Source organism: Haladaptatus sp. DYF46, from assembly GCF_021083305.1.
Classification (GTDB): Archaea; Halobacteriota; Halobacteria; order Halobacteriales; family Haladaptataceae; genus Haladaptatus.
The window spans coordinates 54,873-279,426 of sequence record NZ_JAJFAY010000001.1; the positions used below are offsets into that span (position 1 = coordinate 54,873).

The window sequence follows — 224,554 nt, forward strand, 5'->3', positions numbered from 1 at the left end:
CCCGAAGCAGACGATTCCAGCGAGCGTGAGGAACCGCCGGGATACGTGCCGACTTCGACCGAAGAGCAACGGCTTCGAGGGAACTGTCATCGTAGACACGTCGATTTCGGACGAAATAGGTTTTGTGTCGGCCGATTTCCCTGGTAGAGAACCGAACCCGACGAACGACGACAGTTGTGCCGTCACCGCTCCTCGTCAACACGAACTGACGGCTTCGTAGTAGCCCTCGGAAGTTTCCTTCAGCGTGCTGGTGTAGGCCGGGAAGTCGAGGTAGTCCTCCGACGGACGGCGTAGTACACCCGTCGAGGTGTCCCGATAGGCGCGGCCTGCGTCCGCGTGTTCGTACGTATAGGCCGGGCCACAGTCGCCGGAAAAGCCGGTCCCGAGCGTGACGGACACGGAATCGGTTCCCGTCTCTCCGTCGCGCCGTCGTTGGTGCCGGTTAGCGTGGCCGTATACGTGCCGGACGACGCGTAATCGTGGGTTACGGTCGCGCCGATGGACTCAGGAGCGTGCGCCACTTCAGGTTCCTGCTCACTCATCCCTCGTATGGCCTGAGACGAACTCCCAGATGATCCGGCTGGCGTCCGGACCTCCCGGCGCGGTGAACTCGCCGCCCGAAGCGCCGCCGGACCACGCGTGGTCCATGCCGTCCACCTGCCAGTACTCGACGAGCGAGTCTCCGGACTCGTCGTGATATTCGGCGACGGAGTAGTCCAAACTCGGTCCCTGTCCGGTGTACGTGCTGTCTGCGGTCGTGTCCACGTCGCCGTCGTTCGCCCCGTCGACCGCGAGGTCGTTGGTCTGAATCGCCTGTATCGTCGCCTGTTCGCCGTTTATCGGATAGACGGTGGTGTCGCTGGTGCCGTGGAAGACGATGGTCGGCAGTTCGCTCGTGATGCCGTAGGATTCCATCGTGTCATAGGCGTCGATACCCTTGTCGGAGGGGTCCGGACCGCCGTAGGTCATGGCCGCCGTCCCGCCCGTCGCGGTGTCCGCAGCGTCGTACTCCAAGCCGGAGTGAATCCCGCCCGCCGCGTAGATGTCGGCGTACTCGGCGAGGAGGTTCGGAACCATCGCCGTGCCCGCCGAAAGACCGGCGACGTAGACGCGTTCGGGGTCGCAGTTCTCGGCGTCGATGGTCGTTTCCGTCATTCCGGCGATGACGGCCGCCTCGCCGTAGCCCCGGGTCGTGTTCGCGTCGTAAAACCAGTTCCAGCACCGGGCCGCGTTCCGCGCGTCGTACTGGTCGGGATAGATGACGACGAACCCTTCTCGGTCGGCCACGTCGTTCATCCGCGTTTCCCGCCGGAACTGATCCGCGATCTGTGAACAGCCGTGGAGCATCACCACGAGCGGGGGATTCGACCCCGCCGAGTCCGGAACGTACTTCCAGTAGTCGAAGCCGTCGTAGTAGTGGTTCGTGTAGCTACCCGCCGCCGCCGCAGTTCCCGCGCTTCCCAGTACGCCCGCCGTCGCGAGCGTTCCACCCGCGGAGCGCAGGAGCGTTCGCCTGTCGAGCTTCATGCTATGACGTGACGTACCAATTCGTCCGAATAAGATCTAATACTGGGTTAATATGTAAATATTACAGAAGAGGGGAAATTATCGATGATGCGAGCAGCGGAGTGCGGCGTGAATCGCGCCGATGAGCGTGTTGCTCGGGTCGTGGGAGAGTTCCCAACACATCATCCCACCGAAATCGTTGTCCCGGACGTAGCGCGACTTCTCCATGACCGAGTGCCTGTCGTCGTAGGTGACGAAGACGTCGTCCTCCTCGGAGTACAGCCACGGGACGCGCGCGTCGTGATGCCAGTGATACTCGTACTGCGATTTCGCCTTGAGCTGCCGGATGTCGTCGTACGACTTGGTGTCCGCGCCGTCGAACGGTTGAAAGAGGCCCTCGTTCTCGCTTCCGACGTTCTCGAAGGCGAAGCCGTAAAACGGCGTGCCGAGGACGAGTTTGTCCCGCGCAATCGGCTGGTCGGCCCAGTACTGCATCGCGTGGTTCACCGTCAGGAGCCGTTGCCAGTACGTCGGGTCCTCGTAGGGCGCGTACAGCGGCGCGTTGAAGTTCGTCGCGGAACTCCAACTCCCGTAGAAGTTGTAGTTCATCACGTTGACGAAGTCCAGGTAGTCGGCGATTTTCCCCACTTCCAGCGGGTCGATGTTCGACGGAATTGGCGCCGCCGCCATGCTGAGTTCGTAGCGCTGGCCGTCGGCCTCCCCCGCTTCGTCCAGCTTTCCGCGAAGCTCTTCCAACAGCAAGGTGAAGTTCTCCGGGTCGTCCTCCCGAACCGACCCGTCGGGGTACTCCCAGTCGATGTCGATGCCGTCGAAGTTGTACCGTCGAAGCTGTTCGACGGCGGTTCGCGCGAACCGCTCGCGGGCGTCGGCGCTCGCGGCGACGGCGGACATGTTGCTCCCGAAGTCGGCGATGGAGAGCATGAACGACGTGCGATGCTGCTCGTGCGTTATCGTCTCGAACTCCGAGAGCACCTCGGGAGCCGAATCCCCGGTGACGGCCAGTTTGACCTCGCCGTTGGCCTCCGTTTCGAGGAAGGCGTAATTCAGGTGTGTCAGCTTGTGGTACGGCACGTCGTGGGGCGTGTAGTCGCCCGCCCACGACGGATAGTAGCCGACGATTCGTTTGCCGGGTCGCCGTCCGTGATGATGGTGGCCACGGCGGCCCCGTTCGCTTGCTTCGGCCGTGTTTCCGAACAATGCCACCGTCGTCAGTGCGCCCGCGCCTCGAAGGTATCGCCGCCGTCCCACACCGTTATTTTGGGATTTCACAGTCGTAGTAATAATTGAATGATAAATAAATACATACTCTAGTTTCGTAATTCCATCTCCATTTCGAAGGTCATATTCCGCGGTACCGCACGAGCAGCGGGCCGCGATTCGAACCATAGTCCCCGGAAACGGCCCGTAGGAATAAACCCGACCCGGCCCGTATATTCACGCGGATTCGGGCGAAAATCGGCGGTCGAAGCCGACCACACGCCCGCGGATTTCAGCCATGAAACTGAACCACACGAACCTCACGGTGGCGGACGTCGAGGCGACGGCGGACTTCCTACAGGAGTATTTCGAGTTGGAAAAGCGGGGTGGAGGCCCGGCCATCACGATTCTCTCGGACGAAATCGGGACCGTCCTGACCCTGATGCAGGGGCGGGAAGGGGAGGAAATCGAGTATCCGAGCAGTTTCCACATCGGTTTCTTCGTCGATAGCGAGTCGTCCGTGGACGAGAAGCACCGACAGTTGAAGGAGGACGGCTACGACGTGACGGACGTGAAAACCCGCCACAATACCTACGATTTCTACGTCGAAGCGCCGGGCGGGTTTTCCATCGAGTTCGGGGCGAGATAACCCCCGCAGTCGGCCTTAGGAGGTGAATTAGGAGGTGAACTTCGAGCAGAATTTGCGGGTGAAAGTCGCGTCGATACGGTTCTCTCGAACGACGAAAACCGCGATTCCCGAGTTGTTTCGTTCGCCTTTCCACCGTAGCCGCGCTTCGAGGTTTTCCGTGGCGACGGTGATCGTCGGGCGCTCCCCGTCTTCGATTATGTCCTCGGAAAGCCACCGGTCTTCGGCAAGGATCGATATCTCTCTCCGAGAGTCGTCGATCGTTAGTGTCACTTCGATATCCGACTGCACGCCGTTGCCGATCTCGATATCCACCGAACTGTCGGGGTCGAACCACGGCTTCGGAGCGCCATCGGAATCGGGCACCGTCTGGCAATTTTTCCGTCGGTTCCGTTCTTTCCCATCGGTACTATACGGGGTGGGCGTCGGCGATCGTTTCCGCTCACCGGAGGGCCGACTCACACATCCCGCACCGGTTCCCGTGACGACTCCGCAAATCGCCCCGAGTACTGACCTCCGTCCGACCGATCCATCCATTGTTCGGTTATTTCATTTCGTCTATATAAGTGCGAGGGGTCATCAAAGAAGAGATTTTACTCAACTCTCGCCTGAGAGTCGAAATCCCTCCCTCGATTCCGGCGTGGTGGAAGATGGCAACGGAGCGTTTCGGGATTATCGCAAGAGACGATTCCTCTTTTCCGTCCTCGACGGTCAGAGCGGCTCCGATTGACTGATAGAAATGCGCGCGGAACACTACCGGGGAAGAATCTACTCGTAAAACGGAAGCGACCGGTCCGGGTAATATTTCGGTAGCAAACGTTATCCAGTAGAAGATTCTACCGATAACTATGGCAACGTCGGTGAAGATGGACGACGACACTAAATCCCGTCTCGAACGATTACAGGCCGAAATTCGGCTGAAAACGGGGAACAAAGTGACTCAGCAGGAGATATTAGCACGACTCGTCGAGAATGCCATCGAATCGAAATGGGATCTCGTAGATTCGTTCCGAGAAGAACGCGTTCCCGTCTCCCAAGCCGAGCGAGAGACGTTTCACGGGGGAATGGTCTCGTCCGACGTCACCACATCCGAAGAAGACATCGACGACGTGCTGTACGGATGAGCGTCTTCGTTGACACCGGCGTCCTCTTTGCGCATCACGATACGGACGCAGAGCGCCACGAGCAAGCTGTTGCTGCGTTCGACGAACTGCTGGACGGTGCGTATGGACAACCGTACACCAGCGACTACGTACTGGACGAGACGGTGACACTCACGAGAGTTCGAACGGACTCGTTCGAAGCCGCGGACACCGTTGCCAGTCGGATTCTCGGTGAGGACCCGTTCCCAAATGTTCTGGAACTGATTCACGTCGAACCTGACGAAGTGAGAGCTTCACTGAAGACGTTTCGCAGATACAATGACCAAAACCTCAGTTTCACGGACGCGACCAGTATTTGTCTGTGTGAGTCTCGCGGCATCGATGCGGTGTTGAGCTTCGACGACGACTTCGATGGCCTCATCGAACGCGTCGCACCGAATCCCTGAGTGAACTGTCAGTGAGGATGTACCCCTGCAACACTGCCGGGCGAGTTTCTACTAGTAGGCTTGATGAAGGTGAACTCCACAGAATTGTCGGATGAAATCTGAAGGGTTACGGGATGCGGTCTTTTCGAATGCATGTGGCGATATGTCTGCTTTCCGATTACGAGTTTCGGTTGATCCATGCACAGAACGCATCGAAATCGTTCGAACCCGCACTGTCGGCGATTTCGCGGAGCGTTCCCGTTCGGAGTTCGTCGTGTAACGGAACGGTAACACGTCGTCGATCGTCTTCATTCGTCGGATGTTCGTAATACAACTGTGCGTGGTCTCCGGTCGTTCGTCGCCACTCGAATCCACCGGCATAACCAGTACTTCACTATTTCTTGACCCGAAAACGTCCGTCTTTCCATCGATTATTCGAGTTCTTCCGGTGGTTCTTGCTCACCGGTCGTATTGTCGGCTGGGTCGATGCCCATCTCACGGAGCTCTTCTTCGGTTGGTTTCCTCCCAATCTCGTCGTTGTGGAGGGCAACCGCTTCGTCGAGGTTTTCCAGTGCATTCCTTCGGGACTCCCCCTGTGTCGTCACCCCTGTCTCGATATCCTTGGCAATCCACGAATCACCTTCGCGCCATAGTCGAATCTCGTCACTATGACTTCCCCCGTCTCTGCTCGAACTAGCCATTCTACCGATAAATAGCGGAGCACGTCGCATAAACGTTCGGCCAGTGGACGATGGACACGTGTCCAATTAGGTCCGCGAACGATTCGAGATCGACTGCGTACCTGTCACTACGGAGTAAATGTACATTGGGAGCACTACCGTCCGAGTTTCTACTAGTAGGTTCGGTGGAAGTAAAATCGGCACGCGTTCGACGGCCGAGCGGTCCGAAGGACCTGGTGGGTTGCCGATTCACTCGCGCGAACGGACGTGAGCGAGGAGTGCTTTTGGTCGAGCTTTTGCAAGCGAGCGTAGCGAGCGCTGTAAAAGGTCGATGTACGCCCGGAACACTAACATCCAGCCTCATCCCTTGGCGGCGTGCCGTGTCGGCTGGCAAACCCTCGTGCCGGGCGAGCGATAGAATCGCCAACTTTTGACGGCTGAACCGTCGAAGCGGGTCGCGTCAGTAACCGCGACCGACTTCCGAACCAGCGGTCCCTGGCTCACGGTGGTGATTTTGGAGTTCACCAACTCGTACTGTCGCACACCCGGGTTCTCCGCTCGGTCATCGCTCCCGAAGTGGGAGTACTACGGCGGGGACTAAGGTGCGCACGAAACAGTAGACGGACGGCGGATAAGGGCCTTCCGGGTTCGAGGGGAGTGGTAGGAGGACGAAACGAAGCGCAAACGAGAGAAGTAGGAAACGAGAGAGGAACCGAGGAGACGAAAAGAGAAGAAAGAAGCGAGAAGACGAAAAGACAGGGATGAACGGTCAGTAGACGTAGTCGGATTCCGCGACTTGCACGTAGCCCTTCCGATAGCCAAATTTGGCCTTCTTGTAGCGGGCGACGAGTTTCGCGCCGCGGACGCCGGAGGAGAAACTCGATCTGTTCAGGCCCTTGCCGTCCTCGCCGAGGAGGTTGTCCACCATGGAAAACGTCCTATCCCAGTCGTCCGGGCCGTACTCCGCGACGATATCGGCGAACGCGATGTTGCGCAGGAGTTCTTGGCCGATGGCGTCCTTCCACTCGGCGTTGTACGATTCGATGTCGTCGGTCGCCGCGAGTTCCCCGGCGATCTTCCCCGACCGAACCGCGACGTGGTAGCCGCCCTCGTGGAACGCGCTGGTCGTTCCCATCGCGCCGCCAGCCACGGCAATGCCCGCTTCGACGGGCGAGTCGATGGGCCGCGTCGAGGAGATGGGGTAAGTTTCGGTGCCCTTCGATTTGCCGCGGTCCTCCACGAGCGGGAAGTCCGTTTCGATGTCGTACTCGTCGCCGTACTCGCGTTCGAGGAGGCGGCGGATGAACTCCCCGGCGCGGGGGAGGCCCTCGTCGTCGGAGCGGAGGAGGGCGTACGATTCGGGGTTCTCCACGTCGTCCAACGTCATCCCGATGGGCATCGTGAGGCCGACGCGGGCCACCGTGCCGTCGTTCGGGAAGACCCACGGGTAGGCCGTCTCGCCCGGGATGACGCCCCACCAGAACTTGAGCAGGGACTTCTCGAAGACCTCCTCGGGGAACTCGCGGTACTCCTGATACGCGATGTGGTTCGCTGTGGGCGGGCTGAGGTAGTCGCTCACGGAACTGCCCTCGGGCATGAACTGGTCGAGCGTTCCGAGCGTGACCCGCCGCTGTGGCCCGTCGGCGAGAACGAGGTATTTCGCCTCGATGTCTTCGCCGTCGGCGAGTCGGAGGGTATGGCGGTACTCCGCGTCGAGGTCGGTTTCGGCGCGCTTGACGCCGACGCCAACGCGGTACTCCGTTCCCATGTCCTCGACGCGCTCCCGAAACCAGTCGTCCATCCGGGCGCGATTGAAGGTAAACCCCATCTCCGGGTACGACGAGTCGATGCCGGTGCCGCGGAGGTTCGCGGACTCGTTCGGGCCGACGAAGTCCACGCCGTCGAGTTCCTGCAGGACGACGTGGTCGGGAATCTCACGGTAATCCTCGTCCATGATGTCCACCCAGTAGTCGAGCATCCCGGCGGCGTCCGTCGAATCCGGGCCGAGGAACTCGCGATCCTCGCGCGGGACGCCCTGTTCGAGGACGACGGCGCTTGCACCGTGCGTTCCGGCCTGTTCTCCGGCCGCCATCCCTGCGGGACCCCCGCCCACGATCGCAACGTCGAATCGCTCCATGTTCCTACGCTACTCAAGGAGGGATACTAAATTCTTAACCTTCCGTTGCGGGAATCTGTTTCCGACCTGTCGCGGTATCGTTTTGTCGATTCCGTCCGCAGGAATCGTATGGCAGCGTTCGAACATCTCGACGTGGAGCGAACCGACGACGTGGCGTACGTGACGATGGCCCGCCCGGAAACGCACAACGCGATGGACGCCGCGATGGCGTCCGAACTGCGCACGGTCACGGCCGACCTGTACGAGGACGATTCGCGGTGTATCGTCCTCACCGGAACCGACGGCGTGTTCAACACTGGCGCGGACCTGTCCGTCCTTTCGGGCGACGCGAGCGACGGCAGGGCGCTCAGGAGCATCGCCTCCTCGCTTCACCGCGCCATCGAAAACCTCTCGCGTGCGCCGAAACCCGTCGTCACCGGCGTCAACGGCGTCGCGGCGGGGGGCGGATTCGGCCTCGCGTTGGCGGGCGACATCGTCCTCCTCGCCGAGGACGCTCGGATGGAGTTCGCCTACCCGCGCGTCGGGTTGACGGGCGACGGCGGGTCGACGTTCTTCCTCCCGAAACTCGTCGGCCTGCGGCGGGCCAAGGAAATCGCCCTGTTGGACGACCCGATTCTCCCGGCGAAGGCCGTCGATATGGGCCTCGCGACGGAAGTCACAGCCGACTTCGACGACCGGTTGGCCGAACTGGCCGCGAAACTCGCGGACGGACCGACGAAGGCCTACGGCGCGACGAAGCGCCTGTTCAACCGCAGTCCCGGCCGCGACCTCTCGGCGCAGATGGCCGCCGAAACCGACTCCATCGCCAAAATGACCACGACGGAGGATTACGAGCGCGGATTGGAGTGCTTCTTCGGTGACGAGGACCCCCAGTTCGAAGGGAAGTAGGCCGCGCTTGTCCCTCTCTCACGACCCTCCGAACCAATAGAATTAACTCGCCGGAATCTGATATGTCGAGTGAAGCAAATCGGGGTATCCGCCGAAAGGCCAGTGTTCAAGGCACTGACCTCGGTTGCTTCGAGGCTATCGAAGCATGTCCGACAACGAACCTTCTCCGGAAAAACGTATCGCCACCGAACAGACGCTCCTCCGCCTCGGCGCGGTTTCACCCGAGGACGTGAGCGAGGAATTATTGGTCGACATTCACGACGTGTTCGAGGACCACGGCATCCCAATGCACAGCGTTTCGGTCGAACGCTGGCGTACTGGGTACATGTGTTAGTTGGGTAGTGGATTCGGGGATTTTTTTGCGCTACAACCGCGATGGCGTGTCGGCGTTGTGAACGACTGAATCGCAACGACTGGGACGTGGACCTCGAACATCCCCCGTCCGGTCGCTACGAGTTGTTGGTTCTCCTGTGACTGCATGTTCAGACGTCAATGAAGCCGCAACCGCACCGCGTGCTCGCGGTTGCACCGCTCGCTTTCGAGGTTTCTTCGAAACCTCGCACGCCACACCCTCCCCAACCGATTCACTCCACTTCGTTTCGTTCATCCCTCGCACGTTTCGGCGACCCGACGCGGCCGAGAATGGCCGCGTCGCCCCGCCAGCGCGCGCCTACAATGCAAATCTGGGTTGCGTGGGACTGAATAGACTCTTCCGGCGCGTGCGCCAGCAGCCCCGAGGCCAGCGGGCCGAGGGACTGCTGGTTATCACGCGAGGGATGAGTGAGGGAGCGAAGCGACCGAGGGAATCGGGTTGGGGAGGTCGTGGCGCGGTTGCAGTGCTGGGTGGGAATGAAAGGGGCCGTCCGCTCGTGCTTGTGTGGTTGCTGTGCGGGCCACTATTCTGGCCGTGTGGTGCGGAACGGCCAGAATATCCCGCACAGCGACCGCGAGCGTGGCGGGGGCTTTCGGGGTCTGCTTCTCGGTAACTGCAATCACAAAACAACCAATGTCTCGTCGTAGCGAGTGCAACCACAGCAAGGTCAAGCCGTTCGGCGACTGAACCGGCGGATTACTCGTCCTCGAAGTCGAGCGAGACGCTGTTGATGCAGTAGCGTTTCCCGGTCGGTTCCGGGCCGTCGTCGAAGACGTGGCCGAGGTGGCCGCCACAGTTGGCACAGACGACTTCCGTTCGGACCATGCCGTGGCTGGTGTCCTGTCGCGTCTCGACGTTGTCCGTGGGTACGTCGTAGAAGCTCGGCCAGCCGCAGTGCGAATCGTACTTCGTGTCCGAATCGAACAGCTCCGCGCCACATCCGGCACAGACGTAGGTGCCGTCGTCCTTTCGGTCCAGATGCTCCCCGGTGTTCGGTCGCTCGGTTCCCTGCTCGCGGAGGACGCGGTACTCCTCGTCCGACAGGCGTTCGCGCCACTCGTCGTCGCTCTTCGGGAGGTCGGAGTTCGACTGTTCGCTCATGGGAGTACGTAGTGACTGCTGGGGGATAAACCGCTTGCACGAATGGGCATTTCCCAGACGGGAGGCCACCAAATTCATAGCGCGAGGGGTGGAACGTGGGGACGATATGAGTCTGACGACCGAACAGGGCGTCATCGGATGCCTCGAAGGAGAAGACTGTCAGTGGTGTTCCGACGGCACGCTGGTACGGGACACCTACAAAGGAAACGAGGCGGTCGTCTGCGACACCTGTGAGACGCCCGCCGTCCAGATCTGGTAGTTCCGCACGAACCGCCGCGGACCGCTCCGCGCCCGTAGTTCGATGTGGACTCCCCTTTTGCCGTCCATTTATTTTGCGGCCGATGAATCGGATCCGTGGGTGAAAGCGACTCGGGTTCGTCGTCGAACCGGTCCTCACCGAACGTGATTTCGAAGGTCGTCGTACGATCCCGTCGCGGTGACGTGTTCGACGTTTTCCGCCACGATGTCCGCCAAACGGGCGTAGTACTCCGGCGTGTGACCCGCCATGTGCGGTGTGATGAGGACGTTCTCGAAGTTCCACAGCGCGTGGTCCTCCGGCAGGGGTTCCGGGTCGGTCACGTCCAGCGCCGCGCCGCGGATGTGGTTGCCCCGGAGCGCGGAAACGAGCGCGTCCGTCCGAACCACCCCGCCGCGGGCGATGTTCACCAGCACGGCGTGGGACGGCAGGGTGTCGAAGGCGGCGGCGTCGAGCAGGCCGCGCGTGTCCTCCGTCAGCGGACAGGCCAGTACGAGGTAGTCCGTCCGGGCGAGCGCGTCGTGCAGGTCGTCGAAGCCGACCACCTCGTCCGTCGGACCGCCCTTCTCGGGCGAGTATCGGACGCCGACCGTTTCGACGCCGAACCCGTCCACCCGCTCCACGATCGTTTCCCCGATTGCACCCAATCCCACCACCGTCACGGTACTGTCTTGCAGTTCGTGGGCCTGAAAGTGCCGCCACTCGCGGCGTGACTGCTGTCGTCCGGCGCGGAGGAACCTTCGGGTGAAGGTCAACATCGCGCCGAGGACGTGTTCCGCGATGTTCGGCCCGTGTACCCCCGAGGCGTTGGTCACCGCGACGTCCCGAGATTCGAGGGCGTCGAGCGGGAGGTGGCCCGTTCCCGCGTAGGCACACGCGAACAGTTCCATGTTCCCGGCGTGGGTGAGGAGGGACTCGTCGATGGTCATCCCGGTCACGATTTCCGCGTCGGCGATGTATTCGCGCTCCTCGTCGGGGGTCCTCGCGTGACTGATTTCGTGATTCGGCAGGCGCTCGCGGAGTTCGTCGGCGTAATCGGACACCGGCATGCCGTGAGTGCCCCGCCGAAGGACGAGAACCGTCGGGGAATCGGTCGTCTGCTCCTCGTTCGAATCGGTCGCGCGGTCGGTCATACGTCGGGGTTCTCGGCGGAGGGAAATAGAGGTGGCCGTTGAGGCAGTTCGTCGGGTGGTCGTCCCGACTTCGTCGCCAACCCCGTCAGAGTCCGAAGTAGACCGCAATCGTGAGCGGTGTGACGATGGCGAGAATCAACTGGAGGAGGGCACCGACGCGGGCGAAGTCGGTGAAGCGGTAGCCTCCCGGTCGATAGACGAAGAGGTTGGTCTGATAGCCGACGGGACTCATGAACGCAGCGCTGGCGGCGAACATCACGGCCAGCAGGAAGGCGAGCGGGTTCGTCCCGATTTCGCGGGCGGCGTTGATGGCGACGGGGACCATGAGCGCGACGGTGGCGTTGTTGCTGATGATGTTGGTGAGAATCACCGTCGACGCGTAGAACACGGCGAGGACGCCGACGGTCGGGAGGTACTGCGCCGTCGTGGCGACGAGCGCGCCGAGGAGGGCCGCCGTCCCCGTGTTTTCCATCGCGATACCGAGCGGAATCACGCCCGCGAGGAGGAAGATGACGGTCCAGTCCACGCCCTCGTAGAGTTCCGTCGGCGAGAGCGTCCCCGAGAGGACCATCGCCACGACACCCGCCAAGGCGGCGACCTGAATTTCGAGGAATCCGAGCGCGGCGGACCCGACGACGGCTGCGAGGATGGCGATTGCGACCGGAATCTTGTCGTACCGATAGTCCTCGCGCGGAATTTCGCGGGCGACGATGAGGTCACGCGTCTCGGCCACGCGTTCCAGTTCGTCGGCGGGCAGTTGGAGCAACAGCAGGTCGCCGACGGTGAACTCGGCTTCGCGGACCCGCGGCAGTCGAAGGTCGCCGCGTTGGAGCGCGACGAGCGTCGCGTCGTAGCGTTCGAGTATCCTACTCGTCTCGATGGTGTCGCCGATGAGCGCCGAATCGGTCGGGACGACGACTTCGATGAGGACGGTCTCCGAGTCCTTCCTCGCCTCCTCGGTGACTGCCGGTTCGCGCCCGACCGTCGGAAGCGGGTTCAGGGCTTCGTCCTCGATGAGGGAGGTGAGGCCGGCTCGACTCGCCGTAATGAGGAACCTGTCGTTCGGTTCCACCGGTTCCTCGGAGAAGGGCGACAGCACGGTGTCCTCGCGGATAACCTCCTTCACTTCGCCGCCGAATCCGGCCTCGACCGGGATGTCGGAGATGGGCGTCCCGACGAGCGGCGACGCCTCGGGCGCGACCAGTTCGGCCAGATACTCCTCGACTTCGTACTCTTCGAGGAGCGTCTCCCGCGGTCTGACGCGTTCCGGAAGCAACCGCGGCGCGACGAAGACGAGGTAGAGAAGGCCGGTGATGAGGACGACGACACCGACGGGCGTGAACTGGAAGACGCCGAGCGAGCGCCCGAGCAGTTGCTGTGCGAGGCCGCTCGCGAGCAGGTTCGTCGAGGTGCCGATGAGCGTGAGGGTGCCGCCGAGCATGGCGGCGTAGGAGAGCGGAATCATCAGTTTCGACGGCGACGTGTTGCCCCGATGGGCGAGGTCGGACGCGAAGGGAACCAACAACGCGACGACGGGTGTATCGTTGATGAATCCCGACACGGACCCGGCGATACCGACCGTCGCGAGTATCTGTTTGAACTGGCTGTCGCCGACGAGCGCCGTGACGCGATGGCCGAGCAGTTGGACCGCGCCCGTCCGCCGAACGCTCTCGCTCAGAATGAGCATGGCGAGGACCGTGATGGTCGCCTCGTTCGAAAAGCCCGAAAGCCCGTCCGTCGGCGACACGTTCGTCCACGGTCCGAGGACCATGAGGAGGACGAGGACGATGAGTGCCGTGACGTCCACGGGATACAGTTCCGTCACGAACAGGATGAACGCGACGAGGATGATTCCGAGGACGACGAGCATACTGTCCGTTACCGGTGGAATAGATACACCTGTTTGAAGCGGTATCAGCATTTGCACCCCTGTGGTCACGCGTCGCGTTGCTCACGTGCCATCCCACAGTCCATTCGTCGGAGACTGACAAATGGCTACCTCAATTGTTCATATCGCCATGCGAAAAACCATCCCGTGATTTCGTTGTCACATCTTTCCGTCGGCTGACGCGGGGAAATCCATTGAAGTCCGTGCCCGTCGAACGGGACGGGGAGGATGTTCGATTCGATACTGATTCCGACGGACGGAGGGGACGCCACGGCCGGTGCGATAGAACACGGCCTTCGAATCGCCCGGAAAACCGGCGCGACGGTCCACGCGCTGTACGTCATCGACCTGCCGCAACTACGCGTCGGCAACGCCGACGAAGGGCTTTCGACGTTGGTGGACGTACTCGAAGAGGAGGGAAAAGAAGCGACCGCGGCGGTCGCCGAACGAGCGCGCGAGTACGACGTTCCGGCGACGGAGGCGATGGAATCGGGGGCTCCCTTCCGGGAAATCCTCGACTACGCGGACGGACACGACATCGATCTGATTTCGATGGGGACGGGGGACCGCAGTCGCCTCGAATCCTACGTCGTGGGGAGTACGGCGCGAAAAGTCAACCGACTGTCCGACTGCCCCGTGCTGACGGTTCGCGGCGGTGACGAAATCCCCGCGACGGAGTACGAAAACGTCCTCTTGGCGACCGACGGGACGCCGGGTTCCGAGCGTGCAGTCGAGGAGTGCGGCGCGCTCGCCGCCGAGTACGACGCTTTCGTTCACGTCGTCTACGTCGTGGACTCGCGCATCGCCCGGTCGGGGTCGCTGCTGAAACTGATGGAGGACGACGGAAAGCGGGCGTGTAAGGACGCCGTCTCGCGAGTGCAAGGCGAGGGCGTGCAAACCAGACGGGAACTCCTCCGCGGGCGACCCGCCGAGCAACTCCTCGACTACGCCGACGAACACGACATCGACCTGATTTCGATGGGAACCCACGGCAGGACCGGAATCGACCGCTTCGTGATGGGAAGCGTGGCCGAGAAGGTGATTCGCCGCTCGGAACGGCCGGTCCTCACGGTGCGGGATTTGGGCGAGGAGTAGGGTCGAGAACGCGGAGGAGTCGTCGAACGTGGCGAATTCGAGGCCGAAGGGGAATGACGAGTCGATGGCTCCACGAAACGGGACCGTGACGACAAGATACTTGCTCGCGTCGTCTGAACCCCCGCCATGGCAGGCGTTCAAATCGTCATTCCGTGGTTCCTCGCGATTCCGCTCGCCGCGCTCTGTGCCGTGTGGATATATCGAGACGCAAAAGACCGAGATATGGATACCGCCGACATGTGGGCCGTCGGAACCTTCATCGGATTTTTCGTCCCGCCGCTCATCGGGGCGATACTCGTCTACGCGTTCTACCTGCGAAAACGGAATCGGCGGCGTGGCGGACCGTACGCCGTCCCGGGACGGTGACGAACGATTGTGATGTGTTATCTCCCCTCTCGGTCGGGCAATCCTTATCTCCCGTTGCGGAGACTGTCGGTTCGTCATGTCCGAGTTCGACTCCGACCACGATATCTACCCGATGCCCCTCTTTCCCCAGTTGACCGTCTCTTCCGTCGAGGAATCGACGGCGTGGTACGAGGCGCTGGGCTTCGACATCATCTACTCGACGCCAGCGATGGCCCACGTCCGCTACCGAAAGTACGCGGACGTCATGCTCGTCGCCGACGAGACCGAGGGGGACACGGACGCGGAAACCCCCCGAGGAAATGGCGTCGCCATCTACCTCACGGTTGAGGACGAAGCCGTCGACGACGTGGCGGAGCGGGCCGAGGAAAACGATGCCGACGTGGTCGCTCCGCCGCACGAAACCGGGTGGAACACGCGGGAAACGACGGTTCGAGACCCTGACGGCTACGAACTCGTGTTCTCCGAGCGCGCCGAAACGGACCGCAATTTCGAGGACGTCATGGGGTTGTCCAACGCGTAAGCGACCGTTCGGCGCCCGAACACCGCCGTTTCACCTGAAAGCTTATCCCGAACCGCGAGACACTCCGGTCGTGACGACCGAGAAACACGGACCCGGTGAAATCGTTCTGGGGCGGGATACGCGCCTCTCGAAGCGACTGCTCGCGGTCGCGGTCGGTCTGTTCGCCCTCACGTTTCTCGTCCACACACCGCCGTGGATTTTCCCCGTGACGTTCACGTTCGGGTTCGACCTTCGAATCCTCTTCGTGCTGACGGCGATTCCGCCGCTGCTGGTCGCCTACTGGAACGACGGGATTCTCGTGAGCCTCGCCCTCGCGACGGCTCCGACGCTGGCGTTTTTCGTCTCCATCGCCGCGTTCGACGCGGTGTTCCCGACCCCGACGTTGACGTGGGGCGTCGGAACTGGGATCGCGTGGGGGCTGGCGGTCGGCGTTCCGGCCTATCTCGCCGGTGCGATCGCTCGGCGAACCGTCCCGCCGGGGTGACGTCGAACGACACGCCTTTCCTCTCGCCCGAGAAAACGACGATTATGGATAGAAAGCGAGAGCTTTCGAGCATCGACCTCGCCGCCATCTCGCGGGAACTCGGTTCCTTCGAGGGCGCGAAGGTCGATAAGGCGTATCTCTACGGCGACGACCTGTTGCGTCTGAAGATGCGCGATTTCGACCGCGGTCGGCTCGAACTGCTCGTGGAAGTGGGCGAAGTGAAGCGCGCCCACACCGTCGCACCGGAACACGTCCCGCCCGCACCGGGTCGGCCGCCGAACTTCGCCATGATGCTCCGCAACCGCCTCTCGGGGGCGGACTTCGCGGGCGTCGAACAGTTCGAGTTCGACCGCATCCTCCAGTTCCATTTCAAGCGCGAGGACGGCGACACGACCATCGTCGCGGAGCTGTTCGGACAGGGCAACGTCGCGGTACTGGACGAGAACAACGAGGTCATCGACTGCCTCGACACCGTTCGGCTCAAGTCCAGAACCGTCGCGCCGGGGTCCCAGTACGAGTTCCCCAGTTCGCGCGTGAACCCGCTCGAAATCGACTACGAGGAGTTCGAGTACCGGATGAACGACTCGGACACCGACGTGGTTCGGACGCTGGCGACGCAACTCAACTTCGGCGGCCTGTACGCCGAGGAGGTCTGCACCCGCGCCGGCGTCGAGAAGGCCATGGACATCACGGACGCCGGTGAGGACGAGTACGAGCGCCTCTATGCCGCCATCGAACGTCTCCGCGAACCGCTGGAAACCGGCGACTTCGACCCGCGGGTTTACTACGAGGACGACGTTCGAACGGACGTGACGCCGTTCCCGCTCGAAGAGTACGAGGACAGGGATTCGGAGGCGTTCGACTCGTTCAACGCGGCGGCGGACGACTACTTCACCAACCTCGACGTGTCCGAAAACGAGGACGCGGGCGAACCGCAGAAACCCGACTTCCAAGCTCAAATCGAGAAACAACAGCGCATTATCGAACAACAGGAGGGCGCTATCGAGGGCTTCGAACGGCAGGCGGATGCCGAGCGCGAGAAGGCGGAACTGCTCTACGCAAACTACGGCTTCGTGGACGAAATCCTCGCCACGGTTCGGAACGCCCGCGCCGAGGACACGCCGTGGGCCGACATCGAAGCCCGATTCGAGGAGGGTGCGGAACGCGGCATCGAGGCGGCGGAAGCGGTGCAGGGAATCGATCCGAGCGAGGGGACCGTCACGGTCGAAATCGACGACACCGACGTCACGCTCCTTCCCGACGACGGCGTCGAAAAGAACGCCAACCGCCTCTATCAGGAGGCCAAGCGAATCGAGGAGAAAAAGGAGGGCGCGCTGGCCGCCATCGAGGACACCCGCGAGGAGTTGGAGGAAGTCAAACGGCGCGCCGAGGAGTGGGAAGAAGAACCCGAGGAGGAGCGGACGGAACCCGAGAACATCGACTGGTTGTCGCGGGCGTCGATTCCGGTTCGGAAACAGGAACAGTGGTACGAGCGGTTCCGCTGGTTCCGCACCTCCGACGGCTTCCTCGTCCTCGGCGGGCGCAACGCCGACGAGAACGAGGAACTGGTCAAGAAGTACATGGATCGAAACGACCTGTTCTTCCACTCGCAGGCGCACGGCGGTCCCATCACCATCCTGAAGACCTCCGACCCGAGCGAACCGTCGACGGACGTGGACGTGCCCGAGCAGAGCAAGCAGGAGGCGGCCCAGTTCGCCGTCTCCTACTCGTCCGTGTGGAAGGACGGACGCTTCGCGGGTGACGCCTACATGGTCACGCCGGACCAGGTGTCGAAGACGCCCGAGAGCGGCGAATATCTGGAGAAGGGCGGGTTCGCAATCCGCGGCGACCGGACCTACTTCGATGACACGCCGGTGGGAGTAGCCGTCGGCATCACCGTCGAACCCAACACTCGCGTCATCGGCGGTCCGCCGTCGGCAATCGAGAAGCGGGCCGAAACCGTCATCGAAGTCGAACCGGGCCAGTACGCCCAGAACGACGCCGCGAAGCGACTGTATCGGGAGTTCCGCGAGCGGTTTGCGGACACCTCGTTCGTCCGCAAGGTGGCGAGTCCCGACCTGATTCAGGAGTTCCTGCCCGCGGGCGGCAGTCGGATGACGGATTGAATTAGATTTCGTTCGAAAACGCAATCTCCGGTCTGACACGTCTACTTTCCTGCGCAAACGATTAAGCCCTCAGACGCCGTCTGTTCGGCTGTATCGGGCGAGCCGTGGGTTCGACCCGAGGGGGAAATCAATGTTCAACGAAAGCATCCGGTATCTGAAGGACAGTGACGACGCCGCGACGACGATACTCGTCGGCGGTCTGCTCGTCATCTTCGGGTTCCTCATCATACCGGCAATCGTCGTGGAAGGGTACATGATTCGCGTCCTGCGTCGGGTTTCGGAGGGTGATACGGAGGCCCCGAAGTTCGACGAATGGACTGAACTGTTCGTGGACGGACTGAAAGCGCTGGTCATCGCGTTCGTCTACCTGCTCGTACCGGCCATCTTCGCCGCCGTGTTCATCGGCGGCGGGGCGGCGCTCTCGAACAACTCCGGCGTTCTGGGCGGCCTCATCATGGCCCTCGGGGCACTGTTGACGTTCGTGTCGGGCCTCGCGGTCTGGTACGCGCTTCCCGCCGCGCTCGTGCGGTTCGCGGAGAAGAACACGATGGGGTCGGCGTTCGAGTACGAGTCGTACCTCCCCATCCTGCGCGACCGCGAGTACGCGACGGGATGGCTCATCGCGCTGGCGGTCGTCGTCGTGACCGGCATCATCGTGAGCGCCATCGCCGTCATACCGCTCCTCGGATGGCTGGTCGGCGTGTTCCTCGGGTTCTACGCCCACGTCACGGCGTCGTACATATACGGCCGCGCCTACGCGGAAGCGGACGAACACAGGTTGCGCGAAGGTCCCGAAGTGGAAGAGGGACGGCCCGCGGTCTGAAACTCCCGTCTCGATTTTTGCAGTCCGATTTGTAAAGCGATGTCCGTACGGGTCGCCACCGAGCGACGTCGAAACCGGAGACGCGCCGTTCAGTCCATCGGGGTCGCCGATTGCTCCGTCGAGTGGTGCGGGGTCTCGACCACTCTGCCGAACGCCGCGCCAAACATGTAGCTTCCGGCGAGGTAGAGCCAGAAGTAAAAGAACGGGAGCAGGATGAGTCCGAATCCGAGCGTGAACACGGCGAGGACTCCGACCACCACTCCGATGGCGATGGCGACGAAGAAGGTCAGTAGGACGGCGGTGATGTACTCCTTGCTCTTCAGCACCGGTCCGAGCGTGTCGAAGTCGAACGCCGCGCCGATGGTACCGGTTCGGGCGAGGTTGGTAATCGCGGCCGGGAGGAGGTAGTTGATGGCGAGGCCGAGAACGCCCGAGACCAACACGGTGAGCACGCCGAGACCGCTCGCCAGACCCGTCGCGTCGTTCGAACCGGTGAGACCGGCGGCGAAGCCGACCACGAACATGATGACGAACGGGATGAGACCGTACACCACCGCGACGACGGCACCTTTCACTCCGTCCATGAACATGGTCCCCCAGTCGGTGAATTCAGGGGGTTCCTCCTCATTTCTCGACGCGGCGTTCATCGTCCGCACCATGTATCCGGCCACGAAGAAGGCGGGGATAAGGAAGATGGAGAAAAATGTCAAGGTACCACCAATGATAAGTCGTGCAATTCCGCTGTCCCCTTTCGTGGGGTACGATATCGCTTCTTCGAGCATCGTAACGGAATATCAAATTCAGTAGAGTTAGTTCTACCTGATGGTTTCACCCCGCGAAGGGAACGACCGAATAGCAGGGCACTTACCGCCGGACAACACAGTCCTATCCATGCAGATACACGACCGTACGTCCATCGACGGGACCCGCGAGCGCATCACGCTCGTCCCCGAGAGTCTGGACGACCTCTGGCATCTCACGTATCTCCTCGAACCGGGCGACGACGTGTCGGGCGACACGACCCGTCGCATCCAGCGGGCCGACGACCAGATGCGCGACACGGGCGGCGAGCGCGAGCACATGCACATCACGCTGCGGGTGGAGGACGTGGAGTTCCATCGGTTCGCCAACCGCGTCCGCGTCGGCGGGGTCATTACCGACTGCTCGCGGGAGGATCAACTGGGCCTCCACCACACGCTCAACGTCGAGGAGCGCGAGAAGCTAACCATCGAGAAGGAGTGGAAACGCGACCAACTCGACCGACTCGACGACGCGGTCGAAGCGACGGATAACCCGGACGTAGCCATCGCCACCGTGGAGGAAGGCGAAGCCTACATTCACACCGTGGCCCAGTACGGGGCGGACGAGTACACGTCCTTCACCGGAACGACCGGAAAGGGCGAGTACGCCGGCGGGCGAACCGAACTGTTCGACAAGTTGGGGTCCGCGCTCTCGCACCTCGACGTGGACGCCATCATCCTCGCCGGGCCAGGCTTTACGAAACAGGACGCCTACGACCACATCGCCGAGGAGTATCCCGACCTGACCGAGATGATAACGACGGTGGACGTGAGTTCCACCGGCGACAGGGGCGTCCACGAGGTGCTGAAACGCGGGGCCGTGGACGACGTTCAAGCGGAAACGCGCATCGCCGAGGAGGCCGAACTCATCGACGACCTGATGAAGCGAATCGGCGAGGGCGCGAAGGCCGCCTACGGTATCGAGGAGGTCAAGCAAGCGACGGACTTCGGGGCCGTCGAGCGGTTGCTCGTGCTGGACGAGCGACTCCGCAAGGAACGCGGCGCGCTCGGCGAGGACGAAGCGGGCGGCGAGTGGGAGATCGACGTGAACGAAATCATCACCGACGTGGAGCGGAAGGGCGGCGACGTGACCGTCTTCTCCCACGAGTTCGCGCCGGGCGAGCAGTTATCGAACCTCGGCGGCATCGCCGCGATCCTGCGCTATCGATTGAACTGAGCTCCGGCTGAATTTTCTCGCTCGGCAAGAACGTTTACCAGCACCCTCCTCGAAATATCGGGCGGATGTTTCTGTATCTGGCTGCGAAGTTGGCCATCGTGGCCGTTTACTATCTCGTCAGGCTCGTCCCCATCGTCGGTTTGAAACTCTCGAATCGGTACGAACAGCAGGTGTTCGGGCCGTTGGTGGACGACCTTTCGGTTTCCGACCTGACCGCGGAACGGTCGGGAAAATCGGTGTCCGTCGAACTGACGCTGGACAACGACAGCACTCTCGACGCGCACGTCGTCGGGGGGAGCGTTCGATTGGGCCACACGAAGGACGGCGAAACCGCCTGCACGTTCGTCTGGACGGACCACTTCGATGACCCACCGAAGAACGTCGAAGTAACGAAAATCGGGAGCGGTGGGGAGGGACCCCTCCGACTCGAACACTGTATCGATGGCGACGACCTGTGGCTGGACGGCGAGTTACGACTGCGCCGGGTGTTCACGATTCGGGGACGGGAGTTACCGCTCGGTGTCGCCACCTTCTCGCTTCCCGAAACGTCGGTGGCGCTCGAATCGCGTGAGACGGCCGAAAAAGCGACGACGGACGGATAGAACGACGAGCAGAGCGGCGGCGGAGACGAGAGTACGCCGTCAGAGTTCGACGGACAGGAGGTCCTCCGCGAATCCCACGTCGCCGTCGTAGTGTTCCGCGATGGAGTTCAACATCGCCTCGTGGTTGCCGTCCGTGTGCGGGTAGAGATGCGTGAGATAGACGCGGCCGATATCGGTTCCAGACAGCGCTTCGCCGAGTTGCGACGGCGTCGGGTGGTTGGACACGTCAACCTCGTCGGGGAACGAGCAGTCGTGGACGAGCACGTCGCTCCCGTCAGCGAAGTGGGCCAACCCTTCGAACGCCTCGCTGTCGCCGCTGAACGTGAACTCGTCCTCGAACCGGTAGGCGAGACACCGCATCGAGTGGCGCGTCTCGAACCCCTCGACGCTGAAGTCCGCGACGGAGAACTCCTCTCCGGCGGTGATCTCTCGAACTTGGAGGTCCACCCGTCCGTCGAGGTAGTCGTGGACGGAGAGCAGTCCGTCGAGGAGGGCTTTCGTCCCGGTCGGACCGACGACTTCGAGTTGTTCTTCCCCGGCGAGCCAACGGGCCTTCAGGAGGGGCATGAGGTCGGACACGTGGTCCACGTGGTGGTGGGTGAGGAGGACCGTCGAGACGTTTTCGTATCCCACGCCCGACTGCTGGAGGCGGTGGAGGACGCCGCTGCCGCAGTCCACGAGAACGCGACGGTCGTCGTCCTCGACGAGGATACCGGTCTGGACCCGACTGCCGGTGGGCATCGCGCTTCCCGTACCGAGAAACGTGATTCGCATGTGTAATCCCGAGCGCGGGAAGGTGAAAAAGGTTCAGTCGTGCGGTGTGGTGGCGGGGTACGTCGGTTCGATATCCGGGTCGAACGCGGTGAAATACGGCATCTAACCCGTTTTCAGGCTTCGTCCGAGCGGTGTCGGTTCCGTGTTGCTTGCACGCGCTCGAATCGTTGACACACAATAAATTACTGACAGATGTATCCGCTGGGGTGATGGGTCGTCGTACTCCCTCCCATCGGCGCTCTCGGTGCGACTATCGAACCGTTTCGGATGTTCACATCAGGTGATGCTTAGTACGAATCAACTCCGACGACACGACGATTCCAGCGGTCGTTATGACGAAATCCGTTTTCCGCTGTCAAACGTTTACGGCTCCGTTCTCGGTGATTATCCCCGAAGGATGCCTATAACAAAATGTCAATAGGGGTGTAGATATGGACGGCTCATGAAGGAATTTACGAACGATAGTTCGGAAAGTCAGACGAGTCGGCGAACGTTCCTGCAAGCCGGAACGGCCGCCGTTGCGGCGACGACGCTCGGCGTTTCGGCGACGGGGCTCGGAAGCGCACAATCGTCGGATACGTACAAGATTCGCGAAGGCACGGGGGACGAATCGGAGGTCGTCGTCATCGACTCGGGGACGTCGGGGCCGACGGCCGTCGTCGTCGGGGGAATGCACGGCAACGAGACGACCGGTTACAAGGCCGCCGCGAAGATGCGAGATTGGTCGATAGACGAAGGGAAACTCGTCCTGATACCGAAGTCGAACCCGACCGCGCTGGAGAACGACACCTACACGACCGACAGCGGAAACCTCAACAGGCAGTTCCCGCCGGGAGAGGAGCCGAAAACGCCGCTCGCGCGAGCGATCTGGGGCGTCATCACCGACCACGATGCCGACGTCGTGTTCAACCTACACAGCTCCAAGGGCATCTACAAGAAGGACGTCGGCCCCGAGGGCGTCGGACAGGCCATCTACCCGACGACGATAGACGACGCCGCACGGAACGCGACGAACGCCGCGGAGTACATGAACGAGAACCACCTCGGCGACCGGGAGGACTACTACGAATTCAAGCGCGGTAACATGATAGACGGCGACCGACCGCTGTTGATTCACAAGGTGAATTCAGACCTCGAAAAGCCCGGCTTCATCGTCGAAACGACGCGGTACGGAACGTCGTTGGAAACGCGCATCGATTGGGAACTCGAAATCGTGGAGTACCTCCTCAGCCAGTACTCCATCGACCGCACCTCGGGCACGTCCTCGGACGGGTCCGGCGACGACTCGTCCGCCGCTAGCAGTTCGGACGAACCGTCGTCCGATGGCGGCGGCTCGAACGACGACTCGTCCGGTGCTGATTCCTCCGACGATGATTCGTCGAGCGACGGGTCGTCCGACGACGAGAGTTCCAGCGACGATTCCTCGGACGGGGAAGATTCCAGTGGCTCCGACGACGGAGGGTCGAACGACCCCGCCGCGAGCGACCGAGAGCGGATCAACCAGTACCTCGAAGAGAACGAGGACGCCGACTGGGCGACCCTCGTGCGACAACTCCTCGGCTGACGCCGTTCGACGGTGCTCGGTCGGGGACGCGGGCAGTACCGATTTCGTCCATCACCTCGTTTTGCGGGTATGGCAAGCGACGTTCGAGTCGAGCGCGGACCGACCGGCCGTCACATCGCCGTCTCGCGACCGACCGCCGCCCCGCCGGAACGCGTCTGGTCGGTGCTGACCGATACGTCCGAATGGCCGACGTGGGGGCCGTCAGTAACCGACGTCGAGTGTACCGACCGCGTGATTCGAGTCGGTTCCACGGGGCGGGTCCGGACGCCGTTCGGCATCTGGGTACCATTCGAAATCACGGCCTGCGAGGCGTTTCGATGGACGTGGTCCGTCGCGGGCGTTCCAGCGACCGGCCATCGTGTCGAAGCGCTCGAAACGGGGAGTCGAATCGTCTTCGAACTCCCGCTCCCGGCGGCCGGTTACGTCCCCGTTTGTCGGCGGGCGCTCGAAACCGTCGACCGTCTCGCCGCCGAAGGTTGATAAGTGAAGACGGGAGCAGTTCGGCGTATCCGATGGCCCTCACCATCCGCACGCTCGTTCACTTTCACTCCGCTGGCATAACCCTCTTTGCCGCCCGCCACCAACGCGGAACAAATGGACGCGAGAGGGCTGTTGGCCCGCGAGGAGTTCGATTTCGACCCCGAGACGGTCGAAATCGAGGACGAAGCGACGTTGGACCTCCTCGAACCCGCAGTGCGCGAATGGTGGGCCGAACAGTTCGGCGCGTTCGTCCCGGAGAACGGCGGCTTTTTCACGCCGCCACAGCGCGAGGCCATTCCGCTGATTCACGGCCACGACAATGCCCTCATCGCGTCGCCGACGGGGAGCGGAAAGACGCTCGCGTCGTTCACCGCGATTCTCAACGAGCTGTTTCGACGGGAACAGGAGACGGGATTGGAGAACTCGGTGTACTGCCTGTACGTCTCGCCGCTGAAATCGCTTGCCAACGACATCCACCGCAACCTCGAACTGCCGCTGTCGGGAATACGGGAGCGGATGGACGACGTGAGCGAGGTTCGTCACGCCATCCGACACGGGGACACGGACAAGACGGCGCGACAGAAGATGTTGAAGGAGACACCGCACATCCTCAACACGACCCCCGAGACGTTGGCCATCCTGCTCAACTCGCCGAAGTTCCGCGACAAACTCCGGAGCGTCGAGTACGTCATCGTGGACGAAATCCACAGCCTCGCGGACGGAAAGCGCGGAACCCACCTGTCGGTCAGCCTCGAACGCCTCGAGACCATCGTCGAATCCTCGCCGACGAGAATCGGATGTTCCGCGACGGTCGAACCGCTCTCGGACATCGCGGAGTTCCTCGTCGGCAGGGAGGAACCCGGCGGGGAGAGTCGCCCGTACGAAATCGTGGACACGCGATTCGTCCGGGAGTTCGACCTCGAACTGTTCTGTCCGACCGACGACCTCGTTCACACGCCGCGGGGCGTCGTTCAGGAGCGGTTTTACGACCAACTCCACGACCTGATCGGGGACCACACGAACACGCTCGTCTTTACGAACACGCGCTCCGGGGCCGAGCGAGTCCTTCAGAATCTCCGCGAGAAATTCTCCGACTACGACGAGGAGAACTCCGGGTGTCATCACGGCAGTCTCTCGAAGGAATCCCGCCACCGAATCGAGGAGCGCCTGAAGAACGGCGAGGTGGACGTGGTGACGACGTCGACCAGCCTCGAACTCGGCATCGACATGCCGCACGTCGATTTGGTCGTGCAGGTGGGGTCGCCGAAGAGCGTGGCATCCCTGCTCCAGCGCGTCGGACGCGCGGGCCACCGCCTCGGGCAGACCGTCACCGGCCGCGTCATCGCGCTCGACCGGGACGAACTGGTCGAGTGTGCGGTCATGTTGAAAAAGGCCGAGGAGGGCTTCGTGGACCGCGTGTTCGTCCCCGAGAACGCACAGGACGTGGCGGCCCAACAGGTGTACGGAATGGCGATAAACGAGGTCCGCCCGGCGGAGGACGTGAAGGCGACGCTCCGGCGGGCCTACCCCTACCGAAACTACTCGGATTCGGAGTGGGACTCCCTCCTCCGGTATCTCACGGCGGACTACGACGGGATGGAGGACAGAAACGTCTACGCCAAGGTGTGGCACGACGAGAACGACCCGCCCGACGGGGAGTACCACTATCCCGATTTCCCCGTCGGCGAACCCTTGATGGGAAAACGCGGACGGTTGGCCCGCGTCATCTACATGACCAACATCGGGACGATTCCCGACTCGTTCACCTGCGACGTGTTCACCCGCGCGGACAACGAGTGGGTCGGGGATTTGGACGAGAGCTACCTCGACACGCTGGAAAAGGGCGACGTGTTCGTCCTCGGCGGGCAGCACTTCGAGTACCGCTACCGACGCGGGTCGAAGGTGTACGCGGACCGAACCAGCGCCCGCCCGACGGTGCCGTCGTGGTTCTCCGAGCGCCTGCCGCTCTCCTACGATTTGGGGCGAGAAATCGCCGCGTTTCAGGGCGAACTCCTTTCGCGATTGACCGACCGCGGGAAACCCGCGGTTCGGGTGTGGCTTCGGGAGTTCCCGTTGGACGAGAACAGCATTCGGGCCATCGCGCGGATGTTCGACGAGCAGGTCCGCTACGCCGGGGAAGGGAGCGTCAGCACGGACGAGCGATTGACGGTCGAAATCGAGATGGACCGCGACGAGTACGAGCGCCGGTACTACGTCCACTCGAACTACGGACGACGGTTCAACGACGGCCTCTCGCGGGTCGTCGCGTACCGCTGTGCGCAGGCGGCCAACACGAACGTCGGCGTGGCCGTCGCGGACAACGGCTTTACTGTCTCGATGCCGCTCAACCGCAAGGTGGACGTCCCCGGCATCATCGCCGACATCGACCCGGAAGACGTCCGGGAAGACCTGCGCGCCGCGCTTTCGGGAACCGACCTCCTCCAGCGGTACTTCCGAATCAACGCGACCCGCTCGCTGATGATACTGAAACGCTACAAGGGCTACGAGAAGTCGGCCAGCGAACAGCAGGTATCCAGTGAGATGCTGCTCGGGTTCGTAGACGGACTGGACGAGTTCGCCGTCATGGAGGAAACCTACCGCGAAATCGTGGAGGACAAACTCGCGCTCGAACCGGTCGAGGAAATCCTCGGAAAGGTGCGAGCGGGCGACATCGACGTCGTGCAACACCGCGTCGAGTCGCCGACGCCCCGCGCGTTCGGACTGGCGACGCTGATGGCGAGCGACGTGGTGTTGGCGGAGGACGAGAGTGCGGTGTTACAGGAGTTCCACGAGCGCGTCATGGACTCCATTTCGGACGGGACCCCTACAACCTCGAACTGACTTTCTGACTCGGAGGCAAAAATTGAAATAACGGAATATTTTTGTGTTTCAACTATAATATCTATCGAGAATCGAAAGGATTAATTCGCGGGATTACATGGCTGTGCGTATCAATGGCACAGACGGATCCACGCAAACGACTCCTGCTCTTCGTTCTCGCGCTCGTCGGAACGGCGATTATCGCGGGCGCACCGACGCCAAGCGGCCTCTCCGTTCGGGGGCAGTTCGCGTTCGCAACGATGTTCTTCGCGGGGTTCCTCTGGGTGACGGGGACGCTCCCGCTGGCGGTGACGGCGCTGTCGATACCCGTCCTTCTCACGATATTCGGCGTGTACGCCGACCTCGACGCGGCACTCACGGGCTTTGCCGACCACCTCATCTTCCTGTTCATCGCCGGGTTCATGCTGGCGAACGCGCTCCAGAAGTACGACATCGACCGGCGAATCGCCCTCTGGTTGATGTCCGTGATGGGGTCGTCGCCGCGCCGTCTCGTCCTCGCGGTCATGCTGGCGACGGCGTTCCTCTCTATGTGGGTGTCGAATACGGCGACGGCGGCCATGATGACGCCCATCGCGCTGGGCGTCCTCTCGCAGGTGTTGGGCAAGGAAACGGTGGAAGCGGCGAAGACGACTGATACCGCCGACACGGGTGATTCGTCGCCCGCTCCCGACGGCGGCACCGTCGCCGCAGACGACGAAGCGTTCTCCAACCTCCACGTTTCGATGCTCCTCGGAACCGCCTACGCGGCCAGCGTCGGCGGCGTCGGGACGCTCATAGGAACGCCGCCGAACGCGGTGTTGGCCTCGCAACTGAACGAGATTCTGGGCTACGAGATCGGCTTCGCCCAATGGTTGCTCATCGGCATCCCGATAGTTGCCATCACCCTTCCGCTCGTCTGGTACGTCCTCACGTATTTCCTCTACCCGCCGCAAATCGACGACGTGAGCGACGCACGCGAGATGGCTCGCCAGTACCTCGAAGAGGAAGGGGAGTTGAGTCCGCGCGGAAAGCGTGTCGCGCTCATCTTCACCGGCACCGCTCTCCTGTGGGTGGTCGGCGGATTGGGCGATGGCGTAAAATATCTCATCGACAACGGCTACCTTCCGCTTTCGGACGCGTGGTTCACGACCCTGTACGGCGGCGAGGGAACGAGCGTCTTCGGCGTCGACGGCCATCAGGGAACCCTCTACTACGTCGTCGTCGGCCTCGCCTCGGTTCCCGCCCTCGTGCTGGCAGACACGATGGAGTGGGACGATTTGGTGGACATCGACTGGGGAACAATCCTCCTGTTCGGCGGCGGCATCGCCCTCGCGGACGCGCTGGCGACCACCGGCGCGACGAAGTGGATTGCCGACTCCGTGTTCAAATCGCTCACCGGTGCGCCCATCGTTCTCGTCGTGGGCATCGTCGTCCTCCTCGTCATCTTCCTGACGGAGATGACCTCGAACACCGCGACGGCGACCATCATCGTCCCCATCCTCATCAGCATCGGGGGCGTCTTCGCGGCCACGCTCGGACTGACGGACGTCGCCGCCGCCGTCTTCCTCTCCGTCTCCGGGGCCATCGCGGCGAGTTTCGCCTTCGCGCTCCCCGTCGCTACCCCGCCGAACGCCATCGTCTTCGGGAGCGGGTACCTGAAACAGGAACAGATGATGCGCGCCGGCGTCGTGTTGAACCTGATAATGACCGTCGTCCTCACCGGCCTCATCTGGTTGCTGTTCCAGTTCGTCTGGCCGCACGTCCTCTGGTAACGGTACCGCCGGTCCGGTCGGCCGGATTCGCTTTCAGTCCGGCCGCACCGACAGCGTATCCAACGCGTTCGGAACGACCAACACGTGGCTAGGACGCCCACTCGATCATCCGGTCGTAGAGCGGCGACGAACGGAGGGCGCGCTCGTCGCCGACGAGGACGAGCGACTTTTTAGCGCGGGTCAATGCGACGTTCACCCGGCGGTAGTCGTCGAATATCGGACTGTCCAAGTCGCCCGTGGCGACGAACGAGACGACGATGACCTCCTTGCTCGACCCCTGGAACCGGTCCACCGTATCGACGGCGACGGCGTCGGGAACCCGCCGGGAAATCTCGGCGACTTGCGCGCGGAAGGGTGCGATGACGCCGATATCCTCGTGGGGGACGCCCGCCTCCACGAACCGGGAGACGAGTTCCGTGACGCGCTCGGCTTCGACCGGGTTCGTGTTGCCCGCCGTCTTCCCATCGGGGTCAACGAAGACGACGCCGGGACGGAGTTCGGGCGGCAGGGCGTCGGTGTCGACGGTCGGCAAGTCGGCCAACTTCTGGGCCGCGACGTCGCCGCTCGCCGGGCGAAGCGCGCCGTCGTAAAACTCGCGGGAGGAGAACGCCTGAATCCGTTGGGCCATTCGATACTGGCGGTCGAGCATCACGGACGCGTCGGGATACAGTTCGACGAGTCGCTGGAACAGGGAAGTCGAGAGGTCGCCCCCTACGACGTCACCGTCCGTGTTTTCCTCGGAGTCCGATTCCGCGTCGGTCGCTTGGACGACCGGCGGCAGTTGGTGGTGGTCGCCGACGAGGACGAACCGCTCGGCGAGGTTGATGGCCGCCTGCGTGGCCGGTTCGGTCAACTGCGAGGCCTCGTCCACCAGCGCCACGTCGAACGCCTGTTCGCGCATGATTCGGGAGCCACAGGTCGCCGTCGTCGCCGCCACGACGCCCGCCCCTTCGAGTTCGGCGACGCGCGCGCCGGGGTCGCCGCTTCGCTCCAAGCGGATGTCTTGCATGTCCCCGCGGACGCCGCTTTCGGTGCCGACGCGGAGTACATAATCGGACTGCGTCCGATTGCCAGCGGAGCTTTGCTCCGCGCTGTTCTCGAATCCTTTGTCACGCAGCGCCTCAAGCGCGTTGTCCACCGCGCGGTTCGTGAACGCCGAGAGGAGGACGCGGTTGCCGTCGTCCACGAGCGCGCGGATGGTCCGCGCGATGGTGTAGGTCTTCCCGGTGCCGGGCGGGCCGTGGATGAGCGCACAGTCCTTCGCGTTCACCGCGAGGTTGACCGCCGCGTTCTGCGCGTCGTTGTTCCCGATGAACGTCCGCTCTTCGGACTCGAACTCGGGGTCCTGCCGTCCGAACAGCACGTCCTTCCGTCGTTGGTCGCCCTTCAGCAGGGCGTCGTGGAGCGCGGTCAACATTCCGTCGGCGGAGAACTCCGAAGGATACACGTCCAATCGTCGGAGTTCGACGGGTTCGTCCGTCGTGACGACGATTTCCTCGCCCAGTTTTTGGACCCGTGCCAGTTCCGCGTGGCCGCTGACGGGATTGCCCTTGCTGGCGAGAACGACGTCTCCCTCCCGAATCTTCGACACGGCGTCGTCGGTCCGGCGAGCGCGGAGTTCCCAGCGCCCGCCCTCGATTTGTGCTTGTCCCGCCGGTTCCAAGCCGATGAGCGCCCGGTCGTCGTCCGCCCGTTCCTGCGCCGTCTGCTCCCACAGTTTGGCGTACTCGCGGTGGGTCGCTCGGCGTTCCCGTTCTATCTGCTCGTACTTCTCGCGGAAGTACTCGCGTTCTTCCTCCGGAATCGGCCGTCCGATTTGGCCCGCCTTGGACTCCTGATCCAGGCGTCCGGAGACGACCATGCAGGTGTCCTTCTCGAAGCAGTACTCGCACTTGGCGTTCGCCTCGTACCCCGTCGGCACGTCCATGTCGAACTCCGCCGCGGCGATTTCGTTGCGGGTCCTGACGACGAATTCGAGGAGGCCCTTTCCGATGGAGAACTCCTTTGCAGGCGAGAGGTCGCCGGTCTCCTCCGTGCGGTCCAGCGCGGAGTTCTTCGTGTAGAGGAGCGTGCCCGTGTCCGCCGGAACGCCGCGCTCCTGCAGGAGGAGGGCGTAACAGGCCGCCTGAATCTTGTCCTGAAAGCGCGGGTCGCGGTTCGTGTTCTTCCCCGTCTTCAGTTCGACCGGCATCCCGCGCCGGAGCGCGTCACAGCGCCCCTTGATGCCGAACTGCTCGCTGATGAGCGTGTACTCGCTCCGCCAGTCGTCCGTGTCGTCGAGGACGCCCTGTTCCAGCCATCCTTCGATGGCGCGGGCGTTCTGTCGCACTTCCCCCGCCACCTCGTCCGCCTCGCGTCCGAGCAGGCCGAGTTGGAGGCCCACTTCCTCCACGCGCTCCTCGATGGAGTCGTCCAAGTCCCGGCCGCGGAGCAGGTCGCCGAACACCTCGTGGACGATGGTCCCCTTCACGACGGGGTAGTTCAGCGGAATCGCGGACAGTTTGTTCAGGTAGTACATCCGAGGACACTGCACCCACGAGCGAACGTCGGTCACGTTCACGAGGAACGAGGGCTCGACCACGACGTACGAGTCCTTTCCCGTCGCGTACTTCGTTTCGCCGTCGTACTCGGTTTCCTCGGCGTCCGTCACGAGCAGTTCCATCCCTTCTTCGAGGTACTCTGCGGTTTCCGCCCACTTTCCCCACAGCGTTACCGTCTGTGGCACGTCGTCGTCCGGTTGCACGCGTACCTCCGCGAGGTCGCGTTCCCCGTACTGCGTACTCACGGTTCGCGCCTCGCCCGGTTCGCTTATCGTCCCCCGTATATTCACGGACCGTTCGTACCCGCTCTCACGGAAAAATACTGTCGATTACTCCGCGAACCGTCCTCTCCCGACGTCCCTCTCGTCGCGTTATCGATTCCAGACAAGATATTTGGCGGACCTTCGACTATTTCGAGTATGCCACGGACTCCCCCACCGACCGAAGCGCGTGAGACCGTCGAAACGCTCCACGGCGAGGTGATTCGCGACCCGTACCGCTGGTTGGAGGGCGACGACGAGGACGTGTCAGAGTGGGTCGCCGCACAGAACGAGTACGCGGAATCGTTCCTGCACGGGGAGACGCGCGACGGACTCGAACCGCGGTTCCAAGCGCTGGCGAACACCGCGACCTACTTTCCCATCGTCCCGACGTCGAACGGCTACTTCCAGCGGTACACGCCCGCCGACGAGGACCTTCCGCTGTTGACGGTTCGGGACGAACTCGACGGCGAGCGACGCGTCCTCGCGGACCCGAACGACTGGCGCGACGACGCCACGGAGACCCTCGACTGGTTCGTCCCCTCGCCGGACGGGTCGCTCGTCGCCTACGGCGTCATGGAGGGCGGCACGGAGCAGTACGACGTTCGCGTCGTGGAGACGAAGACGGGGGATCTCGTGGACGAACTCCGCGAAACGGGCCGAACGGACCAGCGATCGTTCGCGTGGACCGACGGGGGATTTTACTACGGCCGAACCGGCGCGCTCGAAGACGGCGGGCAACTCGACAAGTCGCTCGCGTATCACCGACTGGAGGAAGACGACGCGGGCGACGAGGACGACGAACTCCCCATCGAACTCGACGAACAGACGTGGGCGGGCCTGCACACCGACCCGGAGAGCGACTTTCTCGTGGTCGAACTCACTCGTGGGTGGGAGCGGACGGACATCTACGCGCAGCGGGACGGCGAGTTCGAACCGCTCGTGACCGACGAGGTGGCCATCTTCGAACCGCACTTGCGGGACGATAGACTGTTCTTCCTGACGAGTTTCGACGCGCCTAACTACCGAATCGTCGCGGCGGACCTCGAATCGGTCGGCGCTCCCGACGGATTCGACTCGCCCGAGGAGTTCGAAAGCGTCGTCTCGGAGCGGAACGACGCGATTCTCCGGGAGTTCGCCCTCGCCGGTGATCACATAGTCGTCCAGTACGAACGCGATGCCGTCTCGGAACTCGCCACCTTCGAACTCGATGGAACGCACGTCGAGGACGTTTCGCTCCCCGAGATGGGGTCGATAGACGAGGGAAGTCTCCACGGGTCGCGGGAGGACGACGAGTGTTTCTTCCGCTTCCAGTCGTTCGACCACCCGCCGACCGTCTATCGCTACGTCGTCGGCGAGGGAGTGAGGGAGATCGACGCGCCCGAGGTCCACATCGAAACCGACCTACAGGTCGAACAGGAGTGGTACGAATCGGCCGACGGTACCGAAGTTCCGCTCTTCGTGGTTCACGGCGGCGTCGAACCGAACGGCGACAACCCGACGCTGCTGTACGCTTACGGCGGGTTCGAACTCAGTCAGACCCCCGCGTTCAGACGCTATGCGTTGCCCTTCCTCGAACGCGGCGGCGTCTTCGCCGTCGCGAACGTCCGCGGCGGCGGCGAGTTCGGCGAGGAGTGGCACCACGCGGCTCGAAAGGAGAACAAGCAGAACACCTTCGACGACTTCGTCGCGGCGGCCGAACACCTCATCGAGCGCGGCTACACGAGTTCAGACCGTCTCGCCATCGACGGGCGGAGCAACGGCGGGTTGACCGTCGGCGCGGGCATCACACAGCGCCCGGACCTGTTCGCCGCCTGCCTCTGCGTGGTGCCGCTCCTCGACATGCTCCGGTTCCATCGGTTCCTCCTCGGCGCATCGTGGACCGCGGAGTACGGTTCACCCGACGACCCGGAGGCGTTCGAGTACATCCGCGACTATTCGCCGTACCACAACGTGGTGGAGGAGTCGTATCCCGCCGTGCTGTTCAAAACCGCCGAGGGGGATACTCGGGTTCATCCGGCCCACGCGCGGAAGATGGCCGCCAAAATGCAGGCGAAACACACCGGCGACGCCCCCATTCTCCTGCGCGAGGAGCGAAACACGGGCCACGGCGTCGGCAAACCGAGGGAGATGGTCGTTCGGGAGAAGTTGGACGAATGGACGTTCGTCTTCGAGCAGTTGGGCGTCGAACGCTAATTCCGCAGATACGCGACCACGTCGTCCGGGTCCGCCGGCAGGCCGCCGCCCTGCGCGAACGTCGGACTGCCGCCACCGCCGCCGCCGAACTCCGCCGTCACCTCGTCCACCACGTCGCCCGCTTCGACGTCCCCGTCGGTGCCGACGACGAGGAAGGTGGCTCCGTCCGTCCCCGTAAGGGCAATCACGTCGGCCGTCTCGCCCGCGAGATCACGCACCGTGTCTCCGAGTTCGTTCGGGCCGACGCCCTCCACCGCGCCGACGAGCCATTCGTTGCCGTTTCGGGCGACCGTCTCGTCCGCGAGTTCCTCGATGGTCGCACCGAGGAGTTGCGACTTCGCGTCCGCCAACTCGGCTTCCAACGCGTCGAGTTCGTCCGTGAGGCGGGACACCTCGTTCGGCAAGTCCTCGACTCCGGTTCCGGCGATTCGCGCGGCGTCCAGCGCGCTCCGTTTTTCCTCCGCTCGCGTGCGGATGGCCGGCGGCCCCACCGCGAACTCCACGCGCGTCATGCCCTCGCCGGGGTTCGACCGGTCGAGTATCGTCACCGGCCCGATTTCGCGGGTGTTCTCGACGTGCGTGCCGCCGCAGGCCGCCACGTCCCACCCGTCGATGTCCACGACGCGAACCGTGTCCGACCCGCTCAACACGCCCTCCTCCGTCTTCGTGTTGAACGCGATGTCCTCGCGTGCCAGCGCGTCCTCCTTCGGGACCTCCTCCCACGAGACGGCCATCGAATCCCACACCGCGCGGTTCGTCAGGCGTTCGAGTTCCGTCAGCACGTCGTCGTCGATATTCGTCGAAGTCTGGAAATCGACGCGCACCTTCCCCTCTCCGATGTCGAACCCGCCGTAGCCGAGGTCGTCGAGGATCAGTCGACCCGCACCGTAGAGGACGTGGCTCGCCGTGTGCGACCGCATGCAGTAGGTTCGAAACTCCTCGTCTACCTGTCCGACGATTTCGTCGCCCTCCTCGAACGCGGGGTCCGTTTCGAGCGCGTGAACGATGTCGCCGTCGCGCTTTCGTACGTCCACGACTGAAATCCCCCCGAGGGTACCTCTGTCGGCCGGTTGGCCGCCGCTCTCGGCGTAAAAATACGTGTCCGTGAGAACGACGTCCGTCCCGTCGATTGCCGCAACCGTCGCGTCGAAACTCGTCCGATATGGCTCTGCTGGCGCGCTGGTCATACCCCGTTCTCCGAAACGGGCGGACAAAAACGCTACGCCGACTTCGATACCGAGCGCGGTAGGTCCACCATCGCGAACGTCAGCTCCGTCTCCCGTGCTGCTACGGGATTCGAGATGCCACCGACGACCGTGGCGGTTGAGGTTCATCTCACCGATCCGATGTTTTTTATAATCGGGAAATAATCATCTTTCAAAGAATGCCTGCGTCAAATCTCAAGATGAACGTGATCCGGGCGGGGCGAGCGGTGCTCACTACGCAGCCGATCATGGGTGTCATCGATAGACTCGGGCTGAAATCGACCCTTTCACGGACGTACTGGTGGCTGTTATATCGTGCGAGCGGCGGTGAGTACACCCAACAGGTCGGGGACGTCAGCACGACGTTCCACGCTTCGTCGGCGAGCAGTTTTCGCCACTATCACACCTTGGTCGGCGAGCGCCCCGTCATCGCCGACTTGCTCTCTCGACTGGACACGGACGACGTATTTTACGACGTCGGGGCGTACATCGGAAGCTACACCTGCTTGGCCGCTACCCACCTCACGGACGGGCAGGTCGTCAGCTTCGAACCGCGACCGAATCACGCAGCTGAAATCGAGGCGAATCTCTCTCGAAACGACTTGCAGGCGGACGTTCGACGGGTGGCGCTCTCGGACGAAGCGGGTGAAACGGCGATTTCCACGAGCGCTCGACTTTCGGAGTCAGGGCCACAACAGGTGTCGCTCGAACGCGGCGACCAGTTGGTCGAACGGGGTTCGGTGCCGGCCCCGACGGCCGTGAAAATCGACGTCGAGGGAGTGGAAGCCAAAGTGATACGTGGTATGGAAGCGACGCTTTCACGCCCCGACTGCCGATTGGTGTACTGTGAAGTCCATCCGACGTTCCTCGACGAGTTCGATTCGACCGAGGAGGAGGTCCTGACGGCGCTCGAAGCGTGCGGGTTCACGGTCGAAACGATACACACCCGCGGACAGGAGTACATCATCCGGGCGGAAAAGGAGTCGCAGTAGATCGAAACCATCGGTCCGAAACCACCATCCCATCGTCTTGGCGCTTCCGAACGCACGCGATGCGGATCCCCGAGCGTACCCCTGCTGGTCGATTGGCTCACGCTCCGAGCGGGTCACGGCCGTCACGTGATACGGTTCTGCCGGCGCGCTGGTCATACCCCGTTCTCCGAAACGGGCGGACGAAACGCTACGCCGACTCCGAGAGCGTAACGCCGAGGCGCTCCTCTAACGATTCGATGACCGACCCGCCGACGCTCGCGCGGTTCGCCCGGTTCTGTTCGACGGCGAGGAGGTCGTTCTCCTGAATCCCGAGTTCGTCGGCGAGTTCGCCGCGCTGGAGACCTTCCTCTTGTCGCGCGTCGATGACGCGGTCGCCGTAGTCGGAGACGAGGTAGGGGAGCGGGTCGCTGTCGTAACTCGTTCCCTCCTCCTCCCAATGGCGCGCATCGCCCTTTCGGGCGTCGTCCATCCTCGCCGTCCGTTGGGCCGCCCTGCGCCGTCGGTCCTGCTCGCTCATCGCGTTCCCGTCGTTGCCGCGCTTCGATTTCGTCGGCTGGGTGGCGTCGTTGTGGCTCGCACAGCTGTCACAGACCTGTAGCGTCGCGCCCGCGACGCTCGCTTCGGTCAGCGAGTCGGACGCCTTCCCGCAGAGTTCACAGGAACCGCCGCTGCCGCCGCCGGACGAGTTCCCCGTCGAATATTTTGCCATACCCCCGTTAGGAAGGGGCTACATTTCAATATCGCGTTTATTCACCGGAGCAAAGTCCGCCCGAACGCTTATTCTCGGTGTCGTCGTGTTCGCTCCGGGGGAACTCGGATGTTAAGCGCACGAAACAGACTCGACGGGGAGGTAGTGGAAGTGGAAACGGGCGACGTGACCGCAGAGGTGGTGCTCGACGTGAACGGCGAAGAAGTCGCGGCCGTCATCACCCGCGAATCAGCGGAGAACTTGGAAATCGAGGAAGGGATGGAGGTGACCGCGGTGGTCAAGGCCACCGACGTGATGCTCCGGTCGGATTGACGCGCCGGTCGAATCGACCGGTGCGGTCGGACTGAACGGAGCGAAACCGGTTTTTCGACCCGCCGCGTCGACTCGCGTATGAGCGGCATCGTCTTCTTCGTCAGCGAATCCCGCGCCGAAACCGTCCCGTTCTACACCGACCGCCTCGGCGCAGAGGTGTGGCTCGAACAGACCGACTGTACGGTGTTGCAGTACGACAACCTGCGCTTTGGCTTCTGCGAGCGCGAGTCGGCGGACACCGACGGCATCCTCACGCTCGTCACCGACGACCGGGACGGCGTGGACGCGCTGTACGACGAACTCGCCGACCGGGCACTCGACCCGCCGGAGGGGAATCCGAAGTACGACATCTACCACTTCTTCGCCGAGGATCCGGAGGGCCGCTCCGTCGGAGTGCAGTCGTTCGACCGCGGAACCGGGTCGGTTCGATAGCGTCCGGGCGGGGCCTCATTATCGCTCCATTTCGTCGGCAATTCGTTCGACGGCGCGAACGAACCGCCAGAACAGGTACAGTCCGAGGAGCGGTAGGGCGATGCCGAACCACGAGAGGAAGCGCCCGGCGAGGAGGACGCTGTACAGGAGCGTGAGAACAGCGACGGTGACGATTCCCCAGATGACGTACGATTCTTTGAACTCGGAGGACATGTTTGATTGCAGTATTCGAACTGATAAATACATGTCTGTCGCCCACTCGTTTCTCGGTGCTGCTCGCATCGAACCGCGGATTGCGACCCGCTCGGAGCGGAACCGACAGATGGTTTAGCCGCTTTCCGTTACGAGTTTCATGGACGAATTCGGCTATACGACCGACATCGAGGTGCGCTATCGCGACCTCGATACGATGGGCCACGTGAACAACGCGGTGTACGCGACGTACCTCGAACAGGCCCGAATGGACTACTTCCGGGACCACCTCGGCCTCACGATGGACGACGTTCGGGGCGTCATCGCACACCTCGAAATCGACTACCACCGCTCGATAACCGCCGAAGACGACGTGATCATCGAGATGGGAATCACCGAACTCGGGAACACCAGTTTCACGATGGAGTACGAGATTCGTGCCGGGGGCGAGGTGGCCGCCACCGCCGAAATCGTGCAGGTCGTGTTCGACGGCGAGACGGACGAACCCACCGAGATTCCGGGCGAGTGGCGCGACCGAATCGCCACGCACGAAGGCTTATAGCCGACGAACCGGATCGGACTCTTTCTCCGAAATCGCCTCTCGGGCGTGCGAACCGTATTTCACGTTTGGACTGAGTTTGAATGACGCCGAGACGTTCTTGCTCACTCTCACGGCGTTGCCGTTCGCATCGAGGCGCTTCGCGCCTCGCTATCGTTGCGCTGGCTGCGACTCGTCTCGTTCGCAGTCGAAACCACCGACTGCTCACCGGCGAACCCCTACAGGACAGCGTCATTACTGTCCGAAAATAACGCCGAATAGAAACGAATCACCCTTGGCTGGTGGAAGTTGTTTCAGTAGGATTGTGCGTGGGTGATGTCCCGGGAACTGTCCACAGTTCCCGCGGACCCACGAGAACGAGTTCTCGTGGATGTCCTCGAAGGAGATCACCTGCATCGTTGATGTCGCGGCGAAGCCGCGCGTGCGATGCGTGGGACCGGATTTGAACCGGCGGACCCCTACGGGACAGCGCCCTCAACGCTGCGCCGTTGGCCTAGCTTGGCTACCCACGCTCGCTGCGTCTGTCTGCACTCAATCGTAGATGGCCGGATAATAAAAGGCCTTTCATTTTCCGCGGCGGAGGCAGGCGTTCGCACGGACATGACAAGGTCCGTCCAATACGCTAATTATTCGTGGATACCATCCTGAATTGATGTCGCTTGGTCTCATCGCCCGCCTAAAAAATACGCGTGTCGACTACGTTTGTCCCGAGTGCGCCCGTGCGTTCGACCTGCCGTTCGACCGATGTCCAGCCTGTGAATGTGACCGACTCTACAAAATCGTGAAGTAACTGGTTTACTGACCCAGCATCAAGACGGACCATGGAGACCTCCGTTCGAAACAACGTTCCGGCGTTGACCGCGCTTTTAAGCATCGTCTCGCTCGCGCTCGTGTTCGGTGCCGTGTTGGGCGTCGTCCCCGCGGACGCGATTCCGCGCGCACCCGCTTGGTTTCTGGAAGCGATTCCGCACCTCAACGCCGTCATCAGCGTCGCCGCGATCACCGTCATCGGCACCGCGTGGCACGCGATTCAACACGGCCACCTCGTACGCCACCGCGCCGGGATGCTGACCGGTATCGTCCTGTTCGTCTGCTTCCTCGGCCTCTACCTCTACCGCGTCTCGCTGGAAGGCCCGACCGAGTTCCCCGGTCCGAAAACCGTAAAGCAGTACGTTTACCTTCCGATTCTGGCCATTCACATGGTCCTCGCGATGGTGTGCATTCCCCTGCTGTACTACGTGCTGTTGCTCGCGCTCTCCCACCCGGTTCGCGACCTTCCGAAGACGAACCACCCCCGCGTCGGGCGCATCGCGGCGTCGCTGTGGCTCACGTCCTTCGCGCTCGGCGTGGTCGTCTACGCGTTGTTGTACGTCGTATATTGATTCACTCAAATGCCGTATTGTCCTGTTCCAAGCCCTCTAAATGCGAAATAATCGTTTCTAGCCACACGATATTTGCGCACCGAATCCGTACGTTCTACCCCATGCCAGTACCGGGATACGACCCGGACGATTTGGACGAACTGCTCGCGGAGCGACTCGAAGCACTCGACGGTGAGGCCTCCCTGACACCCCGCCAGTGGCGTGAGTACGAGAACGGAGCGAGCCTACTCGACGTGCTGAACGACGCGGATATCGAGCGGTTGTTACACGAGGAATGACGTCGCACAAACGAGTTCGGTAGCGGACGCCGTTAGTCGCTCGGACGAACCCCCGAAACGAGGAATCGGTCACAGAACAGCTCTGCAAGCCGTGGGAAGGTGGCGATTCCGATGCCCGCCGCAACCACGGAAACCCCGATGGACACGAGTGGCAACGCCAGCGTAGTCGCCACCGTTCCGCCGCCGTACGTCGCGACGGCGAGGAGGGCATTGAAATAAGCGACTCGAAACAGCAACAGGGCAGGAGCCAACGATACCCAGCCTCGCGTCTCCGTCGCTAGCGGCGGGAGCCACCCGCCGCGAATCAGGGCGGCCACGAGAACCATCGTCGTCCACGCGACCAACGCGGAGGTTTTCAGGCCGAAAAACCGGTTCGGAGTGGCGACGCTCACGAAAAAGAGAGCGGGGATGAGCGGAACCGAAACGTCCGCGAAGGCGTAGACGAGATCGTCGAGAAACCGCCCGAAACCGCTCTTTTCGGTCGTCGCTATCTGTCCGTGCCCGAACCAACTTCCCCGACGATTGCTACGGGCGGCACGCGTCGCGCGACAGGGATGGTCGTCCCTGCCGGACGAACTCGGCATAGAACGAGAAATTACACTCGAAGCACCCTAAAACTACGGTCCGTCCGTACCGGGAAATCAGTCGCTCGCGCCTTCGATGACCGGACGCGTCACGTCGCGGTCCGTCTCCTCGCCGTCGATGTCGTAGGGATAGTCGCCCGTGACACAGCCGAGACAGAGTTCGGATCGGGAGACCGAAAGCGCCTCCGCGATGGCTTCCTTCGAGAGGTAGCCGAGGCTGTCGGCAGAGATGGCTTCCCGAATCTCCTCGACGGATTTGTCGGAGGCGATGAGTTCCTCGCGGGTGGCCATGTTGATGCCCATGTAGCAGGGGGCGACGATGGGCGGCGCGCCGATTCGCATGTGGACCTCCTCCGCGCCGCAGTCTTTGAGGAGTTGGACGAGTTGCGTGGAGGTGGTTCCCCGGACGATGCTGTCGTCGATGATGGTGACGGTTCGACCCTCGACGGTGGATTTGATGGGGTTGAGTTTGAGACGAACCGCCCGTTCGCGCTCGTCCTGCGTCGGCATGATGAACGTCCGGCCGACGTAGCGGTTCTTCATCAGCCCTTCCGCGAACTCCACGTCCGAACCGCCCTCCTGTGCGGCTTCCGCATATCCCGACGCGAACGCGCGCCCGGAGTCGGGGACGGGCATCACGACGTCGCTCTCGATGCCGCTCTCCTCCCAGAGCTTTCGCCCCAACTCGCGGCGAACCTCGTAGACGAGATTGCCGTCGATGATGCTGTCCGGGCGGGCGAAGTAGACGTGTTCGAAGAAGCAGTGGGCGGGTTCGTCGCGCTCGACGAGTTGGTAGGTGTCGTAGCCGGCCCCGTCCGGTCGGAGGACGACGAGTTCGCCGGGTCGAACGTCACGGACGAGTTCGCCGTCGATGGTGTCGATGGCGGAAGACTCGGAGGCGAGGACGTAGCCGTCCTCGACTTCGCCGATGACGAGCGGGCGGTTGCCCTCCGGGTCGCGCACGCCGAGGACCGTCTCGTCGTGCATGATGGCGAGGGAGTAAGAGCCGTGAAGTCGGCTCATCGTCCGTTTAACGGCGCGAACGAGGTCCTCTTCGAGGAGGTTGCGCGCGAGGTCGTGGGCGATGACCTCCGTGTCGCCGTCGGACGTGAACGCGTGGCCCTTTCCGGCGAGTTCGTCGCGTATCTCCTCGGAGTTGACGAGGTTGCCGTTGTGCGACAGCGCGAGCGACCCGCTCTTGAACGAGACGGTGAACGGTTGGGCACAGCTTTTGTCCACGCTTCCGGCGGTCGGATAGCGGACGTGGCCGATTCCGGCGCTTCCCTTCAGGCCGTCGATGTCCTCCTTGCTGAAGGCGTCCCCGACGAGGCCCATCGAAACGTGGTCGTGTTGTTGGAAGCCGTCGTGTGTTACGATGCCTGCCGACTCCTGCCCGCGGTGCTGGAGGGCGTACAGCGAGTAGTAGAGTGGGCGTGCCGCGTCCCGACCCGCGAGTGACGCGCCGACGACGCCACATTTCTCGGTCGGTCCGCCGAGGTCTCCGTCCCGGCCACATGACATAGCTGTCCGTAGCGCGGGACGGTAGTAAAAACCCTCGTTATCGTGCCGTATTCCCCCGCCATCTCCGTAGAAATATGCACGGCCATGTATATCGAGGATTTGAAACAGCCGACGGCTGGTCGAAAGGGAGGTATCGAGAGGTAGAAAATCCGTAGCCGGCGCTTAGTTGTCGCCCGCTTTACTCTGCCACTCGTAGTCGCGTCGTTTGCTCGACTTACCGAAGCCGCACGACGAGCAAACGCCTTTCCTCACGTGATAGGATTTCTCGCCGCAACGGCGGCATTTCACGTGCGTCGTTTTGTTCTTCTTACCCTGGCTTGGAGTTCCTGCACCAGTCATGGAGTGATCGAAACGACGTTATCGCCGCGTATAATGGTTGTGTCTTCGTCTTCGATGACGAGGTTCATGTGCTGGTCGTAGCCGGTCAGCGTACCGGTGTACTCTTCCCCACCTTTCAACTGCACGGTCACCGCCGAGTTCAGCGACGCTTCGAGAACGTCGAGTGGTCGTCCGCTCATATCAACAAACCCAGTGTTTGTGCTGATAAACGTACCGGAACGATAGCCGGGTTTCGGTTCAGATGTCGACCGCGAATCCATCCCGGTCGCTCGCTCGCGCCGCGAACTCCGCGAGGAGGTCCGCGGACGCGTCCAAGTCGTCCGTGTCGATGACCTCGACGGGGGTGTGCATGTAGCGGTTCGGCAGTCCGAGGTTGAGAGACGGCGTGCCGCCGCGAGCGGTGAAGAAGGCGTCCGCGTCGGTGCCGGTGTAGATGCCTGCGGCCTGTAGTTGAACGGGAATCCCGGCCTCGTCCGCCGCCTCGCGGACCGCGGCGACGACTTCGGGGTGGTTCGCGCTGCCGCGGGCGACGACCGGACCGCCGCCGAGGTCGATGGTGAGGTCGGAAAAGCGCTCCTCGCCGTCCACGTCGGGGCTGTCCATGGCGTGCGTCACGTCGATGGCGACGATGGCGTCCGGGTCGAGGTCGAAGCCGACCATCTTCGCGCCCTGCAAACCGACTTCCTCCTGCACCGTACTCACCGCGTAGACCGTCGCGTCGACGTCCCGCTCGGCCGCGCGGCGGAGCGCCTCGGCGGCGACCCACGTTCCGACGCGGTTGTCGATTCCCGGCCCGGCCAGTCGCGTCCCTTGCAGGTCCTCGACGGTCGCCGTGTACGTTATCGGGTCGCCCACGTCGACCAGTTCGGCCGCCTCCGCCTCGCTTTCGACGCCGATATCGACGTGCTGTTCGACGATGTCCTCGAACTCGTCCTCCGCGGTATCGCGCAGGTGAATCGCCCGCTGACCGACGACCCCGTTGACGGTGCCGTCGTCGGTGTGAATCACGACCTGTTGTCCCTTGGTCACGGTGCGGTCCGTCCCGCCGATGCGGTCGATTCGGATGAAGCCGTCCTCGTCGATTCCGGCGACGATGAGACCGATCTGGTCGGCGTGGCCCGCGAACGCGATGTCGGGGCCGTCGCCCTCCACGACGGCGACGGCGTTTCCGTACTCGTCGGTTCGAACCTCGTCGGCGAACTCGGACACGTAGTCGACCCAGACGCGTTGGCCCGGCACTTCGAACCCGGACGGACTGGGCGTCGTCAGCAGCGTCTTCAAAAACGTGCGTCGGTTCTCGTCCATAGTTGGACTGGTGCTACCGTGTCCCTTCAACCTCTCGAAGCTGCCGATAAAAATTAGACTTTCCGATAATTTCTCCCAGAATGCATAAGAGGACGAACGTTGAGTGAGTGTGCATGGGGTTTCTGGAACTGCATCTTCACGAACCGGACTTCACGCTCAATACGGGCGAGAGGGAATCGACCGCCGGATTCGGTCGAGGAAAACTGAAATCGGGCGATAAACACGGAAAGCACGGAAAGCATGGGAAGCACGGAAAGCATGGGAAGCACGGAAAACACGAAAAACACGGCGAACACGAGGAGGAAGCGCCATCCATCGCCGGAAAACTCGGGCCGCTCCTCGTCCTCATCATCGTCGTCGCGCTGGCGAAACGGATGAAACGACGGCGGGAGTGAGCAGTCAGAAGGATTTTGTCGGCGTGAGTCCAACATAGCGGTGTGAATCTCTATCGTAGCGTCCGTGCCGTCACCGGCGCGTCCGGCAGCGGCCCCATCGACTGGACCGCGGTGGCCGACGCGGCGAAGGCGGCGACGGACCCCGGGTCGATAGACCTCTCTCCAGCGGAACAGACAGGCTATGCGACCGACGTCCGCGACGCCCGAACCCGCGTCCGGGAGGTGTCCGGCGTCTCCTTCGACGTGCCGAGCACCGTCGAAATCCAGAACCGGCACCACTGGATAGACGCGAACATTGCCACCTTCGAGCGCGTGATGGAACCCATCGAGGAGTACGGACCGGACGTGCTCCCCGGTGTCGCCCGCGTCCTCAACACCGGGACGATGTCGTTCATGCTCGCCCTCCTCGGAAACAACGTCCTCGGGCAGTACGACCCGCTCCTCCTCGCCGAGGGCGACGACCACGCGCTGTACTTCGTTCACCCGAACATCAGCCGTATCGCCGAGGAACTGGAGGTGGACTCCGCTCGCTTCCGCCGCTGGATAGCCTTCCACGAAGTGACTCACGCCGCGGAGTTCGGCGCGGCACCGTGGCTCTCCGACTACCTCGAACACGAGATGGAGACGGGAATCGAGGCGCTCGCCCACGGCGAAGTGGACCGAAAGGCGTTCAAGCAACTCGACACGGCCATGACGGCCGTCGAGGGCTACGCGGAACTCCTCATGGACGAGGCGTTCGACGACGAGTACTCCGACCTCCGCGAGAAGATAGAGGCACGGCGAAGGGGAATGAACCCGCTGTCGAAACTCGTCCGACGCATGCTCGGATTGGGCATGAAACGGCGACAGTACGAGCGCGGCAAGGACTTCTTCCAACACGTCGTCTCGGCGCGCGACGTGAAAACGGCGACCCGCGTGTGGGAAGGCCCGGACATGTTGCCGACCGACGACGAACTCGACCACCCCGAACGCTGGTTGGCCCGCGTGTAATCTGCGATTCGCTCGCGCGGACGGCGCTGTTTTACTTCCACTCCTCGCTCAGTACCGTCTCCGTATCGACGGTGGTCGCCGTCTCGACGTACCGCGAGGTGCAGACGTTCGCCAGCGTCAGCGTCGGCTTCCAGTCCCATCCGCTCGCACGGCCAAACGTCAGTCCGCCGGAGAACCGGTCGCCCGCACCCGTCGTCCGTTCGACTGTCGAAACGGTGAGGTTGGGGACGGAGTACGTCCCCTCGCGGGTCGCCGCGATCGCCCGTTCCTTGCCGTGGAATACGACCGCGGAGATGCCCGCTTCGTCCCGAATCCGTTCGAGCGAGCCGGGTTTCGATTCGTCTCCGTTCGTCTTCGCTCCGTCCGTTCCGTCTAACTCCTCGACCGCATCTCGGAGTCTGGCCAGTTCGACGTCGTTCACGCTCAGGACGACTTTGAAGCCGTCGTCGAGGTCCGAGAGCGCCGAGAAGTAGTCCGCTATCGTCCCGCTCGTCACGTCCGTTAGGTCGCCGGGATCGAGGACGAACGCGCCACCCTCTTCGCTGCCACCGTCTCCGGCGAGCGACCGCATCACGTCGAGGAGGGCCGGAAACGATGCGATGTTCCCGCAGCACGCCCCGTCGGCGTCACGTATCGGCGCGAAGTCGCCGCCCATCGCGGTTCGCAGTTCGTCCGCCGTCCAGTCGCGAATATCGTCCGACTCCGTCGCGAAGAGGAGGCCGTCGTCCCCGAGTTCCAGGACGGACACGGCCGCCGGATCGCCCATCGAGACGGTCCGAAACGGGAGGTCTTCGAACAGCGGGTCGTCCAGATGGCCGTACAGTTCGGCGCGGCCGCCCAGCGCGTGGACCTGCGTCGCCATGTTCACGGCCTGTCCGCCCTTCTCGCGCGATTCCGGTTCGAGGTGGAACGATCGCTTTCCACGCGCCAGTTCGCGCGAAAGCTCCCGTATCGAATCCAAGCGGCCGCGTTCGGAGCGACTCCGCGAATACGAATCGATGCTCCCGTCGGGGAACGTCAGAATGGTCGGGGGCGGCCTTTCCGATAGCTTCGCGTGGAGTTCGGCGTACGCCACACGGACCGTTCGGCCGCGGTCACGAAAAAGCGGTCGGCGGGGTCGCCGTCACCAACGACTAAATCCCTTCCCGGAGAACGTGAAGACAATCATGACGCTGAAAATCGGCGTGCTGGGGTATCGGTTCATGGGAAAAGCCCACGCGAACGCGCTGGCGCGGTTGTCGATGTTCTTCCCGGACGCACCGGACGTCGAACGACACACGCTCATCGGGCGGGACGAGGAGGCGCTCGCGGAGGCCGCGGACCGACTCGGCTTCGCCGAGACGAGTACGGACTGGGAGGACGTCGTGGACGAAGTGGACGTGTTCTACAACCTCGGTCCGAACTTCGTCCACGCGGACCCGTCCATCGCCGCGCTGGAGGCGGGCGTTCCCGTCCTCTGTGAGAAACCCCTCGCGGTAGACCTCTCCAACGCGGAGCGGATGGCCGACGCCGCGGAATCGGCGGCCGTGCCGACCGCGACGGCGTTCAACTACCGGTACATCCCGGCCATCCAGTACGCGAAGGGACTCATCGAGGACGGCGTCCTCGGCGAGATTCACCAGTTCCGCGGTCGCTACCTTCAGGATTGGCTGGTCGACCCCGACGCGCCGTGGTCGTGGCGCAACGACGAGGAACTGGCGGGAAGCGGCGCGCTCGGCGACCTCGGGGCGCACACCATCGACCTCGCGCGGTTCCTCGTGGGCGACGTGGAGCGCGTTTCGGGCCACCTCCGGACGTTCGTGGACGAGCGTCCCGTGGAGGGGGAGTCCCCGGACGGCGGTGAAACCGCCGGACACGAAACCAAGCCGGTCACGGTGGACGACGCCTACTCCGCGCAGGCCGAGTTGGACGGCGACGTGATGGCGACGTTCGAAGCCTCGCGGTTCGCGAACGGCCACAAGAACGACCACGCCATCGAGATTCACGGCTCCGAGGGGAGCCTGAAGTTCTCGCTCGAACGCCTCAACGAACTCGAAGTCCTGCGCGGCGACGACCGCGGCTACGAGACGGTTCTCGTCACCGACGAGTCCGACCCGTACGTCGACCACTGGTGGCCGCCGGGCCACGTCATCGGGTGGGAACACACGTTCGTCCACGAGAACTACGAGTTCCTGTCCGCTGTAGAGAACGGAGGAGAGTACCACCCGAACTTCGCGGACGGGTTGGAAGTGCAGAAAACGCTGGACGCCATCGAGCGAAGCGACGAGAGCGGCGAGTGGGTGGAAGTCGAATAAGGAGTCGGCGTCAGTACTCCCACGTCCCCTCGTCCGTCACGACGGAGTCGAGGAGATCGGTCGGCGTGGCGTCGTAGGCAGGGTTGCAGACCGCAAAGCCCTCCGCTGGCTCACGAATCACCTCGCTCGGCGATCGGAAGTCGTTCTCGAACCGGAACGCCTCGCCGACGATTTTCGCGCTGGAACCGACGGACGTGACGGGGACATCGACCTCGTTCGCGGTGGCGACGAGGGGGAACGTGCCGACGCGATTGTAGAGGGTTTCGTCCACGATGCAGTCCATTCCGGTGAACACGCGGTCACACTCGGGCAGGTAGTGTCCCGAGGCGCTGTCGATGATGAGCGTCACGTCCACTTGGTCGATTTCGCCCAGCACGCGGGCGGTCTTGCGTCCGAGGTAGCGCGGCCGGGCCTCCATGACGTACACGTCGAGGTACGCGCCGTCCGCGACGGCCGTTTCGACGGCTTCCAGCACGGTCGAGGAGTAATCGTGGGTCATGAGCGTCATGCCGTCCTCGAACAGCGGCGCGGCGTTCTCGGCGGCGCGGCGTTTGGCGGTCACCACCTGTTCGACGACGCTGTCGATGGCCTCCTGAGTGTGCTCTTTGGCGGCTTCGACCGACTCGTTGTCCGCCTCCGTGACCATCGTGACGATGGCGCGCTGGGTCGTGACGAGCGAGGCGTGGGACGGATTCGCGCGGCGAAGCACGCTGCTGTTGTGGTCGAGCGCGCGCTCGAACTCCTCGACGGTTTCGAAATCGCGGTCCACGAGGTCGGAGAGCGCTCTCGCCGCCTTGACCGCGACGGTCGAGGAGCTGTGTGTTTGCATCTCCTGTATCTCCTCGACTGTCTCGTCTATCATGGGCTAACGAAGTCCGCCGGGCTACAAGATTGTTCTGGGTTTCGGGTTCCGTTTCGCCGACTCCCGCGCGACGGAAAGCGACGAACGGTTTACCTCCTCCCGACGCCTACCGTGGATTATGACTGTCCCCGTTCGCTACTACTGCCCCCACTGTGGTGCTATCGCGACGCTGCAACGCGACGCCCGTCTGGCCGACAAATCGGTCACGCCCGACCCGCTCGACGGATGGGAGTACGCAGACGCGTACGACGAGTTCGAGGACGCCGACGGCGTGGAACTCGTCTGCGGCGCGAGCGAAACCGACGGCGACGGCTGTGGCGAACTGTACTACCTCAACTTCGTGCGCTACGAGGAGGGTGAAGAACTCGACCCGGAGGTCCCGCTCCGACCGGAGGACGCGCCGAACTTCGATTTCCGGACTTAGCGTATCCGAAGCCGAAATCCCCATTCGTACACGTTTCCGTTCATCCGATAGCGGTCGGAGAACCGATAGCTTCCCGGCGGGTAACAGGTGTTCGACTCCTCGTGTGTCAGGACTTCCCATTCGACGTCCGCAACGTCTCCGGAACCGAACCGCCGCTGCTCGGTCGCACCGTGGCCGTAGGTGTCCGTCGCCCACCAGCAGTCGTCGTGATGGTCGTCCGCGGTGGCTTCGTATTTGAGTACGAGTTTCGAGTCGCCCGACCCCGCCGCGACCGTGTCCGCAAAGGGACCCGGATAGGTAAACCCGACCGTGCCGTCTTCCTCCCCCGTGTACTCGAACGTGACCCGAACGCGAGGCGGACGATTCGCCGTTTCGGAGGAGAGGAGTTTCGCGGAGAGCGTCGCCGGGAGACCGGCGGGAACGGGGTCGTTCTCGATCGAAAAACGCGGCTCGCCGCGCGAGAAGCGGAAAACGTCACCGAGACAGCCCGCGATTACACTCGTTCCCATCGCACCGAGCAACGCTCGTCGTCGCATACGGTCGTTTCGTGACGATGGTATCAAACTCTTTTGATTAGTAAACGGAATATTGTGCATTTCCGAGACGGCGAAATTTCCCCGAGACGTCGACTCACCCCTTGATGTTACAAACCGGGAACGTCCGTGCGACCGTGTCCCCGATCCCGAGCGCGTCGGAAACCCGAACCACCTCGTCCACGTCCTTGTAGACGCCCGGTGCCTCCTCCGCGACCGTCGCGCCGCTCCGGGCTTTGACGAAAATCCGTTCGCGTTCCAACTCGTCTTTCACGTCCTCGCCCCGGTAATCCCGCTTCGCTTGCGTTCGACTCATCACCCGGCCCGCACCGTGTGCGGTCGAACCGAACCCGAGTTCCATCGACGCCTCGCCCCCGCGAAGTACGTAACTTCCCGTCCCCATGCTGCCGGGAATGATGACGGGTTGCCCCACGTCGAGATACGCGCCGGGAACCTCCGGATGGCCCGCCGGAAACGCACGCGTCGCACCTTTTCGATGGACGAACAGTTCTCGCTCCTCGCGGTCGACGGCGTCGCGATCCCCTTCGGATCGGCCCTTCGCCCCGACCGTATGAACCTCCTTCTTGGCGATGTTGTGTGCCACGTCGTACAGCAGTTCCATCCCCATCGCTCGCCACGAGCGGTCGAACACCTCCTCGAACACCTCGCGCGTTCGGTGCATGACGAGTTGCCGGTTCACCCACGCGAAGTTGATGGCCGCCCCCATCGCCGCGTAGTACTCTTCGGCTAATCGACTCCCGGCGGGGGCAGCGGCGAGTTCCCTGTCCGGAAGTTTCGACAGCAGGTCGGCGTGTTCCTTCTCGATTTTGCGGAGGTAGTCCGTGCAGACCTGATGGCCCAATCCGCGGCTACCACAGTGGATGAGGACGACGATTTGTCCCTCCGACAGTCCGTACGCGTCGGCGACTTCCTCCCGAAACACGTCCGTCACGCGCTGGACTTCGAGGAAGTGGTTGCCGCTGCCGAGGCTCCCGAGTTGGCCTTTGCCCCTGTTTTTCGCCTTCTCCGAGACGGCCGCCGGATCGCTTTCCTCCCGAACCCCCTCGTCCTCGCAGTGTGCGAGGTCCGCGTCCGTCGCGTACCCGTTCTCCAGCGCCCACGACATCCCGCGGTCCAACACCTCCTCGACGGTGTCGACGTCCGTTTCGACGACCCCGCCGCCGCCCAACCCGGACGGGATGGCGTCGAACAACGCGTCCACGAGTTCCTCCTCGTGGCCGCGCACGTCGTCCATCGTCAGGTCGGTCCGCATCATCCTGACGCCGCAGTTGATGTCGTAGCCCACCGCTCCCGGCGAAATACATCCGTTCTCGGCATCGATTCCCGCGACGCCGCCGACGGGGAATCCGTACCCCTGATGGCCGTCCGGCATGCAGACCGCGTACTTCGTCACGCCCGGCAACTGGGTCGCGTTCCGCAACTGCTGGAGCGTTTTGTCCTCCGCGATTTGGTCGAGAAGCTCCTCGCTGGCGAGGACGCGAGCGGGCGTCCCCATCTCCCCTTCCCGTGGAATTTCCCACACGTACTCACGAATCCGTTCGAGGGTGACGTCCCCCGCGGTGTACGTCGTCATGCGTGCCACTTCGACGCACGCAGTGGAAGGCGTTTCGGGGGTCGGGTACGGCGTCGTGGGCCTCGAAGCCGTCTCGCCGGTTCACACGTCGAAGACGACGTAGGCGCGCCACCCGTCGTCCGTTTTCTCGATCGCCATCTCGGAGTAGGTGACGGCCTTTATCTCCCGCGCCATGAGCTCCCCGAGCGGGACCCCGCGTGCGCTTCCGCGGAGGTACCATTCCCGTCCCTCCTCGGTGACGTTCGCCTCGTTTTCGACGGGGAGTACGGCACGGACGTCGCGCTGGTAGATGAGTTCGTCCAGATAGTCGAAGAGGAGCGCCTCCCGGCTTTCCGCGCGCAGGGCGATGTCGAAGCGAGTTCCACCCGTCGGGATGTCGTCGCACATCGCCGCCGCCATGCCGTCCGCAACGGCGGCGAACGCGGCGGAAATCGTCTCTCCGGTCGCCTCGACTCCGATATCGGCGGTGTGTTCTCGGAGCGTGTAGTGCATCGTTCGATACACGCTGGCTACCGGTTTTAGGCTTGCTACTCCCTGAATCACGCTGCATTCGTATGCCGGTGGAATTATATTTGTCTGCCTGCTACTCACTCGCAGTGAGCGTAAACATTGACACGCGCGTCGTCGGGCCGGGCGACAGTCGCTACGTCGAGGAGGCGTGGCAACTGAAAGAGCATATCCGGCAACGTGAAGGCGTGCTGAAACAACGACGTGGGTTTTTCACCGACGCGTACCGGCGGTCGACGGTTTACTGTTACGTCACGGAGGGTGAAGACGGCGAGCGACTCATCGGATTCGCGGCGGCTCGACGGGACGGGTACATCCTCTTTCTCGCCGTCGCCCCCGAGTTCCGGGGCGAAGGGTTCGGTCAACGGCTCGTGGCGAAGGTCGCCGACAATCACGCTTCCGTCACCTGCCACGCCCGGTCGACGAACGAAAACGCGCTCGAATTTTACCGACACCTCGGCTTCCACGTCGAACGCCGTATCGACAACTACTACGAGGACGGCGGTGGTGCCTACTACCTCCGATTGGGAGAGGAGGAAGGCATCGCCAAACGCCTCTCCGATTTCATGCGCGGCTAAGTCGCGTTCGCTTGCTGATCCGACCGTGCGACGATAGTATCCCGAACAGCGCTCGCTAAATCCGAAGAAACAACGCTTTAATCAGTCGGGTGTTTCATGAACGTACAGATGGAAGAGCGGACGCGTGCGTATCTGCGAGGCCGGTTCCGGGACCACTACCGAACGGTAGCGCCGGCGCTCCCGCCGGACGCCGACGAGCGCGAGTGGGGGTACATCCCGTGGACCGCCGGGCCCGGAACGACGATGGTTCGCCACCACTCGCTCCTCGACCTCGGCACCCTCGGCGGCTTTCTCGAACGCGAGCGTCCGCGACACGTCTACTTCTCCGCCGGACGCTATCGCGACCCCGGCGCAGGGACGATGGAGGCGAAGGACTGGCAGAGCGCCGACCTCGTGTTCGACTTGGACGCGGACCACCTGCCGGGCGTCACGCCCGAAACACCGTACGCCGAGATGCTGGCGCGGTGTAAGGACGAACTACTCGACCTGCTCGACCTGCTCGACCGCGATTTCGGATTCGAGGACATGACGGTCGTCTTCTCGGGGGGGCGGGGCTACCACGTCCACGTCCGGGACGAGGCGGTCAAGGGATTGGACCGCGAGGGACGGCGGGAAATCGTCGATTACGTTCGGGCGGGCGACGTGGAGTTCGAGTCGCTGGTGCAGACGGAGACGGTCGCCGGACTCGGCCTGAAGAATCCGACGCAGAAACGGACCCTCCCCACCAGCGGCGGATGGGGCGGCCGGGTTCACGCGCACGTCAGTTCGTTCGTGGACGAACTCCTGTCGATGGAGGAAGATGACGCCCTCGAACGGTTGCAGGAGTTCGACGGCATCGGGTCGGGAAAGGCGAAGGGGGCGTACAACGCCGCGACGAACAACCGCCGGGAGATAGACAGCGGGAACGTCGACGTGCATCCCGCGTTCTACCAACTCGCGCGGATTCTGGCCGACGACGTGTTCGCGGCCGAAAGCGCGTCGGTGGACGAACCCGTCACGACCGACACGCATCGTTTGATTCGCCTGCCGGAGAGCCTTCACGGCGGAAGCGGACTCGAAGTGAAACGGATTCCGCGCGACGAGTTACCCGAGTTCGACCCGCTCCGTGATGCGATTCCCGAGACGTTCACGTCACACGAGGTGACGGTCGAACTGCCGTCGGAGACGGAACTTTCGCTCGGTGGCGAAAGCTTTAGGCTCCCCGCAGGCAATGTATCTATTCCCGAATACGTCGCCATCTTTCTCATGGTGCGTGACCGGGCAGAAAAGGGGAAAGAATGAATCTCGACGAACTCCGCAGCGTACAGAGCAAGGAACGCTCGAAGGACAGCCTACAGCATCTACGCGAGTCCTTCTACGCGGATGTCGGGAGCTACATCCGCGGCCTTCGCGAGGAGCGCGAGCGGGCCGCCGAACGGGCGGACGACCCGTTCGATTCCGCGGAAGTCAACCAACTCACCGACGAAATCAAGACCGCGGAGGAGGTGGTCGAGGCGGTGTACGAACGCCGCGTCGGGAAGGTCGTCAAACGTGCAAGCCTCTCCGCGGCCGGGATTCCGGCCGACGAGGAGGGACTGACGAGCGAGGAACAACAGCTGTTTTCGGACCTCGTCGAACGTATCGAATCGAACAAGACGACCGTTCTCGACGTGTTGTCGGGGGACGAGGGGAGCGTCGAATCGACGGCTAACGAACCGGCGAGCGACGCGAATCCGGTTTCGAACGCCGAAACCGATGCCGCCCGACCCGCTTCGGACGACGACCGACCGACCGACGAAGCGGCCACGATTGCGGGAGAAAACGATGCCGACTATGCAGACGATGCATCGTCCCCCGGCGAATCGACGCCTCCCGAACCGTCGCCGCCCGACGAGGGGACCGCTCGGGAACCGGATTCAGCGGCGGAGACGGCGTCGGTCGGGACGGCGTCCGAAAAATCGGACGACGGCGCGGACACGGCACCGAAAGACTCCGATGCCGTTCGGGCGTCCGGTTCGGACCTCGAAGCGGACCGGACGACGGTGCGGATCACCCGCGATATCGGCTCGATTCTCGGCGTGGACGAGCGCGAATACGACCTCGAAACCGAGGACGTGGTCGCGCTCCCGACCGAAAACGCCGGGCCGCTCATCGAGCGTAATGCGGCGGAACAGATCGACTGAATTCGGTCCTTTTCACGTCTGGACGCTGCTGGAGACGGTAAACGTGACATACGTCGTTTCTGCGTGATGATCCTCTACTTTTGTGCTAGCAGTTCGTTGATATCGAACCGGGCCGTCTCCACGTCGTCCACGCGGGCCTGAATCGTCTCTATCTCGCCGTCGACGTAGTTCGCCAGTTCGTCGTTGAACCGCGCGTAGTGGTCCGTCTCGACGTGTTTCTCCACCACTTCAACGCTCTCGTACTGTTCGAAGAATCGGACGAGATTCGGATTCTGAACGTCGGTCGTCGCCCAGTAGTTGACCACGCCGTCCTCCTTCTGGGAATGTTCGGTGACGGTTCGTATCATCTCCAAGGCTTCCGCTCGCCGTTCCGGGTCGATGGGGATACTCGTCTGGACGATTATCATTCGGCCGTCACGATGAACGGGTACGATAAAAATGGTTGGTGAATTACAGTTCACGCAACCTGCTGACAGCAACGCGATAGGCTACTGACGCGCCGCAAGTCGCTAGCAACTCTTCCGGAAAATCTCCGATTTTCCGGGCCGACGACTGAGCGGAGTGAGGCGCTTCGCGTCTCGGCGAACGAACGGCGAACGGTAGTGAGCCGTGAGTCGAAGCGAGGGAGGAGTGTCTTCCTGAACGCAGTGAAGGAAGGCCAGGAAGTCGCATGCCCGCGCAGCGTAAGCGAGCAGGAACGTCTTCCGCTGCTTTTGATGAACCTTTTACAGGGAATGCGAGGGAGCTTCGCTCCCTCGTTCCTTCACGGCTTTGCCGTGAAGGAGCCCGTCAGGGACGACGGCTGTCGTCCCTGACCGCGACCGTCGTAAAAGGTTCTATTGGAACGTCCGGCCCAACTGTTCTTCCGGTTCGGGTTCCGCGCTGTCGAAGCGCTCTTGGATCTCCGCGTAGCGTTCGCGGGTCTCGTCGGTGACGCTGGGCGTCACCTCGCCGATGGCGTCCTCGAAGTGTTCGGCCGTGATGCGGACGTTCCCGACGCTGTCGGCGATGTCTTCGACAGAGACGCTGTCGATGAACTCGCGGCTCGCAGCCATGGCGGCCTCGCGGCAGACGGCCTCGATGTCGGCACCGACGTAGCCCTCGGTTTGTTCCGCGAGGGCTTCGAGGTCGACGTCGTCGGCCAACGGCTTGTGACGGGTGTGAACCTCGAAGATGGCGTGGCGCGCCTCCTCGTCCGGCACGGTAACGTGGACGTGGCGGTCCAGCCGTCCCGGGCGCAGGAGCGCGGCGTCGATAAGGTCGGGGCGGTTCGAGGTGGCGATGACCACGACGTCTTCGAGTTCTTCGAGGCCGTCGAGTTCGGTCAGGAGTTGCGAGACGACGCGCTCGCTGACCTGCGTGCCACCGCCGCCGTCGCGGCCGCGCTCCGTGGCGATGGAGTCGATTTCGTCGAAGAACACCACGGTCGGGGCGTTCTCGCGGGCCTTGCTGAACACTTCACGCACGCCTTTCTCGCTTTCCCCGACCCACTTCGACAGCAGTTCGGGACCCTTGATCGAGATGAAGTTGCTGTCGCTTTCGTTGGCGACGGCCTTCGCCATCAGGGTCTTCCCGGTTCCGGGCGGCCCGTACATCAGGACGCCTTTCGCGGCCTCCATGTCGAGCGCCTGGAACACCTCGGGGTAGTCGAGCGGCCATTGGATGGTCTCGCGGAGACGTTCCTTGGTGTTCTCCAAGCCACCGACGTCCTGCCACGACACGTCGGGAACTTCGACGAACACCTCGCGGAGCGCCGAGGGTTCGATGCCCTTTAGCGACTCCTTGAAGTCCGCCTCCGTCACCTTCAGCGACTCCAGTACGTCCGCCGGAATCTCGTCCGAATCGAGATCGAGTTCCGGGCGCACGCGTCGGAGCGCGTTCATCGCGGCTTCGCGAGCCAACGATTCGAGGTCGGCACCGACGAACCCGTGGGTGTTGTCGGCGTACTCCTCCAAGTCCACGCTGTCGGCGAGCGGCATCCCGCGGGTGTGGACCTGCAGGATTTCGAGGCGACCGTCGCGGTCCGGCACGCCGATTTCGATTTCGCGGTCGAAGCGACCGCCACGGCGAAGCGCGGGATCGACGGCGTCGACGCGATTGGTCGCCGCGATGACGGTGACCTCGCCGCGCTCTTCCAGTCCGTCCATCAGCGAGAGCAGTTGTGCGACGACGCGACGCTCCACGTCTCCGCCCGCCTCCTCGCGCTTGGGCGCGATGGAGTCGAGTTCGTCGATGAAGATGATGGCCGGGGAGTTCTGTTCGGCCTCCTCGAACACCTCACGAAGTTGCTCTTCGGACTCGCCGTAGTACTTCGACATGATCTCCGGCCCGGAGATGGTCCGGAAGTAGGCGTCGATCTCGTTGGCGACGGCCTTCGCCATCAGGGTTTTCCCGGTTCCCGGTGGGCCGTGGAGCAGGACGCCCTTCGGCGGGTCGATGCCGAGGCGACTGAACAGCTCCGGGTGGCGCATCGGGAGTTCGATCATCTCCCGAACCTGTTCGAGTTCGCGCTCCAGACCACCGATGTCCTCGTAGGCTACGTCGGGGCGCGCTTGCCCGCCGGCACCGCCGCCGGACGCTACCTCCTCGGCGGGGCGTTCGCTGATCTGGATTTCGGTGGCGTCGGTGACGACGACCGTTCCGTCGGGGTCGGTTTCCGCGACCTTGAGCGGGATGGACTGTCCCGAGCCCATACCCATCAGGCCGAAACCGAACGGAATCGCTTGCCCTTGCGTGATGGCCTGTCCGCTGAGCTTGTCGCGGATGTGGGGCGCGATGTTCCCGCGAATCTGGAGGTTCTGCGGGAGCGCAATCGTCACCCGGTTCGCGGGGCTTACGTCGGCCTTCTCGATGCTGACCTTGTCGTCGATGCCAACGCCGGCCTCCTGACGGAGTTTCCCGTCGATGCGGATGATGCCGCGACCCTCGTCCTCGGGGTAGCCGGGCCAAACCCGTGCGACGGCACGACCCTGCCCACGTCCCTCGATGACAATGTAGTCGCCGTTCTCCACGCCGAGCTCCTCCATGGAGCGTCGGTCAACCGCCGCGAGTCCGCGACCCGCGTCCTTCTGCTTGAGCGGTTTGACTGTAAGTTTCATTGTCCCACCTCGATAGTGAGGACACCGTTGTTGATAAACGCTTGCGCGTCACCCTCCGGTAGTTCGATTTCACTCTGGAAACTCTCACCGTCGCGCTCCACGACGACGATTGCCGCGTCGTCCAGCACGTCCACCGATACGTCGGCGGTGCCGAAATCCGCGACGATGAGCTCTTCGTCACCGTACTCGTAGCGGCGAGCAATACTGTCTTCGTGTTGTGATATTCGTTCGAGCGTCATCTTTAGCTAACCTGTAGTTAGTTACAATAGTATATAAATCTTTCGTATATTGGGGTGGCGCTGTACATCGATTCCCGAATTAGGAACGAAATGCGGTTCACGAAGAACGGTTCGATTTCGCCCCCGATCGTAGCCGGAAGTCCGAGGTCGAACTTTATGCTTCGCGCACGAGAATGAAACGCATATGGAGTCAGTCACACATCAGGGACGGACGACCGCGTACCGCGTCGCCGACCGCGGTGGCGAGGAAGACCCCGTCCTGTTCGTTCACGGAAGCGGCGGAACCCACGAGATCTGGAAGGCACAACTCGCCCGCCTCGCGTCCGAGTTTCCCGTCGTCGCCGTCGATTTGAGCGGCCACGGCGAGTCCGACGACGTGAACGTGGACCCCGGATGGAGTACCCTTTCCGTCTACGCGAGCGACGTATTGGCGGTTGCCGAGGAGACCGGTGCGCGAACGCTCGTCGGCAACTCGCTCGGCGGCGCGGTCGTGTTGCATCTCGTTCTCGACCGCGGATTCGACCCCGACACGCTCGTCCTCGCCGGAACGGGCGCACGGCTCTCGGTTCTGGACGACATGCTCACGTGGTTGGAAGGCGATTTCGACCGGGCTGTCGAGTTCCTCCACGACCCCGACCGCCTCTTTCACGACCCGGGCGACCGCTACGTCGAACTCTCGAAGGAATCCATGTACGCCGTCGGGCAACGGGTGACGAGCCGGGATTTCCACTCCTGTCACACGTTCGACGTGCGCAACCGGTTGGGCGACATCGCCGCGCCGACGCTCGCCGTCGTCGGCGAACACGACATGCTCACGCCGCCGTGGTACCACGAATTTTTGGCCGAGAACGTACGGGACGGGGAGTACGCGGAACTGGAAGACGCGGCTCACCTCGCCATGCTCGAAACGCCCGACGCGTTCAACGAGACGCTCGTGGAGTTCCTCGCGGAGCGTCGATAGGAACGGAAAATAGCGGCCGGTCGTTCAGTAGACGTCGTCCAGTTCCTCTTCGACGTGGCTGTGCTCCTCGGCCGGGAACTCGCCGGACTCGACCTCGTCGCGGAAGGCCGACACCGCGCGCTTCATCTCGCCTCGAACGTCGCCGAACTGCTTCGAGAACGGCGGACTCCAGTCTCCCAATCCGACCGCATCGTTGATCACGAGGACCTGTCCGTCGGTGTCCGGCCCCGCGCCGATACCGATGGTCGGAATGTCGAGTTCGTCCGTGACCGACGCCGCGAGGTTCGCCGGGACGTGTTCGAGGACGAGCGAAAACGCCCCCGCATTCTCGTGTTTCCGTGCGAGTTCGAGGATTTCGTCGGCGTCCTCCCGCGACGTACCCTGTCGAAGGTGGCCCAACTGGTTGACCTTCTGCGGGGTGAGTCCGAGGTGAGCCATCACCGGGATGCCGAGGTTCGAAAGCGTCTCCGTCAGTTCGACGGTGTGCGGTCCGCTCTCGATTTTGACGGCGTTCGCGCCCTCCTCCTTCAACATTCGCCCCGCGTTCTCGACGGCGCTTTTCTCGTCGTAGCCGAAGCCCAGGAAGGGCAGGTCGGCGACGACGAGGGCGTCTTCGGTCCCTCGGACGACCGCACCGGTTCGACTGGCGATCTCGTCCACCGTTACCGGCAGCGTCGAGTCGTATCCGAGGGCCGTGTTCCCCATGCTATCGCCCACGAGTACCATATCGACACCGGCCTCGTCCACGACGGCCGCTGTCGGCGCATCGTAGGCCGTCAACATCGTAATCGGCTCTTTGCCCGCCTTGGCGCGGATGTCCCTCACCGTTGGCATACGTCGAACTCTACGGTCCTGCGGCTTAACGTACCCGGTCGGTGATTCGAGTACCGGAATCGGACCTGACAACGCTTAAGCCCGTCCGGTTCGCGGGTTAACCCGTGCCCGAGCCAGTCGAAACCCACACTCCCGACGGCATCGATTACGGATGGGTAATGCAGGTCACGTTCGTCACCACGATTCTCATCGGCGCGCCGATCGTCGCGTTTCTGGCGCTCTTCTCGGGAGTGTCGCTTCCGACGTGGGCATCGCGCGTGTCGTTTGCCGTTCGAGTCGGTGCGATAGTGTGGTTCCTCACGGCGATCGGCGTATTTCTCTACGCTCGTACCCACCAGACCCCGGAGAAAGGATAGTAATCAAAAACGTACATTGATACACGTTTCCAAACGAAACGGCGCTTTTTCTGCGAATTTCTCGATCAGTACTTTCTCGGACATGTTCTCGCACATCTCGGCTTGCGTCGGCGATTCTCCCATTCATAAGATTTCGCATCTATAATCTCGCGGCCAATAGCGATATTAAGGACAACTCCTGAGAAAAGGCCATGACGGGAACCATAGCCGAAGTGGCGTTTCCCGCCGATAGGTTTGCCCTCGGTCACACGCTTGCGGAACTCGATTCGGTTCGATTCGACGTCGAACAGGTGGCTGCCTACAATCGCAACCACCTCATGCCCTTCGTTTGGGTCGGGACGGATAGCCAACAGGCCATCGAAACGGCGTTCTCGGCCGACGAAACCGTCCGCGATTTTCAACTGGTCGCGGCGTTCGACACGGAATGTCTGTATCGGCTGGAGTGGGTCAAGGATATCGATGCACTGATACAGATACTCGTGGAGGAAAACGGAACGGTACTGGCCGCGACGGGGAAGGAAGACCAGTGGAAGTTCCGGTTGCTGTTCAGCGACCACGACGCCGTCACTCGCACCCACGAGTACTGTAGCCGACGAGGAATCGACCTTGAACTCCAGAACATCCACGAGTTCTCCAAGGGGAGAACGGGCCGATACGGCCTCACGCAGAGCCAACAGCAGACGCTCATGCTCGCGTACAAGAACGGATACTATTCGATTCCCCGCAGCACGTCCGCGACGGACCTCGCCGAGACTCTCGGCGTGACACATCAATCCATCTCGGAGAAGCTACGACGCGGCCAGGCGAACCTCCTGAAGAACACGCTCGCGCTCAACCAGTAACTACGCGCAACTAAACGTACTCGAACGCGACGCCCGCTTGTTCTGCCGTCAGCTCATCACGTGGAGAGTCGCCGATGAACAGCGCCGGGCCGTCGATTCCCAGCGCACGGAGCGTCGCCCGAAGCGGTTCCGGGTCGGGCTTTCGCGTCGGGACGGAGTCCCGGCCGATGACCGCATCGACGGCGTCGGCGAGGCCGTGCGTTTCGAGGCCGACGTGGCAGGCGGCCTCGCAGTTCAACGAACACACGCCGACCGGCACCTCGCGGCGGAGGAGTTCGTCGGCGTGCGGGAGGCGCTTCGACCGCCGAGCACCGAGGCACTCGTGGTCGCCGATGACCGATTCGACCGCCTCGCGGGCGTTCGCTTCGTCCGCCAAGTCCAACATCGCCCAGAGGTCCACGTTGCTCGCGTCGACACCGTGTTCGGAGAGGACGGCGGTGACGTCCTCCGCGACTCGCTTCCAGTTGACGACGAGGTTCACGAGCGTCCCATCCAAGTCGTATACGACCGCCGAAACGTCGTCTATCACGCTCGTCGGTAGGAAAGGAAGGTGCAAAGGGACTTCGGTCGGCGACACCTGCGAACGCTCGATGGACGCGTCAGCCGAGCAAGTCGCGGGCGATGACCTTCTTCTGAATCTCGGAGGTTCCCTCGTAGATGGTCGTGATCTTCGAATCGCGGTAGAACCGCTCCACGTCGAAGTCGGTCGTGTAACCGTAGCCGCCGTGAATCTGTACCGCCTCGTTCGTGATCTCGACGGCGGACTCGCTGGCGAAGTACTTCGCCATGCTCGCGGCCGCTGCGTGGTCCTCGCCGTCGTCCGCACGACGGGCCGAATCGCGGGTCAGCAACCGTCCCGCCTGCAACTTCGTCCGCATGTCGGCGAGTTTGTGCCGGATGGTCTGGATGTCCGCGATGGGCCGGTCGAACTGCTCGCGCTCCTGTGCGTACTCGACGGCTTGGTCGAGGGCCGCCTGCGAGAGGCCGACCGCCTGACTGGCGATGCCGATGCGTCCGCCCGTCAGGATGTGGAATGCCGCGGACAGTCCTTTACCCTCCTCGGTCAGTCGATACTCGGCGGGAATCCGCACGTCGTCGAAGATGAGACTCGTCGTGTCGCTCGCTCGCAAGCCGAGTTTCTCCTCCTTCTTGCCGACTTCGACCCCGGCGTCCTTCGGGACGACGAACTGCGTGACGCTCCCCGGGTCGTCCCGGTCGGTCTTCGCGAACAGGACGATGACGTCGGCGCGTTTGCCGTTCGTGATCCACTGCTTCTTGCCGTCGATGACGTACTCGTCTCCCTCGCGGCGCGCTTCCGTGGACATCTCGGCCGGGTTCGACCCCGCCTCGGGTTCCGACAGCGCGAACGCGCCGACGGGGCGACCCTCCGCCATGTCGGGAAGCCAGCGTTCCTTCTGTTCCTCGTTGCCGAACTCGGCGAGACACGACGTCGCGAGGCAGTGGACCGACAGCGCCGTCGCGACCGACAGCATGCCGTAGGCGACCTCCTCGTTGACGACGCTGTAGGTCAGTTTGTCCACGTCGAGTCCCCCGTACTCCTCGGGGACCGTCAGTCCCATCATATCGAGTTCGGCGAGGCCGTCCCACACCTCCTCGGGGAACTCCTGTTTCTCGTCGCACTCGCCGGCGACCGGTCGTATCTCCTCGACTGCGAACTCCCGAACCACGTCCCGAATGGCCCGCTGTTCCGCTGAAAGGTTCATGATGGTTCTTCGAGTGCCGGAGGAAAAAGGTACCCGTTCCACCTCGTCGGCCGCCTCCTCGACGTCCATCGCTTCGGTGCATCGGGACGGCCGAAAACGACCGTCCCGTCGTCCACGGGACGGAGACGGATACGGAAAAGCGATACGTTAATCCTTCCGGCGTGTTACTGTGTATCTATGCGGATTCGAGAGTGGCAGGACATCTTACAGGACGTGGTCGACCGCAGCGTCGACCCCGAGGGGTGGCGGGCCGCCGGCGGACAGCGTGCGGGCGGCGTCGGGGAGGACCTGTATCTCGGCCATCCGAAGGCCGGTCTCTTCCATCTGAAGACCTACGCGAAGAACCCGTATCAGGTCCGCGGCGTCGGCACCCACGTCGCCCGAAAACTGGACGACGAAATCGGAAGCTATCTCCCCGAAAAGGAGTCCCGCGAGGGTCGGTTCGCGGTTCGAAATACGGAGGACGAGCGTCCGGACGAAAAGGAGATGGAGGCGCGTGCAAAGCGCGTCGAGGAGACCATCAAGGCACACGCCGACGCGCCGACGTCGGGGGCGGACCTCTTCGACGACGTGATGGAGGCGCTCGAAAGCCCGGCGTTCGGACCGATGGCGTTCGACGGCTACGACCGGCCGGACCCGATTTCCGACCTCGCCGAGACGTTCGAGGAGGAAGAAAAGCTGTTGAACGAGGAGCTAGACGACCTCATCGACGAGGACGAAGTGGGTCGCGGGTTCCAGTAACGTCCGAAATTTTCGTTCGTACGAACGGCGGGTCCGATTTTTCACGGGTGGCGAAACCGATAGTAGCGCTGAGCGACTACCCGTGATAGTGACCCCGGATGCGCGTGACCCACCCCGACCTCACGGTAGCCGACGGCGAGTCGAGAACCGGCGGACGAATGATCTCACTCCTCGGTGTTCTGCTGTCGATAGTCGTCGTCTTCGACTTGTACCTCCGTGCTGATTCGGTGTGGTTCCCGGAGTTCATCATCGAGATGACGCTCTCCGCGATACTCATCTACTCGGGACTCAGGTTATCGAGGAGCGACATCGAAGCGAGCGCGCTCCAGCGAATCGATATCTCCTGTCTCAAGGGGATGTTGGCACTCAGTGGCTTTGCGGCGGGCGTCATCGTCACCGCGAAAGTCTCCGGGTGGCACATCGCAAATCCCTACTTTCTCACACAGACTCTCGTGACGAGCGGCGCGCTGTTGGGGTTGGTCGTCGGCATCGCCGGAATAGTTGCTCCGATTCGGAACGAAACGGGCAGTTCGAATGTCGAGGAATCCGACTCGAACACGGCCACGCCGAGCGATGTGATCCTCTCCACCCTCGACGGTTCGACACCGACGGACCCGGACGCGTCGGAACCTCCACGGTTACCGGTGGCCACCTCGGAAATCGGTGCGCCCTCCGGCGTGGTGGACGATTGGCTCTCCGTGCTGGCCGACCGGGAGTGCCGATACGTGCTTCGAATGGCGATGGATGCGCCCGACGGCGTCCTCACGGTCGAGGAGTTGACCGAAACCGACGAACTCAGACGGGTATCGCTCGAAACCAACCTCCGTCACGTCACGCTCCCCAAACTGTGGGACGTTCATCTCATCGATTACGACGACCGAACGGGAACGATTCGGTACGACGGCACGCCCGCCTTCGAGGCGCTGTTCGAAAGCGTCGAACGATACCGGGAGTAACCCCGTCCCGCCGGGATTTAAGCGTCTGCCACTCTCGCCCTCTTTCATGCGTGGCGTACGCGTCGGTGACGAGAAGAGTTCAGCGCGAACGAGCAGGGGTCGATAATGGTCGGTCCGATTTCACAGGAGGAGCGTTCTGCCGCGATGACCCGTCTGAAAATCGCCATCGTCCTCCTCGTCGGAGCGTCCGGCGGACTCATCGCACTGCACGGCGGCGGCGGTCCCGCCGCCCTCGTCGCCGCAACCGCTGGCGGACTGGTCGTGGGCGCGCTGTTGACGTGGTACCTGACGCGGATCGTTCGCTGACCTTCGTCGCGGATTCGATACGCTTATCTGACACTCTTCGCTCTTCACGAGTCCGATGTCCGAACCCCACATCCGCGTCTCCGCTCGTGGCCTCGTCCGCCGCGGCGACGAACTTCTCGTCGCGCGGGAACCTCGCTCCGATGCAAATCCTCCGTACCACTACCCGCTCGGCGGCGGCGTCCAATTCGGTGAGCACAGCGAGGAAGCGCTCCACCGCGAGTTCGAGGAGGAACTGGGCGTCTCGCTCTCGAACGTCACCCACTTCGAAACATACGAGGCGGTGTTCACCTTCGGCGGGCGGCGACACCACGAAATCTGGCGCGTCTACGAGGCGGTTATCGACGAGGCGTGGCCGTACGAGCGTGACGAGTTCCCGGGCTACGAACCCGAACACGACGAACGCATAGCGTGCGTCTGGAAGTCATCCGCCGACTTCAGGGACGAGGACGACCCCGAGACGCTGTATCCCGAAGCGCTCGTCGCGGACCTCTGAACTACTCCGCCCAGTACGCCTCGCCGGGCGTGGTTCGGAACACGGCGCGCTGGAGCAGTTCCACGGCCTTCTCCAATCCTTCGCGCGAACTGGTGAGCGAGTCCTCGTGTTCGATGGAGAGCGCGCCGTCGTAGTCCACGAGACGGAGCGCGCTCACGATGTCCTTCCAGTGGCCTTCGCCGTGGCCGTAACCAACCGAGCGGAACAGCCACGAGCGGTTCGCCTCCTCGGTGTACGGCGTCGTGTCGAGGACGCCCTTGTAGCGGGCTTGGGACTCGTACACCTTCGTGTCCTTGGCGTGGAAGTGGTGGATGGCGTCGTGTTCGCCGAGGAAGCGGATGGCCTCCGGCACGTCGATGCCCTGCCAGTAGAGGTGGCTGGGGTCGAAGTTCGCGCCGACGCGCTCGTTGGTCGCGTTGCGGAGTTCGAGCATTCCGGCGGGTTCGTGGACCAGCATGTTCGGGTGCATCTCGATGGCGAGGTTCACGTCGTGGTCGTCGGCGAACTCCGCGATTTCGGTCCAGTACGGAATCGCGACGTCCTCCCACTGGTATTCGAGGGCTTCCTCGTGTTCCGACGGCCACGGCGCGGTGATCCAGTTCGGATACTCGTCGTTCGGACCGCCGGCGGGCAGGCCGGAGAAGCAAGTGACGGTGCCGACGTCCAACTGGTCGGCGAGCCGAATCGCCTCTCGGAGTTCCGCGTCGGCCTCCTCTGCCTCCTCGTCGTCCGGGTGGAGCGGGTTGTTGTGCGTTGCCAGCGCGCTGATTCGCATGTCGTGGTCGTCGAGGAGGTCGTGGAGTTCCTCCTGTGCCGCCTCGTCGTCCAGATACTCCTCCCGCGGGAGGTGCGTGTCGCCGGGATAGCCACCCACGCCGGGTTCGATGGCGTCCACGCCGATGTCGTTCAAGTAGGAGAGTGCATCGTCGAGCGATTCGCCGTACAGTGGTGGTGTGTGAACGCCGATGTCCATACTTTGAACGAGTACTCCGTTCGGGAATAAAATTTTGGTGCGATGGGGTACAGCAGCCGCCGACCGACGAACGTCCCCCACGAACTGCCGAAAACAGCCGAAAATAGCCGAGAACAGCCGGAATCTACACGCTACTCCTGTGACAGTTGAATCGCCCGCTCGTCCTGCGAGGAGCGATACACGGCGTCGATGACGCGCTGGACCGTCAACGCCTGTTCGATGGTGTTCATCTTCGGCGCGACGCCGTCGCGCACCGCCTCGAAGAAGACGCGCTGTTCCGCCTTGTGGGCGTCCTCCTGTCGCGTCTTGACCTGACAGTCGGAGAAGTGGTCCGCGCCGACCATGCTCGTCTCGTAGATGGTGAGGGAGTCGTCGTGCTTGTCGAAACTCGCGCCGGCGTCCGTCCCGCGAACGAAGTACTCCTCGCTCGACGAGCGGTTCGCGGCCCACGCGACTTCCAGCGAGATGGTCCTGCCACCCTCACAGCGGATGAACGCGGTCACGGAGTCGTCGACCGTGAACGCGCCCGAGTCGGTGTCGTCGCCCCACATTTCGAGGTACGTGTAGTCGTCCCGGTCGCCGAACTGCGAGCGGACCTCGCCGCTGACTTCCTTCACTTTGGGGAAGTCGTGGAGGTGCAACGCGAGGTCGATGGCGTGAACGCCGATGTCGATGAGGGCACCGCCGCCCGCGACGTCCCGGTTCGTGAACCACGACCCGCGGCCGGGGATGCCGCGACGTCGGATGTAGTTCGCTTCGACGTGGCGTGTCTTCCCGAAGCGACCCTCGTCCTGATACCCTTTGATGACTTCGACGGGGTTGCGGAAGCGGTTGTGGAAGCCGACCATACAGAAGCCTTCGGCGTTTCGGGCCGCCTCCGCGATGCGTTCTGCGCTTTCGAGCGTGTGCGCGAGCGGCTTTTCGAGAAGGACGTCGAGACCCGCGTCGAGCGCGGAAATGGCGTACTCCTCGTGGAACTTGTTCGGCGTCGTGACGATTACGGCGTCGATGTCCGACTCGTACAGTTCCTCGTAGCTCTCGAACGAACGGGTATCGTACTTCTCGGCGAAGCGGGCGCGCGCGTCGGGGTTGATATCGACACCGCCGACGATTTCGTGGCGTAGATCAGTGATTCTGTCGGCGTGATAATGTCCAATATTTCCGAGACCGACGAACCCGACTCGAACCGGCTCACTGGCACTCATAGTTACCGCTCACCGGTGAGACGGTGTTATTCTTTTCCTTTCGTCGTCCGATATCCCCCATACTCATACGATTGTTGCCACTAGTTGCCCCCCGTCGAACCGAACTCGGGTGGGAAAAGCGTGACACGTCAGTACAACTGCTGTTTCTTTTCTTCGCGCTCGCGCTCACGTTCTTCCTCCGTTTTCCGGGCCTCACGCTCCGCGAGTTGGCCGCGAATGCCGGGAATTATCTTGTTCTTTACGTCGAGGCCGAACGAGACGACCCCGTACGCCCAGAAGAAAAACAGGATCGTTCCTGCTCCCAGATAGTACCAGCCGAGTTCGGTTACCATTTCAGTCGTCCCCCTCCGCTTCGGTTCCCGTGGGTCCGGTTCCGACCGAGGCGAACTCCAACCCGTGAGCGATGGCGTCGCCGGTTTCCGTATCGAACAGGTGGAGGTGTTCCCTGTCGAGGACGACGTCTACGTCCTGGTCGGAGTCGATGTCCTTGTCGGGGTCGACGCTCATCAGCAGTTGGTGGGAGTCGTCGGCTTCCGCGTCCATTCCCTCCGAAGTCGCGCCTCCCGTGAGGATGTAGACGAAGATTTCGTCACCCATCGGTTCGAGCACGTCCGTCTTCGCCGAGATCGACTCGGTCGGGGCCACTACGTCGTCGGCGTCGTCGGTGAGGTACACGTCCTCGGGTCGAACGCCGAGCGTCAACCTGTCGTCCGTCGCGATACCGTCCAGTTGGCCGGTGTCGAACTGAACGTGGAAATCCTCCGTCTGCAAGCCGTCCGAATCGACCGTCCCCTCCACGAAGTTCATGCTCGGCGATCCGATGAACCCCGCGACGAACAGGTTCGTCGGTTCGTTGTAGCAGGTGAGCGGCGGCGCGAACTGTTGCAGTTCGCCCTTATTGATGACCGCCACTCGGTCCGACATCGTCATCGCCTCCGCCTGGTCGTGTGTGACGTAGACGATGGTCGCGTCGAGTTCCTTGTGGAGTCGCTGGAGTTCGGTGCGCATGTGGACGCGCAGTTTCGCGTCGAGGTTCGCCAGCGGTTCGTCCATCAGGAACACTTCGGGTTCGCGGACGATGGCGCGGGCGATGGCGACGCGCTGGCGCTGACCGCCGGACATCTCGTCGGGCATCCGGTCCAGCATGCCTTCGAGTTGGACGATTTCCGCGGCCCGGTCGACGCGCCGGTCCACCTCCTTCTTCTCGTAGCTTCTGAGCCGAAGGCCGAAGCTGATGTTGTCGTACACGTCCATGTGCGGGAACAACGCGATGTTCTGGAACACCATCGCGATGCCGCGATCCTTCGGTGGAAGCGTCGTCACGTCCCGGTCGGCGATGGAAATGGTTCCCTCCGTCGGAATCGTGAGTCCCGCGATGGTTTCGAGCGTCGTGGACTTTCCACAACCCGACGGGCCGACGAGCGTGACGAACTCGCCGTCCTCGATTTCTAGATTCATGTCGTCGACCGCCGTTACATCATCGTACCGTTTCGAAACGTGTTCGAGGTTTACTTCACCCATTTTGTATCACTCCTTCAGTGCGCCAGAGGTGAGTCCACTGACGATTTTCTCCTGCGCGATGACGACGAGGATGGCGATTGGCAGGATGCCAACGATGCTCGCCGCCGCCATGAGGTTGTAGAACGATGCGTACTGGCCTTGGTAGCCAAGGATGCCCCACAGAATGGGGGCCCAGTGTTGTGCCTCCCCGTCCGTCATCAGGTACGAGAAGAAGAACTCGTTGTACACGTTGATAAATGTTAGCACGCCTGCCGTGGCGACGCCGGGTGCCGACAGCGGGATGATGACGCGGAACAGCGCGCCCAGTCGCGTGGTGCCCTCGATTCGCGCGGCGTCCTCCAGCCCGTCCGGAATCTGGCTGTAGAACGTCGTCAGGATGAATATCGAGAGCGGCATGAACAGGGCGCTAAACGGGAGCAACAGCGCTCCCGGCGTGTTGTACAGCATCGGCGTGCTCAGCCCGAGTATCTCGATGTTCCCGGTGAACAGCCGGAACAGCGGGATGAGGAACGCCGCCGGTGGGAAGTACGAGATGGCGAGGATGAGCAACATCAGCGGCCCACGGCCCGGGAAGTCGAGTCGCCCGAACACGTAGCCCGCGAGGCTCGCGAGCACCAGCACGATGGCGGTGGTCAACAACGCGAGCACGAAGCTGTTGAACATGTACACGTGGAACGGTAACCGCTGGAAGATCTCCACGAATGCACCGGGATTGAACCCCTTCGGCAGGAGTCCCATATTGACGATATTGTTGCTCGGCGTCAACGCGAGGACGAGCAACCAGTACAGCGGGAACAGCGTGGTGAACAGGAAGAACACCATGACGAGGTAGAACAACCCTCGGTAGGTGCTCTCGGGGTCCTGCATCGCCCCTTTCGCCCACCGCCGGAACGGACCGAGGTTTTCATCCTCTTCTGACATGGTTTGGTCGGCTTCGGCTTGCGCCATTTAGATCGCCTCCGCGCTCTCGCGGAACTTCACGATGTACACCGTCACCACGATGCCGATGATGGCCGCCGTCACGAACGCGATGGCGGACGCCGTCCCGTACCGTCGGACGCTGAACGTCGAGACGACGAGACAGGACAGCGACGGAACGGTCGCACACCCGGACATAGTTTGGATGAGGCCGTAAATCCGCATCGCCGCGATGGTACGGAACAGCATCGCGACCATGACCGTCGGGAAGACGAGCGGCAGCGTTATCATCTTGAACTGCTGCCACTTCGACGCGCCCGCGACCTTGGCCACGTCGTAGAGGCTTCGGTCGACGCTCTGCAATCCGGCGAGGATGAGCAGGGCCATGAACGCCGTCGTCTTCCACACGTCGGCCACGATGATGATGGACAACGCCTCCGGGCTGTTGACCAGCGGCGTCGTCGAGAATCCAACCACGTTGTGAAGGATGTCGGCCCCGAAGCCGATTCCCGGTTGGAAGAGCAGGTAGAAGATCATCCCCTGGATGACGATGGGAACCGCCCACGGGAGGATGATCGCGACCCGCACCCAGCGCCGACCGCGGAAGTCCTGATCCAACACGAGCGCCTGTCCGAAGCCGACGATGGTTTCGAACAGGACGCTGACGATGGTGAAGATGAACGTGACGATAAGGGCGCTTTTGAACGGAGAACTGAGGTCGATGAACGGTTGCGGTAGTGCGACCGTATCGAGTTTCCCCGTCAGCAGGTTCACGTAGTTCTCGAACCCGACGAATCCGCCGATCTGAGCGGGCCCTGTGATACTGTCTGCGTGCAATGACATCTCGAACGTCCGCAAGAGCGGCCAGAAGGCGATGACGCCGAGGAGCAGTAGGGCGGGAAGCAAGAGGAGATACGCGAACTGCGTCTCGCTCAGGCTCTCGATCCAGCGAACTGCGCTGGCGTAGGCACCCGACTTCGGCTGCTCTCGCAAACCGTGTTCCGTTGGTTCTTCAGTTGCCATGATTATTTGTTGTAGTTCTCGATTTGGGTCAACTGGCTTTTCAAGGTGGACATCGCGGATTCCGGCGAGGCCTCGTTGGCGTACGCCGCGTGCACTTGCTGGGCCACCTTACCCGACTCCTGTGGCCAGACCGCCGTGACGGGGCGTGGAACGGCGTTCTGGCCGGCCACCCGCAATTGGTCGACGTATCGACCGATGACCGGTACCTGTCTCGCCTTCTTCGATTTGAGTAGTTCCGGTTCGGGCGGGAGCCAACCGATGACTTCGAACATTTTCAGCTTGAACGACGATTTCATCATCGCCCGGATCACCTCGAAGGCGGTTTCCCTCTTCGGCGAGTTCGGGTTGACGGTCAGGTGCCACCCGCCGAGGGCCGCGGCGGGGCCGCCCGTTCCCTTGTACTTCGCCTCGCTCGGTTTGACGCCGTACGGAATCGGCATGACGCCGAGGCCCTTTCCGAACACGTCGTCGGCCCCGTTGATGACGATGGAGTACGGCCAGTTTCGGTGCATGACCGCATTCTTGTTCGTGAACGGCGCACGTGAAGTCTCCTCGGACCACGAGAGGACGGCGGTCGGCGCGATGCCACCCTCGTACCCCTGTAACGTTCCGGGTGCGGACGACCCGTGAATGAACGTCCGAATCATCTTGATGGACTTGATGACCGGGTCCTCGGCGACGGTCACCGGACGCTTCCCGATTGGCCCGAACAGGTTATCGTGTGAGCCGAAGTACGCGCCGCCCCACGAGGTCATGAACTCGTTGAAGTCACAACAGGAGAGTCCCTCGTAGATGTCCGCTTGGAACGTAAATCCGTAGTCCATGTCGTTCTGTTTTTGGACCTCCTTGGTCACCTTGGAGAACTTCTTCCACGAGATGGAGTTCGTTCCCCACTTTTCCTTGTCCGGTTCGAACCCGGCCTTCTTCACGAGGTCCTTCCGATACTGCATCGTCGGGAAATCGGGGAAGAGGGGGACGCCGTACAGGTCCCCGTTCGTGGACTTCGCGGTCTGGACGCTGGCTTCGAAGTAGTCGTTGTTTACCTGCTTCAGCAGGTCCTCCGGAAGGTTATTGCTCAGGTTCAACACCTGCTCACGGGCGATGAACGGTAACGCCCATCCGCTGTCCATGAGGAGTATATCCGGCTCTTCCAAGTTCGCCGAGAGCCATCGTTGGTATTGGGCCTGTCGTACGTCCGTATTGCTCGACCCGGCGAGGATTTCGACGTGGATGTCCTCGGACAGGCCGGCGTTGTGAAGCGCCTTGTTTATCTCCCCCTGCGCGTCCGCCGCGTCCGAGTCGGCGGCCCACTTGATGGTATTCGGGTTTGCGGGTTTTCCTCGACTCGTACAGCCGGCGAGACCGGCGGCGGTTCCGGATACTCCGACGGCCTTCACGAAGGTCCGCCGAGAGACGCCGTCTCGCCGACGACCCCTATCACGTTCGCTAACACCCACCATGGTTTTGTAAGACGGAACTGCCGCATTTATACCTTTGGTGCGATTGACTACTGCCGTTGTTACCATTTCTACCCACGATTTATCACGTTCGTCTAACGGATATCTGTGATAGGTAAAACTATTTGTGGCCGATAATCATCATCTTTCGGTCGCTTCGTGTGAAAAGTGGCCGGCTTGGCCGGATTTCGACGTGTTGTGAGGACCCGACGGATTCGGTCAACCGCCTCACTTTTTAACCGCTAATCCGCCGTTTTTTCCCCTGTTTTGAGGCAATAACTGCCGACGTTCGTTCTTCCGAACCTGACGTTACACATCCGTGACGTATCTGCCTCAGATGTTCGCGATGTCGCGGGACCAAACCGGCGTTTTCGGCGATTCGAGTCGTTCCACTTCCTCGTCCGAAAGCGAAACGTCGATGGATGCGACGTTCTTGACCAAGTGCTCCTCCGTCCGGGGACCGATGATGGGCGAATCGACGACCGGTTTGTGGAGTAGCCACGCGAGGCTGACCTGTGCGGGGGAGACTCCTTTTTCCTCGGCAACGGCTCGCACCTCGCCCAACACCGCCCAGTTCTCGTCGGTAAACCGCTCCTCCGTGTACTCGTCGCTGGTCGCCCGCCCGCTCGAAACGTCCTCGTCCCGCTGGTATTTTCCGGTCAGGAACCCGCCGCCGAGCGGCGACCACGGAATGACGCCGACACCTTCGGCGTCACAGACCGGCAGCAGGTTTTCCTCCTCGTGACGGTCCACGAGGTTGTACTCCGGTTGCATGCAGGCAAAGCGCTCGTAATCCTCGACGTCGCTTTCGTACAGCGCCTTCGTGAACTGCCACGCCGCCATCGTGCTCGCGCCGATGTAGCGGACTCGACCCGTCTCGACGAGGTAATCGAGCGCGGAGAGCGTCTCCGTTATCGGCGTCGTTTCGTCCCAGCGGTGAATCTGATACAGGTCGATGTAGTCCGTCCCAAGTCGGTCCAAGCTAGCCTCGGCTTGGTCCAAGACGTGTTTTCGTGACAACCCCTGTCCGTTCGGATGGTCGCCCATTTCCCCGAACACCTTCGTCGCTATCACGAGTTCGTCGCGATTGCGCCCCTCGATGGCCTTCCCGACGATTTCCTCGCTCTCGCCGTGCGAGTAGACGTTCGCCGTGTCGAGGAAGTTGATTCCCATGTCCATCGCTCGGTCGAGGAGGTCGAGGCTGGCCGCCTCGTCGTTCATCATCCACGGCCGTTCGCTCCCGAAGTTCATACAGCCGAGACAGAGGCGAGACACTTCCAGACCGGTGCTCCCGAGTTTCGTGTACTCCATTTCGGTCATGTCCGTTGAACCGTTCTTCGAGGGGAGGTAAAGGGCTGTGGGCGAACTATCAAGGGGGTCACCAGTTCATCGCGGCGACCCAGAGGAGCGCCCCGAGAACGATGAGGAACGGCCCTCCGAAGAGGAGCGTGAGGATAACGACGCCGCCCGCCCCCATCTCGCCCGAGACGACCACACCGACCGGCACCACAAGGAACGTGAGCGCGATGCCCGCCGCGGCTACGAACATGGTTCTGTCGGGGTCCTTTTGCTCTGCGTCCGTTGCGGACAGGCCCAACCGCTCCGCGACGTCGTTGACTTCCTCGAACGGCCCGAGCGACGGTACGTGTCGCTCCTCGTCGGCGTCCCGCCAATCGAGGGCGATGGTTCCGGTCCCGAAAAATCGGTCAACCACTCGCCGCGGTATCGAGGATTCCTCGATGTCGTCGATAGCGACCCGCCACTGTGGTTCGTCGAGCCAACGGTCGTATTCGACGATTACGCCCCCGTAACGCCGATACTCGACCGTTCCTCGGCGGAGGTAGTGGGTTCCCAGCTTCCCGAGGACGATGGACGAAAACAGCGCCACCCCGGTCGCCACGACGGCCCATTCGAACACTATCACACCGAACGCGGTGAGGAGGACGGCGAGGTATCCCGTCCGACTCGCCAAGCCGGACACCCCCGGTACGATTCCGTCGCCGACGACGGCACGGGTATCGGGCCGAATTCTCTGGTCCGGCGTCCCGTCGGGCATCGACACCCGTTCTGGTGGGTCTTCGTTGCCGTCCGAGTCGAGCAGCCGTCCGACGATGCCGCCCGTTCGCTCGTCCGCGTACTCCGTTCGATAATTGTGTACCTCGTGGGCGAGTTTCGCCGCGACGATGACGCCGACCCCGACGAGGCTCGCCGTCCGCGCACTCCCGATTACTCCCGTGACACCCATCAGGAGCACGAACACCGCGATGTGCCGGGCGGTCGCTCGTTGTGTCGCGCGTGGGGACGTCTCGACGTAGTTCCCCTCGCGGATGTACTCCCGACGGAATTCGACGCCGCGTCCGACTACCATTCCCAGACCGCCGACCGCCACCGTCCGCACCATCGCTGGTGTCGTCCGGTTCCAGATGTCGAGTTGGGTGAAGAGGAGGGCACCCAGCAGGAACCACACCAACAACAGGACGTTCACCTGTGCGGCGGCGAACGGAACGTTTCGAACGTAGGCTGGTGGCCCTCCCCGCCAGAGGGGTTTGCCGCCGCGTTTCTCCCGCAGCTCGGACAGCGGAAGGTGCCGGTTCCCAACCTCGGGTGACCGTCGTTGCGCGAACAGCACCTTCGGCACGGACCAACAGGTAACGATACCCATCTCGACCCAGTACAGTACGAGGACGGCGGCGGGCGTCCACCCGAACGACAGGACGCCGACGACCGGAAACAAGTTCGCTACCAACAATGGAATAACGGTGGCGACTCGTCGGAGCGCATCGCGGTCGATCATGTGTCCGGCCATTCGAAGGGTGGATACGACCCGATGTGATGGGGGGAGGACATTTCGGCCAATATTTGCCAATCGTCCGATGTATGTGTTGCGTTCGAACGATCGTCGAACCCTCGTCTCCCGAACCTTCAAACGCCTCCCGTTCGAACACCCTGCCAATGATTGACGGGCTTCGAAAGCCGGAGTACACGGGCGAAAACCGCTGTTGGCCGTGTACCGCGTTGAACGCTAGTGTTCTCCTCCTCGCGTGCGCGTGCGTCGCCCGACTGCTTCCCGGGACACGTTCGCGTCGCCTCGGCGTCGCCTCGACGGTCGGCATCGTCGGTGGGGCGGCAATCGCACTTCGAGGCTACCTCGTCCCCGGTACGCCGGGGTTCGCGCCGAAACTCGTCGCGGCGCTCTCCGACTCCCCGGCTCCCCCGGCCGAAACCGGGTCACTGGCTGTCGATTCCGACGCGGAAACCGGCGAGCGCGCGCTGTCGGAACTCCTCGCTGCGGGCGTCGTCCGTGCCGACGGCGAGGGCCTCCTTCTGGACGACCGGTTCCGAGACGACTGGCGCGAGGAGATGGAAACCGTCCGGAACGGGAACCTTACGGTGGCCGTCCGCTCCGCGGCGTCGTCTCCCGTCTCCGCGAAGGCGGTCGAGAACGGGGAGTTCGTGGTCGTCTCCGCCGGCGGGGTGGAAACCGAACGCTGGCTCTCGCGCCCGGTCGCCGTCGCGGAGGTCGCGGCGGTGCGGACGCTGGCCGAGTTCGACGTGGACCCCGACGTTCGCGTACAGTCGGCGTCGGCGCTCCGTTCGTTCCTCTACGACTGTCCCGTCTGCGACACGCCGCTCGAAGAAACCAGCGCGGACCGATGTTGCGGAAGCGGGCGTTCGAACCCCCTCGAAGCACCCGACGACGTGCTGGCCTGTCCGGAATGCGGTCAGCGCGTCTTCACGTTTTAGATACGTTCCCGCATCCGTCCCGTTCCCGCACCCGTCCACTTACCGCTCGTAGGCCGGCGGTTCGTCCGTCCCGATTCGGATCTCGTGCGCTTCGATGTCTTCGAGCGCGGCGACCTGCCCGCCCACCGTGACCGTGCCGTCCTCCGTCTCGACCGACATTCCGGCGACGCGCTCGCCGCCTTCGAACGAAAAGCCGACGACCTTCCCGCGAACGATTCGGTCGCTCCCCGATTCGATGTCGCGGCCCTTGATGGTCGCGTAAAACTCGCCCTCCATGCCCTGAATCTCCTTGACGCAGCGACGGATGGAGGCGTATCGGCGGGGGAACGTCCGCGTTTCCCCGTCCGCCGAGAGGGTTCGTTCGGCCGTCGTCCAGAGGACCGTGCCGAAGAATCCGGAGACGAGGAACCCCAGTGCTGAGCGGTTGAAGATGACGCCGTAGCGGTCCCGGTCGTCGCGAAGGGCGTCCTGCGTGGCGTACATCGAGTACTCGCCGTCCGCCACCGCGATGACGGGCGTCGTGATACCGCGGCGTGCGCGGGCCGTCGTCGCCACGGCTTCGTAGTCGAACTCCGCCGGGTCGGGCGCTTCCGAGGCGGGCGTGACGAGGAGTTCCGTGCTCACGCCGGAGTCGATGGCCGCCGCGAGGTCGTCCTCGAACCGTTCGAGGAGGTCGGGCGTCAGCGACAGCGCGAGTTCGTACTCCGCGGCCTCGATGACGTCTTCGAGGTAGCGAAGGATGGTCGAGCGCGATTTGACCAGCGAGACGGCCTCGGTGTCCCGCGCCGGGGCGGTGTAGCGCTCTTCGAGTTCGGTTATCATGTCGCCGAGCGACGATTGCACGTCGGAGAAGGCTTCTTCGGGGTCGATTGCGATGACCTTCATCGGTCGCGATTCGCGGAGTTCGACCAGTCCGCGGTCGCTCAAACTACGGACGGTGTCGTACACCCGCGGTTGCGGGATGTCCGTGTGGTCCGCGATTTCGCTCGCGGTCAGTCGTCCGTGTTCGAGGACCGTGAGATAGGCGTCGATTTCATACTCCCCTAAGCTGAACCGTTCTCCGACTCGTTCGAGTGTCAGATAGAGGTCGTCGGAGCTCATTATGGAACGGAAATCCACGGAGGATTATAGAACCCCAACTTTCTCTCCCACCTTTTGCTTCGGTCGAGAGCCGAGTTCAGCGCCAAAATGGCGCTGAACTCGGCTGGTCTCCCAGCAAAAGCTGGACCAAAAGCACCACGTCACCCCGCTTCCGTCGCTCCTTTCAGTCGCTCCGTCGGGGGTTCCTCGGCCCGCTCACGGCTTCGCCGTTCGCGGAGAGGACGCTAGCGCCCGGAACAGACGGGGCCCCCAGAACCGTCTGGGAGTTGAATTTCGGCGAGCGACCGAAGGGAGCGGTAGGCCAGTCACACAACCGACGGAAGTCCGCAATCGACACAACTGCCGAAAATCAGCCGATGACACAACTGCCAGAATGTCAGCAACCGACCAACCATCGAAAATCGACGATTGAGATGACCACCAAACTTCCACCGGTAACACAGCCGCCAGTCGCTAGTACGCTCTCCGGAAAATCTTCGATTTTCCGGGCCGACGACCGAATGGAGACGAACGACTCGCGGTGCGAGTCGTTCGTCGAAATGAGGGAGGAGTGCTTTTGATGAACGTTTTACTGGGAGGCGTTGGCGGGCGTGGTGACTGTCACCACGCCCGCCCGACACCGACCGTCGTAAAACGTTCTGCTACATGTACATCCTATCGTCCGGCCGCTCCCTCTCCCCGGCAGATTCGACTCGCTGGGCGAGTTCGGCGTAGTATTCGCCGACTTCCTCCGCGAAGTCCTGAAGCGGTTCGGTGTCGATTTCGAGGTCGTACACGTCACGGGCGGCGTCGATGAGGCGAATGGCGGCCTCCACGTCCGGCGTCTGGGCGTGGACGGGAGTGACGAACACGCCGGTCGCGAGCGTGGAATCGAGGCCGCGGGCGACGAGCGTCGCGTTCACGCCGTCGAGGAACCCGCGGCCCATGCCGGGAATGTCGGTGTCGCCGAGGCGCTTTTCGTGGAAATCCTCCGTGGCGATGGAGAAGACGCGGTGTTCGTCGGGACCGTGCGGGACCGGAACCCCGGAGAGGACCGCGATTTCCTCGACGCTGTGTTCTTCGGTCCAGTCGAGAACGGCGCTGGCGAAGGGGTCCGCGGCCCACGTGGGGACGAACAGTTCGCCCACGAGGACCGTCAGGTCCTGGTCGGGGTGGGAGAACAGTCGTGTGTGGTGGCGCGGCACCCCGTTCTCGAACGGCGTAATCGCGGGCAACTGCTCGGCGGTCACGTGGCCCGTCTCCTCCAAATCGAGTCGATCGACGAGGTAGTTCACGGCGGTCAACCCGGCGAGGCCGAACTCCGAGAATCCGGCGAGGAGGGTGCCGCTCGGCTCCTCGGAGTGGCTGATTTCGAACGAGGCACGCGGCCGATGTGATTCGGAAGCCATACGTCCGAATCGTCGGGACGTGACTTAGTTTTCGCCACCACGTCTCCCATCATCGACACGTCAGAGGGGAGAATGTGGGGGTTTTACTTCGTCGGGTGAGACGGGAGACTCATGCCGACGACCGGTACAGTGATAGATGGTATTTCCAGTTGGTTTGATACCATCGGAGCGTTCGAAGTCGCCACGAACGTCACCGTCACGAACGTCGTCCTCGCTATCGTTTTCATCCTCCTCGGCTGGTACGTCTCGCAGTTGGTCGTCAGCCTCGTCGGGCGGCAGGTCGCCCGCCGGTTCCGCAGGCCGAGCATCACGAAGACCGTTCTCCGCGGGATTCGTGGCGTCATCCTGTTCATCGCGGTCGCCACCGCCGCCGCACAGGTCGGCTTAGGAGCGTCGAACCTCCTCCTGTCGGTGACGGTGTTCTCCGCCACGGTGGGTCTCGTCCTCGCGCCCATCATCGGAAGCGTCATCAACGGGCTGTTCCTGCTGGCCGACCAGCCCTACGAAATCGGCGACCTCATCGAGTTGGTGGACAGCGGTTCGCCGAACGGTGGGACCCGCGGCTACGTCGAGGACATCACGCTCCGGTACACGAAGATATTCACGCTCCAGAACACCTTCCTCGTCATTCCGAACGCGACGATGCGCGAACGGGACGTGGTGAACTACTCCGCCGAGGACACGCGTTCGCGGCTTTCGCTGCAAATGCAAGTCACCTACGAGGGGGACCTCGACGAGGCGCGGGCCATCATGGAACGCGCGGCCCGCGACACGCCGGAAGTCGTCGCGTCCGGTCCCGACATCCGCATCGGGAGCGCCCGGTATCCGAGCGACCCCGTCGCGCAGATACGCGATTACGCGGACCACGGCGTCCTGCTCGAACTCCGGTACTGGGTCAAAGACCCGTACTACATGCGCCGGGTCCACTCGCGCATCATGGAGCGGATTTGGGACGGCATCGAGGACGCCGACGTGGAAATCGCCTACCCCCACTCGCACCTCGTCTTCGACGACACGAGCGGCGTCGCGCGGGTCGCGGTCGAATCTGACGCGAACCAAACCGTACCCCCTCGAAATCAGCCGTCCCGTCCGGTCGAGTTCGACGAGCGTTGATTAGCCGACCGTAATCAGTTCACAGTCCACCTTCTCGCGGAGGAAGTTCTCGATGTTCGGGTCGTCCACCAGTCGCCGAATCGCGCGTCGCCACCGACCCATCTGCTTGCGACCGATGACGACTACGTCCGCGCGCGTCGCCGCCACCTCTTCGAGAATCGTCTCCTCGACCAAGAATCCGTCCCGGATGACGTATCTGGCGTTCGTGATGCGACCGAACGCCTTCTCGACGGTGCGTTTCAGGTCGGTGCGTCGCACGTCGTCCCCTCGGTGATACAGATTGACGTGTAGAACGGTGAGGTCCGCGTCTCGCTCCTTGGCGACACGGAGTGCCTCGGAGAGCGTCCGACGCGAGTGTTCCGAGAGCGGATAGCGAACCGGAACGAGAACACGAGTCATATCGAGTCGGAGGGGACCGACTTTGGAGAACCTTACTATCTACCGCCGCGCGATGCGCCCCTCCACCCGTGGGTCGATGCCGAACCGTCGAGCGTAGTCGGCCAGCACCTCGTACTGCAAGTCCCCGGTTTTGACGCGGTGTGACGCATCGAGCGTGGGGAATTCCCGGTCGCTGTGCAGGAGGTATTCTGACGTCGCGAGGCTGTACGTCCGGTCGTCCCGAACCTCGGTCCCGTCGATGGTCGCCGATTCGAGCGCGCTTTCGGCTCGGTTCCAGACGAGTTCGACCCCGCTCATGTGGCCGTGCCACCAGTCGTGCTCGGCGAACCCGATGGTCGGGTCGTGTGCCTGTCGAAACACGTCGAGGAGTTCCGCGCCAGTGAGTTCCGCGACGACGACGCGCTCTTGGAACGGCAGGACGCTCACTAAGTCCCCGACGGTCACGTCGCCCGAAAGCGGATCGCCCTCGCGGATGCCGCCGCTGTTTTGCAGGCCGACGGTCGCATCGGTCGCCCAGCGATAGGCATCGGCGACGAAGTTTCCGATTCGGCTCTCGCCGCGAAAGGTCGTGGACTGGGTTCGTTCGATGGGGTCGGCGACGGTCGCGACGACCGAATCGAGGCCCGCCCTCGCCTTTCGTTCGTGCATCAGTTCGGCCACCTCCTCGTTTCGCGGAGCGTCCGCGACGCGGTGTCGGGCGACGTCGGGTTCCGGGCCGCCGTCGAACGTGACTTCGAGGAGCACGTGGCCGTTGACGCCGGGACGGGTGACGAGCGTCCCGTTCCGCTGTTCGATTCGTTCGGAGTGGACGTGACCGCCGAGGATGACGTCCACGTCCACCGCGTTGGCGAGCGCTTCGTCGCCGCGGCCGAGATGGGACAGCGCGACGACGATATCTGCGCCCTCCTCGCGGAGGCGGGACACGGTTCGTTCGGCCGCGGCTAACGGGTCGGTGAACGTCAGATCGCTCGCGTTCGGGTTTATCGACGCCGTTTCGGGCGTGGTGACGCCGAACATCCCGATGCGGGAACCGCCGACGTCCCGAATCGCGTACGGTGCGGTTCCGGCATCGGCCGCAAATCGCTCGTTCCCCGCTTCTTCACGGACGTTGGCGGTGAGCCACGTCTGGGAGGAACGGCGGACGAGTTCGCGGGTTCGGTCAGTTCCGTAGTCGAAATCGTGGTTGCCGAACGTGCCGAAATCGGGAGCGATGGCGTCGAAGAAATCGAGTGCCTGCTCCCCTTCGGTGACGAGCGAGAGGACGCCGGGGGCGGTGTTGTCGCCGGTTCCGACGACGAGCGTTCGCCGGTCCCGCTGGGCGTCGATACATCCCGCGAGTCGGCTGATTCGGTCGGGATCATCGTAGGCGTTCTCGATGTCCGAGTAGTGGAGGAGCCGGAGCGTCATTGACGACGTGTCTCAGGCGCGAGACAAGAGACCTTCGATACGTGCAACATCCCTAAATCGATGGGCCGACAAGGGTGGATAATGACAACAGCGACGACGGGGGACGACGAAACGGTGTACATCGACGAATCGGAGGGAACTCGCGGCTCGAAGGGTCCGTTTTTCGTCGTCTATCGCTCGCCCGACCACGAACGGCGCTACGGCTACTTCTGTGCGAACTGCGAGACGGTGGACAACGCGATGGACTCGATGGGACGAATCGAGTGTAATCGGTGCGGTAACCTCCGGAAAGCGACGGAATGGGACGCGGCGCACGAATAAGTCGGCCGATTTCTTTACCCGTGCGGCGACGCGACGTTTCGACATGGTCTCCATCGACGATGAGGTGGTTTCGGAGTTGGAAAGTCAACGCCAAACCCTCAGGCTGGACGAGGCGGTTCGGCTGGTCGAACAGGAACATCAGGACGTCGGTACCGGCGTCGAACGCGAGCGATTCGAGGCGTACCTCGACGCGATGACCTACGGACGGGACGCCTTCCCCGCTTCATTCGAGGAGATTCTCGTGGACGCGGAGTCGTGGCAGGGCGGTGGCCACGTCTATCGACTCGCGGACGACAGGGTGAGCTACTATCCGCCGCGGTGGCACGCGGAACTTCGGGAAACGCCGGACCTGCGCGAGTTTCTCAGGGTGATGGGAACGGACGCGATGGAAACGGAGGGCGGCGACCGTGAAGCGGTCACGGACGACGGCGTCCTGAAGGAGATGTTGTTGGACGCGGCCGTCGCTATCGGCGGGATGACGCGGCAGGACGCCCGCGACCAGATACGGGAACTCAAAGCGGAAGAGGAGATACGGGAGTATCCGGCCCAGCACGCCAACCCGTGGGTGCAACTTCGCTGATCGTCGTTCGTTTCGATATTTTGAATCAAGGAGGACGATTGTTCGAATCCGCAAGAACATTTATTACGGATTGTGTATTACGTTCATATGGATGGCCCCTGTTAGCACACCACCGACCAAGGAGGCCAGGTCGATTTTCAACCGCCTCGGATACGAGGTATTGGACGACGGAGACGAATTTCGCGCCAGACGAAAGTGGCGGGAAGTACGTGTCTCTGCTGTCAGTGATAGCGGAGACGCTCCGAAATATGGGACGCTTCGATGCTTCGTCACGTGGACGGAGAACGCGACGCGACTGAGCCAACGAATACGGGACTCCAACCCGGAGTATGAGTGGGCAGTCATCGCGGTAGACGACGAGGGGGACTACGAAGTCGCGCGAGCGCCGCCGAGCAAGACGGTGGTTGCACAGTAAGGAACCGAGCGGAGCGGATAGAACTCTTTCAATTTTCTCAACGGGTCGAGAGCGGTCGGTACCAACACACAAACCCGTGGCGCGCGAACGACGACGCGACTGCAATGGACGACCACACACGCGACCCGACCGCCGACCCGCCAGCGGCCGGGCGACGGCCGACGGGATGGCTTCCGGAACGGGACTGCTGGGAACACGGAACCCTTCGAACGGCGGTGGTTCACGGCGTCCGCCTGTTCAACGCCGGGGAGTTCCACGAGAGCCACGATTGCTTCGAGGACGAGTGGTACAACTACGGCAACGGGTCGGTGGAGAGCGCGTTCCTCCACGGGATGGTGCAGGTGGCCGCGGGCGCGTACAAACACTTCGACTTCGAGGACGACGGCGGCATGCGCTCGCTGTTCGAAACCGCACTGCAGTACCTCCACGGCGTCCCCAGCGACTTCTACGGCGTGAACGTCACGGACGTGCGGACGAAGATGACGAACGCGCTGGACGACCCGACGGTGTTACACGGATGGAGAATAGAACTCGATGGGGAGCGGTCGGAAGCGAGCGAAGCGGACTTCGATTACGCCGAACGTCTCGAGTAACCCCGCGGGCGACGACAGCGACGACGATTCGAACGGTGACGGCGCGCGATTTGCGGCGGTGACTGTCACGAATATCCCGACTCGTTTGCCGGGAAAACGCGATTGTAAAGCGCTTTCAGGCTTCGACACCTGCCCTCGTTAAATGCGAATCGAGCAGTTGGGTGACGGTATGCCGGAAGTCGCGGTAGTCGCCGGAATTCACGGCGACGAGCCGTGCGGTCCGAGAGCGGTCGAGCGACTCCTTTTGGAGGACCCCGAAGTGGAACGAGCGGTGAAGATCGTCGTCGCCAACGAGCGCGCGCTCGAACGCGGCGTCCGCTACGTCAACGAGGATTTGAACCGCGTGTTCCCCGGCGACCCGGACGCGGAGACGTACGAGCGGCGGTTGGCGCACGAGTTGGTGACGGAGCTGCGGGGCTGTACCGTCCTCTCGCTCCACTCCACGCAGTCGTACGCCAAACCGTTCGCGCTCGTTGACCGGGTGAATGCGGTTGCGCGGTCCATCTGTCCGTACCTGCCGGTGTCACAACTGGTCGAGACGGACAAGTTCACGAAGGGAAAACTCATCTCGCATCCCCATACGCTCGAAGTGGAGTGCGGACTCCAGGGGTCTCCCGAGGCTGTCGACCACGCCTATGACCTCGCTCGCGGGTTCCTCGCCGGGACGGGTGCGCTTCCGCTGCCCGACGCGGAGAGTCCGCTAGACGCGGGAAGTCGGGACGAAGTGGAGGTCTTCAGAATGGACCAACCGGTGCGGAAGAACGGCGGGTCCGAGTTCGAGGTGTTGGTGGAGAACTTCCAGCGAGTCGGACGGGGAGAGCCGTTCGCGGCCGCGGACGGGGAGAAGTTGGTCGCGGAGAACCCGTTCGTGCCGGTGTTGATGTCCGCGTACGGCTACGAGGACATCTTCGGTTACACGGCGGAGTACGTCGGCGTCCTCGGGAACTGACTACTCGTCCTTTTCGGCGAACTCGACCAGCGTCAGGTCGCGGTCCAACGGGCAGTAGTCGTGGGGCGGGTCCCCGACGATCTTCGAGATTTGATACTCCTCGTCGAAGTCGGCACCGGCGGGTTCACAGAACTCGTGGCTCGGACACTCGACGTGCGGACACGGACCTTCCAGTGTCGCCTTGCTTCCGGCGTAGGCATTCCGTGCGGAGACGTTTGCGCGGACGGTGGTCGGTTCGACTTCGACGGCGCTCACCCCGTCGTCGTGGACGCCGCAGGGGAGCGTCTGCGCACCGTTTCTGACGTCCGTGACGCGGTATTTTACCCCCTCAGAGAGATTGAGACACTGATTCCTGTAGGGACATCCCTCACAGGCGCTGGCCTCGCCCTGATACACGAACTCCTGACCGACGTCCGCGAGACGGGTACCGACGAGCGTGATGGTGGACATAGGCGGGCGTAAGCGTGGGGCTCGGTTAAGCCTCTCGCCACGGGGAAACTCCCCTATTCGGTTCGCCCGGTCAACTCGTCCAACTCGTCGAGGTACTCCTCGCGCGGCACTTGGTAGCACGAGCGGTACTCCACTTCGCCGCGGTCGAACTCGTCTGCGAGTTCCACGGCGGCAGCGAGTGCTTCATCGCGCGTGGGGAACCGCGGCGTCCGCGGCAGGGTGACTTCCGGTTCGAGGAAGAACTCGAAGTACCACGAGTCCGTCGCCCGTCGCTCCTGTGCCGGGCGGTTCGGGGTTCCTTGGGTGAGATACAGCGTCGGCATACACTCCGGCGGGAACTCGCGCGTGTCGAACACGTCCGGGCGATAGGCGAGGATACACCGTCCGTTCGGTTCCTCGTTCCAGACGACCCACGACTCGGGGAGGTTCTCGATGGACACTGAGAGCGGTTTGCGGCGGAACGGGGTAAGGTTTGTCGGTGTCACGTTCTCGACCTTGCATATAAAGGGGGTATAAGTTGTGATTTTTCATAATGAGGGATTCAGGCATTACAGGCCCATTAGTTCGTAAGTTCGGGCGTTTTGGGTACTTAATCTATATCATAAGAGACTTGTGCATGGACAACAGTTATATATGGTCTCGTCCTATCCATTAAACAGTATCGGGTGGTAGCAGTCCGCACGGTACACGGTCTATAACCATACGCTTCCGGGTGGATGGGACTCGCTGGAATACGCCGACTGGTTTCCGAAGCGATGGATGGCACGCACAATGATCCCGCGATTGACGCAGGAGTTACTGCGGGCGCGCACGCCGTCGCCCGACATGCCCCGCCGGAGAGCGATCGCGGTGTTCCGACCGACACATCTTTGTGAATGCGTGCCGACTACGTATGCCCCGCCGGTATCGGACCGCCCGGTCGGTCTCTCTCTCCCTCGGTCCATCCGAACTCCCAAACAATGCGTGATACAATGAAAGGTGACATCGAAACGCTGGACGACCTCAGCCGCAGTTACCAGGAATCGATGCCGGAAGACCTCCGTGAAACGAAGTCCTTCGACTGGTACCTACGGGAGGTGTACGAAGACCCGAAGGTAGCCCGAAACGCCCACCAGCGAGTCGCGGACATGTTCGACTACTACGGCACGGAGTACGACGAAGACTCCGGCGTCGTCGAGTACAGACTCGCGTCAGAAGACCCCATATTCGACGGGGAGAACACGTTCTACGGCCGTGAAATCCACCGTGCGATCCACGAGTTCGTGAACAAGGTGAAGAGCGGTGCGCGCGGACTCGGCCCCGAAAAGCGCATCAAGTTACTCCTCGGGCCGGTCGGGTCGGGTAAATCCGACTTCGACCGACAGGTCCGCAAGTATTTCGAGGATTACACCCTCAACGACGAGGGGCGACTGTACACCTTCCGGTGGACGAACCTCTGTGACGTCATCCCGGATCAGGACCCGTCCGACGACGTGATCCGGTCCCCGATGAATCAGGATCCGCTCGTCCTCCTCCCGCTCGAACAGCGCCAGCGCGTCATCGACGACATCAACGAGGAGCTAGACGCTCCCTATACGATCAAGAACGAACAGGCGTTGGACCCCGCGAGCGAGTTCTACATGGACTCGCTGCTGGCGTACTACGACGACGACATCAAACAGGTGCTCGAAAACCACATCGAGATATTCCGCCTCGTCGCCGACGAGAACAAGCGCCAGTCCGTCGAGACGTTCGAGCCGAAGGACAAGAAGAATCAGGACGAGACGGAGTTGACGGGCGACGTCAACTACTCGAAGATCGCCATCTACGGCGAATCCGACCCGCGCGCGTTCGATTACTCCGGCGCGTTCTGTAACGCGAACCGGGGCATCTTCAGCGGCGAGGAGTTGCTCAAACTCCAGCGGGAGTTCCTGTACGACTTCCTGCACGCCACCCAGGAACAGACCATCAAGCCGAAGAACAACCCGCGTATCGACATCGATCAGGTCATCGTCGGCCGGACCAACATGCCCGAGTACCGGGACAAGAAGGGCGACGAGAAGATGGAGGCGTTCAACGACCGGACGAAGCGCATCGACTTCCCGTACGTCCTCGAATACGAATCCGAGGCCGACATCTACCGGAAGATGCTCCGCAACGCGGACGTTCCGGACGTCCACATCGAGCCACACACCTTGGAGATGGCCGGCCTGTTCGGCGTCCTGACCCGCGTCGAGGAACCGGACACCGAGATGGTCGACCTCCTCCAGAAGGCCAAATCCTACAACGGTGAAATCGAGGACACGGACGACGTGGACGTGAAGAAACTCCGCGAGGAAGCCGAAGGCAAGGCCGACATCGGCGAGGGAATGGAAGGCGTCTCCGCGCGGTTCATCGGTGACGAGATCGCGGAAGCCATCATGAACTCCACGCACCGAAGCCGCGGCTTCCTGAGTCCGCTGTCGGTGTTCAACCACTTCGAGGAGAACCTGGAGAACCACGGTTCCATCCCCGAGGAGAACTTCGAGACCTACTACCGCTACCTCGAAACCGTTCGCGGCGAGTACCGCGAACGCGCCATCGAGGACGTGCGCCACGCGCTCGCCTACGACATCGACGAGATCCAGCGACAGGGCGAGAAGTACATGGATCACGTGATGGCCTACATCGATAACGCCACCGTCGAGGACGAACTGACGGGGCGCGAGCAGGAACCCGACGAGAGCTTCCTGCGCGCCGTCGAGGAGAAACTGGAAGTCCCCCGCGACCGCAAGGACGACTTCCGGCAGGAAGTGTCGAACTGGGTGTCGCGGCGCGCCCGCGAGGGGCAGGCGTTCGACCCGCAGGACAACGACCGCCTGCGCCGCGCCTTGGAGCGCAAACTCTGGGAGGACAAGAAACACAACATCAACTTCTCGGCGTTGGTGTCGGCGAACGAGATGGACAACGACGAACAGAACGCGTGGGTGGACGCGCTCATGGAGCAGGGCTACTCACGCGAGGGCGCAAAGGAGGTGCTCGAATTCGCCGGGGCCGAAGTCGCCCGCGCCGAAATGGAGGAGTGACCAGTGACCGAAGGGAACGACTACATCGACGACGCGAACCGTGAACTCCGCGAGACGTACGAGGAGCCGATGAGCCTTGCGGAGTACGTAGACGCGGCGTTCGAAAACCCGACTATCGCCTCGCACGCGAGCAAGTACCTCCTCGAAGCCATCGAGTCGATGGGTACCCGGAGCGTCGTGGAGGAGGGCGAGGAGAAGGAGCGTTACAACTTCTTCGACGACCCGCACAACGGCGGCGAACACGCCATCCTCGGCAACACGGAGGTGCTGAACGCGTTCGTGGACGACCTGCGGTCCATCGCGGCGCGTCGCGGCAAGGAGGAGAAGATAATCTGGTTCGCCGGACCGACGGCGACCGGAAAGTCCGAACTCAAACGCTGTCTGGTCAACGGCCTCCGGGAGTACTCGAAGACGCCCGAGGGACGGCGTTACACCGTCGAGTGGAACATCGCCACCGCGTCGGAAGCGCCGGGGCTGACCTACGGCGACGACGCGGTGGCGACGAGCGAGGAGCATTGGTTCGCCAGTCCCGTCCAGTCACACCCGCTCCTCGTCTTCCCGCAGCAGGTGCGAGAGCGACTGCTCGAAGGGTTGAACGACCGCATCGACGACCACCTCGACGTCCTCGTCGAAGGAAAAATCGACCCGTTCAGCCGGGAGGCGTACGACTATCTCGAAGAGCAGTACCGACGTGAGGGCGAGGAGGAACTGTTCACGGCCATTACCGACCCGGCACACCTCCGGGTGAAGAACTACGTCGTGGACATCGGCGACGGCATCGGCGTCCTCCACTCGGAGGACAGCGGCCGTCCCAAACAGCGACTGGTCGGTAGTTGGATGCAGGGGATGTTGCAGGAACTCGACTCCCGCGGACGCAAGAATCCGCAGGCATTCAGTTACGACGGCGTCCTCTCGCAGGGTAACGGCCTGCTGACCATCGTGGAGGACGCGGCCCAACACGCGGACCTGCTCCAGAAACTGCTCAACGTCCCCGACGAGAAGGCGGTGAAACTGGACAAGGGCATCCAGATGGACATCGATACGCAGCTCGTCATCATCTCGAATCCCGACCTCGAAGCCCAGTTGAACCAGCACGCGGACGCCGGCGGTGCGGACCCGCTTCGCGCGCTGAAACGTCGCCTCGACCGTCGGGAGTTCCGCTACCTGACGAACCTCAGTCTGGAGGCCGAACTCATCAGGCGCGAACTCACGAACGAGACGACGGTGTGGCAGGCGGACGTGTACGACGAACTCGACGCCCGGATTCGGGAATCGGTCGGCGTTCAGGTTCGAGACGGCGACGACATCAACGAGCGCGAAATCGCGCCGCACGCCATCGAATCCGCCGCGCTGTACAGCGTGGTGTCCCGACTCGACGCGAGCGACGTGCCCGCCGGACTCGACCTCGTCGACAAGGCCGTTCTCTTCGACCGCGGGTACCTGTTGGACGGCGACGAGCGCATCGAGAAGGACGATTTCGACTTCGACGACGACGCGACGGACGGGTCGGGCGGTATCCCGGTCACGTACACCCGTGACATCATTGCCGGACTGCTCAACGAAATCCGTGACCGGCACCACCCCGACTACGACGTCGAGCAGGTCATCATGCCTCGCGACGTTCTGAACGCGATGGCCGAGAGCATCGGCGACGCCCCCGTGTTCTCCGCGGCCGAGCGCACCGAGTACGAGAACCGCCTCGTGCCCGTGAAGAACCACATCTTCCAACAGCAGGAAAGCGACGTGCTGGACGCCATCATGCGCGACCGGCGGGTGGACGAGGAGACGGTGGCCGAATACATCGAACACGTCTACGCGTGGGCGACCGGCGAGGACGTCGAAAACGAACGCGGCGAGCCTATCGAACCGGACGCGCTGAAGATGAAGGTGTTCGAGACGGAACACCTCGGCCGGTTCACCCCCGACGCCTACGAGGTGAATCACGAACCGAGTCCGGCGGTGACCGAGTTCCGCCGGAACAAGGTCATCACCGCGTTGAACCGCCACGCGTGGGAGAACCGGAACGAGGAGTTCGAAGTCGGCAACATCGATCCGAAGGAGGTTCCGATCATCAAAACAGTACTCGCAAACAACGACTGGGACGACGTGCACCGCGTCTACGAGGACTTCAACCCCAACCAGTGGGAGAGTCCGCCGAAGAACACCGAGACGGCCGAGGTGAAAGAACAGGCCATCCAAAACCTACAGGACCTGTTCGGCTACTCGCCCGCCTCGGCCGAACTGACCAGCCAGCACGTCATGAATCAGGTGAGCTACAAATGGGATTGAGAGACGACCTCGAACGGTACCGTGAAGTCGGCGAGGACCGCCGTGAGGACCTCGCGGAGTTCATCCAATACGGCGACCTCGGCCAGAGTCTCCCGGACGAGATTCACATCCCCATCAAAATCGTGGACCTCCCGGAGTTCCAGTACGACCGCCGCGACAAGGGCGGCGTCGGCCAAGGGAAACCCGATGTGGGCGACCCGGTCGGTCAGCCCCAACCCCAACCCGGGGACGACGGGGACGAAGGCGACCCCGGCGACGAGTCGGACGAACACGGCTACTACGAGATGGATCCCGAGGAGTTCGCCGAGGAGTTGGACGACGAACTCGGCCTCGACCTCCAACCGAAAGGAAAGGAGGTCGTCGAGGAGATAGAGGGCGACTTCACCGACATGACGAAGACCGGTCCCGACAGCACGCTCGACTTCGAGCGGATGTTCAAGCAGGGACTGAAGCGAAAGCTCGCGATGGACTTCGACCCCGACTACATCCGCGAAGCGATGGGCGTCGAAGGCTGGGGACCGGACGAAGTGTTCCGATGGGCGCGGGAGAACAACCTCACCGTCTCGAAGCGGTGGGTCGAGGAGAACTACGACGACCTCCCCGCGGACGAGCGCTCGAAGTGGGAGAGCATCGAGGAGATGGAGTCGAAGGTCGAACCGACGACCACGGCACAGAAAATCCGGGAACACGGCGTCAAAAACATCCCCTTCCGTCGGGAGGACGAGCGCTACCGCTACCCCGAAATCATCGAGGAGCGCGAGAAGAACGTCGTCGTCGTCAACATCCGCGACGTGTCCGGGTCGATGCGCGAGAAGAAGCGCGAACTGGTCGAGCGGACGTTCACCCCGCTGGACTGGTACCTGACCGGGAAGTACGACACGGCGGAGTTCGTCTACATCGCCCACGACGCGGAGGCGTGGCGCGTCGAACGCGACGAGTTCTTCGGCATCCGGTCGGGCGGCGGGACGAAAATCTCGTCGGCCTACGAACTCGCGGGTCGCATCCTCGAAGAGGAGTACCCGTGGGCCGACTGGAACCGCTACGTGTTCGCGGCGGGCGACAGCGAAAACAGCCGGAACGACACCGAGGAGAACGTCATTCCACGGATGGAGGAGATTCCGGCGAACCTCCACGCCTACGTCGAAACGCAACCGGAGGGCAAGGCCATCAACGCGACCCACGCGGAGGAGGTCGAACGCCACTTCGACGAGTCGGATACCGTCGCCGTCAGCTACGTCAACGGTCCGGAGGACGTGACGGACGCGATTTACGAAATCCTCAGTACGGAGGCATCATGAACGAGCGAATCGAAACACAGCGCGAGGCGGAACAGGTGCGCGAACCGGTCGTGGAAGCGCGGAAACTCGCGCAGAAACTCGGTCTCGACCCGTACCCCGTCAAGTACTGGATCGTCGATTACGACGAGATGAACGAACTCATCGCCTACGACGGGTTTCAGGAACGATACCCGCACTGGCGCTGGGGGATGAAGTACGACCGCCAGCAAAAACAGGGTCAGTACGCGGGCGGCAAGGCGTTCGAAATCGTCATCAACGACGACCCCGCTCACGCCTTCCTCCAGCAGTCGAACAGCCTCGCGGACCAGAAAGCCGTCATCACTCACGTCGAAGCCCACTCGGACTTCTTCGCCAACAATCGCTGGTATCGGATGTTCGCGGACGAACTGGACGCGGCGGCGCTCCTCTCGCGTCACGCGGACCGCGTGCGTCGCATCATGAGCGACCCCGAAATCGACCGCGAGGAGGTCGAAAAGTGGATCGACAACGTCCTCTGCTTGCAGGACAACATCGACCAGCATCAGGCGTTCAAACACCAGCACCGAGTCGAAGACGAGGAACACGAGACGGACGAACTCGGGGACCAACTCTCGGAGATGAACCTCAGCGACGAGGTCCGTGACGAGGTGTTCGACGACGAATGGCTGGAAGCACAGGAGGAAAAACAGGCCGGGACGCTGGAGGAACCAGAAAAGGATCTCCTCGCGTACCTCCGCGACCACGGGCACGCCTACGAACCCGACGAGGGCAAGGCCGCCGAGATGGAGGAGTGGCAGACGGAGATTCTGGAGATGCTCCGCACCGAATCCTACTACTTCGCGGCCCAGAAGACGACGAAGGTGATGAACGAGGGATGGGCCGCCTACTGGGAATCGATGATGATGGGCGAGGAGTGCTTTGCGGGCACGGACGAGTTCATCGAATACGCCGACCACCAAGCCCGCGTCCTCGGGTCCCCGGGGCTGAACCCCTACAAACTCGGTAAACAACTCTGGGAGTACATCGAAAACACCGAAAATCGGCGCGAAGTCGTCCGGAAACTCCTTCGCGTGCGCGGAATCACGTGGCGTAACTTCCACGATGTCGTCGACTTCGAGCAGGTCGCGGACCTCCTCGAACCCGACCCGGCGCTGGAAACGGTAACGTCGGGGACGCTCTCGGACCTCCAATCGCTTCCCGCATCGAAAATCGATGCCGAGGCGCTGGAGCGTGCGAACGAAGGCGATATCGACGTCGATAGCCACCCGTGGAAGGTGCTCACCTACGAGGGACTGGCGGAGCGTCACTTCTCGCTCTGCAAACTCCAGAATCAAGGATTCCTCGAAGCCATCTCGCAGGCGGATTTGGAGCAGTACGCCCGCTACATGATGGACGACGAGCGGTACGGGAGCATCGAGGAAGCGATGGCAGACGTCGAGTACACCGCCGGATGGGACCGGATGTACGAGGTTCGGTCCAGCCACAACGACGTGACGTTCCTCGACGGCTTCCTGACCAAGGAGTTCGTGGTGGACAACGAGTACTTCACCTACGAGTTCAGTCGGACGACCGGCGACTATCGGGTGTCGAGTACGGAGTACGAGGACGTGAAGAAGAAACTGATGCTTCAGTTCACCAACTTCGGAAAGCCGACGATGGCCGTCTACGACGGCAACTACGACAACAAGAGCGAGTTGCTCCTCGGTCACCACTACAACGGTGTCATGCTGGATTTGGAGCAGGCAACGCGAACGCTCGAACGCATTTACGAACTGTGGGGCCACCCGGTGAACCTGAAGACCATCGTGAAGGAGATCGACGAACGCGACGCCGAAATCGCCCGGCGGCGTGATCGCGAACCGGAACCCGAAGAGCAGGGAAAACTCCTCCGTTACGATGGGAACGAGTTCGAGATGCGCGACCTGCCGTGGAGCGAAGTCGAGGACATCGCCGCGACGGACGTGGATTACAACACGAAACCGGACGAGTGGCTAGCGTGATTCGTAGAGTTTGATCTCGCCGCTGTCGACCACCACTTCGTATCCTTCGTACTCGAACGCCGCGTAGACGGAGACATCCCCGTGGTCCGACAGTCGCTGAAGCGCGTCGATATCGATGACGTCGGCGAGGACGGGTCGTAGTTCGGTCGCGTTCGTGTTTTGAACGTCGCCCAACGCCCGTGCGAGCGTCACGGCTATCGAATCCGGTGCCGTCCCGTACACCGTCCAATACGTCTCGTCGGACTCGTCCACCGAGGAGTCACTCGGCCGAATGGACTCCCGGTTCGGAAGAGCGGGCGGCACCTCCGGGGAGGAGTCGTCCGCGGTCAACCGAACGTATCGGTCCAGGGTTCCGCTTTCGACGGTCGAGGATACCATCTCGCCGTCCCGTTCGAGAACGCCGGCGTCGGCCAACTCCGGCAGATGGACGTGATGGAGGGTGATGTGAACCCGTTCTCGTTCGTTCTCGCTCGCCGTTCCCGACCCTTCCCACTCGGCGATTCGCCGTGCGATCGCCGAGATAGGTGCGCGGTCGGCGATTTCGACGAGGTAGCGACAGACGAGTCGTCGTCGCGGAGTCCCGAGGAGCGCCAAGAGGACGTCCGCGGAAACGTTCTCCACGTCCCCGGAGCGCCCGTGAACCGCGTCGAATAACGAACACAGCATCGCTATCGTCGCGTCGTCGTGGAGGTCCGGGTCGATATGGAAGTGTGCGAGGACGTTCTGCTGGCGGAGATACTCTGTCAACGAGTGTAAAAATCGAAACGCCGCTGTCCGGTCTACGTGCCGAAGCGACGACGATATCGAGTCGAAACAGAGTACCGTTTTCCCGTCGTTCGCCGACCATTGATCGAGATACAAGTGAATCGTGGTTTCGAGACGACCGAGGCTGGCGGGGCTAGCGAGCGAGATGGCGTTGCTATCACCGCGGGGCTCCAAGCGGTGTGTTCCGGTCCGTGCACCGCCGCCGCCGACGGAGATGATTCCGAGCTCCGTCGGTTCCTCGCCGACGTGCGATTCCCAGTGGTCGTACACAACCTTCGGAGCGCGGTTGTACGTCACGAGGAGGACGTTTCTATCCGCTTCCTCTTTGCACGATAACCAACGTATGCAGTCGTCATCGCCGTCTCGACCCAATGCGGCAGTGCAGAGGAGAATGGAACCGGTGCTGAATACGGAATCGCTTGCTATAGTCATGTCGTTTATTTCTGAAACTTATTTGCTTCTCCCGATCGGAGAACGTATCGTCTGACGTTTTATCTAGAGACAGCCGAGAATAATAAAGATATCCGCTAGTTCTTTGAATAGCCAAACATTCGCAGTTTGTTCTCGAATTTTACAAGGCTATTTTATGGCGGATTTGGTGTATTCTAATCCTGGTGGAATTATTGTATTGTGATCAAAATACGACACCGACTTCGCACGAATACTTCGACAGAAATCACCAGCACCGTTCATGATCCTCGTTTGTTATTCGAACGTGCGCCGCGACAGCACGGAGTCATCCCCGCGCACTGGTCCTCGCGACTTCGTTCCTCGAAAAGATACGAAATTGACATATGCGGTCAGGGATTTGAACCACCTGAAGACGCTTCCTCGCCTTCGGCGAGACTGCCTCTTCCGTACTTCAAATCCCAGACGCTGCGCTTTTCCTCGTCACACGGGAAGAGCGAAGCTCTTCCCTGCTCTCGTTCGCTACGCTCACGAGAACTTTGTTCCTCGAAAAAGTGCTCGGTCAGGGATTTGAACCCTGGTCCTCGGCTCGAAAGGCCAAGATGATTGGCCGGACTACACCAACCGAGCGTAGCGCGCTTCTGCGCACTCATTGCTTTCTGGTGGACTAGTTTAAACCTTCCGTTATCGACCGACAGCGGGCGGATTTCGCGTCAATCGGTGCCACCCCGTTTGGGATGGGGTGTCAGTCTACTTCCCCTCGAATTCGGGTTCCTGTTTTCCCATGAAGGCGGTGATTCCTTCCATCAGATCGTCGGTGGCCATCAGGTGGCCGAAGGCTTGCGCCTCGATTTCGAGTCCCGCTTCAGTGCTCTCCCAGCCCTTGAGCATCGCACGCTTCGTGAACTTCTGTGCGATCGGCGGGCCGCCCGCGAGTTTCGCGGCGAGTTCGAACGCGCTGTCCTCGAACTCCTCGGTCGGCACGACCTCGTTCACGAAGCCGTAATCGGCCATCGTCTCGGGGTCGAAGCGGTCCGCGGTGAAGATTATCTCCTTCGCTCGTCCCTCACCGACGATGTGCTGGAGGCGTTGGGTGCCGCCCCATCCCGGTAAGAGGCCGAGGTCGTGTTCCGGTTGGCCGAGTTCGGAGCGCTCGCTGGCGATTCGAAGGTCGGCACACATGGACAGTTCCATGCCGCCGCCGAGACAGTAGCCGTCGATTCCGGCGACGACGGGCATCGGACAGGATTCGAGTTTCCCGAACGTCTCCTGGCCCTTCCGCGAGAGGTCGATGGCACCGATGGGGTCGGCACCGCCCGCGGCCATGCTCTGAACGTCGGCACCGGCGGAAAACGCCTTGTCGCCCTCGCCCGTGATGAGGATTGCGCGAACGTCGTCGTCCGCCTCCAACTGGTCGATTGCCTCGGCGAGTTCGTCGAGGAGTTGCCCGCTGATGGTGTTCATGCGGTGCGGACGGTCGAGGACGATCTGGCCGACCATCTCGCCCGGTTTCTCGATGCGGACGGCTTCGAACTCGATACCCTCGTCCTCGTCTTTGTCCGCGAAGCCGCCGACTTCGGCACGCTCTTCGAGGTAGTCCGCGGGTTCGTAGCGCGCCGCACCCGTCTCCTCGTGGAGGGATTCGAGCGTTTCGAGCAGGGTGTCCAGTCCGGCGTCGTCGGCCATCCGGGCCGGGCCTTCCGGGAAGCCGGCGCCGAGCATGACCGCCTCGTCGATCTCGTTCGCCGGTGCGACGTCGTTGCCGACGAGATTCGCGACTTCGTTCGCCATCACGGCCTGCAGGCGGAGGACGATGTCCTCGCTTCCGGCGTCTGTCGGGACGTCCACGCCGCCGTTCTCGTAGTCGTAAAAGCCCTTCCCGGTCTTCTTGCCGAGGTTTCCTTCCTCCACCTTCTCGGCGAGGAGCGGGCACGGTTCGTAGGCGTCACCGAGCACCTCGTGCATGTATTCGAGGACGTGGTAGCCGACGTCGACGCCGACTTGGTCGGCGAGTTCGAAACTGCCCATCGGCAGGCCCATGTCGAACTTCGTCGCGCTGTCGACTTCCTCGACGGTGGCGTCGCCGGACTCGACGATCCACGCCGCCTCGTTCATCAGGGGAACGAGGACGCGGTTGACGATGAAACCGGGGCTGTCCTTGCGCACGCGAACGGGAGTTTTGCCCATCTCCTCGGCCAACTCCTCGGTCACGTCGAGAACCTCCTCGTCGGTGTGTGCGCCCGTGATGACCTCGACGAGTTGCATCCGAACTGGCGGGTTGAAAAAGTGCATTCCACAGAACCGTTCGGGGCGGTTCGTCACCTCGGAGAGTTCCGTTATCGAGAGGCTGGACGTGTTCGTGGCGAAGATGGCGTGGTCCGGGGCGTACTCCTCCAGTTCGCCGTACACGTCCTTCTTGATGGCCATCTTCTCGGGAACAGCTTCGATAACGAAATCCGCGTCGGCGACGGCCTCTTCGAAGTCCACGAGGGGTGTCACGCGGTCCAGCGCGGCGTCCGCTTCCGCCTCGCTGATCTGTTCTTTTTCCGCGAGTTTCCCCAGACTCCACTCGATTCCCTCGTAGCCGTTCTGGACGAACTCCTCTTCGATGTCGCGCAGGTTCACGTCGAATCCCGCAAGTGCGGCGACTTCCGCGATTCCGTGGCCCATGTTGCCAGCACCGAGAACCGCTATGGTGTTGATATCTTCGAGCGCCATGTGAGAACCCTCGTTACGGGGGTGTTTCAACGTTTCTCTCTACTAACTAATAAACTTTCTTCGAGTTTATATCCGGTTACAAAACGATTTATCCGTTGCCCCGTAAGTCGTTGGCATGGACTTCGAACTGACCGACGAGCAGCAAGCGATCCGTGACGAAGTGCGACGATTCGCCGAGAACGAGGTCGAACCCATCGCCAAGGAGTACGACCAGAAGGAGGAGTACCCGTGGGAGATCATCGACAAGGCCGCCGAGATGGGCCTGACCGGCGCGAACATTCCCATCGAGTACGGCGGCGCGGGCTACTCGCCCCTCGAAGTCGCCATCATCGTCGAGGAACTGTTCGCCGTGGACCCCGGCATCGGCCTCTGTATCACGAGTACGGCCTTCGGCGGCGACGCCATCCGCGAGTTCGGCACCGAAGAGCAGAAAGAGGAGTACCTCGCCCCCGTCGCCGCCGGCGACGCCGTCATGGGTACCGCCATCAGCGAACCCGACACGGGATCCGACGTTTCGTCGGTTTCCACCACGGCCGAGAAGGACGGCGACGAGTGGGTCATCGACGGCAACAAGATGTGGATCACGAACGGGTCCATCGGCGACTTCTTCGTCGTCATGACGAAGACCGATCCCGAGGCCGAGGATCGCTACGCCGGCTTCTCGCAGATCATCGTCGAATCCGACCGCGACGGGTTCGAGGCCGACAAGATAACCGGCAAACTCGGCATCCGCGCCTCCGACACCGCCGAACTCATTTTCGACGACGTGCGCGTCCCCGAGGAGAACCTCGTCGGGACGCGCGGCATGGGTTTCCTCCAACTCATGCAGTTCTTCGACGAAACTCGGACGGCCGTCGCCGCACAGGGCGTCGGTATCGCCAAGGGTGCCTGTGAACGCGCCCTCGATTACGCCCAAGAGCGTGAACAGTTCGGGCGTTCAATCAGCGACTTCCAAGCGATTCAGCACAAACTCGCCGAGATGCACACGAACACGGAAGCCGCGCGCAACCTCACCTACAAATCCGCGTGGAGCGTCGCCAACGGCGACGGGCAACTGACCCAACTCGCGTCGATGGCGAAGGAGTTCTCCTCGCGTATCGCGGTCGAATGTGCGGACGAAGCGGTCCAGATTCACGGCGGGTCCGGGTACGTCAACGACTTCGACGTGGAGCGACTGTACCGCGACGCAAAGATCACCCAAATCTACGAGGGGACGACGGAAATTCAGAAGAACATCATCGCTCGCGAACTGCTTGGAAAGGGTTTCTGAGGCCGTTCCACTCGTGCCTACATGTGTAGGCATAGTTCTTTTACGGGAGTTGGATGTTGTATTAATAACGATGAGTTCCGACTTTACCGGCGTTCCGGGAGCGAATTCGAAGAACGACGACGTCCATTCGGACGACCTCGATGCGATGATGGCGGTGTTAGCGGACTATCGCCGTCGCTACGTCCTCTACCATCTTCGAAACTGCGAAACGCCCGTCGAACGCGAGGAACTCGCCGACCGGATCATCGACTGGGACGACCGGACGACCGAACACGACAAGCCGGACGTTCTCACCGAACTCCATCACAAACACATCCCGAAGCTGGAGGAGGCCGGCATCATCGAACGGGACGGCGAACGCGTTCTACTCGACGAGTCGGACGTGCCGATAACGTCGTACCTCGACCTCATCAGGGAGTTAGAACCCTCCACGAGTTTCTAGCTGGCACCATCGGGGACGGTATCTATCCTCTCTCCTCGATTCCGAATCGGGGAACGACTGCCCTTTCATTCGTCGTCTTCGTGGCATTTCCGCCGTCTCATCTCCTTCTTCCGATGACTAATTTGATTCAACTAGTCATCTTCTTGACAAAATATTCTTCTACTCTTATATTTTGCAATATTTTCGAATATTAAGATTAATGTGTGGCTGATAGTATGTGTAAACGAATGCCACGAAAACCGACGCGCCGTTCTTTCTTGAAGGGCGCAGGGGCCGCACTAACCGGAGTAGCACTGACGACGCCGACCGTTTCGGCACAGTCGCGGGAAGATCGATATATCGTCGACTTACGGGACGCCTCGTCCGACGTTCTCGACGGACTCGAAGTCGTCCATCGGTTGGACCAGATCGACATCGCCGTGGTCGAGGGCGAAAAAAGCGACGTCAGCGGAACGCGCCACTCGAAGGACGTCGAGATGGAGTTCGATCGAGCCGAAACCGAACACCACGAGAACCCCCACCACCATCCGCACGACACGCGCTACGACCTGCAATGGGACAAACAGGCACAGGACGTCCTGAAAGTCCACCGCAAGACGCGCGGCGAGGGAACGCGCGTCTCGGTCATCGACTCGGGTGCGCTCGAAACGCATCCGGACCTCCGGCACGCGCTCAACACGGACCTCTCGATGAACTTCACCGGCGACGGCGGGGACTTCAACCCGATACTGAGCGACCACGGAACGCACTGTGCGGGCATCATCGCCGCGGACGGATCGAACGAGGACGGCGTCATCGGCACCGCACCCGACACCGACCTCGTCGCCCTTCGCGTGTTCACCGGACCGTTCGCCGTCTTCGGCGACATCATCGCCGCGATGGAACACAGCGCGGAGATCGAATCCGACGTGGCGAACATGAGTCTCGGCGCGTATCCGCTCCCGAAGGATGCCGACACGGAACTGTTACAGGAGTCCATCGAACGGGCGGCGGACTTCGCGAACGAACAGGGAACGCTCATGGTCGCGGCGGCGGGGAACGACGCCGTGAATCTGGACGAGGATGGCGACGTCATCAGCCTCCCGAACGAGGCGGACAACGTGATGAGCATCAGCGCGACCGGCCCCATCGGGTTCCTCTGGGACGACGAGAAGCGCAAGGAGAAGCACGAGGAAAAACGCGGCCACGGCGGTTGGCATCACGACCGTCGTCACTACCGGCGGGCGCTTCGCCGTCTCCGCGAACCGACGACCGAACCGGCGTACTACACCAACTACGGCGCGGAGGCTATCGACATCAGTGCCCCCGGCGGGAACTTCGACCGAGAAGCGCCCGAGGACGCGAACGCACAGTACGACATGGTACTTAGCACGGTCTTCGAGTGGGGCGACGAGGACGACGACGCGGACATGGTTCCCGCGTACGCGTGGAAGGCGGGGACGAGCATGGCAGCACCGCAGGTGGCCGCCGTCGCCGCGCTGGTGAAGAGCGTCAACCCGCACGCGACGCCCGCCGAAGTGCGAGCGCATCTCGAAGCCACCGCCCGTGACCTGCGCGACCCGACGTACCACGGCGAAGGGCACCTCGACACGAAACACGCCGTGTGGCGGAACATTCGGAATCACCACCATCGACACGAACGCGGACACGGCCACGACGATGGCGACCATCACGGCGACGGACGCGGCCACGACGACGATGACGGCCACGGGCACGACGACTGACTATTCAGTCCTTCGGCAACGAGAAACCCGACGGCCCTCCTCGTTCTTTTTCCCGGTCGGATTCGATCCGCACCCGTCGTAACGATGGCCGTTTTCGAATCAGTCCGACTCGTACTCGGCCCAGATGTATCGGGTCGCGACCGAACGGTACGGCCGCCACCGTTCGCCGATTTCACGCATCTCCTCGCGCGTCAACTCCTCGCCGTCGCCGTACAACTGCTGGATGCCGCGCCGAACCGCGAGGTCGCCCAATGGGAGAATATCCTCGCGCTCCAGCACGAACAACAGGTACATTCTGGCGGTCCAGTCCCCGACGCCCTTGATTTCGGTTAGCGCGTCCACGACCTCCTGGTCCGAGTGGTCGGCCAACCCTTCCACGGTAAAATCGTCGCGCTGGAACGCACGCGCCGCGTTCTTGAGATACTCGACCTTCGTGCGCGAAAGCCCAGCGTCCCGAAGGGCCGCCTTCTCGGCGGCGAGTACCGCTTCCGGCGTCACGTCCCCGAGCAAGGTGAAGACGCGTTCTTTCACCGCCGCCGCGCTCGCCGTCGACAGTTGTTGATTGATAATGGAGATACAGAGCCGCTCGTACTCCGTCCAGTTCGCCTCCGTGTACGGGTCGTGTTTGTCGAGCAATTTGGCCATCACGGGGTCCGTTCGGAGGACGGTCTCCACGTCATCGAAATCCGTCCCATTCCCGTCGCGGGATGTCTCCATACTGTCCTTCGGTAGGGATTCGAACGTAAAAAACGGCGTGTTTGGAGCCGTTCACACCGCGTCCCCGTGTTCACGTCACCTTCGAACGCGGTCGATCACCCTTCCTGTTCTTCCTCTTCTTCCATCTCGGCTTCCTCCTCGCCGTCGACGCGGCGACGCACGTCCACCTGATAGTGTTCGAGGATGTCGCGGCCGAGGAGGACCGGGTAGTCCATGTGGCCTCGGTCCTCGATGCTCGCGGTGACGGTGTGGCGGTTGCCGCCGACACCGATGACCACGTCCACGACGGGGCGCGACTTGCTCGACTTTCGGCTTCCGGACTTGACGCGCGTCATGCTTTTGATGGGTCCGGCACCGATCTGCGCCGCGAGTTTGGTGTCGATGCTCGACCGAGTGGCACCGGTGTCGGATTTGGCGACGACCGTTTCCGACCCGCTCGTCCCGCTCACCAGGACCTCCTCGGTGTAGCCGATGACGACCGGTTCCGTCGGTTCCGACGTGGCGCTGACGGGTTTACACGACGGGACGGAATCGTCCAGCGTAGCGGAGAGTTCGTCGACGCGGGTGTCGTCCACTTCGCCGCCGCCCGCTTCGATCGCGACTTTTGCGATGTACGGGGCCGCGCTCCGTCCGGTCGCCTTGTACAGTCCCTTGAACCCGGCCGTCGGGTTCACTTCGAGGACGTACCAGCCGTCGTGCCCTTCGATGAGGTCCACACCGGCGTAGTCGAGGCCGATGACGTCGGTCGCTCGGCGGGCGATGTCGACCACGTCGTCGGGAAGCGCGTCGGACATGTCCTCGACGTCGCCGCCGAGCGCGACGTTCGTCCGCCAGTCGTTTTCCGGCGCGTAGCGGTTCATCGCGCCGACGATCCGGTCGCCGACGACGTAGACGCGGAGGTCCCGGTGTCGCCCCTCGTCGCGCTCGATGAGTTCCTGCAGGAACGCCTGTCGTTCGCCGACGCGCGGGTTGACCAACTCGTCCGCGCCGACCTTCCACGTCCCGCCGCCGTGCGTTCCGATGGCGGTCTTGTAGACGGCCTCCTCGCCGTAGTTCGACCGCCCGTCGTTCAGGCGGTCGGTGTTGAGCGCGAGGAGCGCGTCCGGGACTTGGACGCCCGCGTTCGTGAGACTCGCCGCGGTAGAGAACTTGTGAATCGCCGTCATGACCGCCTTGGGACGGTTGAGGGTCGGTACGAGCGAGTCGTAGATGTTCGCGAGACCGAGGGCCTCCGAGGGTTGTTCGGTGTTGGACAGCAGCAGTCGGTTCGCGACGACGTCGATGTCGGGTTCGAGCGTGATGGACCCGTCCTCTATCTCGACCGCCGTGTTCTCGTGGCGAAGCCACTCCGGTTCGTGGCCGAGGTCTTCGATGGCGTTGCAGATCGCTTTCGTTTCCTTGCTGTTGTGCAGACTGAGTACCCCTACGCAAACAGGTGAACCGTCAGAATCCATGTACGGTACATTTCGCCCGTCCGGCCTTAAATCGTTCTCACTTGATTTGAAGCGTCAACGGCTCTCACGGAATGGTTTCGGAATCGGACAGGTGTAGTAGTATGTTTTTATGCGGTCGCCCCTGAGTGCTGTACATGACCGGGGACGATGCGGAGCCGTTTACCTACAATGGCGGTATCGTGAAGCCGGGCGAGACGCAGAACATCCGGTACGGGATCAGCGAGACGTATCTCGGTGATCCCGTACGGATTCCCGTCACTATCATCAACGGGGAGTATCCGGGGCCGACGGTTTTTCTCTCTGCGGCGGCACACGGCGACGAACTCAACGGAATCGAGGTCGTCCGAGAGGTCGCCTACGACTGGAATCACGAGGAGTTACACGGCACCATCGTCTGTATGCCCGTACTCAACGTACCCGGCTTCCTCGCCCAACAGCGATACCTTCCCATCTACGACCGCGACCTGAACCGCTCGTTCCCCGGCCGTGAGGATTCGACGAGCGCGAAACGGATGGCCGATCAGATATATCGGAACTTCCTCGAACCGTGTGACCTCGGTATCGACTTTCACACGTCCACACGCGGCCGGACGAACATGCTCCACGTCAGGGCCGACATGCAGGACCCCGACGTCGCCCGGTTGGCACGCGCGTTCGGTTCGAACGTCATCATCTCCTCGTCAGGCCCGTCCGGGACGCTTCGACGGGAGGTGACCGACGGCGGCGCGCCGACGATAACCATCGAGATGGGCGAGGCCCACCGATTCCAGCGACACTTCATCGACCGGGCGCTCGAAGGCGTGATGAGCGTTTTCGCGGAGTACAACCTCCACCCGGACGACCCGGTGAAGTGGCCGGGTTGGCGGACCGTCATCGACGACGAGAAGGAAAAGACGTGGCTTCGCGCGGACGCCGGTGGCCTCGTCGAGATGCACTACGATCGCGGCTCGTTGGTTTACGAGGGAACGCCAATCTGTTCCATCACGAACCCGTTCAAGACGGAACGCGAAACCGTTGAAGCGCCCTTCACTGGCCTCCTCGTCGGTGTTCTCGAAAACCCGGTGGTGTATCCGGGCAACCCGCTCTGTCACATCGTCGAACTGAACGCGGACACCCGCCGGGCGCTGAAACGCGACCGGGCGCACGCCGAAACCGAGGGTGACGTGCAACCCCCGGGATACGTCGGCACGCCCGAACTCGCCGACCAGTGACCCCGGGTCGTTTCGACCGAGAAACCGGCAATCTTCGAGTTGACGACTCGACGACAGCTAATTTTGCCGCAAAACGGAAGCCGGACGGGCGAGAGGTCCGAATACCGCACTGATGGGGCACATTTGCGCCGAAATTCGACATCCGAAGCTCCCTTCGGAAGAGCTATCAACGCGGCCGCAGTTCGCCGGCGCGAACGCGGACAGGTAGTAACTTCTATTTGCTCCGAGTACCGACCATCCGATTGGAATGAGTCAATCGTACAACCGGGGCCTCATCGAGGACTTCGGCCGTTGGCGCGAATTTTCGGCCGGGATGTGGGCCTGGATTTTCCACAAATTTACCGGGTGGGTACTCATCGGCTACCTGTTCACGCACATTGCCGTGTTGAGTACCGCTACCGTTGGTGATGGGACCTACTACACCAATACCATCCAAGGACTCGAAGGGCTGACCATCGTCCGAATCGGTGAAATCGGTCTGCTCGCCGTAGCCGTTTTCCACATTCTCAACGGCGTCAGACTCCTCTTCGTCGACTTGGGTGTCGGACTCGAATCGCAGGACAAGAGCTTTTACGCCTCGCTTATCGTGACGGCCGTCATCGTCTTGGCGAGCGTTCCGACGTTCATGGAGGGGGCGTTCTGAATGGCTGAGCGCTACTCTTCCTTCCAGAGCGGAAGCATGACGTGGTTCCTCCAGCGCATCACGGCGGCGTTTCTCGTCGTCGTGCTGGCGTTCCACTTTTTCATGCTCCACTTCGTCCACCACGCGCCCGAGATAACGTTCGCGGGGACGCAAGCACGGATGTCCCAGTGGGGGTACTTCCTCACGATGACGCTGTTCCTCATCACGGCGGCGTTCCACGGCGTCAACGGCGTCTACGCCGCCCTGCTCAATCAGGGCCTCACGGGCGGTCGAAAGACCGCGGTCAAATGGGTCCTCATCGTGGCCGGCGTTCTGCTCTCGGCACAGGGAATCTACGTCGCACTCGTCATGAACGGGTTGATATCATGAGCACGCAACTATCCGAAGAGACGGAAGCCGAAACCGAAACGGAGCGCATCGAAACCCCCGGCGACCGCCGCCGAGCGGAAAAGAAGGCCCGAAACGAGCAGTCAACCGAGGCGCAGGAGTCGCCCGAGACGGACGAGGAGACGGTCCACCTCAAGGTGTTCCGCTACGACCCCGAGGTCGAGGGGAAGATGGAACCCCGCTTCGACGACTTCCACGTTCCCCTCGAGAAGGGGATGACCGTCCTCGACGCGTTGATGTACGCACGTGACCGCTTCGACACGACGCTCACGTTCCGTCACTCCTGTCGGCAGGCTATCTGCGGCAGCGACGCGCTGTTCATCAACGGCACGCAGCGACTCGGGTGCAAGACCCAGATTTCGGACTTGGACGGGCCGGTCCGCGTCGAACCGCTCCCGCACGCCGAGGTCGTCAAGGACCTCGTGGTCGATATGGAGCACTTCTACGACCAGATGCACTCGGTCGAACCCTACTTCCAGACGGACGACGAGCCGAGCGACGAACTGGAAGAACAGCGCCAGTCACGCGAGAACCGCGAGAAGATCAAGATGTCCACGCGCTGTATCTGGTGCGGCGCGTGTATGTCCTCGTGTAACATCGCGGCCGGCGACAACCAGTATCTCGGCCCGGCGGCGCTGAACAAGGCGTTCCGGTTCGCCATGGACAAACGCGAAGGCGAGGACATGCGGGAACACCGCTTCGAAACCCTCGATCAGGAACACGGCGTCTGGCGCTGCCAGACCCAGTTCTCCTGTACGAACGTCTGTCCGAAAGACATCCCGCTGACCGAGCACATTCAGGAACTCAAACGGGAAGCGGTGAAGAACAACCTCAAGTTCTGGTAAGCCTAATTCAGACACAATGTACGAACACGACGTAATCGTCGTCGGTGCGGGCGGTGCGGGACTTCGTGCGGCCATCGCGGCCCACGAGGAGGGTGCGGACGTCGCCCTCGTCACGAAGCTTCATCCCGTGCGAAGCCACACCGGCGCGGCGGAAGGCGGTATCAACGCGGCACTGAGAGAGGGCGACGACTGGGAACTCCACGCCTACGACACGATGAAGGGGTCGGACTACCTCGGCGACGCCCCGGCGATCGAGACGCTCTGTCAGGACAGCCCGAAAGAGACGATTCAGCTCGAACACTGGGGGATGGCGTTCTCCCGCGAGGACGACGGTCGGGTGTCCCAGCGCCCGTTCGGGGGACTCTCGTTCGCCCGAACGACCTACGCGGGCGCGGAGACGGGCCACCACCTGCTCCACACCATGTACGAGCAGGTCGTCAAACGCGGCATTCAGGTGTACGACGAGTGGTACGTCACCAACCTCGCCGTCACGAATCAGGACGACCCCGCGGAGCGCGACTGTCACGGCGTCGTCGGCTACGACATCAAGTCGGGCAACGTCGAAGGCTTCGTCGCCCGAGATGGCGTCATCCTGACGACCGGCGGCCTCGGACAGGTCTTCGACCACACGACCAACGCGGTGGCCAACACCGGCGACGGTGCCGCGATGGCCTACCGCGCGGGCGTCCCGCTGGAGGACATGGAGTTCATCCAGTTCCACCCGACGACGCTTCCCTCGACCGGGGTTCTCATCTCCGAGGGCGTGCGCGGCGAGGGCGGCATCCTCTACAACAGCGAGGGCGAGCGGTTCATGTTCGAACACGGCTACGCGAACAACGAGGGGGAACTCGCCTCCCGTGACGTGGTCGCCCGTGCCGAACTGACCGAAGTGAACAACGGACGGGGAATCAACGACGAGTACGTCCACCTCGACATGCGCCATCTCGGCGAGGAACGCATCATGGACCGCCTCGAAAACATCCTCCACCTCGCGGAGGACTTCGAGGGCGTCAACGCGCTCGAAGAACCGATGCCCGTCAAACCCGGTCAGCACTACGCGATGGGCGGCATCGAAACCGACGAGAACGGTCACACCTGCATCGACGGCCTGTACGCAGCGGGCGAGTGTGCCTGCGTGTCCGTTCACGGCTCGAACCGCCTCGGCGGCAACGCGCTGCCCGAACTCATCGTCTTCGGTGCCCGTGCGGGCCGTCACGCCGCCGGGACGGACCTCGGCGAACCGGAAATCACGACCGGCAAGACGGACGACACCGAGATGGGCGATGTCGATACGCCCGTCGAACCCGGTGCGGTCGCATCGGACGACGACGGCGCGGTGGCCGACGGCGGCGCGACGCTCGCCGACCCGACCCAGACGGTCGAAGCCGCGTTGGAGGCCGAGCGAAACCGCGTCGAAACCCTCCTCGAAAAGGACGACGGCATCCAGCAGGCCGAACTCCGCGCAAAACTCCAGAAGGCGATGACGGCGAACGTCAACGTCTTCCGGAACGAGGACGGCCTCAAGCAGGCCCTTCGCGACATCCGCGAGGTCCGCGAGGAGTATCAGGACGTGTACGTCAACGACCCGTCCCGCACCTTCAACACCGACCTCATCCACACCATCGAGATGCGGAACCTCATCGACCTCGCCGAGGCCATCACGCTCGGCGCGCTGGCCCGCGACGAGTTCCGCGGCGCTCACTGGCGACAGGAGAACCAGAACCGCCGCGACGACGTGTGGCTGAAACACACGCTCCTTTCGTGGGAGGACGGCACGCCGCAACTCTGGTACAAGCCGACCATCCTCGAAGGCGAGAACAAGACGTACGAGCCGAAAGAACGCAGTTACTAGAACCCACCTTTTGCTGCGGTCGCAGGCGGAAACGACGGCGGCCGCCGCCGTCGTTTCCGCTTGCCCCCTGGCAAAAGCTGGACCAAAAGCATACCTCCTTCATTTTGCCGAACGACTCGCCCAGCGAGTCGTTCGGCTCCATTCAGTCGGTAGCCCGGAAAATCTCCGATTTTCCGGTGACGAACTCGGAACGAGCTTTCGCTTGCTGATTTCGGTGGTCGCGCCGCTCTTCGTTTTCCAGTGTTTACGTAGAAGTCGTTTCGTTCGTTTGCGTCGGTACGTCCGTCATTTCGTCCGTTTCATCCGGCGAGCGTCGTGAGAAGCGCGTTGACGCTCCATCCGGTGGCATCGACGATTTTGAAACCGAGATAGATACCGACGATTCCCATGATACCCGGCAGTTCGGGCGGTGCGGGAATCGGCGCGCCGACGAACTTGAACAGTGCGCCGGTCAGCAGTCCGGTCAGTAGCGCGAGCGCGGTGAGTGTGTAATCCATCGGCTATGCACTCCGAAGACGGCGGTGAAAAGTGGTTCGGAGTCAACGGCACTGTGAGAGCGTGTGCGCCGCCGCCAACGGCATCGATATCCACGCCTCGTCTCGTGTAATGTCGGCGATGATGGCTAACTCGTCGCCGTCCTCGTCTTCGTCGACGGCGAACATCACGTCGCCGTCGGGAATCTGTTCGTCCAAGTCATCGGTTGCGCGTGTCCAATTCAGATTCGATCACCGTCATTCACTCGCCGTTGCTTGGCAAGCACGGAGGTGTATCTCGCCTTCATCCCCTTTGTTATGGACTTCCTTCCGCGTCACAATAACCCCTTACCGGGCCGAAAACCGCGGTTTCGAGGGGTTGACGGGGTAGTAGGGGTATCGAACAGCGTCGGGCCGGAAGTACGCGCTGGATAACAAAGTACCAGCCGAGAATACGACCCTCACGGACTGATTTCGATGCCTTTCCGAGAACAACGGACGGACCAGCACCGCACGAAAACAGCACGTGAGTTATTACCGACATGAGCCACGAAACGAACGACTCCTGGTGGGCCAAAATCACACAGCCGGTGTTGGAGTTCCCCGTCGATTTAGCTATCCTCGGTATCGTCGTCATACTCCTTTCACTTGCGCTCGTACAACCGATGGTGTACGGAACCCCGCTCGCCGTCGCGTTGGGACTTCCGCTCGTGTTCTTCGCGCCGGGGTACGCCCTCGTCGCGTTCCTGTTCCCGAAGGAGGGGTCGTCGCAGTCGCAGAAGTGGACGAGTCCGGCACGGGTCAGACAGCACGGCGTCACGGGCGGCGAACGCTGTGCACTCTCCTTCGGCGTCAGCGTCGCCCTTTTGACGCCGGTCGGAGTGCTGTTTTCGCTCGCTCGCCTGCCGTTCGTCCCGGTGTACGTCATCGCCGCCGTCGCCGCTTTCACGCTCCTCGTCTCGATCTTCGCGGTCGTTCGCCGGTTCAACGTCCCGAAAAAGAGCCGACTGTCGGTGTCGGTCCGCGGCGGCGTAACCCACCTGTACCGTGTCATCTTTCACGAGGAGTCGGCGGCGGACGTGGTACTCAATCTGGCGCTCGTCCTCTCGGTCATCGTCGCGCTGACGACCGTGGGATTCGCCGTCGCCGCCCCGCAGGATGGGGAACACTTCTCGAACCTGTCGTTGCTCACGCGGAACGATAACGGGGACTACGTCACGGAGGGTTACCCCACGAACATCACGGCGGGCGAGTCGAACCCCGTGTTCGTCTCGGTGCAGAACCACGAGGACGAGACGACGGAGTACACCGTCGTCGCCCAACTTCAGCGCGTGGAGCAGCGCCCGAACGGCGGTGCGCGCGTCACGGAACGCGAGGAGATAGGCCGGTTCGACCGTCGGGTTTCGGCGGGTGAGAGGTGGCGAACGCGCCACGACATCGATCCGACCATGACCGGTGAGGACCTTCGCCTCGTCTATCTCCTCTACAAGGGCGACCCGCCGAGCGACCCGACCACGAGTAACGCCGCCCAACACACCCAAATTTGGGTCAACGTGACGGCATAATGTGGCCGTGGGAACATCTCGCGTTCGGCTATCTCACCTACTCCGTCTTCAGACGCCTGTGGACGGGACGCGCGCCGCGAAGCGACGCGGTGGTCGTCCTCTGCGTTGCGACGCAACTTCCCGACCTCGTGGACAAACCGCTCGCGTGGTCCCTGTCGGTGCTTCCGAGCGGGCATTCGCTGGCCCACTCGCTCGTCACCGCGGCCCCGCTGTCTGCGGTGGCGCTCCTCTTGGCCCATCGAGCGAAGCGAACCGATATCGGCGTCGCGTTCACGGTGGGCTACCTCTCGCACCTCGCGGGGGACATCATCTACCCCGTCGCCGTCGGCAAGACGCCCTCGTTCGACTTCCTGCTGTGGCCCCTCGTTCCCGTCCCGACCGACCGATCGGGTCTCGGGTTTCTGGCACGATTCCACGAGTACTTCGGCGACTACGTCACACACCTCGGCGACCCGGCAATCAGGGGGTACATCGCGCTCGAACTCGGCCTGCTGCTAGGAGTGTTCTGCCTCTGGTTGTTCGACGGAATGCCGGGCGTGCCGCGGAAAATCGTCCGCTACGCCCCGGTAATCGGTCGATAACGACAACTCGGAGACGTCTCTTACTCTTCCGAAAGCACCGTTCCGCAGTGATGACAGGTGACGTTTTCCGGGTCGTTTCTGGCACCACACGACGGACAGTTCGCTTTGTCCGCCGGGTCCGTGGAATCGCCTCCCGATTGTGACGACGAGCCAATCGCGATAAGCATGAGTCCCGCGATGATGATGCCGATTTGGCCGAAAAAGGAGCCGATGCCGAAGAAGACGAGCGCGATTCCGGCCGCGACGAGCGGATTTTCCATACTTCCGCCAGCGATGGCCGAATAATAAGTTTTGTCAGGTGTCCTGCCTATCTGAACCGCTTGTACATGTCCGTCAGCAGGTTCATCATTCTCGTGCCGCGCTCCAGACTGTGATACCGGACGAGTTCCGGGTTGAACTTCGCCTTGTAACCACAGAGGCGGCGCTCGTTCGCGCCGACGAGGTCGTAGCGCGGGATTCCCTCCTCCATCGCGTCGCGCATGATGGCCCAGTCCACGAGGTCGTTGATGGGCACGTTGAGGTCGTGTTTCGCGCCGCCCTGCCAGCGGTAGACGCGTTCGTCGTCCGCAAGCGCGACCATCCCGCCCGCGAACTCGCCGTCCACGTCACAGACGTAGGGTCGGACCGCGCCGTCGGGCAGGAATCGGTAGAGGTCCACGACGAACTGCGGCGAGAGGCGGTACGGTTCGTCCTGCTCGTCGTGACGGGTTTTCACCTGCCCGATGATCTTTCGAATCGCTTCGGGCCCGCCGACGTGGATTTCGTACCGTTCGTCGTCGGTCCTGATGTTGCTCCGGGCGTCGCCGCTGAAACTGGACAGCACGTCGTCTTCGCCGGGCGTGAGGTCCACCTCGTAGGTGTGTCGCGGCTGAATTTCGAACTCGTTCCACTCGAACGGACGGACGTCGTCGTAGTTTCCGCCCGTCCGAACGTGGACGTACTTCGGCGCGAACTCTCGGTCGAGCCAGTCGAGACAGCCGTCGATGAACCGTCGGTGTCGTCGCTCCGCCTTTCGTCGCTTCAGTTTCCCCATGTTCAACAGGACGGGGCCGAGGTGCGGGAGCCAGAGGTTCGGCGGCGGCGAAAACGCCGTCGTCACCCCTCCTTTCGAGATGGTGAAGGCGGGAAACAGCCCGACCGGTTCCTGTCCCTTGTAGCCCACGAGCGGATGGAACGTCGCGCCCGTGTGGTCCGCCTGCACTTCGAGAGCCTCTAACCGGTGGAACACGGCCCCCTGTGGTGACCGCTCCACGAGTCCGTTCCAGTGGTCCACGTCGTTTGTCCGTTCTACCCTGATGCCGTTCTTTTCGATTGTAACACTCATTCGAGGTATCCGAGGTCTGCAAGTCGCGTTTCCACGCGCTCGTCGTCCGTTTCGACCGTCTCGCCCGCGTCGAACGCGGGGTAGCGCTGCTCGCCCGCCGACTCGACGACGGGCAGGACGCGCCCGTCCATCCGGTCGCTCGTCGGGAGTCCGAAGGTGGACAGAATCGTCGGTGCCACGTCGAAGAGGTGGGCACCGTCGAGGCTCGCATCGGGGTCGACTCCCGCGCCCGCCGCGGCGAAAATCCCGTTTCGCTTGTGGTTCCACGGTTCGCGCGGTTTCCCGAACTGCTGGCCGCGCAGTTGGGCCGAGAGGAACTGGTCGTACTCGGCGGGAACGCACGCGATGTCCACGGCGTCATCGCTGTACGGACCGGTGAAGAACTCCTCGCGCGGGGCAACGGTTTCGAATACGGGGTCGCCGTCGGGCGTCCTGACGCCTCGTAGCTTTTCGATTATCTCCGCGCGAACCGACTCGTACTCGTCGGGCGAGACGACGCCGCTCGGGTCGCGCCCCTCGACGTTGAGTCGGACGCCGCACTCGATTCGGTCGCGCATGTACGCGACGGAGTTGGGGAAGTCGACCTGTTCGGTCGCCGCGCGGATGAAGTCCTCCGGGACGCGCTCGGCGACGAACGTGTCCAGTCCCGCGCGTTCGAGGACGGCACCGATTCGTTGACTCGTGATGCCGACCTTCGCGGCGATGGCGAGTCCCCGCTCGGCCATCCCCTGTTCGCGCGGCGAACTCTCTTCCCCTTGCTGGAGTTGGTTGCCCGCGATGGTGGACCACGACGGCATCCCTTCGCCGCCGCGGGCGGTTTCGACGTAGCCCTCCTCGCGCAGGAAGTCGTTGACCCGGAACTCGTATCCGGTGTACTCGCCGATGCCGTGGTCGCTGGCGACGACGACCGTTTCCGGGTCGCAGGCGTCGAGGATTTTCCCGACCTGTTCGTCCACCGCCTCGTAGACGGTGCGGACGACGTCCTCGTCGCCGGGATGTTCGTGAAACAGCGTGTCCGTACTCTGGAATTGAACGAAGCCGAAGTCGGGGTCGAACCGATCCGCGAGGTATCTAAATGCGTCACCGCGCATGCGTGTGAGACGGCGATACCATTCGACCGATTTGTCTTCGGGGAGGTTTCGCGGCGGATACACCCGATAACCGCCTATTTCGTTCCGAACGTCGTCGAGAAGCCCGTCGGGATGGCACGCCGGGTTCTCCGGCGCGGTGTATCCCGGCAGTACCGCGCCGTCGATTTCGCGCGGCGGGTGCGTAACCGGTGCGTTGACGACGACGCTCGAAAGTCCGTGTTGGTCGAGCAGTTCCCACAGCGTGTACTCGCGGACGCGGCTCGCGTTGACGACGTCCCAGTCGTAGCCGTCGAAGTGAAGAAAGCCGAACACGCCGTGTTTCCCGGGGTTGACTCCGGTGTACAGCGACGGCCACGCGCTCGGCGTCCACGGCGGGAGCTGTGATTCCAGTGGCCCGGATGACCCCCCGTCGAATATCGATGCGAGGTGTGGCAGCGCGTCCTCCTCGAACAGGGGTTCGAGGACGGACCGGCACCCCGCGTCGATGCCGATGAGAAGGGTCTGCATCTGACAATCCATGCTGCCTCGTGAAACCCCACCTTCGTCCTTTGTTATGCGTGGGTTTCCGGCCGTATATTCGGGTCGTACTCCTCGAATTCCGCATCGAACGGGATAGTAGGGCGAGCGTGCGTCTCAATACAACGTTTCCCCGGTTTCGACGCGAATTACCCCGATTCCGGTATATAGTGCCGGCTCCACGGTGGCGGAGATGTTGGCCTTCTGCGGTCCACTCGCCGCTCCACTCGAATCGGCCGATACACTTAAAATCGCAATACAGCATTGAAGGAGAATCGGAACGTACTTAAATCAGTAAGATAGCATTGAACCTGCAATGGCACGCGACGAAACGACACACGAGCGGATCGAAACCAACGAGAAATTCGAACGTAACCGGCGATCGTTCCTGAAAGCGGCAGGTGCGACGGTAACGACCGCAGTCGGTCTCGGCGTGGCAGGCGGAAGCGCCAGTGCGAGCGAGTATGAGACGATTACCGTCCCCGCTGGCAGCACGAAGGACATCACGGTCGGCGATGGCAAGAACTTGGAGAACACCCTGATCGACCAGAGCGCTCCGGGCGCGGCGGCGACGATTCGCGCCAGTGGGAGCGACTGGAAGATTCGAAACGTCGGGCTCAAAGGCGGTTGTGGCGCGACGAACTTCGGCTTCTTCAGTATCATGCCGAGCGTTTCCTCGGGCGGCAAGGGCGTCATCGAGAACGTCTACATGGGCGACGGCGCGGAGACGAACAGCGCCAACGAGGCCCAACCCGGTGGTCTCTGGGTTAACGCGAACGCGCCTCACGAGGGCGACCTCACGATTCGGAACACGAACATTCAGAAGTACGCGAACAACGGTCTGTACGGGAGCGGTCCCGGTGCGGCGAACGGTGCCGGGTCGGGCGGTCCCGTCAAAGTCGAGGGCTGTTACTGTGCGAACAACGACATCGCCAACGTCCGCCTCGGAACGCCGGGTTCGCACGTGAAGGATACCGTCATCGAGAACGACGGCGCTCCCGTACATCACCCGAACGGACCGAACAAGCGCGGAATCTGGGGCTGGTACGTTCCCATTACCGTGAAGAACTGTGATGTCCGCACCTCCGAATACGACGCGGTGAACGGTGGGTTCCACGGCGGCGAAGTCATGGTGAAGAACTCGCAGGTGAAGGGACCGACGAGCGGCTCGGTCGAGACGAAGAACGTCGGCAGCAATCCGAAGACGAAGATTCCGAAGACGGTCCCGAAGAGTGCGGAACAGGCGGCAAAAGGCAACTGAACGGCCAACTAGTGCGATTATGTGATATCTTTTTCCCGTCGATACGGGTTCTATCCCCGGTAAGCTACCGTTTCCGTGCGGAAACGTCAGCATTATATCCATAGAACCTGATAGCAATATCCTTTAAATTTCTACAAATCCCCCGGGTCTGAACCGGAATTTACTTAAATTGGTACTGTGGCATTGAATTCATGGCACGCGACGATGCGGTACGCGACGTACCGAACAACGGTCTGTTGAAGCGACGTTCGTATCTGAAATTCGCCGGAGCGACGGCGGCGGCGTTCGCAGCCGCCGGTTCGGCGACCGGAAAGAAGTATCGAACCATTACCGTCCCGGCGGGGACGAAAAAGACCATCGAGGTCGGCGACGGTGAGACGTTCGAAAACGTCCTCATCGACATGACGGCGAACGGTGCATCCGCACAGATCCTCACCACCGGGTCCGGATGGACTATTCGAAACGTCGGATTCAAAGGCACGCACCCGGGCGGACACTACCTCATGACCCCCGGTGTCTCGGCGGCGAACGGCACCGGATTGGTCGAGAACGTTTACATGGGCGACGGACAGGTCGCTCGAACCAAGAGCGGTGGAATCTGGCTCAACTCGAACCTCCCCCACCGCGGCACCATCACTTTCCGTAACGTCCACATCGCGAAGATGATAGACAACGGCCTGTACGGTTCAGGTCCCGGAGCACGAGGGTACGGCGGGAACCTCCACGTCGAGTCCTCGTACTTCAAAGGCAACACCATCGCCAACGTCCGCCTCAACGGGAAGACACGCCCCTGCAACGTGACGAACACCGTGGTCGATACGAGCGGAAATCAGGCCTGTGGCGTCGGTTGTTCCGCCCCCGGTTCGAAGAACACGCGCGCGATCTGGTCGTGGTACGGCGAAACCCACCTTCGAAACTGTGACATCGTCGGTTCCATCTCGACCGCCCACGGCGGGACGGTCACGAAGACGAACACCCGGACCGGCAGCAGCGCGGACCTGACGCCGCCGAAAGGCGTTCCGATGACCGCGGAACAGGCCGCGAGCGGCGCGGGCGGTAGCTCCGGCAACCGCAAGCAGTCCACCGCGAAAAAACAGGCCAAAGCACGGGGTCTCCCGAACGTCATCAGCATCTCCAGTTCGAACTCCGGTGCGCCCGCCTCCTACGAGTTCGAGGTCGCCGGAAAAGTGCGAAAATCCACCGACCGCGGTGCGTCGAAGGACGGCGACGACAGCCTCAAGCACGGCATGGCAAAGGGTTCGGTCGCGGGCGGTACCGACAGCTATCGGTTCTCCGGAACGCTCGCGAGCTTCAGCCTCGACGGCAACGCGACCGTCTTCTTCAACGGCACGAAGGTCACGCCGGATAAACTCGGCCTGCCGAAGACCATCGTCATCGACGGAACCGTGAACGAAGGCTCCAACGCCTACTCGTTCGACGTGGGCGGTTCGGTCGCGAAATCCCGTGCCCTCGGGTCGGTGAACAAGCACGACTCCGTCCACGGCACTCGCGTCGACGGCAAAGTCTTCGGTGGCAAGGACGGCTACCGCTTCTCCGGCGACCTGAAACGCCTTCAAATCGACGGCAACGCACGCATTTCACTCGGAACGGAGGAGTGATCGATGGGCCAACCTCTCTGGGAGCGGCTTCCCGCGGACCCGGACCTCGAAGGGGACCTCGGCTACGAGATCGACGAATGGGACGTCATCCGCGCCCGTCGGGACGGCCGTGGCCGTCTCATGTTCCTTCCGAAGGACAGCGAGATGCTCCGCGATGACGCGTTCATCCTCGCCGACCCGGACGCCGTTTGCAACGTCGAAAACAGACAGTAAGCGGCGGCCGTTATTGCCCTTCTGCACGCCGCAGTTCCGGCGGTAATCCCCGTAGGGTTCGGCGTCGGTAGTAGAGGTACTGACCGATGGCCGAAACGCCGTACACGATGAGGATGATTATGGCAGTGGCGATGCCGGAAATCAGCGCGAACGGGTACACGTTGAACCAAACGCCGATGACGAGGAGGATGCTCCCGATGGAGAGGGCGAGGTAGTACCTGTCCCACGGAAGCGCGGGTCTGGAGACGTCCCCGAGGTACGTGTCGAGTTCGCGTGCGCGTCGAGAGAGCGAAATCGTCCCCTCGTCGCGGTCGTACTCGACGATACCCGCGTCATCGAGTTTCGGGAGATGGGTCTGATAGAGCGAGATGTAGACGCGCTTTCGCTGCTCGCTCGTCAAGCTGGACAGCGTGGTCTGGTTTTCCCACACCGCCACTTGGTCGGTCAGGTCCGAAAGTTCGACGAGACCTCCCTCCCGACGCAAGTAGTAGAGCGCGTAGCGCCGCCGTGGACTCTTGAGAACTTCGAACACTTGGTCCTGTGAGAGTCCGGAACTAGCCATTGTGTGAAGACAGCAGTTGCTCGCTCATCGAAACCAATACACCTCCGTTCGCGTACGTGACCACCCTGTAGTCACGGATGCCACCACCGCATACACCGGCAATCACCGCTTCCCCACTTTGTTACCACGGTGCTGTTTCGGGGTAGTGTCGCCATACAGTTCGTCTATCCGTTGATACCGACCGTTCCCGACATGATAACGTCGATTTCGGCGCTGTAAGAGGCCGTGAAGGGGCTAGTCCCGAACTACCTGCCGCCAAGGAGCGTATAACAAAGAGGACAGGTAGAGCATGCAGGATAACGCCCTTCCGTCGCCTGCGTGGCGGAATCGGGCGAATTCACGAACTAACCTATGAACTCACTACCATCCACTGACACGCCCTGTGATTCGTGTCTCCGCTGGGGTGGTCGCCCATGACCGAACAACGGAGTCACGACCGGACCAGCCACTCCGAAACGACGGTTGGATACGCCTATTCGGACGATTCCGCGCCTCCGGTCATCGGCGACGACGCGACCATCCGTTCGGGAACGGTCATTTACGACGACGTGACCATCGGCGACGACTTTACGACCGGCCACGGTGCGCTCGTCCGGGAGGAGACGACCATCGGCGACGACGTTATCGTCGGCACGAACACGGTTATCGACGGCCAAACGACCATCGGCTCGAACGTGAGCATGCAGACGAACGTCTACATCCCGACGAACACCACCATCGGCGACCGAGTGTTCGTCGGCCCGGCGGCCACGTTCACGAACGATCCGTACCCGATTCGACAATCGAGCGACCTCGAAGGTCCGACGCTCGAAGACGACGTTTCCATCGGGGCGAACGCGACCCTCCTTCCCGGAGTCACGGTCGGTAGCGGGGCGTTCGTCGCCGCCGGTGCGGTCGTGACCGACGACGTCCCGCCGGAGACGCTTGCGGTCGGCGCACCCGCGGAGATCCGACCGCTTCCCGAGTCGCTCGGCGGAGGGAACGAACTGTGATACCCATCGCCGACCCGGAACTGGGCGAGGAAGAGATCGAAGCGACCACCGCCTGCCTCGAAGAGGGACAGCTCGCGGACGGGCCGGAGGTCCGGCAGTTCGAAGACGAGTTCGCGGCCTTCTGTGGCACCGAGTTCGGCGTCGCCACGAGCAACGGAACGACGGCCCTCCACGCCGCCTTCGAGGCGCTCGACATCGGGCCGGGCGACCGGGTGGTAACGTCGCCCTTCTCGTTCGTCGCCAGCGCCAACGCGATTCGGCTGGCCGGTGCGGAACCGGTGTTCGCCGACATCGACCCGGAGACGTACACGCTCGACCCCTACGCGACCGAGCAGGCCGTGCGGGAACACGAGGCCGATGCGATTCTCGCGGTCCACCTGTACGGACTGCCCTCGGAGATGAGCCACTTGCAGGACATCGCCGATACGCACGACGTCGCGCTCGTCGAGGACGCCGCACAGGCACACGGTGCCGAATACGACGGTCGGACCGTCGGGTCGTTCGGCGACGCGGCGTGTTTCTCCTTCTACCCGACGAAGAACATGACGACGGGTGAGGGAGGAATGGTAACGACCGACCGTCGGGATGTCGCCGAGCGCGCCGCGAGTTACGTCAACCACGGCCGCACGGCGAGCGGCGGATACGACCACGTTCGCCTCGGCCACAACTTCCGGATGACCAGCATGGCCGCGGCCATCGGTCGCGTGCAGTTGTCGCGCCTGCCGAAGTACAACGAGGCGCGGCGCGCCAACGCGGCGTATCTCACCGACCGACTCCGGGACGCGGCGGTCAAGCCGCCCATCGAACCGGACGCCTGCCGGCACGTCTACCACCAGTACACGATTCGTGCCGAGGACCGGGACGGCCTCCGGGAGCACCTCGAATCGGAAGGCGTCGGGACGGGCATCTACTACTCGACGCCGATTCACGAACAACCAGCGTACGACCACGTCGACCACGACGCTCCGATTTCGGAGCAGGTAGCCGAGAACGTCCTCTCGCTGCCCGTCCATCCCGGACTGTCGGGGGACGACGTGCGAACCATCGCATCAGCCATCAAAAGTCATGAGTGAACCAACGAACGCAGTCGTCATCGGCGTCGGAAGCATGGGCCGCCATCACGCCCGCGTCTACAGCGAACTCCCCGAGGTGAACCTCGTCGGGATTCACGACGTGGACGAGGAGAACGCGGCGGAGGTCGCCCGAAATCACGGAACGCAAGCGATCGACATGGAGACGGCCATCGAAAACGCGGACGTCGCCTCCATCGCCGTTCCGACACCGTACCACTACGAAACCGCGAAACAGTGCATCGACGGCGGCGTTCACGTCCTCGTCGAGAAACCGTTCGTCGCCGACCCCGACGAGGGGTTGGACCTGATTTCGCGCGCGGAGAAGGCGGACGTGACGATTCAGGTCGGGCACATAGAGCGATTCAACCCGGCGATTCGAACGCTCTCGGAGATCGTCTCCGAACTCGACATCATCGCCATCGACGCACAGCGACTCGGCCCGCCGCCGGAGGGACGCGCGGTGGACGTGAGCGCCGTGATGGACCTGATGATTCACGACATCGACGTCCTCCTGTCGCTCGTGGACGACGATATCACGTCGGTCACCGCGGTCGGCACACGGGACAACCGCTACGCCAGTGCGAGCATCGAGTTCGACGGCGGCGTCGTCGCCGGACTCACGGCGAGTCGGGTGACACAGGAGAAGGTCAGAAAGCTCTCGATCACGGCGGCGGAGTGTCGGGTGAACGTCGATTACACCAACCAGTCCGTCGAGATTCACCGTCACTCCATGCCGGAGTACATCGAGGACAACGGCGACCTTCGCTACCGCCACGAGAGCATCATCGAGCGTCCGACCGTCGAGAACGGCGAACCGCTGAAGAACGAACTCCGCTCGTTCGTCCGGAGCGCGAGAAACGGCTCGACGCCCGTCGTCACGGGCGAGGACGGCCTTCGAGTCCTCGAAGTCGCGCGGAAAATCGACGGGTTGGCGTCCGGGCCGAAAGAGCGGGAGGTGCATCTCGGGTGAGCCTGCGAGAGCAGACCACTCTCTACGCGAACGACGCGACGAACGCGGAACAGCGCGAAGCGTTCCTCTCCGGCGACGTTCCGGTCGCGGTGTACGGCCTCGGAAAGATGGGCCTGCCGCTCGCGGCGGTGTACGCCGACACCTGCGGGAACGTCGTCGGCGCGGACGTCGACCCGGACGTGGTGGCGGCGGTCAACCGCGGCGACTGTCACGTCCAGCGCGAACCGGGTCTGGACGAACTCGTTTCCGAAACGGTGGCCGACGGCGCGCTTCGCGCGGTCGAATCGCCGACCGAGGCGGCGCGGGACGCGGCGATTCACGTCGCCATCGTCCCGACGCCGATAACGGACAGCGACGAACCCGACCTCGCCATCCTCCAATCCGTGATGGAGAGCATCGCGGCGGGACTCTCCCCCGGCGACCTCGTGGTCGTCGAGTGCACGGTTCCGCCGCGAACGACTCGGGACGTGCTGCTCCCGATGCTGGAACGCGAAAGTGACCTCGCGCGCGAGGAGTTCGGCGTCGCGGTCTGTCCGGAACGCACGTCCAGCGGACGCGCGTTGCAGGACATCCGCGGGGCATACCCGAAGGTGGTCGGCGGCGTGGACGACGAGAGCACGCGCGTCGCGGAACTCGTCTACGGCGAACTCACCGACAACGACGTCATCGCGGTGCGGGACGCGACCACCGCGGAGGCCGTGAAGGTGTTCGAGGGCGTCTACCGCGACGTCAACATCGCGCTGGCGAACGAACTCGCAACGATCGCCGACGAGGCCGAAATCAGCGTCAACGAGGCCATCGAGACGGCGAACACCCAACCGTTCTGTGACATCCACAGGCCGGGACCGGGCGTCGGCGGTCACTGCATTCCGTACTATCCGTACTTCCTCATCCGCCAGTTCGACGAGGCGTTCCCGCTGTTGACCACCGCGCGCGATGTGAACGATTCGATGCCCGCGTTCACGGTGGAGAAGGTCGAGGAATTGCTTTCCGAGGAGGGAAAAACGCTCGCGGATTCGCGGGTGCTCGTCCTCGGGTTGACCTACCGTCCCGGCGTCGAGGAGACGCGGGCGGCCCCGGCCCGACCCATCTGCGCCGATCTGACCGAACGCGGCGCGGAGGTGTTCGCGGTGGATCCGGTACTCCCCGACGCCGACGGTTTCGAGGCGACGAAACTGCCGCTCGAATCGATTTCGGATAGCGACTTCGACGCGGCGGTGCTGGTGACGAACCACGGCGAGTTCGCGGACATCGACTGGGCCGGGTTCGACCCGATGGCCGTCGTTGACGGTCGAAACTGTCTCGACCTCTCGTGGACCGACCACCGCGTCTACACCATCGGAGGTGACTGAATGTACGAGGGAAACACCGTCGCGGTGGTCGTTCCGGCGTACGACGAGGAGGGATTGGTCGGTCGGGTCATCGACACCGTCCCCGACTTCGTCGATAGGGTGTACGCCGTCGACGACTGCTCGACGGACGGAACGTGGGAGGAGATTTGCTCCCACGCCCAGCACGCCGACCCGGTCGCGGACGGCGGGGCGATGGGCGACGGACGGATGACGTTCGACCAGCGCGTCGTGCCGATTCGCCACACGGAAAACCGCGGCGTCGGCGCGGCCATCAAGACCGGGTACTGTCGCGCCCACGAGGAGAACATCGACGTGACGGCGGTGATGGCCGGGGACGGACAGATGCGCCCAGAGATGCTGGAACGGATCATCCAACCGATCGTCGATGGCCGGGCCGATTACGCGAAAGGGAACCGCCTCTCGACGCCGGGATTCCGCGAGGGGATGTCGGCGTGGCGGAGTTTCGGCAACTGGCTTCTCACCTTCCTCACGAAGGTCGCGAGCGGTTACTGGGGGATGGTGGACCCACAAAACGGGTACACCGCGATTTCGGGGCGGGCGCTCTCGAACCTCGACATCGAGGACGTGTACGACGATTACGGCTTCGCCAACGCCCTATTGGTTCGCCTGAACGTCCACGACATGCGGGTCGCCGATGTGACGATGCCCGCCGTCTACGGCGACGAGCAGAGCACGATTCGCTACTCGACGTTCATCCCGAAGCTTTCGGCGCTGTTGCTGTGGAGCTTCCTCTGGCGTTTGAAGACGAAGTATCTGGTCCGCGACTTCCACCCGCTCGCGTTCCTCTACGGACTCGGGACGCTCGGAACCGCCGCCGGGGTGCTCTCGCTCGCTCGCCGCAAGCGGGAGTCGAGCGACGGTCTCACCGCGGTGCTGCTCGGCGGCGTCTGTCTCGTGCTGGCGATGACCTTCGACAGGGAGGAGAACGCGGACCTGGAGGTGGACTGCGAATGAAGGTACTGACCGTCGTCGGCGCGCGTCCACAGTTCGTCAAGGCCGCCGCCGTCTCCCGGGTCCTCCGCGAGGACCACGAGGAGGTCCTCGTCCACACCGGCCAACACTACGACGAGGACATGTCGGACGTGTTCTTCGAGGAGCTGTCCATCCCGTTCCCGGACACCAACCTCGGCGTCGGGTCCGACACGCACGGCAGACAGACCGGCGCGATGCTCTCCGGGTTGGAGGCCGAAATCGAGGCCGAAGAACCGGACGCGGTGCTCGTCTACGGCGACACCAACTCCACGCTCGCGGCGGCCATCGCCACCTCGAAGATGGACCCGCCGCTGGCCCACGTCGAGGCCGGCATGCGAAGCGGAAGCGAGATTCCCGAGGAGACGAACCGCGTCCTCACCGACCACGCCGCGGACCTGCTGTTCGTCCCCTCCACCGACGCCGCCGCCAACCTCGCGCGCGAGGGAATCACCGAGGGCGTCCACAACAGCGGCGACGTGGGATACGACGCGCTCCTCTGGGCCCGCGAACGGGCCGACAGGAGCGTCCTCTCCGAGTTCGACGTGAATGGGAGGGAGTTCGTCCTCGCCACCGTTCACCGGGACACGAACGCGGACGACCCCGACAAACTGGAGGCCATCGTGGACGCGCTGGTTTCGGACCCCCGCCCCGTCGTCCTCCCGGCCCATCCCCGAACGGTCGCCCGATTGGAGGAGTTCGGCCTCTACGGCCGAGCGGAGCGCGAACTGACGCTGACGGAACCCGTCGGCTACCGGCAGTTCGTCGCCCTCTTGGACGCCGCGACGGCCGTCGCCACCGATTCGGGCGGCGTCCAGAAGGAGGCGTTTTTCCTCGACACGCCGTGTGTCACGCTCCGTGACGAGACCGAGTGGGTCGAGACGGTGGAGAGCGGGTGGAACACGCTCGTCGGCGCGGACGAAGCGGCGATTCGAACCGCCCTCTCGAACGCGACGACGCCGACGGAGAAGCCAACGCCCTACGGCGATGGAACCGCTGCCGAACGAATCGTGGAGGTGCTTTCCGATGTTACCCGGCTATGAATTCGAACTGTGTTTGACCCACGACGTGGATAGACCGTACAAGCGACTGCAGGCCCCGTACTACGCCCTCAAGGACCGAAATCCTGAACATCTCTCGGCGCTCGTGCCGGGCGTCAACCCGTGGTGGCAGTTCGAGGAGATAATGGAACTGGAGGAGTCGCTGGGCGTTCGGTCGGCGTTCTACTTCCTACAGGAGGAGTCCATCCTCCAGAAGTCCCCGAGCGAGTTGCTCAACCCGCGCTACTGGATAGAGCACCTCGGTCGGTACGATCTGTTCGACACTGACATCCTCGACGTGCTTCACAAACTGGACGACGGCGGGTGGGAAGTCGGCCTCCACGGCTCTTACGACTCCTACGACGACCGCGATGCCCTCCGGGACCAGAAGACGGCGTTGGAGGCCGCCCTCGGTCACCGCGTTCGCGGCGGTCGGCAACACCACCTGAATCGCGCCGATTCGACGTGGGAACACCATCGCGACATCGGACTGGAGTACGACGCGAGCCTCGGGTCGAGTTCCGAGTACGGGTTCGACAACGGGTACGGCGTACAGCGCCCGTTCGACGACGAGTTCCTCGTTTTCCCGCTCACGATGATGGACATCGCGGTGCCGGACCCCGGCGACGACTTCGAGACGGCGTGGAACGCCTGCGAGGAAGTGCTGGCCGAAGCGGCCGAAAACGACGCCGTGATGACCATCCTCTGGCATCCGCGGATGTTCGCCGACGAGTTCCGAGGCCACCGTCGCCTCTACCGCCGCATCATCGAGTCCGCGCTCGAACGCGGTGCGTGGGTCGGCCCGCCGGGGGAACTCGCGTCCCGTATCGGCACCGCTCCGCAAAACCGAACCGGAACGGCGAGCGTACACCGTTGATAGGCCGTTCTATTGTGCGGCCGATTCACATCTTTTCCCTCCCGTAGCGACGCCCTACCTGACCGCTTCCCGTGCCTTCTCGGCGACAGGCGGGGGATAACAAAGTGAAAACCACCGTTATCGACTGGCGAGACGACGAATGAGAGTCGAACGTCTAGATATTACAGAATGGGACGATGCACTCCCCAGCGACGGATTTGAGGTGTTTCACCGACCGGCGGCGCTCGCCGCGATAGACCGCCACGCGCCGGGTGAACTCCACCTGTACGGGGGATTCAAGGGACAGCAAGCTATCGCTTTGCTCCCGGTAGTCGTTCGGAACGGGCCGCTCGGAACCGTCGCGATGTCGCCGCCGCCGGGGATGGCGATTCCGCGACTGGGACCGATAGTGATGCCCACGAGTCCGAAACGGCGGAAACAGGAGAAGGTCAACCGGGAGTTCACCGAGACGGTACTCGACCGGATTCGAACCGACTACACGGGGCGACTCGCGCAGGTCGGTTTCGATTCGCCCATGGCGGAGCGCGTGGGCGAACAGATGGAATCCGGCCTGACCCTGTTTCGAATGCTCTGTGGGACCGCCTACGGCGACCCGCGCCCCTACCTGTGGGGCGACCTGAGCGTCGAACCCTACTTCACCTACGAACTTGACTTGGCATCGACCACGGCCGACGCCGTGAAGAAATCGTTCAGCAAGAGCCTCCGGCGGGAAATACGGGACGCAGAAGAACTCGACGTCACCGTCACGCGAGAGGGAATCGCGGGCGCACGGGACGTGTTCGAACACACCGTGGACCGCTACGACGAGCAGGACGAATCCCTCGGCCTGTCGTGGAACTACGTCCGCGACCTCTGGGAGGGGCTGGATGACGCCGCCCAGACCTACGTCGCCCGCGACGACGACGGGAACTACCTGACCGGCATCACCGCGCTCTATTCGAACGACGCGGCGTACTTCTGGCAGGGCGGTGCCCGCTCGGTGTACGAGGGAACGAGCGTGAACAGCCTCGTCCACTGGCGCATCATTCAGGACATCGTGGACGACCCGCCGGTCGAATCGGTGACGACCTACGACCTGATGGGCGCGAACACGGAACGACTGTGCCGGTACAAGGCGAAGTTCGGTGCCGACCTCGTTCCATACTACCTCGTCGAATCGAGCGGTACGACCATGAGCGCCGCCAAGCGAGCGTACCAGTTCGTCAGAGGATGAGATACCTGTTCTTTACAAACACGCCCGCACACGTCCACCTCTATCGTCACGCGATAGAGGTGTTACAGGAACGGGGTCACGACGTGCTCGTCCTAGGGCGTGATTACGGCTGCACCCGTGCCCTGCTGGAGTATCACGACCTCCCGCACGAAATCTACGGGGAGTGCGAGACGACGAAGTACTCGCTGTTCCGCGAACTGCCACAGCACTACTTCCGCATCTTTCGGCGCACCCGCCGATACGACCCGGACCTCATCTTCGGCGTCGGGTCCTACGCCGCCCACGCCGGGGCGATATCGCGCACGCCGGTCGTCGTCGTCGCCGACTCGGAGCCGACGGGCATCGATCACCTCGCGTCCCGCCCGTTCGTGGACACGTTCCTCACGCCGCACACGTTCGGCAAGGACCTCGGCGGGAATCACTACGAGTTTCGCGGGTTCAAAGAGCTCGCCTACCTCCATCCCGACGTGTACGACCCCGACCCGACGATTCGAAGCCGACTCGGGGTCGAACCGGACGAAGACTACGCAATCGTGCGGTTCAACGCCTTCGGGTCACACCACGACGTGGGACACTCGGGCTTCTCGCTCGAAAAGCGCCGGAAACTCGTCTCCGCGCTCTCCGAACACGCGACGGTGTTCGTCTCCGACGAGGGCGGCAATCCCGCTCCCGGCGAGTCGCACGAGTTCGACCTCCACCCGGCCCTGCTCCACGACGCGCTGGCGGAGGCCTCGCTGTTAGTCGCGGACACGCAGACGATGGTGACGGAGGCGGCCCTGCTGGGCACGCCCGCGATTCGTTCGAACTCCTTCGTCGGCGAGTCGGACATGGGTAACTTCGTCGAACTCGAACGCGAGGGCCTCATCCACAACTACCGCGACTTCGAGGACGTGTTGTCGAAGTCCCTCTCCCTCCTCGCGGACGATTCGGCGAAAGCACGGCTCCGCGAACGACGGGACGAGTACCTGTCGAACATGGTGAACCTCACCGACGTCATCGTGGACGTCGCGACGACGGCGGTGGTTCCGACGGAGCGAATCGAGCGAACGGTCGCGGTGACCCACCGGTAGCAAACCCGACTTTTTCGGTACGACCCACCTGTCTCCGGGAAAGAGGTGGATAACAAAGGCCGACTCGGCCATCGAATTCGGCAACGTGTCGAGAGGAGCTTCACAAGCGAGGACTGGCATCCAGCAGGATTCACTGCGGGTACTGAACCTCGTGACGAACACAGACGCCCGCTTTTATAACGAACAACTGCGGGTTCTCGCGAAGCGCGGCGTCCACGGAGAGACACTCGCCCCACCGGGAACCCACCGTGCCCGACAGTCGGTCACGAAACGAACACCGCGGGATTACCTGCGGTTCTTCCCGACGGTCATCCGGAACTCGCTCGACGATTACGACCTGATTCACGCGAACTACGGGTTGACCGCGCCGATGGCGCTGGCACAACTCCGACTGCCGGTCGTCCTCTCGCTGTGGGGGTCGGACCTCCTCGGCGAGTACGGATGGTTGAGCAAACTCTGTGCCCGCCACTGCGATGCGGTCATCGTCATGTCGGATCAGATGGCGGCCGAACTCGACGCCCCGTGTCACGTCATCCCGCACGGAATCAACCTCTCGCGGTTCGCCCCGCAACCGAAAGCGGAAGCCCGCGAAACCGTCGGCTGGGACCCGCGGACGAAACACGTCCTCTTTCCCTACCCGCCGACGCGGGAGGTAAAGGACTTCCCGCGAGCGGAGCGGGTGGTCACGGCTGCGGGCCAGCAGGTCGAGGGGTCCGTCGAACTTCAGAGCGTGTACGGGGTTTCCCACGACGAGATGTCCACCTACTACAACGCGGCGGACGTGCTCCTTCTTCCCTCGAAGAGCGAGGGGTCGCCGAACTCCGTCAAGGAGGCGATGGCCTGTAACGTGCCGGTCGTCACGACCGACGTCGGCGACGTGGAAGAACGCCTCGCCGACGTCTCGCCGTCCCACGTCTGTCGGTCCGACGACGAGCTCGTCTCCGGACTGGTGGACGTTCTCTCCTCCCCGCGCCGCTCGAACGGCCGGGAGAACGTCCAGGACATCAGCCTCACACGTATGGGTGAACGAATCCACGCCGTCTACGAATCCGTCGTCTGATGCGCATCATCATCACCATCCAGCACCCCGCTCACGTACACTTCTTCCGAGAAATAATCGATATGCTCCAGCAGCGCGGGCACGAGGTGTTCGTCTTCGCCCGCGACAAGGACATCGCGTTGTCCCTCCTCGAAGAGTACGACATCGACCACACCGTCCTCGCCGGGTCAGCGAACTCGATAACCGAACTCGCGCGCGTACAGGCGACCTACGAGGCCAAACTGCTCCGCGAAGCCCTTCGCATCCGCCCGGACGTGATGACCGCCATCGGCGGCGTCGCCGTCTCGCACGTCGCACCGCTGGTCGGCGCGCGAAGCGTCGTCTGGATCGACAACGAGGGAGTCCAGTCCCATCGAATCACGACGCCGCTCGCGCACATCATCTGTACGCCGAAGCGGTTCCGAGACGATTACGGCGACGGCCACGTCCGCTACGACGGGTTCCACGAACTCGCCTACCTGCATCCCGACCGGTTTTCGCCCGACCCGGATCGGCTCAGGGAACACGGCGTCGAACCGACGGACCCGTACTATTTCGTCCGATTTCGGGAGTGGTCGGCCCTGCACGACGTGGGCGAGGCGGGATTCTGTCACGAGGCCAAGCGTGACCTCGTTTCCTTCCTCGACGAACACGGCGAGGTGTACGTTTCGAGCGAGTCCGATCTCCCCGAGGAGTTCGCGCCCCATCGGCTTCCCGTGCCGCCCCACCTCGTCCACGACCTCCTCGCGTACGCGAACCTCTACGTCGGCGATTCGGCGACGATGGCGACCGAGGCGGCCGTTCTCGGCACCCCGTCGGTACGCGCACAGTCGTTCGCCGGTCGGGACGACATGACGAACTTCCTCGAACTGGCGGAGTACGGACTGCTTTACTCGACGGCCGACGACTGGCAGGCGGTCGAGAAGGCGAAGTCGCTCGTTCGGACGGCGGACCGCGAAACGTTCGAACGTCGTCGGGACCGCCTGCTCGCGGACAAGATCGACGTTACAAGGTTCGCCACCGACCTCCTCGTCCGCGCCGGGACGAATCAGGCGGTCTATAACAAAGGGTGACTCCGGCGACGCTGGTGACGATTGAATGGCACGCACGTATGCACACCGACCGGAAAAGGTGGCACTCGTTCTCGGGTTCTGTGCGCTCGCCGTCGGCGTGTTCCTCGCACACGACTCGCCGGCGCGGGGCTACGAACTCTCGATTTACCGAGCGACACCGCTCCTCTTCTGGGCCGGCGCGGGAATCGCGCTCCTCCTCGGAATCGGGGTCGCGCTGTCCGCACCCGACTGGTATCGTTCGCTCGCGCTCGTTCTGGGCGGGACCACCGTCCTCTCGATCGCGTCGCTCCCGCTCATCAGGGGCTATCACTTCTACGGCCCGGGCGACTCGCTGACACACCTCGGCTGGACGAAGGACATCGTTTCGGGCGCGATGCCGGCCTACGACCTGCTCTATCCCGGAACGCACACGATCGCCATCGTCGTCCACGAAGCGACCGGGATTCCGCTCCCGCGAGCCATGCTCGTGATGGTCTCCGCGTTCGTCCTCGTCTACCTCCTGTTCGTCCCCTTCGCCGTGCGCGTCGTCGTGGACGACGACCGAGCGGTGACGTACGCGGCGCTCTCGGGATTCATGTTGCTCCCGATAAACGCCATCAGCGTCTTCGTCATGCCGCATCCGACCTCGCAGGCGATACTGTTCCTCCCGCTGGTCATCTACCTCGTGGCGAAGTACGTCACCGCGACGAACCCTCGCGGGGTTCCGCTGCTCGGGACCGGGGCGGGCGCCCTCCTCGCGCTATCGTCGATGGCCATCGTGTTCGTCCATCCACAGCAGGCCGCAAACGTCATCCTGTTGTTCGGCGGCGTCGTCATCGTCCAATTCGTCTATCGATTGTTCCGCGACGAACACGCCATCGCCCGCCATCGACCGATGTACACACAGACGTTCTTCCTCTCGGCGATTTTCCTCGCGTGGTCCCCGTTCCACCGGCGTTCGGGCGGGGCGGTCAAATCGCTCATCAGCAGCCTTCTCTCGGACCCGACCGCGGGTGCGGACTCCGCCCACGCGGCCGCAAGCCTCTCGCAACTCGGGGGGAGCATCAAACTGCTGTTCCTGAAACTCTTCCTCGTCAGCTTCCTCTTCCTCGTTATCGCGGGCTTCTTCATGCTCGCCGGCCTGCTCAACCGCGTCCGTGGAACCGATACGAGCGCGTTCAGCAAGTACATCGCCGTGGGAACGTTCCCGTTGGGTGTTCTCTTCGTGGCCTTCCTCATCGCCAGTTACGGCCAGTTCCACTTCCGCGTCCTCGGGTTCATGATGGTCCCCGTCACGATACTCGGCGGGGTGGCCCTCGCGCGCGTCGTGGATTGGCTCGGGGGAAAACTCTCCTTCCGGCCCGACGGGGCGCTCGCCGGAATCGCGGCGGTGCTGTTCGCCGTCATGCTGGTTCTCTCCCTCTTGACGATATTCCACTCGCCGTACATGTACCAGCCGTCCGGGGACGTCTCCGACGCAGAAATGTCCGGCTTCTCGACGGCGCTCTCCCAGCGCGGCGAGACGACGTTCACCGGACTTCGAGCGCCCGGCGAACGGTACTCGGACGCGATTCTCGGCTTCGAGCGGAGCAGAAGCGCCGACTTCCGGGGACAGGGTATTTACGGCAACTACAACGCCACGGGGGAGAACTTCACCGCGGGCCGGTTGAAGCGGGTCTTCGACGGGCCGCGCTACCTACCGATAACCGAAGCGGCGAGGGAGCGCGAACTGGCGGTGTATCGCGGGCTTCGGTTTCCGAAACGCGGGTTCAGAACGTTGGAGAGTCGCCCCGGCGTGAACCGGGTGCAGTCCGGCGGCGGGTTCGACCTCTACTACATCAGATAACACATCGACGACACAAGCTCATCCGATAATGGACGCAAAATCATTCGCACGTGGATTCAAGGCATCGTTGGGCGCTCGCGCGGTTCACATGGGTGCGACCGGGTTGTTGGTTCTCCTCCTCACCCGGTTCCTGCTCACGCCGACCCAGTACGGTATCCTCGGGAGCGCGCTCGCAGTGTTCGGCGTCGCGGGACTGTTCGCCGACCTCGGCACCTCGAAATCCGCGGCCCGGTACGTCACCGAATACAAGGAACGCGACCCGGGACAGGTTCCCTACGTACTCCGTGCCGCGCTGACCTACCGGGTCATCGCCGTCGTCCTCGTGGCCGGGGTGTTCGCCGTCTTTTCGGGGTCCATCGCCCGCCTCGTCAATCAACCCGAACTCGCCCCGCTGATGATCTTCGGCGCGGGGTACATCGCGTGTTACTCGCTTTCGACGTTCGCCGTCGTCGTGTTCCAGGGCTTCAACCGGGTGACGTGGAGCGCGGTGACGAGGGCGACGGGAAGCGTGAGCCTCCTCGTTTTCGTCGTCATCGGCGTCCTCGTCTTCGGTGGCGCTGAGGGGGCACTCTTCGGGTACGTCGTGAGCTACGCGGTGGCGACGGTCGTCGGGTTGGGAGTCCTCTACTGGAAGTTCTATGCGCCCAGCGACGCGGCCGACGAGTCCGAGGACGGACTCGCCAGCCGCGTTCTCAAATACAGCATTCCGCTCACGGCGACGCAAGGGGCGAACGTCCTCGACAAGCGCATCGACACCATCCTCGTCGGGGCCATCAAGGGCCCGCTGGCGGTGAGCCACTACTATCTCGCCAAGAACATCGCCACGTTCATTCAGGCTCCGGCGGCCTCCCTCGGATTCACCATCTCGCCGACCTACGGCGAGCAGAAGGCGGAGGACGCACGGAACGCCGCCGCCAGCCTCTACGAGACCACGTTTCGGCACACGCTCCTCCTCTACGTCCCCGCCGCCGCCGGACTGATACTCGTCGCCGGTCCAGTCGTGACGCTAATCTTCGGCAGTAAGTACGCCGGGGCAGTCCCCGTCGTGCAGGTGTTCTCCGGGTACGTCGTCCTCGAAGCGGTGACGCTCATCACCAGCGACGCGCTCGACTATCTCGGACGGGCACAGGAGCGGGCGTGGGCCAAGGGCGCGACGTCGGCGGCGAACTTCGCCCTCAACCTCGTCCTCATCCCCTCGATGGGGGCGGTCGGCGCGGCGTGGGCCACCGTCGCTACTCACTCGGTGTACGTGCTGGTCAACCTCTACGTCGTTCACCACGAACTCGAACTGTCCGTCGCCCGTCTGCTCCGCCACGTCGCCTTCGTCTTCGGCATCACGCTCGCCATGTCCGCCGTCGTCTTCGTCGCCCTCCAGTTCACGTCGGGACCGTTCTCGCTCGTCGGCGTGGTGCTGCTCGGCGGTGCGGTCTGGGCCGGACTCGCCACGGCGAGCGGCCTCCTCGACGTCCGCCGCGTCGTCTCCGTGCTGGGTTCCTGAACCGGACCGTCCGTGTCCGATGGGCGTCCTTTTCTCACCGTTTTCAGTCCGCTCATTGCCCCCCGTTCGTCTTCATCCCGAGTTACGACTCATCGCCAGCGTTCGCCGACGACGGACGTGAGGGGCTCACCCGGTTCCGAGCATCGATTCCTCGCCGTCGGTCACGTCCATCAGTTTGAGGAGTCGTCCGCCACTGGAATGGAAATGCCGAAAAAGCGGGAGTCAGACGAGACCGCTCGTCGTCGACGGCCACTACCGCTAGTGCAGACTGTCGTCACGACGGCGTCAGTGGCTCCCGTGACGAGACTCCTTCCCTTCGGGTTTTCGCTCGGTATTCCGGTTCGAATCGGAACCCGATGAACTGCCACGGGATTGAACGGGAGTTGCGTACGGATTTCACTCCTCACGTTCGTTCGTCGCAAAAGCGGACGGGGCGGGATTCGAACCGGACCCAGCGGTTCCTGCTCGTCTCACTCCGTTCGACTGCGCGGGCGTGCCGCTGGCAGGATTCGAATCTCCGGGTTGGTCATCACTCTTGACGTCCGCTCGTCGCAAAAACTGAAGAGGCGGGATTCGAACTACGTGAAGACGGTCGCTCACATCCGTTCGCGCTGCGTCTTCCCTCCTTCGAATCCCTGTATCGTTTTCACTCCTCACGTCCGTTCGTCGCGAAAACGGAAGGGGCGGGATTCGAACCACGCGAAGCCTATCAAGCTCCCACCGACAAGTCGGTGGTGCTCTACCACTGAGCCACCCTTCCTCGTCCACACAGAGGAGCGGGACTACCTTTGTTATGGTGGCCCTGAACGGCACCAGGGAACCGGGTCAGATCGCGGTTCCGTCCGCCAGTTCCGCGAGCCCGTCGGTGAGCGAAACGTTCGGTTCGTATCCGAGCGCCGTTCTGGCCTTCGTTACGTCCGCCCTACTGTGGTCGATGTCGCCCGGCCTCGGGTCCGTGTGGACGATGTCCGAAGACGAGTCGGTGACTGACCGGACCGTCTCGGCGAGGTCCCGAATCGTGACGCTCTCGCCCGTTCCGACGTTGAACGCTTCGCCGGTTCGGTCGGTCGTGGCGGCGCGGCAGTTCGCCTGCACCACGTCGTCCACGTGAACGAAGTCGCGCGTTTGGGTGCCGTCGCCCTCGACGGTGATGTCCGCGCCTCGATTCGCTTGGTCGAGGAAGGTTCTGACGACCGCACTGTACTCGGGATTCTGGCGCGGGCCGTAGACGTTGAAGTACCGAAGCGTGACCGTCTCCAGCCCGTAGAGGTCCGAAAAGCGGCGGGCGTACTGGTCGGCGGTCAGTTTGTCGATGCCGTACGGCGAAGTGGGGCGTTTGTGCTCGGCTTCGACGACCGGCACGGAGTCGGGATGGCCGTACACCGCAGCGCTGGAGGCGAGGACAACTCGTGCGTCCGCACGCCGTGCTTGGTCGAGGACGACCAACGTGCCGCTTCCGGTGACGGCGTGGCTTCGAAGCGGGTGTTCGACCGACTCGGACACGCTGACCAGCGCAGCCTCGTGAAAGACGGTATCGACGTCGGTCATGGCTTCCTCGACGGTCTTCGGGTCGCGGACGTCGCCCTCGATGAGCGTCGCGTCCGCCGGGACGTTGCCGCGCTCGCCGGTGGAGAGGTCGTCGAGGATTCGAACGTCGTTGTCACGGACGAGGCTTTCGGCGAGGTGACTGCCGACGAATCCCGCGCCGCCCGTCACGAGAATCGTTCTGTCGCGGAGCGCCGGTTGCGACGTCGAAGTCGGCGTCTCCGTCATTCCATATACCCCAATCCGCGCAGTCGATCCTCAACGTCGTCGAAGTCCGCTTCGACGGTATCCGACGATCCCGCCTCGCCGTAATCGCGCTGCGAGACGGCGCGACGACCCGGCTTCGACCGCGAATGGAAAATCTCCTTCAGAACGCGTCCGTCGGCGTCCGACGGGACCGCTTCGTCCAGCGCGTGGAGGAGCGTCGGAGCCACGTCCGCCACGGTGGCGTCGGTGGGCGTCGATTCGGCTTCGATGCTCGCCCCCCACGCGAAGAAGATGCCCTCGGGGCGGTGGCTGGCGACTTTGCTCCCGCTGTCGGCGAACACGGAGCGCGTCAGCGACACCGCCGTCTCGTACTCGTCGTCGCCTTTCACCACGAGGTCCGGCGAGTAGGGGTCGGTCGGGAACAGTTCGTCGCCGTCGTGAACGTTCAAGGCCTCGTCCTCGGTTTCGGGGTCGGTCAGGCCCTCGAACAGGGTCCGGAGGTCGTCTTTGATGGCGGGGACGTCCTCCGGCGCGACGACGCCTGGGTCAAAGCGCATGGTGTCGTTGATGTAGACGTTGCCCGACCCGTGGGCGAACGCGACCGTCTCGTCGAAATCGACGTCGTAGAGGTTGTGGTCTCCGGGTACCTGACTCGCAACCGAATCGACCAGTCGTCGAGGGAGGTGTTCGACGAGCGACTTCTCGTTGATGCCCAGTCGGGCGATAAGCCCCTCGATTCGGTCCTTCGTCAGTCCCATTTTGGCCAGCGTCCCTCGCGTGCCGTTGCCCCCCTTTCGCGTCAGCAGGTTCTCGCGTTCGAGGAGGGTGTTGAGGAAGACGAAGCGCGAAATCGGGCCGAAGCCGTGGTCCGAGGTGACGAACAGCACCGCCTCGCGGGATTCGATGTACTCCATCACTTCCCCGAGGATGTCGTCCAGTTCGCGGTAGTGTTCGAGGAGGGCCTCGTCCTCCCAGATGAGGTGCTGGAGGCGGTCCGGCGCGGTGTAGACGAAAAAGAACAGTCGCCAGTCTTCCTCCATCAGTCGTCGCATCAGGGTCCGCCGCGCGTCGAGCAGTTTGGACAGTTCCTCACGGAACTCCTCGGGGCGGTCGCGGTACTCGTCCCACGACAACCCGATTCGATAGTCGGGAATGTCCCGAGCGATTTCGTCCGCGAGTTCGGGCGGTTGCGTGAATCCCTCGCCCATCTCCGGCGTCATCATTCCCGTGACCACCGACCCGTCGATGTCGCTCGCGGGATAGGTCATCGGAACGTTGCCGACGACGGCGGGCGAGATGATGTCCCACAGCTCCGGTCGCCGAACGTCCGCGCTGGTGTTCATCCGGTGCGTGTAGCCCTTTTCGAGGTGCTGAAATCCGTACAGACCGTGCTTGTCGGGCCAAACTCCCGTCGCAATGGTCGGCCACGCGAGCGGTGTCGCATCCGGTGTGGTACTCGTGAGCGGCCCGGCGGCCCCCTCTTCGAGCAACCGAGCGAAATTCGGTAGCTTTCCCTCTCCAGTCCATCGCCGAATCAAATCCCATGGGACGCCATCCAGTCCGAGGACGAACGCCCGCTCCGGGCTCGAAGTTTCCATCGACATAGTATCGTTGCCGGGGCAGAACGCCTGCCCGTGGCTCTACCCGTTCCAATACCGGGATTCGCTTTGTTATGGGCCGGTTTCGGTGATTCCGGCACGGTCTACTCGAAATTTTCCCCGCCGATTCGACGTGATGGCCGTGCGTGACCGGTCGGTGGATGCGAAACGGAGTGCCGTGAAAGGAGCTTCGAGCGGCGAGTGAAAGTACAGCGAACTCACACCCGAAAAACGCGCGTCTCGACGACCGGCCGACCGTTATCGCGGACCGATGGGTGTCCGTTTCGTCGCCGGGTCGGTACCGCGGATTTCACTCGCGATGTCCCCCATCGTTCGGACCTGAATCCGTGCCTCGTCACGACGTTCAGCGAGGTGTTCGAGGATGGTTCGTAGCCGCTCGAAATCACGCTCCTCCGTGAAGTTGTTCGGGTGCATCCAGAGGTGAAACACGCCCTCGTCCGCGTCGGCGGCGCGGTCGATCCCTCGCTTTGCGGATCGTGTGAGCGGGTCGTCCCACAGTCGCTCGGTGATGGTTCGAGCACGGCCTTCGTAGCCGAACAGGAACATCGAAGCGGGGATGTTCACCAGCCCGTACTCGTCGAGCTCGGGTTCTACGAGCGACGGATTCGTCTTGCTCACGGTCAGGTCGATGAACTTCCCGAGCGAATCGAATCGCGATCCGTCGTACCAGAGTTCCGGCCGCTCACCGCGGTAACAGGTGAAACCGTAGGCGGCGAGCACGTCCCGATGTCCGATGTTGTTCCGGGGAAAGACGAACGACTGGAGGGTGTATCCCGCATCGTCCGCCACTTCCAACCCCGCTCGCGCTTCGGCGACGGCGACTTCACGGTCCGTCTGCTCGTCGCCGAACTCCACGTGGGAGAACGTATGACAGCCGAGTTCGTGGTTCGCGTCGGCATCGACGATGGCATCGATGAGTCCGTCGTTAAACCAGAGCGGATGTTGTTTCCCGACGCCGCCCGGATCACGGTCGAACCAGTCGTCCCTCGGTCCCGGATGATTCGCGTGTGTGCCGTCGCACGATTCGAGGAAGAGATGTCCGACCACGGCCCACGTCGCGGGAACGTTAAACTCGTCGAACAGTGCGACGAGCCGCGACCAAGACGTTCGCGCACTCTCGACGTGTTCCGGTATCTCTTCGAGGTCGTGATATCCCCATGCGAGTTCAGCGTCGAGAGAGAGGACGACGGCGTTCATGTCCGGCAAAAATGCGGTCGGAAAGCGATTAAACCGCGCCGACCGTTCAGTTTCGTTCTGGTGGGTAAGCGACGATTACCCGGTCGCGTCATTCGACAGTCACGCTCTTCGCTAGATTGCGTGGTTTGTCGATGGGTCTGTCGAGGAGCTCGGCGGCGTGATACGACAGGAGTTGGAGTTGTACGTTGGCGAGGATTCCCGCCACGTCGGGGTGGGTGTCGGGAATCGTCAGCACGTCGTCCGCGTGCTGGACGACCGCCTCGTTCGCGTCGCTCGCGACCGCGATGACCGGTGCGCCGCGAGCCTCCACTTCCTTGACGTTGCTCAGCGTCTTTTCGTCGTGACGACCGTCGAACACCGCGATGACCGGCGTCGTCGGCGTCACCAGCGCCAGTGGGCCGTGTTTCAGCTCCCCGGACGCGAAGCCCTCGGCGTGTTCGTAGGAGATCTCCTTGAACTTGAGCGCCCCTTCCAGCGCGACGGGGAAGGCAGTCCCTCGGCCGATGAAGAAGTAGGCGTCGCTGTCGTGGTACCGTTTCGCGATACGATGGGCCTTCGTGAAGTCCAATATCTGCTGGACGTGGTCCGGCAAGTCGGCGAACGCGGACAACACCGTCTCGATGTTCTCGCTTCGGTGGCCGGTCGTGTCCCGGACGATCCGCTCGCCGAGGAGGGACAGCGACGCGAGTTGCGAGGAGAACGTCTTCGTGGCGGCCACGCCGATTTCGGGACCGGCGCGGATGAAGAGCGCGTCGTCGCACTCCCGTGCGGCGGTCGACCCGATGACGTTCGTCACCGCGAGGGTCCGTGCCCCACCCGCGCTCGCCCGCCGAAGAGCGGACAGTGTATCCGCCGTTTCACCGCTCTGTGTGACGCCGATGACGAGGGTATTCTCGTCCACCGGCGGCGGCGAGACGGCGTACTCGCTGGCGAGGAACGTCTGTGTCGGCACGCCACGACGTTCCATGAAATGGCTCCCGGCGAGCCCGGCGTGATAGGAGGTCCCGCAGGCGACGAACTGGACGCGCCGAACCTCTTCGAACGTTCCCGCAGGGAAATCTTCGAGGGAGACGTCTCCGGTGATGTGTTGGACACGTCCGCGGAGCGTCTGGCGGAGCGCCGCCGGTTGCTCGTGAATCTCCTTGAGCATGTAGTGTTCGTAGCCGCCTTTCCCGGCGTCCTGCGGGTCCCAATCGACCGTCTGCGTCGGTCGTTCGATCGGCGTCCCATCGAGTTTCGTTATCTCGTGGTGCCCGGCTTCGATGACGACGACGTCCCCGTCGTCGAGGAATATCACCTCGTCGGTGAAATCCAAGAACGCGGGAACGTCGCTCGCGAGGAAGTACGTGCCTTCCTCGATGCCGAGGACTAACGGCGACCCCGACCGGGTCGCGTACACCGCGTCGCTTCCTTCGACCAGCATGGCGACGGCGTAACTACCGGAAAGCCGACGGACCGTCCGCCGGAACGCTTCTTCGGGCGTCGCTCCCCGGTCGAGGTGTTCCTCGACGAGATGCGGAATGACCTCGGTGTCGGTGTCGCTTTCGAAGCGATGACCCCGCTCCGAAAGCTCCGTTCGGAGCGCTTCGTAGTTCTCGATGATGCCGTTGTGAACGACGGCGACCTCCTCCGAACAGCCGGTATGGGGATGGGCGTTCGCGTCGGTCGGCGGGCCGTGCGTGCTCCAGCGGGTGTGACCGATACCGAGTCCGCCCGCCGGCACTTCGTCGATCAGCATATCCTTCAGGTGCGAAATCTGCCCTTCACGCTTGAAGACCGACGGGCCGCTGCCGTTTTTGACGGCTAGTCCTGCCGAGTCATAACCCCGATATTCGAGGTTTTCGAGGCCGACGAGCAACTCGTCCACGGCCTCTTCCGTTTCGCCGACTCGGGCGATGATGCCACACATCAGTCCACTACCTCCAAAGAGTTCTTGTCACTCATTGACGACGAAGCGATAGCTGGTGGTTGTTCCGGTGGACGATACGACTTCGATAGGTTGTCCGTCTAGCGTTCGGGAATCTCATAGGTAACTCGCCTCCGCTGTGTTCAGCACCCTCGGACGTCTCAGGTCTCGGGGTTGAACGGTAACTACGAATACCCGCTTTGCCTCTTTGTTATACGCCTACTGACAACGTCGAAGGATCGTCTTAGGGTTTGCCAAGACGGTCGTACCTTCGATCGATATTCTCGGGAGGAAAGTCGAACGCTCCGGCGATACGCTTCGAAGAAGTGTCGGAATCCGCCGTTACGATTTCACTACTTCCGGACGACGAACGATGAAACTAACGTCGCTATCGCTCCGCCGATTATATCGAAGTACTATCATCTTCAAACGACGCACCCATCGGGGAAGCGACGACAAAATAACGGGGCGAATCGACCATCGAAACCGATGTAGTTGTCGAACCGTCGTTTCAGACGTTGATGGCCGACGGTTTTACCCAGATGACGAGGTCGTCGTCCTGTCGAACGACGCCGTGGACCGATTGGCTCTCGACCGACTCATCGACCTCGACGTCGTCCAAACTGACGACCTGATTCACTTCGTCGATGACCCAACCGATGCTCCGTTCGTCCTCCGTCTCGAATACGATAACGCGGTTCCCGGTTCCCGAATCGGTCAGTCCCAGGACCGTCTTCGGGTTGACGATCGTCGTCGTGGTTCCGCGGAGGTCCATGACACCCTCGACGTGTGGTTTCGAATCGGGAAGTTTCGTCAACTCGTGCCGGTCGACGATCTCGTCGATGTGTGCGATATCGATACAGTACCGCTTGTCCTCGAGCCGGAAGACCAACACCTGCAACGGAGAACCGTTCTTTGACATGATTGGTTCTCCCGTGGGAGTTCACTTTACTGTTCCGCCAGCCTCTCTATCGGGAATATTCTATTCCCGTTGAAATCACTTCTCTACAATTCGAATTCTTTCGTACTAAGTTTCTGATACGGTTGTGGCGATATCTTTTTATGGTCTGATTATCAAAGTCGATAACCGATGGGGTCTGTGGAACTGCTGCGAGTACTCGGCAACAAATACAACGCCGAAATCCTCGATGCAACACACGAGCCGAAATCCGCACAGGAACTGAGCGACGAACTCGGTATTCCGATAGCGACGAGTTACCGACGAATCGAAGAACTCACAGACGCGAACCTCCTCGAACTGAGCGGTCGTGAATTTTCGAACGAGGGGCGTCGAACGAAAGTGTACCGACGGGATATCGATGCCGTTGCGATTTCGTTCCAGAGCGACGGCATCGACGTTTCCATCGAGGACCGACCGGACGTGGAAAACGCGCTGGTCGATGTGTGGCGGGACCTAAAGGAGCGCTAGGATGCAAACGATAGAACTCCTCTACGGTGTTTTCAGCGTCTCACTCGCCGTTGCCGGGCTATCGATGGTCGCGTTTGCGGTTCGCGCGTACCGTCGAACGGGCCGACGGACCTTTTTTCATCTCTCCATCGGGTTCGTTCTCGTCGTCGCGGCGGCCATTGCGACGACCGTCAGCGCGTTCGTTTCCGATTTCGAATCGATTCGGCTGTTGCTGTCGGTTAACTATCTCTTTTCGAGCGTCGGATTCGTCTTCATAATATTTTCAATTATAGGAAGATGATACTTCTCGATAATAGTGCTCCGAATACAGAATCCGATTAGGACGTATTCTGCTGTGTGAAGCCATATAACTCAGATATCAGGCCTGATAATTGGATACGTAACTTTAATACAATCCTTTGATTCGTTCCGCATAGGGTCCGGTCCATGATACATATGGATGCGGACATGAAGTGAGAAATCATGAAAGACGCAATTCAACAGCGCCTCAACAATCGAGGTCAGGTCGGTATCGGAACGCTCATCGTGTTCATCGCGATGGTACTGGTCGCCGCCATCGCGGCCGGTGTCCTCATCAACACGGCGGGCTTCCTCCAATCGAAATCCGAACAGACGGGGCAGGACAGTACCGCACAAGTTTCCAACCGCGTGCAGGTCGTTTCCGGCTTCGGAAACGTCACGACGCTCGACGGTACCGGATCCTATAGTGCGACCGGAAAGGAGTACGTGGACGAAATCAACCTGACGGTGATGCGTGGCTCCGGTTCGGACGACATCAACCTCTCGACGGCCACCATCGAGTGGATCGGCCCGAACAAGGCGAAGACGCTCGTGGACGGAACCAACGCCAACGCGACCCAGTTCAACGTCTCATCGATCAAGGACGAAGACGATTCGGTGCCCGTCCTCAACGGGCAAGACGACCGGTTCACCATCACGCTGAACGCCAGCGGAATCGCCGGCCCTAGCGTCTACGGACTCGAAGAAGGCCAAACCGTCGAGCTCCGACTCACGACGCAGTACGGTGCCGTCACCCTCTACCGCGTGAACGTCCCGCAGTCGCTCTCCCAAGAGAGTGCGGTGACGGTCTAAGCGACTTCTTCTTCGCTTTTTACGTGCAACCTACCCCTCTTTGAGTCCGGTCTTTGTCGGAAAGGTAGATTTTTCATTCAGCAGCGTAAGTCAAACTCGTGACATCGCTGTTCACTCTCGAAAAAGAGGCAGACGCGGAACGCCTCGTCAAGTTGCTCACCGAGAGCAGCAACGACACCGTCCGACAGCGAGCCGCGGAAATCCTTGGCGACCTCGACGTCCCGGACGATGAAGTCGTTGATTCACTGACCACGGCCGCACAGGGCGATTCGAACGGTGCGGTTCGAGCGGCCGCTATCGACGCACTCGACCAACGCGAGGCCGTCGAACAGCTCATCGCCGCGATCGTCGGCGAGGAGGTACATGGGAGCAGAGCGGAATGGGCACGGGCTGAAGAGCTCACCGACGCGCTCACTTCCCCACAGCCCGAGCTTCGCATGGCGGCAGCGAACGTACTCGGTCGGATCGGTAGTCGCTCGGCGACGGAGAACTTGATCCGCCAACTGTCCGACGAGGACCCGCGAGTCCGTGCCCGCGTAGCCCGTGCATTGGGTCGGCTCGAAGACAAACGGGCCGTGTCGCATCTCGCGGAGCGGCGAACCGACGAGGAGGTCGACGTTCGTAGGGAAACCGCCGAAGCACTGGGCCGAATGCAGGGTGAGGAGGCACTTTCCGTACTCCTCGGGATGCTCGACGACCCGGCGGAGGCCGTGCGACGGATTACCGCCGGATCGCTCGGGAACTTCAGCAGTGCAAAACCCCTCGATGCGCTCGTCGGCCTGCTGGGCGACAAATCCGAGGCAGTTCGGAAGGCCGCCGTATTCTCGCTGATCGAACTTCTCTCCAACGTCCCGCCGGAGAAGAGTCACGAACTTCGAGAGACGATGGTTCAGAAGCTGAGTACGAGCGACCATCACGTCGTCGTCAGCTCGCTCGTCGACATCATCCGGGAAGGATCACAAGCCCATCAGCGCCGGAACGCGACGTGGCTACTCGGGCGAGTGACGGGCACGAAACACCGATGGGAGGCCATCGAAACGCTCGTCGGTGTTTTGGATGCCGAGGATGGAATGACCGCGCAGTTCGCGGTGACGAGCCTCGCGGCCATCGGGGGCGAATCGGTCGAAACAGCGCTGTTGGAAGTCCTCTCGGACCCCGAGGCGACGACGGATGCACAGGCGATGGCCGCCTTCGGACTCGGAAAGGTGGGCGGCGAACGCTCACGCGAACGGCTCGATACGCTGGTGGACACGACCGACGACGACGAGGTCAGAAAGCGCGCGTTTTCGGCACTCTCGAAGCTCGGTGGTCGAGCATAATTCGGATATGTGTCATATATCATGGCATACGAGTTATCTATTTTGAGATTTTACTAAAGTTTTATATCCGTTTGGTGTCTTGATTCGGCAACAATGGTTACGGACCCACTTATCCGGGTTTTAAAGGGTTTGATTCGCGACCCCGACACGTCCGGTGAGTCTCATAAACGTATCAAATTCGATGGAGGGACACAAACAGGTCAGGTAGATGTTTCAAGTAAGAACAGAATATCGACAGATACGATCGCGGACGTATATGGTGGGACCGGCGCCACCAACGATTTGCGTTCGTCACAAATCGAGCATCTCAATGGACTTTTCTCGAACACCGAAGGGTCGATCGCGGACGCTCCCCAGCTCGGACGCGAACACGCGGACGAAAACGTCCCGAGCGCGGCGTTTGCCGCCACGTACGGCGTGGCGTTCGAAGCGATGGTGGAGGCGGCCTTCGACCGACTCGACCACAGACTCGGGGATGGGAACGATGCGGTTTCCGACGAACTCGAACGTGCGGAATCGGACCTCATCGACGCGATGCGGTCCGGAATGTCGGGGATACAAGGCGGCCTGAAAGCACACGAAGCCGCGCTGTCGGGCGCGGTGGGCGATGAGGACGAAGACGAACTCAACGTCGACGACGAGGCGCTCCTCGACGGCATCGGCGTTCCCGTGTTCATGCTCGATGTGAATCACGAAATCGTGGCATGGAACAGTTCTATCGAGGAACTCACCGGCACGCCGCGTTCGGAAGCCATCGGTTCGACGGAAGCCAGCGTTGCGTTCTATCCCGATGGCCGTCGTGGCAAGACGCTCGCGGACAAAATACTCGAAGCACCCCAGAACACGCACCTCTCGTTCGACATCGAACAGGATGCGGACGACCACCATCTCTACCGCGACAGCAGTCACATGGTGGATTACCAGGGAGAGGAGCGAGAAATAGACTTCTCCGCCAAACCGCTCCATCAAGACGGTGAACTCATCGCGGTGGTCGAAACGGTAAACGACCGTACCGAGGACGTTCGTCGCCACGAGAGCGTGGCGGGATTGGTCGAGGAACTCGGAACGACACTCACCGCGATGCGCAGCGGCGACCTGTCGGCACGGGCCGACTTCGCGGACGAACACGACGCTGTCGACGATCGACTCATCTCCGTTGTCGACCAGGTGAATGACATGGGGGAGCGTTTCGAACTCCTCGCTCAACGGGTGGAAGAACAGGCGTCCGAACTCGCCGAATCCGTCGACCAAGCCTCCGGGTCCGCTCATACCATCGAACAGCGGGTGGACAAACAGACGGAGCTCCTGTCCATCGTCGCCAACGAGATGGAGAATTTCAGTGCGAGCATGCAGGAAGTCGCCGCGAGTTCCGATCAAGTCGCATCCGCGGCGGAACAGGCGAAAGCCGCCGCTGATACGGGTCTTGACTCCAGCGAGGGCGCACGCGAGGCGACGGACGACGTCATCGAAATGAGCGACGACCTCGTGGAAACCGTGACGGAGCTCGAATCACAGATGACCGAAATCGAAGGGGTCATCGAAGTCATCGCGGAGGTCGCAGATCAGACGAACCTCCTCGCATTGAACGCGAACATCGAGGCTGCGCGGGCGGGCGATGCCGGCAGCGGCTTCGAAGTCGTCGCGGACGAGGTGAAGGAACTGGCCAACCAGACCAGAGAACACACCGAGGAGATCGCCGGTCGAATCGAAGACATCCAGTCGCAGGCCAACGAGACGGTCGTCGCGGTCGAGGAGTCGAACCAGCAGGTGCGGTACGCAGGTAAGGAAATCGAGGACGCCCTCATCGCCCTCGAAGAGATCGCGGATGCCGTGGACGAGGCCGCAACCGGCGTCACCGAAGTCGCGGAGGCGAACGACGAACAGGCAGCCAACGTCGAACAGGTCATGGCGACCGTCGAGGACGTGCGCGATACGACCAAAGAGGTCGAATCCGCCACGGAGGATATCGTCGGCGCGACGATGGAACAGACCACCGCGATAAGCGAACTCGCCGACCGCGTCGGCGACCTCACATCGGGCTCGAACTGACGGACACGATTTCCATCTCTCTCACTCATGAGTGAAGGCGAATACAAAATAACGGACACGCGGGGGAAGTTCCTCCAAGCGATGAAAGGCGGCCACAAGCTGAAGGACGCCGCTTGGACGAGCGGCCGCGTTCTGCTATCGAACCGACGGCTCATCCTCGCCGGAAACGGCGGTAAACGAACGATTCCGTTGTCGAAGATCAACGGCATGAGCGGCCGATACGACGTGAACCAATCGGTCGCCAGCGTTTCCGACTACATCAGCCTGGAGTTCGACGGCGACGTCTTTCTCGTCTCGTCGCAGTTGGAGATAGACGAGTTCGAGGCGAAACTGTACGGAGCGATGTTGAACCAGTCGATGATCCTGGTGAAGCATCCTGCCGTCAAGGGCGGAGTGGTACAGAACACTGACTGGGAGCGGGCTCGGGTGAAAGTGGAAGTCGGCGAGGTCGGTATCGCCGTCGCCAGCGGAATCTTCATTCAACTCGAACTCGACGACATCGGACAGGTCGACACTGCCAAGCGGACCGTCGAGGGGGAGACCCGGACCGTCCTCGAAGTCGAGCATTCGGAAGGAAGCACCAGCATCCAGACGTACATCTCCGGGAAGTCCCGTCGCTGTTCCCTCCTCGGGTCGCTCTTTTCGAAGGGCGAACAACAGAGTAAATCCGGTGCGGAGTTGTCGGAGACCGAAAAGGAGGTGTTGATGGCGCTGTACACCGGCGTTTCCGCGTTCGAGATCCCCGACTTCCTCGGCATGGACGTGGACAAAGTGGAGGAGATATTCGAACGACTCATCGAACTCGACGTACTGGAGGAGGTCAGGAAGCGCCGTGAAGTGAGCCTGAAGACGCGCGGACGGAACATCGCCAGCGAGTCAATCAGCGAAAAGTAGCCGTACCGAATCCCGTTCGTCTGTTATGCTTCGTGTAGCGTTACATCGGGTTCACCATCGGTGATTTCGACGGTCATCATGGTCGAAAGCGATGAATGACAACGTCCGTCGCAGACGTGCTGGAACTGCGGAGAGGTCCCCGTTCCGACTCAGGTGTTGACTTTCTCGATGCGGTCGCTGACCAGCATCTTCCCGGGGGCGGTCAGTGACAGGCCGTCGTTTCCGGGGTTCACCAGTTCTTTCTTCTCGATTTCGGTGAGGACCATCGCGGCGCTCCCGGCATCGATTCCGAGCGCCCCGGCGAGGTTGCCGCTGTTCGCGCCGGAGTAGATGGCGACGAGGGCCTCCATCTCCTGCTCGGTGACGTCGATACGTTCTGCACGCTGGGAGATTTCTGCATACTCCAGTCGGAGATAGCGACCGAGGTGGTTCAGTTTGCGTTCGGTAGCGACGACGAATTCGGAGGTGACGGTCTGCCCATCGTCGTTGTGCCGAATCGCAACGACGGTTCGCGACTGTCCGCCGACGTCCCGGTTCTGTTTTTGGAAGTAGCTCACTCCGGAGAGGTCGACGACGAACGGATCGGGAATCCCGAGGAACTCGACTTTCCCGGGTTGGATGCGAAGCTTTCCGGTTTCGAACCGTTCACCCATCACGCGTCCGCCGACACGCGCTGGGTGTTTCACGGTAACGGGAGTACCGCTCAGAATGGCCTTGAAGAGGAACACTTTGAACTTCCCGACGCTGTCGTTTTTTGCCTCGATGACTGCCGTGTGGCGACCATCGTCCCCCTCGAAGGCCACCGTGATGGTGTCCTGAAAGAACCCTTCCAGTTCGGACGGGACGTGTCCAACCGAGATGTCGAATATCCTGTGGAGTGGAATCGTCGTCTTCGATCCGCTTTCCGCCAAAACGAGCCGTTTTTGACTCAGGATGATTCGACCGCGAACCGGTTCTGGCGACGGTTCCGTATCGAGGCTGTAGCGTGCGACGAAGTCGGCGATGGCTTTCTCAGACATGGCGTTGCTCCACGGTCCGCTTTCGTTTTCGTGTTCTGTCTAAACTCATAAGTAACTATCTCATACGTTCAAGAACGTCCCCACGACGATGCGAGTGACCCATGCGATGACGCCGCTGACCCACGTCAGAAGGACGAAATGCATGTATGCGTTCACCTTGTGCCCGCCGTCCACGATTCGAATCATGAGCGAGGAGAGCACCGAATTTAACAGAATGATGATGACGAGGAGGTACTCTATCATGATGTTGTTGTACACGCCGGTGTGAATCAGCGTCCCGAAGTTGAACTGCGGGGTGTTCAGGCCGACGGACATCCCCGAGAGGATGTTAACGATTTCGAGGCCGATGAAGAACGCGAACGTGGATGCGGCGGTAATCCCGTAGAGGACGCCGATGAGCGTCATCGTGGACTGTTCGCGCTGCTCGCGTAACTGCATGACCTCGTTCATGTTTCCGCTGATGAGTTCGCCGAGATGTTTCGGTTCACCACCCATCTGTCTGCCGATGAGGTACATCTCGCTGAACTTCTGGATGAGGTACGAGCGAGCGTCGGCGGTGAAATGTCGCCACGCGAGTTCCGATTCGATTCGCATGCTCAACCGTTTGAACAGGTCGTCGATATCCGGCGACAGCGCGCCGAAATCCTTCTTTCGGAGGGTTTCGAGAACGCGCGAGGTCGTGCTCTGTTTTGCCGTCTCGCTCGCGCCGAGCGCACGGATGAAACTCGTGAACTCCTCGTCGCGCTCTTTCACCTTTCGCTCCTCCCGACGGACGACAAGCCCGGGTAACACGAGCGGCGTCGTCGGCAACGCCGCAAAGATGGGGAGCGGTATCGAACTGGGGTCGACCGACGTACGTCCGAGGAGGACGAGGAGACAGACCACGATGGCGGCGACGGTCAGCACGATGCCGACGATGACGCTGATTCGAACTTTGCGCTCGGAATCCGTCCGCCCTTTCTCGTCGGGGTGGTACCAGACCGGGTCGTAGGGGGCCGTCGTCTGTATCATGAACAGAAACCCCATCTGCACGAACGCGAACATGACGACGACCGCGCTGACCGTCATCGTCGGGTTGGTTCCCGTGAGGATGGGAAGCACCGTCGCGAACACGAGTGCGAACGTGACGGAGAGAATCATCGACAGATAGAGGTCCTTCATCACTTCGAGGTTGCGTAGCGACCCTTCGTAGATGGTGACGTAGTTCTGAATCACCACGTCCTGTTCCGAGAGCAGGAAATCCTGAATCTCTCCGCCCGCGCCGATGGTGTACGCGAGGCGGTCGAAGAAGTCCGAAAGCGGCTTGCTCGGGACCTTCTTCGCTCGAATCTGGAGAGCGTCGTCCAAACTCTGGTTCCACGTGTCGACGAGTTGAACGACCCGCTGCATTTCCAGCGCGAGTTCCTTGTACTCCGGTTCCTTCGAGAGGATGCGGAACACTTGCACGCGGTCCATGTTCGCCGTCGAGAGGACGGTCATGTGCGTGATGAACAGGTGAAGTCTGTCCTCTATCTGCTTGCGGCGACGGTCCCGGAGCAGTTTCGGGTAGAGTATCGCCGTCACCAGACAGAGTGCACCGAGGAGCGGAACCGGCAGTGCGATGATAAACGGCAGGTCGACGGTAAAGACGAGCGCGAGACTGCCGAGGAAAAACAGTATCGACGGAACGATAACGAAGCCGACGTACCGCAACATCGGCATCTCCATCTGATGGTAAGCTTCGATGGTTGAGGAGGCAGCAGCGCTCAGGAGCTGTTTCGCGTCCGTTTGCTGTGCTTCTGCCTCCGCCATATCAGATCGACCGATGGACGTTGAACGGAAGCCCATCGACGCCATCGCGATGGAAGGCTTCGATGACTTCGTTCACCTCGTGGTAGCCGAGGATGTTCTCTTCTATCATCCGCTCCATGATCCGTGCCCGGAAATCGAGATCTTGGTAGATGTCGCGGGTGTTCTTGTAGCCGAGGAGCGTCGCTATCTGTTCTTCCAATACGTAGGAGTTGTTCATCCCTTGGAAGACGATCTCGTCCTCGACCGGGTCCCAGTAGAACGCCTGGCGCGTGACCACACCGCCCATGTCCTTGGAATATCCCTCGATTTCCTGCACGCTCGTCACGCGGCGCAGGACTGTATCCCCCTGTTTGACCCGGTTCTGGAACAGCGCAACGTCGGCGTTGTCCATGAACGTCTCGGGGACGTTGATGGGGTCGCCGGTAAACCGCTGAATCATCGAAACGATGTCGCTGGCGTGGAAGGTGAGCATCACCGGGTGACCGGTCTGTGCGGCCTGAAACGCCATTCGACCTTCCGCACCACGAACCTCCCCGACGATGATGTAGTCGGGGCGTGAACGTAGCGCGGCGGCGACGAGGTCGAACATGTCCACGTCGGCGCTGGCTTCGCTCTTTCCCTCACGCGTGAGGAGCTGTTGCCACGTGTTGTGCGGTGGCAGCACCTCGGCGGTGTCCTCGGCCGTGTAAATCTTGCTGTCCCGAGGGATGAACGACAGGATACAGTTGAGGGTCGTCGTTTTTCCCGACGCCGTCTCGCCGACGACGAACACCGTCTGTTCGTTCTCCAGACAGAGCCAGAGATACGCGGCGAGTTGCGGCGACAGCGTTCCCCAGTTCGTGATTTGTGCGACCGAGAGGGGCGTCCCTTCGCTTTGACGGATGGTGAGGCTCGGCCCCTTGATACTCACGTCGTCGCTGTAGATGATGTTGATACGCGACCCGTCGGGAAGCGTCGAGTCGACGATGGGATCGGAGTCGGAAACGGGATCCCCGATCCGCTCGCCCATGTTGCGAAGCCAGTTGTCGAACCGGTCGTTCGTCTCGAAGTCCACGGTGGTACCGAGCATTCCGTACGTTCCGTGGTCCACGTACGTCTCGTGGGGGCCGATGACGTGAATGTCCTCGTTCGCGGGGTCGCGCATGATCGGTTCCAACGGACCGAACCCGACGATGTCCCGGTTCAACCGATACCGGATGTTCTCGTAGGTCTGATCCGATACCTGGTACTTCCCGACGCCAGTGACGCCCATGAGCTCCTCTACGACGTCGTTCTCCCGGAGAAGTTGGATTCCAGTCTTCACGTCCCCGTAGGAGATGCTACTGACCCGTCGTGCGAGCTCCTGTGGGGAGGCGTTTTGAATGCGCTTTTGGAGCGTTTTTGGCGAGAAATTGCCGATTCGAGCCGAGATACTCCCGTTTCCTTCGCCGATTCGAACCGTATCCTGCAACAGTTCCTCGATTCTGTCGTCGTACTCCGACTCGCTTTCCGGCGCGGGCTTGGTGACGCTCTTTTCGAGAATCTTGCTACGGACGTTCCAGAACAACTCCTGTTCCGTGTCACTCAGGTCCGGTTCGATGGCGTAGTATTTCGTATCCCGACCGATATCGCCGTAGATGTGGCAGTAGATAGGACCGCCCGCCGGGTAGATGACGTTCGGCTTGGCCGCTTCCCACTCACCGGACGGTTCGTCGATGAGTTTTGGGAACTCACCCGTAAACTGCTTGAATCGCTTCAAGTAGTCCCGAAGGTGAGGGCGGCGCATCGCAACCTCTCGAAGTTCGCCTTCGATTTGGGTGGTCCCGTGTTCGGTCATTTTTAGGCGACGCTACGGCTCTCGATAACGATACCAGCGTCGGCACGAACCGAGTATCCGATGCTGTCTCCCACTTGTTCGCCCATTCCGGCGAACCGCTTGACCGAAATGTTCCGACGAACGTCGTTTCCGACCTCGACCATCTGCAGTTCCATGAACACGTCCGCAATGGCGCGGAAGGGGCCGATTGCGTCCTCGTCCACCGTCGACGGGTCGACGGTCAGTACGACGACCTTCCCTTGCGTCACGAGGTCGCGGAAGAACGAGATGATTTCGAGCGCCGCCTGTCGCTCCTCGTTCTGTCGGACCAGCGCCTCGAAGGTCGGATCGTTGCGGAGAATTGCATCGAAAGTGTCGATGATAACGACGTCGGCTTCCCACATCGCTTCCGCCTTCATCAGCCTGTTGAGTAGCTCCTTTCGCTGACCGTCCTTCTCGTCGCTGTCCGTCGGTGCGGTGAGTTGATGCGTACCGGTGTCCACGTCGGCGTGCAAGAACAGCAACCGTTCGTTAAGGAGGTGCTCTTCGATGCCGTAGGAAAGCGAGTGCATCTGGTCGATGAACCCACGAATCGTTAGCTCCGTGGAGAGGAGCGTCACGCTGTGGTCCGTTTCACATAACCCGTAGCTGAATCGCTGGCTCATGGCGCTCTTTCCGGCACCGTAGTCGCCCTCGATGAGGACGATAGAACCGCGTGGGATTCCACCTCCGAGTTCGTTGTTCAGTCTGTCGTGGTCTTGCAAGCCGAGCGAGTAGAGATTATTCGAACTCATGTTCTAAACTCCAATACTTCGGAATCACCGTTGACGATCATCTTCACGCGATGGTCCTCTCCGGGTGGCATCGGTGTATCATTTTCGATTGTAACTCTCAGTACGTTTCCGACGTCCCAGTAGTCCCCGTCTACGACTTCTACTGATACGTTCGACTGATATTTTCCGTCCAGCAGTATATCAATTTGGTCACTTGAGCCCTTTAAATTCTCCGCCCCTGTATTCTTCACGAGAATGGTAATATTATTGTCATCGCTGGAATTATAAACGGCACCGCTTGCGGGGTCGCTGATTATTTCGATATCCGTCCGCACGTCGTGACTCACGTCGTAGCTTCTGTCACCCAAGGCACCCGACAATCGCTGAATACCCGTCGTAAACGTCCCGGCGACGCTCGCCGCGATGATGAGGCTTGCGATGAACAGGATGAGATGGGATGTGGAGACACTCGCCACTCAGACCGCCTCCGTATCGGCGAGTCCGGGTCCGGTAATGACTTTCACTCTCGTCGGATCCGCCGAAACGTTGATTCGATAGTGAAGGGACTCACCGGGAAACCACAATTCGGTATCGGTGACACCGTTTACGTCGCGTGCGACGATGGCTGTCGAGTCGGGATAGACGCCATCGACCAACACGTCAGTGTCGTCGACATCCAGCGTAGTAGAACCGGTATTGTTCACGGTTATATTCAGATATCCTGTTGAATAGTTCACTGTTGTGATATTCAGTGCGGTGTTTTGTTGGTCGAGTACGTTCTCCGAGTGTTCGACTCTGGCGTCGTTGACGCGTTCGAACCCGTTGTACGCCGCCGAGTAGATCATTCCGAAACTGATGAACATCGCTAGGAAGATGATGGCTGTGGAACCACTAACGCTGAATCCCATGGCCCTCTCCCCGTATTCCTGCACAGTGATCGACGACTTTCTGCTCGATTGCATCACCGGTGAGTTGGCTCATGAACGAGAGACTCCGAATGTGGTCGTCCACGCCGAGGGTCGCAGGGGTCGCATCGGTCTCGACGTCGGTCACATCCGCGATTCCTCGGATGAACGCGAGCAACTGCTCTTTGACGGGTTCGCTGATCCAGTCGATGTCCTCGTAGTAGGCGATGGTCCGCACGGCGTCTTCGGAACCGAACTCCTCGACGAGGAACTCCAACCACTCCATCACGACGAGGTCGACGATGTAGCCCGGAGGGAGGTCGTTCAAGTACGGTTTTTGCGTCCCGCTTCGCATCCCCATTGTCGTCTCCGCCGCTTGGGATTCGTCGGTCTGTGCCGGTTCCTCGAACTCGAAATCGCCGGTCTCGGGGTCCTGTTCCTGCGTCGTCTCCAACGCCGTTTCCTCCTCCGGTTCCGGTTCCGGTTCGACGTCGAACTCGATTTCCGACTCCGCTTCGTCCGGTTCAGCGTCCCCTTCCGCCCAATCCGCTTCTCCGGACTCGTACTCCTCTTTGAGCTCTTGGAACGTCGAACCCCCCGCCTGTCCCTCGTCTTCCTCCGTCTCCATGTCGTCCATTTCCGTGTCGTCCATCCCCATCCCGTCTAGTTCTTCGTCCTCCTCCAGATCATCGAAGGAGTCATCGAAGAAGCTATCCGCGTCGGCATCGGCGACCTCGTCGTCCAAGTCGTCGTCCGACTCTTCCGCTTCCTCCTCGTCGAAGAGGCCAAACCCACCGGCTTCCTCCCCACCGAAGGCATCGCCGCCGAGCCCACCGTTTGGTACGTCGTCGACGAACGGATTGACGCCGCGCGTAACCATCTCGTAAATTTCGAGGAGTTTACGGACGTTCTCCTCTACGTCGTCTACTTTTTCGCTGATCTGCTCGTTTTCGCTGCGAACGGTGCTGACGGTCGAAGCGATGTCACCGACTTCGTTTTCGAGGTCTTGCAGGCGGTTTTCGAGTTCCTGTGTCGACCCGCCACCACCCATATCGCCGAAACCGTCGTCACCACCGCCCCAGTCGTCCACATCACCGTCCATGCCGTCGTCCAAGTCGTCGAAGTCGTCACCGCCGATGTCATCGTCGAATAGGTCGTCACCGCCCGAATCCGACTCTGCACTCTCGTCGTCCTCCATGAAGTCCATGATTCCCATGGCACCCATGGCAACCGACCCGCTCAGGAGCGGAGCGAGGTCGGGAGCAAGAGTTATAAGTTTCATTATGAACACCACCGAACGTCACCACATTAATCTTCTGCCTGAGTTATCACAATTGATACTATAGCAATATCGGGACAGTATACGGTGGCGGATATGAAAAGACCCACCTAATCGAGCACTACAGGGTGTTTATGGGTGTTCAAAATCACCACGATATATCTATTTTTTCATATATATTCGGAGTCTTTTGTCCACCGGTACATATTCTTCTTTCAGCACCTCTGGAAGCGTCTCCGTCTTCCCGATGACGAGGTAGCCTCCGTCTCGAAGCGAGTTCGTGATGGTTCGAAGCATCGGGAGTTTGTGTTCGGCGTTGATGTAGATGAACAGGTTTCGGCAGGAAACGAAGTCGAAATCGGACTTCGAACGGCCATGAATGAGGTCGTGGCGCTCGAAATTCACGAGTCGTTTCCCTCGTTCCGAGACGCGAAACGTGTCCCCGTCCCGGTGGACGAACTCCTCGTAGCCGTCGAGAGGGTCGAGTTGGTCCGCGATGCTCGTCGTTCGCGTACTTCGATACACTCCCTGCCGCGCCTTCGCCAAGACTTCCCGGTCGATGTCCGTCGCCGTTATCCGGACGTTCGACGCGTCGATTTCCGGATCCGAAAGCGCGAGCAACGCCAACGAGTACGGTTCCCGTCCGTCGGAACACGCCGCGCTCCAGAGTTTCACGCGACGCCGATCGTCGGAAAGCGAACGCAGGACGTCGCACAGTTCGTCCCAAACGTCCGGGTTCCGGAAAAAGCTCGTCACGTTGACCGAGAGGGCATCGAGGAGTGCATCCCGCTCGTCCGGGTCCTCGTCGAGCCGTTTTTGATAGCGACCGTACCCCTCGATGCCGGTTCGACGCATCCGCGAGGAGATTCGTCTGTCGAGATACGAGGTGTCATAATGGCTCGTCACAAAGCCGAGTTCGGATTCGACGAACGAGAGAAGCCGTTCGAAGGAGCTCAAATCCGGTTCACCCCGTGGTGGGCGCTCTTCACGACGAGCACGGCGCTCCCCGTGTCGAGTTCGAGCGAGCGCCCGTAGTCCCCGCCGGTATCCTCGCTGACTATCGGAATTCCTTTCTCGGCCAGCGATTTCTTGCTCTCCTCGACGTTTCGCAGCCCGACGTCGCTTCCGATACCGGACAGTTCGAGCATGTTGCTTCCACCTGCGATCTTCGCTTCGATCCCTTCCTCGTTCGCTCCCGCCCGTAGCATCTCCGAAAGCATTCCGTCGATAGCCGTATCGACGAACTTGGCCGCGTCGCCGTCGTCCGACCCGGACGCGGACGGGAGCATGGCATGTGCGAGCCCGGCGATTCCACTTTCCGTTTCCGACAGGGCGATTCCGAGACAGGAGCCGAGCCCGGTCGTCGTCAGTTTCGTCTCGGTTTTCGCCACGGCGTAGTCCGCTACGCCGACTTTTATCGGTCCGTTCCTCCCCACCGGTTTCGATTCGCTTCGATACACCTTCATAATCGTCCTGCGTTCGTTTTCCGTTCCGACTCCGCATCCGTATCGAGCGACGCGAGAACCTCTCGAAGTTCGGATGCCTCCGGGAGTACGTAGAGCGAGCAGTCGAACGACTCGTCCGCCGCACGGATGGTCGTATCCGAGACGAACGCGAACTCCTGTCTCCGACCGAGTTGGGCGACCAACGGGTCGGCGATCGCGCCACCCATGTCGTGTGCGAACGTCGGCGGCGAGATCTCGATCGTGGTCCGAAGCGCGTTCGCCCAGCCGTCGATGAAACTGCTCGCCATGATGTTTCCAAGTTCCTGAATGGCGTTCTGCTCCGACTCGCTCAATTCGCCGTCGGTGGCGTTCCCGTCGCCGGGAAGCAAGGCCCTCGAAACGTCGCGTGCCGACGGTTCATCGAACAGGATCAAGACGAACCCGCCCGGTTCGGTTTCGAGTGCGATAACGACGCCAGCATACATCGTTTCACCCAACGCCTCCGGTAGCCCTACCACGGGAACGAAGCTGACGTGGGTGATGTCCACTGCCGTCTCGATGCCGGTCATCGCACTGACGTTTTCGGCGACGGTGGCTGCACCACCCCGCGTCATCTCGTCGAAACGCGAGAGGTTTTCGACGGGAACGGCTTCCCCGTCGTCCGAGAGGAGACCTTCGTACTCGCCGATATCGGGCGAGAGATGGACGCTGAACGAGATGGACTCGTCCACGGCGCTGATGGAACTCGCAAAGACGAACGTCTCATCCGCGTTGTCGAGGAGCAGCGTCGGGTCGCCGTCCACGTATGTCGGGGGTGAGATGTCTATCGTGGTTCCGAGGTAATCCGCCCAGCCATCGACGAACCCGCCGGCCATCACGTTCCCGAGTTCTTTGACGATGCTCTCGTCCATGCCCTTCATCCCCGGTGCGAGGATGCCTCGTACCCGTTCGACGGCTTCCGCGGGGAACGTAAATGCCGTTCGCCCGCGCAACCCCCCGTCCAGTTCGATGACGACGCCGACACATTGTCGGTATCCGACCGGCGTCGTATCGGAGCGAACGTCGGTTCGCGTCACGTCCACGAACGTCTCGATGTCGGTCATCGCGGACAGATGTGATGCCGCACGCTCCGCCCCCTCGTGTGCCATTCTGTTTGCCGCTTCGAGCTTTCGAATATCTACGTTCATCTCAGACCTCGATCTTTCGCATCATCCGAACCAGATCCTCCAGTTCGGGGAAGGTGTAGACCTTCACTTCGACGTCGGAGTCGGGAACGCGGACGTGCGAATCGAGTACCATCGCCACGTCGTCATCGCGATGTCCGACGAGCGACTCGACCGTCCGACTGGCCGGGCCGTACGTGAACTTCGGCGTCGAAAAGTCGATGGTAGTCTGGAGTACGTTCGCCCAGCCATCGATGAATCCGCTGGTCATGATGTTTCCGATCTCCTGAACGGCGGATTTCTCCATGTCGCTGAACCCCTTCTTCGCGGGCTCTCCCATTCCACCCATCATGCCGTGTGCAAGCTGTTTTGCGCTTCCGACCGAGAAGAGAAACAGGATGTATCCGTGGGGCTCTTCGACCAGTTCGATGTGGATCCCGACCTGTTTCTCGTGGCCCATGTGGGCACGAACGTCGCGGATGTCGATGAAGTTCGTTTTCGTTATCTCCATCTCCGTTTGCATCCCCGTCATCTGGCTGAGATGGTTCGCTACCGTGCTCGCACCCTTTTTCGCCATCCTGTTGAACAGGCTCAACTTCCGAATGTCTATCTGTAAACTCATTAGAGACTCTCCACGTCGAGGATGGTCACAACGTCACCTTCTCCGAGCACCGCCGCGCCCGAGAGTCCCGGGATACCCGATAGGATTCCTTCGAACGGTTTGACGACCACTTCCTCCTGTCTGCTCACCGCGTCGCAATGAATCGCGACCGGTCGCTCCGACTCGTTGACTCGAACGAGCATTCCGTCCCCGTTTTTGGTTTCACCGGGAACGTCGAGCGCCTGCCCGAGACGAATGAGCGGGTACACCGTGTCGTCGTGCGTGATAACCTCCTCGCCTTCTATGCGTTTCACTGCGCCCATCCGCCGAATTTCGTCGACGTTCTTGATGGGGATTCCGTACTCCTCCTCGCCCGACTCCACGAACAGCACCTTGACGATAGCGACCGTAACGGGAAGCGAGAGGCTGATGCTCGTGCCACCGCCGACCTCGCTCTCGACGCTGATGTCGCCGTCGAGTCGCTTGATGGTGTTCCTCACCACGTCCATGCCGACTCCGCGACCGCTCACGTCGGTTATCTCCTCCGTCGTGGAAAAGCCCGCGTGGAAGATGAGTTCGTAGGCCTCCTCGTCCGAGAGCGAATCGGCTTCGTTCCTAGTCAGAATGCCTTTGCTCACCGCTTTCGTCTTGATAGCGTCGGCGTCGATACCGCCACCGTCGTCCGCCACCTCGATGGTCACGCGGTCCCGTTCGCGCTTGCCGCGCAGGTGAATCGTTCCGGTGCGTTCCTTCCCGTTCGCTTCGCGCTCCTCCGGCGTTTCGATACCGTGGTCGACCGCGTTGCGGAGCAGGTGCATGAGCGGATCGCTGATCTCGTTCAGGATGGTTCGGTCGAGTTCGATGCTCTTTCCCTCCATCTCGAAGTCGATCTCCTTCTCCTGTGTGCGTGCGAGGTCCCGAACCAACCGCGGGAACTTGTCCACGATCTTCTTGAGCGGCACGAGCCGCATGTCCATGACGGTGTCCTGCAGACTGGTCGTGATCTTGTCGAGTTCGTCCAGATTGTCCGCGGCGCTTTCGAGTTCGCCCTGCTTGACCGAGCGTCGGAGCTTGATACGGCTGGTGACGAGCTGTTCGACCATACCATGCAAGTCGTCCAACTGGTCCACGCCGACGCGGATCGATTGTATTTCGTCCACTTCCGCCTTCGTCGCTTGCGTGTCCGTTTCCGTCGATCCGTTCACATCCTCCGACCCGTCCGCGTCCTCCGACCCGTCCGCCGGTTCGACTTCCGGGGTCGACTCGGATTCCGACGCTTCGCTCGCGTCGGCGATCGCGTTCGGAACCTCGTCCGTCACGTCCGAGACGGTCGCCGATTCGACCTTCCCGACGCCATCGACGATTTCGGTAACGGCCTCCTGCTCGCCACCCGTTACGAACAGGTCGAAGCCGTCGCCGTACTCCCCGTCGTTGATGTCCTCGACCGACGGAGCCGCATCGAGCAGTTCGAGGTGTTCGGTCACTTCGCCGAGGACGAACATCGCATCGACGCCCTTCATCTGCGAGTCGCGCATCTCCACGCAGGCGTGGAACACGTCGTCCACGTCGGCGAGCACCGATGGGTCTTCGAGGAGGGAGAGTGCGGCTTTGGGATCGGATGTCTCGTTTTCGGGTTCGGCGTCGATTTCCGCTTCGACCGGTGCACCGTCTGCCGCCTCCAACGTCGCACGAATGTCTTGAATCGTTGCGCCCGGGTCCGTTTTCGACTCCCCGTGTTCCTCGATTTCGGCGAGAATCATCTCGATTTTGTCCACGCCCGCGAACACGTGGTCCATGATCTCCGACGTGACGGTCATCCGCCCCTGTCGAATCTCGTCCAACAGGTCTTCGATGGCGTGTGCGAGGTTGCTCCCGTTCTGGAACCCCATCGCCGCGAAGTTCCCTTTCAGCGTGTGCGCCGTCCGGAAGATGGAATCCATCGCCTCCGCGTCGTTCGGGTCGTCTTCCAGTTCGAGCAACGAGTTGTTCAGTTCGGTTATGTTCTCTTCGCTTTCACGAATGAAATCCTGTATGTACTCATCCATATCGAATCACGTCGGTTTGCGTACGGCCGAAAGTATTCCGCTGGCGACGTCGTCGGCGGGTAGCACCTCGTCGACACAGCCGGTTTCGATGGCTCGTGCCGGAATACCGAACACCGAACAGGTCGCTTCGTCCTGCGCGATGGTTTTCCCACCGGCGTTTTTGATGGCCTCGACGCCGACCGCTCCGTCCGCACCCATTCCGGTGAGGACGACCGCGGTAAGCGGGTCGGAGATCGTCGTCGCCGCGGACTCCATGGTTACGTCGATGGCCGGACGCACGCCGTGGCGTGCCTCGTCCTGTGTCAACCTGACGCGAAGCCTCCCTTTCGCGTAGTTCGACACTTCCATGTGGTGGTCGCCTCGTGCGACGAGCGCCTGCCCGGAACCGATTCTGTCGCCGTCCGCCGCCTCCCGAACGTCGTAGTCGGTCCTGTCGTCGAGCCGCTTTGCGAACCGGGCAGTGAAACTGTCCGGCATGTGCTGGACGATGAGAATTCGAAGCTCCGCCGATCGAGGAAGTCCGGCGAGAACGCTCTCTACGACCCGCGGCCCGCCGGTCGAGGCACCGATGACGACGGTCGCGTTCTCGGCGTACGACTCCTCGGGGGCGTCCGGGACGGCCGTCGTGATGTCGGGTGCGCTGACGGAGACGTCCGCGCGTGCAACCGACCGAACCTTCTCGATGAGGTCGTCCTTGTGCGCCGAGATTCTGGTCGAAACTTCGCCTCCGGGTTTTGCCAGCACGTCGATAGCCCCCCTTTCGAGGGCCTCGAACGTCGCTTTCGCACCGTCTTCGGTGTGTGCCGAAAGCATGAGCACCGGGGTCGGCGTCGTTTCCATTATCTCCTCGACCGCCTCGATGCCGTTCATCGTCGGCATCTCGACGTCCATCGTCACCACGTCGGGTTCCGTTTCGGCGACGACTTCGACGGCCTCTTTCCCGTTCGTTGCCCGTGCAACCACGTCGATACCACCCGATTCGAGAACGTCGGAAATGACGGTGCGCATGAAGTGGGAGTCGTCGACGACGACCGCCCGCGTCATGCTGAGATTACGTCGTTGATGGCTTCCATCACGCTGGGCTTCTGAAACGGCTTCGTGATGTAGCCATCGGCGCCGGCTTTGATCGCCTTCTTCATCTTCTCTTCCTGCCCGATACTCGTACACATGATGATGTTCGCGTTCGAATCGAACTGCTTTATCTCCGTCGTCGCGTCGATGCCGTCTCGAATCGGCATCACGATGTCCATCATGACGAAGTCCGGTTGCTTTTCTTTGTACAGTTCTATCGCTTCGACACCGTTTTCGGCCTCGTCAGCGATTTCGAAATTCTCCTCGAGAATCTCGCGCAGTAGATTCCGCATGAATTCCGAATCGTCGACAATTAGTACGTCATTCACCATTCATCTTTCACTGTCAGGAACTTTTGAAAGGGGATAAAATAAATGCTCCCCTGTGATTATCAGCGTTGATGTTTCATTCGGGATATCAACTCAGGCTGTCAATCATCTTATCAACATCAACCCATATTATGAGGTCGAGTTCACCTTCGTCCGGTTTTTTGATGATCCCTCTCGATATTTGGTCGCGGATCCCCCGCGTGTCGAGATTCTCCAAGTCGTCGCTGGTGTCGATGTGTTTCGAGGAATGCGTCGTTACGTCCAGCACTTCGTCGACGCGAATCCCGATCTTCTGCTTGTCGTCGGGGCGATCCAGGACGAGCACGTCGTCTCCTCGCTCGTCGGATGCGACGCTCAGGAACTTCTTCGGGTCGATGATGGCCGTCGTCTCTCCGCGTAGGTCCATGACCCCCTCGATGGACTCCTTCGTTCGCGGGATCCTCGTGACTTTTTTCACCTCGACGATGCTGTCCACCTGTTCGATGTCGATGGCACACAGGTCCTCACCGAGTCGGAACTCGACGACTTGGGTCTCCTCCGTCCCCGGCTCATGTTTCCGAACGCTCATAGTCAGTTACCGGATACATCGAACGACGGAACATAAAACCCACTCCCCGCTATCACGGCGGATAATCCTACTCCGGGTCCGGCGGAAAGACGATACCGTTCGAGTCCCGCATCGCCATGAAAAGGTCGGCGATGCTGTCATCGGGAGATAGGTCGTATGCTTCGAGAACGCCGCGAAAACAGCGCGGCGAGTAGCGTACACGGAGGTTTGATTCCATCATGAGGATGCCGAGTACGTCCTCCACGGGCATCTCGGTCTCGACTTGCTGGGCGTACCACATGAGGAGGCTGTCGAAGACGGTGCCCACATCGTCCGAGAACATCCGTTGATGGTTGATTTCGTCCTCCGATTTCGCCGTGATTTGAAAGCCGTATCGGGCGGCTACGTCGCCCAAGTCGTCTTCGAGCCATTCGCGAACGTCCTTGGAGTCGATGTGAGGCCGCGGCGTCTCGTTCTTCGGCGTTCGTTCGCTCGGGTGTTCCCGCGTCGATGCCGAATCGATAGCAGGTTGCGTCCGTGATGGGGAGCGTTCCGGGGACGTTTGCGGCGACGATGCAGGTTCGTCGGTAGAAGCCGCATCGTCCGTCGTCTCCGGCCCCGCGGTGTCTGGAACCGAGGGTTTTCCCGACGCGCCGATGACGAAACGCCCCTCGTCCAGCGCGACGACGTTCTCACGCTCCTCGATATCGAGTTCCTCGGGGGAGACGACCGTTCGACCCTCCGGATCCGATTCGTCCCTCGCTGGACTCATTGCCCACGCCTACCACGGCTCGCACCATAAAATCACCGGGAATTTACGTCGGTGAGAACACGCCTCGAAGAAACGACCATTCCGCGGCGACTCACGAACTTCGACAATTGTCGTGAGATAATTTTATTATCGTCGAATGTCTGGACCAGCGTACCCACATGAGTATCGAAGCAACACCGCTCGCGCCGATGCCCGACGAACTGGACTCACCGCGCGCCAAACTGGTGTATCTCTCGCTTGCGACCACCGGCGGCGCGACGCTGGACGAACTGCAGACGGGTCTCGACCTGCCGAAAATCACGCTGTACACCATCATCCGAACCCTCCGGGAACGCGGCCTCGTGAACCAGGAGGGGGAAGCGCTAACGCTCGCCGCCTGACTTGTCGCGTCGAACCTCGTTTCCGTTCTCTTCACGTCCACTTTCACTTTCACCCCGCTAGGCTCGCCTTTAGTATCCAACCGGACAATCCCCATACATGAACGTCGAAATGAAAACCGAGGAGCAGACAGAACGGCCGTGGAAATCGGCGGACGTCTCCGGGTTGTCCGCCAGCGAAGTCGCGGCGTACGTCCGCACCTCGACCGAGGAGAGTGCCGTCCACTTCGAACGCAAGGGCGGACGGACTTTCGTCGTCATCGAGGAGAGTCCGTAACGCAGTTGGTCGCCGGATCCGAACTGGTTCCCATGCTCGAACCCGGCCAACCGGCACCACCGTTCGAACTGCCGAATCAGGACGGCGAACTCGTCTCGCTCGCCGACTTCGACAGCACCGTCGTCGTGTACTTTTATCCCCGTGCGGATACGCCGGGATGTACCACCGAAGCCTGCGGCTTCCGCGATTCGTGGGCCGACTTCGAGGCCCGCGATATTCCCGTCCTCGGCATCAGCGACGACCCGGTGGCCGACTTGACGAAATTCCGCGACGAGTACGACCTGCCGTTCGACCTCCTCAGCGACGAATCCGGTGAGGTCGCGAGCGCGTACGGCTCCTACGGCGAGAAGAACATGTTCGGAAACACCTTCGACGGCGTGTTCAGGAACACCGTCGTCGTCGGTCCCGACGGCACCGTCGAAGCCGTCTTCGAGGACGTTTCGCCGGACGGCCACGCGGATGAACTCCTCTCCGCGCTCGAATGACCTACCTCTCACACCCCGTCCGCGCCATGCGTGACGACCCGATGCCCGAGGAGTCGGCCGCGCTTCTCCTCCGACTCGGCGACGCGGACGTGGAAACGACCGCCGCTCGCGTCGGGGACCTCGGCGGCGAGGTGGACGCCGAACTCGAATTCGAAACGCTCCGCGTCGTCCTGCCGGAACCCGCCGTCGCAGACCTGTGTGAACTCGACGGAGTGGAGTCGATAGAAACGGACGCGACGATTCAAATGGGAGGCGACGCGGGTGAAGACGTGGAGTTAAACGATCCGTAAGCCACCTCACCGAATCGAAACCGCGGTGCCGAACGCCTTGATGTTCATCATGCCGCCCTGTCCGCCGAGGGATTCGTCGGTGATGTCCACCGCGAGGACCGCGTCCGCACCGACCGATTTCGCCTCCTCTACCAACTCGTCGAGCGCCGTTTCCTGATTCTCTTCGAGGGTCTTCTCCCACGATTTGGAGCGCCCGCCGACGATGTCGCGGAGGCCGCCCGCGATGTCCTTTCCGATGTTTCGCCCGGGCGTCACGTCGGCGACGACCACGCCGTGATGGCGCGTGATTTCCCGTCCCGGAACCGTGTGACTCGTCGTGACCAGTACGTCCTCGTCGTCGTATCTGAAAGCGGTCATCGAACGAAACGTTCCATCGGGCAGACATAATTCTGCCGATTAGCCCGTCCGGACGGTTTCGGCTATCTCGCGGAGCGTTTCGTACTCCTCGCCGCTGTAGGCGATGAGCCGAACGTCTTCGAGCGACGTGGGGTCGAATCGCCGTATCTCCTCACAGATAATTTTCCCGCCGTCCCGAAGGTCGAATCCGGCGACGCCACAGCCGAGGGCGGGGAGAACCACCGACGCCGCTCCGCGTTCGTCGGCCTCTCGGAGTGCGTTCCGAGTCGCCTCACGGACGCTTTCCGGGGTCGCTTTTCCGTCCCCGTAGTGCGGCATCGCCGCCGCGTGGACGACGAACTCGGCGTCGAGTTCGTAGGCGTCGGTGACGGCCACGGCGCCGAGTTCGACCGGCCCCTTTTCGACGGCTTCGTCGTGTATCGGTCCGTTCGCGCCACGCCGGAGTGCGCCAGCGACGCCGCTTCCCATTCGAAGGCTGGTCCCCGCGGCGTTGACGAGCGCGTCCGCGCTCTGTGCCGCGATATCGCCGCGAATCACGGTGAATTCCATATCCACGCTACGCGGCTCTCGAAGGAAATTCTTGGGTCGCTCGGCTCACTCTTCGAGGTACGTCACTTCGACCATCAGGTCGGGATGGTCGGCGTTCGGATAGCGAAACGTCCATGCTCTGTCGAAGTCGATGCCCCGCCGATGGCCTTTCAACAGTAGGTCACCGAGTACGTCGCGGAAATCCTTGAGTACGGCTTTCTCCGGCGGTTTCGTCGGCTGCGGAGGGTTCACTATCTCCTCGGTTCCACCTTTTTCGAGATGGGTTATCTCTGCCATCAGGTCCGGTGTGTCGTCGGGATAGCGAAACGTCCACGCTCGGTCGAACCGGCGGTCGTTCTTGTACGCCGTGCTGAGCACCATCTTGAGCGTACTTCGGAACTCGTCGGGCGCTGCCATCCAGAGGGGGACACTCTGGGTGCGGCTCATAAAAGTGAGGCAGGCGCGGAAGCAGTATAAAACCGTCCGATAATTGGTCTGGTAGGAACGACGAGCAACAGTTCACAACCCGGGATTCGGCGTTAAGAGCCGGTTAATCCTGTCCGAGACGAGTCGTGTCTGGCTGTAAACAGTCGAAGCCGGTCTTCGTAAATACGAGCATAACCGCCGCCGAATTCGGCGTCATCAGCGGTTACGAGTCGATGAGCACTCGAACCAAATCGTCCCGATAGTCACGGGCGTCGTTGAGTCCCACGGTCACGTTCGACACGAGAATCGAGAACAGTACGTCCGGATCAGACGGACGCTCGATGACGCCCGAAAGCGCACGTGTTCCGCGAACGGTCCCCGTCTTCGCGTGGACCGGAACGTCCACGTCCCGCAATCGGTACGCGAGGGTTCCCTCTCCGGGCGTCGGAAGCGACCCGATGAGCGTCTCCGACCACGGCTTCTTTCGTATTCAATCGAGCAGGGAAACCACGTTCGTCGCCGAGACGAGGTTGAACTGCGAGGGTTCGGAGCTATCCCGGAAAACGGAATCGTGAGTCGTTTCGTGAAACAGGGACGACTGATCGCGCGAATATCGTCGAAATAATCGGGAAACGATCTTTTCGAATGGCTCGAATAGCACAGAAATCGAGGAGTCTTCACACAGCGATTGCGTGAACGAAATGCGGTCGAAGAAGATGAACGCCGACAGGAAAGCCAAGGGTGGGATTTGAACCCACGTATTCTCGATTACAAATCGAGTGCTTGAACCACCCAAGCTCCCTTGGCGCAACAGCCAGTTATCGCTACTCCTTTGAGTGGTTATCGCTTTCGTCCGATTTTTCCATCTCGATTCGATGTGGTTCGTATCCCCTGTTTTCGTACAGTCTGCGGGCGCTTTCGTTCCGCGCCAGCACTTCGAGAGACAACACCTTCGCACCCCGTTCCCGAAGCGCCTCCTCCGCGGCGTCGAGGAGCGCCGACCCGATACCCTCGTTTCGGGATGCGGGTTCGACGTAGATGTTTTGGATGACGCCGCGAGTGGTCGAGTGCTGGTAGATGCCCGTCTGCAGTTCGAACATCACGAACCCGACGATACCCTCGTCTCGGGCGACGAGGAGGTCGTTTTCCACGACGTGCCGTGCGACCGAATCCCGGACGGCGCTCCGGTTCTCCGTTGCGAGGAGGTGAGAACCGTGAGCGCGCTGGTCGCGGGCGAGTTCGACCCAGCGGTCCGCGATGTGGTCGATGTCGGCGTTCGTCGCCGCCTCGATGGCCACCATCTATCGGGAGAGCGCTTGCAACGCCGGGAGTTCCTCGCCGGTGAGCATCCGGAGGCACGCACCTCCGCCGGTGCTGACGTGGTCGAACCCGTCGAGGCCGAACTTCCGAATCGCGGCGGCGGTATCGCCCCCGCCGACGATGCTGAACTCGGCGTTCGCGGCCGCGGTGTACAATTCGCGGGTACCGTCGGCGAACGTCTCGTCCTCGAACACGCCCGCCGGGCCGTTGAGGATGACCGTGCCGGAATCACGGAGGATGTCGGAATACGCGGCGATGGTGTCGCCACCGACGTCCATGGCGATTTCGTCCTCCCCCGGGGGGAACTCCTCGCGGGCGAGTTCGACGCGATCACCGTCTCGCTCGACTGCGACGTCCTTCGGCAAGTGAATCCTGTCGCCGTACGTTTCGAGGAGGTCTGCGGCGTCGTCGATGTAATCCCAGTAGCCTTGGTCGTGGATGAAATCCGCGCTCCCGTCGCCGATGTCCGCGCCGTCGGCGAACAGGAAGACGTTGCCGACGACACCGGCCGTCAGGACGTGGTCCGCGAGGTCACGTTCCAAGACGTTCCTCGCGACCGCGATGGAATCGGAGACCTTTGCACCGCCGACCACGTACGTGCGTGGGCGCGGTGTCGCCTCGATATCGCCCAGCACGTCCACTTCGCGTTCCATGACGCGGCCCGCATAGCCGGGTAGTCGCGTCGGGAAGCCGACGAGGGAGGGCTGCGAGCGGTGGGCCGCCGCGAACGCGTCGTTGACGTAGGCGTCGAGTTCGGGGACGAGATTGTCCACGAGGTGGGTTTCGGCGGCCTGCTCCGCCGGGAATTCCATGTACTCCTCGCTGTAGAAGCGGGTGTTTTCCAGGAGTACCGCTTCGCCTTCGTTGAGATTCGTCACGGCCCGACGCGCTTCGGCCGAGAACGTCGCATCGCAGTGAGAGACGGGAAAGGAGAGGAGTTCGTCCAATCGCTCCGCGTGCGGCAAGAGGCTCGCGAAGTCGTCGCTTCCGGGTCTGCCCTGGTGGGCGAGAACCGCGACCTTCCCCCCGCGCTCCAACAGTTCCGAGAGCGTGTCGACGTGGGCCAACAGCCGCGCATCATCGGCGAGGTCGCCGGATTCGGCCAACGGGCTGTTGATGTCGATGCGCACGCCGAGAGTCGTCCCTTGGACGGCGAGGTCGTCAAGGGTCTGTATGGGCATACGTGTGCCTGCAACACCGCCCGGCATATGTGTGTCGGTAAACAGGGGTGGAAATAAACACGTTTTCGAGTAAATAGCTGGTTCATTTATTTCTCGACAGTTCCTTCTGAGGGTTATCAGTATGCCGCCGTTACTGAAATACGGCGGGCCGCTTCGTCGGAAAGGTTTAATACTCTGACCGGAACCGGTTATCGTGTGGAGAGTTATCAATGGACGACGTAACTGAGACGTATTCACGTGGGCGCCGCCTCATCGTCGAACGACCGCTACTGGTGGTCGTCGGCCTGTTCGCGGCACTCCTCGTCTTCGATTTCATCAATCGCCTGCTGACCGGCGACTTGCTGGTGTCCGACGTTGGGTCACTCGTGTGGAACGGCCTCATGCGTGGGCTCATCATCGGTCTTGCTGGAATCGGGCTTTCGATGACGTACAGTATTCTAAATTTTGCCAATTTCTCGCACGGGGACTACATCACGAGCGGTGCGTTCTCGGGATGGGCAGTCACCTACCTCATTGCGGGATTGGGTAGCAACAACATCGCCGGACTGTTGTTGGTCGGTGCGGGCGGGACGGCGTACGCGAGCAGCCTCGGTATCACGATCACGACGACGCCGATAGCGGTCATCCTCGGACTGGTGCTCGCCGGGGTCTGTACGGTCGTTTTGGCCCTGCTCATCGACCGTATCGTGTACCGACCCATGCGGGACGCGGAGGGGATTTCCCTCCTCATCACGAGCATTGGCGTGGCGTTCGTGCTTCGCTACCTCGTCGTGTTCGTCTTCTCGGCGGAAAGCCGCGGGACGACGGCGTTACAGAACATCCCCAAGTGGGACCTGTTGTTGTGGGACGGAACGGTTCGCGTGACGGCACACGACCTGACGCTTCTCGTCTGCACCGTCAGCTTGATGCTCGGCGTTCACTTCCTGCTTCAGCGGACGAAACTCGGCAAGGCGATGCGGGCCATGGCGGACAACGAGGACCTCGCCCGCGTTACCGGTATCCCGACCGAACGCGTCATCCGCTGGACGTGGATAATCGGCGGCGGCCTGACCGGGATTGCGGGCTACCTGCTCGTGCTGTGGAAGGGAACCATCGTCTTCCAGTTCGGGTGGCTTCTCCTGTTGCCCATCTTCGCCGCGGTCATCCTCGGCGGCATCGGGTCGATTTACGGTGCCATCGTCGGCGGGTTGGTCATCGGACTGACGTGGAACCTCGCCATCATCTGGATTCCCAGTGACTTCGGCCGGGCCGCCGCGTTCGGCATGATGATCCTCATCCTGCTGTTCAAGCCGCAGGGGCTCTTCGCCGGGAGGACGACCGCATGAGTTCGCGTATCCGCGATTTCGACTTCAACGATACGCTGCTCATCCTCGGGGTGCTCTTCGCCATTTACGTGGTGTACCTCGGGGCGGGGTCGCTCCTCGGCTACTCGCTTCGCGGCCAGTTGAACTCCCTCGCTCGCCTCACGTTCCTCATCGCCGTGTACGGGATGTTGGCGCTCGCGTTGAACCTCCAGTGGGGGTACACGGGGTTGTTCAACATCGGTATCGCGGGGTTCATGGCTGTCGGCCTGTACACGATGGCCATCCTCTCGAAACCCGCGGCGAGCGCGACGGCGGGTGCCGCAACCGTCTCGGGCCTCGGTCTTCCGCTGTGGGTCGGAATCCTCGGCGGAATGGCCGCAGCGGCGATTCTCGGGTTGCTCGTCGCGCTTCCCGCCTTACGATTGCGGGCCGACTATCTCGCAATCGTAACCATCGCAATGTCCGAAATCGTCCGGTTTACCGTGACGTCGGACCAGTTCCAGCAGTTCACGCTGTTCGGCAAGACGCTCGGAACCGGCGGCGGCCGGGGTCTCCTGTTGAACTTCACCGACCCCCTTCAACCGCTCTTCGAAAGCGGGCCGTATACCGCGCTCGAAGGCGCACTCAACCCGATGTTCGGCGGATCCATCGGCCCGGTGCTCGACTCGCTGACCTACGCCGTCATCCTGATGGGATTCGTGGCGGCGTTCTACTGGCTGTTGAAACGGACCGGCGAATCGCCGTTCGGTCGCGTCCTCAAGGCCATCCGTGAGGACGAGGAAGTCGCGAACGCGCTCGGGAAGAACACCGACGTGTTCAAGATCAAGTCGTTCATGCTCGGCTGCGCGCTGATGGGACTGGCGGGCATCCTCTGGCAGATGCGTCAGGGTGCCATCACGCCCACGTCGTTCAGACCGCAGGTGACGTTCTTCGTGTGGTTGGCGCTCATCATCGGCGGTGCGGGGTCGAACACCGGCAGCGTCCTCGGTGCGGCGGTGTTCGCCGGGGCGCTGTATCAGGGACCGCTCTACCTGAAGAACATCATCAGGGGCGGAATCGACATCCCGATACCGGTGTTCGGCCACCTCGTCTTCCAACCTCCGGCCGGTGCGCCGAACACGTTTGCGGGCGCACTCGCCCCGATTTTCAGCGGCAAATTATCCCCGATGGTGGCCTACGTCATTGGGAGCATCAACGCGCTCCAGTTGGTCATCATGGGCGCGGTTCTCATCTGGATAATGCAGCACCGTCCCGAGGGTGTCCTCGGGCATCGTAAGGAGGAAGCGGCGAGCATCCCGCTCACGCGTCCCGGCGGCGGGTCCAACGAGTCACAACCGACGCCCGCGACTGACGGAGGTGAAGAGCAATGACGGCGAGTGAGTCAGAGGAAACAGAAGGCCTCGACATCGGGAACGAAGTGGCTGACACGAGCGAGACGCCGCTTCGCGTCGAAAACCTCCGGAAGACCTTCGGCGGTATCACGGCCGTCGACGGCGCGACGTTCTCCGTCGAACAAGGGTCGTTCACCGGCCTCATCGGACCGAACGGGGCCGGCAAGTCCACGACGTTCAACCTCATCACGGGGGTTTATCAACCGGACAGCGGTTCCGTGTACTTCAACGACCGGGACGTCACGGGACTGCAACCGTTCGAAATCGCCGACCGTGGCATGGTTAGGACGTTCCAAATCGCCCGTGAACTCTCCGAGATGACCGTCTTGGAGAACATGATGCTCGCCCCGAAGGCACAACAGGGCGAACGCCTTTGGCGGTCGGTGATGCCCGGAACGCGGGGCGAGGTGTGTGACCAAGAGGAGGAAGTACTCGAACGCTCGTGGGAGATGCTTGAGTTCTTCGAAATCGACCACCTCGCGGGCGAGTACGCGGGCAACCTCTCCGGCGGCCAACGGAAACTGTTGGAGATGGCGCGGGCGCTCATGACCGACCCGCAGATGGTGCTGTTGGACGAACCGCTCGCGGGTGTGAACCCGTCGCTCGAAAAGAAACTGCTCAAACACGTCCACGAACTCCGTGAACGTGGCTACACGTTCCTCCTCGTCGAACACGACATGGACGTCATCATGAACAACTGCGAACACGTCATCGTCATGCATCAAGGCAAAGTGCTGGCCGAAGGGAAACCCGCGGCGATTCGGTCGAACGAACAGGTCATCGACGCCTACCTCGGGGAGGAGATCTGATGGCGCTTCTCGAAATCGGCGGACTCGACGCGGGGTACGGCGAAGACCTGCAGATTCTGAGCGACGTCGATATGCGCGTTGAGGATGGCGAATACGTCACAATCGTCGGGCCGAACGGGGCCGGGAAGTCGACCGTGATGAAGTCCGTCTTCGGGTTGACGACGTACATGGGCGGAACGATCACGTTCGACGGTGCGGAGATTCAGGGGGACGCCCCCGAGGACATCATCCACCTCGGACTCGGATACGTCCCCCAGACGGACAACGTGTTCCCGACGCTTTCGGTGCAAGAGAACTTGGAGATGGGCGCGTACATTCTGGACGAAGTGCCGAAAGACGCCCTCAACGAGGTGTTCGAGCGGTTCCCGATTCTCGACGAACGCCGCGACCAGAAGGCGGGGACGATGTCCGGCGGACAACAACAGATGCTCGCGATGGGTCGGGCGCTCATGCTGGACCCCGACCTGTTGATGCTGGACGAACCGAGCGCCGGACTCGCACCCGACCTCGTGGCGGAGATGTTCGACAAGGTGGACGAGATCAACGACAACGGGACGGCGATACTGATGGTCGAACAGAACGCGAAGGAGGCGCTCCGACGCTGTGACCGCGGCTACGTCCTGGTGCAGGGTGGGAACCGCTTCATGGACAGCGGAGACGCGCTGCTCGCGGACGACGAGGTACGACAGGAGTTCCTCGGCGGATAACTCCGTTCCGTTCTTTCGGTGCCACAATCCACAAGGACCAGCGACGCGTGGTCGGCCTATGACGCGTTCACGGTGGGTCGCTCCGGTGTTCGCGCTCGTGGCCGTGTCCGGTCTCCTCCTCGTTTTCGGGATTCCCACGCCGGCGACGCCCGCCTTCGATGGGCATCCGACTCACCTCGATTCCTGCTCGGAGATAACCGAATCGGGTCGGTACGTCCTCACGGACGACATCGATTCGCGCTCCGAGTCGTGCATCCGAATCGAGGCCGACGACGTGATTTTCGACGGGGGAAATCACGTCGTGGACGGTCACGAGTTCCGGGAGAACACGACCGGCGTTTCGGTGACGGGGGAAAACGTCACGGTTCGGGATCTGACGGCACTCAATTGGACGTTCGGAGTGACGTACGACGGTGCCCGTGCGGGAACCGTACGGAACGTGACGACGTGGCAGACGGGGGACGGCGTGACGGTTTCCGATTCGCCGAGGACGCGGGTCGAACGCGTAACCGCGACGAACGGTTTCACCGGCATCTTCGTACGCAACTCGGACGGCAGTCGCGTTTCGAACAGCGTTACCCGCGATACGAGTTCGGTCGGGGTGTTCGTCGCGGATTCGGGGAACGTGACGGTGACGAACGCCTCGGTCGTGCGGAGCGAGACGGGCGTCGCGTTGCTCGGAGAAGCGGGCACTGAGATGTCCGATTCGGCCGTTCGCTCGACGGGCGAGGCCATCCTACTCGTCGACTCTCACGACGACGTGATACGGAACGCGACGCTATCGAACCCCGCTGGAGCGGCGGTCGTGACGCGCTCGAACGCGAGCGACAATCGACTGGTCGATATGCACGGCAACTGGACGTACGAGGACGTGTCGGGAACGACCACGAAAAAGGAATCCGACGGGCGTGGCTAGCCGTTGAGCGCCTGTTGGATGACGGACGAGTACGACGATTCGCCCTTGTTGAACGCCACCTGATTGGTGACGGTTCCGCTTTCGTCCTGCTTGAACTTCTTCGCGAACTGGTTCGACAACTGTTGGCCGTAGTCGTTGTTCACGTACAACGTCGCCGCGGTTTTCGCACCGATACGTTCCCCGGCGACTTGTGCCATCACGCCGCCCTGCAGCAGGTCGCTCGGCGCGGTGCGGAAGATGTAGTCGTCGTCCTTCAAGTACGAAACCGTGATGGCCGTACTCGACGGCGAACAACCGACGATCTGGTTCGGGATGAACACCTCGCTTGCGACCGGGATGTTGTTCCCGGAGGACGCCGGACCCGAGATGGCGGGATACCCCGCGTTGACGAGCGCGTTCGCCCCGCTGAGCGACGCCTGCCGGTCGGTCTGCGTGTCCTCGACTTGCGTTTCGACCTGCAAGTCCACGTTCCCCTCGTTCACCTGTTGAATCGGAATCCTCGACGCTTGAATCATCGGCGTCCCGACCGATGCGAGGTCACCGGTCTGCGGAAGCAGGATACCGACCCTGATGGTTCTACCCAATCCGCCGGGCGCGCTGTTCGCCTCGGGGCCGCCCGCGTTACTCTGGAACTGTCGCGTGTTGACGACTCTGATTCCGTCTTCGGTCTGCGGTGCGAACTTCCAGACGTCGTAGGCCGCGGAGGCGGGACCGCCGCGCTTGTCGAAGTTCGTCGAACTCGATGCGCCCTGATAGTTGATGTCGTCGCCGTTCGCGGCGGCTTTCACGGCGTCCACGAAGTTCTGTGGCCCGAACTCCTTGCCGGGAGGATTTGCGACGCGGCGCATCTGGTCGCGAATCTTCTGTCCGTCGTTCGCCCCCGCCGCCGCGTTTGCGAGGATGAGGATGGCGACCGAATCGTACGATTGTGACGTGAACACGCCCGGCGGCGCGTTGTAACGGTCGCGGAACAGTTTCGTGAACGCCTGTTTGTTCGGCCCGGCGGCGGCGGGAACCGTTCCCGTGACGTTCTGCATGTCGCTCCCGACCTGTTTCGGTAGGTCGGGTGACTGTAACCCGTCCGGGACGAGGACGGGAATGTCCCCCCCGCTCGCATAGAGGTCGCGGAACAGTTGAATCCCGCTCTCCGGGTAGCCGATGATGGTGAGCATGTCCGGCCCATCCCCCTGTTGGAGGGTCCCCATCAACCCCACAGTACTCGTTGCACCTGCCACTCGGAGGTAGGTGCGTCGGTCGATTTTCTGACTCATACCCGGTGGAACTCTCACCGTTTCGACGGAAAAGTGTATCTTAAATTATCATTATATATTGTGGTCAGTTCATCGACTGGCGAGAGATACACTAGCACGCACTCTGGCTGACGTATTCCTCGATAAAAAGTAGAACGGAGAGACGACCGTTCAGTTCGAACTCATCGCTTTGTTGATGACGGACGAGTACGAGGATTCGCCCTTGTTGAACGACACCTTTTGGAGTATCTCACCGTTGTAGTCGTCGGTGAAGGTACTCGAGTACTTGTCGGACAGCTGCTGTCCGTAGCTGTTGTTCACGTATAGCGTCGAGGCCGTCTTGCCGCTGAGTCGTTCGGAGGAGACTTGCGCCATGACTTTGCCCTGCAGCAAGTCGCTCGGCGCGGTGCGGAACACGAAGTCGTCGTCGTCCAAGTTCGTCACGGTAAGCGCCGTGCTGGACGGCGAACAGCCGACGATTCCCTGCTTGATGTACACTTGCTGGCTGACGGGGATGTTGTTCCCGGAGGAAGCAGGGCCACAGATGGCCGGGTATCCGGCGCTGACGAGCGCGTTCGCGCCGCTGAGCGACGCCGTTTTGGTCGTCTGTGAGTCCTCAACTTGGGAGTCGACGGTGATGTTGATGCCGGCGTCGTTGACCTGTTTGACCGGAATCTTCGCCGCGTTTATCATCAGGCTCCCGGTCGAACCGAGGTCGCCGGTTTCAGGCAAGAGGACGCCGACTTTCGCCGTCCGGTTCTTACCGCCGGGAGAGCTATCGGCCATCTCGCCGCCCGGTTCGCCTTCGAAGGAGATGGTATCCTCCGTCTTGATGCCACCGTCGGCACTGGAGTCGAACTTCCAGACGTCGTAGGCCGCGGACGCCGGATCGCCCATCTTGTCGAAATCCACGACGCTCGATGCGCCTTGGTAGTTGATGTCCTCGCCGCGTGAGGCGGCCTTAACGGCCTCGACGAAGTCCGACGGGCCGTATTTCTGCCCACCGGGGTTGGCGACCCGGCGCATCTGGTCGCGAATTTTCGTTCCGTCGTTGGCCCCCGCCGCCACGTTGGCGAGGATGAGGATGGCAACGGCGTCGTAGGTATGGGAGTTGAACACGCCCGGTTCACGGTCGTACTCGTCTTTGTACAAATCCGTGAACGCCTTCTGGTTCGGCCCGGAGGCCGCCGGTGCGGTTCCGGTGACGTTCGCCATCTCGTTGCTGACCTCCTTGGGCAGCGTCGAGTCGCGGAGGCCGTCGGGAACGATTATCTTCTGTTTCCCGTCCGTACTCTTGTAGTAGTCACGGAACAACTGAATCCCGCTTTCCGGGTAGCCGATAACGTTGATGACGTCTGGTCCGCCGCTCGTGTTGCCGTTACCATCACCGCCATCGTCGGTGCCGTCACCACCGCCGTCACCGCTACCGTCGCCGGTGTCGCTCGTCTCGTTGTCGTTACCAGCACCGCCACCGCCAATACAGCCCGCAAGCCCGGCGATTCCGGTTGCACCCAGGCCCTTCAACACGTCCCGTCGTTCGATATCATATCGCATGGACAGCGTTGGATATCGACCCTACCGTTATAAATCTACCTTTCGAGCTTTTTATGATTCTTTAAAAACGACAACTTTTCCCGTGGCGAAGCCACGATTCGTTCAGAAATCGCGGCAATCGGCACAGACCAGTTGCCCGTTGACGTTCGTCAAATCGTGGGTGAGCGCGCCGCAGACTTCACAGATGCTCTGGTTCGTGTATTCCCCGCCGCCGTTCGTCTCCATTCGGTCGCCGAGTTCGCTCTCGTCGATGTCCCGGTCGTTCGTGCGCGTGATGCTCGACGGCGACGCTGATGCGGAGATGACGTCCCGTTCCGTGAGAACGCCGAGGAGTTCGTCGTCGGCCCCCGTGACGATGATCCGTCTGATCCCTTGCTGTGCCATCATCCCCGCCGCGTCTGCGAGACTACGGTCGGGTGGGATGGAGACGACCGGCGTCGTCATCGCTTCCGAAACGGGGGTCTCCTTCGGGTCTTTCTCGTTTGCAACGAGGGAAAGGACGTCCGACTCCGTCATGATACCGACCGGTTCACGTCCGCGCAGGACGACGACGCTGCCAACCCCTTCATCGGACATGAGACGAACCGCACCCAACACCGTGTCGGATTCGCTGACTCCGACGTATTCCCGGGTCATCACGTCCCTCACTATGACTTCCGCATCCATATGTGAACGTTTGACACGATCGTCCTAAAAAGTATCCCCGGCATCTTTATTCCCGCATCGGGCGAACAGTACTAGCTACATTTTCGACGTCGATGCGAACGGTTCGGTGTCGTTGTAAACTGTTGGAAACCGCTCCCGGAGAATCGTTCGGAGACGGTTACTCGAATTCGATTCTACTACCGGTCCCACGACAGGTCTCCAGCGCGTGTTTCGCGTCCATGCCGGCGTCCTGTGGCACCCGTCCCTGTCCCACGCCGACTTTCAGTTCGACTTCCACCGTCTCCTCGACGTGCTGTATCACGTCCTCGTAGGCCGCCTCGTCCAAGTTCGGACAGACGGCGATGACGTTATCCCCGCCGACGAAAAACGAGAGCGAGTCGTGTGCTTTGCGCATGTAGCGCATTAGTTCGGCGTACCCCTGTTCGATGTGGATGAACGAGTCGAAGGCGTTCACCTCGTCGGTGTAGTTGCCGGTCATGTCGTTCACGTCGAAGTGAGCCATCTGGACGTCGTCGTCCGTGCGGAACTCCTCGTCTATCGTCCGTCCGTCGAGGATTTCGCGGCGCGAGCCGTCCTGTGCGCTGCCGGCGTCCTGTAGCAGTTCCGTGGCGTCGTGGAGCGCCTGTACCGGACTCGTCCCCGTGGCGACGCTCAAACTGACGGTCACGGGATAGCGATTGCCGACCGATTCCTGTACGAGCGCGTGGTCGGAGAGCGAGAGGCCGTTCGTCACGGCCACCATGTTGTCGAACCGCGTGAAGAAGACGTACCCCTCTCGGTTGCCGATGAGCTGCGAGAGGTCGGCGTACAACCGCGATTGGAGCGTTTGGAGGTCCACTTCCCGGCGCGGTTCGGGCGTCACGGTCCACGGCCCGTAGTTGTCGATCTGAATCAACGTTATCTGGGCGTTCGTCACTGTTGGTCCTGACTTTGACGCACTATCGTATAAGCGGTCCTAATCGCGTTCCTCGTCTCAATAATGGAACGGAGAACGAGCCGACGACGGTAGGTTCTCGGGAGCGTGGAGAGGATGCGGAACGTCAGTTTTCGGACGGTTTCGATTCCGGGGGATTCAAATCTCCGTTCCACCTGCACCCCACAATGAGTATCCCGTCGTTCGTCATCGGCATCGCGGGGGGCACCGGCGCGGGGAAAACGACGGTTGCCCGCGAGATAACGGAAACGCGCAGCGACTCCGTCACTCGCATTCCGATGGACAACTACTACAAGGACCTCTCGCACCTCGATTTCGAGGAACGAACCGAGATAAACTACGACCATCCCTCGGCGTTCGAGTGGGGGCTCCTCCGCGACCATCTCGATTCGCTGCTCTCGGGGCAAACCATCCGGATGCCGCAGTACGATTTCAGCGTTCACAACCGCGAGGACGAACGCGTCACGGTCGAACCGACGGACGTCGTCGTCCTCGAAGGCATCCTCGCGCTGTACGACTCCGAGGTCAACGAGATGCTCGACCTGCAAGTCTACGTCGAAACCGACGCCGACGTTCGAATCCTCCGCCGAATCGAGCGCGACGTCGTGGACCGCGGACGGGACCTCGAAGGCGTCATGGACCAGTACCTCTCGACGGTCAAGCCGATGCACGAGCAGTTCGTCGAACCGACGAAAAAGCACGCCGACCTCATCATCCCGGAGGGTGCAAATCGCGTCGCGGTCAACCTCCTCGAAGAGAAAGTTCGGGCGGAGACGCGCACGGAACACGCGTGGGACGTCGAGGAGGAGATTCGCCTCCCGACGGACGAAGGAACCGAGCGGAGGGAAGCGCCCGCCGCGACACCCGACGGTGGCGGCGAACGATGGTCGTCGGAAAAGTCGGAATAGCTACGCGCGTTTCTTCTCGGGATTTTCGCCGACCGGGTGGTAGTCCCAGAAACCGCCGGTCCGCATCGCGTTGCCGACGCCCTTGTGGAAATCGGTTATCGTCTCGAACTCGGTCGGTTCGACGTGTTCGAAGATGTCGTCGACGCTGACGACCTTTTTGTAGTTGATTCGAATCGGGTCGTCGGCGTGTTTCTCGACGAACTCGTCGCGTTCGAGCGGGAAGTCCTCGTCCTCATCCAGTTTCTTCGCGAGGATAGCGAGTCCGTACTTGCGCCCACCCTCGCTCCCTTCTTCACCATCCGGGTCGTGAGGCCAGTCCATGTTCGCATCTTCATTTGGGGAAGCAAAAGGATTGCTTTCTGTCTCACTGCCGAGACAGCGAGAGACCGGTTTCCACCAGACTCCGGTGGCCGCGCCGCAACCGCTCGGAGACGGCCTGATGTGAGACGCCGAGTTCTTCGGCGAGGTCCGTGGTCGTCACCTTTCTCGGAATATCGTAATATCCCCGCTTCATGGCGCTCCGTAGCGTTTCGTGCTGTTGTTGGGTGAGTTCGTGCGGGTCGTCCACCATCGTCGTCCGTTCCTGAACGTTTTGAACTTCGACGGGAACGTCGTTTTCGTGGCACGTCTCGTATATATTCGAGAGAATCTCGCGGTCCGAACATTGGATACGGAAGGTCCATTCGCCGTTCGCGGCCTGTGCCGTGAGGACGGCCGTATCGTCCATCGCGATCAGAGAGAGAGTTCGGTGGACCGAACGGTCCCACCCCATCGAAAACAACCCCCGATCCTTCAGCCTCGTCAGCAGCGTCGCATCCGTGACCGTGTCATCGTCCATGAACGCCCGCTCTACAGCGGAGATATCGGACGCCATGACGCGCAACTGCGGCATCACGTGTTCTACGTTGTGTGCAACCACTCCTACGACTTCGAATCTCGCCTCCGGCACTCGCGAAAACGTCTCGTGAAGGGCGAATTCGCTCGTCGGGAGTGCGATTTCAGCAATCGTACTCACAGGGGTTACAACAGACACCACCCTGTTCCTTGTTTTGCTTGCCAGTTCATGCTCATTTAAGTAAAGTCCGGGAAATTACGGGCTTATTTTCGGATCGATTGCACTTTAGCTGGTGTATAATTAACTGGATGGGGTTACGAACTTCGGAATATCGTGCGGCACATGCGAGGAATATGAGAAACATGTCAGGCTCTTCATCCGGTGGATTCATCCACGGAATACTCATCGGCGGTGGCGTCGTTTTCTTCGTTGCGGGACTAGTGATTGTGGCGGGGATACCGGGCGGCATCCTGGGACCGGCGGCGGGTGGTGCGGGTAACGGAACTACTCCGGCGGGAACGACACAAACGACGGGAACCCCGACGGAAACCACACCGACAGCAACGACGACCACGACTGCTCAGCCGACGACGACGACCGAGACGGAAGAAACGACCGAGACGACCACACCGACGACAACGGCGACAACGGCGACCACGACGCGGACGAGCGCCCCGAGCAAAACGGTTCGATACCGCGTCAACGTCGGTGGTCGCCGACTTCAGGCGTCGGACGGCGGCCCGGACTGGTTGGCTGACGGCGAAAACAACCCCACTCGGTTCGGGAACGCACGCATCAGCGGCAGTCACACGAACCAGACCGACGATCCGATGACGATGACCCCCGCCGTCCCGAAGGGGACGCCCGAAGCGGTGTTCCAAAGCAGACGCTACGACGCCGACGTGAAGGACGACCACAGCGACGACAGGGAGATGCAGTACCGATTCCCGGTGCAGAGCGGCACGTACGAGGTCAGGCTCTACTTCGTCGAATCGTACTTCGACGACTCGGGGTGGAACGACTACGAGAAGGGAGGCCCGCGGAAGTTCGACGTGGAAGTCGAAGGCAAGCGCGTCCTCCACAAGTACGATATGTACAAGGAACTCGGTCACGATCGGGGAACGATGAAGTCGTTCACCGTCACCGTCCGAGACGGCGTCCTCAACGTGAAGTTCCTCCACGACAAGGAGGATCCGATGCTCTCGGGCATCGAAATCGTCCGCGTGAACGAGGGCAACGTGAACAAGGACCGCGGCGATTCGGACGGAACCGACGACCGGTCGTTGTCCCGTACGGCTGCAAACCAGCCCCTCCTCGCGGCGGTCACGGATTCGGGACTCGAAGCAGCGTAACCGTCAAACGTCACTTCTTCGGAGAATCGACCGCGGTCCTTCCGACCTCGGTATCGATCGGTGGTACGAGTTGTCCGGTTACGCGTTCAATTTTCTCGTTATCGGCAGTTCTGTAGGCATATATAGGCGAACTGAATCAAAATATAAAGGGACTAAAGTAAATACTGCGTCGCTCCGAGTGCCCTTCCCGTGGAGGGCAATAGTCAGGCTTGGTTCGGCCTGTTTCCATAATTGGCTCTGTCATCCCCATTTGACATCGGGGAGCGCCATCCTTCTCCCCGTCTTTCGAGATGCGAATAACTGGGCGTATTGAGGTCAAGACAGAGAGCCAGTACCGCTCGTTTCGGAGCTTGACTGATTGCTCGCAATTCCATAGTATCCCCTGTTCGAATCCTTTGCTCGGTGTCTCGTTCCATATCGTCCCAAACGATACCCGATCAATTCCGGGTTTGGCCCGGTCTAATGATCAAGGAGTGGAATTGGGATTCGAACAACGCCCGAGAACCTGCGCTCCGCGCAGAACCTCGGTCTAATTCAAATCTAAACGCCGTTTTCGCTGTTCGTGACTGCCGAGCACACGCTACGCGGTGCTCGGCGATTACTCACACCGAAAACGGTGGGATTGGGATTTGAACCCAAGAGGCATGACGCCACCTGCTTTCAAGGCAGGCGCAATAGGCCGCTCTGCCATCCCACCACGGTCCGCCCTACTCGGCACCGGGTCTAAGAACTGTCGGTCTCGGGGCAGCAACGTATCGACGCAAACGAATGAGTCGACTGAAATATTATCCATGAACATTGGATCATAATCGTTTAATTCCCGTGGTGCATTTTCCGGGGTACGATGCCATCACTGGACTTCGAACCGTTGACGTACGCGGAGTTGCCGGAGGACCGGCGACCGTCGTTCGGCCAAGCGCTCTTGCCCGTTCTCGCGACGATTCTGTTCCTCGCGGTCGGGTCGGCGTGGTTGGGGATGGACCCGCACATGCCGCTGCTGTGGGCCATCGTGTTCACCGGCCTCGTCGGCTACTACCTCCTCGGCCTCTCGTGGGAGGAGTTGTACGGCGGAATCGCTGACAGTCTGCTGATGGGACTACAGGCCGTGTTCATCCTGTTCGCCATCTACGCCCTCATCGCGACGTGGATCAGTTCCGGGACGATTCCCGGCCTGATGTACTACGGGCTGAAACTGCTGTCGCCGTCGATTTTCCTGCCCGTGACGGCGATACTGTCGGGACTCGTCGCCTTCTCCATCGGGTCCTCGTGGACCACGGTGGGGACGCTCGGCGTCGCCTTCATCGGCATCGGGTCGGGACTCGGGATTCCCGCGCCGATGACCGCCGGGGCGATTCTCTCGGGCGCGTACGCGGGTGACAAACAGTCGCCGCTCTCGGACACGACCAACCTCGCGGCGGCGGTGACGAACACGAAGCTGTACGATCACATCCGCGCGATGCGGAACGGGACGGTTCTGGCGTTCGGCCTCGCGGTCGTCGGCTACGCGATTCTCGGGTTGCGAGCGAGCGGTAGCGCCCAAGGTGGGCGCGTCGGCGACATCCAGCACGCGCTGCTCGGAACCTACCACATCTCGCCGCTGGTGTTCATCCCGCTCGTCGTGACGTTCGGCCTCGCGCTCCGCGGCTATCCCGCGCTGCCGTCGCTCGTCGCGGGCATCTTTTCGGGCGTCGGAACTGCCATCCTCGTCCAAGGGATGTCGTTCACGGCCGCGTGGGACGTCGTGCTGGCGGGAACGGCCCCGAAGACGGGAATGGATCTCGTCAACGGACTGCTCCAGAGCGGCGGTATCGAAGGCTCTGCGTGGACCATCAGCGTCGTCGTCGCGGCCCTCACCCTCGGTGGCTTGCTCGAAACGACGGGCGTCCTCGCGGTCCTCGCACATCGCCTCTCCCAATCGGTCAGCAGCGTGGGCGGATTGATCGCCGGAACGGGTGCGGCCGCCATGCTGACGAACGCACTCACGGCCCAGCAGTACATGAGTATCGTCGTCCCCGGCATGACGCTCCGTAACCTCTACGACGAGTACGGACTCGACAGCAGCAACCTCTCGCAAGCCGTCGAATCCGCCGGAACGCCGACCGGCGCGCTCATCCCGTGGCACGCGGGCGCTATCTACATGGCCGGGGCGCTCGGCGTCTCGACGGTTTCCTACGCGCCGTACTACCTCTTCGGCTTCCTCTCGCCGATAATCCTGTTCGCGATGGCCGCCACCGGAAAGGGGATCGCGACCGATTCGTCGGAGAAGCAGGGTGCGGTCGCGTCGGCGGACTGACGGACGATCGAACGACGACAGAACGAAAGCGAACTACCGAACCAACTCCCGTTTTCCGTCCCGTTCTTCGACGCGCACACCGAGTTCGTGGAGGTACGACGCCGTGTTGACCGGGACGATTCGTTCCGCCGCGATGCGTGCGTTCAGCAGCGGGATCAGCGAGCGCAAGTCCGCGCCCGTCGCTACGCTCGTCATCGCGGGCAGGTAATCCACGTCGTGACCGGCATCGACGGCCCGATGCGTCGCCGTCTCGATTTCCGGCACGGCGTACACGTCCGTGAAGTCGATGGTGTCCGTCGCGCCGAGGTAGTACAGTCGCCCGTCGTCGGCCGGACCGAGGACGATTTCGCTCCGGCGGAGTTTCATCGCCGCGCTGTCTATCTCCTTTCGCGTCAGCATCGGCGTGGTGCCGTCCACGACGGCGACGGAGGCCACTCCCTCCTCTTGGAGCAGATGGGTCGCCGTGTTTCCGGCGCGCCCCGAGAACGTCTCGCCGACCTGCACCTCGAAGCGCACCTCGCTCACGTCGTCGAGCGCTTCCTCGGCCAGCGCGCGGAGTTCCTCCTCGGAACTGCCGCTCCCCTCGTACTCGTCCGGAATCGTCTCGTCGGGGCGGTAGTTGACGAGCAGTTCCCCGCCGCTGTTCGCCGCCGCGAGGAACGTGTCTTTCAGCATGGCGGCGTACAGTTCCGTCGCCTCGGACGTGGAGAGCGGCGACGTTTCGGGGAGTTCCGGCAGGACGAATCCCTCGCGCGGCGGGTCGGCCAGTACGGCGATAGTGGTCATACCCGCCCGTCGGGTCGGGAGCGCCTTGAAAGCCACCATTTTATGCCCTCCTCGTACCAATTTCGGCCATGCACTGGACGAAACCCCTCGGTCTCCTCGGCGTCGCCGTCCTTGCCGTCCTGACGCTCGGCGCGCTCTTCGCCTTTGTCACGCAAACGCTCACCGGCGACGCCGTCACCGCCAGCGTCGTCTCCATCGCACTGCTCGTCGTCGCCGTCGCCGGACTGGCACGCGTCGGCGGACGCTCGAAGCGGTGGCGGCAGAACCCCTACTGGTGAACGAATCGGACGCTTGGTGTCCCGATCACCCAATCAACTCCGTCGCCCTTTCGTCGCCCGTTATCGTCCTTGTCGGCCCTTCGTCTGCCGGTAGTCCGTCCCCATCAACTCGGCGAAGTGCTCGACGAACGCTTCCGTCTGCTTTTCGGTCTGTTCTCCGGGATGTATCATCGGAACGAGTTCGAACCCGCGTCCTCGAATCGTCGTCGCGTGGTCCTCCGCGATGTCGATGTCGGACGCCGGCGTCGTGGTGTATTCGGTGGCGATTTCGGCGAGTGCACCTTCCCCGACCGGAACGAGGATTTCGGGGTTTATCATCCGAATCTCGGCGTTCAGATACGGCTCACAGGTCATGATTTCGCCGTCGTCCGGCGGTCGCTCCGGGTGGTGACAGCGCGTCAGGTAGGTGAGAAACGCGTTCTCGATTTCGGGTTCGTCGGCATCCGCCGCCGAGTCGTTCAGACCGAGCCGACCGAGGATCGCCTGTAGCCGTTCGCCCGCCTCGTCGCCCGTGAAGGGGACGCCGGTTCGGTCCGCGCCCGCGCTCGGCATCTCGCCGACGAACAGGAAATCCGCGTCCACGTCGCCGTAGCCGTGAACGACCCGTTCGCGGCGTTCACATAAATCGCAGTTCGTACACTCCTCGTCCATCCCGAAGGGGTTCGAGCGCTCCTCCTGTTTCGCGTTCATGCACCCTGCTTGTGCCGCGAGCGTAAAAGGGGCTACTCCTCGGCGAGCGCGAGAAACGACGCCGCCCATCGGGAGTTCTCCCGAACCGAAACGCGGTGTTCCCGTTCGTCGTGGTCGATGAGTCCCGCGGAGTCGAGCTTCGGCAGGTGGAGTTGGTACAGCGTCGCGTAGTACTGGCGATGGTGGTTCGGCGTCAATTTCCTCTCGCCGATGTCACGCCGGGCGACAACACTCGCCAGTTCGTCTATTCCGACCGTTTCACCGGTTTCGAGGAGATAGCGGAGCGCGTCCCGCCGCCGCCTCGAACTGAGGGCTTCGAACATGCTATCGAGCGACGGTCCGTCGCTCGAATTCGTCGTGGTCGACCGAATGGGACGGTCGGCGTCGTCGGAGAATTCGACCGTCTCGTCCGCGAGCATTCGAAACGGGGCGACCTCCGGTTCGTCGGTGTACCCGTCGTATCGGAAGTATCCGACGGCGTTCATGTCGGTGAGGAGCTTGGAAACGGCGTCGAAAAAGGAGACCATCCGGTGAACCGAAACGTGTTCGAGCGGGGTCGTGAGCGAGTCGAAGAGGAGCGTCGTCTCGTCGTCGAACGCCGCGAGGGCGGACGTGATGGCCGCTCGAATCCCGGCGAGGTCGTCGGGGCGATGGACGGTATCAACGGTCGCCGGTATCGACCCGTCGGAGGAAGGTCCCGCCTTACGAATCGACGTACCGACTTCGATGACGCGAACCGCGTTTGGGAGTTGGCCGACGTGCTGATGCCAGAGGTCGAGAAGCGAATTCGCCGACCGGTCGCACGTCACGGCGACCAACGCGTTCGTATCGTCGTGCGGAAAGTGCGTGAGAGGATGGCTTTCCGCTCGACGGTCCGCATCACTCGGCGCTGTGACGAGAACGCTACTGCCGGTCTCGAAGTCGAGGTTTGCGCTCGTCATGGGCGTCGGCCTCGATGATCGTTTCTTCCGCGCGATAACCACTGGAGGGTCTGTCTGATTGGTTTCATTGATTCGACTACTGTGTTATCTCGGTGTACGGGCGACACGGTTCCTCACGCCAGCGATCCCTTCTGAAACCGTTCTGGGTGCTGGGACGTCTACGGGTTCGGTTACGGTGTGCAATTCGAGCGTCGCGCTCGAATCGCTGCCGTCTATGGACGCCCTACGCATCTATTCGTTATAAATTTGTTCGTGAATAAGAACCACGTACTATCGAAATGGCATTTTCATTGGAGTGACGTTACTCGCGCGGCGAGCGTTCGGTTCGTCCGGGAACGGTCACTCGCGGAGTATCACGTGTCCGTTCGAGTGAACGAACACGGTCAGACCGTCGATGGAGAACGTGATATGCCCCGTCGTTCGGTTTCCCCGAGGGTCACGGGTGAAGAGTGCGTCGAGGGCGTCCGGGTCGAGAACGTCCATCAGCGGGATTCTGGTTTCGGTCGGATCTATGCCCCGAATCGACGCGATAGCTTGGATGACGGTCCCGCTCACGGAGCTGAACGACGTCGTGTTCCGGTGCGTGTGGTACGTCTTCGGGTCGGACGCGACGAGCGTTGGTCCGCGCTCCCCGCCCTCCCCTTCGTTGTCGACGTTTTGTCGGTTCATCGACGATACGACGATGGTTTGCTCCCTATCCGGTATAAAATTACGTCTCGGGTTGACTGGGATGATAGTCGGTGTCGTACTCTCCCGTTTGTCCATCCAGTCGGTCGGGGTTGATTCGGCCGCCGAGCAGCATGAAGTCCACGAGCGTCAGCGCGAGCATGGCTTCGACCACGGGGACGCCGCGGGGCGGGAGCACCGGGTCGTGACGGCCGATGACCTGCACTTCCTTCTCCTCGCCGGTTTCCCAATCGACCGTCGTTTGGGTCTTCGGAATCGACGTCGGCGCGTGGAGCGTCACTTCCCCGTAGATCGGTTCGCCCGTCGTGATGCCGCCCTGCAAACCGCCGTGGCGGTTCGTCACGGGTTTCGGATCGTCGTTCGAATCGAACTCCCACTCGTCGTTTCGGTCGTGTCCCGCCCACTCGCGCGCGTTTCGGCCGAGTCCGAACTCGAAGGCGGTGCTGGCCGGCACCGACATCATCGCCTGCCCGAGTCGCGCCTCGACGGAATCGAACCGCGGGGCACCCAATCCACGCGGGACGCCGCGCGCTTCGAAGTAAATCGACCCGCCGATGGAGTCACCCTTCTCCTGATACTCGTCTATCAACTCCCGCATCTCCGCGGCGGCGTCCGGGTCGGCGCACCTGACCTCGTTCTCCTCGCTGTGTTCGAGCATCTCCTCGAAACTCACGTCGTCGGCGCGCACGTCGCCGATCTGATCGACGTGCGCTTTCAGTTCGACGCCTTCCGCCGCGAGTATCTTCTTGGCGACGGCTCCCGCGGCGACCCAGTTCACCGTCTCGCGCGCCGACGACCGACCGCCGCCGCCCCAGTTTCGTGTCCCGAATTTCGCGGAGTAGGTGAAGTCCCCGTGGCTCGGCCGCGGCGCGGTGATGAACGGTTCGTACTTGCCCGACCGGGCGTCCTTGTTCTGGATGACCATCCCGATTGGCGTTCCCGTCGTGTAGCCGTCCTGAATCCCGCTGTTGATGGTCACGGCGTCGGGTTCGTCCCGACTGGTCGATATCATCGACTGGCCGGGTTTTCGCCGGTCCAAGTCGCCCTGCACGTCGTCGGTCGTGAGTTCCAGCCCCGCCGGACAGCCGCTTATCGTGACGCCCATGGCCTCCCCGTGACTCTCGCCGTAGGTCGTCACCTGAAAGAGGCGTCCGAATCGATTTCCGTTCATTACCCGTTCCTGTGCGGCGGGGGCATTTAGAGGTTGCAGACCGCGGAACGTTTCGCCACCGGTGGCCGAAAGAAAATTTATAGCCCGGACACCAACACGAAGGCGATGAATCGGCGACGATTCACCGCCCTGCTTGGTCTCGTAGGAAGTTCCGCGGGCTGTATCGGCCGCCTTCCGACGGATGGCGGCGACAACGACGCGGAACCGGTGAGCCTGCGCGTTCGCAACTTCTTCGAGAAGCGACGCGTCGTCACGGTATCTATCGAGGGCACTCGGACGGGCGACCACTACAAATCGAAGTTCTATCTCTTTCCGGGATGGATTTCGAACCGTCGAAACATCCTCGAAGCGGACACCTACGAGGTGAACGTGGAACTCGACAACGACATGTGGCGCACCGTGGAGTGGAAGATGAACGGCTGTGAAACGAACGTCATTCTGGTCGACGTCGGTCCCGACGGGATCGGCGTCACCTCGACGTGCCAAGAGGAGATGACGGAAACGGCAACCGCAACGGAGACGGAAACGGCGGAGACGGAAACGGCGGAGACGGAACCCACGATGGAGCCGGGAACCGCGACGAAAACGGGAACGACGAACGGAACGGAAACCACGCCGGAGGCGGGAACGACGACGGAATCGGAAACCACGACGAAAACGGGAATCGCAACGGAAACGAGAACGACGAACGGAACGGAGACGAACTGAGTTACCGCTGTACCTCGCCGCCGAGGTCGTACAGGACCTCGAAGAAGTCGGGGAACGACACTTCGACGTGTTCCGAACCGGCGACCATCGTCGTCCCGTCGGCCGCGAGTCCGGCGACCGCGAGGGCCATCACGATTCGATGGTCTCCGTGTCCGTCCACCACGGACCCGACGAGGTCCGACTCGTTGCCGTGGACGGTGAGGGCGTCCTCTTCCTCCTCGACGCTCGCTCCGAGCTTCGAGAGCTCCTTCGCCATCACCGCCACGCGGTCCGTTTCCTTGTACCGAACGTGTTCGCAGTTCTCGATGCGCGTCTCGCCGTCCGCGACGGCACCGAGGGCGGCGATGGTCGGGAGGAGGTCCGGCGTGTCGCCCACATCGACCGTGACGCCCGAGAGCGAGGAGCGTCGGACCGTCAACACGCCGTCGTTGCGGTTCCAGTGGACGTCCCCGCCCATCTGCTTCAGGACGTCGACGATGAACGTGTCACCTTGTGCGCTCGGGTACGCGCCTTCGATTTGGATGCTCTCGCCGTCGTCGGCCGCGATCGCGCCCGCCGCGAGGAGGTAGGAAATCGAGGAGAAGTCGCCCGGGACGTGATACTCGCCGTCGCTCGGTTCGTAAAACTGCCCGCCTGCGACGTGATAGCCGCCGTCCCGTTCCTCCGCGGTGACGCCGAAGTCGTCCAGCAACTCCAGCGTGATGTCCACGTAGGGGGCCGACTTGAGTTCCGTTTCGAGGTCGACGGTCACGCCGTCGTCGGTCAGCGCGCCCGCCATCAGCAGCGCCGACACGTACTGCGAGGAGACGTCGCCCGGAATCGAGACCGTCCCACCCGAAATCGGTCCCTTGATGACGATCGGGGCTTTGCCGTTACCGCGGCTGCTTTCGGCCCTGCCGCCGAGTTGCCCGATGGCCGAGAGCATCGGTCCCTGCGGTCGCGAGCGAAGTGACGCGTCACCCGTCAGGACGGTGATTCCGTCCACAAGTGCCGTCGTCCCGGAGACCAGCCGCATCGTCGTGCCGCTGTTTCCGCAGTCGAGTATGTCCGCCGGAGTGGTCGGTTCGCCGCCGAAGCCATTAATTTCGATGGCCTCGCCGGTGTCGGTCACGTCGCCGCCGAAGGCATCGACGGCCCGCATCGTCGCCTTCGTGTCGGCGCTGATGAGCGGGTCGAACACGAGCGCCCCGCCGGAGTACCCGGCCGCGAGAATCGCACGATGTGTGTAGCTTTTCGACGGCGGTGCCCGCGCCGTCCCGGAGAGTCTCGACTGGGAGATTTCGACGTCCATGTGCGACCCGTCTATCCGAACGGGTATCAGACTACCGCCCTCCGGAAAATATCGCCGGCCGGAGACATCCAACCTGATCGAAACGTCCTGCCGGTCGGAGACGGTTCGGTACGCCGATCGGAAACGTCCCGGCGCGCCGAAACGCCTTATCGGACGACCGTGACGGGAAGCGTCGCGCGTCCCGTGACCTGCTTCGCGACGCTTCCGAACAGCGTCTCGTAGCGCTCGGACGCGCCGCGGTGGCCCACGAAGATTGCGTCGAAGTCGTTCTCCTCGGCGAACTCGGTGATCCGTTCGACCGGTTCCCCGTACAGCATCCCCGTCTCGATTTCCGTTCCCCGGCGTTCGGCGCTCGCCGCAGCGTCGTCGAGCAGGTCCTGCCCGCGGGTCTCCGCGTCCTCGACGCTCGTCAAGAGGAGTTCACGGTCGGCCTCGGCGAAACTCGTCGGCGGCGCGTCGCCCCCCGTGAACACCTCCGTCGGGACGACGACGTGAATCCCCGTAATCGAGGCGTCCGTGTCCTCCGCGAGGTCGATGGCGTAGTTCAGTGCGTCCGTACTCGACGGCGAGCCATCGAGCGCGACCAGATATCCCCCCATAACGGGTGCTAGTTGGTCGCGTAGGAGGATGTGGATTTCGGCGATGGAAGGGAGTTCGAGGCGATAGGGGAATCGGCTCTTTCCGGGCGATGTTGCCGGGAACACGCCCGCCCTCCGACATGGTTTTAGTCGTCCCCTCTGTGTCGAGAGATATGGCACAGGACCTCTCGGTATTGGATTCCGCCCTCGATTCGATGGGTGTGGACGGCTTTCTCATCGACGCCGATTCGACGGATTCGGACCAGTTGTATCTCTCCGGCTTCGACGCGCCGGACGCCTTCACGACGCTGTACGCCGACGGCGTCCACCTCCTCGTTTCGAGTCTCGAATACGGACGGGCCAAAAAGGAGAGCGACGCGGAAACCGTCTCCCGGCTGTCGGAGTACGACTACTACGAGAAGATAGCCGAACACGGTCCGGAGGCGGCGAAGAACCACATCATCGCCGAGTTCCTCGCCGACCGCGGCGTCGAATCGGTGGTGGTCCCCGCCCGGTTCCCAGTCGGCACCGCGGACGGACTGCGCGAGGCGGGCGTGACCGTGCAACCCGACGATTCCTCGGTCCTCGTGGGGATTCGCGCGACGAAGACGGACGAGGAGGTAGAACACGTCCGCGTCGCACAGAAGGCGAACGAGGCGTCCATGCACGCCGCCGAGGACCTCCTCGCGGCGGCGACGATTCGGGACGACCTGCTTTACTACGACGGCGAACCGCTGACCAGCGAGCGCGTGAAAGAGGAGATAGAGGTGACGCTCCTCCGCCATGGGGCCGCACTGGACGAAACCATCGTGGCCTGCGGCGCGGCGGGTGCGGACCCGCACAACCGCGGCAGCGGCCCGCTCGCGGCGAACGAGGCCATCATCATCGACATCTTCCCCCGGGACAAAACGTCGAAGTACCACGCCGACATGACCCGGACCTTCGTGCGCGGCGAACCCTCCGAGGAGATACGGGAACGCTACGAACTCACGCACGAGGCGTTCGACGCGGCGTTCGACGCCCTCGAACCCGGCGCGACGGGCGAAGAAGTTCACGACGCGGTGTGCGACGTGTACGAGAAGGCTGGCTACGACACGCTTCGGAGCAACCCGAACGCCGAGACGGGATTCATCCACAGCACGGGCCACGGCGTCGGCTTGGACGTCCACGAGGACCCCCGACTCAGCCCCAGCGGCGGCGAGTTGGAACCCGGCCACGTCGTCACCATCGAACCCGGCCTGTACGACCCCGAAGTCGGCGGCGTCCGCATCGAGGACATCGCCGTCGTCACCGAGGACGGCTACGATAACTTCACCGACTACCCGATTCGACTCGTCGTGGACGAGGAGTAGGCCGACCGGTTTTCGATTCGGCTCGATTTCGGTTTCGATTCGCGCTTTCGTTCGTTTCCTTCCGCTACCGAGATAGCGGCGGCTTTCTCCCGGTCGGACAGGCTTTAGGCTCCGCTCCGGAAATCGAACCCATGGCCGACGAATTTCGTTCCTTCGAGGGGCTTCGGCGCGCGCTCGCCGAGGCGACGTTCGACAAACCACCGGCGATAGTCTGCAACGCCCACGTCACCGGGGTGAGCGTCGCTCGCGCGCTTTCCGCCCACGACGTGCCCGTCATCGCTATCGACCGAAACGGCAAGGGCGTCGCGCCGTACTCCGACGCCGTGGACTTCGCCGGGCGGGTGACGTTCCCGCTCGACGATTTGGAGGGTTTCCGCGACGACGTGGAAGCGCTCGCCGCAGAACTGGACCACGACCCCGTCGCGTTCCCGTGCATGGACGAGTGGGTCCACGCATTCGCCGGGACGGAACCCGAGGGCGTCCGCCTGCCGTTCGCTGGCCGGGAAACCATCGACGCCGTCCTCGACAAGGAGTCGCTCTACGCGAAGGCCGAGGAGTTGGGCGTTCCCTACCCCGAGACGTACCGTCTCTCGGAGACCGACCCGGACGACGCCGCCGACGCGCTCGGCTTTCCGCTCGTCGTCAAACCCGCGCTCAAACGCGAGTTCGAGGAGGCCGTCGGAACCAACGTCATCGAAGTCGCCGACAGGGAGGAGTTGGCCGACGTGGCCGCCATGGCCGCGGACGCCGGTATCGACGTCATGGCACAGGAGAAGGTGGATATCGCCGTCGGGCGGGACTGCTCGCTCGCCTCCTACGTCCCCCAATCCGGCGACCCCGTGACGTTCGTCGGCAACGCCCGCGTTCGCTACCCACAGGCGTTCGGTACTTCGTGTCTGGTTCGGAGGACGGACCAACCCGATATCGAGGACCGCGCACTGAAGGTGCTGGAGGAGACGGGGTACTACGGAATCAGCGAAGCCGAGTTCGTCTACGACGAGAGGCGGGAGGAGTACGTTCTCCTCGACATCAACACCCGTCCGTGGAAGTGGATTTCGCTGCCCGTGCAGGCTGGTGCCGACCTGCCGGGGGCCGCCTACGCCGAAGCGGTCGGCGAGGAGTTCGACCCCGGCGAGACGCACGACGCCACGTGGGTCTACCTCGCCGATTACCTGAAACTGCTGGCAAACGGTTCCGGTTTCTCGGACGCCCTCTCGGCGGAACAGTGGGAGTCTCTCCTGTCCGGCGGGTTCGAGGACTCGGACGAGTTGACGACTGGCGTGTATCGACCCGGCGACGTCGGACCGATCCGCCGCCTCATGAAAACCGAGTTCGGAACCGCCGACTACTACTGTTCCTGTTAGGGTGCGCGATATCGACCCGGCCACATGGCGTGCGTGGCTGGCAGGCCCGAGGACATTACGTCCGAGGGCCTGACTGGCTTTCGCGCGAGGGATGACGACCGGAGGAGCTTCAGCGACGACGGGAGGAATCGGTTGGGGAGGCGTGTGGTTGTCGCGGTGCGGTTGCGGTTTCATTGACGTCTGTAGTTGCAGTCATAGACAAACCAACGCCACCTCGTCGCGAACGGTCAGGGGCTATCCGAGTCGTCACGTCAACAGTTGCAACCACGGTACCTCCCGACCCCCGCCACCCCCGTCGCCCCCATCGTATTCGAAACCCAGATGACGGAGAGGTTGGCCGCGTCCCCCTCACATTTGCTCCGGCGTTCCGGAATACGACCACCGAACCACAATGAGCGACGAACCCATCCATTTCAACCTGTTCACCATGAATTCGGTGGAACACGTGACGGCGGGCAACTGGCGCACGCCGGGCGACCAGTCCCACCGCTACACCGATATGGCGTACTGGCAGGAAGTCGCGCGACTCGCGGAGAGAGGCGGCTTCGACGCCGTGTTCTTCGCCGACGTGCGCGGTATCTACGACGTGTACGGCGGGGACCGGACCGCGGCCATCGAGAAAGCCATCCAAACGCCCGCGAACGACCCGGAGCTGGTGATTCCGGCGATGGCGAGCGTCACCGACGACCTCGGCTTCGCGGTGACGCGCTCGACGACGTACGTTCACCCGTATCAACTCGCCCGCGAGCTTTCGACGCTGGACCACATCACTGACGGGCGAATCGCGTTCAACGTCGTCACCTCCTACCTCGAAAGCGCGGCGGAAAACCTCGGGCTGGAGGGCCGAATGGAACACGACGCGCGCTACGACCGGGCCGAGGAGTTCATGCGGGTCTGCTACCGCCTCTGGGAGGACAGTTGGGAGGACGACGCGGTGGTTCGGGACGCCGAGGCGGGGCGGTACACCGACCCCGACAAGGTTCACGCCATCGACTACGAGGGCGACCATTTCTCGGTTCCCGGCCCGCACTCCTGCGAACCCTCGCCGCAGCGGACGCCGGTCCTCTACCAAGCCGGGTCATCGGAACGCGGACGAAACTTTGCGGCGACGAACGCGGAGGCGTTGTTCGTCAGCCAACCCACCGAAGCGGTCGTGAAACGCTACGTCGAGGACGTTCGAGCGCGCGCCGACGAGGCGGGACGGAACGGCGACGACCTCGCCTTCTTCGCCGGAATCGCGCCGATAGTGGGCGAGACGGAGGACGTCGCGCGGGCGAAGTACGACGAGTACCGCGAGAACGTCGATACGGAGGCCACGCTCGCGTTGCTCGGCGGGTTCATGGATTTGGACTTCTCGGAACTCGCGCCGGACCAACCCGTCGAACACATCGAAACCGAGGCGATTCAGGGCGCGGTGGACGCCCTCACCAAACACGCGCCGGAGCGCGACTGGACGGTACGCGACGTGGCGGAGTTCTGCGGGCTCGGTTCCACCTCGCCGGTCGTCGTCGGATCGCCGGAAACGGTCGCCGACGAACTCGAACGCTGGCACGCGGAGACGGGTATTTCCGGGTTCAACCTCAAGGAAATCGTTCGCCCCGGCACGCTTCGGGATTTCGTCGAGTTGGTCGTGCCCGAACTCCGAGAACGGGGCCTCGTCCGCGAGGCGTACGAGGGTGAAACGCTTCGGGAGAACGTGTTCGGTCGGCGGCACCTCGCCGCCGACCACCCGGCGAGGCGATGAAACCGAACGCCGACGGACACGGAAATCGGTGCTGTCCGTCGAACCATCCCGCCTTTCCCGGCGTCCCACGGGCGTTTCCGCGTGAACGATAGCGTCGTTTATCGCCGTACGAGGTCTACGACAAGTGCGGGGTGAAACACTATGAGTGTCGGAACAACTGACAACGAGACGGTCGTCCGCCGCGATATCGAGGAGGTATGGAGCAGCGACGGCGACTTGGACAGCATCGACGACACCGTGACTGACGACTTCGTCTATCACACGTCGATGATGGAGATCAACGGTCGGGACGAGTACAGGGAGATGGCCGAGGAGACCCGAAAGATGTTCTCCGACTTCGATATGGAGGTGGAGGACATCCTCTCGTCGGACGACGAGGTGGTCGTCCGGTACACCATGCGGGGCACGAACACCGGCGAGATGATGGGCAAGGAACCGACGAACGAACGCATCGAGATGACGGGCATCATCATCGACCGACTGGAGGACGGAAAGATACGCGAGCGATACGAGAACGCCGACGAACTCGGCATGCTCGTCCAACTCGGCGTGGTCGAACTGCCGCCGGAGATGCGGGAGTTCGAGGAGTAAGCGGGGACGGACGCGTCGAACGGCTTTTTTTGGAACCTCACCGTCGAAACCGACGAGACGAAGGTTCGAAGCGGAGAGAAATGCGGCCGTTTTACCGCTGTCCACGCCCGTTACCCGAATGAACGATGGGTTTCGTTTATACTCACTCCGAGCGTTCGAGATACGCGGAGAGGGGAACGATGAGTATCGAGACAGCCGACAACGAAGCGGTCGTCCACCGGGAGATTCGCGAGGTATGGGACGGAGGGGACTTCGACGCGATTCCCGACCTCGTAGCCGAAGACTTCGTGTTTCACAATCCGATGCTCGACGAACCGGCACATGGCCCGGACGGGTATCGGAAAGTAGTCGAGGCGTTTCACGACTCTTTCTCCGACATGGAACACGAAGTGGAGGGAATGTACGCCGTGGACGACGTGGTAGTGACGCGATACACGACGCGGGCCACCCACGACGGTGAACTCATGGGCATCGCGCCGACGGGGACGAAAATAGAGGTCACCGGAATCGTCATCGACCATCTGAAAGACGGCAAACTCGCGGAACGGTACGTCAACGACGACGCGCTGGGACTGTTCGAACAGATCGGTGCCGTCGAACCCCCGACGGAATCGGAATCCACGGACTGACCGACTCGCGCAAACGAACCTCTTTTGGGTGGACCACACCAACGCGAAGGCAATGAACGTACTCGTCGTCGGGGCGGGCGCGATGGGTCGCTGGTTCGCCGAGGCGGTACCGGGCGACATCGCGTTTGCCGACGCGGAACCGGGGATTGCGGAGGAGGCCGCTCGAACGGCCGACGGGCGAGCGGTCGCGCTGGAATCCGACGAATCATTCGACGTGGTCTGTCTCGCCGTCCCGATGCCTGCGATTTCGGAGGCGGTCGAGGAACACGCGCCGAAGGCCGACCGGGCGATACTCGACGTGAGCGGCGTCATGGCCGAACCGGTCGAAGCGATGGCGGAACACGCACCGAACGTCGAACGGGTGAGCCTGCACCCCCTGTTCGGGTCGGACACCGCGCCGGGGAACGTGGCAGTCGTCGCGGACGAACCCGGCCCGGTGACGGACGAACTGCTCGCAGCCATCGAGGCGCGCGGGAACACGCTGGTCGAGACGACGGCGGCGGAACACGACGACGCGATGACGACGGTGCAAGCCGGGACGCACGCGGCGGTGCTCGCTTTCGCGCTGGCGGCGAACCCCGTCCCCGAAGGGCTTCGAACGCCCGTATACGAGGAGTTGTCCGGCCTCGCGGACCACGTGACCGACGGCGAACCGCGCGTGTACGCCGACATTCAGGCCACCTTCGACGGCGCGACGGGCGTGGCGGAAGCGGCGAGGCGGCTGGCCGACGCCGACCCGGCCGACTTCGAGCGGTTGTATCGCGAAGCCGCGGACATCGACGAGGTGGACGAATGAACGCGGAGCAGCGCGAGCAGGTGTTGTCGAACGCGAAATATCTCCAAGACGTTCGCCCCGTGGACCCGGAGGAGATTTCGGAGTACGTCGAAGGGGAACCACATCCGGCGGTCGTTCGGCAGATCCTCCGCGAGGAAGCGGGGTCGCTCGGATTCGTGGAACACGAGGACGGCACCTTCGAACCCGCGTCGGACGACCCCGTTCGTCCCGAGTTCCGCGGCGTCGAGTCGTTTCCCGAGAAGTACGGGCGAAAACTGGAGGACCTGCTGGTCGCGGAGTTCGGCGCTGGGTGGCCGGACGGCACGTCGGGCGACGAACTTCGCGACACGATTCGACGGCTCAAGGAGGACTACTTCGCCCAGAACCCCGTCGAGTACGACTATCGCGTCGCGCTCGGCTACGCCGTCTACCACCTGCCGGACTACTACGCCGTGGTCCAGTACGTCCTCTCCGAACTCGCGGAACGCGGCCTGCTGCCCGGAAAACTCCGCGTCCTCGACGTCGGCGCGGGAGTCGGCGGCCCCGCCCTCGGACTCCATGATTTCCTCCCCTCGGAGACGTTCGTGGAGTACCACGCCGTCGAACCGAGCGACGCCGCCGACGTCCTCGCTGCGATGCTGGAGGAGACGGGGGAGAACTTCCACCCGAAGGTCCACCGCGACACCGCGGAAGCCTTCGAACCCGAGGACGGCGCGGCGTACGACCTCGTCCTGTTCGGCAACGTGTTGAGCGAACTGGCCGACCCAGAAGCGGTCGTTCGGAAGTACCTCGACTACCTCGCGCCGGATGGGTCGTTGGTCGCCGTCTCCCCGGCGGACAAGAACGCCAGCATCGGCCTTCGGGAGATCGAACGAAGCGTCGCCGACCGGACGACCGTGTTCTCGCCGACGCTTCGCCTCTGGCCCGGCGAGGAACCGACCGACGACTGCTGGTCGTTCGACGTGAAAACCGAGTTGGCCGTGCCGCCGTTTCAGCGCCGACTGGACGCGGGGGAGAGCGGAGACGGCGAAGGTGACGTCGAGGTCTCCGAACGCGAAACCGAACCCGAAGGACGCACCGAAGAATCCGCGAGTCAGGTGGAACACCGAGGAATCGACGCCAGCAACTACGAGTTCGATTCGAACGACGATGAGGGGACGGGGACGCAGGGCATCGACGCGAGTCGGGACGGAATCGACGCGAGTGAGTACGGAACCGACGCGATCGAATACGGTGCCGGCGACGGTACCGACGCGTCGGGGCGTGGACTCGATGCGGGTGGTGCCGACGCGAGCGCACACGAAACCGGGACGGACGAACCGCGGGAGTCCGTAACGTTGGACGACATCGAGGGCGACGGCGAGTTCGTCAACGTCGACGTGCAGTTCTCGCACGTCATCCTTCGAACCGATGGTGTCCGTCGGCGGGAGTTCACCGCCCGTCCGTCCGAATCGGCGAAGATGGCGGGGATGGAGCGCCACGTCACCGAACGGGTGAACCTCGTCGCGGTGAAACTCAGTCACTCGCTGTCGGAGGAGGGTGAAAACGCCGTGTTCAAAATCAGTGACGGCAGCGAGTCGGTGGGGAACTTCGCGGTCCTGACGAAGGAAACGTCACTCAACCGCGCGCTTCGCGAGGCGGCCTACGGAAGCCTCCTGTCGTTCGAGGACGTGCTCGTGCTCTGGAACGAGGACGAAAAAGCGTACAACCTCGTCGTGGACGAGCGGACGGTCGTGGACCGCCGCTAGTTCGCCTCGACGCACTCCCGGACGAAGTTATAGTACGAACCGAACTTCCCTTCGTCGTTCGGTGACAGCGGTATTTTGTTCTCCGCGAGCAGTTCGACCGTCTTCTTTGGCTCGCACTCGAACCAGATGGACAGGATGTCTACGTTACGCTGAGCGTATTCGTAGTTGAGTTCGAGCGTGTGAGCGTCTGTGACATTTCCCTCCGCCATGTCCGTTCGCATAATATGAGCCTCACAGCTTAAATCCCAGTGCTTCGTTGATTATCAATGCTGAATTACAACAGCGAGAATACATACTGTTCCCAATCCCGACTCGGTCCGAAACGGGTCGAAGACGGACCATCGAAGTGTTTCAGCGCGCCAGTCCGGAGTGTCGGCTCGTCTCGCTGTCCTGATTTCCCATTGTCATTCTCCGCTACGTTTCACTCGTTCGTCCCGTTCGCACGCGTGGCTGTCACACCTCCCGTTTACTCACGCGTGTCGTCGTCGGTATCGACCGATTCTGTCGGACCGTCGACGTCGGTTGTGGCCTGCTCACGAACATCGAGCGGAGTACTTTTGCGTTCACGTTCCAACCCCTGTTCATGGGCGATTCGCTCGAAATTCTTCTGACGAACGACGACGGCATCGACAGTCCCGGTATCCGCGCACTGTACGAGAGCCTCAGGGAAGTCGGCAACGTGACCACCGTCGCGCCAGCGACGGACCAGAGCGCGGTCGGCCGTGCGATGTCCTACGAAGTCGAAGTCGAGGAGCACGAACTCGGCTATGCGATTACGGGCACCCCGACCGACTGCGTGGTCGCCGGCCTGACCGAACTCGGACCGTACCCCGACATCGTCGTCTCCGGCTGTAACAACGGCGCGAACCTCGGTGCGTACGTCCTCGGACGTTCCGGAACGGTCAGCGCCGCCGTCGAAGCCGCGTTCTTCGACGTTCCGGCCATCGCCGTCTCGCTGCACGTGCCGAACCACCTCTGGCCCTACGACACGACCGTCGATGAGTACGAGGAGGCGGCGCGTGCGGCGACGTATCTCGCCGAACACGCGCTCGACGCGGGCGTGTTCGAGCAGGCGGAGTACCTGAACGTCAACGCGCCGATGCCGGACGACGGGCCGATGCCGATGGAAGTCACCCGTCCCTCGCACGTCTACGACATGGATACGACCAACGAAGGGGGCGTCATCACGCTGCACGACCTGACGTGGGAACAGATGGACGACGAGACGCTTCCGGACGCGGAGGGAACGGACCGCCGCGCGGTGTACGAGGGCAACGTCAGCGTCTCCCCGCTGACCGCCCCGCACACGACACACCACCACGAATCGCTGGACGAGTTGGTGACGGAGTACCGCGAGTAGCGCCACCGTTTTACCCGCTGGAGTCTAACCGGGCCTGATGACTGGGGGGTAGGATGAATCGTGAGTCATAGCGATATCGAACAATTCACGCTCGATTCGCTTCCGGTAAACGTCGCCGTACTCGACGAAGACGGTATCATCGTCGCGACGAACGACGCGTGGGAGGAGTTCGGGCGGGAAAACGGACTGGCGGCCACGACACGCGGCGTCAGCTATTTCGACGTCTGCGACGTGGCTGACGACCTGACGGCGGACGAGGTAGCCGCGGGTATCCGCGGAATTTTGGCGGGGGACCGGTCCGAGTTCAGCCTCGAATATCCGTGTCACTCGCCGGACGAACGGCGGTGGTTCGTGATGCGTGCCGCCGAAGTGACGGACGACGGAAACCGGTTCGTCGTCGTCGCGCACATGAACGTCGCCGAACGGCACGAACGGGAGTCGGAAATCGAGCGCTACGAGATGATCGTCCGCAACGTCCCGGTGATATTTTTCTCCATCGACACGGACGGAACGTTCCAACTCGCTGAGGGAAGCGGGTTGGAATCGACGGGAGCGTCCGACGAGGAAATCGTCGGGCAATCCATCCACGAACGGTACGAGGACTACCCGGACATCCTCGAGGACTGTCTCCGTTCCCTGTCGGGCGATTTGGTTCGAACGACGCGGGAGTTCCACGGGACGATTTACGACATCGTCTTTCAACCGGTGTTCGATGCGGACGGGAACGTGGAACGCGTCATCGGCGTCGCCATCGACGTAACCCGCCGAAAGCATCACGAGGAGGCGCTCGCCGCGCTGTCCGACCTCACGCGGGAACTGCTGGAGACGGAAACCGCGGAGGACGTGTGTACCCTCACGGTGGAGGCGGCGGAGCGACTGTTGTCCCTCCCGGCGACGATCATCGCGCTGTACGACGAATCGACCGGCGCGCTCCAACCGACCGCGAGGACGGAGGAGTCGGACGAACTACCGGAGGAGGTGCTGAACGGGGACGGCATCGCGTGGGAATCGTTCCTCCAGAACGACGTCCGATCCGACGGCGAGACCGTCTTCCTTCCGCTCGGAACGCACGGCGTGTTCGTCACCTCGGTGTCCGGCGACGCGACCCTCGACATCGCGGAACTCTGTGCGGCCGCCGTCGAATCGGCCCTCGGACGCGCCGAACGCCAACGACGACTGCGCGATCAGGAGACGAGGCTTCGTCGGCAGAACGCCGCGCTCGAACGCCTCAACGAACTGAACGAAGGTATCCGACGCATCGACCGGGCGCTCGTGGAGGCGCGGACCCGCGAGGAGATAGAGACGGCCGTCTGTTCACGTCTGACGAGCGGAGGGCCGTACCGGTTCGCGTGGATCGGAGCGGATGACCCGGCGACGGGGACTGTCATCCCTCGCGAATCGGCGGGTATCGAGCGCGGCTACCTCGACGCGCTAACCATTACGACCGCCGACGATACGGGCGATTTGGCGGGGACCGCGCTCCGAACCGGGCGGGCGCAAGTCGCACAGGACGTACTCCGCGGTCCGCTCTCCGAGCAGTGGCAGAGCGAGGCGCTGAAACGCGGCTATCGCTCCTCGTGTGCGCTCCCGCTTCGATACGGTGACGCCGTGTACGGCGTGCTTTCGGTCTACTCCGACGAACCTCGAACGTTCGACGAACTGGAACGGGCCGTCCTCGAAGACGTGAGCCAGACCATCGCCTACGCCATCAACGCCGTGGAGAGCAAGAAGGCCCTCACCGGAAGCGAGATGGTCGAACTCCAGTTCGACATCGAGGACTCGTCGGTCGTGTTCGTGGACATCGCGGAACGGCTCGACTGTCACGTCGAATTCATGGGCGTCGTCTCCAAACACGACGCCACGGTGACGGCGTTTTTCACCGTGACCGGCGCGCCGTCGGACGACGTGTGTGGACTCGCGTCCCGCTCGTTGGAGGTCGTCGACATCGAACGGGTGAGCAGTCGGGACGACTCCGCGCTGTTCGCCGCGACACTGACGGATTCGAGTTTCGTCGGGACGCTCCTCGATTACGGCGCGATTCCGGAGACGTTCGCCGTCGGACCGCTCCCGGGCTCGGTCGTCGTTCGACTCTCGACGAACGCCGACGTTCGGACGTTCGTGGAGGTGCTTCAGAAACGCTTCCCGGCGCTGGAACTGCGGAGTCGCCGACACCGGGAGCGACCGGTGGTGTCCGGGGACATCGATACGGCGCTCGCGGAGACCCTCACGGACCGCCAGCGGGAGGTGCTGGAGACGGCGTACTACAGCGGGTTCTTCGACTCGCCGCGAAAGAGTACCGGCGAGGAGGTGGGACGCTCGCTCGACATCTCACAGCCGACGTTCCAACACCACTTGCGGACGGCGGAGCGGAAACTCCTCCGGCGTCTCTTCGAATCGTGAGCAGCGGGGCATCCGTCTAGACAGATAGCCCCCGTCGAAAACTATCACGTTCAATCTAGCTGGAAACGCCTTTACATAGTATACCCTCCCCATAACTATGAAGACGGATATGAAACGACGAAGCGAACGAGGCGAGAAACGACGAAGCGAACGAGGCGACCCCGACGATAGAATCAGCCTCGATGTGCTTTCCGCCGTCATGGACGCGGCGGGATACGACGACGCAACCGAGTTCACGACCTGCTTGTACGACGTCATCGACCCGGACGCCCTCGATTCGCTCTTTCACAGTAGCACGAGGGGCGGCCGCGTCGAATTTTCGCTCGAAGGATACGACGTCCGCGTTCACAGCGACGGAACCGTGGAAGTCCTCCCTGAATGACGACGGGCGAACAGCGTATGGATGAAACCGAAGCGTCGTCCGACGAGCGTGTGTGTGCCGTCTGTGGAGACACCATCGATATCGAATCGTGGCATCCGGTCCTCGCCGAAACCGACTCGACGGGGACGCTCCGCCTGTACCCGTTCTGTACACCCGCTTGCCGAGACGCGTGGAAGGGACACGAACGCAACCGATAACAGAGAATGACCGAATCACGAACCAACGAGATAGAGTACAGCGAATACGAGGACGAATACGGGACCGTGGCGATGTTCTACGACCCGGAAAACCACCGAGCGTGGATTCGCTCCAGCACGACTGTTTCCGTACACCGGTAGCGTTCCGGAGAGGAGCCACACGTGGGGAAGATATCCGTCTTCCGTGGACCACAACGGTGCTATCATTCGTCGCCACGACGACCGGCTATCCGTCCCTAGTTTTGCGAACGAAACGGTATCGTCGGTACTTTTATCGGAATTCCTGATTGATTTGTCGTATGAACCGGACCCTGCTCTACTACGCATCGATGGGTATCGTCGGCCTCTCGTTCGCCGCAGGCTCCGTACCCGATCTCCTCGCCGGTCGATCCAGCATCAGCCTGTGGCTAATGGCGCTCGGCGGCGTCGGTCTCGTGCTCGGAAGTCTCTACGAGTATCTATCCGGAAGAACGGACGACTTCGACCCCGGCCGTCTCACGTGGATCGTCGTCGGCGGGGCGCTCCTCTCCGTCGTCGGTTGGAGCCTCTCCGTTCTCGGATGAACTCCCGTTCCGCGTCCGTGGGGTCGTCCGGAATCATCCCCTCGTCCACCCGCGGGTTCGTCCCGCCGAGATGCATCCCGAGTATCGACCCTCGATACTTGAGTCCGAGTTGTAACAGGACCCCGGCCCCGATGTCGCCCCCCCGACCCGCGTAGCGGTCGTAGCCGAGTTCGTCCGTCATCAGCGTCTGGAGCAGGTCCGCGATTCTCGGGACGCTCATCCCCGGTTCGGTCGGTCCGAAAAGCCGTATCCGGGCAGGGACGGAACCACCACGTCGAACGATTCGTCGGCGTCGCCGCCGAACGCCGACGGGGTCGTCAGCATCGGAACGATGTCCAGCATCTGGACGAACGTGCTCGGCCATCCGTGCAGGAGTATCAGCGGCGTCGGATCATCACCCTCCCCTCGTTCGTGAAGAAAGTGAATTTCGGTGCCGTCGATTTCCGCGCGAAAGTGATCGAACTCGTTTATCCTCCCTTCTTGTCTCCCCACTCGAAGTCGTTCTCCCAGTACGCGACGAGTTCCCGAAGATAGTCGAGGTTCGTCCCGTACTCCCATCCCGCGCCCGCAACTTCGTCGGTCCAGCGCGTCCGCGCCAGTCGATCACGCAAATCGTCGAGCGTCGCCTCGCGTATCGAAACGTCCACTGGTTCTACCATCGTTTTCCCCCGATTCCACTCGGTCGGGAATCAGCAAAAACGTCGCTTTCCGCTCGGCCGAACCTACAGAAATCGCCGGAAACTCCAGTACAGCCCGGAAAGCATGTTCTTCGCGCTCGAAACGGGCGAGAACCGCGAATCCGGGTTTTTCGCGGGTTCGAACTCGGCATCGAGTTCCGCCGTCGAACAGCGACGGATCTCGCCGGAGTTGACGCGGTCCCCGTCGGGGCCGGTCACTCGCAACATCGTCACCTCCCCTTCCCGTCCCACGACGCGGTAGACGTTCGAATCGGATGGCTCGCCGGCGGGTCGGTAGTGGTCGCCGATTTCTGTCATGGTCGTCGGTATATTTCCATACCTTCCGGTGCAGAGTATATGAAACGACCGCCTGTGAAAGTATCTCACGTGCTATCGCTACGTACAAGCCGACGAAACGCCGGAAAATCGACCGCCCGATTCCGCGATCAGTCCACGACGACCAGCACGTCGCCCATATCGACACTTTCACCCTCGCTGACCGCGACTTGGGTGACGGTCCCGCCGCGCGAGGCGACCACGTCGTTTTCCATCTTCATGGCTTCGAGGACACAGACCACGTCGCCGGGCTCGATCTCGTCACCTTCCGAGACTTTCACGTCGAGGATGGTGCCCTGCATCTCGGCCGAAACCGTCTCGCCTTCGGCGTCCACGACGGTTTCGCCGCCGTCGCTGCTGCCGCCCGCCGGTTTCGGCTTCTGGCCGCCCCCGCTGTTGGCGTTCGCGGGAACCGCCGCGACGCCGCCGCGGTCTTCGAGGTTGACCTCGAAGCGCTTGCCGTTGACCTCGACCGTGAACTCGCGTTCGACGACTTCCTCGTCGTCGTCCGACGACGTTTCCGAACCCCACTTCTCCTGTGCATCCGCGATTCGGTCCGAGTCGAGGTGGTGGTCGAGGTACTTCGTCGTGTGCGTTCCGGCGACGAACTCCTCGTCTTCGAGCATCAAGCGGTGGAACGGGATGATGGTCGGGATTCCCTCGATGTCGTACTCCGCGAGCGCACGCTGGGAGCGGGCGATACACTCCTCGCGGTCGCCGGCGTGGACGATGAGCTTTGCGATCATCGAGTCGTAATCGGTGACGAGGTCGTCGCCCTGTCGGAGCGCGTCGTCCAAACGCACGCCGATTCCGCCCGGCGGGTCGTAGGTCGTCAGTTTCCCGCCCGTCGCCGGTGCGAAGTCGTTCGCGGCGTTCTCGGCGTTGATGCGGAACTCAATCGCGTGTCCTTCGAGTTCCACGTCGTCCTGTTCGAAGCCGAGCGGTTCGTCGGCCGCGACTCGAATCTGCCACTTCACGATGTCGACGTCGGTCAACCACTCCGTGACGCAGTGTTCGACCTGAATCCGGGTGTTGACTTCGAGGAAGTAGAAGTTCGTGTCCACGCCGAGGAGTTCGTCAGCGCCGCGCGTCTCGTCCTCCTCCACGAGGAACTCGAAGGTACCGGCGTTGTAGTAGCCGGCGGCGGCCGCGCCGTCGCGGGCCGACTCCGCGATTTTCTCCCGCAACTCGTCCGAGAGCGCGGGGGACGGACCTTCCTCGATGACCTTCTGGTGGCGGCGCTGGAGGGAACAATCACGCTCGCCGAGGTGGCGGACGTTGCCGTGGTGGTCCGCGATTATCTGGACCTCGATGTGACGCGGGTTTTCGAGGTAGCGTTCGAGGTAGACGTTGGCGTTGTCGAAGTACGCTTCACCCTCGCGCTGGGCGGATTCGAGTTGATCTTCCGCCTCGTCGGGACCGCGAACGACCTTCATTCCGCGCCCGCCGCCGCCGCCCTCCGCCTTGATGGCGACCGGGTAGCCGTATTCGTCGCCGAACGCCGTGACTTCCGACGCGTCCTCGACGGGGTCGGTCGTTCCGGGGACGATGGGCACGTCGGCCGCCTGCATCGTCTTCCGGGCCTTCGTCTTCTCGCCGAGTTGCTCCATCGACTCGCTCTCCGGGCCGATCCACGTCACGCCGTCGGTGGCTTCGACCTTCGCGGCGAAATCGGCGTTCTCCGCGAGGAACCCGTAGCCGGGGTGGATCGCGTCGGCGCCGGCCTTTTTCGCGGCGTCGATGATGGCCTCCTGATCGAGGTACGAGTCGGCGGCGCGCGCCGGGCCGACGTTGTACGCCTCGTCGGCGTATCGAACGTGGCCGGAGTTTCGGTCGGCGTCGCTGTAGACAGCGACGGTGTCGATTCCGAGCTCCTCGCAGGCGCGCATCACGCGAACCGCGATTTCGCCGCGATTTGCGACAAGAACCTTATCGAACATTCTTGCGGAAAGCTATTCGGGAAGGCCACCTCATTCTGTCGGTTCTCCCCCGCTGACGACGCCGTCAACGGGACATTTCCACATCGGTTGACGCGGGAGCACGAACGACGGGTCGTGACGATGGCGTGGCCACGGACTTCAGTCGGCGGCCATCGGTGTCGTCTCTTCGAGGATGGACGACATCCGCGTATCGGCGGTCGCAGCGTCCACGCCTATCGCATGGAGTTCGCCGACGGTCAACTCGTCCGACACGGCCCACGCGATGACTCGTAGTTCTTCCCGGTGTGCGACTTGGACGATATCCGTTTCGAGACACAACGCGGAGTGAGGATGAAGCGAGTCACAACCGAGCGCGAGCGCCGTTCGAAAGCCGATGGTCGCTCCGACCTCCTCGCCGAAGAGATACCCGCGCTTCATCTCCGGGTCGTACTCCTGCACTTCACTCAGCGCGCTCGGGATGAAGGACGTCACGCGCGCATCGACGCCGGAATCGTGAATGCGCGAGAGGACCTCCGCCGCGATGCCCGTCCGCTTGAGTTCGACTTGGACGCTCACACCCGACGGAACCGCGGCGAGCGCTTCGGACAGCAGCGGGATTCGCTCGCCGGATCGCTTTACCTCCAGTTCGCGCAGTTCGCTCCACGCCATTTCGGCCACCGAACCGCTCCCCTCGGTGACCCTGTCTATCGTTTCGTCGTGAAAGACGACGAGTTCCCCGGACCGACATCGGCGGACGTCTATCTCGACGGCCGGAAAATCGAGCGAAGCCTGCTCGACCGCGTACACCGTGTTTTCAGGATATAGCTCCGCGCACCCTCGATGGGCGATAAGCTCCATTCTCGTTCGAGTCCCGGGACGCATAAGAATTAAAGATTCCGCTTTGAAGCTTCCCGATCACGCGGAACTCGATTGGTCGAACAGCGGCAATCGTTCCCGCGCCCGAGCGACGTCGGTCGGACGGTTGATTTCGAGATGTCGATTCGCAGGAACGAACATCCGTTTCGTCGGCGTTCGAGTGTACACGTGCGGGTACCAGTCCTCGCGGTTTCGAGCGAGAATTTCTATCGCACGCTGTCGGTGCCGACGGCCGATGATGCCCACGCCGGCGTGGCGGTGCCCCTCGATGTTGCCGTAGTCCACGACGGTTCCCGATTCGTCGAATCGAATGGCGGTATGTTTCATCTGGTTCCCGGGGATACACCCGACGACGTTGTAGCATCCCCGCCACGCCGAATAGCGTCGCTTCATCTCGTCGATGACGGACGGGGAGACGATGACGTCCCCGTTGAGTACGAGCACGTCGTCGTCGTGTCGTTCCAACGCGAGGCGAAGCGACTCCGCGTTCTCGTACTCGTCCCACCGTTCGAAGACGAGCGGTTCGGCCGAGAAGAGTTCCCCGAGGACGTTTTCATATTCGTATCCGAGCACGACCGTGATTCCGTCGACGCGGTCGATGAGGGCATCGTACTGACGTTCGTAGAACGACTTTCCGTTGATCTCGAAGAAGGCTTTCGGGATGTCGCCGGTCAAGTCACCCATCCGGCTTCCACATCCAGCAGCGAGGATCACCGCCTGCATGCCATCACCTCCGTTGCGGCACGGTCACCGGCGCGACCGTCCATCGGTATCCCGAGTTCGGCCCTGAATCTCGCTTCCCGCTCGGCGACCGACCCCGTATATCCCCGTTCGTAGAGCGCATCGAGGGTCCGAACGTCGAAGTCGTCGACGCGCGTTACGTGGCCGATTTCGGGAACGGTACCGTTTTCGGCGACGACGTCGGTGAACTGGACGAGCGGACGGCGAGTGTGAAGCCATTCGGCGATGATGCCGGAGTAATCGGAGAGGAGTACGTCGGCATCGAGCATGCTCTCTCGCGGGGTCGGGTTCTCGTCGAACACGACGTTCGGCAGCGTCCCGATTCGCTTCCTGCACTCCTCCGTCAGCGACCGGCCGGGTTCCTCGGTTCTGTCCATCGGATGGGGCCGAAAGAGGAGTTCGTACTCGGTGTCGGCGAACACGTCGAGAACCGTCATCGCGGTGTTCCGATACGACCCGCCGCCGTAGTTGTGATTGGTCGGCGCGTAGAGCACCCGCTTTCGATTCGGTGCGTTCGAACCGACGAGGCCATCCGCTTCCGGGATACCGACCACCGCGACGCGAACGCGGTCCGGAAACGACTCACGGTACCTCCGTGCCCACCGCTCACCCGGCGCGAGTGCGGCGTCGATGGCACGACCCATCGTCCCGACCGTGACGTCGACCTCCCCGCGACCGACCGATGCGCCGTGGCGGACGTGGACCAGCGGATACTCCTCGTGAAACCGAACCGTATCGATGCGGAATCGGTGGTTGTACACGACGACCGCCGGGTCGATGTCGCGAACGTTCCCGTCGATGTCGCTCACATCATCGACCCGTATCTCGGGAATAGCGTCGCAACACCCGCGCGCTTCCCGACGGACCGGGACGTACGCCGACGAAACATCCACGTGGTCGTTTATCGATTCGAACGTCTTTCTCATGAACTCCCGTTCTATAACGTACAGTACTTGTACCATTTTTCCCCCCAACTGCTCCCCAACTATGGACCCGAACACGTCCTGAAAGACGCGACGTATCTCGGATTACCGGATACCCATTCGCCTTACTATCTAGGTGACATCCGTACTTAATCGTGTTCCACGGTCGTCCGACAACTCGATCCGTTCGGTTCGTCGCCCGAACCCAAACCGTTATGTTGAACGGAATTGATTTTTCGACCGTGACGTTCCCGACTCCACCCGCCGCTGGCCGCCCGAATCATGGGCCAGCACCTGCTTTTCGCCGGGTGGAGTCCCGATTCGGCCGCTGACGCGGCGACGGGGTGAAACCGGGCGACTCGCGTTCTCACTACCGAACGAAACCCCGAAATCAGACACGGATGTACGAAATCAGGCAATCAGTCCGACGTATCGCCACCGAACGAGTGCAGCGGACGAGCAGCGAGACGATCCGACGAACCATCGGCGGGGAACGACGATGAGCGACATGGATCCCCAGAACTACTACGACGAGTTCGGCGAACACGAGTGGGAGCGACTGGAGCGCGACCCCGTCACTCGCATGGAGTTCGAGAACACGGTCGACTACCTCGACCGATACCTCCCCGACACGGGTCGCGTCCTCGACGTGGGCGGCGCGTCGGGCCGCTACGCACTTTGGCTCGCCGAACGCGAATACGACGTGACCCTCGTGGACGTGAGCGAGACGCAGGTCGAACTCGCCCGCGAAAACGCCGCCGAGCGCGAACTCGACGACCGAATCAGCGCCGAAGCGGGCGACGTGCGCGATCTGCGATTCGGGGATGAAACGTTCGACGCGGTGTGCTGTCTCGGCGGCCCCCTGAGCCACGTCGTGGACGACGACGAGCGCGCCACCGCCACCCGCGAACTCCGCCGGGTCGCCGCGCCCGACGCGCCAGTCTTCGTCTCCGTCATCAGTCGCTTTGCCTCCCTTCGGGACATCGTGAAGTTCAGCCTCGACTCCAGCCACGGACTGCTGGTCCCCATCGCCGAGGACGGCAAGTACACGGCAGAGCGCGTCGCCGAACACGCCGACGGGGAGGGCTGGGCGGAGTGTCACTTCTTCCGCGCCGACGAGTTCGAGGCCGAACTGCGGGACGCCGGTTTCACCGTCGAGAAACTGGTCGGTCTGGAGGGCGTGGCCAACCGGATGAAACCGGAGTTGGAGGACGCCAGCGACGAGGCCGTCGAGGACGTTCGCCGGCTCGTGAAACTGCTCCGGGAGGACCGTGCGGCGGTCGATTTCTCGGAGCACATGCTGGCCGTGTGTCGAGTATAGTATTCGGATGCGTTTCCCGTCCTGCGGTGTGCTTCGCCACCTCCGTTTGATTCTACAAGCGAAAATGGACTTCCCCGATATCTCGAATCGGCCTTCGCACAGTTCGTGGTGCATAATTAGCGTGTCAACTCTCGTTGAAGTCGGTACTCGGATTCGATCGTCCGAACGATCGGATGAAAAGTAGTTCGTTGTCTAAAAACTCAATTTATACTACTGTATAAAAATGCATGAACTTTTCGGCATACATGAACGCTACCACCGAGTTTTCTATCCCGTGTATTCAACGGGTGATTGGAATTACAATGGTACACCAACTCTTCCCTGAACGAATTGAGACGAGTCGACTCCTCTTTGAGCGCGTTAGTCATGAAATGGTAGATTCATTCGAGTTGTATGATCTCGTCAGTCGAGACGAATGGCAGAAGGACTCGACCGAGCACATGCCGTGGTTTCGGTTCAAACACCTCGATCACGTTGTCGGTTTCATCGACAAAGCCGAACAGGAATGGGCCGATCGTGACACTGCTCGCTACCTCCTGCGGTCAAAAGACGAAGGGGAAGACCTAGTTGGCCTGACAGCCTATGGTCCGGAATGGAAAGAACGGCGGGCAGGGTCAGGTATCGTGCTGGCGAAGCAGTATTGGGGACGGGAATATGGCGTCGAGCGGGCGTCCGTTTTCGTCGAATTAACGTTCGAACAGTATGATCTCGACGCGTACTATACTACCTGTAGTGCTCGTAACGAACACTCCCGACGTATGATCGAAAAATACGTCGAGAAATATGGTGGCCGCCACGAAGGATTATTGCGACAGCACTCACCTCGCCCGAACGGTGCGGTCACTGACCAGCATCGGTTTACCGTTCTGAAAAGTGAATACGAGGACACAACGGAGTGTACGGATACGCTCGAATTTGACATCAAATGGTAGATTTTCACTCACTGCTCGACAGCAACCCGGTTTTCCACTCTCGAACCTCGTAAGCGAAAGTGGATTCGGTCGGGTCGCCCGCGGCGAAAGATTTTGTCCGTTCACCTAATTCACCCCCTCCAAAGTCGATATGGAATCCAATCGGATGTGAAGGATACACCCTCTGATTGCATCCAGAGTGTGGGTATTATTCGTACCGTTCTTCAACTGCGTTAATTTTGTTTTCGAGGGCCTCTTCGATATCTACATCGATGGAATCTGCAAGGAGGAGCGTTGTAATGATTACATCGGCAACTTCGTCTTCGATCTCTTGCTCCTCGAACTCTGCAAGTTTTTTGGATCGTTGTAGAGAGTCATATGCGAGTACAGTGTCGCACAACTCACCGATCTCCTCGTTCAGTTTTACAGTCTGAATGAGCGGTGCGTTGTCTTCATCGAGTCCAGAATGGTACGCTCGAAGTCGGTCATTCTCCTGTGATATGAATTTTAGGAGTTCATCCGTTTCCATATCAGATACCGTATTCACAAGTCTTCATCAAAATACCCATCCTAAACGACCGCTTGATACGTTTGCAGTTCGATCGGATAGCTGCTTCTTCTCCACTCTCTCCGAAGAATGGCAGAGGTTTGTCATCCACAACGCACTTACTCGGTCCCCGGTGTTTCCCCCAATATGTCTCGATAAGCGATTCTTCGCAGTATCTTCATAGTAGCTACCCAGCAAGCACGAGTATGATTCCTGAACGAATCGAAACCGATCACCTCATCTTCGAGCGACTGACTCACGATGCCATCGATCTGTTCGATCTCTATGACATCTGTTCGAGCGATCCCGGAATCGAGGACGTGACAGAGTACCTCCCCTGGGGTCCTCATCAGACACCAAAAGAGACTCACGACCTTCTCACCAGTGCTGAATCGAACTGGGAGCAAGGAGAGGACTTTCGCTACTTACTTCGCCTTCGAGAATCCTCCGAACCCGTGGTCGGGATGACCGGGATCGATGTGCATTGGGGCCGTCGAACGGGGACGATTCGCCTCTGGTTACGAAAGCAGTTCTGGGGACGTGGTCTGTCTGGCGAACGAGCCGCAGCACTCACAGAAATAATCTTCGACACACTTGATCTCGAATTGCTTGCAGTCTTTACTCTCGAGGGGAACGAGCGGTCACGACGTGCAATTGAGAAGTATATCGATCGGTACGGGGGGCAGTACGAGGGACTGTTCAGGAACTTTCGGCCGAACGATGGTGATCTCGCCAATGCCCATCGGTACACGATTACTCGAGAGCAGTATCGGAACGCGACCCAGTGAAAGAACTCCATGTTCTTGATCCGCTCGATTTCTATGAACGACGTGGCGGTTCGCGAAGTTGGATGCCAAGAAACGGATAGTCACAGCGAAAGCGAATAGATCGTGGCGGAGTACGACTCATCAGCGATCGTAATGGTGGATTCTTTGATGGGTTCGAATCCACGTGCCGTATAGAACCGTTTTCCCGAGTCGTTCTCGGAAAGCGCTTCGAGTTTGAGAGCGGTGATGGACTCGGGGAGTCGTGCTAGACCGTGTTCGAGAAGCGCCGTTCCGATTCCTCGGCCCCAATCGTCGGGGTCGACGTAGATCTCTTTGAGTCCGGCTTCATCCGCCCCGACGAACTCTTTCGTCTCGTCGTCGCCCCATCGGAAGTACGCGTACCCTCTGACACTGTCGGTCTCATCGACGGCGACGAAGTACCGGGAATTACGAACCGCTTCGAACAGCGCGTCGAGTCGCTCATCCGTCGGTGATGCGGCAACCCGCTCGATGACCGATTCGGGAACGATGTCGTCGTAGGCGGCTTTCCAAGCGCGGCCGTTCGTGCGGATCGCCCCGCGTAAATCCGTCTCACTTTCGAGCGGTCGAATATTCACGTTTTCGTTCATTGTCGGTGAATAATATATCTACTGGAGGAGGCACCGGCCATCGTCGCGAAGGTGCTTTCGCGATACTCACGCTCTCCCTTCGGGACGACGCTTATTTCTACTCTCAACCTCCAATCCCTTTCCCGGCATCCCGGTGCCGATTCGTACGCGGTCCGTGTCGCGAGTCGAACGGCACCCGAACCACTATGAGTTACCGACTCCTGCCACGGGTATGGGTCCTCTCGCTTCGGTTCGTTCGTACAACAGGCGACTCACCGGATGTGCCGAGTCACACCCAGTTAGATGGTGTTCCCTCATGGTGGTGTTCGGTACCGCAGCGATACTGCTCCCTTTGAGCGCGATCTTCGGCGGCCCGATCGGTGACAATCTCGGGTATGCCCTCGCGTTCGGCGTGTTCTTCGGCGTCCTACAGGCGCTGTTTCTGAGAACCATCGAGACGTAGATGCCTCTATCCTCTCCGTAGTAGCCGATTCGCGACGTTGGAGACGATTCGAACGAACCGGCACAGCGGAACGAGCGAATCCGACCAGCCACCGAGACGCGCAACAATCCGCAGAGGACGCCCTCTCCGTTTATCGATCACCCGAGCGGAGACGACGGCCCTGCGCACGCACGATGGCGAGCAGGTAACCGATGCCTGCTCGGACGTCGTCCCCCGAGAGCGACCGCAGGAACCCGAACGCCCCGACGGGTTTCGTCTCCCGTTCGGCTTCGTCGATGGCACGGAACAACCGGTTCAGTCCGTCGACCGTCGTCTCGTTGATTTCGAGCGCCGAGAGCGTTCCCGCCATCTCGATGAGGTCGTCGAGTCGTCCGTCGCGCTGGAGTTCGAGGACGGATTCGAGGGCTTCCGCGAGGTCCTCGCCGTTCTCTCCGACACCCTCGGCGAGCGCAACCGTCCCCTCCGTCGAGAGTCCGTCTGCGGCCTCGACGAGCGTGACCAACGACTGCGTGACGTTGTCGACGTCTCGTTCGTCCGCGCTCGCGATGACGAGAATTGCCGTCTCGATGACGTTCTCGAGTTCCTCCGTGTACTCCGCGGCGTCGGCGTAATCCCCGCCGTAGGCCTCGAGGACCGCTCGCAGTGCTTCCTCACCCTCTTGCGGACGTTCCGGTTCGACGTTCAGCGCGTCGTCCGGGACGCCGGTGGTCGGTTTCGCCATCTCAGTCGTCCCCCGAGATCGGTTCCGTCTGGTCGTATTCGATGTCCTCGGAGTCGCCTTCGAACGGCGTAACGCGGACGGCCGACATCTTGAACTCCGGCGTCGCCGCATCCGGGTCGAGACTCTCGTGGTTCGTGAGTCTGTTCACGCACGTCTCCGCGAAGTGAATCGGCGCGAAAACCGTCCCCGACCCGATGCGGGCCGTCACCTGTGCGGGCACCGTTATTTCGCCGCGCCGGGACTCGATCGTCACGAGGTCGCCGTCTTCGATTCCGTGGTTCGCCGCGTCCTCCGGGTTGATCTCCACGAAGTCGCTGTCGTTGTAGTGTTGGATGCCCTCTTCCGGATGTGTCATCGTCCCCGTGTGGTACTGGTAGAGGACCCGACCGGTCGTGAGCGAGAACGGATACTCCTCGTCCGGGAGTTCGCCGGGTTCGCCGTAGCCGACGCCGACGAGGTTCGCCTTCCCGTCCGCCGTGTTGAACTCGTCCTCGTACAGGCGCTCCGTTCCGGGGTGGTCGAAGTCGTAACAGGGCCACTGGACGCCGCCCTCTTCCTCGACGCGCTCCTGCGTAATGCCGCCGTAGATCGGGGTCAACCGGCGCATCTCCTCCATGATTTCCGCGGTGTCCTCGTACGCCCACTCGCGTCCCATCCGGTTCGCTATCTCCTGAAGGATGACCCAATCGGGTTTCGAATCGCCCTTCCGGTCGATGACCTGCTTTACCATCTGGACGCGGCGATCCGTGTTGGTGAACGTCCCCGTCTTCTCGAGGAAGGAACACGCGGGCAGGACCACGTCCGCGAACCGCGCCGTGTCGTTCAAAAAGAGGTCCTGTACGACGAGGAACTCCATCCCTTCTAACACCTCGGAGGCGTGATTCGCGCCCGGTTCCGAGAGCGAGGGGTTCTCGCCGATGCAGTACATGCCTCGAATATCCCCGCGGTCCGCCGCGAGGAACATCTCAGTCGTGTAGTATCCCGGTTCGGGAGCGATTTCACAGTCCCACGCCTCCTCGAATTTCCGCCGGTTCTCGTCGTCCGTGACGGACTGGTAGCCGGGGAAGTTGTCCGGAAGCGGTCCCATGTCACCGCCGCCGCCCTGGACGTTGTTTTGCCCGCGGAAGGGGGAGACGCCCGTTCCGGGCTTTCCGAGATTTCCGGTGATGGCGGCGAGGTTCGCCATCGAGAGGATGTTCTCCGTCCCGTGGGAGTGTTCGGTCAGACCCAGCGTCCATCCGAACACGACGCGGTCGGCCGCAGCGATCGTCTCAGCGGCCGACCGGATGTCCGCCGGTGGTACGCCCGTAACTTCCTCGACGTACTCCGGCGTGAACGCTTGGACCGACTCTTTCACGTCCTCGAACCCGGTCGTCCGCTCCGCGACGAACTCCTCGTCGTGGAGGTCGTTTTCGATGATGTAGCGGACCAGTCCGTTGATCCAGACTTGGTCGAATCCCGGCCGGACCTGCGTATACTGGGTGGCGTACTCCGCGATTTGGACCTTCCGCGGATCGAAGACGATGAGGTCGTTCCCGGCTTTCACGCGCTGTTTGATGCGCGTCGCGAGGACCGGGTGAGCCTCCGTCGTGTTCGACCCGGTGAGGAAGATGCAGTCCGCCTGCTCGAAGTCCTTCGTCGACACGGACGCCGCCCCGTACCCGTACGCGCGAGCGAGACCGGCGACGGTCGAGGAGTGACAGAGTCGGTTACAGTTGTCGACGGTGTTCGTCCCGAGGACCTGCCGGGCGAACTTGCCCATCAGGTAGTTCTCCTCGTTCGTCGCCTTCGAGGACGCGATGACGCTCATCGCCTGCCCGCCGTGCTCGTCGATGATGTCCCGAAAGCCCTCCACCACTCGGTCGTAGGCCTCTTCCCAGGAGGCGCGCCGGAACTCGTCGTTTTCGTTGCGGACGAGCGGCGACGTCAGTCGTCCCTCGCTGTCCACGAAGTCGTAACTGAACTTCCCCTTCACGCACGTCGAAATACCGTTCACGGGCGCTTTTTCCGGGTCGGTCGGCCGGGTAGCGAGGACTTCGTCACCGTCCGTGTACACGTCGAACCGACATCCGACGGCGCAGTAGCCACAGGTGGTGTCCTCGACGGTCAGGTCGGACAGCCGTTTCTCGCCGATTTGCGAGGCGATGTCGAACAGTTTCCCCTCCGGCAGCGTCCCCGCCGCCGCCCCTTCGGCGACGTGCTCGACGTTCTCCAGTGCTTGCTTTCGGGCGGTCTGCATATAGCCTGCCACGCCCTCTTTCTCTTCGTTCTCGGTGGCGTTCTCCGTGTTCGTCATGGCCAATCCCTCCCCTCGGTGTCGTCGTCGATTTCACGGCGCTGTTCCGTCACCTCGTCGGCTTTCATCGGCGTCATCGGTCCCTTCTGCACGTTCGCCGACTCGATTACCTCGCCGACGCTGTTCTTCTGGGTGAAGCCGGGGAACGGGATGGTCGTCGCGTCCTCGATGCCCTTTTCGACGAGACTGCCCGTCGGACAGACCGAGACGCAGTGTCCACAGGAGACGCACGTCGACTTCTCCATCGTCTCGGCCCCGTTCTGGAAGCCGATACGTGTATCTCCACCGTGTCCCTCCATTCGGAGGACGCCCTCGACCTGCACGTCGTTGCAGGCCTCCACGCAGCGGTTACAGAGGATGCACTTGTTGCGGTCGATCTGAATGAAGTCGTGGGAATCGTCGATCGGCTCGTATTCGTCGCGGTCGTCGAGCACACCGTACCTCGGTTCGACGACGTCGTTCTCGATGGAGACGTCCTGCAGATCACAGCGACCGTTCTTCCCGCAGGTCGTGCAGCGGAGGTTGTGGTCCGAGAGCACGAGGTCGAGGTTGACGTCGCGCGCCTCCGACGCCGATGCCGCGTCGGTCGAAATCGACAGGCCGTCCTCGGCGGGCGTGCTACACGCCGGAACGATTCCGTCCTCCGCCTCGACCATGCACGTCCGGCACTCGCTTCGCGGCCCGATGTCCTGTCTGTCGTAGTGACAGAGCGCGGGCACGTATTCGGCGGTTTCGACGGCCTCGATAGCGTCGAGGAGCGTCGAACCGGTCTCGACCGTCACGTCCTCCCCGTCGACCGTTACGGTCGCCGTCTCCGCGCTCGTCACGTCGGGGTCCGTCGCCGTTCCCGGCGCGATGGTTTCCGTCAATGGCGGTACGTCGGATTCCGAATGCGGTGATTCCTGTGAACTCATGGTTTCGCCCTCTTCGGTTTCGTTTCCGTCTCCGTGGTCGTGGAACATTGGCCCGCCGGACACTCCCCGTTCGCGTGTGCCTCGAAGACATCGCCGAATTCGGAGAGTCCCGTTCGAACCGGCCGCGGCGCGTGCTGGCCGAACGTGCAGATACTCGTCGATTCCATCACGCGTAGCAGTTCCTCGATTTTCGCATGGTCGAGATCCCCGTCGTAGATGTCTCGGAGGAGTTCGCTCAGTTGCGTCGAGCCCTCACGACACGGAACACAGCGCCCGCAGTTCGCGTCCGCGGCGAACTGGGTCCGCTTGCCGACGAACGCCACCGGACAGCGGTCGGGGCCAACGACTTCGAGTACGCCGTCCGTGCCGAGATCCCGCTCGGCGAGCGCATCCGGATCGGGTGTGACGTCGAGATCGCGCGTGAGGCCGCCGAACCGCCCGCCGACGAGGACACCCGTGTACTCCGTGACACCCGCGGCCGTCACCGCATCTCCGATCGAACTCGTCTCCGGAACTTCGAACGTCATCTCGTCCGCGTCACCGGCGACCGTTATCACGCGCGTCGCCGACTCGTCGCCGCGAACCGCCGCGGCGACGTGCGCAAACGTCCGGGCCGTGTGGACCACGGTGGGTTCGCCGAAGACGCCCTCGACATCCGGGCCGGGCGGTCGGAGGCGTGCTTCGAGACGGTGATTGCCCTCCACGGCCTCGATGGCCATCGTCGGTTCCGCCGAGCGGTAGGCCGTCGGCCCCGGGACGACGGCGATATCGGTCGGGAAATCCGGATACGCGGAAACCGCCGTTTCGAGCGTTTGGCGAGCCGTTTCGTCGTCTTCGCTGACGTACACGAAGACCCGTGCGGCGTCGACCACGCGTGCGACGTGGGCGGCACCCTCCAGTACGGAGAAGGGATCGCTCTCGGCCAGAAGGACGTCTCCGGGGTTCCCGTGTGCGTTCAGGACGATCGCCGGATCACCGTCGCGGTCGCGGACTCCCTCCCAGAGCGGGCCCACGGGCTCGTCCGCGCTCCAGTCGCCCCATCCTCGTCCGAGAGTATCCCCCGCGGCATCGAGCACCGATTCCGGCGACGCATCCGAAAACCCGACGGTCTCGGCGTAGGACTCCGGGACGGTCGGGTCCACCCATCCGCAGCGGGCGAGCACCGACCGGTCGTCCCGGAATCCGTCGAGATCGGGCACCGGAAAGCGAGTCGAGTCCGCGTGTGTCACCGACGCGTCCCCATCCGAAAGCGAGTTGCTCGCGTCACCGAGCGCCACCGCGATGGTTCGGGCATCCCGTGTGGTGGCGTTCGTGTAGAATACCGCTCTCCCCTCGTTCATCACGATGAGAAGCGGCTCTATCGCCGGGGAACCCGTCGACCCGACTTCGACGACGGGTACGTCCGTCTGGTCCCTCGCGGTCGCGGCGATTTGCTCCGCACCGTGACCGGCGACCCGTACGACCGGTCGTTCTGTGTGCATAGTTTTGGACATTGAGTAACGTATATGGTCGTTTAATGTAGACGAACGATAAATAACTATTCCCGAAATCGACCCCGAAACGATGCTCTCCAACGGATGTCTACCCGTCGGACCCACACCGATTCGACCCTCTACCACCGTCCGGCGATGCGGTCGAATCGATTGTGGTTCCGGCAAGTCCGGCAGGTGGATTCGATAAGGTCCTCCATCAGTATCCGAACATGATTTATGAGAACAACGAAAACATTTATTATTGTATAATAAATTATTAACTAGTCGAATGTCAACAAGGAACTCGGATAAAAATCGATGGCTCATCGCCGCCTCGGCCGTCGCGATTCACCTGTCGATCGGTAGCATCTACGCGTACAGTATCTACCAAATACCGCTGAACGAGACGGAGGGATGGAGTACGTCGAGCGTAACCCTCGCGTTCTCCATCGCCGTCTTCGTCCTCGGGGTCACGGCCGCCTTCCTCGGAAAGTACGTCGAGGAATACGGTCCGCGAAAAGCCGGCTTGGCGGCGGCCGTCCTATACGGCCTCGGGATGATCGGATCGGGACTCAGCGTGCAACTCGGAAGTCTTCCGCTGTTTCTCGCCACGTTCGGCGTCATCGGCGGAATGGGAATCGGGCTGGGATACATCTCCCCGATCGGAACGCTGGTCGAGTGGTTCCCCGATCGACGCGGAATGGCGACGGGACTCGCCGTTATGGGCTTCGGCGCTGGCGCGCTCCTCACCGGTCCGCTCGGAAACTTCCTGATCCAGAATTACGGGGTCTCGACTGCGTTTTTCGCCCTCGGCGTCCTTTACTTCGTCCTCATGTCGTTGGGCGCGAGCTACCTCGCGAAGCCCGAGAAGGGATGGCTCCCCGACGGAATGCACGACATGGAGGACGCACAGGAGAAGGCAAAGGGTGCGCTACGGGGACTCGATGTCCACACCGCCGCCGAAGCGCGCACGTCACCACGGTTCTACATGGTCTGGCTCATCATATTCATCAACGTCTCCGCGGGCATCATGCTGCTCGCGTTCGCATCGCCGATGCTCCAGCAAATCGGCGGTGCCACCGCCACGACGGCCGCGTTCATCACCGGCTACATCGGTATCTTCAACGGCGGTGGCCGCATCGCCTGGGCCACCCTGTCGGACTACATCGGCCGGACGACCACGTACGCGGCGTTCATGGTCATCCAGATCGCCGCATTCTTCGTGATGCCGCAGGTGTCGGGCGTCTGGATTTTGACGGCGCTCATGTTCCTCGTCATCACCTGCTACGGCGGCGGGTTCGCCTGTCTCCCGGCGTACCTCAGCGACCTCTTCGGCACGAAGGAAGTCAGCGCCATTCACGGCTACGCCCTCACGGCGTGGGGCTTCGCCGGCGTCGCCGGTCCGCAACTCGCCTCGTTCGTTCTCGAATCGACGGGGAGTTACACGAACGCGCTATACGTCATGAACGTCGCCCTCGTCATCGGACTCCTCACGGTCGGGGTTCTCCGCTGGCGAATCGGCAAACTTCAGGACGACCGGACGAAGAAAGCGACCCCCGTGACCACCGACTGATTCCGATACCGTTCTTCATCGAGGCCCCATTCGGCGTATTTCTCACTCGGTAGTCGATGAGATGCCGGCTTGCGTTTTGACCGCTAACAAAACGCCCGTCAGAGAACGACGTTTCACCGTCGGGAATCACGGTCAAACAGCTAGCCGATTTTTCCCGCCTCCTATAAGCGGCAGTGGACTATCCCAAAAGCATCCATTCAACGGCCTCTGTTGGATCCCTATTCGTTAGACACGTTTCTAAGTGACCACTGACAAACGCAGCGTGCGAATTTACCAACCATATTCCCAGAGGAGTCGTTATTCACTCGAGAAATCCTTAGCGTTAACTACCGGTGAAGCATGCTCATCCCATGACGATTACTACTGAGTTTCTCCTCAGTTCACCGTCTCTCCCACTCGTGAGTATCACTGAGACACTCCAGCCAGACCAGTTTGAGTGCGTTCACGGGCTGTGTTTCGAACAGGACGCCCGGATGTTCATCGTCAAAATTGATTCCGAAGCCGACCTAGAAGCTCTGGACGAAATTTCGGAGGTGACAACGATTGGCCACCTGTTGCATCGCCAGACTCACCGAGTACGCACGTGCTGACTACCGTCGCAGACGCGAAGGGATGTAGGACGGATGAACTAAGCTCATTGTACGATGTGATCAACCCGGAAGCCCTCCATGAGCTTTTTGCGACACGGGCTGATGGCACGACGCGAACATATGGCTCTATCTCGTTTCAATACGCCGGGTACTGGGTAAAAGTGTCTGGTGAGGGAGAGGTGAGCCTTGAGATCGATGACTCATAGGAAACCACGGATCGATACTCGGGAGCAACGCTGCTCTCGTGGGTATCACTGAGAAATCGGACAGAGGGCTTAACCACTTTGAGATCTTATATATCGTGGCTAACCAATGATGCGCCCTTCCCGTCGGAGAGAACGCGATGAGACCGAGCACAATGCAGATGAACATGAGGGCGTCCAGGGTTGTCCCGAGTGCGATTCAGAAACGCTGCTTACGAGCGCAGACGGAAGTGAAACCGTCTGTGAGACCTGTGGGTTAATCGTTGAGGAAGAGGCTGTTGACCCTGGACCAGAGTGGCGGGCCTTCAATCACCAGGAGCGCCAACAGAAGTCCCGAGTTGGTGCACCGATAACCGAGGCAATGCACGATAAGGGCCTCACAACGAACATCGATTGGAAAGATATGGACGCCGCCGGTAACGTGTTGTCCGCTGACAAACGCAGCCAGATGCACCGGCTCCGCAAATGGCAAGGACGTATCCGAACGAAAGATGCCAGCGAACGCAACCTCAAATTTGCGCTCTCCGAGATCGACCGGATGGCGAGCGCACTCGGTATTCCGCGATCGGTTCGCGAAGTCGCCTGTGTTCTGTACCGTCGCGCACTCGACGAAGATCTGATTCGTGGTCGCTCGATCGAAGGGATCGCGACCTGTTGCTTGTATGCGGCGTGTCGAAGCGAAAACATTCCTCGGAGTCTCGAGGAGATTGCAGATGTGTCGCGTGTGGAACGGAGAGAAATTAGCCGCTCATACACGTATCTCGGACGGGAACTCGGGCTCGAAATACGACCGGTCGACCCGAAACAGTATATCCCTCGATTCTGTTCGGACCTCGGGAGTAGCGACGCTGTCGAAGCGAAAACAAACGAAATTCTCGACACTGTCTCATCAAAGGGGCTGCTATCGGGAAAATCGCCCACTAGTTGTGCCGCTGCAGCGATTTATGCTGCGTCACTCCTGTGTGGTGAGAAAGAAACACAGCGTGCGGTCGCTGCGGCGACACAGGTCACCGAAGTTACCATCCGTAATCACTATCAAGAACAGCTCGATGCGCTCGGTCTCTAGTAACACAAATCATTTTCGTCGGAGTATTCTATAGACAACGGATCACGGTCACGACGAAGGTCCACTCAGTGATACCGTTGTTCGACCTCGAGAGTTTCGTGTACAGCGTCGTCAAAGCGATTCCGTAACTCGTCGCTGAAGTTCTGAATGTTTGTCTCCTCTTGGACCACCTCCAGTGAGTCCCAATCTCCTAGCTCGGTTGCAGCGTACAGTTGTGTGAATTTCTCTCCGTTATTCCCGTAGGCAATTGCGACCACATACGGTTTTTCCTCCTCGGTGCCTTCGACCGAGTGCCTTTCGCGCCATTCCGCGATTTCGGTCACGCTTACTCGATCAAAGGTCGTCAATTCTGCACTGAATTCACGAGCACCGAGACGGTGTATCAACTGATCTCGATCCCATTCCCGCGTCTCACCGGTCTCGGTATTCGTTCCTGTGACGGTCTCTGCTGTGATTGACTCGATGCTCCAGTTTGTTAGGAGTGGCCCAGCCATTTCCGCGGTCGTCCGTGTACTGACGTCACCCTCTTGAATACGATCTCCTTCTTGGACACGAATGTACCGTGGGTTCGATGCTGGAAGATCAATAAAAATCTCACCTGGCTCCGTGTTAACCAGCGCATCGACCCCATCGATCGTCCGCCGTTCCACCGTTTGCTTCTCATTTTTTCTAGTCATGGTGTCGGTTTGGGTATTTGAACTCCGCGAGCAGCAGTACGTATGCTCCCGTTCGCGAGGTCAACTGATAGTCGAGAAAAGTCATAATTACAGCAATTAAAGCTTTGCTTCGCTACTGATTTCGGCCAACAGTCCCCCTCGTTTGGTATACTCTGGCTAGACGGTTCACTCTGTCGTCTATTACTATCCCGAAGCTTGGGACCCCCACGTCTTCAGGGGCGAAAGGATGTCAAACCACATAGCAACCGATACGGAAAAAGAAACATTTCACCTTCCTTCCAAAGCCGACATCTCGTTTATTATCCATACAGAGCGTCTATATACGACGTTCTCGAATCGCTCTGACGAGACACACTCATGACTTCACCAGAGGACTCCCCTGCTACCCACACCAGAGCACCGAGCACATCGGGAATGCAACCACTGGACGACACCGAGTCGGTAACAGCGACAATCATCAACCAGATCCAAGCACGCGAGAACGTCTCGTCCAACGATCTTGTGCCGTTGTATGAGGTCATCGATCCCGACGCACTCAACACACTGTTTGGCCCAACACGAGCGGGCTCACACCGACAGACAACTGGCGCGGTCACGTTTCACTATCTGGGCTATCAGGTGACAGTTAGTAGCGAAAACGACGTCGAACTCGAACTCCTGCAGGACGACTGAGGGATGGCGAACAGATAGATACTCATGAAAATACGACTCCGAGCAATATAATTGCGGATCTCACACCGCCAATCGAAGTCAGTTCGATGAATCAGTAGTGAGAGATACAAATTTCTGCGTCTACTAGATTGATACTTGATTAGTAACTCACATAATCACAGTAGGATTATACAGGACTAGCGCAAAGGACGAAGTGGTACGGAGTCCGAATGGATCCCAACCAATCGCCACTTCGTACCGGGCTGCCACACCTGTGGCAGTTTCTCGAGTGACGTAATCAGGTGGCTTACCAGCAGGCTCCGTACTAAACGTCTCAGAGAGGACCGTGAGCAGCGGCTCGATCTCATCAAAGTCTGGCCCTTTGGGTACCTCCCCAGTTTCCCGATTCCACGCGATGAATCCATGATCTTCTAATCGACGGATGGACGTGGTGCATCGCGATCGATTATCGTAGAACCTGTTTATATGTCACTCGAATTCTCACACAGACATTCTTTACGTCCACCCCGACTTTGCACCGCGCCAGCAACCGAGCGCGCCGAATACGTCCAGCATCTCCTCGAAATACAAGGGGTGATCGATGTCCGTGAGATGCATGTGCATCGGACTTCGATTCGATCTCGAAGGGGCTTTGTGGGACTCCATACGATACTTTGGCTCTGCAACAGGAAGTCCTCAGTGCAGATTGACTTCTTCACGAGTACCCCGCTGCACGCTACGTAGTAGGATTGACTACCCTGCAGTCTACGTGTTTGGCTCGGAGACGAGAATGGTTTGATCGGGTTGAACCACTTGGTAGTCGGCGACTGGAACTCAACCCATTGTCTGCCCTGTTCATAGAGTGCTTCGAGTGTATCAGGTTCGATCACCTCGTACAGTGGGGTGTCCGGTGCGTCTCCATCCATCCGTCCGATTGCACTGACAACAGTCGTCGCAACCGATTCTGACTGTCTTGGTGATGTGCGTATCAATGGGGATGACTGCGAATCCGACGGCTCATTCATTGCTTCTGGGGGGTGGCTGTCCACTAATCATTCGGGCGGTATCCGGCATGGATTGCCGATATGGCCGCTCTCCCATCCATTTATCCGAAATTTTTGCAGAGAAATTTATTATGAGCGATATCATTCAAAAGGACTGCAACTGCTTCGAGCGTACCTCCACATGCAAAACGGCAGTCGCTTTTAGATCATCGAGTTGAGAATTATTCGTCCTCTGGCACATCTGGATCCTGCCTCCGCGGCAAACCAGTGGCCATCAGTCGCCGAGCGATCACCACAATCCCGTTGTCAAAGCCCCGTCCAAATACGGCCTTCTCGGTCTCAATCTCACCAGTGTTCGTCTCGTGGACTGAACTCACGAGAATCGTGTTTTTATCGATCAACAACAACCGACTAATCGTCGTCTCGTCATCCGCCTCCAGTGGCGAACTGTTCAACCAGTCCAACCCGGAGACGAACACTTCCGCGTCGGGCAATGCCTCTGCAACCTGCTCTCGAACGTCCCCAGTTTGCGTGCCAATCAGCACATCAAGTCCCGTGCCCAGGGCTTCTTGGAGCTGTTCGAGTAGTTCCTCGGTCACAACTTCGTTCCGCCCGATTATGAGCACGATTTCTCGTCCAGCGGCGTCAATAAGTTGCTGGGTGCGATTCGTGATCGCGGTCGTTCCCGAGAGTGCCCATACTTCGTGGGTAATCTCTTCATCACCGCCGTCCGGTTCTTCAGGGTCGATCGCAGTGAGAGCCTCGACGAGCGTATCGGTCCGTGATTCGTACTCCTGGCGTAACGTCTCCGCGGCCTCCTCGATTGGCACGGCACGAAACTGCTGGGGATTCGAGTGTTGGATCTCGACCAATCCTTTCGTCTCTAACACGCGAATTGCATCATACACACGTGTTCGGGGTACTTCAGAGACCTCGCTAATCTCTTTGGCCGTCCCTTTCGGCAGGCGTGCTAAGGCCACAAAGCAGCGTGCTTCGTATTCTTTTAATCCAAGTTGTTGGAGCAGTTCGATCGATTGCTGTTGATTAGATATCTCGTTCATGGGTCCCAACCATTTCTCCCGGGAATTCCGGGTTAGTCATAGCGTTCTGGCGTCGCTCACAAGACAGTCCATGTCGAAGCCACCGCGCTTGCCCGACGAGACTGTCTGCCATACAAAGTAAATGGGTGTCGAGACGTATCAAAGGCACTCATTCCTAAACCGCCATATTGCTCATTCACCAACAATTGGGGGATTCACTCGGATAATCACACCAACTAGATCACAAATTCGCAATGTATGGTACCTTGAATTGCGCATTCCACAGCTAGACGAACGTCCTCAAATGAGTGCGATCGACGAAACGAGCCGGTAGCGGTATAAATATCCCTGTCAACTAGACCGATGAATAGTCAGTAACTCGAATACTCACAGTAGGATCATACAGGACCAATTCGAGGCTCGAAGTGGCACGGAGTCCGACCGGGTCCCGACCACTCGCCACCCCGTGCCCAGACTGCCACAGACGTGGCAGTTTTGAATGAATTAGTCCGGCGGTTCACTGATGGACTGTGTACCGTATTTCTCTGTGAGATCTGTAAGTAGGGGTCCGATCTCGTCGAATTGTGGCCCTTTTGTCACTGTATCTGTCTTCCGATCCCACGTGATAAGGCCGTGATCTTCTAATCGCGGCAGATGCACATGATGCAGTGCAGTTGCCTGCTCGCGGTCGCCGCCGTTTGTCGCCACAGCACGTGGAGAAACGGTGGCAGTGTCGGGCGCGGAGTCCTCTTTGAGTGCGTGGAGAAGCTGACGTCTCTCACTACTTGCAAGCACCGCGAATTTGTCGTTGAGGAGCATGGTTTCGCCTTAAGAACGCTTTGCATTTGCTTATACACCATTGCTTTTGCACATTACTCGTCGTTTGAGGAACTGAGTGAATCAATAACTCCAGACGCTGTTTGGGTGGCGCTCGGGTCCTCACAATATTCTTGATTCCGAGCCATGTACTCTGGAGCATGGGCCGAGAACTCGACAACGTTGATCGTGGGATACTCCATCACCTCCAGCGAGATGCGCGCAATACGACGACCCAAGAAATCGCTGAAACAGTCGGTACGTCGGCGAGTACCGTCCGGAATCGGATCGAAGCGCTCGAAGAGGATGGCATCATCAAGGGTTATCATCCCGAAATCGACTACGAGGCAGCAAACCTCCCGCTTCGTGTCCTGTTCGTCTGTACTGCGCCAGCAACCGAGCGCACCGATTACATCGAGCATTTGCTTGAGATACAAGGTGTGGTGGATGTCCGTGAGATGCTGGTTGGGCGACGGAATATCTACGTCGAAGTGGTTGGAACGAGTACAGAAGATATTACGCGCATCACGGACACACTCCACGAGTCAGGGATGACGGTGGAGAGTTCGGAGATAATGCGCTCGCGGCATATCCAGCCATTCAATCATTTTCACTTTAGCGAAGCGGACGCCAAGGATCAGCGTGAGGAGTAATCTGAGCGCAGGTGTGACTACTCCACGTGAATGTGTTGAGAACCGCTCTTATTTTCACTCTTCTCCCTCTGAGAGGTGTCACAGACAAGTCTACACTGCTTGGAGCCTTACAGAGTCTATGAGTATTATCACCGAGTTCACCATCGATTCCAACGAGTTCGTGTTCGGTGCATCGATGGCGAAAATCCCAGATACGACGATCGAACTCGAACGGATCGTCCCGACGTCAGACGCTGTCATGCCGTTTTTCTGGGTCGAAAGCGATGACTTTCCTCGATTCGAGTCCCAAGTTCGTGACGATCTCCAGTGAGACAAGTGGATCCTGATCAG

At 61.8% G+C, this 224,554-nt stretch carries 234 protein-coding genes and 5 tRNA genes (1 of these 239 running past the window's edge); 118 read left to right on the forward strand and 121 right to left on the reverse strand.

Going from position 1 to position 224,554, the window contains the following annotated elements; translation table 11 throughout:
• From LJF34_RS00305 to LJF34_RS00320, 4 genes are all read right to left on the reverse strand, one after another.
• Positions 1-90, reverse strand: the start of a protein-coding gene (locus tag LJF34_RS00305; RefSeq protein ID WP_231182641.1) for a hypothetical protein. Its footprint begins 348 nt before the window's first position; 90 of the gene's 438 nt are visible here — the first part of the coding sequence; its start codon is at positions 88-90; its stop codon lies beyond the left edge, outside the window.
• Positions 91-195: 105 nt separating this feature from the next.
• Positions 196-399 carry a hypothetical protein gene (locus LJF34_RS00310; RefSeq protein WP_231182642.1) on the reverse strand — a complete coding sequence of 68 codons (204 nt, stop codon included), beginning with the start codon at positions 397-399 and terminating at the stop codon, positions 196-198.
• Positions 400-534: 135 nt separating this feature from the next.
• Positions 535-1,527: a PHB depolymerase family esterase gene (locus tag LJF34_RS00315; protein ID WP_231182643.1), complete on the reverse strand. Its 993-nt coding sequence runs from the start codon at positions 1,525-1,527 to the stop codon at positions 535-537.
• A gap of 78 nt (positions 1,528-1,605) precedes the next feature.
• Positions 1,606-2,796, reverse strand: a complete 1,191-nt coding sequence (locus LJF34_RS00320; RefSeq protein ID WP_231182644.1) for a glycoside hydrolase family 18 protein — start codon at positions 2,794-2,796, stop codon at positions 1,606-1,608.
• 226 nt (positions 2,797-3,022) lie between these two features.
• Here LJF34_RS00320 and LJF34_RS00325 point away from each other — a divergent pair, with 226 nt between their 5' ends.
• Positions 3,023-3,373, forward strand: a complete 351-nt coding sequence (locus tag LJF34_RS00325) for a VOC family protein (protein WP_231182645.1) — start codon at positions 3,023-3,025, stop codon at positions 3,371-3,373.
• 27 nt (positions 3,374-3,400) lie between these two features.
• On the opposite strand, the gene LJF34_RS00330 is transcribed toward LJF34_RS00325, so the two are convergent.
• Entirely contained in the window at positions 3,401-3,736 is a 336-nt protein-coding gene (locus LJF34_RS00330) for a hypothetical protein (RefSeq protein ID WP_231182646.1), read from the reverse strand.
• A gap of 482 nt (positions 3,737-4,218) precedes the next feature.
• On the opposite strand from LJF34_RS00330, the gene LJF34_RS00335 reads away from it, so the two are divergent.
• Positions 4,219-4,494, forward strand: a complete 276-nt coding sequence (locus LJF34_RS00335) for a hypothetical protein (RefSeq protein WP_231182647.1) — start codon at positions 4,219-4,221, stop codon at positions 4,492-4,494.
• Positions 4,491-4,919 carry a type II toxin-antitoxin system VapC family toxin gene (locus LJF34_RS00340; RefSeq protein WP_231182648.1) on the forward strand — a complete coding sequence of 143 codons (429 nt, stop codon included), beginning with the start codon at positions 4,491-4,493 and terminating at the stop codon, positions 4,917-4,919. The genes LJF34_RS00335 and LJF34_RS00340 overlap by 4 nt, the downstream gene beginning before the upstream one ends.
• Before the next feature lie 157 nt (positions 4,920-5,076).
• On the opposite strand, the gene LJF34_RS29205 is transcribed toward LJF34_RS00340, so the two are convergent.
• From LJF34_RS29205 to LJF34_RS00355, 3 genes are all read right to left on the reverse strand, one after another.
• The gene (locus tag LJF34_RS29205; protein ID WP_342765855.1) at positions 5,077-5,232 is read right to left on the reverse strand and encodes a type II toxin-antitoxin system HicA family toxin; all 156 of its coding nucleotides are present in this window, start codon (positions 5,230-5,232) and stop codon (positions 5,077-5,079) included.
• A 97-nt stretch (positions 5,233-5,329) separates the two neighbouring features.
• Complete coding sequence (locus tag LJF34_RS00350; protein WP_231182649.1) at positions 5,330-5,599, reverse strand: type II toxin-antitoxin system HicB family antitoxin; 270 nt, start codon at positions 5,597-5,599, stop codon at positions 5,330-5,332.
• A gap of 748 nt (positions 5,600-6,347) precedes the next feature.
• Entirely contained in the window at positions 6,348-7,715 is a 1,368-nt protein-coding gene (locus LJF34_RS00355; RefSeq protein ID WP_231182650.1) for an NAD(P)/FAD-dependent oxidoreductase, read from the reverse strand.
• A gap of 108 nt (positions 7,716-7,823) precedes the next feature.
• On the opposite strand from LJF34_RS00355, the gene LJF34_RS00360 reads away from it, so the two are divergent.
• Positions 7,824-8,603, forward strand: a complete 780-nt coding sequence (locus LJF34_RS00360) for an enoyl-CoA hydratase/isomerase family protein (RefSeq protein ID WP_231182651.1) — start codon at positions 7,824-7,826, stop codon at positions 8,601-8,603.
• A 145-nt stretch (positions 8,604-8,748) separates the two neighbouring features.
• A complete protein-coding gene (locus LJF34_RS00365) occupies positions 8,749-8,937 on the forward strand; it encodes a hypothetical protein (protein WP_231182652.1) in 189 nt (62 codons plus the stop codon).
• Positions 8,938-9,672: 735 nt separating this feature from the next.
• Here LJF34_RS00365 and msrB read toward each other — a convergent pair.
• Positions 9,673-10,077, reverse strand: coding sequence for a peptide-methionine (R)-S-oxide reductase MsrB (msrB, locus tag LJF34_RS00370; RefSeq protein ID WP_231182653.1), 405 nt, complete (start codon positions 10,075-10,077; stop codon positions 9,673-9,675).
• Positions 10,078-10,183: 106 nt separating this feature from the next.
• On the opposite strand from msrB, the gene LJF34_RS00375 reads away from it, so the two are divergent.
• Entirely contained in the window at positions 10,184-10,336 is a 153-nt protein-coding gene (locus tag LJF34_RS00375) for an HVO_A0556 family zinc finger protein (RefSeq protein WP_231182654.1), read from the forward strand.
• Between the two features lie 134 nt (positions 10,337-10,470).
• On the opposite strand, the gene LJF34_RS00380 is transcribed toward LJF34_RS00375, so the two are convergent.
• Both LJF34_RS00380 and LJF34_RS00385 read right to left on the reverse strand, forming a co-directional pair.
• Positions 10,471-11,466 (reverse strand): D-2-hydroxyacid dehydrogenase, encoded by a 996-nt coding sequence (locus LJF34_RS00380; protein ID WP_231182655.1) that lies wholly within the window; start codon positions 11,464-11,466, stop codon positions 10,471-10,473.
• Positions 11,467-11,551: 85 nt separating this feature from the next.
• On the reverse strand, positions 11,552-13,387 hold the full coding sequence (locus LJF34_RS00385) for an SLC13 family permease (protein ID WP_255665526.1): 1,836 nt from the start codon (positions 13,385-13,387) through the stop codon (positions 11,552-11,554).
• A gap of 195 nt (positions 13,388-13,582) precedes the next feature.
• Between LJF34_RS00385 and LJF34_RS00390 the strand changes: the two genes are divergently transcribed.
• The 6 genes from LJF34_RS00390 to LJF34_RS00415 all read left to right on the forward strand — a co-directional run bounded on the left by LJF34_RS00390 (position 13,583) and on the right by LJF34_RS00415 (position 18,768).
• Positions 13,583-14,449 (forward strand): universal stress protein, encoded by an 867-nt coding sequence (locus LJF34_RS00390; protein ID WP_231182657.1) that lies wholly within the window; start codon positions 13,583-13,585, stop codon positions 14,447-14,449.
• Between the two features lie 126 nt (positions 14,450-14,575).
• Positions 14,576-14,815: a hypothetical protein gene (locus LJF34_RS00395; protein WP_231182658.1), complete on the forward strand. Its 240-nt coding sequence runs from the start codon at positions 14,576-14,578 to the stop codon at positions 14,813-14,815.
• 76 nt (positions 14,816-14,891) lie between these two features.
• On the forward strand, positions 14,892-15,335 hold the full coding sequence (locus LJF34_RS00400) for a VOC family protein (protein ID WP_231182659.1): 444 nt from the start codon (positions 14,892-14,894) through the stop codon (positions 15,333-15,335).
• Positions 15,336-15,405: 70 nt separating this feature from the next.
• On the forward strand, positions 15,406-15,819 hold the full coding sequence (locus LJF34_RS00405; RefSeq protein ID WP_231182660.1) for a hypothetical protein: 414 nt from the start codon (positions 15,406-15,408) through the stop codon (positions 15,817-15,819).
• 44 nt (positions 15,820-15,863) lie between these two features.
• Entirely contained in the window at positions 15,864-17,945 is a 2,082-nt protein-coding gene (gene rqcH, locus LJF34_RS00410; protein WP_231182661.1) for a ribosome rescue protein RqcH, read from the forward strand.
• Positions 17,946-18,075: 130 nt separating this feature from the next.
• The gene (locus LJF34_RS00415; protein WP_231182662.1) at positions 18,076-18,768 is read left to right on the forward strand and encodes a DUF4013 domain-containing protein; all 693 of its coding nucleotides are present in this window, start codon (positions 18,076-18,078) and stop codon (positions 18,766-18,768) included.
• An 89-nt stretch (positions 18,769-18,857) separates the two neighbouring features.
• Here LJF34_RS00415 and LJF34_RS00420 read toward each other — a convergent pair whose 3' ends face one another.
• Positions 18,858-19,478 (reverse strand): DUF4013 domain-containing protein, encoded by a 621-nt coding sequence (locus LJF34_RS00420; RefSeq protein ID WP_231182663.1) that lies wholly within the window; start codon positions 19,476-19,478, stop codon positions 18,858-18,860.
• A 181-nt stretch (positions 19,479-19,659) separates the two neighbouring features.
• Between LJF34_RS00420 and LJF34_RS00425 the strand changes: the two genes are divergently transcribed.
• Positions 19,660-20,745, forward strand: coding sequence for an mRNA surveillance protein pelota (locus tag LJF34_RS00425; protein ID WP_231182664.1), 1,086 nt, complete (start codon positions 19,660-19,662; stop codon positions 20,743-20,745).
• A 65-nt stretch (positions 20,746-20,810) separates the two neighbouring features.
• Entirely contained in the window at positions 20,811-21,347 is a 537-nt protein-coding gene (locus tag LJF34_RS00430) for a hypothetical protein (protein WP_231182665.1), read from the forward strand.
• 39 nt (positions 21,348-21,386) lie between these two features.
• Here the strand turns inward: LJF34_RS00430 and LJF34_RS00435 are convergent, their stop codons facing one another.
• Positions 21,387-22,121 (reverse strand): MBL fold metallo-hydrolase, encoded by a 735-nt coding sequence (locus LJF34_RS00435; RefSeq protein ID WP_231182666.1) that lies wholly within the window; start codon positions 22,119-22,121, stop codon positions 21,387-21,389.
• Between the two features lie 442 nt (positions 22,122-22,563).
• Here LJF34_RS00435 and LJF34_RS00440 point away from each other — a divergent pair, with 442 nt between their 5' ends.
• The 4 genes from LJF34_RS00440 to LJF34_RS00455 all read left to right on the forward strand — a co-directional run bounded on the left by LJF34_RS00440 (position 22,564) and on the right by LJF34_RS00455 (position 28,757).
• Positions 22,564-23,685 (forward strand): succinylglutamate desuccinylase/aspartoacylase family protein, encoded by a 1,122-nt coding sequence (locus LJF34_RS00440; RefSeq protein ID WP_231182667.1) that lies wholly within the window; start codon positions 22,564-22,566, stop codon positions 23,683-23,685.
• Between the two features lie 69 nt (positions 23,686-23,754).
• A complete protein-coding gene (locus tag LJF34_RS00445; protein ID WP_231182668.1) occupies positions 23,755-24,165 on the forward strand; it encodes an SRPBCC family protein in 411 nt (136 codons plus the stop codon).
• 114 nt (positions 24,166-24,279) lie between these two features.
• Positions 24,280-27,006: an ATP-dependent helicase gene (locus LJF34_RS00450; protein ID WP_231182669.1), complete on the forward strand. Its 2,727-nt coding sequence runs from the start codon at positions 24,280-24,282 to the stop codon at positions 27,004-27,006.
• Positions 27,007-27,119: 113 nt separating this feature from the next.
• Entirely contained in the window at positions 27,120-28,757 is a 1,638-nt protein-coding gene (locus LJF34_RS00455) for an SLC13 family permease (RefSeq protein ID WP_231182670.1), read from the forward strand.
• A gap of 88 nt (positions 28,758-28,845) precedes the next feature.
• Here the strand turns inward: LJF34_RS00455 and LJF34_RS00460 are convergent, their stop codons facing one another.
• The gene (locus tag LJF34_RS00460) at positions 28,846-31,587 is read right to left on the reverse strand and encodes an AAA domain-containing protein (RefSeq protein ID WP_231182671.1); all 2,742 of its coding nucleotides are present in this window, start codon (positions 31,585-31,587) and stop codon (positions 28,846-28,848) included.
• A gap of 129 nt (positions 31,588-31,716) precedes the next feature.
• Here LJF34_RS00460 and LJF34_RS00465 point away from each other — a divergent pair, with 129 nt between their 5' ends.
• The gene (locus tag LJF34_RS00465) at positions 31,717-33,753 is read left to right on the forward strand and encodes a prolyl oligopeptidase family serine peptidase (RefSeq protein ID WP_231182672.1); all 2,037 of its coding nucleotides are present in this window, start codon (positions 31,717-31,719) and stop codon (positions 33,751-33,753) included.
• Here the strand turns inward: LJF34_RS00465 and LJF34_RS00470 are convergent.
• Positions 33,750-34,940, reverse strand: coding sequence for a DHHA1 domain-containing protein (locus LJF34_RS00470; RefSeq protein ID WP_231182673.1), 1,191 nt, complete (start codon positions 34,938-34,940; stop codon positions 33,750-33,752). The two genes, LJF34_RS00465 and LJF34_RS00470, sit on opposite strands and share 4 nt — an antisense overlap.
• 197 nt (positions 34,941-35,137) lie before the next feature.
• On the opposite strand from LJF34_RS00470, the gene LJF34_RS00475 reads away from it, so the two are divergent.
• On the forward strand, positions 35,138-35,950 hold the full coding sequence (locus LJF34_RS00475; protein ID WP_231182674.1) for an FkbM family methyltransferase: 813 nt from the start codon (positions 35,138-35,140) through the stop codon (positions 35,948-35,950).
• A gap of 187 nt (positions 35,951-36,137) precedes the next feature.
• On the opposite strand, the gene LJF34_RS00480 is transcribed toward LJF34_RS00475, so the two are convergent.
• Entirely contained in the window at positions 36,138-36,659 is a 522-nt protein-coding gene (locus LJF34_RS00480; RefSeq protein WP_231182675.1) for a multiprotein-bridging factor 1 family protein, read from the reverse strand.
• Positions 36,660-36,767: 108 nt separating this feature from the next.
• Here LJF34_RS00480 and LJF34_RS00485 point away from each other — a divergent pair, with 108 nt between their 5' ends.
• Positions 36,768-36,971, forward strand: a complete 204-nt coding sequence (locus LJF34_RS00485) for a TOBE domain-containing protein (protein ID WP_231182676.1) — start codon at positions 36,768-36,770, stop codon at positions 36,969-36,971.
• A 78-nt stretch (positions 36,972-37,049) separates the two neighbouring features.
• Positions 37,050-37,403, forward strand: a complete 354-nt coding sequence (locus LJF34_RS00490) for a VOC family protein (RefSeq protein ID WP_231182677.1) — start codon at positions 37,050-37,052, stop codon at positions 37,401-37,403.
• Between the two features lie 18 nt (positions 37,404-37,421).
• On the opposite strand, the gene LJF34_RS00495 is transcribed toward LJF34_RS00490, so the two are convergent.
• Entirely contained in the window at positions 37,422-37,616 is a 195-nt protein-coding gene (locus LJF34_RS00495; protein WP_231182678.1) for a hypothetical protein, read from the reverse strand.
• Positions 37,617-37,755: 139 nt separating this feature from the next.
• Between LJF34_RS00495 and LJF34_RS00500 the strand changes: the two genes are divergently transcribed.
• Positions 37,756-38,157, forward strand: a complete 402-nt coding sequence (locus LJF34_RS00500; protein WP_231182679.1) for a thioesterase family protein — start codon at positions 37,756-37,758, stop codon at positions 38,155-38,157.
• Positions 38,158-38,581: 424 nt separating this feature from the next.
• Here LJF34_RS00500 and LJF34_RS00505 read toward each other — a convergent pair.
• Positions 38,582-38,666 (reverse strand) — tRNA-Leu (locus tag LJF34_RS00505).
• A gap of 309 nt (positions 38,667-38,975) precedes the next feature.
• Here LJF34_RS00505 and LJF34_RS00510 point away from each other — a divergent pair.
• Positions 38,976-39,536 (forward strand): DUF420 domain-containing protein, encoded by a 561-nt coding sequence (locus LJF34_RS00510; RefSeq protein ID WP_231182680.1) that lies wholly within the window; start codon positions 38,976-38,978, stop codon positions 39,534-39,536.
• Positions 39,537-39,637: 101 nt separating this feature from the next.
• Positions 39,638-39,814, forward strand: a complete 177-nt coding sequence (locus tag LJF34_RS00515) for a hypothetical protein (RefSeq protein ID WP_231182681.1) — start codon at positions 39,638-39,640, stop codon at positions 39,812-39,814.
• Between the two features lie 32 nt (positions 39,815-39,846).
• Here the strand turns inward: LJF34_RS00515 and LJF34_RS00520 are convergent, their stop codons facing one another.
• The 5 genes from LJF34_RS00520 to LJF34_RS00540 form a co-directional block, all read right to left on the reverse strand.
• A complete protein-coding gene (locus LJF34_RS00520) occupies positions 39,847-40,398 on the reverse strand; it encodes a hypothetical protein (RefSeq protein ID WP_231182682.1) in 552 nt (183 codons plus the stop codon).
• 57 nt (positions 40,399-40,455) lie between these two features.
• On the reverse strand, positions 40,456-41,919 hold the full coding sequence (gene purF, locus LJF34_RS00525) for an amidophosphoribosyltransferase (protein ID WP_231182683.1): 1,464 nt from the start codon (positions 41,917-41,919) through the stop codon (positions 40,456-40,458).
• Positions 41,920-42,081: 162 nt separating this feature from the next.
• Positions 42,082-42,258, reverse strand: coding sequence for a 50S ribosomal protein L37e (locus LJF34_RS00530; protein WP_231182684.1), 177 nt, complete (start codon positions 42,256-42,258; stop codon positions 42,082-42,084).
• Complete coding sequence (locus LJF34_RS00535; protein ID WP_007977665.1) at positions 42,255-42,437, reverse strand: LSM domain-containing protein; 183 nt, start codon at positions 42,435-42,437, stop codon at positions 42,255-42,257. The genes LJF34_RS00530 and LJF34_RS00535 overlap by 4 nt, the downstream gene beginning before the upstream one ends.
• Before the next feature lie 58 nt (positions 42,438-42,495).
• Positions 42,496-43,563: a M20/M25/M40 family metallo-hydrolase gene (locus tag LJF34_RS00540; protein WP_231182685.1), complete on the reverse strand. Its 1,068-nt coding sequence runs from the start codon at positions 43,561-43,563 to the stop codon at positions 42,496-42,498.
• A gap of 113 nt (positions 43,564-43,676) precedes the next feature.
• On the opposite strand from LJF34_RS00540, the gene LJF34_RS00545 reads away from it, so the two are divergent.
• Together LJF34_RS00545 and LJF34_RS00550 are read left to right on the forward strand one after the other, a co-directional pair.
• Complete coding sequence (locus LJF34_RS00545) at positions 43,677-43,958, forward strand: hypothetical protein (RefSeq protein ID WP_231182686.1); 282 nt, start codon at positions 43,677-43,679, stop codon at positions 43,956-43,958.
• 42 nt (positions 43,959-44,000) lie between these two features.
• On the forward strand, positions 44,001-44,948 hold the full coding sequence (locus LJF34_RS00550; RefSeq protein WP_231182687.1) for a zinc-dependent metalloprotease: 948 nt from the start codon (positions 44,001-44,003) through the stop codon (positions 44,946-44,948).
• 31 nt (positions 44,949-44,979) lie between these two features.
• On the opposite strand, the gene LJF34_RS29210 is transcribed toward LJF34_RS00550, so the two are convergent.
• Positions 44,980-46,023: a PfkB family carbohydrate kinase gene (locus LJF34_RS29210; protein WP_231182688.1), complete on the reverse strand. Its 1,044-nt coding sequence runs from the start codon at positions 46,021-46,023 to the stop codon at positions 44,980-44,982.
• Positions 46,024-46,114: 91 nt separating this feature from the next.
• On the opposite strand from LJF34_RS29210, the gene LJF34_RS00560 reads away from it, so the two are divergent.
• A complete protein-coding gene (locus tag LJF34_RS00560) occupies positions 46,115-47,242 on the forward strand; it encodes a Gfo/Idh/MocA family oxidoreductase (RefSeq protein WP_231182689.1) in 1,128 nt (375 codons plus the stop codon).
• A gap of 10 nt (positions 47,243-47,252) precedes the next feature.
• Here the strand turns inward: LJF34_RS00560 and LJF34_RS00565 are convergent, their stop codons facing one another.
• On the reverse strand, positions 47,253-48,104 hold the full coding sequence (locus LJF34_RS00565) for a translation initiation factor eIF-2B (RefSeq protein WP_231182690.1): 852 nt from the start codon (positions 48,102-48,104) through the stop codon (positions 47,253-47,255).
• A 118-nt stretch (positions 48,105-48,222) separates the two neighbouring features.
• Between LJF34_RS00565 and LJF34_RS00570 the strand changes: the two genes are divergently transcribed.
• Positions 48,223-48,528 (forward strand): hypothetical protein, encoded by a 306-nt coding sequence (locus LJF34_RS00570; protein ID WP_231182691.1) that lies wholly within the window; start codon positions 48,223-48,225, stop codon positions 48,526-48,528.
• On the opposite strand, the gene LJF34_RS00575 is transcribed toward LJF34_RS00570, so the two are convergent.
• From LJF34_RS00575 to LJF34_RS00585, 3 genes are all read right to left on the reverse strand, one after another.
• Complete coding sequence (locus LJF34_RS00575) at positions 48,525-49,064, reverse strand: hypothetical protein (RefSeq protein ID WP_231182692.1); 540 nt, start codon at positions 49,062-49,064, stop codon at positions 48,525-48,527. The two genes, LJF34_RS00570 and LJF34_RS00575, sit on opposite strands and share 4 nt — an antisense overlap.
• A gap of 94 nt (positions 49,065-49,158) precedes the next feature.
• A complete protein-coding gene (locus tag LJF34_RS00580) occupies positions 49,159-50,655 on the reverse strand; it encodes an RtcB family protein (RefSeq protein WP_231182693.1) in 1,497 nt (498 codons plus the stop codon).
• Positions 50,656-50,736: 81 nt separating this feature from the next.
• Complete coding sequence (locus LJF34_RS00585) at positions 50,737-51,147, reverse strand: archease (RefSeq protein WP_231182694.1); 411 nt, start codon at positions 51,145-51,147, stop codon at positions 50,737-50,739.
• A 104-nt stretch (positions 51,148-51,251) separates the two neighbouring features.
• Between LJF34_RS00585 and LJF34_RS00590 the strand changes: the two genes are divergently transcribed.
• From LJF34_RS00590 to LJF34_RS00600, 3 genes are all read left to right on the forward strand, one after another.
• Positions 51,252-51,740 carry an N-acetyltransferase gene (locus tag LJF34_RS00590; RefSeq protein ID WP_231182695.1) on the forward strand — a complete coding sequence of 163 codons (489 nt, stop codon included), beginning with the start codon at positions 51,252-51,254 and terminating at the stop codon, positions 51,738-51,740.
• Between the two features lie 108 nt (positions 51,741-51,848).
• On the forward strand, positions 51,849-53,021 hold the full coding sequence (priS, locus tag LJF34_RS00595) for a DNA primase small subunit PriS (protein WP_231185016.1): 1,173 nt from the start codon (positions 51,849-51,851) through the stop codon (positions 53,019-53,021).
• Complete coding sequence (locus LJF34_RS00600) at positions 53,018-53,902, forward strand: hypothetical protein (RefSeq protein ID WP_231182696.1); 885 nt, start codon at positions 53,018-53,020, stop codon at positions 53,900-53,902. The genes priS and LJF34_RS00600 overlap by 4 nt, the downstream gene beginning before the upstream one ends.
• Before the next feature lie 74 nt (positions 53,903-53,976).
• Here LJF34_RS00600 and LJF34_RS00605 read toward each other — a convergent pair whose 3' ends face one another.
• The 3 genes from LJF34_RS00605 to LJF34_RS00615 all read right to left on the reverse strand — a co-directional run bounded on the left by LJF34_RS00605 (position 53,977) and on the right by LJF34_RS00615 (position 57,239).
• The gene (locus LJF34_RS00605; RefSeq protein WP_231182697.1) at positions 53,977-54,309 is read right to left on the reverse strand and encodes a putative quinol monooxygenase; all 333 of its coding nucleotides are present in this window, start codon (positions 54,307-54,309) and stop codon (positions 53,977-53,979) included.
• Between the two features lie 429 nt (positions 54,310-54,738).
• Positions 54,739-57,000, reverse strand: a complete 2,262-nt coding sequence (locus LJF34_RS00610; protein ID WP_231182698.1) for a CDC48 family AAA ATPase — start codon at positions 56,998-57,000, stop codon at positions 54,739-54,741.
• The gene (locus LJF34_RS00615; protein WP_231182699.1) at positions 56,997-57,239 is read right to left on the reverse strand and encodes a hypothetical protein; all 243 of its coding nucleotides are present in this window, start codon (positions 57,237-57,239) and stop codon (positions 56,997-56,999) included. Before LJF34_RS00615 ends, LJF34_RS00610 begins: the two co-directional genes overlap by 4 nt.
• A gap of 184 nt (positions 57,240-57,423) precedes the next feature.
• Here LJF34_RS00615 and LJF34_RS00620 point away from each other — a divergent pair, with 184 nt between their 5' ends.
• A complete protein-coding gene (locus LJF34_RS00620; protein WP_231182700.1) occupies positions 57,424-58,200 on the forward strand; it encodes an alpha/beta fold hydrolase in 777 nt (258 codons plus the stop codon).
• A 24-nt stretch (positions 58,201-58,224) separates the two neighbouring features.
• Here LJF34_RS00620 and panB read toward each other — a convergent pair whose 3' ends face one another.
• On the reverse strand, positions 58,225-59,034 hold the full coding sequence (gene panB / locus LJF34_RS00625) for a 3-methyl-2-oxobutanoate hydroxymethyltransferase (protein ID WP_231182701.1): 810 nt from the start codon (positions 59,032-59,034) through the stop codon (positions 58,225-58,227).
• 104 nt (positions 59,035-59,138) lie between these two features.
• Between panB and LJF34_RS00630 the strand changes: the two genes are divergently transcribed.
• Positions 59,139-59,390 (forward strand): DUF5822 domain-containing protein, encoded by a 252-nt coding sequence (locus LJF34_RS00630; protein WP_231182702.1) that lies wholly within the window; start codon positions 59,139-59,141, stop codon positions 59,388-59,390.
• 191 nt (positions 59,391-59,581) lie between these two features.
• Positions 59,582-60,232, forward strand: a complete 651-nt coding sequence (locus LJF34_RS00635) for a helix-turn-helix domain-containing protein (protein WP_231182703.1) — start codon at positions 59,582-59,584, stop codon at positions 60,230-60,232.
• Positions 60,233-60,242: 10 nt separating this feature from the next.
• On the opposite strand, the gene LJF34_RS00640 is transcribed toward LJF34_RS00635, so the two are convergent.
• The gene (locus LJF34_RS00640) at positions 60,243-60,761 is read right to left on the reverse strand and encodes an HAD-IA family hydrolase (protein WP_231182704.1); all 519 of its coding nucleotides are present in this window, start codon (positions 60,759-60,761) and stop codon (positions 60,243-60,245) included.
• Between the two features lie 70 nt (positions 60,762-60,831).
• A complete protein-coding gene (locus tag LJF34_RS00645; protein WP_231182705.1) occupies positions 60,832-61,956 on the reverse strand; it encodes an acyl-CoA dehydrogenase family protein in 1,125 nt (374 codons plus the stop codon).
• A gap of 177 nt (positions 61,957-62,133) precedes the next feature.
• Between LJF34_RS00645 and LJF34_RS00650 the strand changes: the two genes are divergently transcribed.
• From LJF34_RS00650 to LJF34_RS00665, 4 genes are all read left to right on the forward strand, one after another.
• Entirely contained in the window at positions 62,134-62,697 is a 564-nt protein-coding gene (locus tag LJF34_RS00650; RefSeq protein WP_231182706.1) for a hypothetical protein, read from the forward strand.
• Between the two features lie 98 nt (positions 62,698-62,795).
• Positions 62,796-63,653, forward strand: coding sequence for a hypothetical protein (locus LJF34_RS00655; RefSeq protein ID WP_231182707.1), 858 nt, complete (start codon positions 62,796-62,798; stop codon positions 63,651-63,653).
• Between the two features lie 105 nt (positions 63,654-63,758).
• Positions 63,759-63,959 carry a hypothetical protein gene (locus tag LJF34_RS00660; RefSeq protein ID WP_231182708.1) on the forward strand — a complete coding sequence of 67 codons (201 nt, stop codon included), beginning with the start codon at positions 63,759-63,761 and terminating at the stop codon, positions 63,957-63,959.
• Positions 63,960-64,014: 55 nt separating this feature from the next.
• Positions 64,015-64,452, forward strand: a complete 438-nt coding sequence (locus LJF34_RS00665; RefSeq protein WP_231182709.1) for an NUDIX domain-containing protein — start codon at positions 64,015-64,017, stop codon at positions 64,450-64,452.
• Position 64,453: 1 nt separating this feature from the next.
• Here LJF34_RS00665 and LJF34_RS00670 read toward each other — a convergent pair whose 3' ends face one another.
• The 9 genes from LJF34_RS00670 to LJF34_RS00710 all read right to left on the reverse strand — a co-directional run bounded on the left by LJF34_RS00670 (position 64,454) and on the right by LJF34_RS00710 (position 74,355).
• Positions 64,454-65,425, reverse strand: coding sequence for a sugar phosphate isomerase/epimerase (locus LJF34_RS00670; RefSeq protein WP_231182710.1), 972 nt, complete (start codon positions 65,423-65,425; stop codon positions 64,454-64,456).
• A gap of 131 nt (positions 65,426-65,556) precedes the next feature.
• Positions 65,557-66,630 (reverse strand): Gfo/Idh/MocA family oxidoreductase, encoded by a 1,074-nt coding sequence (locus LJF34_RS00675; RefSeq protein ID WP_231182711.1) that lies wholly within the window; start codon positions 66,628-66,630, stop codon positions 65,557-65,559.
• A gap of 128 nt (positions 66,631-66,758) precedes the next feature.
• The gene (locus LJF34_RS00680; RefSeq protein ID WP_231182712.1) at positions 66,759-66,962 is read right to left on the reverse strand and encodes a hypothetical protein; all 204 of its coding nucleotides are present in this window, start codon (positions 66,960-66,962) and stop codon (positions 66,759-66,761) included.
• A gap of 1 nt (position 66,963) precedes the next feature.
• A complete protein-coding gene (locus tag LJF34_RS00685) occupies positions 66,964-68,151 on the reverse strand; it encodes an ABC transporter ATP-binding protein (protein ID WP_231182713.1) in 1,188 nt (395 codons plus the stop codon).
• Positions 68,152-68,157: 6 nt separating this feature from the next.
• Positions 68,158-69,099 (reverse strand): carbohydrate ABC transporter permease, encoded by a 942-nt coding sequence (locus LJF34_RS00690; RefSeq protein WP_231182714.1) that lies wholly within the window; start codon positions 69,097-69,099, stop codon positions 68,158-68,160.
• A complete protein-coding gene (locus LJF34_RS00695) occupies positions 69,100-70,092 on the reverse strand; it encodes a sugar ABC transporter permease (RefSeq protein WP_231182715.1) in 993 nt (330 codons plus the stop codon).
• 2 nt (positions 70,093-70,094) lie between these two features.
• Positions 70,095-71,552, reverse strand: a complete 1,458-nt coding sequence (locus LJF34_RS00700; RefSeq protein WP_231182716.1) for a substrate-binding domain-containing protein — start codon at positions 71,550-71,552, stop codon at positions 70,095-70,097.
• 330 nt (positions 71,553-71,882) lie between these two features.
• Positions 71,883-72,869, reverse strand: coding sequence for an aldo/keto reductase (locus LJF34_RS00705; RefSeq protein WP_231182717.1), 987 nt, complete (start codon positions 72,867-72,869; stop codon positions 71,883-71,885).
• A 58-nt stretch (positions 72,870-72,927) separates the two neighbouring features.
• Positions 72,928-74,355 (reverse strand): DUF6498-containing protein, encoded by a 1,428-nt coding sequence (locus LJF34_RS00710; RefSeq protein ID WP_231182718.1) that lies wholly within the window; start codon positions 74,353-74,355, stop codon positions 72,928-72,930.
• Between the two features lie 146 nt (positions 74,356-74,501).
• Between LJF34_RS00710 and LJF34_RS00715 the strand changes: the two genes are divergently transcribed.
• Positions 74,502-75,293, forward strand: coding sequence for a hypothetical protein (locus LJF34_RS00715; RefSeq protein ID WP_231182719.1), 792 nt, complete (start codon positions 74,502-74,504; stop codon positions 75,291-75,293).
• 39 nt (positions 75,294-75,332) lie between these two features.
• Here the strand turns inward: LJF34_RS00715 and LJF34_RS00720 are convergent, their stop codons facing one another.
• A complete protein-coding gene (locus tag LJF34_RS00720; RefSeq protein WP_231182720.1) occupies positions 75,333-76,394 on the reverse strand; it encodes a TrmB family transcriptional regulator in 1,062 nt (353 codons plus the stop codon).
• 641 nt (positions 76,395-77,035) lie between these two features.
• The gene (locus tag LJF34_RS00725) at positions 77,036-77,782 is read right to left on the reverse strand and encodes a PAC2 family protein (protein WP_231182721.1); all 747 of its coding nucleotides are present in this window, start codon (positions 77,780-77,782) and stop codon (positions 77,036-77,038) included.
• A gap of 111 nt (positions 77,783-77,893) precedes the next feature.
• On the opposite strand from LJF34_RS00725, the gene LJF34_RS00730 reads away from it, so the two are divergent.
• Complete coding sequence (locus tag LJF34_RS00730; RefSeq protein WP_231182722.1) at positions 77,894-78,895, forward strand: mechanosensitive ion channel family protein; 1,002 nt, start codon at positions 77,894-77,896, stop codon at positions 78,893-78,895.
• Here LJF34_RS00730 and LJF34_RS00735 read toward each other — a convergent pair whose 3' ends face one another.
• On the reverse strand, positions 78,896-79,294 hold the full coding sequence (locus LJF34_RS00735) for a universal stress protein (RefSeq protein WP_231182723.1): 399 nt from the start codon (positions 79,292-79,294) through the stop codon (positions 78,896-78,898). It abuts the gene before it with no gap.
• A 39-nt stretch (positions 79,295-79,333) separates the two neighbouring features.
• Positions 79,334-80,701 carry a 5'-nucleotidase C-terminal domain-containing protein gene (locus tag LJF34_RS00740; RefSeq protein ID WP_231182724.1) on the reverse strand — a complete coding sequence of 456 codons (1,368 nt, stop codon included), beginning with the start codon at positions 80,699-80,701 and terminating at the stop codon, positions 79,334-79,336.
• Positions 80,702-80,782: 81 nt separating this feature from the next.
• Between LJF34_RS00740 and LJF34_RS00745 the strand changes: the two genes are divergently transcribed.
• From LJF34_RS00745 to LJF34_RS00765, 5 genes are all read left to right on the forward strand, one after another.
• Entirely contained in the window at positions 80,783-81,022 is a 240-nt protein-coding gene (locus LJF34_RS00745; RefSeq protein WP_231182725.1) for a DUF5816 domain-containing protein, read from the forward strand.
• Positions 81,023-81,065: 43 nt separating this feature from the next.
• Positions 81,066-81,602 (forward strand): hypothetical protein, encoded by a 537-nt coding sequence (locus tag LJF34_RS00750; RefSeq protein WP_231182726.1) that lies wholly within the window; start codon positions 81,066-81,068, stop codon positions 81,600-81,602.
• Positions 81,603-81,693: 91 nt separating this feature from the next.
• Positions 81,694-82,017 (forward strand): hypothetical protein, encoded by a 324-nt coding sequence (locus LJF34_RS00755; protein WP_231182727.1) that lies wholly within the window; start codon positions 81,694-81,696, stop codon positions 82,015-82,017.
• 104 nt (positions 82,018-82,121) lie between these two features.
• Positions 82,122-82,610, forward strand: coding sequence for a DUF309 domain-containing protein (locus LJF34_RS00760; protein WP_231182728.1), 489 nt, complete (start codon positions 82,122-82,124; stop codon positions 82,608-82,610).
• A gap of 142 nt (positions 82,611-82,752) precedes the next feature.
• Complete coding sequence (locus tag LJF34_RS00765; RefSeq protein ID WP_231182729.1) at positions 82,753-83,559, forward strand: succinylglutamate desuccinylase/aspartoacylase family protein; 807 nt, start codon at positions 82,753-82,755, stop codon at positions 83,557-83,559.
• Here LJF34_RS00765 and LJF34_RS00770 read toward each other — a convergent pair whose 3' ends face one another.
• Complete coding sequence (locus LJF34_RS00770) at positions 83,560-84,009, reverse strand: UPF0179 family protein (protein WP_231182730.1); 450 nt, start codon at positions 84,007-84,009, stop codon at positions 83,560-83,562.
• Positions 84,010-84,062: 53 nt separating this feature from the next.
• The gene (locus tag LJF34_RS00775; protein ID WP_231185017.1) at positions 84,063-84,449 is read right to left on the reverse strand and encodes a DUF5820 family protein; all 387 of its coding nucleotides are present in this window, start codon (positions 84,447-84,449) and stop codon (positions 84,063-84,065) included.
• 531 nt (positions 84,450-84,980) lie between these two features.
• Between LJF34_RS00775 and LJF34_RS00780 the strand changes: the two genes are divergently transcribed.
• From LJF34_RS00780 to LJF34_RS00795, 4 genes are read left to right on the forward strand one after another with little or no spacing between them, the layout of a single operon-like run.
• Complete coding sequence (locus LJF34_RS00780; RefSeq protein ID WP_231182731.1) at positions 84,981-87,053, forward strand: serine protein kinase PrkA; 2,073 nt, start codon at positions 84,981-84,983, stop codon at positions 87,051-87,053.
• 3 nt (positions 87,054-87,056) lie between these two features.
• Complete coding sequence (locus LJF34_RS00785) at positions 87,057-89,342, forward strand: kinase anchor protein (RefSeq protein WP_231182732.1); 2,286 nt, start codon at positions 87,057-87,059, stop codon at positions 89,340-89,342.
• Positions 89,333-90,640: a YeaH/YhbH family protein gene (locus LJF34_RS00790; RefSeq protein WP_231182733.1), complete on the forward strand. Its 1,308-nt coding sequence runs from the start codon at positions 89,333-89,335 to the stop codon at positions 90,638-90,640. The genes LJF34_RS00785 and LJF34_RS00790 overlap by 10 nt, the downstream gene beginning before the upstream one ends.
• A complete protein-coding gene (locus LJF34_RS00795; RefSeq protein ID WP_231182734.1) occupies positions 90,637-92,619 on the forward strand; it encodes a SpoVR family protein in 1,983 nt (660 codons plus the stop codon). Before LJF34_RS00790 ends, LJF34_RS00795 begins: the two co-directional genes overlap by 4 nt.
• Here the strand turns inward: LJF34_RS00795 and LJF34_RS00800 are convergent.
• From LJF34_RS00800 to LJF34_RS00810, 3 genes are all read right to left on the reverse strand, one after another.
• Complete coding sequence (locus LJF34_RS00800) at positions 92,611-93,816, reverse strand: HalOD1 output domain-containing protein (RefSeq protein WP_231182735.1); 1,206 nt, start codon at positions 93,814-93,816, stop codon at positions 92,611-92,613. The genes LJF34_RS00795 and LJF34_RS00800 overlap by 9 nt on opposite strands.
• Positions 93,817-94,347: 531 nt before the next feature.
• Positions 94,348-94,422: transfer RNA gene (locus LJF34_RS00805), tRNA-Glu, on the reverse strand.
• Positions 94,423-94,542: 120 nt separating this feature from the next.
• A complete protein-coding gene (locus tag LJF34_RS00810) occupies positions 94,543-96,510 on the reverse strand; it encodes a 3-hydroxyacyl-CoA dehydrogenase/enoyl-CoA hydratase family protein (RefSeq protein WP_231182736.1) in 1,968 nt (655 codons plus the stop codon).
• Between the two features lie 115 nt (positions 96,511-96,625).
• Here LJF34_RS00810 and LJF34_RS00815 point away from each other — a divergent pair, with 115 nt between their 5' ends.
• The 3 genes from LJF34_RS00815 to LJF34_RS00825 all read left to right on the forward strand — a co-directional run bounded on the left by LJF34_RS00815 (position 96,626) and on the right by LJF34_RS00825 (position 99,946).
• On the forward strand, positions 96,626-97,780 hold the full coding sequence (locus LJF34_RS00815; RefSeq protein WP_231182737.1) for an acyl-CoA dehydrogenase family protein: 1,155 nt from the start codon (positions 96,626-96,628) through the stop codon (positions 97,778-97,780).
• 70 nt (positions 97,781-97,850) lie between these two features.
• Positions 97,851-98,222, forward strand: coding sequence for a hypothetical protein (locus tag LJF34_RS00820; protein ID WP_231182738.1), 372 nt, complete (start codon positions 97,851-97,853; stop codon positions 98,220-98,222).
• Positions 98,223-98,449: 227 nt separating this feature from the next.
• Positions 98,450-99,946, forward strand: a complete 1,497-nt coding sequence (locus LJF34_RS00825) for a S8 family serine peptidase (protein ID WP_303646665.1) — start codon at positions 98,450-98,452, stop codon at positions 99,944-99,946.
• 99 nt (positions 99,947-100,045) lie between these two features.
• Here LJF34_RS00825 and LJF34_RS00830 read toward each other — a convergent pair whose 3' ends face one another.
• On the reverse strand, positions 100,046-100,663 hold the full coding sequence (locus tag LJF34_RS00830; protein WP_231182739.1) for a DNA-3-methyladenine glycosylase 2 family protein: 618 nt from the start codon (positions 100,661-100,663) through the stop codon (positions 100,046-100,048).
• A gap of 95 nt (positions 100,664-100,758) precedes the next feature.
• Complete coding sequence (locus LJF34_RS00835) at positions 100,759-102,117, reverse strand: RimK family alpha-L-glutamate ligase (RefSeq protein ID WP_231182740.1); 1,359 nt, start codon at positions 102,115-102,117, stop codon at positions 100,759-100,761.
• Positions 102,118-102,251: 134 nt separating this feature from the next.
• On the opposite strand from LJF34_RS00835, the gene LJF34_RS00840 reads away from it, so the two are divergent.
• The 5 genes from LJF34_RS00840 to LJF34_RS00860 all read left to right on the forward strand — a co-directional run bounded on the left by LJF34_RS00840 (position 102,252) and on the right by LJF34_RS00860 (position 107,055).
• Positions 102,252-103,328 (forward strand): succinylglutamate desuccinylase/aspartoacylase family protein, encoded by a 1,077-nt coding sequence (locus tag LJF34_RS00840; protein ID WP_231182741.1) that lies wholly within the window; start codon positions 102,252-102,254, stop codon positions 103,326-103,328.
• Between the two features lie 247 nt (positions 103,329-103,575).
• Positions 103,576-103,971, forward strand: coding sequence for a succinate dehydrogenase, cytochrome b556 subunit (gene sdhC, locus LJF34_RS00845; RefSeq protein WP_231182742.1), 396 nt, complete (start codon positions 103,576-103,578; stop codon positions 103,969-103,971).
• Positions 103,972-104,340 (forward strand): succinate dehydrogenase hydrophobic membrane anchor subunit, encoded by a 369-nt coding sequence (locus tag LJF34_RS00850; protein WP_231182743.1) that lies wholly within the window; start codon positions 103,972-103,974, stop codon positions 104,338-104,340.
• Complete coding sequence (locus tag LJF34_RS00855) at positions 104,337-105,203, forward strand: succinate dehydrogenase/fumarate reductase iron-sulfur subunit (protein ID WP_231182744.1); 867 nt, start codon at positions 104,337-104,339, stop codon at positions 105,201-105,203. Before LJF34_RS00850 ends, LJF34_RS00855 begins: the two co-directional genes overlap by 4 nt.
• Before the next feature lie 16 nt (positions 105,204-105,219).
• Complete coding sequence (locus LJF34_RS00860) at positions 105,220-107,055, forward strand: FAD-binding protein (protein WP_231182745.1); 1,836 nt, start codon at positions 105,220-105,222, stop codon at positions 107,053-107,055.
• 299 nt (positions 107,056-107,354) lie between these two features.
• On the opposite strand, the gene LJF34_RS00865 is transcribed toward LJF34_RS00860, so the two are convergent.
• Positions 107,355-107,552: a DUF1427 family protein gene (locus LJF34_RS00865; RefSeq protein WP_231182746.1), complete on the reverse strand. Its 198-nt coding sequence runs from the start codon at positions 107,550-107,552 to the stop codon at positions 107,355-107,357.
• Positions 107,553-107,594: 42 nt separating this feature from the next.
• On the reverse strand, positions 107,595-107,747 hold the full coding sequence (locus LJF34_RS00870; RefSeq protein ID WP_231182747.1) for a hypothetical protein: 153 nt from the start codon (positions 107,745-107,747) through the stop codon (positions 107,595-107,597).
• 323 nt (positions 107,748-108,070) lie between these two features.
• Between LJF34_RS00870 and LJF34_RS00875 the strand changes: the two genes are divergently transcribed.
• Positions 108,071-109,093 carry a DUF1616 domain-containing protein gene (locus tag LJF34_RS00875; RefSeq protein WP_231182748.1) on the forward strand — a complete coding sequence of 341 codons (1,023 nt, stop codon included), beginning with the start codon at positions 108,071-108,073 and terminating at the stop codon, positions 109,091-109,093.
• Complete coding sequence (locus LJF34_RS00880) at positions 109,093-109,674, forward strand: metal-dependent hydrolase (RefSeq protein WP_231182749.1); 582 nt, start codon at positions 109,093-109,095, stop codon at positions 109,672-109,674. The genes LJF34_RS00875 and LJF34_RS00880 overlap by 1 nt, the downstream gene beginning before the upstream one ends.
• 20 nt (positions 109,675-109,694) lie before the next feature.
• Here the strand turns inward: LJF34_RS00880 and LJF34_RS00885 are convergent, their stop codons facing one another.
• Genes LJF34_RS00885 through LJF34_RS00895 form a run of 3 tightly spaced genes read right to left on the reverse strand, consistent with a single transcriptional unit; the run spans position 109,695 to position 112,608 of the window.
• A complete protein-coding gene (locus LJF34_RS00885; RefSeq protein ID WP_231182750.1) occupies positions 109,695-109,934 on the reverse strand; it encodes a zinc ribbon domain-containing protein in 240 nt (79 codons plus the stop codon).
• A gap of 47 nt (positions 109,935-109,981) precedes the next feature.
• Positions 109,982-110,998, reverse strand: coding sequence for a GNAT family N-acetyltransferase (locus LJF34_RS00890; RefSeq protein ID WP_231182751.1), 1,017 nt, complete (start codon positions 110,996-110,998; stop codon positions 109,982-109,984).
• A complete protein-coding gene (locus LJF34_RS00895) occupies positions 110,995-112,608 on the reverse strand; it encodes an alkaline phosphatase family protein (RefSeq protein ID WP_231182752.1) in 1,614 nt (537 codons plus the stop codon). The genes LJF34_RS00890 and LJF34_RS00895 overlap by 4 nt, the downstream gene beginning before the upstream one ends.
• A 313-nt stretch (positions 112,609-112,921) precedes the next feature.
• On the opposite strand from LJF34_RS00895, the gene LJF34_RS00900 reads away from it, so the two are divergent.
• From LJF34_RS00900 to LJF34_RS00910, 3 genes are all read left to right on the forward strand, one after another.
• On the forward strand, positions 112,922-113,866 hold the full coding sequence (locus LJF34_RS00900) for a hypothetical protein (protein ID WP_231182753.1): 945 nt from the start codon (positions 112,922-112,924) through the stop codon (positions 113,864-113,866).
• Between the two features lie 191 nt (positions 113,867-114,057).
• Positions 114,058-115,485 carry a hypothetical protein gene (locus tag LJF34_RS00905; RefSeq protein ID WP_231182754.1) on the forward strand — a complete coding sequence of 476 codons (1,428 nt, stop codon included), beginning with the start codon at positions 114,058-114,060 and terminating at the stop codon, positions 115,483-115,485.
• Between the two features lie 3 nt (positions 115,486-115,488).
• On the forward strand, positions 115,489-115,698 hold the full coding sequence (locus tag LJF34_RS00910; RefSeq protein WP_231182755.1) for a hypothetical protein: 210 nt from the start codon (positions 115,489-115,491) through the stop codon (positions 115,696-115,698).
• Between the two features lie 10 nt (positions 115,699-115,708).
• On the opposite strand, the gene LJF34_RS00915 is transcribed toward LJF34_RS00910, so the two are convergent.
• Positions 115,709-116,260 (reverse strand): hypothetical protein, encoded by a 552-nt coding sequence (locus LJF34_RS00915; protein ID WP_231182756.1) that lies wholly within the window; start codon positions 116,258-116,260, stop codon positions 115,709-115,711.
• 413 nt (positions 116,261-116,673) lie between these two features.
• Here LJF34_RS00915 and LJF34_RS00920 point away from each other — a divergent pair, with 413 nt between their 5' ends.
• The 13 genes from LJF34_RS00920 (at position 116,674) to LJF34_RS00980 (ending at position 131,272) form a co-directional block, all read left to right on the forward strand.
• Positions 116,674-117,252 carry an acyltransferase gene (locus LJF34_RS00920; protein ID WP_231182757.1) on the forward strand — a complete coding sequence of 193 codons (579 nt, stop codon included), beginning with the start codon at positions 116,674-116,676 and terminating at the stop codon, positions 117,250-117,252.
• On the forward strand, positions 117,249-118,325 hold the full coding sequence (locus LJF34_RS00925; RefSeq protein WP_231182758.1) for a DegT/DnrJ/EryC1/StrS family aminotransferase: 1,077 nt from the start codon (positions 117,249-117,251) through the stop codon (positions 118,323-118,325). Before LJF34_RS00920 ends, LJF34_RS00925 begins: the two co-directional genes overlap by 4 nt.
• Positions 118,318-119,295, forward strand: a complete 978-nt coding sequence (locus LJF34_RS00930; protein ID WP_231182759.1) for a Gfo/Idh/MocA family oxidoreductase — start codon at positions 118,318-118,320, stop codon at positions 119,293-119,295. The genes LJF34_RS00925 and LJF34_RS00930 overlap by 8 nt, the downstream gene beginning before the upstream one ends.
• Positions 119,292-120,647 carry a nucleotide sugar dehydrogenase gene (locus tag LJF34_RS00935; protein WP_231182760.1) on the forward strand — a complete coding sequence of 452 codons (1,356 nt, stop codon included), beginning with the start codon at positions 119,292-119,294 and terminating at the stop codon, positions 120,645-120,647. The genes LJF34_RS00930 and LJF34_RS00935 overlap by 4 nt, the downstream gene beginning before the upstream one ends.
• A complete protein-coding gene (locus tag LJF34_RS00940) occupies positions 120,648-121,622 on the forward strand; it encodes a glycosyltransferase family 2 protein (protein ID WP_231182761.1) in 975 nt (324 codons plus the stop codon).
• Positions 121,619-122,680 (forward strand): UDP-N-acetylglucosamine 2-epimerase (non-hydrolyzing), encoded by a 1,062-nt coding sequence (gene wecB / locus LJF34_RS00945; protein ID WP_303646666.1) that lies wholly within the window; start codon positions 121,619-121,621, stop codon positions 122,678-122,680. Before LJF34_RS00940 ends, wecB begins: the two co-directional genes overlap by 4 nt.
• Positions 122,664-123,554 (forward strand): polysaccharide deacetylase family protein, encoded by an 891-nt coding sequence (locus tag LJF34_RS00950; protein ID WP_231182762.1) that lies wholly within the window; start codon positions 122,664-122,666, stop codon positions 123,552-123,554. Before wecB ends, LJF34_RS00950 begins: the two co-directional genes overlap by 17 nt.
• A gap of 139 nt (positions 123,555-123,693) precedes the next feature.
• Positions 123,694-124,767: a GNAT family N-acetyltransferase gene (locus tag LJF34_RS00955; RefSeq protein ID WP_231182763.1), complete on the forward strand. Its 1,074-nt coding sequence runs from the start codon at positions 123,694-123,696 to the stop codon at positions 124,765-124,767.
• A complete protein-coding gene (locus LJF34_RS00960; RefSeq protein WP_231182764.1) occupies positions 124,764-125,837 on the forward strand; it encodes a hypothetical protein in 1,074 nt (357 codons plus the stop codon). Before LJF34_RS00955 ends, LJF34_RS00960 begins: the two co-directional genes overlap by 4 nt.
• Positions 125,838-125,988: 151 nt before the next feature.
• On the forward strand, positions 125,989-126,897 hold the full coding sequence (locus LJF34_RS00965; RefSeq protein ID WP_231182765.1) for a glycosyltransferase family 4 protein: 909 nt from the start codon (positions 125,989-125,991) through the stop codon (positions 126,895-126,897).
• Positions 126,897-127,949, forward strand: a complete 1,053-nt coding sequence (locus LJF34_RS00970; protein ID WP_231182766.1) for a DUF354 domain-containing protein — start codon at positions 126,897-126,899, stop codon at positions 127,947-127,949. Before LJF34_RS00965 ends, LJF34_RS00970 begins: the two co-directional genes overlap by 1 nt.
• Before the next feature lie 25 nt (positions 127,950-127,974).
• A complete protein-coding gene (locus LJF34_RS00975) occupies positions 127,975-129,774 on the forward strand; it encodes a hypothetical protein (protein WP_231182767.1) in 1,800 nt (599 codons plus the stop codon).
• Between the two features lie 28 nt (positions 129,775-129,802).
• Positions 129,803-131,272, forward strand: a complete 1,470-nt coding sequence (locus LJF34_RS00980) for an oligosaccharide flippase family protein (protein ID WP_231182768.1) — start codon at positions 129,803-129,805, stop codon at positions 131,270-131,272.
• A gap of 675 nt (positions 131,273-131,947) precedes the next feature.
• Here the strand turns inward: LJF34_RS00980 and LJF34_RS00985 are convergent.
• The 6 genes from LJF34_RS00985 to LJF34_RS01010 form a co-directional block, all read right to left on the reverse strand.
• A tRNA-OTHER gene (locus LJF34_RS00985) sits at positions 131,948-132,032 on the reverse strand.
• A gap of 65 nt (positions 132,033-132,097) precedes the next feature.
• Positions 132,098-133,045: an NAD-dependent epimerase/dehydratase family protein gene (locus tag LJF34_RS00990; RefSeq protein ID WP_231182769.1), complete on the reverse strand. Its 948-nt coding sequence runs from the start codon at positions 133,043-133,045 to the stop codon at positions 132,098-132,100.
• Positions 133,042-134,622, reverse strand: coding sequence for an alkaline phosphatase family protein (locus LJF34_RS00995; protein WP_231182770.1), 1,581 nt, complete (start codon positions 134,620-134,622; stop codon positions 133,042-133,044). Before LJF34_RS00995 ends, LJF34_RS00990 begins: the two co-directional genes overlap by 4 nt.
• 258 nt (positions 134,623-134,880) lie before the next feature.
• Positions 134,881-135,840: a polysaccharide deacetylase family protein gene (locus tag LJF34_RS01000; RefSeq protein ID WP_231182771.1), complete on the reverse strand. Its 960-nt coding sequence runs from the start codon at positions 135,838-135,840 to the stop codon at positions 134,881-134,883.
• Between the two features lie 88 nt (positions 135,841-135,928).
• Positions 135,929-137,749: a glutamine--fructose-6-phosphate transaminase (isomerizing) gene (gene glmS, locus LJF34_RS01005; protein WP_231182772.1), complete on the reverse strand. Its 1,821-nt coding sequence runs from the start codon at positions 137,747-137,749 to the stop codon at positions 135,929-135,931.
• 508 nt (positions 137,750-138,257) lie between these two features.
• Entirely contained in the window at positions 138,258-138,668 is a 411-nt protein-coding gene (locus tag LJF34_RS01010; RefSeq protein WP_231182773.1) for a chemotaxis protein CheW, read from the reverse strand.
• A gap of 168 nt (positions 138,669-138,836) precedes the next feature.
• On the opposite strand from LJF34_RS01010, the gene LJF34_RS01015 reads away from it, so the two are divergent.
• From LJF34_RS01015 to LJF34_RS01040, 6 genes are all read left to right on the forward strand, one after another.
• On the forward strand, positions 138,837-139,175 hold the full coding sequence (locus LJF34_RS01015; RefSeq protein ID WP_231182774.1) for a helix-turn-helix domain-containing protein: 339 nt from the start codon (positions 138,837-138,839) through the stop codon (positions 139,173-139,175).
• A gap of 1 nt (position 139,176) precedes the next feature.
• A complete protein-coding gene (locus LJF34_RS01020; RefSeq protein ID WP_231182775.1) occupies positions 139,177-139,455 on the forward strand; it encodes a hypothetical protein in 279 nt (92 codons plus the stop codon).
• Between the two features lie 182 nt (positions 139,456-139,637).
• Positions 139,638-140,267, forward strand: a complete 630-nt coding sequence (locus tag LJF34_RS01025) for an archaellin/type IV pilin N-terminal domain-containing protein (RefSeq protein WP_231182776.1) — start codon at positions 139,638-139,640, stop codon at positions 140,265-140,267.
• A gap of 98 nt (positions 140,268-140,365) precedes the next feature.
• Positions 140,366-141,586 carry a HEAT repeat domain-containing protein gene (locus LJF34_RS01030; protein WP_231182777.1) on the forward strand — a complete coding sequence of 407 codons (1,221 nt, stop codon included), beginning with the start codon at positions 140,366-140,368 and terminating at the stop codon, positions 141,584-141,586.
• A gap of 282 nt (positions 141,587-141,868) precedes the next feature.
• A complete protein-coding gene (locus LJF34_RS01035) occupies positions 141,869-143,635 on the forward strand; it encodes a methyl-accepting chemotaxis protein (RefSeq protein ID WP_231182778.1) in 1,767 nt (588 codons plus the stop codon).
• A gap of 27 nt (positions 143,636-143,662) precedes the next feature.
• Positions 143,663-144,529 (forward strand): CheF family chemotaxis protein, encoded by an 867-nt coding sequence (locus LJF34_RS01040; RefSeq protein WP_231182779.1) that lies wholly within the window; start codon positions 143,663-143,665, stop codon positions 144,527-144,529.
• 149 nt (positions 144,530-144,678) lie between these two features.
• On the opposite strand, the gene LJF34_RS01045 is transcribed toward LJF34_RS01040, so the two are convergent.
• From LJF34_RS01045 to LJF34_RS01120, 16 genes are all read right to left on the reverse strand, one after another.
• Positions 144,679-145,548, reverse strand: coding sequence for a CheF family chemotaxis protein (locus LJF34_RS01045; protein WP_231182780.1), 870 nt, complete (start codon positions 145,546-145,548; stop codon positions 144,679-144,681).
• Between the two features lie 60 nt (positions 145,549-145,608).
• Positions 145,609-147,339, reverse strand: a complete 1,731-nt coding sequence (gene flaJ, locus LJF34_RS01050) for an archaellar assembly protein FlaJ (RefSeq protein WP_231182781.1) — start codon at positions 147,337-147,339, stop codon at positions 145,609-145,611.
• A 1-nt stretch (position 147,340) separates the two neighbouring features.
• Positions 147,341-149,155: a type II/IV secretion system ATPase subunit gene (locus LJF34_RS01055; RefSeq protein ID WP_231182782.1), complete on the reverse strand. Its 1,815-nt coding sequence runs from the start codon at positions 149,153-149,155 to the stop codon at positions 147,341-147,343.
• 2 nt (positions 149,156-149,157) lie between these two features.
• Positions 149,158-149,928, reverse strand: a complete 771-nt coding sequence (locus LJF34_RS01060; protein ID WP_231182783.1) for an ATPase domain-containing protein — start codon at positions 149,926-149,928, stop codon at positions 149,158-149,160.
• Entirely contained in the window at positions 149,925-150,383 is a 459-nt protein-coding gene (locus tag LJF34_RS01065) for a flagellar protein G (RefSeq protein WP_231182784.1), read from the reverse strand. The genes LJF34_RS01060 and LJF34_RS01065 overlap by 4 nt, the downstream gene beginning before the upstream one ends.
• Positions 150,384-150,815 carry a fla cluster protein FlaF gene (locus LJF34_RS01070; protein ID WP_231182785.1) on the reverse strand — a complete coding sequence of 144 codons (432 nt, stop codon included), beginning with the start codon at positions 150,813-150,815 and terminating at the stop codon, positions 150,384-150,386.
• Positions 150,799-152,094, reverse strand: a complete 1,296-nt coding sequence (locus tag LJF34_RS01075; protein WP_231182786.1) for a FlaD/FlaE family flagellar protein — start codon at positions 152,092-152,094, stop codon at positions 150,799-150,801. The genes LJF34_RS01070 and LJF34_RS01075 overlap by 17 nt, the downstream gene beginning before the upstream one ends.
• A gap of 159 nt (positions 152,095-152,253) precedes the next feature.
• Positions 152,254-153,048 carry a protein-glutamate O-methyltransferase CheR gene (locus tag LJF34_RS01080; protein WP_231182787.1) on the reverse strand — a complete coding sequence of 265 codons (795 nt, stop codon included), beginning with the start codon at positions 153,046-153,048 and terminating at the stop codon, positions 152,254-152,256.
• Entirely contained in the window at positions 153,045-153,557 is a 513-nt protein-coding gene (locus LJF34_RS01085) for a chemotaxis protein CheD (protein ID WP_231182788.1), read from the reverse strand. The genes LJF34_RS01080 and LJF34_RS01085 overlap by 4 nt, the downstream gene beginning before the upstream one ends.
• Positions 153,554-154,723: a chemotaxis protein CheC gene (locus LJF34_RS01090; RefSeq protein WP_231182789.1), complete on the reverse strand. Its 1,170-nt coding sequence runs from the start codon at positions 154,721-154,723 to the stop codon at positions 153,554-153,556. The genes LJF34_RS01085 and LJF34_RS01090 overlap by 4 nt, the downstream gene beginning before the upstream one ends.
• Position 154,724: 1 nt before the next feature.
• Complete coding sequence (locus tag LJF34_RS01095; protein WP_231182790.1) at positions 154,725-155,321, reverse strand: chemotaxis protein CheC; 597 nt, start codon at positions 155,319-155,321, stop codon at positions 154,725-154,727.
• Positions 155,321-157,345, reverse strand: coding sequence for a chemotaxis protein CheA (gene cheA, locus LJF34_RS01100; protein ID WP_231182791.1), 2,025 nt, complete (start codon positions 157,343-157,345; stop codon positions 155,321-155,323). The genes LJF34_RS01095 and cheA overlap by 1 nt, the downstream gene beginning before the upstream one ends.
• Before the next feature lie 6 nt (positions 157,346-157,351).
• On the reverse strand, positions 157,352-158,389 hold the full coding sequence (cheB, locus tag LJF34_RS01105) for a chemotaxis-specific protein-glutamate methyltransferase CheB (RefSeq protein WP_231182792.1): 1,038 nt from the start codon (positions 158,387-158,389) through the stop codon (positions 157,352-157,354).
• The gene (gene cheY / locus LJF34_RS01110) at positions 158,386-158,748 is read right to left on the reverse strand and encodes a chemotaxis protein CheY (protein WP_231182793.1); all 363 of its coding nucleotides are present in this window, start codon (positions 158,746-158,748) and stop codon (positions 158,386-158,388) included. The genes cheB and cheY overlap by 4 nt, the downstream gene beginning before the upstream one ends.
• Positions 158,749-158,833: 85 nt before the next feature.
• A complete protein-coding gene (locus LJF34_RS01115) occupies positions 158,834-159,313 on the reverse strand; it encodes a chemotaxis protein CheW (RefSeq protein ID WP_231182794.1) in 480 nt (159 codons plus the stop codon).
• Between the two features lie 67 nt (positions 159,314-159,380).
• On the reverse strand, positions 159,381-160,064 hold the full coding sequence (locus tag LJF34_RS01120; protein WP_231182795.1) for a hypothetical protein: 684 nt from the start codon (positions 160,062-160,064) through the stop codon (positions 159,381-159,383).
• A 158-nt stretch (positions 160,065-160,222) separates the two neighbouring features.
• On the opposite strand from LJF34_RS01120, the gene LJF34_RS01125 reads away from it, so the two are divergent.
• The 4 genes from LJF34_RS01125 (at position 160,223) to LJF34_RS01140 (ending at position 161,493) form a co-directional block, all read left to right on the forward strand.
• Positions 160,223-160,444, forward strand: a complete 222-nt coding sequence (locus tag LJF34_RS01125) for a helix-turn-helix domain-containing protein (RefSeq protein WP_231182796.1) — start codon at positions 160,223-160,225, stop codon at positions 160,442-160,444.
• 97 nt (positions 160,445-160,541) lie between these two features.
• Positions 160,542-160,718, forward strand: coding sequence for a hypothetical protein (locus LJF34_RS01130; RefSeq protein WP_231182797.1), 177 nt, complete (start codon positions 160,542-160,544; stop codon positions 160,716-160,718).
• Positions 160,719-160,750: 32 nt separating this feature from the next.
• On the forward strand, positions 160,751-161,203 hold the full coding sequence (gene bcp / locus LJF34_RS01135; protein ID WP_231182798.1) for a thioredoxin-dependent thiol peroxidase: 453 nt from the start codon (positions 160,751-160,753) through the stop codon (positions 161,201-161,203).
• Entirely contained in the window at positions 161,200-161,493 is a 294-nt protein-coding gene (locus tag LJF34_RS01140) for a hypothetical protein (RefSeq protein WP_231182799.1), read from the forward strand. The genes bcp and LJF34_RS01140 overlap by 4 nt, the downstream gene beginning before the upstream one ends.
• A gap of 6 nt (positions 161,494-161,499) precedes the next feature.
• On the opposite strand, the gene LJF34_RS01145 is transcribed toward LJF34_RS01140, so the two are convergent.
• The 7 genes from LJF34_RS01145 to pgk all read right to left on the reverse strand — a co-directional run bounded on the left by LJF34_RS01145 (position 161,500) and on the right by pgk (position 165,305).
• Positions 161,500-161,850, reverse strand: coding sequence for a YbjQ family protein (locus LJF34_RS01145; protein WP_231182800.1), 351 nt, complete (start codon positions 161,848-161,850; stop codon positions 161,500-161,502).
• Between the two features lie 39 nt (positions 161,851-161,889).
• Positions 161,890-162,399 carry a macro domain-containing protein gene (locus tag LJF34_RS01150; protein WP_231182801.1) on the reverse strand — a complete coding sequence of 170 codons (510 nt, stop codon included), beginning with the start codon at positions 162,397-162,399 and terminating at the stop codon, positions 161,890-161,892.
• A gap of 45 nt (positions 162,400-162,444) precedes the next feature.
• Complete coding sequence (locus LJF34_RS01155) at positions 162,445-162,825, reverse strand: hypothetical protein (protein WP_231182802.1); 381 nt, start codon at positions 162,823-162,825, stop codon at positions 162,445-162,447.
• A 202-nt stretch (positions 162,826-163,027) separates the two neighbouring features.
• A complete protein-coding gene (locus LJF34_RS01160; RefSeq protein WP_342765866.1) occupies positions 163,028-163,294 on the reverse strand; it encodes a D-alanyl-D-alanine carboxypeptidase in 267 nt (88 codons plus the stop codon).
• A gap of 243 nt (positions 163,295-163,537) precedes the next feature.
• A tRNA-Thr gene (locus LJF34_RS01165) sits at positions 163,538-163,611 on the reverse strand.
• Between the two features lie 17 nt (positions 163,612-163,628).
• A complete protein-coding gene (locus LJF34_RS01170; RefSeq protein WP_231182803.1) occupies positions 163,629-164,105 on the reverse strand; it encodes a GNAT family N-acetyltransferase in 477 nt (158 codons plus the stop codon).
• Positions 164,106-165,305, reverse strand: a complete 1,200-nt coding sequence (gene pgk / locus LJF34_RS01175; protein ID WP_231182804.1) for a phosphoglycerate kinase — start codon at positions 165,303-165,305, stop codon at positions 164,106-164,108.
• A 209-nt stretch (positions 165,306-165,514) separates the two neighbouring features.
• Between pgk and LJF34_RS01180 the strand changes: the two genes are divergently transcribed.
• Genes LJF34_RS01180 through LJF34_RS01200 form a run of 5 tightly spaced genes read left to right on the forward strand, consistent with a single transcriptional unit; the run spans position 165,515 to position 170,432 of the window.
• The gene (locus tag LJF34_RS01180; protein ID WP_231182805.1) at positions 165,515-166,630 is read left to right on the forward strand and encodes a branched-chain amino acid ABC transporter permease; all 1,116 of its coding nucleotides are present in this window, start codon (positions 165,515-165,517) and stop codon (positions 166,628-166,630) included.
• Positions 166,627-167,979: a branched-chain amino acid ABC transporter permease gene (locus LJF34_RS01185; protein ID WP_231182806.1), complete on the forward strand. Its 1,353-nt coding sequence runs from the start codon at positions 166,627-166,629 to the stop codon at positions 167,977-167,979. The genes LJF34_RS01180 and LJF34_RS01185 overlap by 4 nt, the downstream gene beginning before the upstream one ends.
• The gene (locus LJF34_RS01190; protein ID WP_231182807.1) at positions 167,976-168,809 is read left to right on the forward strand and encodes an ABC transporter ATP-binding protein; all 834 of its coding nucleotides are present in this window, start codon (positions 167,976-167,978) and stop codon (positions 168,807-168,809) included. The genes LJF34_RS01185 and LJF34_RS01190 overlap by 4 nt, the downstream gene beginning before the upstream one ends.
• A complete protein-coding gene (locus LJF34_RS01195; protein WP_231182808.1) occupies positions 168,809-169,516 on the forward strand; it encodes an ABC transporter ATP-binding protein in 708 nt (235 codons plus the stop codon). The genes LJF34_RS01190 and LJF34_RS01195 overlap by 1 nt, the downstream gene beginning before the upstream one ends.
• 58 nt (positions 169,517-169,574) lie before the next feature.
• Entirely contained in the window at positions 169,575-170,432 is an 858-nt protein-coding gene (locus LJF34_RS01200; RefSeq protein ID WP_231182809.1) for a right-handed parallel beta-helix repeat-containing protein, read from the forward strand.
• Here LJF34_RS01200 and LJF34_RS01205 read toward each other — a convergent pair.
• The 4 genes from LJF34_RS01205 to LJF34_RS01220 form a co-directional block, all read right to left on the reverse strand.
• A complete protein-coding gene (locus LJF34_RS01205; protein WP_231182810.1) occupies positions 170,429-171,703 on the reverse strand; it encodes an ABC transporter substrate-binding protein in 1,275 nt (424 codons plus the stop codon). The two genes, LJF34_RS01200 and LJF34_RS01205, sit on opposite strands and share 4 nt — an antisense overlap.
• A 150-nt stretch (positions 171,704-171,853) precedes the next feature.
• On the reverse strand, positions 171,854-173,236 hold the full coding sequence (locus LJF34_RS01210; protein ID WP_231182811.1) for an ABC transporter substrate-binding protein: 1,383 nt from the start codon (positions 173,234-173,236) through the stop codon (positions 171,854-171,856).
• A gap of 102 nt (positions 173,237-173,338) precedes the next feature.
• Positions 173,339-173,902: a CBS domain-containing protein gene (locus tag LJF34_RS01215; protein ID WP_231182812.1), complete on the reverse strand. Its 564-nt coding sequence runs from the start codon at positions 173,900-173,902 to the stop codon at positions 173,339-173,341.
• Between the two features lie 157 nt (positions 173,903-174,059).
• The gene (locus LJF34_RS01220; RefSeq protein ID WP_231182813.1) at positions 174,060-174,818 is read right to left on the reverse strand and encodes a GTP cyclohydrolase III; all 759 of its coding nucleotides are present in this window, start codon (positions 174,816-174,818) and stop codon (positions 174,060-174,062) included.
• Between the two features lie 185 nt (positions 174,819-175,003).
• Between LJF34_RS01220 and udk the strand changes: the two genes are divergently transcribed.
• Positions 175,004-175,744: a uridine kinase gene (gene udk / locus LJF34_RS01225; RefSeq protein ID WP_231182814.1), complete on the forward strand. Its 741-nt coding sequence runs from the start codon at positions 175,004-175,006 to the stop codon at positions 175,742-175,744.
• Here the strand turns inward: udk and LJF34_RS01230 are convergent, their stop codons facing one another.
• Together LJF34_RS01230 and LJF34_RS01235 are read right to left on the reverse strand one after the other, a co-directional pair.
• A complete protein-coding gene (locus LJF34_RS01230) occupies positions 175,745-176,065 on the reverse strand; it encodes a DUF5785 family protein (RefSeq protein WP_231182815.1) in 321 nt (106 codons plus the stop codon).
• A 43-nt stretch (positions 176,066-176,108) separates the two neighbouring features.
• A complete protein-coding gene (locus LJF34_RS01235; RefSeq protein ID WP_231182816.1) occupies positions 176,109-176,759 on the reverse strand; it encodes a helix-turn-helix domain-containing protein in 651 nt (216 codons plus the stop codon).
• Between the two features lie 182 nt (positions 176,760-176,941).
• Here LJF34_RS01235 and LJF34_RS01240 point away from each other — a divergent pair, with 182 nt between their 5' ends.
• The gene (locus LJF34_RS01240; protein WP_231182817.1) at positions 176,942-177,931 is read left to right on the forward strand and encodes a malectin domain-containing carbohydrate-binding protein; all 990 of its coding nucleotides are present in this window, start codon (positions 176,942-176,944) and stop codon (positions 177,929-177,931) included.
• Between the two features lie 614 nt (positions 177,932-178,545).
• On the opposite strand, the gene LJF34_RS01245 is transcribed toward LJF34_RS01240, so the two are convergent.
• A tRNA-Ser gene (locus tag LJF34_RS01245) sits at positions 178,546-178,628 on the reverse strand.
• Positions 178,629-178,775: 147 nt separating this feature from the next.
• Here LJF34_RS01245 and nhaC point away from each other — a divergent pair.
• The gene (gene nhaC / locus LJF34_RS01250) at positions 178,776-180,224 is read left to right on the forward strand and encodes a Na+/H+ antiporter NhaC (protein WP_231182818.1); all 1,449 of its coding nucleotides are present in this window, start codon (positions 178,776-178,778) and stop codon (positions 180,222-180,224) included.
• Between the two features lie 33 nt (positions 180,225-180,257).
• Here nhaC and LJF34_RS01255 read toward each other — a convergent pair whose 3' ends face one another.
• Positions 180,258-181,010 (reverse strand): DUF2064 domain-containing protein, encoded by a 753-nt coding sequence (locus LJF34_RS01255; protein ID WP_231185020.1) that lies wholly within the window; start codon positions 181,008-181,010, stop codon positions 180,258-180,260.
• Positions 181,011-181,078: 68 nt separating this feature from the next.
• Here LJF34_RS01255 and LJF34_RS01260 point away from each other — a divergent pair, with 68 nt between their 5' ends.
• Positions 181,079-181,288, forward strand: coding sequence for a hypothetical protein (locus LJF34_RS01260; protein ID WP_231182819.1), 210 nt, complete (start codon positions 181,079-181,081; stop codon positions 181,286-181,288).
• A 60-nt stretch (positions 181,289-181,348) separates the two neighbouring features.
• Here the strand turns inward: LJF34_RS01260 and LJF34_RS01265 are convergent, their stop codons facing one another.
• From LJF34_RS01265 to aroC, 4 genes are all read right to left on the reverse strand, one after another.
• Positions 181,349-181,978 (reverse strand): uracil-DNA glycosylase, encoded by a 630-nt coding sequence (locus tag LJF34_RS01265; protein WP_231182820.1) that lies wholly within the window; start codon positions 181,976-181,978, stop codon positions 181,349-181,351.
• 32 nt (positions 181,979-182,010) lie between these two features.
• Positions 182,011-182,919: a hypothetical protein gene (locus tag LJF34_RS01270; RefSeq protein ID WP_231182821.1), complete on the reverse strand. Its 909-nt coding sequence runs from the start codon at positions 182,917-182,919 to the stop codon at positions 182,011-182,013.
• Between the two features lie 339 nt (positions 182,920-183,258).
• Positions 183,259-183,588 (reverse strand): HalOD1 output domain-containing protein, encoded by a 330-nt coding sequence (locus LJF34_RS01275; protein WP_231182822.1) that lies wholly within the window; start codon positions 183,586-183,588, stop codon positions 183,259-183,261.
• Between the two features lie 40 nt (positions 183,589-183,628).
• The gene (gene aroC / locus LJF34_RS01280; protein ID WP_231182823.1) at positions 183,629-184,777 is read right to left on the reverse strand and encodes a chorismate synthase; all 1,149 of its coding nucleotides are present in this window, start codon (positions 184,775-184,777) and stop codon (positions 183,629-183,631) included.
• Between the two features lie 105 nt (positions 184,778-184,882).
• Between aroC and LJF34_RS01285 the strand changes: the two genes are divergently transcribed.
• On the forward strand, positions 184,883-185,485 hold the full coding sequence (locus tag LJF34_RS01285; RefSeq protein WP_231182824.1) for a hypothetical protein: 603 nt from the start codon (positions 184,883-184,885) through the stop codon (positions 185,483-185,485).
• A gap of 1 nt (position 185,486) precedes the next feature.
• On the opposite strand, the gene aroA is transcribed toward LJF34_RS01285, so the two are convergent.
• Positions 185,487-186,776 (reverse strand): 3-phosphoshikimate 1-carboxyvinyltransferase, encoded by a 1,290-nt coding sequence (gene aroA / locus LJF34_RS01290; RefSeq protein ID WP_231182825.1) that lies wholly within the window; start codon positions 186,774-186,776, stop codon positions 185,487-185,489.
• A gap of 146 nt (positions 186,777-186,922) precedes the next feature.
• Entirely contained in the window at positions 186,923-187,480 is a 558-nt protein-coding gene (locus tag LJF34_RS01295) for a universal stress protein (protein WP_231182826.1), read from the reverse strand.
• 47 nt (positions 187,481-187,527) lie between these two features.
• Here LJF34_RS01295 and LJF34_RS01300 point away from each other — a divergent pair, with 47 nt between their 5' ends.
• From LJF34_RS01300 to LJF34_RS01330, 7 genes are all read left to right on the forward strand, one after another.
• On the forward strand, positions 187,528-188,706 hold the full coding sequence (locus tag LJF34_RS01300) for a Xaa-Pro peptidase family protein (protein WP_231182827.1): 1,179 nt from the start codon (positions 187,528-187,530) through the stop codon (positions 188,704-188,706).
• Positions 188,707-188,837: 131 nt separating this feature from the next.
• On the forward strand, positions 188,838-190,070 hold the full coding sequence (locus LJF34_RS01305; RefSeq protein ID WP_231182828.1) for a carboxylate--amine ligase: 1,233 nt from the start codon (positions 188,838-188,840) through the stop codon (positions 190,068-190,070).
• A 391-nt stretch (positions 190,071-190,461) separates the two neighbouring features.
• The gene (locus tag LJF34_RS01310; protein ID WP_231182829.1) at positions 190,462-191,814 is read left to right on the forward strand and encodes an LLM class flavin-dependent oxidoreductase; all 1,353 of its coding nucleotides are present in this window, start codon (positions 190,462-190,464) and stop codon (positions 191,812-191,814) included.
• Between the two features lie 141 nt (positions 191,815-191,955).
• Positions 191,956-192,405, forward strand: a complete 450-nt coding sequence (locus LJF34_RS01315) for an ester cyclase (RefSeq protein ID WP_231182830.1) — start codon at positions 191,956-191,958, stop codon at positions 192,403-192,405.
• A gap of 179 nt (positions 192,406-192,584) precedes the next feature.
• Positions 192,585-193,034 (forward strand): ester cyclase, encoded by a 450-nt coding sequence (locus LJF34_RS01320; RefSeq protein WP_231182831.1) that lies wholly within the window; start codon positions 192,585-192,587, stop codon positions 193,032-193,034.
• Between the two features lie 52 nt (positions 193,035-193,086).
• Complete coding sequence (locus tag LJF34_RS01325) at positions 193,087-193,830, forward strand: prephenate dehydrogenase/arogenate dehydrogenase family protein (protein ID WP_231182832.1); 744 nt, start codon at positions 193,087-193,089, stop codon at positions 193,828-193,830.
• Positions 193,827-195,557 carry a methyltransferase gene (locus LJF34_RS01330; RefSeq protein WP_231182833.1) on the forward strand — a complete coding sequence of 577 codons (1,731 nt, stop codon included), beginning with the start codon at positions 193,827-193,829 and terminating at the stop codon, positions 195,555-195,557. Before LJF34_RS01325 ends, LJF34_RS01330 begins: the two co-directional genes overlap by 4 nt.
• Here LJF34_RS01330 and LJF34_RS01335 read toward each other — a convergent pair.
• Positions 195,554-195,766 (reverse strand): hypothetical protein, encoded by a 213-nt coding sequence (locus LJF34_RS01335; protein WP_231182834.1) that lies wholly within the window; start codon positions 195,764-195,766, stop codon positions 195,554-195,556. The genes LJF34_RS01330 and LJF34_RS01335 overlap by 4 nt on opposite strands.
• A 374-nt stretch (positions 195,767-196,140) precedes the next feature.
• On the opposite strand from LJF34_RS01335, the gene surE reads away from it, so the two are divergent.
• The 6 genes from surE to LJF34_RS01360 all read left to right on the forward strand — a co-directional run bounded on the left by surE (position 196,141) and on the right by LJF34_RS01360 (position 200,459).
• Positions 196,141-196,917, forward strand: coding sequence for a 5'/3'-nucleotidase SurE (gene surE, locus LJF34_RS01340; protein WP_231182835.1), 777 nt, complete (start codon positions 196,141-196,143; stop codon positions 196,915-196,917).
• Between the two features lie 60 nt (positions 196,918-196,977).
• A complete protein-coding gene (locus LJF34_RS29215; protein WP_231182836.1) occupies positions 196,978-199,317 on the forward strand; it encodes a bacterio-opsin activator domain-containing protein in 2,340 nt (779 codons plus the stop codon).
• Positions 199,318-199,414: 97 nt separating this feature from the next.
• Positions 199,415-199,699, forward strand: a complete 285-nt coding sequence (locus LJF34_RS01350) for a HalOD1 output domain-containing protein (RefSeq protein ID WP_231182837.1) — start codon at positions 199,415-199,417, stop codon at positions 199,697-199,699.
• A 17-nt stretch (positions 199,700-199,716) separates the two neighbouring features.
• Positions 199,717-199,896, forward strand: a complete 180-nt coding sequence (locus LJF34_RS01355) for a hypothetical protein (RefSeq protein WP_231182838.1) — start codon at positions 199,717-199,719, stop codon at positions 199,894-199,896.
• Positions 199,897-199,902: 6 nt separating this feature from the next.
• Positions 199,903-200,037: a hypothetical protein gene (locus tag LJF34_RS28805; protein WP_255665567.1), complete on the forward strand. Its 135-nt coding sequence runs from the start codon at positions 199,903-199,905 to the stop codon at positions 200,035-200,037.
• Positions 200,038-200,195: 158 nt separating this feature from the next.
• On the forward strand, positions 200,196-200,459 hold the full coding sequence (locus LJF34_RS01360) for a hypothetical protein (RefSeq protein WP_231182839.1): 264 nt from the start codon (positions 200,196-200,198) through the stop codon (positions 200,457-200,459).
• Here LJF34_RS01360 and LJF34_RS01365 read toward each other — a convergent pair.
• From LJF34_RS01365 to LJF34_RS01400, 8 genes are all read right to left on the reverse strand, one after another.
• On the reverse strand, positions 200,392-200,679 hold the full coding sequence (locus tag LJF34_RS01365) for a hypothetical protein (RefSeq protein WP_231182840.1): 288 nt from the start codon (positions 200,677-200,679) through the stop codon (positions 200,392-200,394). The two genes, LJF34_RS01360 and LJF34_RS01365, sit on opposite strands and share 68 nt — an antisense overlap.
• Complete coding sequence (locus LJF34_RS01370) at positions 200,676-200,951, reverse strand: epoxide hydrolase family protein (protein WP_231182841.1); 276 nt, start codon at positions 200,949-200,951, stop codon at positions 200,676-200,678. The genes LJF34_RS01365 and LJF34_RS01370 overlap by 4 nt, the downstream gene beginning before the upstream one ends.
• Positions 200,927-201,118, reverse strand: a complete 192-nt coding sequence (locus tag LJF34_RS01375; RefSeq protein WP_231182842.1) for an epoxide hydrolase N-terminal domain-containing protein — start codon at positions 201,116-201,118, stop codon at positions 200,927-200,929. The genes LJF34_RS01370 and LJF34_RS01375 overlap by 25 nt, the downstream gene beginning before the upstream one ends.
• A 63-nt stretch (positions 201,119-201,181) precedes the next feature.
• Complete coding sequence (locus LJF34_RS01380; protein WP_231182843.1) at positions 201,182-201,454, reverse strand: hypothetical protein; 273 nt, start codon at positions 201,452-201,454, stop codon at positions 201,182-201,184.
• A gap of 128 nt (positions 201,455-201,582) precedes the next feature.
• Positions 201,583-203,412, reverse strand: a complete 1,830-nt coding sequence (locus LJF34_RS01385) for an acetyl-CoA carboxylase biotin carboxylase subunit (protein WP_231182844.1) — start codon at positions 203,410-203,412, stop codon at positions 201,583-201,585.
• A gap of 138 nt (positions 203,413-203,550) precedes the next feature.
• Positions 203,551-204,249: a glycerophosphodiester phosphodiesterase gene (locus tag LJF34_RS01390; protein ID WP_231182845.1), complete on the reverse strand. Its 699-nt coding sequence runs from the start codon at positions 204,247-204,249 to the stop codon at positions 203,551-203,553.
• Between the two features lie 57 nt (positions 204,250-204,306).
• A complete protein-coding gene (locus tag LJF34_RS01395; protein ID WP_231182846.1) occupies positions 204,307-204,990 on the reverse strand; it encodes an NTP transferase domain-containing protein in 684 nt (227 codons plus the stop codon).
• On the reverse strand, positions 204,978-205,970 hold the full coding sequence (locus LJF34_RS01400) for a CDP-glycerol glycerophosphotransferase family protein (protein WP_231182847.1): 993 nt from the start codon (positions 205,968-205,970) through the stop codon (positions 204,978-204,980). The genes LJF34_RS01395 and LJF34_RS01400 overlap by 13 nt, the downstream gene beginning before the upstream one ends.
• 460 nt (positions 205,971-206,430) lie before the next feature.
• Between LJF34_RS01400 and LJF34_RS01405 the strand changes: the two genes are divergently transcribed.
• The gene (locus LJF34_RS01405; RefSeq protein WP_231182848.1) at positions 206,431-207,252 is read left to right on the forward strand and encodes a class I SAM-dependent methyltransferase; all 822 of its coding nucleotides are present in this window, start codon (positions 206,431-206,433) and stop codon (positions 207,250-207,252) included.
• A gap of 302 nt (positions 207,253-207,554) precedes the next feature.
• The gene (locus tag LJF34_RS01410; protein ID WP_231182849.1) at positions 207,555-208,184 is read left to right on the forward strand and encodes a GNAT family protein; all 630 of its coding nucleotides are present in this window, start codon (positions 207,555-207,557) and stop codon (positions 208,182-208,184) included.
• 187 nt (positions 208,185-208,371) lie between these two features.
• Here LJF34_RS01410 and LJF34_RS01415 read toward each other — a convergent pair whose 3' ends face one another.
• Positions 208,372-208,692 (reverse strand): MazG-like family protein, encoded by a 321-nt coding sequence (locus LJF34_RS01415; protein ID WP_231182850.1) that lies wholly within the window; start codon positions 208,690-208,692, stop codon positions 208,372-208,374.
• 224 nt (positions 208,693-208,916) lie between these two features.
• On the opposite strand from LJF34_RS01415, the gene LJF34_RS01420 reads away from it, so the two are divergent.
• The gene (locus LJF34_RS01420; protein WP_231182851.1) at positions 208,917-209,498 is read left to right on the forward strand and encodes a GNAT family N-acetyltransferase; all 582 of its coding nucleotides are present in this window, start codon (positions 208,917-208,919) and stop codon (positions 209,496-209,498) included.
• An 80-nt stretch (positions 209,499-209,578) separates the two neighbouring features.
• Here the strand turns inward: LJF34_RS01420 and LJF34_RS01425 are convergent, their stop codons facing one another.
• Entirely contained in the window at positions 209,579-210,094 is a 516-nt protein-coding gene (locus LJF34_RS01425; RefSeq protein WP_231182852.1) for a GNAT family N-acetyltransferase, read from the reverse strand.
• 223 nt (positions 210,095-210,317) lie between these two features.
• On the opposite strand from LJF34_RS01425, the gene LJF34_RS01430 reads away from it, so the two are divergent.
• Positions 210,318-210,548 (forward strand): hypothetical protein, encoded by a 231-nt coding sequence (locus tag LJF34_RS01430; protein ID WP_231182853.1) that lies wholly within the window; start codon positions 210,318-210,320, stop codon positions 210,546-210,548.
• Positions 210,549-210,678: 130 nt separating this feature from the next.
• On the opposite strand, the gene LJF34_RS01435 is transcribed toward LJF34_RS01430, so the two are convergent.
• From LJF34_RS01435 to LJF34_RS01450, 4 genes are read right to left on the reverse strand one after another with little or no spacing between them, the layout of a single operon-like run.
• Positions 210,679-211,269, reverse strand: coding sequence for a DUF1641 domain-containing protein (locus tag LJF34_RS01435; protein ID WP_231182854.1), 591 nt, complete (start codon positions 211,267-211,269; stop codon positions 210,679-210,681).
• Between the two features lies 1 nt (position 211,270).
• Positions 211,271-213,565 carry a formate dehydrogenase subunit alpha gene (fdhF, locus tag LJF34_RS01440; RefSeq protein WP_231182855.1) on the reverse strand — a complete coding sequence of 765 codons (2,295 nt, stop codon included), beginning with the start codon at positions 213,563-213,565 and terminating at the stop codon, positions 211,271-211,273.
• Positions 213,562-214,479: a 2Fe-2S iron-sulfur cluster-binding protein gene (locus tag LJF34_RS01445; protein WP_231185021.1), complete on the reverse strand. Its 918-nt coding sequence runs from the start codon at positions 214,477-214,479 to the stop codon at positions 213,562-213,564. Before LJF34_RS01445 ends, fdhF begins: the two co-directional genes overlap by 4 nt.
• Positions 214,476-215,960 carry an NADH-ubiquinone oxidoreductase-F iron-sulfur binding region domain-containing protein gene (locus tag LJF34_RS01450; protein ID WP_231182856.1) on the reverse strand — a complete coding sequence of 495 codons (1,485 nt, stop codon included), beginning with the start codon at positions 215,958-215,960 and terminating at the stop codon, positions 214,476-214,478. Before LJF34_RS01450 ends, LJF34_RS01445 begins: the two co-directional genes overlap by 4 nt.
• Before the next feature lie 280 nt (positions 215,961-216,240).
• Between LJF34_RS01450 and LJF34_RS01455 the strand changes: the two genes are divergently transcribed.
• Both LJF34_RS01455 and LJF34_RS01460 read left to right on the forward strand, forming a co-directional pair.
• Positions 216,241-217,524: an OFA family MFS transporter gene (locus tag LJF34_RS01455; RefSeq protein ID WP_231182857.1), complete on the forward strand. Its 1,284-nt coding sequence runs from the start codon at positions 216,241-216,243 to the stop codon at positions 217,522-217,524.
• A gap of 902 nt (positions 217,525-218,426) precedes the next feature.
• Positions 218,427-219,383: a transcription initiation factor IIB gene (locus LJF34_RS01460; RefSeq protein WP_231182858.1), complete on the forward strand. Its 957-nt coding sequence runs from the start codon at positions 218,427-218,429 to the stop codon at positions 219,381-219,383.
• A gap of 65 nt (positions 219,384-219,448) precedes the next feature.
• On the opposite strand, the gene LJF34_RS01465 is transcribed toward LJF34_RS01460, so the two are convergent.
• On the reverse strand, positions 219,449-219,877 hold the full coding sequence (locus LJF34_RS01465; protein ID WP_231182859.1) for a hypothetical protein: 429 nt from the start codon (positions 219,875-219,877) through the stop codon (positions 219,449-219,451).
• Between the two features lie 540 nt (positions 219,878-220,417).
• On the opposite strand from LJF34_RS01465, the gene LJF34_RS01470 reads away from it, so the two are divergent.
• The gene (locus LJF34_RS01470; RefSeq protein ID WP_231182860.1) at positions 220,418-220,732 is read left to right on the forward strand and encodes a HalOD1 output domain-containing protein; all 315 of its coding nucleotides are present in this window, start codon (positions 220,418-220,420) and stop codon (positions 220,730-220,732) included.
• Between the two features lie 1,204 nt (positions 220,733-221,936).
• Here the strand turns inward: LJF34_RS01470 and LJF34_RS01475 are convergent.
• Together LJF34_RS01475 and LJF34_RS01480 are read right to left on the reverse strand one after the other, a co-directional pair.
• Entirely contained in the window at positions 221,937-222,776 is an 840-nt protein-coding gene (locus LJF34_RS01475) for a helix-turn-helix domain-containing protein (RefSeq protein ID WP_231182861.1), read from the reverse strand.
• Positions 222,777-223,259: 483 nt separating this feature from the next.
• Positions 223,260-223,574: a hypothetical protein gene (locus LJF34_RS01480; RefSeq protein WP_231182862.1), complete on the reverse strand. Its 315-nt coding sequence runs from the start codon at positions 223,572-223,574 to the stop codon at positions 223,260-223,262.
• 158 nt (positions 223,575-223,732) lie between these two features.
• Between LJF34_RS01480 and LJF34_RS01485 the strand changes: the two genes are divergently transcribed.
• Entirely contained in the window at positions 223,733-224,224 is a 492-nt protein-coding gene (locus tag LJF34_RS01485) for an Lrp/AsnC family transcriptional regulator (RefSeq protein WP_231182863.1), read from the forward strand.
• 118 nt (positions 224,225-224,342) lie between these two features.
• Positions 224,343-224,534, forward strand: coding sequence for a hypothetical protein (locus tag LJF34_RS01490; RefSeq protein WP_231182864.1), 192 nt, complete (start codon positions 224,343-224,345; stop codon positions 224,532-224,534).
• Positions 224,535-224,554: the final 20 nt, after the last annotated feature.

Coding starts and splice junctions, on each gene's coding strand:
- LJF34_RS00315 (WP_231182643.1), bottom strand. CDS start 1,527: ATGAAGCTCGACAGGCGAACGCTCCTGCGCTCCGCGGGTGGAACGCTC.
- LJF34_RS00325 (WP_231182645.1), top strand. CDS start 3,023: ATGAAACTGAACCACACGAACCTCACGGTGGCGGACGTCGAGGCGACG.
- LJF34_RS00335 (WP_231182647.1), top strand. CDS start 4,219: ATGGCAACGTCGGTGAAGATGGACGACGACACTAAATCCCGTCTCGAA.
- LJF34_RS00340 (WP_231182648.1), top strand. CDS start 4,491: ATGAGCGTCTTCGTTGACACCGGCGTCCTCTTTGCGCATCACGATACG.
- LJF34_RS00350 (WP_231182649.1), bottom strand. CDS start 5,599: ATGGCTAGTTCGAGCAGAGACGGGGGAAGTCATAGTGACGAGATTCGA.
- LJF34_RS00355 (WP_231182650.1), bottom strand. CDS start 7,715: ATGGAGCGATTCGACGTTGCGATCGTGGGCGGGGGTCCCGCAGGGATG.
- LJF34_RS00360 (WP_231182651.1), top strand. CDS start 7,824: ATGGCAGCGTTCGAACATCTCGACGTGGAGCGAACCGACGACGTGGCG.
- LJF34_RS00365 (WP_231182652.1), top strand. CDS start 8,749: ATGTCCGACAACGAACCTTCTCCGGAAAAACGTATCGCCACCGAACAG.
- msrB (WP_231182653.1), bottom strand. CDS start 10,077: ATGAGCGAACAGTCGAACTCCGACCTCCCGAAGAGCGACGACGAGTGG.
- LJF34_RS00375 (WP_231182654.1), top strand. CDS start 10,184: ATGAGTCTGACGACCGAACAGGGCGTCATCGGATGCCTCGAAGGAGAA.
- LJF34_RS00380 (WP_231182655.1), bottom strand. CDS start 11,466: ATGACCGACCGCGCGACCGATTCGAACGAGGAGCAGACGACCGATTCC.
- LJF34_RS00385 (WP_255665526.1), bottom strand. CDS start 13,387: ATGCTGATACCGCTTCAAACAGGTGTATCTATTCCACCGGTAACGGAC.
- LJF34_RS00390 (WP_231182657.1), top strand. CDS start 13,583: ATGTTCGATTCGATACTGATTCCGACGGACGGAGGGGACGCCACGGCC.
- LJF34_RS00395 (WP_231182658.1), top strand. CDS start 14,576: ATGGCAGGCGTTCAAATCGTCATTCCGTGGTTCCTCGCGATTCCGCTC.
- LJF34_RS00400 (WP_231182659.1), top strand. CDS start 14,892: ATGTCCGAGTTCGACTCCGACCACGATATCTACCCGATGCCCCTCTTT.
- rqcH (WP_231182661.1), top strand. CDS start 15,864: ATGGATAGAAAGCGAGAGCTTTCGAGCATCGACCTCGCCGCCATCTCG.
- LJF34_RS00415 (WP_231182662.1), top strand. CDS start 18,076: ATGTTCAACGAAAGCATCCGGTATCTGAAGGACAGTGACGACGCCGCG.
- LJF34_RS00425 (WP_231182664.1), top strand. CDS start 19,660: ATGCAGATACACGACCGTACGTCCATCGACGGGACCCGCGAGCGCATC.
- LJF34_RS00430 (WP_231182665.1), top strand. CDS start 20,811: ATGTTTCTGTATCTGGCTGCGAAGTTGGCCATCGTGGCCGTTTACTAT.
- LJF34_RS00435 (WP_231182666.1), bottom strand. CDS start 22,121: ATGCGAATCACGTTTCTCGGTACGGGAAGCGCGATGCCCACCGGCAGT.
- LJF34_RS00440 (WP_231182667.1), top strand. CDS start 22,564: ATGAAGGAATTTACGAACGATAGTTCGGAAAGTCAGACGAGTCGGCGA.
- LJF34_RS00445 (WP_231182668.1), top strand. CDS start 23,755: ATGGCAAGCGACGTTCGAGTCGAGCGCGGACCGACCGGCCGTCACATC.
- LJF34_RS00450 (WP_231182669.1), top strand. CDS start 24,280: ATGGACGCGAGAGGGCTGTTGGCCCGCGAGGAGTTCGATTTCGACCCC.
- LJF34_RS00455 (WP_231182670.1), top strand. CDS start 27,120: ATGGCACAGACGGATCCACGCAAACGACTCCTGCTCTTCGTTCTCGCG.
- LJF34_RS00465 (WP_231182672.1), top strand. CDS start 31,717: ATGCCACGGACTCCCCCACCGACCGAAGCGCGTGAGACCGTCGAAACG.
- LJF34_RS00470 (WP_231182673.1), bottom strand. CDS start 34,940: ATGACCAGCGCGCCAGCAGAGCCATATCGGACGAGTTTCGACGCGACG.
- LJF34_RS00475 (WP_231182674.1), top strand. CDS start 35,138: ATGCCTGCGTCAAATCTCAAGATGAACGTGATCCGGGCGGGGCGAGCG.
- LJF34_RS00480 (WP_231182675.1), bottom strand. CDS start 36,659: ATGGCAAAATATTCGACGGGGAACTCGTCCGGCGGCGGCAGCGGCGGT.
- LJF34_RS00485 (WP_231182676.1), top strand. CDS start 36,768: ATGTTAAGCGCACGAAACAGACTCGACGGGGAGGTAGTGGAAGTGGAA.
- LJF34_RS00490 (WP_231182677.1), top strand. CDS start 37,050: ATGAGCGGCATCGTCTTCTTCGTCAGCGAATCCCGCGCCGAAACCGTC.
- LJF34_RS00495 (WP_231182678.1), bottom strand. CDS start 37,616: ATGTCCTCCGAGTTCAAAGAATCGTACGTCATCTGGGGAATCGTCACC.
- LJF34_RS00500 (WP_231182679.1), top strand. CDS start 37,756: ATGGACGAATTCGGCTATACGACCGACATCGAGGTGCGCTATCGCGAC.
- LJF34_RS00510 (WP_231182680.1), top strand. CDS start 38,976: ATGGAGACCTCCGTTCGAAACAACGTTCCGGCGTTGACCGCGCTTTTA.
- LJF34_RS00515 (WP_231182681.1), top strand. CDS start 39,638: ATGCCAGTACCGGGATACGACCCGGACGATTTGGACGAACTGCTCGCG.
- LJF34_RS00520 (WP_231182682.1), bottom strand. CDS start 40,398: ATGCCGAGTTCGTCCGGCAGGGACGACCATCCCTGTCGCGCGACGCGT.
- purF (WP_231182683.1), bottom strand. CDS start 41,919: ATGTCATGTGGCCGGGACGGAGACCTCGGCGGACCGACCGAGAAATGT.
- LJF34_RS00530 (WP_231182684.1), bottom strand. CDS start 42,258: ATGACTGGTGCAGGAACTCCAAGCCAGGGTAAGAAGAACAAAACGACG.
- LJF34_RS00535 (WP_007977665.1), bottom strand. CDS start 42,437: ATGAGCGGACGACCACTCGACGTTCTCGAAGCGTCGCTGAACTCGGCG.
- LJF34_RS00540 (WP_231182685.1), bottom strand. CDS start 43,563: ATGGACGAGAACCGACGCACGTTTTTGAAGACGCTGCTGACGACGCCC.
- LJF34_RS00545 (WP_231182686.1), top strand. CDS start 43,677: ATGGGGTTTCTGGAACTGCATCTTCACGAACCGGACTTCACGCTCAAT.
- LJF34_RS00560 (WP_231182689.1), top strand. CDS start 46,115: ATGACGCTGAAAATCGGCGTGCTGGGGTATCGGTTCATGGGAAAAGCC.
- LJF34_RS00565 (WP_231182690.1), bottom strand. CDS start 48,104: ATGATAGACGAGACAGTCGAGGAGATACAGGAGATGCAAACACACAGC.
- LJF34_RS00570 (WP_231182691.1), top strand. CDS start 48,223: ATGACTGTCCCCGTTCGCTACTACTGCCCCCACTGTGGTGCTATCGCG.
- LJF34_RS00575 (WP_231182692.1), bottom strand. CDS start 49,064: ATGCGACGACGAGCGTTGCTCGGTGCGATGGGAACGAGTGTAATCGCG.
- LJF34_RS00580 (WP_231182693.1), bottom strand. CDS start 50,655: ATGACGACGTACACCGCGGGGGACGTCACCCTCGAACGGATTCGTGAG.
- LJF34_RS00585 (WP_231182694.1), bottom strand. CDS start 51,147: ATGCACTACACGCTCCGAGAACACACCGCCGATATCGGAGTCGAGGCG.
- priS (WP_231185016.1), top strand. CDS start 51,849: ATGGAAGAGCGGACGCGTGCGTATCTGCGAGGCCGGTTCCGGGACCAC.
- LJF34_RS00600 (WP_231182696.1), top strand. CDS start 53,018: ATGAATCTCGACGAACTCCGCAGCGTACAGAGCAAGGAACGCTCGAAG.
- LJF34_RS00605 (WP_231182697.1), bottom strand. CDS start 54,309: ATGATAATCGTCCAGACGAGTATCCCCATCGACCCGGAACGGCGAGCG.
- LJF34_RS00610 (WP_231182698.1), bottom strand. CDS start 57,000: ATGAAACTTACAGTCAAACCGCTCAAGCAGAAGGACGCGGGTCGCGGA.
- LJF34_RS00615 (WP_231182699.1), bottom strand. CDS start 57,239: ATGACGCTCGAACGAATATCACAACACGAAGACAGTATTGCTCGCCGC.
- LJF34_RS00620 (WP_231182700.1), top strand. CDS start 57,424: ATGGAGTCAGTCACACATCAGGGACGGACGACCGCGTACCGCGTCGCC.
- panB (WP_231182701.1), bottom strand. CDS start 59,034: ATGCCAACGGTGAGGGACATCCGCGCCAAGGCGGGCAAAGAGCCGATT.
- LJF34_RS00635 (WP_231182703.1), top strand. CDS start 59,582: ATGACGGGAACCATAGCCGAAGTGGCGTTTCCCGCCGATAGGTTTGCC.
- LJF34_RS00645 (WP_231182705.1), bottom strand. CDS start 61,956: ATGAACCTTTCAGCGGAACAGCGGGCCATTCGGGACGTGGTTCGGGAG.
- LJF34_RS00650 (WP_231182706.1), top strand. CDS start 62,134: ATGCGGATTCGAGAGTGGCAGGACATCTTACAGGACGTGGTCGACCGC.
- LJF34_RS00655 (WP_231182707.1), top strand. CDS start 62,796: ATGCGCGTGACCCACCCCGACCTCACGGTAGCCGACGGCGAGTCGAGA.
- LJF34_RS00660 (WP_231182708.1), top strand. CDS start 63,759: ATGGTCGGTCCGATTTCACAGGAGGAGCGTTCTGCCGCGATGACCCGT.
- LJF34_RS00665 (WP_231182709.1), top strand. CDS start 64,015: ATGTCCGAACCCCACATCCGCGTCTCCGCTCGTGGCCTCGTCCGCCGC.
- LJF34_RS00670 (WP_231182710.1), bottom strand. CDS start 65,425: ATGGACATCGGCGTTCACACACCACCACTGTACGGCGAATCGCTCGAC.
- LJF34_RS00675 (WP_231182711.1), bottom strand. CDS start 66,630: ATGAGTGCCAGTGAGCCGGTTCGAGTCGGGTTCGTCGGTCTCGGAAAT.
- LJF34_RS00680 (WP_231182712.1), bottom strand. CDS start 66,962: ATGGTAACCGAACTCGGCTGGTACTATCTGGGAGCAGGAACGATCCTG.
- LJF34_RS00685 (WP_231182713.1), bottom strand. CDS start 68,151: ATGGGTGAAGTAAACCTCGAACACGTTTCGAAACGGTACGATGATGTA.
- LJF34_RS00690 (WP_231182714.1), bottom strand. CDS start 69,099: ATGGCGCAAGCCGAAGCCGACCAAACCATGTCAGAAGAGGATGAAAAC.
- LJF34_RS00695 (WP_231182715.1), bottom strand. CDS start 70,092: ATGGCAACTGAAGAACCAACGGAACACGGTTTGCGAGAGCAGCCGAAG.
- LJF34_RS00700 (WP_231182716.1), bottom strand. CDS start 71,552: ATGGTGGGTGTTAGCGAACGTGATAGGGGTCGTCGGCGAGACGGCGTC.
- LJF34_RS00705 (WP_231182717.1), bottom strand. CDS start 72,869: ATGACCGAAATGGAGTACACGAAACTCGGGAGCACCGGTCTGGAAGTG.
- LJF34_RS00710 (WP_231182718.1), bottom strand. CDS start 74,355: ATGGCCGGACACATGATCGACCGCGATGCGCTCCGACGAGTCGCCACC.
- LJF34_RS00715 (WP_231182719.1), top strand. CDS start 74,502: ATGATTGACGGGCTTCGAAAGCCGGAGTACACGGGCGAAAACCGCTGT.
- LJF34_RS00720 (WP_231182720.1), bottom strand. CDS start 76,394: ATGAGCTCCGACGACCTCTATCTGACACTCGAACGAGTCGGAGAACGG.
- LJF34_RS00725 (WP_231182721.1), bottom strand. CDS start 77,782: ATGGCTTCCGAATCACATCGGCCGCGTGCCTCGTTCGAAATCAGCCAC.
- LJF34_RS00730 (WP_231182722.1), top strand. CDS start 77,894: ATGCCGACGACCGGTACAGTGATAGATGGTATTTCCAGTTGGTTTGAT.
- LJF34_RS00735 (WP_231182723.1), bottom strand. CDS start 79,294: ATGACTCGTGTTCTCGTTCCGGTTCGCTATCCGCTCTCGGAACACTCG.
- LJF34_RS00740 (WP_231182724.1), bottom strand. CDS start 80,701: ATGACGCTCCGGCTCCTCCACTACTCGGACATCGAGAACGCCTACGAT.
- LJF34_RS00745 (WP_231182725.1), top strand. CDS start 80,783: ATGACAACAGCGACGACGGGGGACGACGAAACGGTGTACATCGACGAA.
- LJF34_RS00750 (WP_231182726.1), top strand. CDS start 81,066: ATGGTCTCCATCGACGATGAGGTGGTTTCGGAGTTGGAAAGTCAACGC.
- LJF34_RS00755 (WP_231182727.1), top strand. CDS start 81,694: ATGGCCCCTGTTAGCACACCACCGACCAAGGAGGCCAGGTCGATTTTC.
- LJF34_RS00760 (WP_231182728.1), top strand. CDS start 82,122: ATGGACGACCACACACGCGACCCGACCGCCGACCCGCCAGCGGCCGGG.
- LJF34_RS00765 (WP_231182729.1), top strand. CDS start 82,753: ATGCGAATCGAGCAGTTGGGTGACGGTATGCCGGAAGTCGCGGTAGTC.
- LJF34_RS00770 (WP_231182730.1), bottom strand. CDS start 84,009: ATGTCCACCATCACGCTCGTCGGTACCCGTCTCGCGGACGTCGGTCAG.
- LJF34_RS00780 (WP_231182731.1), top strand. CDS start 84,981: ATGAAAGGTGACATCGAAACGCTGGACGACCTCAGCCGCAGTTACCAG.
- LJF34_RS00790 (WP_231182733.1), top strand. CDS start 89,333: ATGGGATTGAGAGACGACCTCGAACGGTACCGTGAAGTCGGCGAGGAC.
- LJF34_RS00795 (WP_231182734.1), top strand. CDS start 90,637: ATGAACGAGCGAATCGAAACACAGCGCGAGGCGGAACAGGTGCGCGAA.
- LJF34_RS00800 (WP_231182735.1), bottom strand. CDS start 93,816: ATGACTATAGCAAGCGATTCCGTATTCAGCACCGGTTCCATTCTCCTC.
- LJF34_RS00810 (WP_231182736.1), bottom strand. CDS start 96,510: ATGGCGCTCGAAGATATCAACACCATAGCGGTTCTCGGTGCTGGCAAC.
- LJF34_RS00815 (WP_231182737.1), top strand. CDS start 96,626: ATGGACTTCGAACTGACCGACGAGCAGCAAGCGATCCGTGACGAAGTG.
- LJF34_RS00820 (WP_231182738.1), top strand. CDS start 97,851: ATGAGTTCCGACTTTACCGGCGTTCCGGGAGCGAATTCGAAGAACGAC.
- LJF34_RS00825 (WP_303646665.1), top strand. CDS start 98,450: ATGCCACGAAAACCGACGCGCCGTTCTTTCTTGAAGGGCGCAGGGGCC.
- LJF34_RS00830 (WP_231182739.1), bottom strand. CDS start 100,663: ATGGAGACATCCCGCGACGGGAATGGGACGGATTTCGATGACGTGGAG.
- LJF34_RS00835 (WP_231182740.1), bottom strand. CDS start 102,117: ATGGATTCTGACGGTTCACCTGTTTGCGTAGGGGTACTCAGTCTGCAC.
- LJF34_RS00840 (WP_231182741.1), top strand. CDS start 102,252: ATGACCGGGGACGATGCGGAGCCGTTTACCTACAATGGCGGTATCGTG.
- sdhC (WP_231182742.1), top strand. CDS start 103,576: ATGAGTCAATCGTACAACCGGGGCCTCATCGAGGACTTCGGCCGTTGG.
- LJF34_RS00850 (WP_231182743.1), top strand. CDS start 103,972: ATGGCTGAGCGCTACTCTTCCTTCCAGAGCGGAAGCATGACGTGGTTC.
- LJF34_RS00855 (WP_231182744.1), top strand. CDS start 104,337: ATGAGCACGCAACTATCCGAAGAGACGGAAGCCGAAACCGAAACGGAG.
- LJF34_RS00860 (WP_231182745.1), top strand. CDS start 105,220: ATGTACGAACACGACGTAATCGTCGTCGGTGCGGGCGGTGCGGGACTT.
- LJF34_RS00865 (WP_231182746.1), bottom strand. CDS start 107,552: ATGGATTACACACTCACCGCGCTCGCGCTACTGACCGGACTGCTGACC.
- LJF34_RS00875 (WP_231182748.1), top strand. CDS start 108,071: ATGAGCCACGAAACGAACGACTCCTGGTGGGCCAAAATCACACAGCCG.
- LJF34_RS00880 (WP_231182749.1), top strand. CDS start 109,093: ATGTGGCCGTGGGAACATCTCGCGTTCGGCTATCTCACCTACTCCGTC.
- LJF34_RS00885 (WP_231182750.1), bottom strand. CDS start 109,934: ATGGAAAATCCGCTCGTCGCGGCCGGAATCGCGCTCGTCTTCTTCGGC.
- LJF34_RS00890 (WP_231182751.1), bottom strand. CDS start 110,998: ATGAGTGTTACAATCGAAAAGAACGGCATCAGGGTAGAACGGACAAAC.
- LJF34_RS00895 (WP_231182752.1), bottom strand. CDS start 112,608: ATGGATTGTCAGATGCAGACCCTTCTCATCGGCATCGACGCGGGGTGC.
- LJF34_RS00900 (WP_231182753.1), top strand. CDS start 112,922: ATGGCACGCGACGAAACGACACACGAGCGGATCGAAACCAACGAGAAA.
- LJF34_RS00905 (WP_231182754.1), top strand. CDS start 114,058: ATGGCACGCGACGATGCGGTACGCGACGTACCGAACAACGGTCTGTTG.
- LJF34_RS00910 (WP_231182755.1), top strand. CDS start 115,489: ATGGGCCAACCTCTCTGGGAGCGGCTTCCCGCGGACCCGGACCTCGAA.
- LJF34_RS00915 (WP_231182756.1), bottom strand. CDS start 116,260: ATGGCTAGTTCCGGACTCTCACAGGACCAAGTGTTCGAAGTTCTCAAG.
- LJF34_RS00920 (WP_231182757.1), top strand. CDS start 116,674: ATGACCGAACAACGGAGTCACGACCGGACCAGCCACTCCGAAACGACG.
- LJF34_RS00930 (WP_231182759.1), top strand. CDS start 118,318: ATGAGTGAACCAACGAACGCAGTCGTCATCGGCGTCGGAAGCATGGGC.
- LJF34_RS00940 (WP_231182761.1), top strand. CDS start 120,648: ATGTACGAGGGAAACACCGTCGCGGTGGTCGTTCCGGCGTACGACGAG.
- wecB (WP_303646666.1), top strand. CDS start 121,619: ATGAAGGTACTGACCGTCGTCGGCGCGCGTCCACAGTTCGTCAAGGCC.
- LJF34_RS00950 (WP_231182762.1), top strand. CDS start 122,664: ATGTTACCCGGCTATGAATTCGAACTGTGTTTGACCCACGACGTGGAT.
- LJF34_RS00955 (WP_231182763.1), top strand. CDS start 123,694: ATGAGAGTCGAACGTCTAGATATTACAGAATGGGACGATGCACTCCCC.
- LJF34_RS00960 (WP_231182764.1), top strand. CDS start 124,764: ATGAGATACCTGTTCTTTACAAACACGCCCGCACACGTCCACCTCTAT.
- LJF34_RS00970 (WP_231182766.1), top strand. CDS start 126,897: ATGCGCATCATCATCACCATCCAGCACCCCGCTCACGTACACTTCTTC.
- LJF34_RS00975 (WP_231182767.1), top strand. CDS start 127,975: ATGGCACGCACGTATGCACACCGACCGGAAAAGGTGGCACTCGTTCTC.
- LJF34_RS00980 (WP_231182768.1), top strand. CDS start 129,803: ATGGACGCAAAATCATTCGCACGTGGATTCAAGGCATCGTTGGGCGCT.
- LJF34_RS00990 (WP_231182769.1), bottom strand. CDS start 133,045: ATGACGGAGACGCCGACTTCGACGTCGCAACCGGCGCTCCGCGACAGA.
- LJF34_RS00995 (WP_231182770.1), bottom strand. CDS start 134,622: ATGGAAACTTCGAGCCCGGAGCGGGCGTTCGTCCTCGGACTGGATGGC.
- LJF34_RS01000 (WP_231182771.1), bottom strand. CDS start 135,840: ATGAACGCCGTCGTCCTCTCTCTCGACGCTGAACTCGCATGGGGATAT.
- glmS (WP_231182772.1), bottom strand. CDS start 137,749: ATGTGTGGCATCATCGCCCGAGTCGGCGAAACGGAAGAGGCCGTGGAC.
- LJF34_RS01010 (WP_231182773.1), bottom strand. CDS start 138,668: ATGTCAAAGAACGGTTCTCCGTTGCAGGTGTTGGTCTTCCGGCTCGAG.
- LJF34_RS01015 (WP_231182774.1), top strand. CDS start 138,837: ATGGGGTCTGTGGAACTGCTGCGAGTACTCGGCAACAAATACAACGCC.
- LJF34_RS01020 (WP_231182775.1), top strand. CDS start 139,177: ATGCAAACGATAGAACTCCTCTACGGTGTTTTCAGCGTCTCACTCGCC.
- LJF34_RS01025 (WP_231182776.1), top strand. CDS start 139,638: ATGAAAGACGCAATTCAACAGCGCCTCAACAATCGAGGTCAGGTCGGT.
- LJF34_RS01040 (WP_231182779.1), top strand. CDS start 143,663: ATGAGTGAAGGCGAATACAAAATAACGGACACGCGGGGGAAGTTCCTC.
- LJF34_RS01045 (WP_231182780.1), bottom strand. CDS start 145,548: ATGTCTGAGAAAGCCATCGCCGACTTCGTCGCACGCTACAGCCTCGAT.
- flaJ (WP_231182781.1), bottom strand. CDS start 147,339: ATGGCGGAGGCAGAAGCACAGCAAACGGACGCGAAACAGCTCCTGAGC.
- LJF34_RS01055 (WP_231182782.1), bottom strand. CDS start 149,155: ATGACCGAACACGGGACCACCCAAATCGAAGGCGAACTTCGAGAGGTT.
- LJF34_RS01060 (WP_231182783.1), bottom strand. CDS start 149,928: ATGAGTTCGAATAATCTCTACTCGCTCGGCTTGCAAGACCACGACAGA.
- LJF34_RS01070 (WP_231182785.1), bottom strand. CDS start 150,815: ATGGGATTCAGCGTTAGTGGTTCCACAGCCATCATCTTCCTAGCGATG.
- LJF34_RS01075 (WP_231182786.1), bottom strand. CDS start 152,094: ATGAAACTTATAACTCTTGCTCCCGACCTCGCTCCGCTCCTGAGCGGG.
- LJF34_RS01085 (WP_231182788.1), bottom strand. CDS start 153,557: ATGAAGGTGTATCGAAGCGAATCGAAACCGGTGGGGAGGAACGGACCG.
- LJF34_RS01090 (WP_231182789.1), bottom strand. CDS start 154,723: ATGAACGTAGATATTCGAAAGCTCGAAGCGGCAAACAGAATGGCACAC.
- LJF34_RS01095 (WP_231182790.1), bottom strand. CDS start 155,321: ATGAGTTTACAGATAGACATTCGGAAGTTGAGCCTGTTCAACAGGATG.
- cheA (WP_231182791.1), bottom strand. CDS start 157,345: ATGGATGAGTACATACAGGATTTCATTCGTGAAAGCGAAGAGAACATA.
- cheB (WP_231182792.1), bottom strand. CDS start 158,389: ATGACGCGGGCGGTCGTCGTCGACGACTCCCACTTCATGCGCACCGTC.
- cheY (WP_231182793.1), bottom strand. CDS start 158,748: ATGGTGAATGACGTACTAATTGTCGACGATTCGGAATTCATGCGGAAT.
- LJF34_RS01115 (WP_231182794.1), bottom strand. CDS start 159,313: ATGAGCGTTCGGAAACATGAGCCGGGGACGGAGGAGACCCAAGTCGTC.
- LJF34_RS01120 (WP_231182795.1), bottom strand. CDS start 160,064: ATGAGTCCAGCGAGGGACGAATCGGATCCGGAGGGTCGAACGGTCGTC.
- LJF34_RS01125 (WP_231182796.1), top strand. CDS start 160,223: ATGAGTATCGAAGCAACACCGCTCGCGCCGATGCCCGACGAACTGGAC.
- LJF34_RS01130 (WP_231182797.1), top strand. CDS start 160,542: ATGAACGTCGAAATGAAAACCGAGGAGCAGACAGAACGGCCGTGGAAA.
- bcp (WP_231182798.1), top strand. CDS start 160,751: ATGCTCGAACCCGGCCAACCGGCACCACCGTTCGAACTGCCGAATCAG.
- LJF34_RS01140 (WP_231182799.1), top strand. CDS start 161,200: ATGACCTACCTCTCACACCCCGTCCGCGCCATGCGTGACGACCCGATG.
- LJF34_RS01145 (WP_231182800.1), bottom strand. CDS start 161,850: ATGACCGCTTTCAGATACGACGACGAGGACGTACTGGTCACGACGAGT.
- LJF34_RS01150 (WP_231182801.1), bottom strand. CDS start 162,399: ATGGAATTCACCGTGATTCGCGGCGATATCGCGGCACAGAGCGCGGAC.
- LJF34_RS01155 (WP_231182802.1), bottom strand. CDS start 162,825: ATGAGCCGCACCCAGAGTGTCCCCCTCTGGATGGCAGCGCCCGACGAG.
- LJF34_RS01170 (WP_231182803.1), bottom strand. CDS start 164,105: ATGGTGGCCATCGAGGCGGCGACGAACGCCGACATCGACCACATCGCG.
- pgk (WP_231182804.1), bottom strand. CDS start 165,305: ATGCCCATACAGACCCTTGACGACCTCGCCGTCCAAGGGACGACTCTC.
- LJF34_RS01180 (WP_231182805.1), top strand. CDS start 165,515: ATGGACGACGTAACTGAGACGTATTCACGTGGGCGCCGCCTCATCGTC.
- LJF34_RS01185 (WP_231182806.1), top strand. CDS start 166,627: ATGAGTTCGCGTATCCGCGATTTCGACTTCAACGATACGCTGCTCATC.
- LJF34_RS01190 (WP_231182807.1), top strand. CDS start 167,976: ATGACGGCGAGTGAGTCAGAGGAAACAGAAGGCCTCGACATCGGGAAC.
- LJF34_RS01195 (WP_231182808.1), top strand. CDS start 168,809: ATGGCGCTTCTCGAAATCGGCGGACTCGACGCGGGGTACGGCGAAGAC.
- LJF34_RS01200 (WP_231182809.1), top strand. CDS start 169,575: ATGACGCGTTCACGGTGGGTCGCTCCGGTGTTCGCGCTCGTGGCCGTG.
- LJF34_RS01205 (WP_231182810.1), bottom strand. CDS start 171,703: ATGAGTCAGAAAATCGACCGACGCACCTACCTCCGAGTGGCAGGTGCA.
- LJF34_RS01210 (WP_231182811.1), bottom strand. CDS start 173,236: ATGCGATATGATATCGAACGACGGGACGTGTTGAAGGGCCTGGGTGCA.
- LJF34_RS01215 (WP_231182812.1), bottom strand. CDS start 173,902: ATGGATGCGGAAGTCATAGTGAGGGACGTGATGACCCGGGAATACGTC.
- udk (WP_231182814.1), top strand. CDS start 175,004: ATGAGTATCCCGTCGTTCGTCATCGGCATCGCGGGGGGCACCGGCGCG.
- LJF34_RS01230 (WP_231182815.1), bottom strand. CDS start 176,065: ATGGACTGGCCTCACGACCCGGATGGTGAAGAAGGGAGCGAGGGTGGG.
- LJF34_RS01240 (WP_231182817.1), top strand. CDS start 176,942: ATGTCAGGCTCTTCATCCGGTGGATTCATCCACGGAATACTCATCGGC.
- nhaC (WP_231182818.1), top strand. CDS start 178,776: ATGCCATCACTGGACTTCGAACCGTTGACGTACGCGGAGTTGCCGGAG.
- LJF34_RS01255 (WP_231185020.1), bottom strand. CDS start 181,010: ATGACCACTATCGCCGTACTGGCCGACCCGCCGCGCGAGGGATTCGTC.
- LJF34_RS01260 (WP_231182819.1), top strand. CDS start 181,079: ATGCACTGGACGAAACCCCTCGGTCTCCTCGGCGTCGCCGTCCTTGCC.
- LJF34_RS01265 (WP_231182820.1), bottom strand. CDS start 181,978: ATGAACGCGAAACAGGAGGAGCGCTCGAACCCCTTCGGGATGGACGAG.
- LJF34_RS01270 (WP_231182821.1), bottom strand. CDS start 182,919: ATGACGAGCGCAAACCTCGACTTCGAGACCGGCAGTAGCGTTCTCGTC.
- LJF34_RS01275 (WP_231182822.1), bottom strand. CDS start 183,588: ATGAACCGACAAAACGTCGACAACGAAGGGGAGGGCGGGGAGCGCGGA.
- aroC (WP_231182823.1), bottom strand. CDS start 184,777: ATGAACGGAAATCGATTCGGACGCCTCTTTCAGGTGACGACCTACGGC.
- LJF34_RS01285 (WP_231182824.1), top strand. CDS start 184,883: ATGAATCGGCGACGATTCACCGCCCTGCTTGGTCTCGTAGGAAGTTCC.
- aroA (WP_231182825.1), bottom strand. CDS start 186,776: ATGGACGTCGAAATCTCCCAGTCGAGACTCTCCGGGACGGCGCGGGCA.
- LJF34_RS01300 (WP_231182827.1), top strand. CDS start 187,528: ATGGCACAGGACCTCTCGGTATTGGATTCCGCCCTCGATTCGATGGGT.
- LJF34_RS01305 (WP_231182828.1), top strand. CDS start 188,838: ATGGCCGACGAATTTCGTTCCTTCGAGGGGCTTCGGCGCGCGCTCGCC.
- LJF34_RS01310 (WP_231182829.1), top strand. CDS start 190,462: ATGAGCGACGAACCCATCCATTTCAACCTGTTCACCATGAATTCGGTG.
- LJF34_RS01315 (WP_231182830.1), top strand. CDS start 191,956: ATGAGTGTCGGAACAACTGACAACGAGACGGTCGTCCGCCGCGATATC.
- LJF34_RS01320 (WP_231182831.1), top strand. CDS start 192,585: ATGAGTATCGAGACAGCCGACAACGAAGCGGTCGTCCACCGGGAGATT.
- LJF34_RS01325 (WP_231182832.1), top strand. CDS start 193,087: ATGAACGTACTCGTCGTCGGGGCGGGCGCGATGGGTCGCTGGTTCGCC.
- LJF34_RS01330 (WP_231182833.1), top strand. CDS start 193,827: ATGAACGCGGAGCAGCGCGAGCAGGTGTTGTCGAACGCGAAATATCTC.
- LJF34_RS01335 (WP_231182834.1), bottom strand. CDS start 195,766: ATGGCGGAGGGAAATGTCACAGACGCTCACACGCTCGAACTCAACTAC.
- surE (WP_231182835.1), top strand. CDS start 196,141: ATGGGCGATTCGCTCGAAATTCTTCTGACGAACGACGACGGCATCGAC.
- LJF34_RS01350 (WP_231182837.1), top strand. CDS start 199,415: ATGAAGACGGATATGAAACGACGAAGCGAACGAGGCGAGAAACGACGA.
- LJF34_RS01355 (WP_231182838.1), top strand. CDS start 199,717: ATGGATGAAACCGAAGCGTCGTCCGACGAGCGTGTGTGTGCCGTCTGT.
- LJF34_RS28805 (WP_255665567.1), top strand. CDS start 199,903: ATGACCGAATCACGAACCAACGAGATAGAGTACAGCGAATACGAGGAC.
- LJF34_RS01360 (WP_231182839.1), top strand. CDS start 200,196: ATGAACCGGACCCTGCTCTACTACGCATCGATGGGTATCGTCGGCCTC.
- LJF34_RS01365 (WP_231182840.1), bottom strand. CDS start 200,679: ATGAGCGTCCCGAGAATCGCGGACCTGCTCCAGACGCTGATGACGGAC.
- LJF34_RS01375 (WP_231182842.1), bottom strand. CDS start 201,118: ATGGTAGAACCAGTGGACGTTTCGATACGCGAGGCGACGCTCGACGAT.
- LJF34_RS01380 (WP_231182843.1), bottom strand. CDS start 201,454: ATGACAGAAATCGGCGACCACTACCGACCCGCCGGCGAGCCATCCGAT.
- LJF34_RS01385 (WP_231182844.1), bottom strand. CDS start 203,412: ATGTTCGATAAGGTTCTTGTCGCAAATCGCGGCGAAATCGCGGTTCGC.
- LJF34_RS01390 (WP_231182845.1), bottom strand. CDS start 204,249: ATGGAGCTTATCGCCCATCGAGGGTGCGCGGAGCTATATCCTGAAAAC.
- LJF34_RS01395 (WP_231182846.1), bottom strand. CDS start 204,990: ATGCAGGCGGTGATCCTCGCTGCTGGATGTGGAAGCCGGATGGGTGAC.
- LJF34_RS01400 (WP_231182847.1), bottom strand. CDS start 205,970: ATGGTACAAGTACTGTACGTTATAGAACGGGAGTTCATGAGAAAGACG.
- LJF34_RS01405 (WP_231182848.1), top strand. CDS start 206,431: ATGAGCGACATGGATCCCCAGAACTACTACGACGAGTTCGGCGAACAC.
- LJF34_RS01410 (WP_231182849.1), top strand. CDS start 207,555: ATGGTACACCAACTCTTCCCTGAACGAATTGAGACGAGTCGACTCCTC.
- LJF34_RS01415 (WP_231182850.1), bottom strand. CDS start 208,692: ATGGAAACGGATGAACTCCTAAAATTCATATCACAGGAGAATGACCGA.
- LJF34_RS01420 (WP_231182851.1), top strand. CDS start 208,917: ATGATTCCTGAACGAATCGAAACCGATCACCTCATCTTCGAGCGACTG.
- LJF34_RS01430 (WP_231182853.1), top strand. CDS start 210,318: ATGGGTCCTCTCGCTTCGGTTCGTTCGTACAACAGGCGACTCACCGGA.
- LJF34_RS01435 (WP_231182854.1), bottom strand. CDS start 211,269: ATGGCGAAACCGACCACCGGCGTCCCGGACGACGCGCTGAACGTCGAA.
- fdhF (WP_231182855.1), bottom strand. CDS start 213,565: ATGACGAACACGGAGAACGCCACCGAGAACGAAGAGAAAGAGGGCGTG.
- LJF34_RS01445 (WP_231185021.1), bottom strand. CDS start 214,479: ATGAGTTCACAGGAATCACCGCATTCGGAATCCGACGTACCGCCATTG.
- LJF34_RS01450 (WP_231182856.1), bottom strand. CDS start 215,960: ATGCACACAGAACGACCGGTCGTACGGGTCGCCGGTCACGGTGCGGAG.
- LJF34_RS01455 (WP_231182857.1), top strand. CDS start 216,241: ATGTCAACAAGGAACTCGGATAAAAATCGATGGCTCATCGCCGCCTCG.
- LJF34_RS01460 (WP_231182858.1), top strand. CDS start 218,427: ATGATGCGCCCTTCCCGTCGGAGAGAACGCGATGAGACCGAGCACAAT.
- LJF34_RS01465 (WP_231182859.1), bottom strand. CDS start 219,877: ATGGCTGGGCCACTCCTAACAAACTGGAGCATCGAGTCAATCACAGCA.
- LJF34_RS01470 (WP_231182860.1), top strand. CDS start 220,418: ATGACTTCACCAGAGGACTCCCCTGCTACCCACACCAGAGCACCGAGC.
- LJF34_RS01475 (WP_231182861.1), bottom strand. CDS start 222,776: ATGAACGAGATATCTAATCAACAGCAATCGATCGAACTGCTCCAACAA.
- LJF34_RS01480 (WP_231182862.1), bottom strand. CDS start 223,574: ATGCTCCTCAACGACAAATTCGCGGTGCTTGCAAGTAGTGAGAGACGT.
- LJF34_RS01485 (WP_231182863.1), top strand. CDS start 223,733: ATGGGCCGAGAACTCGACAACGTTGATCGTGGGATACTCCATCACCTC.
- LJF34_RS01490 (WP_231182864.1), top strand. CDS start 224,343: ATGAGTATTATCACCGAGTTCACCATCGATTCCAACGAGTTCGTGTTC.